The organism is Massilia terrae (assembly GCF_024753145.1).
Lineage (GTDB): Bacteria > Pseudomonadota > Gammaproteobacteria > Burkholderiales > Burkholderiaceae_D > Telluria > Telluria terrae.
The window spans coordinates 287,681-484,039 of record NZ_JANUGU010000004.1; the positions used below are offsets into that span (position 1 = coordinate 287,681).

Genomic DNA, 196,359 nt, shown 5'->3' on the forward strand with positions numbered 1-196,359 from the left:
GCAGGGTGCGCGCGGTGGCGTCGTCGCCGGCGTTCAGGGCGAACTGGATCGAGGTGAAGTAGTGGCTGTAGTGGCGAAAACCGAGCGTCAGGTAGACGATCAGGACGTTCCAGGCGAACACCGCGAACACGAGCTTGTAATGCAGCAACACGCCGTAGATGATGGCGGTCGGCAGCATCAGCGTGGCCATCATCAGCAGCCAGCCCAGGCGGCCATTGCCGGGCTCGCCTGCGTTGAACCAACCTTCGATCCGCGTGGCCAGGCGCTTGATGGCGCCGTACACCTGGTTGTCGGCGCGCAGGGGCTTCAGCTGCTCGATCAGCAGTGCGCACAGGATCGAGAAAAAAGTCATCGAACGTCCTTGTTTTTGTTTAAGGCAACTTCATGCTGCCCGCTACGATAACGCAGAGGGCCGCCAGAATCAAATCAAGGCGCGTTCGGGCTCAGGCGCGCAGGAAATGAAACAGGTTGCGCAGCATGGCCGCGGTGGCGCCCCAGATGAAGTAGCGCTCGTAGGGCATGGCGTAGAAACGGCGCCGACCCTTTCCTTCCGGCAGTTCGTAGGACAGGCGCTGGTGCCGCATGCCGTCCATCAGGTAGGCCAGCGGCACTTCGAAAATCTCGGCGACTTCGTTGGGGTCGGCGGCCAGCTCGAAGGGCGGCGCGATCAGGGCGACCACCGGAGTGACGCGGTAGCCGGTGCCGGTGACGTGTTCGGGGAGCAGGCCCAGCACCTCGATATGGCGGCGCTCCAGGCCGATTTCCTCCGCAGTTTCGCGCAGCGCGGTCTCGATCGGTGAGGAATCGTATTCTTCGGCGCGGCCGCCGGGGAAACTGATCTGGCCGGCGTGGTTGGACAGGTGCTCGGTGCGCTGGGTCAGCAGCACGTTGAGGGCGCCGTCGCGCTGCACCAGCGGGATCAGCACCGAGGCGCGCTTGAGGCTGGGATGTTGCTGCAGCCAGCTCTCGTCGACCGTCTCCGGCTTCCATGCCGGCGGCGCGACAAAGCGCCGGCGCAGCCAGCTGGCCGACAGCCGCTCGGGCACGAGCGCGGCCTCGCCGGCGTAGCCTTCCACCGGCAAGAGTTGGGGATCGAAATGAATCTTTGCCAAACAGAAACTCCAGCTCAAAAAGAAAAAGGCACCCGCGGAGGGATGCCTTTTTCAGCCATGCAGACGCGATTACTCGGCAGCAGCGGCTTTGCGGTTCGGCAGTTTTTCCTTGATACGTGCCGATTTGCCCGAACGCTCGCGCAGGTAGTACAGCTTGGCGCGGCGCACGTCACCACGACGCTTCACTTCGATCGAAGCGATCAGCGGCGAGTACAGCTGGAAGGTACGCTCGACGCCTTCGCCCGACGAGATCTTGCGAACGATGAAGTTCGAGTTCAGGCCGCGGTTACGACGCGAGATGACGACGCCTTCGTATGCCTGGGCGCGCTTGCGGTTGCCTTCGACGACGTTGACGCTGACGACCACGGTGTCGCCCGGTGCGAAGTCAGGGATGTTGCGGCCGAGGCGCGCAATTTCTTCTTGCTCGAGTTGCTGGATCAGATCCATCTTTTTATCACTCCAAAAACCATCTTGCTGGCGCTCCAAGGTGCCCAGTAGAGGATGGGGTTAAACACGCCGGCTTGCGCCAGCAAATATGCACCAAAATGGTGCAAATCTTATCACACAGGCTTTGCCAAACCTGCCAAAAACTGTTCATCGGCCTTCGTCAGCAGACCGGCGCTGCGCGCCTTGTCCAGCAAGTCCGGCCGCTTTGCCGCAGTCGCCTCCAGCATGCGCTGGCGGCGCCACTTCATGATCTCGGCGTGGTTGCCGCCCATCAGCACTGGCGGCACCGGCACGTCTTCGTACACTTCCGGGCGCGTGTAATGCGGTGAATCGAGCAGGCCGTTGACGAAGCTGTCTTCGACCGCCGAGGCATCATCGCCCAGCACCCCGGGCAATTGCCGCACCACCGCATCCATCAGCGCCATCGCGGGGAGCTCGCCGCCGGACAGCACGAAGTCGCCCAGCGAAATTTCCTCATCCACGCAACGGTCCAGCAGGCGCTGGTCGACCGCTTCGTAGCGGCCGCACAGCACGACCAGGCCGGGCTCGTCCTTCAGCTGCATGACCCGTTCGTGGGTCAGCGGCTTGCCTTGCGGGGACATGAACACCACGCGCGGCTTGGGCAGGCCCATCGCCACTTGCCTTTCCTGGGCGGCGTTGATGGTCGCTTCGAGCGGGCGGGCCAGCATCACCATCCCGGGGCCGCCGCCGTAGGGGCGGTCATCCACGGTACGATGGCGGTCGGTGGTGAAATCGCGCGGATTCCACAGCGACAGGCCCCAGCGTTCCTGCTCGAAGGCGCGGCGGGTCACGCCCGACTGCGTCAACGCTGCAAACATCTCGGGAAACAACGTCACGACGTCAAATTGCATCGGGACCTCGCTTCAGGCTGGCGGGCTTAATAATCCAGTCCCCAGTCCAGGGTAATCTTTTGGGCGGCCACGTCGACCGTCTTGACGAACTGGTCGACAAACGGCACGAGGCGCTCTTGCGCCTTGCCTTCCGAATCCGAACCGGCCGCCGGCATAATCCGCAGGATGGACTGCGCGCCGTTGTGCATCATGTCGCTCACCTTGCCGAGGGCTTCGCCTTGCAGGTTGACGACATCCATGCCGATCAGGTCGGACCAGTAATACTCATTTTCCGGCAGCGCGGGAAACTCGCTGCGCGGGATGCTGACGGCCGCGCCCTTGAGCGCTTCCGCCGCATCGCGGCCCTGCACGTCGACCAAGGTGGCGACGACATCCCCGCTATGCATACGCACGGTGCGCACTTGCACCGGACGCAGACTTGGCTTATCCAGCCACCAGGTCTTCACCTTCAACAACGAATCCGCGTCATCCGAATACGGCGTAACGCGGATCGCGCCTAACACGCCGTACGCGCCCGATACGTGCCCGACTTGCGCCAGGTCGGCGGGGACTGCGGATGCGGCGTGCTCGGTCAAAACCAGGTCTTTGCTACTTAGGCAGCTTTCTGCGAAGCGACCAGGCGAGCAACGGTCGGCGACAGTTGTGCGCCAACGCCTTGCCAGTGAGCCAGGCGATCTGCTGCGATCTTCAGGCCTTCTGCTGCGCCCGAAGCCATCGGGTTGTAGAAACCGATGCGCTCGATGAAACGGCCATCGCGACGATTGCGCGAGTCGGTTGCAACGATGTTGAAGAACGGGCGCTTCTTGGCGCCACCACGAGCTAAACGAATAACGACCATATTATTTCCAGAAAAATTGTGCTGGGCGGAGAAAGCCGACGATTATAGCGCGAAAAGTCGCGCAGCAGCAAGCCTGAACGACAACAGGCGAACCATCACGGCCGAATTGAGCATTATCGCTGATTTTGCCCCGGGCCGCTACGGGAACGACAGGCTGCTGTGGTCATCTTGCCGAATTTGAACGATACTTGGTCCTTTCCATAGAGATACACCTCGCATGGCCCACACGCACAAGAACAAGACCTTCGCCACCCTGCTCGCCCTGCTGCTCGGCGGACTGGGCGTGCACCGTTTCTACCTCAAGGGCGGCACCGATCGCCTTGGCCTGCTGCACCTGTGCAGCGTGCCGGCCGCCGGGCTGGTGTACGGCGCCGGCCACGCGCCCAATCCCTTCTGGGTGGCGCTGCCGCTGCTGCTGTCCTACTCGGTCGGCTTCATCGAAGCGCTGGTGCTTGGCCTGATGCCCGACGAAAAATGGGACGCCAAATTCAACGCCGGCAGCGGCAAGCAGTCCGATTCCGGCTGGCTGGTGGTCGTGCTGCTGGTGGCCACCATGGTCGTCGGCGCGACCGTGCTTATCGGCACGATCTCGCGCCTGTTCGACCTGCTGTACACGGGCGGCGCCTACGGCTGAGCTGCCGCGCACCGCTCCGCTCGCCTAAAGGGTCTGCGGCCACACATAGTTCGGCACCACGCCTGGCGACTTGCCGATGATGATCAACAGCTCGCGGTGGCTGGCGATCTGGATCGTCGACGGGTCGCCGCTGAAAGGCGTGAGCTTGCCGTTTTCAATCAGGTAGAAGCGGATATTGCCGGTCAGCCCGGCGACGCTGGTCGCCGTCAGCTCCTTGCCCCACACCGAAAAGAACTGGCCGAAGGTGAAGGTTTTCTTCAGGTCGGTTTCGTTGTGCACCACGCCGGTGTGGTCGTGCGTATGCAGCTCGTAGGTACAGCCTTTCAGCCCGATTTCAGCGGGCAGGCCGAGACGCACGCCGTCTTTGTACAAGGACACCAGCGAGTGCACATGGTAGCTCTCGCCGGATGCGCACACGACGCCGTCGATCGGCTTGCCGGTGCCGGAACCGTCCGGCCATTGCGCCGGCGCGTTGGACAGCTTGCTGAAAGGCGTGAGATTGGTATCGAGCATGACGTCGACCGGCGCGGGCGTGGGCGCGGGAGTGGGCGCCTGGGTCGGCGCCGGTGTTGGCGCGGGCGTGGGCGCCGCGGTCGGTGCGGGCGTCGGCTGCGGGGGATCGGAATTGTTCGACGAGTTGTCGCCACCACAGGCGGTCAGCAGCAGCATTGCCGATAGCGCGAGATGCTGCGCGGCCCGCGTGTTCCTGTCGTTCGAAAACATGCTGGTCCTCCTTCGGGGCTTGAACCAAATGGACGAGAACTAGGATGATTCTGCGGCGGGAGCTCGACAGCTCGTTTAGGCTGCGTCAACCAAGTGCTCGGCCGGAACGGGAACTACTGCTCATCGATACCATCGTTCCCGCAATAGCGGTAACGACGGCACTTATGGTGCGAGCAGCGCAATAAAAAAGCGGCCCGCAGGCCGCTTTTACATCATCAAGAAGCAAGGATCAGAACTGGTCTTCCGGCAGCGCCAGCACGCCCGCGCTGCCTTCCACGATCGCGATGCGCAGGCTGCAAGCCTGCGACAGGATGTGGTCCGCGAAGAAGCGCGCGGTGGCGATCTTGGCGCGCATGAAGGCCGCATCGCCCTCGCCCGCGCCGAGCTTGCGCTGCGCGATCAAGGCCGCACGCGCCATCTGCCAGCCACCCAGCACGATGCCGGCCAGCTTCAGGTACGGCACGCTGCCGGCGAACACGCCCTTGATGTCCGATTTCACGTTGGCCACGACGAAATCGACTACGGCTTCCAGCGCCTCGCTGCCCGCGGCCAGCTGGCGGCGGATCGCGGCGAAGTCGTCGCCCTGCACCGCGGCCAGTTCCGCCTCGGTCGCGCGCACCTGCGCGAGGATCGCCTTGGCGACCGCGCCGCCGTCGCGCACCGTCTTGCGGCCGATCAGGTCATTGGCCTGGATCGCGGTGGTGCCTTCGTAGATCGTCAGGATCTTGGCGTCGCGATAGTGCTGCGCCGCACCGGTCTCCTCGATGAAGCCCATGCCGCCGTGCACCTGCACGCCGTCACGCGCCACGTTCTCGCTCATCTCGGTCGACCAGCCCTTGATCACCGGCACCAGGTATTCGTACACGGCCAGCTTGGCCTGGCGCGTGCCTTCGTCCGGATGGAAATGCGCGAGGTCCGACAGGCTGGCGCCGACGTAGGCCAGCGCACGCGCGGCCTCGGTCTGGGCACGCATCGACATCAGCATGCGGCGCACGTCCGGGTGGTGGATGATGGTGACGGGGCCCGGCGAGCCGGCCAGGTCGCGCGACTGCACGCGGTCCTTGGCGAAGGCCACCGCCTGCTGGTAGGCGCGTTCGGCCACCGCCACGCCCTGCATGCCGACGCCGAAGCGGGCCGAGTTCATCATGATGAACATGTACTCCAGGCCACGGTTTTCCTCGCCGACCAGGTAGCCGGTGGCGCCGCCGTGGTCGCCGAACTGCAGCACCGCGGTCGGGCTGGCCTTGATGCCGAGCTTGTGCTCGATCGACACGCAGTGGGCGTCATTGCGCGCGCCCAGCGAGCCGTCTGCGTTGATCAGGAACTTGGGCACGATGAACAGCGAGATCCCCTTCACCCCCGGCGGCGCGTCCGGCGTGCGCGCCAGCACCAGGTGGATGATGTTCTCGGCCATGTCGTGCTCGCCGTAGGTGATGAAGATCTTGGTGCCGAACACCTTGTAGCTGCCGTCGCCCTGCGGCTCGGCGCGGGTGCGCACGGCGGCCAGGTCGGAGCCGGCCTGCGGCTCGGTCAGGTTCATGGTGCCGGTCCACTTGCCGGAGATCAGCGGCTCGATGAAGCGCGCCTTCTGCTCGTCGGAGCCGGCGGTGAGCAGCGCCTCGATCGCGCCGTCGGTCAGCAGCGCGACCAGCGCGAACGACAGGCTGGACGCATGCAGCATCTCGATGCAGGGCGTGGCGACCAGCTTGGGCAGGCCCTGGCCGCCGAATTCGGCCGGGTGCTGTACGCCTTGCCAGCCGGCTTCGACGAAGCCCTTGAACGCTTCCTTGAAGCCTTTGGAGGTCGTGACCTTGCCGTCGTGCCAGAAGCTGGGCTCCTTGTCGCTCGGGTGGTTCAGCGGGGCAATGACTTCGCCGCAGAACTTGGCGTTTTCTTCGAGTACGGCTTCGACCGTGTCGGGAGTGGCGTCCTCGCAGCCGGGTAGGCTGCTGATGGTGGACAGATTAGCGAGCTCGTTGATGACGAACTGCATGTCTTTCAGGGGGGCTTTGTAGCTCACCGTTATCTCCTAGTTCTCAACCACAAAATAAAACGTCGTTCCCGCGAAGGCGGGAACCCATGCTGAGCGTGCGTTCACGCGTTCTATGGATTCCCGCCTGCGCGGGAACGACGGTAACTCTGTTGCAGATGCGGCGGTTGCGGCATCTGCATGATCATCAGCCCAGTTCTTTGACCAGTGCCGGCACGACCTCGAACAGGTCGCCGACGATGCCGTAATCGGCCACCGAGAAGATCGGCGCTTCCGGATCCTTGTTGATGGCGACGATGGTCTTCGAGTCCTTCATGCCGGCCAGGTGCTGGATCGCGCCCGAGATGCCGACCGCGATGTACAGCTGGGGCGCGACGATCTTGCCGGTCTGGCCAACCTGCCAGTCGTTCGGCACGAAGCCGGCGTCCACCGCCGCGCGCGATGCGCCCATGGCGGCGCCCAGCTTGTCGGCCAGCGGTTCGAGGATCTTGAAGTTGTCGCCCGAGCCCATGCCACGGCCGCCGGACACGATCACCTTGGCGGCGGTCAGTTCCGGACGGTCCGACTTGGCCAGCTCGCGGCCGACGAAGGACGATTTGCCCGAGTCAGCGACAGCGCCCAGCTTCTCGATGACCGCCGAACCGCCGGTAGCGGCAGCGGAATCGAAGCCGGTGCCGCGCACGGTGATGACCTTGACCTTGTCGCTCGACTGCACCGTGGCGATGGCGTTGCCGGCGTAGATCGGGCGCTCGAAGGTATCCGGCGCATCGACCTTGGTGATTTCGGAGATCTGGGCCACGTCCAGCTTGGCGGCCACGCGCGGCAGGATGTTCTTGCCGAAGGCGGTAGCCGGGGCCAGGATGTGCGAATAGGCGCCGGCGATGGCGAGCGCCTGCTCGGCGACGTTCTCGGCCAGGCCGTCGGCGAAGTACGGCGCGTCGGCGACCAGCACTTTGGAAACGCCGGCGATCTGCGCGGCCTGCTCCGCTGCGGCGCCGCAATTGGCGCCGGCGACCAGGACGTGGACCTCGCCGCCGCATTGCGCGGCTGCGGTGACGGTGTGCAGGGTGCTGCCCTTGATGGAGGCGTTGTCGTGTTCAGCGATAACTAGTGCGACCATGATGATTCCTTATTCTGTGAGACGCGATCAGATGACTTTGGCTTCGGTGCGGAGCTTCTGCACCAGGGTCGCCACGTCGGGCACCTTGATGCCGGCCGAACGCTTCGGCGGCTCGACGACTTTCAGCGTCTTCAGGCGCGGAGTGACGTCCACGCCCAGGTCTTCCGGCTTGATCGTCTCGATCGGCTTCTTCTTGGCCTTCATGATGTTCGGCAGCGTCACGTAGCGCGGCTCGTTCAGGCGCAGGTCGGTGGTGATGACGGCCGGCAGCGACAGCGCCACGGTTTCCAGGCCGCCGTCCACTTCGCGGGTCACGGTGACCTTGCCGTCTTCCAGCACGACCTTGGAGGCGAACGTCGCCTGCGGCCAGCCCAGCAGCGAGGCCAGCATCTGGCCGGTCTGGTTGGAATCGTCGTCGATCGCTTGCTTGCCCAGGATGATCAGCTGCGGCTGTTCCTTGTCGGCCAGCGCCTTGAGCACCTTGGCCACGGCCAGCGGCTCGGTCTCGACCGAGGTCTCGACCAGCACGCCGCGGTCGGCGCCGATCGCCAGGCCGGTACGGATCGTTTCCTGGCACTGCGCCACGCCGATCGACACTGCGACAACTTCGGTAACCTTGCCGGATTCTTTGAGGCGGGTAGCCTCTTCAAGTGCGATTTCGTCGAAGGGGTTCATCGACATTTTGACATTGGCGATATCCACGCCGCTGCCATCGGACTTGACGCGGACCTTGACGTTGTAGTCGACCACGCGCTTGACCGGTACCAGGACTTTCATAGGTGTGCCTTTGGAAAATAGAAATAGTGACGGACCAAAATGGCCTAGATTATAAGGTGAAAAGCCGTCCAGGACTGAATTAAAGCACGATCGTGCGTTTTTCTTCCAGAGCTTTCCTTCTAATTTTTTACCACTGTCATGAGGGCTGGGAGGGCTGGCCGGAAGAGACGTCGGGCCAGCCGGGCGCGGCTTACTTGCGGCGCATGAGGAAGGTGAATTCGCCGTCCTGCTGGGTGTGCGACAGGAGCGCGTTGCCGGTCTGCTTGGCGAACGCCTGGAAGTCGCGCACGGAGCCGGAATCGGTGGCCACGATGCGCAGCACCTCGCCGCTCTCCATCTCGGCCAGTGCTTTCTTCGCTTTCAGGATCGGCAGGGGACAATTCAGCCCGCGCGCGTCCAGGTCTTTGGTGAATTCCATCGTTTCAATGTCGCAGATGATGTCGCTCATGATGCCCGCAATTCGTCTAGATCAATACTACTCCAAAACGCGATTATGACGCGGCGCACCAAAATAGTCACCGTGGGAATCTCACACATTGTTGCATGGCAACAACGACAATTGACATTGGCAGAAGGATAAGCATGGTGCATGTCGCCCCGTTTAAAAAACGTCGTCCCGGCGCAGGCCGGGACCCATGCTGACTATGCGAAATAGCTAGCGTTCTATGGGTCCCGGCCTGCGCCGGGACGACGGTTTTCCGTGTGGCGGTGCTGGTAAGCGTGCCGATCAGGCGCGCTCGGCCACCCAGCCAGTCACGCCAGCCAGCGCCTGCGGCAGCGCGGCAGCATCGGTGCCGCCTGCCTGGGCCATGTCCGGACGGCCGCCGCCCTTGCCGCCGACCTGCTTGGCGACGAAGTTGACCAGCTCGCCGGCCTTGACCTTGCCGGTGGTGTCCGGCGTGACGCCCGCGATCAGGCTGACCTTGCCGTCGGCCACGCTGGCCAGCACGATGGCGGCGGTCTTCAGCTTGTCCTTCAGCTTGTCCATGGTCTCGCGCAGCGCGGTGACGTCGGCGCCTTCCATCGTTGCGGCCAGCACCTTGATGCCGTTCACTTCGACGGCCTGGCCGGCCAGTTCGTCGCCCTGGCCCGAAGCCAGTTTCGACTTGAGCTGGGCGACTTCCTTCTCCAGCGTCTTGACCTGTTCCTGCACCTGGCCGATGCGCGACGGCAGTTCTTCCGGCGCGGTCTTGAGCGCGGCGGCGGCTTCCTGCAGCTTGCGGTTGGTGGCCTGCACCCACGCCAGCGCGCCCTCGCCCGTCACGCCTTCGATACGGCGGATGCCGGCGGCGACGCCGCCTTCCGATACGATCTTGAACAGGCCGATGTCGCCGGTGCGGGTGACGTGCACACCGCCGCACAGCTCTTTCGACGAGCCGATGTCCAGCACGCGCACGGTGTCGCCGTACTTCTCGCCGAACAGCGCCATCGCGCCATGCTTGATGGCGTCATCCATCGACATGTGCTGCGCCTTGGTCGGATGGTTTTCCAGGATCTCGGCGTTGACGATCTGCTCGACCTTGGCGATCTCGTCCGCGGTAAGCGGCGCGTTGTGGCTGAAGTCGAAGCGGGTCTTGTCCGGATCGACCAGCGAGCCCTTCTGCTGCACGTGGCCGCCCAGCACTTCGCGCAGGGCCTTGTGCATCAGGTGGGTGGCCGAGTGGTTGCGGATGGTGCGGGCGCGCTTGGCCTTGTCCACTTCGGCGGCGACGGCGTCGCCCACCTTCAGCGAGCCCGACTTGAGCACGCCGTGGTGGCCGAATACGTCTGCCTGGATCTTCAGGGTATCTTCCACCGCGAACTGCGCGGCGCCGGACTTGATCACGCCCTGGTCGCCTACCTGGCCGCCGGATTCGGCGTAGAACGGGGTGGTGTCGAGCACGACGATGCCGGCCTGGCCCGCCTTCAGTTCAGGAACCGAGGTGCCGTCCGCGTACAGCGCGACGACTCTGGCGTTCGAATCCAGCTGCTCGTAGCCGACGAACTTGTTCTTGTCGCCCGCGTACTCGACATTGGCGGCCATCTTGAACTTGCCGGCGGCGCGGGCCGTGGCCTTCTGCTGCTCCATGGCGGCGGCAAAGCCGGCCTCGTCCAGCGACAGCCCGCGCTCGCGGCAGATGTCGGCGGTCAGGTCGAGCGGGAAGCCGTAGGTGTCGTACAGGGTGAAGGCAGTGGCGCCGTCCAGCACCTTGTCGGTCTTGGCCAGCTGCGCTTCCAGGATCTTCATGCCGTTTTCCAGCGTCTCGCCGAATCGCTCTTCCTCGGCCTTGAGCACCTGCATCACGCGCTGCTTGGCTTCGCTCAGTTCCGGATAGGCCTGGCCCATTTCCTTGTCCAGGTCCTCGACCAGCTTGTAGAAGAACGGCTTGGTCTGGCCCAGCTTGTAGCCGTGGCGCAGCGCGCGGCGGATGATGCGGCGCAGGACGTAGCCGTGGCCTTCGCTGCTCGGGATGATGCCGTCGACGATCAGGAAAGCGGAGGCGCGGATGTGATCGGCGATGACTTTCAGCGAGTTGTTCGACAGGTCGGTGGCGCCGGTTTCGCGCGCGGCGGCCTTGATCAGGTTCTGGAACAGGTCGATCTCGTAGTTGCTGTGCACGTGCTGCAGCACGGCGGCCAGGCGCTCCAGGCCCATGCCGGTGTCGATCGACGGCTTCGGCAGCGGGGTCAGCACGCCGGCTTCGTCCCGGTTGAACTGCATGAACACCAGGTTCCAGATCTCGATGAAGCGGTCGCCGTCTTCCTCGGCCGAGCCCGGGGGGCCGCCCCAGATGTCGGCGCCGTGGTCGTAGAAGATCTCGGTGCAGGGACCGCAGGGGCCGGTGTCGGCCATCTGCCAGAAGTTGTCCGACGCGTAGCGCGCGCCCTTGTTGTCGCCGATGCGGATGATGCGCTCGACCGGGACCTTGATTTCATTGGCCCAGATGCCATAGGCCTCGTCGTCCTCGAAGTAGACCGTGACGGTCAGCTTTTCGGCCGGCAGCTTGTAGACCTGGGTCAGCAGCTCCCACGCAAAGTGGATCGCATCGCGCTTGAAATAATCGCCGAAGCTGAAGTTGCCCAGCATTTCGAAGAAGGTGTGGTGGCGCGCGGTGTAGCCGACGTTTTCCAGGTCGTTGTGCTTGCCGCCGGCGCGCACGCAGCGCTGCACCGTCGTGGCGCGCTTGTAGGGGCGCGTGTCGAGGCCCAGGAACACGTCCTTGAACTGCACCATCCCGCTATTGGTCAGCAACATGGTCGGGTCGTTGCCCGGCACGAGCGGGCTGGAGCGGACGATGGTATGGCCTTTGGACTCAAAAAACTTGAGGAACTTTTCGCGGATTTCGGATGATTTCATGTTCTGTGGGCTGCAGGTGCTGGTTGGTCAGGCCGGTATATGGGTAATTTCCGATTATATCTGATTATGCAGGGCGTCAATTTTGAGAGTGGCGCGGTGTGGTGGGAACGGTTGGGCGGGTGGAATGGATGACAAGATTGTCTGCCAAAAGACCGTCGTTCCCGCGCAGGCGGGAATCCATGCTGAGCGTCCGGTCACGCGGTCCATGGGTCCCTCCTTCGAGGGGACGACGGGTCAAGCTAACGGAAGTTCGCGCCGATGAGGTCGATGCGGTCGGTGCAGAAGGCGTCGATGCCCCAGATGAGCAGCTCGCGCGCCCGCTCGGCCGTATTGACGGTGTAGCAAAACAAGCCGAAGCCCGCTGACTTGACCGCCCTCGCCTGCTCTTGCGTCAGGTGCCGCTGGTTCGCATGGATCGCCACCGCATCCACTTCCCGCGCGCGGCTTTCCCAATCCGGCGGCAGCTCGTCAAACAGGTACGCACGCGGCACCGCCGGCGCCACCGCAAGCGCCGCCTTCAGCGCTTCATGGCTGAACGACGACAGCAAGGGCTGCCATGCCTCACCGGCAAACATCGCCGCCGCAATCTTCGCGACCACCTCGCCAGTCTGCACATCGAAGCCCGGCGCCGGCTTGATCTCGATATTCATCCACACGCCATGCGCCTTGCAGAACTGCGCGAATTCGACGAACAAGGGCACCGGCTCGCCGGCGAACTGCCTGCCGAACCACGCGCCCGCATCCATCGCGGCCAGTTCCCGCGCGTCGTAATCGAACACATGGCCGCTGCCCACGACGGTGCGGCCAAGATAGGGATCATGCATCACCACCGGCACGCCATCGCGCGCCAGCATCACATCGTATTCGATGGCGCGAAAGCCGCGCGCCATGCCTTCGCGCACGCCAGCCAGCGTATTTTCAGGAGCCAGCGTTCCGCCGCCGCGATGGGCCAATACAGTTGCCGGATAGCGCCACATGTCTTCTCCTCAAAGTCGTCCGCCCAGGTAGGCCGCACCGGCAACGAAGGCCGCGCAATTCAGCACCACGGTCACCCAGAACTTCGCCTGGAACGACGCTTTGGCCGATTTGTGGCGGAGCCATTGCTGCGCCAGGACAGCGCCGGGCCAGCCACCGGCCAGGCCAAGCAGGAGCAAGGTCCGCTCCGGTGTGCGGCGCGATGTTGAACGAGCGGCAGACTTGTCCAGCGCATACGCGATGAAACACAGCACGCTGGCCAACACGTAGCCGATCCCGATCCACTGGGGCAACTGCCATGCGAGCGCCGCGGCGGCGTAGGCCATGGTAAACAACAGAACCGGTAGGTAGAACATGGGCAAACAGCTTACGCGGTGCGCGGGAGGCTGTCTATCCGGCAAGTCTGCCGCTAGACGCCATCGGTTCGCTAACGAACGGAGGCGGTGGGCCCATCCATCCTACCCTCGATGCTTAACAAATTTTTGGCGACGGAGGCCAATATGGGCTTTGATCTAGGGAACCTGTTGAACCAATACCTCGGCGGTAGCTCTAACACTGACAGCGCACAGGCTGCCGACGACTTCCAGCGCGTGGCGGAGACAGCCCCGCGCGAGACGGTGGCGCAGGGCGTGACGCAGGCGCTGAAATCGGACGCGACGCCGCCTTTTCCCCAAATGGCGAGCCAGATGTTCGACCAGGGAAATCCGCAGCAGCGCGCCGGCATGTTGAACCAGATCCTGTCGACCGTCGGGCCGCAAATCCTGGGCTCGCTTGGTGGCGGCTCGCTGGGCGGCGTTCTCGGCGGCTTGCTGGGCGGCGGGCAGACGCATGTCACGCCGGAGCAGGCATCGCAAGTATCGCCGGAACAGTTTCAGGAAATCGCGGCGAAGGCCGAGCAGCACAACCCGGGCATCGTTGACCGCATGGGCGACTTTTACTCACAGCACCCCGACCTGTTCAAGGCCATCGGCGGTGCGGCGCTGGCGATCGCGCTCGGACACATCGCGCAGTCACGGCAGCAGAACGATCAATAAACCAGACAAGAGGACGCAAGCATGGGAATTCTGAGCAATATCTTCCACAAGATTTTTCCACCATCGCATCCGGCGGTAACGCAGGCAACGGCGCAGGCGCAGCCGGGTTCGGCGCAAACGGCCGCACCGGGCGCGCAGCAGAAGGCGCCGACGCCGCAGCAGGCGCCTCAGCAACAGCCGCAAGCGCAGGCCGCCGCGCCGGCGAGCGCGCAGCAGCCGCCGGTGGATGTCGAGCAGATCCTGAACAATATGCAGCAGCAGTCGGGGCAGCAGCTCAATTGGCGCACGTCGATCGTCGACCTGCTCAAGCTGCTGGGCCTGGACAGCAGCCTGCAGGCGCGCAAGGAGCTGGCGTCGGAGCTGCACTACACCGGGGATACCAATGATTCGGCGAGCATGAACATCTGGCTGCACAAGCAGGTGATGAACAAGCTGGCCGAGAATGGCGGGAAGGTGCCGACGGATTTGAAGGGTTGATCCAATCGCCCTCGTTCCCGGCACTGCCGGAAACGACTCCCCGCGCAGGCGGGGAACCATAGAACATCTGGATATTCGCAGAGCATGCGCCAACTGCTGTAGCGATCACAAGCACAGCTCAAGCGTTCTATGGGTTCCCGCCTTCGCGGGAACGACGGTCTTGGTTTTAGAAATAGCTCAAGCCCAGCGCACGACGCACTTCATCCGTCGTCTGCGCCGCGACCTCACGCGCCTTTGCGGTGCCTTCGCGCAGGATCTGCATCACCTGCCCCTTGTCCTTGGCGAACTCCTCGCGGCGAGCGCGGATCGGCGCCAGCATGTCCTGCAGGATCCCTTCCAGCCGCTTCTTGACCACGCTGTCGCCCAGCCCGCCGCGCACATAGTGCTCCTTCATCGCCTGCAGGCCTTCCCGGTCCGGATCGAAGGCATCGAGGTAAATGAAGGCCACGTTGCCCTCGAGGTGACCCGGATCGGCCACGCGCAGGTGCAAGGGATCGGTGTAGACCATCTTCACCGCCGCCGTGATCTCGGCCGCCGATGCGCCGAGGTTGATGGTATTGCCCAGCGACTTGCTCATCTTGGCCTTGCCGTCGATGCCCGGCAGGCGACCCACTTCCGGCACCAGCGCCTTGGCTTCGACCAGGACGTCTTTCTGCGCGACGCGATTGAAACGCCGCACGATCTCGTTGGTCTGCTCGATCATCGGGATCTGGTCCTCGCCGACCGGCACCAGCGAAGCCTTGAACGCCGTGATGTCCGCCGCCTGGCTGGCCGGGTAGGTCAGGAAACCGGCCGGGATGTCGCGCTCGAAACCGCGGTGCTTGATCTCTTCCTTCACGGTCGGATTGCGCTCCAGCCGCGCCACCGTGACCAGGTTCAGGTAGTAGAAAGTCAGCTCCGCCAGCTCGGGAATCTGCGACTGGATCAGGATCGTCGTCTTGGCCGGGTCGAGGCCGACAGCAAGGTAATCGAGCGCCACTTCGACGACATTCCGGTGTACCTTGCCGATGTCATCCATGTTGTCCGTCAACGCTTGCGCGTCTGCAAGCATGACGAATTGGCGATAGCTGTCCTGGTAGGCCACGCGGTTGCGCAGGCTGCCCACGAAGTGGCCGAGATGGAGGGGTCCGGTCGGGCGATCGCCAGTCAGGATTACCGGTGCGGTGCTGTGTTGCGAGGTCATCGAGCTTCCTTATTGATGCCCCGATTCCGCCGCGCCAACAAAAAACGCCACCTGAATCGAGGCGGCGTTCATTGAGATTCACATGCTATGCAGTGGCCGCGCGCTGTCAGCGGCGCCACCAAACGTGAAGGATTGCATGTGGGTTCATCGAAATCATGTATGGCATGGTGGCAAATCAAGGACGCGCTGTCAACCTGCACAGCCGGCGCTGCCGTTTTTTTCGGCAAACATCGCCGACGCCGCCAGCCAGCGAAAGAACTTGAAACAAAATTAATGGTGATGCATGACTTACAGTACGAATACGAACAACAACACCGCCCCGCTCGAACTCTGGGGCGGCCTCGAATGCACCGTCAACCGCGTCCGCGACGATTACTTCAGCCAACTGGACCGCAATGGCCACGCCGGCCGGCTTGACGATATCGCACGCTTCGCCGAACTCGGCATCAAGGCAATCCGCTATCCGATCCTGTGGGAACGCACCGCGCCCGACGGCCTGGCCAGCGCCGACTGGAGCTGGCCTGACGAGCGCCTGCCCGCCTTGCGCGCCGCCGGGGTGACGCCGATCGCCGGCCTGGTGCACCATGGCAGCGGCCCGCGCCACACCAGCCTGCTCGATCCCGGCTTTGCCGAACAACTGGCCGAATTCGCGGGCGCGGTGGCCGCGCGCTATCCCTGGCTGGAGTACTACACGCCGGTCAACGAACCCTGCACCACGGCACGCTTCGCGGGCCTGTACGGCCTGTGGTATCCGCACGGCCGCGACGACCGCAGCTTCATCCAGGCCCTGCTCAAGCAGTGCCGCGCGGTGGTGCTGTCCATGCGCGCCATCCGCGCCGTGAACCCGGCCGCCAAGCTGGTGCAGACCGACGACCTCGGCAAGACCTACAGCACGCCCGAAATGGCCGACGTCGCCCAGTTCTACAACGAGCGGCGCTGGCTCGCCTGGGACCTGCTGTGCGGCACGGTCGTGCCCGGCCACGCGATGTGGGACTACCTGTCGCGCTGGGCCGATGAAGGGGAGCTGCTCTGGTTCCGCGACAACCCCTGCCCGCCCGACATCATCGGCGTCAACTATTACGTGACCAGCGAGCGCTGGCTCGACCATCGTCCCGAGCGCTACCCGCCGCACCACCGCGGCGAAGTCGGCGGCCGCCCTTGCGCCGACATCGACGCCTCGCGTGCGCTAGCCACCCCGACACCGGGCGTCGCCCCGCTGCTTGGCGAGGCATGGGAACGCTATGGCCGCACGCTCGCCATCACCGAGGCCCACATCGACGCCAACCGCGAAGACCAGCTGCGCTGGCTGCTCGAAATCTGGGAGGCGGCACACGAGGCACGCGGCCTGGGTGCGGACGTGCGCGCGGTCACGGTGTGGTCGCTGCTCGGCGCCTTCGACTGGAACAGCCTGGTGACCGAGTCGCGCGGCTACTACGAATCGGGCGCCTTCGACGTGCGCTTCACGCCGCCGCGCGCGACCGCCGTCGTGCACATGATGCAAGAGCTCGCGCGAAACGACACCCCCTCGCATCCGGTGTTGCGCGGACAGGGCTGGTGGCGGCGGCCTGGGCGCTTCCTGTGCCAGCCGGTCGCCACGCCGGACGCCCTCACCTCGATCACCGCCGACGGGCACCGGCTGGTCGGCACTGGCGCCGCGCCGATCCTGATCCTTGGCGCCAGCGGCACGCTCGGCCGTGCCTTCGCCCGCGTCTGCCAGAAGCGCAACCTGGCCTATCGCCTGCTGTCGCGGCGCGACATGGACATCGCCGACGCGGATTCGGTGGAGCGCGCACTGGCCCACTACCAGCCCTGGGCCGTGGTCAATGCCTGCGGCTACGTGCGCGTCGACGATGCCGAGCGCGAGGCCGAGCGCTGCTTCCGCGAAAACACGCTTGGCCCGGCCGTGCTGGCCGCCGCCTGCGCGCGCCATGGCGTGCACCTGACCACTTTCTCCAGCGACCTTGTGTTCGACGGTGAGCGCGGCGCGCCTTACGTCGAATCCGATCCCGTGGCGCCGATCAACGTCTACGGCAAGAGCAAGGCGCAGGCCGAATCCAGCGTGCTGGACGCGCATCCGGGCGCGCTGGTGGTGCGCACCAGCTCCTTCTTCGGGCCGTGGGACAGGTACAACTTCGTCACGCTGGCATTGGGTGCGCTCGAACGGGGTGAGTCGTTCCTGGCGGCCAGCGACATTACGGTATCGCCGACCTACGTGCCGGACCTGGTGCATACCTGCCTCGACCTGGCGGTGGACCGCGAGTGTGGCGTCTGGCACCTGACCAGTGGGCAAGCGGTGACCTGGGCGGGACTGGCCGCGATGGCGGCGGAGCGCGCGGGCGTGGACGGCAGCCGGATCGAGGCGCAGCCGGCCGTGATGTGCAACTACATCGCCGCACGGCCACGCTACAGCGCACTGCACAGCGAACGCGCGCTCATCCTGCCGACGCTCGACAATGCGCTGGGGCGTTACCTGGAGCTACGCAACGAGGCGGGCCCGGAGCTGGAGGAACTGGTGATGGCAGCCGAGAGCCGGCAGGCGGTGGCAAGCGATCACCGGCAGCAGGAGGAGGCGCCGGCGGCGGCATTCCAGGTCAGCCATTTCTAAACCAGCTCACCGTCGTCCCCGCAGGGACGACGGTCTTGAAGGTGGTGGCGGGAGCGATCAGTGCGGATATTTCCGCAAGTATTCCTCCATTTCATGCTCCTTCATCCCCGCAATATCCTTCGGAATCTCCTCCTCCACCATCTTCTGCACTTCCTTGCTCAGGTTCTCGCGCAACAAGCCGAGCATATGCGGAGGCGCCACCACGCACAGCTTGTCGAATTTGTGCTCGTTGCGCGCGTCATCCAGCCAGTGCGCCACCTGCTTGCTGAACAGTTCTGCCGCATGCTGCTTCGGCTCCTCGGCCTTCTGGCCCGTGGAACCCATTGGCCCCGTGCCGAAGAACCGGCTCTTTGGCTCCGCATTGATGTCCTGCTCCGCCATCCGCCCCTCCGGGTTGAGCATGTCCTCGACTTCCTGCAAATGGCCGTCGCTCGCCGACAGCTCGAAAATGCGCGCGCGGCTTGAGTCCGCGGCAAGTACCCATGTGGTTTGCATTCGCTTTCCTCCTCAAAGAGACAAGTGCTTCGTGGTCGGGCCAGTGTAGCGCGGGGCCGCAAAACGCGGAGCCCGCAAGCGCCCGTTATAAAATGGCATCACGAATCACGCGACCGCAAAGGCCCCACCCAGTGCAAGAGCAACACGCCTTCCCCTTCATCCGCGAATTCCTTCTGTTCCTGACCCTGGCGGGGATCCTGATCCCGACGCTGCAGCGCCTGCGCATCAACCAGGTGCTCGGATTCCTCGCGGTGGGCGCACTGGTCGGCCCCTACGGCCTCGGCTCGCTGGCGCCGCAGGTGCCGCTGCTGGGCTACCTCACCTTCCCCAGCGGCGAAGGCGTGTCGATGCTCGCCGAGATCGGCGTGCTGTTCCTGATGTTCATGATCGGCCTCGAACTGTCCGCCGCGCGCCTGTGGGCGATGCGGCATTGGGTGTTCGGCGCCGGCGCCGCCCAGGTGGCGGCGAGCGCCCTGCTCATCGGCGGCTCGGCATGGCTGCTCGGCCAGCCGCTCGCGCCGGCGATGATCCTTGGCCTGGTCCTGTCGCTGTCGTCGACCGCAGTCGTCATGCAGCTGCTCAGCGACCAGCAGGCCACCGGCACCCGCGTCGGCCAGGCCGCGTTCGCGGTGCTGATGCTGCAGGACCTGGCCGTGGTGCCGATCCTGATCCTGATCGGCGCGCTCAAGGGCGGCGGCACCGAAGGCGTGCTGATGGCGGCGCTGGGCGCGATGCTCAAGGCTGCGATCGCGATCACGCTGATCTACGTGGCGGGCGGCCGCGTCATCCATCCGCTGTTCCGCGCGTTCGCACGGCATCGCCAGCCGGACGTATTCATGGCGCTGATCCTGCTATCGGCATTCGGCATCGCCAGCCTGTCGGCGATGTTCGGCCTGTCGATGGCGCTGGGCGCGCTGATCGCCGGCCTGCTGCTGGCCGAGACAGAGTTCAAGCACGAAGTCGAGCTGATGGTGGAGCCCTTCAAGGGCCTGCTCATGGGCCTGTTCTTCATGAGCGTCGGCATGAACATGGACGTGCGCCAGATCGCCAGCGCGCCGCTGTGGCTGGCCGGCGCCGTGGTGGGGCTGGTACTGATCAAGACGGTGGTGGTCACGCTGATCTTCCGCGCCGGCCGCCTGCCGTGGGCGCGCGCGCTCGAAGGCGGCCTGCTGCTGGGCCAGGGCGGCGAATTCGCCTTCATCGTGATCGGCTATGCAATCAGCTCGAAGCTGCTGGATGGGGCGCTGGGCGGACGCGTGATGCTGGCTGTCGGCCTGTCGCTGTTCATCACGCCGCTTCTGGCACGCCTCGGCCGCGCGATCGGCGAACGCTGGGAATCCAAGCAGCGCGAGCATGCGGCCAAGGCCGACGAAAGCGCGCTCGAATCGGAGCGCGGCCGCATCATCATCGCCGGCTTCGGGCGCGTGGGGCAGCAGCTGGCCAAGCTGCTCAGCGAACAGGGGATCGAGTACGTCGCGTTCGAGAATGACGCGAAGGTGGTGTCGCGCCTGCACGCGCAAGGGGTGCCGGTCTACTTCGGCAATGCGGCGCGGCCGGAGCTGCTCAAGCGCGTGCATGCGGACGAGTCGCCGGCGATTGTGCTGACGATGGATCATCCGGGTTCGGCGCTGCAGGCGGTGCGCGGGATCCGGCGCGAATTCCCGCATGTGCGGCTGTTCGTGCGCTCGCGCGATGAGAAGCATGCGCGGGCGCTGAAGATGGCCGGGGCGACGGTGGTGGTGCCGGAGACCTTGGAGGCGAGCTTGCAGCTGTCGGCGTTCGTGCTGGAGTCGATCGGGTTGGATGAGCGGCAGGTGAATACGATTGTCGAGCATGAGCGGGGCTTGTTCGAAGCCGCGCTGCTGGATATGCCCGGCGAGCCGCACCACGCGCACCCGCATCATCACCACTAACCGTAATACCGTCGTCCCGGCGAAGGCCGGGACCCATAGACCGCTTGAGTGGTCGAACATTTGTCGCCGCAGGCCCGCACGCTCAGCATGGGTCCCGGCCTTCGCCGGGAGTCGTTTCCGGCAGTGCCGGGAACGACGGTGTAACACTTAGGTCATCGCCCGCTGGGCTGCCTGAATGCCCCACCACGCGGCTTCCTCGAACACCGAAAACCCCGACAAATCCGCATGCGCAAACAGGATCGGCCCGTCCGCATCCCGCAGCGCCAGCAGGCCCGCATTGGTCCGAAACCCCGGCAAGGGCGCCGCCATCGCGTGCCCGCGCAAAGTGATGTCCACCCGCTCCACACACGGCGCGAACTTCCACCCATACGCCGTCTTCAGGTCACGGCTTGCCACCGCCACCAGCTCGTCCGCGCTCGCCTTCATCAGCCATTTGCGCGCCTCGTCCGGCGTCCGGTCCGACAGCGCGACATAGGACGTGAACACCGTCTTCTCCGGCGGCGCGACGCGGATGTCCTGGTGCGTCGACACGACATACCCCAGGCCCGGCTCGTCATACACCACGTTGTCCCAGCACAGCGGCATATTCGGCCGCTCCGCCGGGAAGTCCTTCATCAGGAAGTTCGCGATCATCCACGGCGCGTAGCTCGGCATGTGGCGCTTCGGATCGAAGCCATAGTCGCCGATGCGCTCCACCACACGCGACGCCACATACAGCGGCATCGCACAAATCGCCTTGCGCGCCTTGGCGACGAAGGTCTTGGCCACCCCATCCTCCAGCGTAAAGCACATGGCTTCGACGCCGTCCGCCGTCCGCTTCAGCGACACCGCCGTTCCAGCCTTGCGCTTGGCCGCTGACCGCTGGGCCATCGCTTCCGCCAGCGGCGACAAACCGCCCGGCCACGTCAGCCAGGCGCCATTGCCCGAGTTAGCGGCCTGCCCCCAGCGGCTGCAGTAGTAATGCAGCCCGGCCCACGCGGACACCTTGTCGTAGCGCGTGCCGTAGTCGTCGCGGCAGCAATAGTTCAGATACCAGTGCAGTGTCGGCGACTTGTAGCCTTCGCGCTCCAGCCACTGGCTGAGCGTGATCTTGTCGAGTTCCTGCCACGCCGGATCGGTGGACGACAGCACGGTCGGGAACACGAAGATGCGCCGCCCGTCCGATCCTTTCAACTTGCGCAGGCGCTCCACCTCGGCGAAGAAGCGCTTGTGCTCCGCCAGTTCCCACGCCGGCACGCCATCGAAAGGCACGAAGCCATCCTGCCAGCGGCCATTGAGCAGCAGCCGTTCTTCCGGCGCGTGCAGGATGAAGCGCTCGTCGTAGTACGGCTTCTCGCCGAAGGGATCGCGCTGGATGATGCCCAGGTCCGCGAGGATTTCGCGCACGTGGACCGATTCGGCCGACGGCAGCGGAAGGTAGTGCGCCCCGGTCGGATACGCGTAGTCGCCAAAGTGGCCACCCGCCGCGTTCCCGAAAGGCTGCGGCCCGTCGATCATCAGGAAATCGCCGTGCCCTTCGCGGTTCAGTTTCCACGCGGCCGAGAGCCCGCCGATGCCCGATCCGAGGATGAGCACATCCGTCTGCACCGTTGCGCCGGGCGGCGGCAATGCGCGCCGGTCGCGCAGGTAGTGCCCTTCCGCGCGGCCGACATAATTGACGGTGGAGCCGATCTCCTGCCAGCGCGAATACACGGCCGCTCCGCCAAGCGCGGACAGGCCGGCCGCCCCGCCCCAGGCCAGGAAGGAACGGCGGTCCATCAGCGGATCACCCTGCGCCAGTCCTCCTCGAACACGCGCACCAGCGACTGCGTGTTCAGCCGGTTGGGCGCCATCTCGATGCGCTGCATGTCAGGCGGGAAGCTGAACATCTCGCGCGTGGTGTCGGCGTTCAGGTAGCGCATCGGCAGCGCGTACTTCTCCGGCGGCGTGAAACGCTGTTGCGGCGAGGCGAGGATGAATCCCCACTCGCCGAACGAGGGCACGTAGGCGTGGTAGGGCCAGGTTGCGAGTCCGACGTCGCGCAGTGTCGCATCGATGGTCCAGAACGCGTGCGGCGCGAAGAACGGCGACGTCGACTGCACCACGATCATGCCATTGGCCGACACGTGCTTCTTCAGCATGCCGAAGAACGGCACCGAATACAGTTTGCCGAGCGCGAAGCTGGAAGGATCGGGGAAGTCCACGATGGCCGCGTCGAACATGTCATCGGCGTGCTGCAGCCAGATCGCCGCGTCGGCATTGATGACGGTGACGCGCGGGTCGGAGAACGAGCCGTGATTGAGCTTGACCAGTTCGGCGCGGGTCTTGAAGGCGCCGGTCATGGCCGGGTCGAGGTCGACCAGGGTCACGTGCTTGATGTTCGGGTAGCGCAGGATCTCGCGCAGCGCCAGCCCGTCGCCGCCGCCCAGCACCAGCACGCTGCGCGCCCACGGCATCGAGCCAAGCATCGGGTGCACCAGCGCCTCGTGGTAGCGGTATTCGTCGCGCGAGGAGAACTGCAGGTTGCCGTTGATGTAGAGGCGCATGTCGTCCTTCCAGCGCGTGATCACCAGCCGCTGGTAGGGCGTGGTGGTCGAGAACACCACCTCGTCGCCGAACAGGCCATGCTCGCCCCACTCCACCATGCGATCCGACGCGGCGAAGCCCGCGACCAGCGCGCACAGCACGACGCTGGCCCGCGTCACGCGTGCGCCGGCGTGGGCCAGCTCGTGGCGGAAGGTGTACAGGGTCCAGAACGCGACGCCGACATTGAGCATCCCGAACAGGAAGCCGGTGCGCACCAGGCCAAGATGCGGCGCCAGCACCAGCGGGAATAGCAGCGAGACCGCCAGCGCGCCCAGGTAGTCGAAGGTCAGCACGCGGCTCACCAGTTCGTTGAATTCGGTGCGGCGCGCGTTCAGCGCCCGCATCACCAGCGGCACCTCCATGCCGACCAGCGCGCCGATCATGAAGACCAGTACATACAGCATGGTGCGGAACGGCGTCGTCATCCACGAGAAGGTCATGAACAGCAGCGCCGCCGACACGCCCCCGATCAGGCCCACGGCCAGCTCGATGTCGATGAAGCGCGCCAGCACGTCTTCCTCGCGCACATATTTGGAGAAGTGCGCGCCGACGCCCATCGCGAATAGGTAGCAGCCGATGATGGTCGAGAACTGCAGGATCGAATCGCCCAGCAGGTAGCTGGACAGGGCGCCGGCGATCAGCTCGTAGGCCAGGCCGCAGGAAGCGACAACAAATACTGAAAGGATCAGAATTCTTTTGGTCATGAATCGTCTTTTGCTCTAAGATGCCTTTGCTGTCATTTCGACTATTTCTTTGGAGAACGTCGTGCCCGTCATCCTAAACTATCTGCTGCACTTGGCTACAGCTGCCGCGCTGGTTTTGGTATTTTTTGTGGTCTACGTTCGCATCACCCCCTACGACGAAGTCCTGCTGGTCCGCCAGGGTAATGGCGCCGCCGCGCTGTCGCTGGGCGGCTCGCTGCTCGGTTTTTCGGCAACCGTCGCCTCTGCGCTGGCGCACACGGCGGACTACTATCAGTTCATCGGCTGGGCGCTGGGTGCGATGCTGGTGCAGGTGCTGGTGTTCGCGATCGCAACCAGGCTGCTGCACATGTCCAAGGACCAGATCGAAGCGAACAACTGCGCATTCGGCGGCCTGCTCGGGGCGATTTCGCTGTCGATCGGCGTCGTCAACGCAGGCTGCATATCCTGACCCTCTACTCACCGGGAGATCCATCATGTCCCTAGGCTCATTCATCAAGAAGCAGTTCATTGACGTCATCCAGTGGAACGAGGATGTGGATGGCGTGCTGGCGTGGCGCTTTCCGATGCAGGACTTCGAAATCCAGAACGGCGGCATCCTGATCGTGCGCGAGTCGCAGGTCGCGGTGTTCGTCAACGAAGGCCAGGTGGCCGACGTGTTCGGCCCCGGCACGCACAAGCTGACCACGCAGACGCTGCCCGTGCTGACCAACCTGAAGAACTGGGACAAGCTGTTCCAGTCGCCGTTCAAGTCGGACGTGTACTTCTTCAGCACCCGCGTGCAGACCGGCCGCAAATGGGGCACGCCGCAGCCGATCACGATCCGCGACAAGGACTTCGACATGATCCGCGTGCGCGCCTTCGGCATCTACTCGTACCGGGTCGCCGATCCGCGCAAGTTCTTCACCGAGATCAGCGGCACGCGCGAGGCCTACACCCGCGACCAGGTCGAAGACCAGCTGCGCGGGATCCTGATGGCGACCATGGCCACCTCGCTGGGCGCGTCGCAACTGCCCTTCCTCGACATGGCGGCCAACCAGGCCCTGATGGCGCAGCAGGTCAAGGGCGACCTCGGCGCCGCGTTCGCGCGCTACGGCATCGGGCTGGATGAATTCAACGTCGCCAGCGTCAGCCTGCCGGAAGAACTGCAGGCCGCGCTGGACGAGCGCATTTCGGCCGGCATGAAGGGCAGCCTGTCGGCCGAGAAGATGGGCGGCTTCACCCAGTTCCAGGTGGCGAGCAGCATCCCGCTGGCGGCGCAAAATGAAGGCGGTATCGCGGGCCTGGGCGCCGGCGTCGGCGCGGGCATGGCGGTGGGCCAGGCGATGGCGCAGGGCTTGTCCGGCGCGTTCGCCCAGCCGCAGGCTCCTGCCGCTGCCGGCGCAGCTGCCGCTCCCGCCGCCGAATCGATCGAAGACCGGCTGGCCAAGCTCAAGGGCCTGCTGGACAAGGGACTGATCTCGCAGGCCGACTACGACGGCACCAAGGCCGAGCTGCTCAAGAAACTGATCGGCTAGGCGCGCCTGCATGCAAACAGTCTCCTGCCCGAGCTGCGGCGCACCGGTCGAATTCAAGTCGCACACCTCCGTCATGGCGGTGTGCGATTTCTGCCGCGCGGTGGTCGTCAAGGACGGCGATGCGGTCAAGGACTTCGGCAAGCTGTCGCAGGTGCTGGAAGATTATTCGCGCATCCAGATCGGCACCGCGGGCGTGTTCGCGGCGCGCCATTTTACCGTCGTGGGCCGCATCCAGCTGCGCTATTCGGCGGGCATGTGGAACGAGTGGTACCTGCTGTTCGATGACGGCGGCACCGGCTGGCTGGGCGATTCCTCGGGCCTGTACGTAGTCACCACTGAACGCCCGCTCGGCGCGGCGTGGCCGCCGTTCGAACAGATCGAGCCGGGGCGCGACTACGAATTCGGCCTGGGCCGCTTTACCGCCGCCGAGAAGCGCATCGCCGAGTGCATCGGCGGCCAGGGCGAGCTGCCGTTCCGTGTCGGACAGGGCTGGCAGGCGCGCGTGGCGGACCTGCGCAGCGGGGCCGGTTTCGCGACCCTCGATTATTCGGACGGCGACAAGCCGGTGCTGTACGCCGGCAGCGCCGTCACGCTGGAACAGATGCAGTGCCAGCTGCTGCGCGAAGACGACCAGATCCGCGAGAGCTCCGGCAAGTACCGCGGCAAGGTGCAGTCGCTGGAGTGCCCGGCCTGCGGCACCGCGATCAGCTACCTGCCCGGCCTGACCTCCAACATCGTCTGCCAGAGCTGCCACACGCAGCTCGATGCGGCCAGCCCGAAGGTGCAGGTACTGGCCAAGGGCGCGCAGATGGAACGCGTGAGCTTCACGCTGCCGGTCGGCGCGAAGGGCAGCATCAACGGCGCGGCCTGGCAGGTGCTGGGCGCCATGCGCCGCAGCGACGACGAAGGCACCGGCTGGACCGAATACCTCTTGTACAGCACCAGCGAGTCCTTTTTCTGGCTGGTCGAAACGGATGAAGGCTGGTCGCGCGCCAAGGTGATGGACAACTGGCCGGAAGCCGGCCACTTCGATGACCAGTCGGTGGTGGTGGACAAGGTCCCATTCAAGAAGCTGTATTCGTACACGGCGCGCGTGGACTACGTGGCCGGCGCCTTCAACTGGCGCGTGGCGGTCGGCGACACCGTGCGCGTGGCCGAATACGAGCGCGCGCCGAGCCGGCTGGCAGGCGAGCGCACGGCGGAAGAGCTGACCTGGTCGCGCTCGACGCCGGTCGCGTTCGACCAGGTGTGCGCGTGGTTCCAGGCCGACGTGCCGTCGCTGCGGCGGGTGGCTGCGGCGCCCCGGCCTGCCGCTTCGGCGCGCACGCAGGCGCAAACCTTCATGTGGTGGATGCTCGGCCTGAATGCGATCCCGCTGCTGCTGAATTTTTCGGGCACGATCATGTGGATGATCCTCGGCTTGATCGCGCTATTCGTGCCGCCCGGCTTCGTCAAGGGCGACGACTCATGAACAAGAACTTCTTCCTGTACGCGATCCTGGTGACCGCGTTTTCCACCTTGATGAGCTGGTCGAACCTGATGACGGCGTCGTCCAAGGCCAGCACCGGCGGCAGCAGCTGGAGCACGAACTCGCGCGGCGGCTATAGCGGCGGCTTCTCCGGCGGCGGCGGGCACAAGTGACCGGCGCGTTCCGCCCGGCCGGCGTGCACCTGCTGGCCGATCTTCACCAGGTCGACGCAGCGCTGCTGTCCGATCCCGCCCGCATCGATGTGCTGCTGCGCGAGGCCGCGCTGGCGGCCGGCGCGCGCATCCTGCACGGCCACTTCCACAACTTCGGCGCCGGCATGGGCGTGACCGGCGTGCTGCTGCTGGCGGAATCGCACATCTCGATCCACACCTGGCCGGAGCACGGCTTCGCGGCGGTGGACATCTTCATGTGCGGCGCGGCCCAGCCGGAGCGCGCGCTCGGCATCATCGACGCCGCGCTGCAGCCGCTTGCGCGAAACGTCAAGACGGTCGAGCGCGGACAGCTATAATCGCCGCTGTTTTCGCACACCGGACGGTATCTTCATGAGCACTTCGAATTCCACCCCGCTGCCCAAGGCGCTGGGCCACATCCGCGTTCTCGACCTGTCGCGCGTGCTGGCCGGTCCGTGGTGCTCGCAGAACCTGGCCGACCTTGGCGCGGACGTGATCAAGATCGAGCGCCCCGGCAGCGGCGACGACACGCGCGCCTGGGGCCCGCCGTACGCGAAAGATGCCGTAGGGCGCGACACCAGCGAGGCGGCTTACTACCTGTCTGCCAACCGCGGCAAGCGCTCGGTCACGGTCGACATCGCGTCGCCGGAGGGCCAGGCGCTGGTCCGCGAGCTGGCGCGGCATGCCGACGTGGTGCTGGAGAACTTCAAGGTCGGACAGCTCAAGCGCTACGGCCTGGATTACGAGTCGCTGAAGGCGGTCAAGCCGGACATCGTGTACTGCTCGATCACTGGCTTCGGCCAGGACGGGCCGTACGCGCACCGCGCCGGTTACGACTTCCTGATCCAGGGAATGGGCGGGCTGATGTCCGTCACCGGCGAACGCGACGAGCTGCCGGGCGGCGGTCCGCAGAAGGTCGGCGTGGCGCTGACCGACCTGATGACCGGGATGTACGCGACGGTGGCGGTGCTGGCCGCCCTCACCCACCGCGACCGCACCGGCGAAGGCCAGTACATCGACATGGCGCTGCTCGACACCCAGGTCGCGATGCTGGCCAATGTGGGCAGCAATTACCTCAACAGCGGCAAGCCGCCCAAGCGCTGGGGCAATGCGCATCCGAACATCGTGCCGTACCAGACCTTTGCCTGCGCGGACGGGCACATCATCGTCGCGGCCGGGAACGATGGGCAGTACCAGAAGTTTGTCGAGGCCGGCGGGCGGCGCGAGCTGGCGCTTGACCCGCGCTTTGCGACCAATCCGATGCGCGTGAAGAACCGCGACACGCTGGTGCCGCTGCTGGCCGAGATGGTGCGCGAGCGCCGCCGTGATGAGTGGATCGCGATGCTGGAGGCGGTGGGCGTGCCTTGCGGGCCGATCAACGATGTCGGCGAGGTGTTCGACAATCCGCAGGTGCGCTCGCGCGGGATCGAGATCGAGGTGCCGCATGCGGCGGCGGGCACGGTCAAGCTGGTGCGCAGCCCGATGAAGATGTCGGCCACGCCGGCCACCAGCGACAAGGCGCCGCCGATGCTGGGCGAGCATACCGACGAGGTGCTGAGCGAGATGCTGGGAAAGGACGAAGCCGAGATCGCGGCGCTGCGGGGCAAGGGCGTCGTTTAAGCCAAGCGAAACGAAACGCTCGAATCAAACAGACCGTCGTTCCCGCTTCCGCGGGAACGACGGTATCTGTTTTGCGGACCTGTTAATGCAATTTATGCTTGAAGTCCGACAGCTCGCTATGCACCCTCGTCACCATCGCCTCAAGATGCGCGGGCATATGCGAGGCGCTGCGCGACACGCGCTTGGCTTCATCGCCCATCGCTTCCAGGCTGTCCACGCACTCGGTAATGCGCTGCTGGTCGTTCGACTGCATCACGCTTTGCGCCTGGCGCGACTCGCGTGCCAGCTTTTCGATACAGTCGCGTAGCTCGTTGGGCGTGTCGGAATCGGACCGGCATTCCTTTTGCGCTTCGCTGATAGTCTGCTGCAGGTGGTTGTACCGCTGCTGGATTTCGTTCTGCTGTAACATGCTGACCTCCGTTCAATGAGTCCAATTTGATCCGCAGGCGCAGCCGAAGTTCTCAGCGTTGCGCCTCCAGCGGATTGAGCGGCACGAGCCCGCGCAACCTCCATGCCACCGCCAGCGCCACCGCCAGGATCGTTCCCAACAGCAGCACCACGCCCGGCCACCCCCCGTGCGACCACAGGTAGCCGGACACCCAGCCGATCACGCTCGACCCCAGGTAATACATGAACAGATAAATCGCCGAGGCCAGCGCCTGCGGTGCGCGCGCGCGGCGGCCGACCCAGCTGCTCGCGACCGAATGCGACGCGAAAAAGCCGAACGTGAACAGTCCCATGCCGATGACGATGGCGAGCACATTGTCGAGTAAGGTGATCAATAAGCCCGACAGCATCACCGACATCACCGCCCACAATACATTGCGGCGGCCAAACCTGTCGGCCAATTTGCCAGCCCAGACCGAACTGAAGATGCCAAGCAAGTAAAGGATGGACAGCGCGCCCACCGCGCTCTGGCGCATGCCGAAGGGCGGCGCCAGCAGGCGGTAGCCGATGTAGTTGTACATGCTGACAAAGGCGCCCATCAGCAGGAAGGCCAGCAGGAACAGCCACGGCAGGCCTTTATCTGTGAGGTGGGCGCGCAGGCCGGCCAGCAGCGCGCCGGCGCCGCGCTCGCCGGGGCGGAAGTTGCGCGAGGCCGGCAGGCTGCGCGAGAACTCGGAGGCCGCGTACAGGCCGGCGACGCCCATCGCGCCGACCGCGATCCGCCAGTCGAAGAAGTCGCTGATGAAGGAGGCGAGCACGCGGCCGATCATGCCGCCGAAGGCGCTGCCGCCGATGTAGGTGCCCATCGCGCTGCCCAGCGATTTGGGGTCGATCTCCTCGCTCAGGTAGGCCATGGCGACGGCCGGCATTCCGGCCAGCATGAAGCCGAGCAGCGCGCGCAGGACCAGCAGCTGGGCGTAGCCGTGCGCGAAGGCGGCCAGCAGCGTCAGTACGCCGCCGCTGAACATCGAGGCCGCCATCATGCGCTTGCGGCCGAAGCGGTCGGACAGCACGCTGGAGATCAGCAACGCGACGGCGAGCGTGCCGGTGGACAGGGACAGCGCGAGGCTGCTCTGGGCGGGCGTGAGGCCGAAGTCGCGCGCCAGCAGCGGCATCAGCGGCTGGATGCAATACAGGAGAGCGAAGGTGGAGAAGCCGCCGAAGGCCATCGCGCGATTGATGCGTTTGTATTCGGGCGTGCCGAAGGCGATTGCGGAGTGCTGCATGACGAGCATGATACGCCGAAGGGACTGATGCTGCTGGGGCTGCCCCCGAAGCCAACAGCACGTCGTCCCGGCGCAGGCCGGGACCCATGCCGAGTTTGCGGGCCTGCGGCTGGAGCTTTGCGGCTGCGGACCCTGTCTATGGGCCACCGCCTGCTCGGGGACGACGGGCTCCGGGGGCGGGCTTAGGGGTAGTCCGCGTCGATCTCGGAGCCCGCGTAGTTTTCGAGCTCGGTCCACAACTGTGTGATCGTCGCCTTGGTCATCAGGTGCTGCAGCACCGTGCAGTGCTCGGCGTAGTTGTCGATGCGTTCGGCGATGACTTCCTGGTGCTGCGCCGGGATCTGCTCCATCAGTGCGTCCCAGCCTTCGTCGAAGTCCGGCTTGTTCTTGCGGACCGACGCCACGAAACGCTCGAACTCCTTCTGCCCCGCGCGCGCGACGATGCGCCCGCCGCCTTCGACCGCGAAGATGATGGCCAGCGCGATCACGCCTTCCGCGTTCAGGTCCGGATCCTTGACCGGCCCTTCGCTGTTGTGCCGCCGCAGCCACTTGGCCGCGTCGACCACCGCCAGCACTTCGTGCCGCTGCTTCAGCTGTTCCAGGTAGCGCTCGTAGCCCGTCCAGCTCTCGGCCGGATCGGCCGTGCAGATGTCGACGAACAGCTCCTTGAGCCGGCGCTGCGAATATACCGGGTCGTTGTCGTACTCGCCCACCAGCGCATCTTCCGGCAGCGCCGCCAGTTCGCGGATCAGGCGGAAGCCCTGCTGGAAGGCCTGCTCCGCGCCGTGCTCGAGCAGGTAGTCGAGCGCGGCGACGTCGTCCTCGCCCGGCACCGCGTGCTCCAGGCCCAGCGACACGCCGCCGATGGCCAGCAGCTGCGCGCGCTGGATGCCTTCGGCGGTGCGGTCGTTGGTGAACTTCTCGGCCACCATCGCGGTGATCCCGGCCAGTTCGTCGGCCAGCAGCCCGGCCTCCTCCTCGTCCGCGTTCCCCGGAATGGCCTTGATCGCGCGGATCAGGCGCGGCAGCTTTTCAATGACAAGCGCTGGCAGCATGGTCAGGAGAAGATGTCCTTGCCGATGCTCTTGCGGGCGCCACGGCGCGGCGCCGAGCGCACCGACGGCACCTGCTTGCGCAGGCGGTACAGCAGCTCGCGCGTATTGCGCTGCATGTGGGCCGGCTCCTCGTCCGGATCGTCCGAGAACTCGGCGTCGGCCAGGTCGGCGCTGTGGCGGAATTCCGGGAACAGCTCGATCAGCGAACGCTCCCAGCCATCCTCGCTGGCCTTCGCCAGTTCCAGCGCCAGCGGCACGAAGTCGCTGTCGGAGCTGGTCTGGCCCGTGGTGTACGGGCCCTTGGCGATGATCTCGCCGGCCAGCTCGTGGATCTCGCGCGGCGCCAGCGACCAGATGATCGCGAACACGGTCGCGCCGTGGTCGGTGGCCGACGCTTCCTGCAGCAGCTCGTGGCGGCGCTCGATGTCGTCGGTGCCGAACACCACGCCGTGCACCTGGTTGAACAGGCCTTCGGCGATGCGCTCCGGATCGTCCTCGATCAGGTTGTCGGGCCAGGTCGCGGCCAGGTAGGCCAGGCTCTCGGCCCAGGCCTTGGGCGGCACCAGCAGGGTCGCCAGCGAGGTCTTGCCGCCGTCGAAGCCGGACAGGTGCAGCGCGGTCACGTGCGGCGGCAGCGTCGACAGCACTTCGGCGACCGCGTAGTCGCCCTGCTCGTCGGCGGCCTGCGACAGCGCTTCCTCCGCGTGCTGCAGCGAGCCGGCGAGCACCAGCTCACTCACCTGCCTGGTCAGCGCCGGCAGGTAGGTCTTGTCGTCGTCGCTCATTGATTGTCTCCCTCTTGGTCGAACATCTGCGTGAAGTCGTCGGACGCGAAGCCCTGTTCCTCCTCGTCGTCGCCTTCGTCACCTTCGGCCAGCTGGTCGAGCGACTGGTCGTCGTCTTCCCAGCGGTTCGGGTGCTTGTACAGGAAGGCGGTGATGATGGCCTTGCGCGCCAGCTCGGGATGGGCGCGCGTGACCGACTCGTACATCGCCGCGCCGTCCTCGCCGTCGCAGGCCGCCATCGCGAACACCCGCTCCGGATCGTCGCCCTCGTAGTCGGAAGCCTCGCGCACCAGCCCTTTCGGGTCGAGGAAGCGGATGCGGTCGACCAGCGCGAAACTCATCAGGTTGACGTCGTCCAGGCCGTCGCCATTGGTGTATTCGGACACCAGCGCGTCCACCATGCGTTGATAGTTCTTGCGGTCGGGCGGATCGCCCAGCACGCCTTCGATCTGGCCTTCCAGCTCACGCGACTGGTAGGCGAATTCGGGATGTACTCTTGCCATGATTTTATACTGAATATTGCATAATATTGCCGAACCGGCGGCTCAGGGGGTGACGTGCACCCCGTGCAGCGCGAACAGCGAGCGCCACAGCTCGAACGCCTCGCCCTGTGCATCCAGCACAATGCGGTGGTTCACGCTCTGGTTGTACTCGGCGCGCCTGGCCGGGTCGGACAGGGTTTCGTAGGCCTTGGTGACCGCCTTGAAGCGCGCTTCCGCGCCCGGGGCCTGGTTGCGGTCCGGGTGGTAGCGCATCGCCAGCGAGCGGTACACCTTCTTGATTTCGTCGTCGGTCGCATTCGGCGCCACGCCGAGGATCGCGTATAGATTTTCCACTTCGAACTCTCCGGCCCAAGGCCGACAAAACGAGAAAGACCGGGATTATCCTATAGAAAGCGACAAGATGTCGCGAAACGCGCCTGGAATGACCGTACTTCAGGGAAATATTTACTGGAGCGGAGGCGGCAGCGGCGCGGCGGTGGGCGCCGGCGGCTGGGGCTGCGGCAAGCCGGCCTGGGCCAGCAGCCAGGAGCGGACCAGGACGGGATCGGTTGCAAGCGTTTTCATGGGTGGCCCTTGCAAACAAGTGGCGATGTCCCCAGTATCCAATGTTCAGCGCCGCGACACCGTGCGTTTGGCCACACAGCGGCCTGTCCCGCATCACCTACGGTAAAATGTCGGCAACTTTACTATTCCACCTCAAGTATTGATGAGCAACGACAATAACAACGCGGCCGCTACGCCGTCGCCCAATTTCCTGCGCACGATCGTCGAGAACGACATGGCCACGGGCAAGCACAAGCGCCCGGGCTTGCCGTCCGTCATCACGCGCTTCCCGCCGGAGCCGAACGGCTATCTGCACCTGGGCCACGCCAAGTCGATCTGCGTCAATTTCGGGCTGGCCCGCGATTACGACGGCCGCTGCCACCTGCGCTTCGACGACACCAATCCGGAGAAGGAAGAGCAGGAATACGTCGACACCATCATGGACAGCGTCAAGTGGCTCGGCTTCAGCTGGGAGCAAGGCGGCGAAGTCAACCTGCACTACGCCAGCGACTACTTCGACCAGCTGTACGAGATGGCCGAGTACCTGATCAAGACCGGCAAGGCCTATGTCGACAGCCAGAGCGCCGAGGAAATGGCGAAGAACCGCGGCAATTTCGGCCAGGTCGGCACCAACTCGCCGTTCCGCAACCGCCCGGCGGAGGAATCGCTGCAGCTGTTCCGCGACATGAAGGCCGGCAAATACAAGGACGGCGAACACATCCTGCGCGCCAAGATCAGCGAAGACGCGATGTCGTCGCCGAACATGAATATGCGCGACCCGGCCCTGTATCGCATCCGCCACGCGCATCACCACCGGACCGGCGACAACTGGTGCATCTACCCGATGTACGACTACACGCACCCGATTTCGGACGCGCTCGAGAACATCACGCACTCGATCTGCACGCTCGAATTCCAGGACCACCGCCCGCTGTACGACTGGCTGGTGGAGACGCTGGCCGAAGGCGGCTTCTTCCAGCAGCCGGTGCCGCGCCAGTACGAATTCGCGCGCCTGAACACGACCTACGTCGTCACCAGCAAGCGCAAGCTGCGCGAGCTGGTTGAGGATGGCACCGTCAATGGCTGGGACGATCCGCGCATGCCCACCCTGGTCGGCCTGCGCCGCCGCGGCTTCACGCCGGAATCGATCCAGCTGTTCTGCGAGCGCAGCGGCGTGTCGAAGGCCGACGGCTGGATCGACATGGCCAACCTGGAAATCGCCCTGCGCGACGACCTCGATCCGAAGGCGCCGCGCGCGGTCGCCGTGCTCCGTCCGTTGAAGCTGATCGTGGATAATTTCCCCGAAGGCGAGTCGGTCGAGTGCAGCGCGCCGGTGCATCCGCACCATCCGGAATGGGGCACCCGCAGCTTCCCGTTCACGCGCGAGCTGTGGATCGAGGAAGAAGACTTCATGGAAGTGCCCGCCAAGGGCTACTTCCGCTTCACGCCGCCGGTGGACGACAAGCCGGGCAGCCGCGTGCGCCTGAAGTATGGCTTCATCGCCGAATGCGTGGGCTACGACAAGGACGAGAACGGCAAGGTCGTCGCGGTGCACGTGAACTATTTCCCGGATTCGAAATCGGGTACGCCGGGGGCGGACAACTACAAGGTCAAGGGCACCATCACCTGGGTCAGCGCGCGCGATGCGCTGCAGGCCGAGGTGCGGCTGTACGACCGCCTGTTCACCGATCCGCATCCTGACGCCGGCGGCAAGGACTTCCACGCCGCGCTGAATCCGAACGCGCTGGAGACCATCACGGCTTACCTGGAGCCGGGACTGGCCAAGGCGAATCCGGAGGACCGTTTCCAGTTTGAGCGCCACGGCTATTTCGTCGCCGACCGCGTGGATTCGAAGCCGGGCAAGCCGGTGTTCAACCGCATCGTCACGCTCAAGGACAGCTGGGGCAAGTAAGCCTCGACAGCTGCGCCAAGCTCAGAGAGAACGTCGTTCCCGCCTGCGCGGGAACGACGTTCTCTCTTTTGCTTATCTCGTCGTCTGCGCATCCTTGCATCCCTTTCGCCAGCACTACCTGTGACAGCTGATAGGTAGCGATCCTGGATGTTCGTGGTAATTTTGATAACAACCGATCGACAATCGCCGGAGACTTCGCCGTCCCTGGCTGTTCCCGTTGCGAAGGTGACCGTGTGAAGCTGATCCGTCGGCCCCGCTTCATCATCAACTTCAGTCCCGGCCTGGTGCTGGGGCTGTGGCTGGCGCTCGCGGTCGGCGTGCTCGCATTCTTCTCGGTCGCGCGCATGATCGACAAGGAAAACCAGGACCGGTTCCGCGCCATGGCGCAATCGGCCCAGTACACGATCAACGCCCGCATCCAGTCCTACACCAACGTGGTGCGCGCCGCGGAAAGCATGTTCCGCGCCGATCCATTCCTCACCCGCGAGCAGTTCCACCGTTTCGTCACGGGCCTGGACGCCGAACGCAACTACCCGGCCATCGTCACCATCAACTACGTGCAATACGTGCGCGACAGCGAGCGCAATGCCTATGTGGCGGACATGATCCGGCAGGAACAGGAGGCCAGGGATGGCCGCCCCGCGTTCCGGATCGTTCCGGCGGGCCGGCGTCCGGAATACGCCGTGGTCACCTTCGTCGAGCCGGAACACGAATGGCTGGATTCGATCGGCACCGACCTGTTCGTCCAGCCCGTGATGCTGAAAACGCTCGGGCACGCGCGCGACACCGGCAAGCTGTCCGCCTCCGGGATTCCAGTCGAGATCATGCGCAAGAAGCACCTGTTCGGGCTGGCGATGAGGCTGCCGGTCTATCGCCCCGGCGCTCCGCTGGAGAACATCGAACAGCGGCGCGCCGCCTACCTCGGTTCGGTCGGCATCGCCTTCAGCGTCGGCCAGCTGGTGCATGGCGTGCTCGACGAAATGCCGCTCAAGGCGGTACGGCTGACCTTGTTCAACCAGGCGGAGAGTGTCGATCCAGCAAAACCAAAGTCGGAGCAAATGATTTACGACAGCGGCGACCAGGCCGGCGGGCCGGAAAAAACCCTGCCGCGGCCGGATCGCTTCAATGTCTGGTTGCCGATCGACTTCAACGGCCGCAAGTGGAGCGCCCACTTCAGCGTGCCGAGACAGGCGCTGCGGCGCACCAGCGACACCTCGTTTCCGTGGCTGGCCCTGCTGACCGGTTTCACCACCACCGCCCTGCTCTACGCGCCCTACCTGATCCTGACCGCGTCGCGCTCGCACGCGATCGAGCTGGCCGACGCGATGACCCAGGAATTGCGCGACAGCGAAGCGAAGCTGATCGCCTCGCACCAGAAGCTGCGCCAGCTGACGGCGCACACGGAACACATCAAGGAAATGGAACGCAAGCGCATCGCGCGCGAAATCCACGACGACCTGGGACAAAACCTGCTGGCATTGCGGATCGATGCGCAGATGCTGTTCGCACGCACGCACGAGCGCCACCGCATCCTGCACGCACGCGCGGCGGAAACCCTCGGCCACATCGACTCGACGATCCAGAGCGTGCGCCAGATCATCAACGACCTGCGTCCGAACGTGCTCGATCTCGGCCTGAACGCGGCGGTGGACTGGCAGATCTCCGAGTTCCGGCGCCGCAGCAGCATCCGCTGCGAACTGGTCGAGGATGCGGTCGACATCGTCGCCAACGACCAGTGCGCCACCGCCTTGTTCCGCATCCTGCAGGAATCGCTCAGCAATGTGCGGCGCCACGCGATGGCGACACGGGTGCGCGTCGAGTTGCGGATGGAAGGCGAGCGCGTGCGGATGCGCATCCGCGACAACGGCATCGGCGTCAAGCCGGGACAGCATGCGCCCGGCAAATTCGGCCTGATCGGCATGGAAGAACGCGTCAAGGCGCTGGGCGGCACTTTCATCGTGCGCACCCCGCCGGAGGGCGGCACCGTCATCGATGTCACCATTCCGCTGCCCCAGGATGCGGCCAACACCGGCCCGCCCATGCCTTCGCTGGAGGAAGACCACTCCCCGCAAGCCCTCGCCTGATCCACTGATTCCTACAAGATCTCCGACGCGACTCGCCTCGGGGTGTCGGACTTCGCCTCAGCTTTCGTTAGGAAATCGCGCGGGCCTTGATTGAACTCAACTGCATGGCCGTACTTGTAGACAAGAATTTGTCTGGTTGGCCCGCATCAATAATTCCGAGTTTCGCAACCTAACAGTTTTGGGAGGCCCTCACGTCAGCACATAAACGTCTTTCACGCCACAGGTAAAAGTACTCACCAACATTCAAGCAGGAGTGGACCATGAACTCGTATGGCAAATGCAGAGAAATTGTCGAGTTGGACCTGGATCCGATCAAGGTGAAGCTGATGCACAAGGAGTCCGGCGAAGGGTGGACCCTGGAGCAGGCGAACGTCGTCGAAGCGGAATACCGGCGCTACCTGTATTTGATGAAAGCGTTTCCAGACGAAACGTTCGCGCCGGGGACGGACGTGGACACGTTCTGGCATTACCACATCCTCGACACCACCAAGTACGCGCTCGATTGCCAGGAAATATTCGGCTATTTCGTCCACCACTTCCCCTACATCGGCCTGCGCGGCGAAGAGGATATGCTTGCCCACGAACGCCTGGGCCAGCGCATGCGGACGATTTACGAAGCGGCTTTTGGTGAAACCTGCCCGGGGGGACGGCTGGTGTCGGCGCCGAAGACTGGTGGCGCCTATGCGGCAAAGGCCGAGGGCATCGCGTTCTCGGCGAGCCCGGTGGGTGTGCGCACGGCAGCGGGCAATGACATCGCGTTCTCGGCGGCTCCAGGTAGCAGGCACGCCTCGGCAAGCAGCGACATTGCGTTCTCGGCTGCGCCGGGTGGCAAACGCGCCTCGGCTAGCAGCGATATCGCATTCTCTGCCGCGCCGGGTAGCGGGCAGGCGTCGGCAAGCAGCGACATCGCGTTCTCGGCCGCGCCGGGCGGCAGGCACGCTTCGGCGAGCAGCGACATTGCGTTCTCGGCCGCGCCGGGTAGCAAGCGCCTGGCTGCAGGCAGCGACATCGCGTTGTCGGCCGCACCTGGCGGTAAGCGCGCGGCGGCGAGCAGGGACATCGCGTTCTCGGCGAGCCCCGCCGGCAAACGCGCTGACATCAGCACCGGCATGTCGATCCCGGCGGCTTCCAGCGGCCCCGTGTACATGACGCGTTTTGGCCCAGCCGCACAAGCGGAAACCGACCCGGCGGACGCTGACTCCGCAGCTCGTCCCGGCGACACCGCATCGTCTGACCGGCTTGGCAATGCGGACGGTGAAAGGGTAGCAAGCGACGATCTGTTTTCGATTCGCCCACGCCTGCCGGAACCCATCGCCGCTTAGTTTTACGCTCTCCAAGCGCATGCCGTCCAGTTGCCGCTGGACGGCATTTTTTTGTTCCGTACGTCGACAAATCGCCCATCCCATCCCCTCGCATTTACTTGTCGTCACTTGCTACAGCCAACATCATACGTAGGCCCGGTCCTACCGCTCATTAGGAATTTTCTGAATATGTGGCAATGTTGATGTATCTCAAACGCGCGACGGGGCGTGACGGGGCGTTTGAGCGACGTCAACATGTGGAGCATCTTTTTGAGAACCAAAAGTGCAGAGCAGAACCGCCCTCCCGGCTCCGGGCTCGGCGCCCCCGCCGTGACCCATGCTGAGCTTGATCCGTTCGCGGGTCATTTGCGGCCATTCACATGGTCTATGGGTCCCGGCGCCGGGACGACGGTTCAGAGGGCTGAGGACGAACTGTTCCTCGTCAATTGGGGCGCTCTGGCCTGCCGAACTGCGCCCGCAGCGACACCATGCACCAATCCAGCATCGACTGTGCCGCCAGGTGGCTGAAAGTGGCGGGCAGCAGGTAGAGCCCGACCAAGGCACTGTAAGGCGACGGCGGGGCAAGTTGCCAGCCCAGCTGGCGCCGGACTTCCTCAGGCGGCGGGGGCGGTTGCCGTGCGTGTTCGCGCGCGAGCATGTAGGCGCGCACTTGTTCTTTCGAAGGATGGGTTACGCATTGGTCCATAGCCAGCCCTGCCACAAAAGCCGCCATCTGTTGACAGCGAGAAGTCCACGATACGACCGTCAACCCAAGGCGGGTTGAGGCTCGTCAACCGTGTTCCGTCAACGCGCGATCGCTGTGGCGCGCGCGCCGCATCATGCGGCGACGCCCGGCAGCGACCGCAGCGTGGCCTCGACGCTCGGGTAGCGCAGCCGCGCGCCCAGTTCGCGCTTGATCCTGTGATTGGCAAGCTGGCGCGATTCGGACATGAAGGACAGCGTCGCCGGTGACACCGCCTGCGCCAGCTGCGCACGCGGCAGCCGGGGCGGACGCGGCAGGCCGACGGCATCGGCGACGGCGTCGAAATACTCGCCCATCTTCATGCGCGTGTCGTCGCTGGCGTGGTACACCCGCCCCGGCAGAGCGCGCACCAGCGCCAGCGCCACCAGCCGCGCCAGGTCGTCGGCGTGGATGTGGTTGGTGTAGACGTCGTCCCCAGCCTCCAGTGCCGGCGTGCCCGCGCGCAGCCGTTCCAGCGGCAGCCGGTCGTGGCCATAGATGCCGGGCGCGCGCAAGATGGACACGCGTCCATGCGCGCGCCGCCCCCAGGCGCGCAGCACGGTTTCGGCATCGACGCGGCGCCGCGCCCGGGCGTTCTTCGGCGCGACGGTGCGCGTTTCATCGACCAGCGCGCCGCCGCAGTCGCCATAGACGCCGCTGGTGCTCACATAAACCACTTGCGCCCCGTCGGGTAGAATGGCGGTCAAATTGCGTGTCCGGCAATCCCGCGTGCCCTCCGGCTGCGGCGGCGCCAGGTGCACCACATGCCGCGCCAGGCCGGCCAGCCGGTGCAGGCTGTCCTTGCGGTCCAGGTCGGCAACGACCGGCACCGCGCCCGCCGCCCGCAGCGCGGCGCGGCGCTCCGGATTGCTGGTCACCGCGAATACCCGAAAACGCGCGCGCACCAGCGGCAGCAGGCGCATGCCGACGTCGCCGCAGCCGATGATCAGCAGGCGCGGCCGTTTGAAGATGTGTTTATTGTTCAGTTTCATGTTGAGGATTGTATGACGTTCCAGATCACTGTCCAGCCCAGCGGCCACCAGTTCGCTTGCGAGGAGGGCGACACCGTCCTCGGCGCCGCGATCCGCGCCGGCATCGGCCTGCCCTACGGGTGCAAGAACGGCGCCTGCGGTTCGTGCAAGGGCAAGGTCGTCGAAGGCGCCGTGACCCATAAGGCGCACCAGGAACGCGCCCTGAGCGCCGACGAGGAAGCGCGCGGCATCTCGCTGTTCTGCTGCGCCGTGCCGCAGGGCGACCTGGTGATCGAGGCGCGCGAAGTGGCCGGCAGCAGCGACTACCCGATCCGCAAGATGCCGACCCGCGTGACCACCATCCGCAAGGCCGCCGAGGACGTCGCGATCATCACCCTGCAACTGCCAGCCAACGAAGCGCTGGCCTACCGCGCCGGCCAGTACATCGAATTCATGCTCAAGGACGGCAAGCGCCGTGCCTATAGCATCGCCTGCGCGCCCTCGTTCGAAGGCCCGCTCGAGCTGCACATCCGCCACATGCCTGGCGGCGTGTTCACCGACCACGTGTTCGGCACGATGAAGGAACGCGAGATCCTGCGCTTCGAAGGTCCGCTCGGCACCTTCTTCCTGCGCGAGGATACCGACAAGCCGATCATCCTGCTGGCCTCGGGCACCGGCTTCGCGCCGGTCAAGGCGCTGGTCGAGCACATGATCCACTTGAAATCGACGCGTCCGGTATCGCTGTACTGGGGCGGCCGCCGCCCGCAGGACCTGTACATGCACGAACTGTGCGAGCAGTGGGCGCGCGACCTGCCCCATTTCCGCTACGTGCCGGTGATTTCCGACGCGCTTGCCGAAGACAACTGGCAGGGCCGCAGCGGCTTCGTCCACCAGGCCGTGATGCAGGATTTCCCGGACCTGTCCGGCTTCCAGGTGTATGCCTGCGGCGCGCCGGTGATGGTCGATGCGGCGCGCAAGGATTACGTCGAGCAGTGCAAGCTGCCGGCGGACGAGTTCTACGCCGACGCCTTCACCACCGAAAAAGACCTGGTCGCTTAAACCAGTTGCAGGAAGCTGGCCACGCGCGCGGCCACCCACGCTTCCTGCTCGCGGTGCGGCACGTGCCGGGTGCCCGGCAGGATGTCCATGAACGACGGGCCGCTCACCCCGGCCGCGATCCGCTGCGGATGTGCGGCCGATCCGTATTCGTCATCGGCGCCATGGATCACCAGGGTCGGACACACGACCAGCGGCAGCACCGCGTCCAGCGACCATCCCGCAAACCCGGGCGACAGCCAGGTATCGATCCACGCCGACAGCGCCCAGCGCGTCTTGTCGCCGTGGTAGCGCTCCAGCTTGGCGAACTGCGCGGGATCGCGGAACAGCTCGCGCGCCTCGCGGATGCCTTCGCGCGTGCGCTCCTCGACGAAAGCCTGGGCCGACTCCGTCACCAGCGCCACGCAGCGCGACGGATGCAGGGCCGCGCAGTGCACCGCCATGCCGCCGCCCACGCTGTGGCCGAAGGCGACAAAGCGGTCGATGCCCAGCGCGTTGCACAGCAGCGGCACGATGTGCTCGGCTTCGGTGCGGATGAAATCGGCGTCGAGCGTTTCCGTGCGCGCATCCGACTCGCCAAAGCCGAGCCGGTCGTAGGCAATCACCTCGCGCCCGGTCGCGCGCGCAAGGGCTTCCGGAAAATTGCGCCACAGGCCGATGCTGCCCAGCGAATCGTGGAATAGCAGGATCGGCGGCAGCGCCGCGTCGCCATCGGCAAGGTGCCAGCGGCGCGCCAGCACGCTTCCCTGTCCAGTTTGAATCCGGCGATCCTCTGCCATTACTTGCTGCATACTCTTGCTTCCTCCCATCCCCCATTCTCTGCGATTTTGGGAGGACATTGGCGTATGTACGCGAATGTTGGTGCTTCTGATAACGGTTTCAGGTATGTTATGCAGTCGCGCGAGCGCTGGCCGCGCGCCGATCAATCTCATTGGAAGGGTCACTCAACATGCAAAAACATCGACTCGCACAAGCCGTGCTCGCCCTCGCCGCTTGCGCCGTCTTCGGCCACGTGGCCGCCGAAGCATCGCCGCAATCCCAGTACCAGAGCGCCATCAACAGCCCGGCGCGCACCGACGACGACCGCAAGAGCGACGCCAAGCGCAAGCCGGCCGAGTTCCTGGCCTTCGTCGAAGCCAAGCCGGGCATGAAGGTCATGGACCTGGACGCCGGCGGCGGCACCAGCTCGGCGTTGCTGGCGGCGGCGGTGGGCCCGGACGGCGAAGTATGGGCGCAGGGGCAGAAGGAGTCGCCCAAGCTGCAGGCGCGCATCGCATCGGGCAAGCAGTCGAACCTGCACGCCGTGGTCACGCCGATGGACAACCCGGTCGCGAAAGGCACGCCGCCGCTCGACCTGGTGGTGATCAACATGAACTACCACGACGTGGTCAACACGCCGGCTGACCGTAATGCGATGAACAAGCGCATCTACGACGCGCTCAAGCCGGGCGGCAAGTACGTCGTGATCGACAACTCGGCCAAGGCCGGGCATGGGCTGAGCGACACCAAGACCCTGCACCGCATCGACGAAACCAGCGTGATCGACGAAGTGACCAAGGCCGGCTTCAAGGTCGACGCCAAGAGCGACTACCTGCGCGCACCGTCCGATCCGCGCGAGCAACCGTTTTGGGAGATGAAGGACAAGCCGGACGATAAGTTTGCGGTGCGGTTTGTGAAATAAGCAGCACTCGCTTCATACAGACCGTCGTTCCCGCGAAAGCGGGGGCCCCGTTTTGCCAGCGTGGCCACGGAAATAAGCGCTAGTGGTCGGTTTAAAAATGGGGTTCCCGCCTGCGCGGGAACGACGTTCTCTTTTATGGCAAGCGCTTCGGGCTACTCACCATCCCAGCGTAGGTACAGATTTCCCCCACGCTTTTCAGGCACAATACCCTTTGGCGTTCGCCAACAATTGTCTTGAAAGCATCTATGTCAGTCATGTCGTCCCGCGGCCTGGGCGTCCTTCGCAACCGCAATCTCTCGTTATACCTGTCCTCCCGTTTCCTCGGCACGATTGCCGTGCAGATGCAAAGCGTGGCGGTGGGCTGGCAGGTGTACCAGCTTACCGGCAGCCTGTTCGACCTCGGCCTGATCGGCCTGGCGCAGTTCGCGCCTTTCCTGCTGCTGATCCTGTGGGCCGGCCACGTTGCCGATACCCATAACCGCCGCACCATCGTCCAGCTGTGCCAGGCCGCCCAGCTGCTGTGCGCACTGCTCCTTTTGATGTTCACCTTCAGCGGAAGTTCAGCAGTGGGCGTCGTGTTCGCAATCCTCGTCGTCTTCGGCAGCGCGCGCGCCTTCATGATGCCGGCCTCACAAGCGGTGCTGCGCAACATCGTGCCCAATGAAGACTTCAGTGAAGCGGTCGCGCTCAGCTCGTCGAGCTTCCACGTGGCCGTGATCGCCGGCCCGGTGCTGGGCGGCGTGCTGTACATCTTCGGTGCGGCCGCCGTGTATGCGACCTCGTCGGTGCTGCTGGTGCTGGCCGTCATCCTGATGGGCGTCACCAAGAGCGCGCCGCAGGCCATGAACAAGAACCCGGTCAGCTGGAACACCCTGCTGGAGGGGCTGCGCTTCGTCTGGTCGCGCCCGATCGTGCTGGGCGCGATTTCGCTGGACCTGTTCGCGGTGCTGTTCGGCGGCGCGACCGCCCTGCTGCCCGCCTATGCCCACGACGTGCTGCACGCCGGCCCGACCGGCCTCGGCCTGTTGCGTACCGCGCCCGGAGCCGGTGCGGCGCTGTGCTCGGTGGCGCTGGCCTTCTTCCCGATCCGCCGCCGCGTCGGCGTCTGGATGTTCGGCGGCGTGGCCGCGTTCGGCGTGGCCACGATGGTGCTCGGCTGGACCAGCAGCTTCGTGGTGGCCCTCGTCGCGCTCGCCGTCCTCGGCGCCGGCGACATGATCAGCGTCTACGTGCGCCACCTGCTGGTGCAGTACGAAACGCCAGACGCAATCCGCGGCCGCGTGTCCGCCGTCAACTCGGTGTTCATCGGCGCATCCAACGAGCTGGGCGAGTTCGAGTCCGGCCTCACCGCCGGCTGGTTCGGCCTGGTGCGCGCGATCCTGCTCGGCGGCGCCGCCACCCTGGCCGTCACCGGCATCTGGTCGATGTTGTTCCCGGTCCTGTCGAAGATGGACCGCTTCCCGCATCACGAGAAAGAAGAAGCGGCGCGCGCTTCCTGAGCGATGTGGAATAATGGCTGGCCGATAACATTCCAGCCACTTCCATGAACCACGGTAAGAACCAGCTCGGGTACCAATTCATCAGCTCGCGTCCCCACCTGTCGCTCGCGATCGGTTGCGGGATCCTGGTCGGGCTGGTGGTGCCCAGCTTCGAATCGCCGCTGACGCGCGCCCTGCTCGGCTGGAATGCAGCCGTGTGGCTGTACCTGATCACGATGATGTGGTTGGTCATGCATGCGGACCACCGCCGCGTGCGCGAGATCGCCGACAAGCAGGACGAGAACGCGGGCATCGTCCTGGTCGCCCTGGTGCTGTGCGCGGTCCTGAGCATGTCGGCCATCATCGTGGAACTGGGCGACATTCCCCACCTCAAGCCGGACCAGCGTCCGCTGCGCTATGCCTTCACCGCGCTCACCGTGCTGGGGTCATGGCTGGTGGTGGGCATGCTGTTCTGCTTCCATTACGCCCACATGTATTACCAGTCGGACGAGCGCGTCCGTCCGCTGCAGTTCCCGGCCGACATGAACACGCCGGATTACTGGGACTTTCTCTACTTTTCCTTCACCATCGCGGTCGCCGCCCAGACCTCGGACGTGGTGGTGCAGAGCCGCCCGATGCGCAAGCTGGCACTGGGGCAATCGGTGCTGTCATTCTTCTTCAACCTGGCCATTCTCGGGCTGTCCATCAATATCGCGGCGGGAATGTTGAACCAGTGACGCGCGTAAACGCGCGGGAAAGGCGTAAGATCACACTGACGGTTACCGCGAAAGGAGTGATCTTATGGATATCAGCGTCAACACTGACAACAGCTTCAAGACCAGGCACCAGGGCCTGGACGAGTACGTGCGTAGCGAAGTCGAAAACGCGGTCGGAAGATTCGGCGAGCACATCCGGCGCGTGGATGTGCACCTGAGTAACGAGAACCAGCAGAAGCGCGCGGATGGCGGCAATCACTGCATGATGGAAGCACGCGTGACCGGCTACGAGCCGGTGGTCGTGCATGACCATGCGGCCGAGTTGCACCAGGCCATCGCCAATGCCGGCAACAAGCTGCAGCGAGCGCTCGACAGCGCACTGGGCCGGCTGAATGCCAAGAAAATGCACGAACCGCCGCCGGTGGAGGCGGAGGCGTACAAGAACCTTAGCAGTTCGTGATTGTCATCTTACTGCTAACGTTTAAAAGGTAACCCCATTTCCCCCGCAGACCAGTACTGCTCGCGTTCTCAGCACCCATAGGAAATGGGGTCCCCGCTTTCGCGGGGACGACGGCGACTAAGGTAGAGATTGTTTGGTGCCGTCCACCATTCCCCGCAGCTCCCGCAAATAGCGCAACCCCGCCAGCGCCCTGCTCCCATACCACGACATCATTTCCCCATCGACCAGGAACACCGGAATCCCGATCTGCCGCTCGAGCGCATCCACATGCTCTTCGGTGAATCGATAAGGCTCGGTCGACAGCAACACCGCATCCAGCCCCGCCACCAGCTCGTCCGACCAGGCAAAGCGCGGATAACGCGTGTCGTCCTGCGCCAACCGCGGCAGCTTCCAGCCAAGCTCGGCCAGCATCGCACCGATATAGGTATCGGCCGACACGCTCATCCACGGGTCCTTCCAGATGCAGTAAAGCACCGTCCGCGCCGGCCCCAGCTTTGACGCGCGCAGCGCGGCATACTTGCTTTCGAACGCGGCGCACCAGCGCTCGGCCGCCTCTTCGGCGCCGAAGATTCCGCCCATCAGCCGCGCCAGCCCAAGGTTGTCGCGCGGCGCCAGCGGATGTGTGACCACGATGTTCGGCACGAACTCGGCCAGCTCGTCCACCGTCGGCTTCTCGTTCTCGTCGATATTGACCACGAGATGGGTCGGCGCCAGCTTGCGGATCTTGTCGATATTCACACTCTTGGTGCCGCCAACCTTCGGGATCTCGGCAACGATGTCGCGTGGGTGGATGCAAAAGCCGGTGCGGCCCACCAGCTTGGCGGCGAGGCCCAGCTCGCACAGCAATTCGGTGATCGAGGGGACCAGGGAGACGATGCGCGCGTCCGGCGCGGCTTGGTGAACGCGGCCGAGCGCATCCGTGAGGCGATGAGTAGGTACTTGCATGATGCTATTGGAACACTGTTGTTTATAAAACGCCAGCAAGCGCCGGGCCCTCCTGATCAGGTATGATGTTCAGCTATAGGCAATACTGGGGAAGAACTTTGGAACCGATCGGCACGTTTGGTGCCTCCCGCTACACGATCCGCGACCTGCAGCTGTTCAGCGAATCCAATGAACCGGGCGTCGTCGCGGCGCTTGCCGGTTGCGAGGTCGTGCGCGTTGCCAAAGGCGGGCTGGTGTCCGATCCCTTCCTTGCTCGGCTGTACATCGTACTGTCCGGCGCGCTGGCGGTGGAATCCGACGTTCCGGTCGGCATCCACGACAGCACCGTCACCATGATCCACCCCGGCGAAAGCGTGGGCGAGCAATCGGTGCTGGACGAGGCGCCCAACCTGTCGCGCATCACCGCCACCGACGACAGCGAGCTGCTCATCATTGAACACAAGCTGGTGTGGCAACTGATCGAAGAATCCAGCGTACTGCCGCGCAACCTGCTGCGCCTGCTGTCCTTCCGCGTGCGCGCCGCCAACGCCTTGCTGCGCCGGCGCCAGAAGCTGGGCGAGTTCTACCGCCAGCTGTCGCTGAATGACCCGCTGACCGGCCTGTACAACCGCGCATGGTTGAACGAGATGCTGACCAAATTGGTCGGCCGCGCCCGCCAGGACGGCCGCGCGCTGTCGCTCGTGATGATTGACCTCGACCATTTCAAGAAGTTCAATGACACCCACGGCCACGCGGCTGGCGACAGCGCCCTGTGCGCCGCCGCCAACGTGATCCGCAACGCCCTGCGCCCCACCGACTATGCGGTGCGCTACGGCGGCGAGGAAATGATGGTGGTGCTGCCGGAAACCACCAACAAGATCGCCATCAGCGTGGCCGACCGCCTGTGCAAGCGCATCCGCGAGACCGTCGTGTTCGACGACATGCGCCTGCCGCTGCCGCACATCACCGGCTCGTTCGGCATCGCCTCGCTCGAGCCGGGCCTGAGCGACGATGCGCTGGTCGAGGCCGCCGATGCCGCGCTGTACCGCGCCAAGGAAGCCGGGCGCGACACGATTTCGCTGTGAGCGACGCGGCGGCCGATTGATCTATCCCCTGCCCCCGCCCAAGCTGCGTGGCAAGATGCGAACCTTATGAGCAACCATACCTTTCTCTGGCACGACTACGAAACCTTCGGCGCGGTCACGCGGCGCGACCGGCCGGCCCAGTTCGCCGCCATCCGCACCGACGCCGAACTCAAGGAAATCGGCGACCCGATCATGCTGTACTGCCAGCCGGCGCCGGACTACCTGCCCGATCCGCAGTCATGCCTGATCACTGGCATCACGCCGCAGCAATGCCTGGAATGGGGCGTGCCGGAGCACCAGTTCGCGGCGACCATCTGCGAAGCCTTCAGCCAGCCGGGCACGATCGGCGTCGGCTACAACACCATCCGCTTCGACGACGAGATCACGCGCCACCTGTTCTGGCGCAACCTGATCGATCCGTACGCGCGCGAGTGGCAAAACAACTGCGGGCGCTGGGACCTGCTGGACGTGGTGCGCATGACTTACGCGCTGCGCCCCGAGGGTATCGAATGGCCGCGCAACGATGAGGGCAAGGCCAGCTTCAAGCTGGAGCACCTGACCCGCGCCAACGGCCTGGTGCACGAAGCCGCGCACGATGCGCTGTCCGACGTGCGCGCGACCATCGCGATGGCGCGCCTGATCCGCGAGAAGCAGCCGCGGCTGTTCGAGTTCTGCCTCAGCCTGCGCAACAAGGACAAGGTCGCGCAGGAAATGGGCCTGCACCTGGAACCGGCCCAGCGCCAGCCCTTCCTGCACGTGTCCGGCATGTTCCCGGCCGAGCGCGGCTGCCTGGCGCTGGTGTGGCCGCTGGCACAGCATCCGACCAACAAGAACGAGATCCTGGTGTGGGATTGCTGCTATGACCCGACCGAGCTGTTCGGGCTGGACGTGGACACGATCCGGCTGCGCATGTTCACGCGCAGCGCCGACTTGCCGGAAGGCGTGACCCGGCTGCCGATCAAGAGCGTGCACATCAACAAGTCGCCAATGCTGGTGGCCAACCTCAAGACCCTGAGCGCGGCGCAGGCGGCGCACTGGGGCATCGATATCGAGCAAGGGCTGGCCAATGCGGCGCTGGCGGCGCGCGGGCCGCAGATGGCGGAGGTGTGGGCGCAGGTGTTCCAGCGTCCGCGCGCGGAACCCGCGGATCTGGATGAGGATTTGTATGGCGGCTTCGTCGGCAACGGCGACCGGCGCAAGCTGGAATCGCTGCGCGCGGAATCGCCGGAGCGGCTGGCGCAGCTGCGGCCATCGTTCGACGACCCGCGGCTGGGCGAACTGCTGTTCCGCTACCGCGCACGCAACTTCCCGCAGACCCTGTCTGAGCAGGAAATGACGCAGTGGGAAGAACACCGCGTGGCGCGCTTGTACGAAGGCGTCGGCGGGGCGCGCACGATCGAACAGTTGATGGGCGAGATCGACCTGCTGTCGGAGACGGCGGACGAACGCGGGGAGGAAATCCTTGGTGCCCTGTACGATTACGCCGAGTCGATTGCGCCGGAGCGGCGCTAAGGCCGAAAGAAAAGAGAACGTCGTTATAAAAGCGAGCCTCTTATAAAAGAGAACGTCGTTCCCGCAAAAGCGGGAACCCCATTTTGCCAACGTAGCCACCACCTTTTGCGCTAGTGGTCTGCTGGGAAAATGGGGTTCCCGCGTTCGCGGGAACGACGTTCTTTCTTAATAATGCCCTGGGGTGCGATCAACGATAGCGATTGATCTCGTCCCGCGTCTCCATCGCCACGCGCCGCGCGGCGGCCGCGAAATCCTCGCCCTCTTGCTGGGTCGCGTACAGGATCGCACGCGATGAATTGATCATCATGCCCGTCCCCGCCGCCGTGCGCCCCGCCTTCACGGTCGCCTCGATATCGCCGCCCTGCGCGCCGATCCCCGGCACCAGCAGCGGCATGTCGCCCACCAGCGCCCGCACCTGGGCCAGCTCTTGCGGGAAGGTCGCGCCCACCACCAGCGCCGACTGGCCATTGCGGTTCCACTTGTCCGCCACCAGCCGCGCCACGCGCTGGTACAGCGGCTCGCCGTCCACCTGCAGGAACTGCAAATCCGATCCGCCCGCATTCGAAGTGCGGCACAGCACGATCACGCCGCGGTCGGCCCAGTCCATGTAGGGATCGACCGAATCCGAGCCCATGTAGGGATTGACCGTCACCGCATCCGCGCCGTAGCGGTCGTAGGCCTCGCGCGCGTACTGGTGCGCGGTGGCGCCGATGTCGCCGCGCTTGGCGTCCAGTACCAGCGGGATGTGCGGATAGGTCTCGCGGATATAGCGGCACACCGCCTCCAGCTGCGCCTCGGCCCCCAGCGCCGCGAAGTAGGCGATCTGCGGCTTGAAGGCGCAGGCCAGGTCGGCGGTGGCGTCGACGATCGCCTTGCAGAACTGAAAGATGCCATCCGGCTGCCCGCGCAGCTGCGGCGGGAAGCGCGACAGGTCGGGGTCGAGGCCGACGCACAGCAGCGAATTGTTGCTCGCCCACGCGGCCGACAGCTTGTCGATGAAGTTCATGGCATTCCTTTCTGATTCTGCAAACCCCGCCATTGTAACCGGCGGCTGTGCGCCACCTTTCTGTTTTCGGGTATATTTTGGTCATTCAACAACCTTGCCTCCCAAACATCATGACCTCTGCCCTGTTCTCGCGCTGGTTCCGCCTGCTCGCCGCCGCCATGCTCGCTTCAACCTTGCTGTCCGGATGTGGCTATAACGAATTCCAATCCAAGGACGAGGCCACCAAGGCCGCGTGGAGCGAAGTGGTGAACCAATACCAGCGCCGTTCCGACCTGATCCCGAACCTGGTCAACACGGTCAAAGGCTATGCCACGCACGAACAGTCGACGCTGGAAGCGGTCACCAAGGCGCGCGCCGCCGCCACCAGCTTCCAGATTACGCCCGCGGTGCTGAACGACCCGGCCGCGTTCGCCAAGTTCCAGCAAGTGCAGGGCGAACTCTCCAACGCCCTCTCGCGTCTCATGGCGGTGTCGGAGAATTATCCGAACCTGAAGGCCGACACCAGTTTCCGCGACCTGCAATCGCAGCTGGAAGGCACCGAGAACCGCATCACCGTCGCCCGCCAGCGCTATATCGCGGCGGTGCAGGACTACAACGTGACCGTGCGCAGTTTCCCGACCAATATCACGGCGAAGATCTTCGGCTACCAGCCCAAGCCTTCGTTCACGGTCGAGAACGAGCACGCGATTTCCACCGCCCCCAAAGTCGACTTCGGCAAGTAAACAGATGAAGCTGCTGCGCTACCTGTGCTGCCTGGTCCTGGCGTTCGCGCTGGCGGCGCCGGCGCAGGCCCAGCTCAAGCCGGTGCCCGAGCTGACGGGGCGCGTGGTCGACCAGGCCGGCATGCTCGACGCCAGCCAGCGCCAGCGCCTGGAAGACGTACTGGCCGATTACGAGAGCAAGACCGGCAGCCAGATCGTGGTGCTGCTGGTCAAGTCGACCGAGCCGGAGGCCATCGAGCAGTATAGCATCCGCGTCACCGATGCCTGGAAGCTCGGGCGCAAGGGCGTCGACGACGGCGTGCTGCTGATGGTGGCGCGCGACAATCCGAAGGCGCTGCGGCGCCTGCGCATCGAAGCCGGACGCGGCGTCCAGGGCGTGCTGACCGATGCGCAATCGAAACGCATCCTGCAAGACGTGATCGCGCCCTACTTCCGGCAGGAGCATTATTACGAAGGGCTGGTCGCCGGCGTCGGCGCGATCGCGACGCTGCTGAACCAGGAGCAATTCCCGGCGCCGCAGGCCAAGCAGCCGCAGCAGCAGGGCGATGTAGGCGTCAACCTGTTCGGCCTGATTCCTTTTATCTTCATCGTCTTCGTGATCGTCATGACCTTGTTCCGGCGCCGCGGCGGGCCGCCGCTCACGCCCGGCGGCCAACACAGCAACTGGGAAAGCGGCGCGGCCGGCTTCATCCTCGGAAATATCCTGAGCGAAGCGAGCCGGCGCGGCGGTTTCGGTGGTGGTGGATTTGGCGGCGGCGGCTTCGGCGGCGGCGGGTCCTCCGGCGGCGGCTTCTCCGGCGGCGGCGGTTCCTTCGACGGCGGCGGCGCCTCGGGAGACTGGTGATGGCACTCGGACATCGACTGCAGCGCACACTGCGCCACGCCCGCAGCGGCACGGCGGCGGCGCGCCGCGCGTTTCCGCCGGAAACGCTGCACGCCATCGCAGACGCGATCACGGCGGGCGAACAAACCCACCGCGGCGAAGTCCGCCTGATCGTCGAGCGCGCCATGCCGCTGGATGCGGCCTGGGGCGGCATGAGCGCCCGCCAGCGCGCGCTGTCCTTGTTCGCCGACTATGGCATGTGGGACACGGAAGAAAACTGCGGCGTGCTGCTGTACGTGAACCTGGCTGACCGCAAGGTGGAGATCGTGGCCGACCGCGGCATCGACCGCAAGATCGATCCCGCCACCTGGCGCGGCGTCTGCGATACCCTCACCGCCGGCTACGCGCGCGGCGAATTCCACGACAGCACCTTGGCCGCCATCGCCCAGGTCAACGCCCTGCTGCATGAACATTTCCCGTCGAACGGCGCGCGCCCCAACGAACTGCCGGACGATCCCGTCATCCTGTAAGCGCTTTCAAGAGATTCCAATGAGATTAGCAAACCAAGTCGCCATCGTCACCGGGGCCAGCCAGGGCATCGGCCTGGCTTGCGCACAGCGCCTGCTGCGCGAAGGTGCGCGCGTGATGCTGGCCGACGTGCGCGAGCACGAAGGCCGCGCCGCCGCCGAGACGCTGGGCGAGGCCGCGCGCTTCTTTTGTGCCGACGTGAGCCAGAAAGCCGACGTCGACGCGCTGGTCGCCGAGACCCTGGCCGCCTTCGGCCAGATCGACATCCTGGTCAACAATGCCGGCGTCACCCACGCCGCCGATTTCCTCGACCTGACGGAGGACGACTTCGACCGGGTGCTGCGCATCAACCTGAAATCGATGTTCCTGTGCAGCCAGGCCGTGGCCAGGGAAATGGTCAAGCGCCAGCGCGGCTGCATCATCAATATGTCCAGCGTGAACGCCGAGCTGACGATTCCGAACCAGATTCCCTACGTGGTGTCCAAGGGTGGCGTGAACCAGCTGACGCGGGTCGCATCGATCGCCCTGGCGCAGTACGGCATCCGCGTCAACGCGATTGGACCTGGCACCATCCTGACGGAGCTGGCCAAAAAGGCCGTGCTGGGCAGCCCGGAGGCGCGCCACACCATCCTGTCGCGCACGCCGCTGGGGCGTTGCGGGGAACCGGAAGAAGTGGCCTCCATCGCCGCCTTCCTGGCCAGCGACGACGCCTCCTACATCACCGGCCAGACGCTGTACGCGGACGGCGGCCGCATGGCGCTCAACTACACGGTGCCGGTCAGGGAATAAGCGGGGAGAAAAGCGGGTTCGACAGTGATATACGAAAAACGCATGTCTGATATCGGAAAACGAAATTAGACATATATTTTGCGCCGCAGCATAATCTCACCTGTCTCCACTATTCTCCTCCAAGAAAATAGTTTAAGCCCGCCAAACAGCGGGCTTTTTTTTGCTTCAACGCGCCACGGTCTTCACCGGGACGTTCTCGGCGCGGCTGTTGCCGCATTCGAAGCCGCCGCGGCCGTTCCAGGCGTCGTCGATGGCGAAGTGGGCCGTGAACGGCACTTCCAGGGTGCCGATGGCCGGCGGCTGCAGGGTTTCGAAGTAGGTGCCTTCCAGGGCGACCAGCTTGGTGACCGGGCCGTAGCCGGCGGCATGGATCTGGCCGGTAACGTTATTGATGATTTTCTCGCCGTGCGGCGGCGCGATGGCCTGGGTGATCATTGCATGGCCGGACACCTTGCCGGAGCCGGAAACAACCAACAGCGAAAAAGTCAGCATCGGTGCGCCGGCAACGCCTTCGTTGCCGCATTCACCGTTCACCAGATAAGTTCCGAGTGTATGCATATCAGTCTCCCCTGATTGCGGGCTTGTTCAGGGAGGCAAGCCCTTCCTCCATTGCGACTGGAGGAGACATCCTGTGCCTTTTTGACAACTTGTAATACTGATAATGTTGATAGCTTGCGCCACACCCCGACGGCGCGACACGGTGGAGCCGGATACGTTCCCGGCAGCGATCGATAAACGCTTGAGCGAAGTCATTCTGTCGTCATATTCGACGCCTATACTGGATTCATCTGCGGTACGAGCAACCGATATGCCCGATCGCAGCCAGGTGTGCCCTGTCCATGCTCGGCACACCAACTGAATTCTCGCGTCTCTTGGCCCGATCTTGGGTTGTGCCCGCCCCGTTCCAGGCGGGCATTTTTTTATCCGCTCAGATCTTTTTCCTAGCAGCAAGCCAGAAAAATAAAACCGTCGAGCATGCTTGAAGGCAGCTCAGTATTCGCTATGATGAATCTTGCGTCCCGCGTTTTTGCATCGCGCCGGACGCCGGAAAACACACTAGGGAGCTGGACCGATGACCGTACACCAAGTGCCCGACACAATGCCGCGTCCGCGCGACAATCCGCCCGCCCGCCGCCACCACGGCCTGGGCGAGCGGCTGGTTCTGAGCGAACTCAATCCCGATGCCGTCGTCGACCAAGGCCAGGACGAAGGCGTTCCCCTCAACCTGATCACCTTCGGCCACGTGCGCGAAGTCTGCCCCAAGTGCAAGCAGCACCTCAAGCTGGTGCTGCGCCAGGCGCGCGTGCGCATCGCCCACCTGCTGTGCTCGGACTGCGACAGCTGCTTCGACGCCCATTACGCCAACGGCAAGCCGGCGCTGACGCCTTGAGCTGGCCCGGGCCGCGGCTCGGCAATTCATGCGTGTGCGCGTGCCGGTGCGGTGCGTGGTATGGTGGTTGTTTTCAGTTGTGAACGTCCGCCCCATGCCTGCACTGCTGTCGACTCTCGTCCTTGATCCCAAACTAAGTACCGTGCGCCGCGCCTGCGCGATCCTGATGTACCTGACGATCCTCGTTGCCGGATCGATACCGGGCGCGCGGGCCGAAATCGGCCATGTCGCCTCCGGGCTGGTGCTGCATTCCATCGCCTACGCGGTGCTCGCCTTCCTGTGGTTCACCGGCAGCGCCGGCAGCCCGGCGGTGCGCGCCGCCAAGGCCGTGCTGGCGGTGGCGCTGATGGGCGCCGGCGACGAGTACGTGCAGAGCTTCTTTCCCTATCGCGGGTCGGACGTGCATGACTGGATGGTCGATTGCGCCGCAGCGATCGTGACCAGTGCCGTGCTCTACGCGGTGATGCCGAAAAGCGGCGCCCCCGCGCAACGCTGACCACCCATCCCGGCCGGAATTCCCGCGCCGGCGCCAGGCTTGATCTGGCTCAGGTCAACTCTTCGGCAACTGGAACGCAGAGATCGCTGCAGCCTCTTACTAAGCGGGGCACGCGGCACCGTCACCAAACTCTGCAACCATTCCAGACACCAAGGAGTCGATCATGAAGCACACCTCCCACAACTTGGCCCTGGCGGGCATGCTGGTTCTGGCATTGTCCGCGTGTAGCACCATGCGCGGCTGGACCTCCGGTGGTTCCGGCACCGGCAGCAGCGGCAGCCCGGGGGCCACGGGCACCTCGGGCACTTCGCAGTCCGGCGGCTCGGGCGGCTACGACCAGCAAAGCGGCAGTTCCGGCACCAGCGGCACCTCGGGCAGCAGCACCGCCAGCATGGGCGAGGCCGGCGCCGCGGCCATGGGCTCCGGCAGCCAGGACCGCTCGCAAAGCGCCGCGGTGGCCTCCATCAGCCCGAACGCAACGGTGGTGTCGGTCGACGTCGTACCGCGCCAGGGCAGCACCGCCGAAACCGAAAGCGGCGTGACCGGGTCCACCGGCAGCAGCAGCACCGGCGCCACCGGCATGTCGGCCGGCGGCGACCGCGTCTACCGCGTCACCCTGCGCATGGACGACGGCAGCACGCGGGTGGTCACGCAAGAAAGCACGCCCGACTTCCGCGCCGGCGACCGTGTCAATCTGTCCAATGGAATGATCGCGCACTAGGCGGGCGCTCCTGGCCCGGTGCGATTCCCCAGCCGGGGCCGCACCGCGCCACCGCACCGCGCCACCGGCCTATTCGGCGACCTGCTGGCCCCGCGCGCGCTCGGCCAGCACTGTCTCGGCCGCCTTCTTGCCCGCGATGAAGGCATGGTCCGAATTGTAGTATTCCCACTCGCTGTAGCGTCCGGCCAGCACGATGTCGTAGCGCGCCAGCCAGCTGCGAATGGTTTGCACATTGGCCGCACGCTCGTGGTCGTACACCACATAGGCATACGGCATGTCGACACTGTTGGCGACGATGACCTCGTCGTCCTCGCGCAGCATGCCCACCTTGCGGCAATCCTCGATGCAGCGCTCGATCAGCGCCTGCCCATCCACGGGCAGCGGCTTCCACGGCGAGTAAGAAATTTCGCAAGTCAGGCCGAAGCCGCCCGGCGGATTGCACCAGGGGCTTGCGTTCCCCTGCACAAAGATGCGGTGGAAAATCGTGTCTTCCGGGTAGTAGATCCAGTGCTTGTCGGTGATGTGTTCACGCGCCACGCCCAGGTTCACGCAGCGGATCGAAATATGCTTGAGCCCCTTGGCCGCCTTCCTCACCTCGGCCGGCGCCTCGTCGCCGATCACGCGGATCAGCTCGGGCAGCGGCATGGTCGACACCAAATGGTCGTAGCGGTAGCGGCTGCCACCGGCCAGCACCACCACGTGCTCGCGCGGGAACACCTGCGCGACTTGCGCATTCAGCTCGATGCGCCCCTTGATGTGCGGAAGGAAGCCATTCATCAGCGCCTGGAAGCCACCGCGCAGCGGATAGCCGAAGCGCGCGTTGGGTCCCATCGGTTTGCCCACCGGCTCCAGCGCGCCCTCAATGATCTCCTGCAGGTTCGGCAGCGGCACGCGCCCGCCCAGCCACGAGGTCTCCATCTCGGTCAGCGGCACCGTCCACAGCTTGCGGTTGTAGGGGATCGCGAAGTGCTTGCCGATGCCCTTGCCCCAGACCTTGTAGATGAACTCCTCGAAGTTGGGCGTCTCGCGCTTCTTCGGCGCGATGTGCGCCGTGTTGGCCACGTCCGCCGTGCCGTCGCCGCAGCAGTCCTCGACCGGCTTCGCCGCGCAGGGCTGTCCCTCGCCGGCGGCCTCGCCGTAGCGCGCCTCGATCGCGCCCATGATGCACTCCGTGATCACCTTCGGCGGCAGTCCGTACAGCGCGCCCTGGAAGGGATAGCGCGTGTACACGTTCTTGCTGTAGACCCAGGCCTCGCGGTCCTGCCAGTGCAGGTTGTCGCCCAACAGCACCTCGTACAGCTTCAGCACATACGGGTCGTTGGAGAACATGATGTGGCCGGCGTAGTCGAAAGTGAAGCCATGGTCGTTCACCGAGCGGCACCAGCCGCCGATCGCGCCATTACGCTCCAGCAGGACCGTATCCGGGCCGAGATGATAGGCCGCCGATAGCCCGGTCGGCCCGGCGCCGATGATCACGGTGCCCGTGTCGTGCGAGCCGCCCTGGCGGCGCAGCGGATTGACCTTCGCGCCATCGCCGTGGATGGCGCCAGCGCTTGCCTGGCCGAAGCGCGCCAGCGCCTGCGGCTGCTGCGGCGCGCTGCCGAGCAGCTCACGCATCTGCGCGGCGGTCGCATCCCACGAAGTACGCGCCACCACTTCCCGCATCGCCTCGGCCAGCGCCGCGCGCTGCGCCGGCTCCATTGCCAGCGCCGCTTCGCAGGCCGCGATGAACTCGCGCGGGCCTGCCGCGATCGCCACCACGTCGCCGTAGGGCGTGGCCACGTCGGCGATCGGCGTCGACACGATCGGCAGCTCGGCCGCCATGTATTCGAGCACCTTGGTCGGGCTGATGAAGCGGGTCGCCTCGTTCAGCGCGAACGGCAGCAGGCACACGTCCCAGCCGGCCAGGAAAGCGGGCAGCGCCTCGTAGGGCTGCTGTCCCATGTAATGGATGTTGGGCCGCCGCGGCAGCTCATGCTGGCCGATCTTGGCCACCGGCCCCGCCAGCACCACCTGCCATTCCGGATGGGCGTCGGCCAGCGCCGCCACCAGCGCGGTATCGAAGCGCTCGTCGATCACGCCGTAGAAGCCCAGGCGCGGATGCGGGATGTCGGCCTGCGCCGGATGGCTGCGCGAACGGTCGGTGGCCTGCCCGAAGTGGGCGGCGTCGACACTGCTCGGGAAGCAGTGCACGCTGGGGTGGCGCATGCGCTTCGCTTCATACAGGCTGGGACCGCCCGCGAACACCAGGTCGGCCAGGTTGAGCAGCGCCGTCTCGCGCTGCAGCAGCTGCTTGGGCGGATTCCTGAACGACGCCAGCTCGTCCATGCAGTCGTACACCACCAGGCTCGGATCCAGTCCCTGCAGCAGCGGCAGCGCCATCGGCGTGTAGAACCAGACGATCGGCCGCTCCCCTGGCGGTACCAGGTCCGCCAGCATGGGCTGCAGCACCGGCAGCTGGTCATCGTGGAATCCGCCGGACGGAACCGGCGTGTGGGCCTGGCATACCGTCACGTTCGGCGCCGGGCTGGTGGTGTGCATGTACGGCTTGCCGTCATCATGGACCGGCTCTTCGACGAACAGGACCGGATAGTGCTGCGCCAGCCGGGTCAGCAGGTGCTGCGGCCGCTGGAATACAAAGTCCCAGCGCAAGTGGCTGAATACGACGATCGTTGGCATGACGACTCCTTTATCGCCCCGCGCGGCGGCGGGGCGTTGGTTGATCGGTGGTTTCCTGCATCGGCCCGATCGCCCGCGCCAACGTGAACACGTGGCTCAGGCGCCGGGCCCGGGTCCCTCCTCCACATCCTTGATCTCGAGCGAGACGTTGCGTGTGGCGGCGCTGATCACCTCCAGCGGCAGCTTGGGTGTGCGGTCCGCGTTGAGCAGGCCGTTCGCTTCCTGGAAGGTGTCGGTGAACTGGGTATAGCAAAAACCGCTGAACATGAAGGTGGTGTTGACCACCTCCAGCAAGCGGCGGTACAGCGAGAGGTAGCTCTCCTCCGTGTGGGCCCGGGTATAGCCCCAGGCCTTGCTGTCCGGCGCCACGTTCGGATCGAACGCGATGCCGCCGAATTCGGTGAGCACGATCGGCTGGCCGCGGTGCGGGAAGCCGTCGAGCGTGAGAATGCGCCCGCCGGGACGCCGCTGGTCGAACAGCGTGCGCACCGGATCGGTGACGGCATAGCGTTCGCGCAGCTTCTCGGGATTGCAGTCGTAATCGTGGATGCCGAGGATGTCGGTGGCCGAGGCCTCCCAGCCGTCGTTGCCGATCACCGGGCGCGTCGAATCGAGGGTGCGCGTCAGGTGGTACAACGCCTCGACCGCGTTGCGGTGGGCCTGGGTCAGCGTCAGGTTCGGCACGCCCCACGACTCGTTGAACGCCACCCACACCACGATGCACGGGTGGCTGTAATCGCGGTGGATGGCCTCGGTCCATTCACTGACCATGCGCTTGATCGCTTTCGGCGAGAAGCGGTAGGCCGACGGCATCTCCTCCCATACCAGCAGGCCTAGCTTGTCGGCCCAGTACAGGTAGCGCGGATCCTCGATCTTCTGGTGCTTGCGCACGCCGTTGAAGCCCATCTCCTTGGCCAGCTCGACGTCGCGCTTCAGGTGGTCATCGGATGGCGCGGTGAGGAAGGACTCCGGCCAGTAACCCTGGTCCAGCACCAGCCGCAGCTGGTAAGGCCGGCCATTGAGCATCAGGCGGTCGCGGTTGATCGCGAACGCGCGCAGCGCCGTGTACGAACGTACCCGGTCCAGCACCTGGCCGTCCCGGCGCAGCGTGACTTCGGCGTCCAGCAGCGTCGGCCGCTCCGGGCTCCACAGCAGCTCGTTGCGCGAGTCGTCGATGCCGGGGTCGGACAGCGCGATCTTGCGGTTGGCCTCGCCCGAGACCAGCTTGTAATGGTCGTCCGCCAGCAGCTGCTTGCCGTGCCAGATCTTCACCTCGACGAACAGGTCGGACGGGATGTCGCCGGCCGCGAACACCTCGCAGCCGATCTCGAAGTTCTCGAAGATCGGGGTCCACTTGAGCGTGCCGATGTAGGTATTGGCGACCTGCTCCACCCACACGGTCTGCCAGATGCCGGTGGTGCGCGGATACCAGATCGAGTGCGGCTCCAGCAGCCAGTCCTGCTTGCCGCGCGGTTTTTCAAGGTCGGCCGGGTCGTCCTCGACCAGCACCGTCAGCAGTTGCCGCCCATCGGCGTTCATCGCCATCGTGATATCGCAGGAGAACGAGGTGTGGCCGCCGATGTGCTCCGCCACCACGTGGCCGTTGATCCACACCCGCGCCAGGTAATCGACCGCGCCGAAGTGGAGGATGGTGCGCCCGCTGCTGGGCTTTAGCTCGAACTCGCGCTGGTACCAGCAGGCGCTGTGGAAGCCCGTGTCCTGGACGCCGCTCATCTCGGTCTCGGGCGCGAACGGGACATTGATCTCGTGGGTCCAGCCGTTCACCTGGCCGGGCAGCCTGAACTTGCGCTCGTCGTCGTAGCGGAAGCGCCACTTGCCGTTCAGGTTCATCCACTGGTCGCGGACCAGTTGCGGGCGGGGGTACTCAAACTGGCTCATTGTTTTCCTTTCCTTGGCTTGTTTTTTCGTCCTGTACCGGAATCAGGATCCGGCCGTGCCGTCCATTCTTGTTGTAGCGGGTGAGCGCGGCCTGCGCGGCCTGCTGTTCCTCGCCGGCGCGGCACAGCGCCACCGTGGCGCCGCCGAAGCCGGCCCCGGTCAGGCGCGCGCCGTACACGCCGGGCGCGGCGCGCAGCGCCTCCACCAGCGCATCCAGCTCGGGAATCGACACTTCATAGTCGTCGGCCAGGCTCTGGTGCGAGTCGTTCATCAGCTGGCCGAAGCGTTCCGCCGACACTCCGCGCACCGCCTCCAGCACGCGCAGGTTCTCGCGCACCACGTGGCGCGCGCGCCGGCGCAGCGGCTCGGGCAGCTGCTCGACCGCCGCGGGGTCCTCGACGTCGCGCAGCGACTTCACGCCCAGCTTGCGCGCCGCCTCCTCGCATTCGGCGCGGCGCTCGTTGTACTTGCTGCCGGCGAGCTTGCGCGGCACCCCGCTGTCGATCACGATGATGCCGGCATCGGGCGGCAGCGGCACCAGCCGGTGCTCCAGCGAGCGCGCGTCGATGAACAGCATGTGGCCGCTGTCGGCCAGGCTGGACGCCATCTGGTCCATGATCCCGCAATTCACGCGGGCGTATTCGATCTCGGCCCGCTGCGCCAGGCGCGCCAGCCGGACGTCGTTGAGCTCGGCCCCGATCAGCTCGCGCAGCGCGCGCAAGGTCGCCACTTCCAGCGCCGCCGACGACGACAGGCCGGAGCCCACCGGCAGCTCGGTCGACACGAACACCCGCAGCGCCGGCACCTTCTGGCCGCCCGCCTGCACCAGCCGGATGCAGCCCTCGATGTAGCTGCCGAAGCCCTGCGGCGCGCTGCCGTTCTCCGGGAAGTCGACGCTGCTGTCCAGCGTCGACGATTGAAAGTAGAAATGGCCGTCGCCACTCGGGCTCATCGCCACGGTGGTGCGCTGCGGTGTCGCGACCGGCAGCATGAAGCCGTCGTTGTAGTCGGTGTGTTCGCCCAGCAGGTTGACGCGCCCGGGCGCCGAGGCCACCACATCGGGCGCGCCGCCGAAAAAGGATTCGCTGCTCGTCATGTCGCCTCCAGCCATAAGGGCCGCATGCGGCCGTGGTCGTCGCGCGCCGGCCAGGCCGGGTCGCACGTCAGGTTCTCCAGCCCCTGCGGGCCGAGAATGAAGGTGTCCTCGATCGTCAGCCCATTGAAGCTGGGGTTGAACGCGAACGCCATGCCGGTCTCCAGTTCGGTCGCGGTGACCGGCGTGGCGACGATCTCGCGCGAGGCGTAGCCGGTGATGCCGCCCTGGTGGTGTTCGCGGATCGCATCCGGCCGGTTGGCGTGGCGGTAGCCCTGCTCCAGCGCGAAGTACACCGCCGACAGCGAACTGCCGGGCAGCACCGCGGCCAGCCCGGTGGCTTCGACCGCCATCAGCTCGCGCTGCTCGGCCGGCGCCGGGCCAAAGCTGACGCAGCGCGCCAGGCTCGCATGCAGGCCGTGGCGGCGCGCGCAGCAGCGCAGCATGGCGCGCCCGCCGATGCGCTCCAGCGACGGCGGCGGGTGGCGGTACAGCGGCAGGCGCCGCTCGCCGGCCGCCAGCACCAGCGCCGGTTCCAGCCCGCGCCGCACCAGTGCCTGCGCCCCGGCCGCCGCCAGCTCGGCCTCGGTCCATTCCGGGCGCGCCTGGCGCAACGCCTCGCTCATCGCCTCGGCGGCGGCGCGTCCCAGCGCGCGGTAGCGCCCGATCTCGCCGCCGCCCAGCACCATGCGGCGCTGGCGCAGCGTCGGCGGCAGCGGCAGCTCGCCGTTGGCCGGCCGGTCCGACAGCACCGGCAGTCCGCCCGCGATTTCGAACACATAGCGCTCGCGCAGCTCCAGCTCGGTCCACGGCGTAGGGTGGTAGGAAAAACCGGGCGGCGCCTCCTCCGCGCGCAGCCGTTTTTCCTCGATGTCGTCGGTCAGGATGCAGGCGTCCTCGCGCGACACCAGCACCTCGGCCGCGCCGGTCTCCTGCGACAGCAGCACCGCGTTCGAGCCGCCGGCCGTGATCCACGCGAACCAGTCGGTGCCGCGCAGCCGGATCGCGCTGGCGCCGGTCTTCTCCAGCACATCGCGCAGCAGCGCCAGCTTCACCGCCGCCTCCGCGCTGCGATCGACGGATGCTTCGCTCACTGGACTACCCTCTCTTCCAGGCTGACCTGCACCTGCTGCAGCTCGTAGGCGGTGGACTCGGGCAGCACGTCCATCGCGAACATGCCGGCGCCGATCTCGGTGCCCGCCAGGTACTTCAGGCGATCGCGGTTGCGATAGGGCGGGAAGAACTCGGCGTGCAGCTGGGTCTCGGGATGGCTGGCGCCATCGGTCGGCGCCTGGTACCAGCTCATCAAGTATGGGAAGGGCCGGTCCCACAGCCCGTCGAATTTGAGCAGCACTGTCTTGAGCGCGCGCGCCAGGTCGGCGCGCTGCTCCGGCGTGAGCGCGGCGAAGTCCTTGCACGGCGCGCTCGGCATCAGCCACACCTCGTAGGGATAGCGCGCGCACGGCGGCACGAAGGCGATCGCGTGCGGTCCCTGGTACAGCACGCGCTGGCCGTCCTCCGCCTCCAGCCTGGCCATGTCGCACAGCAGGCTGGAGCCGTGCTGCAAGAAGTATTCGCGCTCCTGCGCCAGCATATTGGCCGGCACCGGCGGGACGAAGGGATAGGCGTAGATCTGGCCGTGCGGATGGTGCAGCGTCACGCCGACTTCCGCGCCGCGGTTCTCGAACGGCAGCACGTAATGGATGTTGTGCTGGCCGCCGATGCGGGTGGTGCGGTCGCCCCATACCTGCAGCAGCAGCTCGATGCGCGACAGCGACAGCGCGGAGAGCGAGGACACCGGGTCCTGCGTGAACACCACCACTTCGCAGTGGCCGTTGGCGGGCGCGGTCGGCACCGTCGACGCCGGCGGATCGTGCGAGTCCAGCGCCAGCGAGGGAAAGCGGTTGTCGAACACCGCGATCTCGTAGTCGCCCTGCGGCAGCTCGGTCGGATTGGCCGGATCCATGGTCACCGCCAGCGGGTTGTACTGCGGCGGCGGCTGGAACGTGCGGTTCTGGCGATAGGCGGCGTAGGTCACCCACTCCCCGCGCAACGGATGCCAGCGCAGGTGCGGATTGGCGTGTTGGGGATCGGCGAACGGACTCGGCGCCACGAGCCCGTCCGGTATCGGCAAGTTGCTGTAAAGGGTGAGATGTCGGCCGTCCGGTTTGATGAGTTCTTTGATATGCATGGCATGCTGAATGGCGAGCATTGGATGGACGTGATGCAACAATTCAACGGGCCCGCGCCCCCTCTGCATCACGGCTGGAAATCGATCCTAACATGCAGTTTTCGCCATAATTTCCGGGGGGTAATCGGTGCGATTTCTGAGCATCAATTTGCCTGCCTGCCAGTCAGCGAACGGAACACGCCGCTTCCTCCCACGCTCCTAGGGAAGCGCCGATGCGCGCCCTCGCGGGGCCCGACAATAAAGCGGCGATGTAGGTTCGGACCTACAAAACGTATGGGGTTTTTTACGCAGTTCCATGAGGCGGACGCCTACGCCCGAATGTCCTCTAAAGATGAGTTCCCGGCGTTCGTCCAGCTTGAATGCGCGCAAGGATGGCGGCTTGGGTTATCGTATTGGCTACCCCATGCAACGGAGAACAACAAGATGAGCCTTCGCACCATCAAGCGGCTGCACCCGGCGGTGCGCGACGACATCGGCGACCTGATCACGCAGCGGCCGCTGCCCAGTCCGCACCTGCCGCAGCTCGATCCTTTCCTGTTCCTCAACCACCACGGGCCGCAGACCTACCCGCCGCACAACCGCGGCCTGCCCTTCGGCCCGCATCCGCACCGCGGCTTCGAAACCGTGACCTTCATCCTCGCCGGCCTGCTGACGCACCAGGACAGCGCCGGCCACGAGAGCATCATCCGCGCCGGCGGCGTGCAATGGATGACGGCGGGACGCGGCCTGGTGCATGCGGAGATTTCGCCGCCCGAGTTCTTGCGCGACGGCGGACCGCTGGAGATCCTGCAGCTATGGGTGAACCTGCCGCCGCACCTGAAGATGAGCGCGCCGGCCTACACCGGGCTGCAGCGCGAGCAGATTCCCGCGATCGCGGTCAACGACAAGGTGACGCTGAACCTGATCGCCGGCAGTTACAAGGGCGTGGCGGGACCGGTGCAGTCGCTGACCGGTGTGTTCATGAGCACGATCGAACTCGCGGCCGGCGGACATGTGCGGGTGGATGGACTACTCGGCCGCACCGTGTTCCTGTACGTGGTGCGCGGCGTGGTCGAAGTGGAAGGCGACAAGATCGGCGAAATGCACCTGGCCGAACTGAACGACGAAGGCGACGCGATCGAGATCTACGCCGAGACCGGTGCCCTGCTGGCGCTCGGGCATGCGGAAGCGATCAACGCGCCGGTGGTGGCGCACGGTCCCTTCGTGATGAACACGCGCGAGGAAATCGTCGACGCGATCAACGACTACCAGGCCGGAAAATTCGGCGCGCCACGGTGATTGGCGGCGCGCCGTAGGGCCATCATTTCACCGCCGCGGTGCTGACCAGGACGTTGACCGGGAAATCGCCGTTGTCGAAGGTGAGGCGCAGCGCATCGTTGCGCGACGCGTATTTGTTCGGGCCCACCGACAGGATCTCGGTACGGGTGTCGCCGACTTCGGCGTACAGGCGCGTGCCCATGCTCGACACGCGCAGCGTGCGGCCATCGGCCAGCTGGTAGGAGCCCTGCAGGCTGGCCATGTCGCCCTCGGTCGGCTTGTGGTAGGCGCTGGCGGTCACCGCCACCTGGTTCATGCTGGTGTCGATATTATTGGCGGCGGAAGGAGCGGCGCTGGCCGAGAAGGAAGCGGCGGCGGCGGCGATCAGGGTCAGTACGTGTGCGGTGCGCATGGTTCAAATCCTCATGGTCGAAATGTAGGGGTAGATTCAATTTCGCCGGGCGCTTTCAATTACCTGGCGAATGATCAAAGTGTATCGATCGCCCATTTCGCGACAATCGGGTATTGACCGAAACGCCAAAAACGCAGGATGAAATGCGATTAGGCGCGACAAGCGCGCAGCCCGAACTGACGGGCTTTCTTCGATGCGGAGGCGCGCGATACGCATGCCACGCAGACGCCGTATGCATGCAATATGCAGCGCCATCGCGCGGTTTGAAATAAGCAGAGAACAAAGTAGAGAACGTCGTGCCCGGCACTGCCGAGCCCGCAACCCTGCGACGATTCCCGCACCCTTGTCACACAATCGACGCGCAAATTGCAAACATTTCTTACCTGCGCTAAACTAGATAGATACCTATCTATATGCTTCTTAATCATGTCCATCCTATCTGATCCAACGCCGCAAGAGCGCTTCTCCACAGCGCTGCATTCCACGGCGCGCAGCTGGCGGCTGGCGCTCGACGCGCGCCTGAAGGACCTCGGCGTTGGCCAGTCCGGCTGGATGACGATCGCGATCCTCGCCAAGTCCAAGACCGAACTGTCGCAACGCGCGCTGGCCGACCAGCTGGGCGTCGAAGGCCCGTCCGTCGTGTCCATGCTCGACCGCCTCGAAGCGGCCGGCCTGGTGCTGCGCGCGCCCTGCTCCACCGACCGCCGCGTCAAGCTGGTCCACCTGACCGACGCCGGCCGCGCCCTGTTCGCCAAGGTGCGCAAGCAGGCCGACGCCTTCCGCGCCTCGGTGCTGGACGACGTGCCGCCTGACCGGCTGGCGGCCGCCACCGAGCTGCTCGAACAACTGCGCGCCCGCATCGAGGACGAGCTGTGACCGAACGGGCCATCCACGGACCGCTGGAGGCGCCGCCGATCAACCGCACCATGATCACGATCTCGATCATGCTCGCGACCGTGATCCAGGCGCTCGACGGCACCATCGCCAACGTCGCGCTGCCGCACATGCAGGGCAGCCTGTCCGCCTCGTCCGACCAGATCACCTGGGTGCTGACCTCCTTCATCGTGGCCGCCGCCATCGCCACCCCGCTCAACGGCTGGCTGGTCGACCGCTACGGCCTGAAGAACGTGTTCCTCGTTTCGGTGGCCGGCTTCACCGGCGCCTCGGTGCTGTGCGGGATCTCGGCCACGCTCACCGAAATCGTCATCGCCCGCATGCTGCAAGGCGTGTTCGGCGCCGCCTTGGTGCCGCTGTCGCAGGCCGTCCTGCTCGACATTAACCCGCGTGAGAAGCACGGCAGCGCGATGGCAGTATGGGGCATGGGCGTGATGATCGGCCCGATCCTCGGCCCCACGCTGGGCGGCTGGCTCACCGATCAATATGACTGGCGCTGGGTGTTCTTCATCAACGTACCGATCGGCGCCATCGCGTTCTACGGCATCTGGCGCTACATCCACCCGACCCCGGCGGCGCGCCGCGTGAAGTTCGATACCTTCGGCTTCGTCACGCTGTCGGTCGCGATCGGTTCGCTGCAGATGCTGCTCGACCGCGGAGAACAGAACGACTGGTTCGGCTCCACCGAAACCTGGGTCGAGGCGGTGCTGCTGGCGATGAGCCTCGCCTACTTCATCGCCCACACCGCCACGCGCCCGGCCGGCCAGTCCTTCATCGACTACCGCCTGCTGCTCAATTCGAACTACGTCACCGGCCTGCTCCTGATCTTCATCGTCGGCATGGTGCTGTTCGCCACCCGCGCGCTGATGCCAACCATGCTGCAGGGCTTGATGGGCTATCCGGCGATGCTGGCCGGCCTGGTCACCGCTCCCTCCGGCCTCGGCACCATGGTGTCGATGATGATCGTCGGCCGCCTCACCGGGCGGGTCGACTTCCGCATCCTGCTGGGCGTGGGCTTCGCCATCACCGGCTTCTCGCTGTGGCAGATGACCCAGTACACGCTGGTGCTCTCGCAAAGCGACATCGTGTGGCCGGGCGTGGTGCAGGGCGTCGGCCTCGGGCTCGTGTTCGTGCCGCTGTCGGCGGCTACCTTCGCCACCCTGTCGCCGCAGATGCGCGCGGAAGGCACGGCGCTGTATAGCCTGATCCGTAACATCGGCAGCTCGATCGGCATCGCGCTGGTGCAGACGCTCCTGGTGCGCAACACCCAGATCGCGCACGCCTCGCTGACCGAACACGTCACCATCGCCAACCAGGCGCTGGGCGACCCGGCCACCGCGCTGGCCGGCGCCGGCGCCGCCTCGCTCAACGGCGAGATCACGCGCCAGGCCTCGATGATCGCCTACGTCGACGACTTCTGGCTGATGATGATCCTGACCGCGGCCGTGATCCCGATGCTGGTGCTGATCCGCCCACCCAAGCGCAGTTCGGCGCCTGTCGAAATCGACCACGCCGCCCTCGAATAACCATGAAAGCAGGAACCACAGTGCGACACTTACGATTGACGAAGGCGGCAGGCGCAATCCTGGCGCTGCTCCTTGCGGGATGCGCCCACATCCCCGCCGACAAGAGCCAGGTGGCCGGGCCGGACTTCGAGCGCGCCCAGCACGCGGCCTCGCTGGCGCTCGCGCGCGACGCCTGGCCCGACCAGGAATGGTGGAAGCAATATCAGGAACCGCAGCTCGACGCGCTGATCACGCGCGCGCTCAAGGACAACCCGACCATGGCGGTGGCGCAAACGCGTATCGCCTCCGCCCAAGCCGCGGTGAATACCCAACGCGCGGCGGAAGGCGCGCAGGTCGATCTCGCCGGCGGCATCAACCGCCAGCGCTACTCGGGCACCGGCCTGTTCCCGGAACCGATTGGCGGCAACTGGTTCAACGACGTCAGCGTGCAGGCGCGCGCCAGCTACGACTTCGACTGGTGGGGCAAGCATCGCGCCCAGATCGCATCGGCCATCGGCCAGGCCAACGCCGCCCGCGCCGATGCCGCGCAGGCAGCGCAGACGATTGCCGCCAGCGTCGCGCAGAGCTATTTGCGCCTGCAGTCGCTGTGGGCGCGCGAAGAGAACACGCGCGAACAGATCGCCGTGCAGCGCGACGTGCTGTCCGGACGACAGCTGCGCCTGAAACAGGGCCTGGTCAACGTCGACATGGTGCAAGGCGCCGAGCAGGACCTGGCCAACCTGAACGCCCAAGCCGAGTCCTACGCGACGCAGGCCGCGCGCGAGCAGGAGGTGCTGCGCGCACTGGTCGGCGCACACGGCGACGACTTCCCGAAGCTCGCGCGCCGCCAGATTCCGGTTGAAGCGAGCGCCGCCCTGCCCTCGCGGCTGGGTATGGAACTGCTGGCGCGCCGCCCCGACCTGCAGGCCGCGCGCTGGCGCGTCGAAGCCGCGCTGGGCCGCGCCAAGGCCGCCGAAACCGCGTTCTACCCGGACCTCAACCTCTCCGCATCGGCCGGTCTGGACACCGTCTCCGTCTCGAAGCTGCTGCAGTGGGCCAGCCGCACCGGCCTGGTGGGAGCCGCCTTCAGCCTGCCGATCTTCGACAGCGGCCGTCTCGAAGCCGGTCTCGCCACCGTGCGCGCCCAGCGCGACGAACTGATCGCAGACTACAACCAGGCCGTGGTGAACGCCGTGCGCGACGTCTCGCAGGAAGCGGCCACGCTGCAGGGCATCGCCAAACAGCGCAACGCGCAGCTGCAGGCGTTCAAGGCCGCGTCCACGCTTGAATACAACGCGCAGGCGCGCTTGAAAGCGGGCCTGGCCGAAAGCGCCGCCGTGCTGCAGGCGCGCCTGGCCTTGCTGCGCCAGCGCGACAACGGCATCCAGCTGTTCGACGCCGACCTGCAGACCCAGGTCGCGCTCATCAAGGCGCTCGGCGGCGGGTACCGCGCCGAGCCGCTGCAAGCCGCCAACGATCAACAAAACACCCGAGCCATCGCCAAATGAGTACCGAGAACAACGCCCCCAATCCCAAGAAGCGCCGCGCCGTCCTGCTCGGCATCACCGTCCTGTTCGTGATCGCCGGCCTGGCCTACGCCGCCTATTACGTGCTGGTGCTGTCCAAGCGCGTCCAGACCGACAACGCCTACGTCGGCGGCAACCTGGTCAACGTCACCTCGCAGGTGTCCGGCAGCGTGATCGAGATCCGCGCCGACGAGACCCAGCTGGTACAGGCAGGCACCGAGATCATCAGGCTCGATCCATCGGACGCGCAGGTCGCGCTGGCGCAGGCCGAAGCGCGGCTTGGCACCGTGGTGCGCCAGGCGCGCCAGAGCTACACCAACGTGCAGCAGTTCGACGCCGCCGTCGCGCAGCGCAAGGTCGCCTTGAAGACCGCCGAAGACGACCTGGCGCGCCGCCTGCCGCTGGCCGCCAGCCAGATCGTGTCGGGCGAAGACATCGCCCACGCGCGCCAGAACGTGCAGGAAGCGCGCGCCGCGCTGGACGTCGCCCAGCAGCAGGCCGCTGCCGCGCGCGTCGCCGTGGCAGGCGTGCAGCCGCAGCAGCTGCCCGCCGTGCAGGCCGCGAAAGCCGACTACCTGTCGGCCTGGCTGGCCGCACGCCGCAATGCCATCGTCGCGCCGGTGACGGGCTATGTCGCCAAGCGTAATGTGCAAGTGGGCCAGCGCATCGCGCCGGGCACCGCGCTGCTGACCATCGTCCCGCTCAACCAGTTGTGGGTGGACGCCAACTTCAAAGAATCGGAACTGCGCGACATCCGCGTCGGCCAGCCGGTGACGATCGAGTCCGACATCTACGGCAGCGACGTCAAGTACCACGGGCGCGTCGAGGGCCTGTCGGCCGGCACCGGCAGCGCGTTCTCGCTGCTGCCGGCGCAGAACGCCAGCGGCAACTGGATCAAAGTGGTGCAGCGTGTTCCGGTGCGGATTTCGCTGGACCCGAAAGAGCTGCAGGCGCATCCGCTGCGCGTGGGCCTGTCCGCCACTGTGGACGTGGACATCACCAACAAGCAGGGCAGCGCGCTCGGCACGGTGTCGCAGCCGTCGATCAAGTACGAGACCAATGTGCTGAACCAGCCGCTGCAGGAAGCGCAGGCCGCGACCGACGCGATCGTCGCACGTAACATGGCCAAGTGAGCGAATTGCTCCTGCCGAAGTACCTCGATGCGATCGGCGCCGTCGACCTGTCCCGGGTCACGGCGCCGGGCGAGATCCCGGACGCCTTCGTGCTCGCGCGCGAAGGCAAGTTCGCCACCTGCTACATCCCTTTCGAAGCCGTGAACGCGGCGGCCAGGGTTGTCATCGTCGGCATCACGCCCGGTTTCAATCAGTGGAAGAACGCCGTGGCGGAGGCCAAGCGGCAGCTGCAGCGCGGTGCGTCAGCGCAGGAACTGCTGCATGCGTCGCGGCTGGCCGGCGCCTTCTCCGGCGCGATCCGGCCGAACCTGGTGGCGCTGCTGGATGCGATCGGTGTGCAGCGCTGGCTCGGCATCGACAGCTGCGCCACGATCTTCGGCGACCACGCAGGCATGGTGCAGGTGACATCGGTGCTGCGGCACGCTGTGTTCGTCAACGGAAAAAATTACAGCGGCGCTCCCAGCATGACGCGGACAGCGTTTTTGCAGAAGCAGATGCTGGAGTGGTTTGCGCCGGAAGCCGGGCAGCTGCGCGGCGCGGTGTTCATCCCGATGGGCGGGACGGTCGGCGAAGGACTGGACTGGCTGGCAGCGCGCGGCGCGATCGACCCGAAGCGCATTCTGCATGGTTTGCCACATCCTTCCGGCGCGAACGCCGAACGGGTTGCTTATTTCCTCGGCAGGAAGGACAAGGCCACGCTGTCGAACAATACCAATGGCGATCAACTCGACGCCACGCGGGCTGCACTGACCGCTCAGATGCATGTGCTTATTGCAAGCGCACGGCGATCTTAAGAGATACCGTCGTTTCCGCGAACGCGGGAACGACGGTAACTTTACAGCTTAGTTTAGTGGCGACGCTTAAGGCTGCGCGCCGATTTCGAGCTGGAACCCAGCCACGCCGTCCACGCCACCGCGGACATGATCGCCTGGCTTCAACGGCCCCACGCCCGACGGCGTCCCCGAATAAATCAGGTCCCCCGGCTGCAGCGCGACGAAGCCCGACAAGTAGGCGATCACTTCAGGCACGCGCCAGATCATGTCGCCAAGGTCGCCTTCCTGCGCCAGGGCGCCGTTCACTTCCAGCCAGATCCGCCCCTGGGACGGATGCCCGACCGCCGACACCGGATGCAGCTCGCTGCACGGCGCCGACGCATCGAAACCTTTGGCCATGTCCCACGGCCGGCCCGCTTCCTTGGCGGCCGCCTGCAAATCGCGCCGGGTCAGGTCCAGGCCGACACCATAACCCCACACCAGCGACATCGCATCCTCGGGCTTCACGTTCACGCCCGGCTTGCCGATCGCGACCACCAGCTCGACCTCGTGGTGCATATCATTGGTCGCGGACGGATACGGCACCACGCCGGCGGCCGGCACCACCGCGTCGGCCGGCTTGGTGAAGAAGAACGGCGGCTCGCGGTCCGGATTGGCCCCCATCTCGCGCGCATGGGCCGCGTAGTTGCGGGCGACGCAGAATACACGGCGCAGCGGGAAACGTTCGCTGGAGCCGGCGATTGCCAGCGATGGAACGGGCGGCGGGGTGATGGCATAGGTGGTCATGCTTGTCCTTCCGATGAGAGATTGCAGGCTGGGATCATGCAAGCATAGCGACCGGCGCGAAACGAAGCAAATCGCGACGCGAAATCAGCTAGACTGTAAATATGCCAAGACTTAAACGCTACCTGCCCGCCCTCGCGGCACTGGCCATCTCAGCGCACGCGCAGGAAGGCCCGGCCATCACGCCCTACCGCCCATCGGTCTCGACGCCCGCGCAGTTGCCGGCGCCGGGCCAGCTCGAATTCGAATTCGGCAACCTGTCCAGCCGCGGCACGGATCCGCGCACGGACAGCCTGCCTTACACCTTCAAGCTGGCAATCGACAAAGACTGGGGCGTGCTGCTGGGCGGGAGCGCCTACGTGCGCCAACGCGGCGCCGGCCAGGATGCGAACGGCATCGGCGACACCGCGCTCACGCTCAAGCGCGCATTCATCGTCAACGATACGACGGCGTATGGCCTGGAGCTGACCACCAAGATCCCCACCGCGAAGGACACCATCGGCAGCGGCAAGAGCGACTGGACCATTAACGCGATCTACAGCCACGATGCGGGCGACCTGCACATGGACGTCAACGTCAACGAGACCCGCCTCGGCGCGCCGCAGCCCGGCGCCGCGCGCATCCAGACCGGCGTGTCGGCCTCGTTTTCGACGCCAGTCACAGAACGCTGGACGGCCAACTGGGAGCTGTCCGGCATTGCCAATCCGGGTGCGCCATCGACCGCGCAGCTGCTGCTGGCCGGCGTCTACATGCCCAGCAAGCGGCTCGAATTCGATGCCGGCTTCACGCGCGGCCTCACCAGCGCTACGCCGCACTGGTCGCTGTTTGCCGGCTTCGTGGTGCCGCTCGCGAAGCTCTGGTAAGGGTCAGGCGCGCGCGCGGCGCACACCGAGCAACACGGCGGGATCGAACACCGATGCGTCGATCGCATCCAGCGTATTTTTGAACAGCAGCCCCAGTTCCGTGTCGCCTTCCAGCGCCAGCCGGCGGCTGAAGAACAGCGTATCCGGATCTTCCTCGCGCCGTGCGAGCCGCACCAGATCGTGCACGCAGGCGCCGATGGTCAGGTCCGGCGCGCCCGCGCTGCGGATTGGCGCGAAGCCGCCGCGCTGCCAGGCGAAGTCGAAGGCGATGCGCGCGTCCGACACCCGCAGGCGCAGGCTGCGCCCTTCCAGCGCGGCCTTGACGTCGCTTGGAAGCTGCGGCGCCAGCACGCGGTTGAGCGCGCGCGTGAACAGCCATGCGCCCGGATACGCAGGCAGTTTGGCCAACACGCCGGCCAGCGGCGTCGGCACCGTGTAAGTCTGCTTTCCCTTCATCTGCTTCCCCTTCCCTCTTATTCCTGGCCCGGATCGCCGTGCCAGAAGCCGCTGCACGGCCGTCCCGGCATCAGCGCTTCCAGCTGCTGGCTCGCTACGCGGCCATCAAGCGCGCCGCGCCGCACCTGGTCGAAAATGTCGATCACGCGGTCGGTATCGGTGGACTGCGGACTGATTCGCGCCACGTGCACACCGAGCGCGCGCATGTCGTCCAGCTCCGCTACAAGGTTCTGGACCGCCGCCGACTGGGTCTGCGTGCCGTTCAGGACCAGGAAAGGTTCGCCCTCGCGCGTGGACAGCAGCAGCCCGTCGGGATGGTGCATGCAGCTGAACTGGCAGTCTTCCTTCGGCAGGTTGCGGTTGCGCGCGGTGAAGCAGCGCGCCGAGAACGCCAGCGGCATGCGGCCATACGCAAAGACTTCGGTCTCCAAGCCGGCAGGCAGAACGTCCCGCAGCTGTGACAGGCGGTCGCGCCCGATCTCGACCGGCATCACCCAGCGGCGCGCGCCCAGCGTGGCCATCAGTTCGATCGAGCCGCCGTTGTACAGGTTCAGGTGCGGGCCGGCGACGAAGCCGCGGTCGCTGGATAGCCGCTGCACCGCGCCCATGTCGTTGGCCTCGACCATGTAGCGCTCGTTCGACGTGATCTTGCGCTGCGTAGCCAGCTCGCTGTTCGATTCGATCAGCACCTGGGTCGACAGCACCACCTCCTTGCCGTGTTCGGCCAACAGCTCCGCCACGTCGAGCCAGTCCGACACGCGCAGCTCGTGACGGCGGCTGCACACGGTCTCGCCGATGTAGACGATGTCGGCCGCGCTGTCGGCCACCATCTGGTAGAACTCGAACACGGTCTCGCGCGGCCAGTAGGTGAGGATCGGGCCAACCGATAACTTCATCATGGTGTCCCTCACTTCCACTTGCGATGATAGGCGCCGAGCGTATGCTGCTGGCCTTCCGCGACCGCATCCAGCGCCGCCATCCATGCCGGGCGCACCGAATAGCGTCCGCTCGGATCGCAAGCCGCGTCGATCGCGTCACGCCACACGCGCGTCACCTGAGCCACGTAGGCCGGGCTGCGCTGGCGGCCTTCGATCTTCACCGCGCGCACGCCCATCTGCAGCAGTTGCGGCAGCAGCTCCAGTGTATTCAGGCTGGTCGGCTCCTCGATCGCGTAATACTCCTCGCCCGCGACCTCGAAGCGGCCCTTGCACAGTGTCGGATAGCTGGCGCTCTCGCCCTCGGCGTAACGGTCGATCAGCACGCCGTTCAGGCGCGCCTCCAAGCCTTTGGGCCCTTCGAACCAGCGCACCGATTTCGCCGGCGAGCAGACACCGTGGGTGTTGGGCGATTCGCCGGTGCAGTAGGACGACAGCGAGCAGCGACCCTCCACCATCACGCACAGGCTGCCGAAGCCGAACACTTCGATCTCGACCGGCGTGTTGGCGATCAGCTGCTCGACCTGCGCCATCGACAGCACGCGCGGAAGCACAGCGCGCGCGATGCCGAACTTCTCATGATAGAAGTTGATCGCATCGTAGTTGGTGGCCGAGGCCTGGACCGACAGGTGCAGGCGCAGGTTCGGATGGTGCTTGGACGCGTAGGCCATCAAGGCAGGATCGGCCATGATCAGCGCGTCGATGCCGGCATCCGCCGCGCGGTCGACGGCGCTGCGCCACAGCGCCGTGTTGTCCGCTTGCGGATAGGTATTCAGCGCCAGCAGCACCTTGCGGCCGGCGTCGTGCGCGTAGCGGATGCCCTGCGCGATGGCTTTGTCGTCGAAATTCAGGCCGGCGAAATTTCGCGCGTTGGTTGCGTCGCGAAAGCCGAGGTAGACGCAATCGGCGCCATTATCGACCGCGCCCTTCAGCGCGGGCAAGCTGCCGGCCGGGCAAACCAGTTCGATCGGCTTGGATTTGCCCGGTTTGACGGGCGGGTGGACACTCGCATTCATCCTTCTTTGCTCACATGTGCTGCAGATGAAGAACTATACGAATTGTGGTACGCACGATGCCTTAAACCGGTTCAAGAAAACACACTAAGGCCGTAGTTCCCGCGGAGGCGGGGCCCCATGCTGAGCTACCTGTCCCGTGGCGCAATTACTCCTGCAGCCGCGATCTCGCTCAGCGCAACTTCCACCGCCGAGCGCTGCGTGCGCAGCAACCCATCGAACTGCGCCGCCGCGCGCGACACGAAATCCATCCGCTGGCCGACGTCGTACAAGTGCGCATCCGCCCGCGCCGAAAACACGGTGCTGTGCTCCGCGTCGAACGGCAGCTCGATCGGCATGAACGCCCCGGCCCTGCCTCCCGCCGCGGCGCCGATCTGGTTGGCGTCGAATGCCAGCCGCGTCTTCGGATCGTCGTAGATCACTCTCTGCAGCACATTGACCTGCTCGTGCCATGCGAGCTTGATCACGCTGTCGGCCACGCATCCCGCATCGACCAGCGCGAAGCCATCGCCTATTTCGCGGAACGGCTGCCCGAACGGCAGCACATCGCTGGCGACCGGCCAGCGCACGCGGTCCGCGGCCAGCGCACGCGCCTTGAGCGTGTCGCGCAATCGCTGCAGCCCGTATCGCGAATAGAAGCGGTGCAGCGGGTAGACATCGAGGAACACGGTAAGGTTGCCAAGCGAAAGCTGCCCGCGCAGGTAGCCCTCGCCCGTGCCGACCAGCGCCGGGATCATCACCTTGTACAGCCATTCGAAGCTGTCGGCGGTCTCGCTGCTGCCTATCCGCTGGCCGAGCGCGCGCATCGATCGCCCTGCCCGCGCCATGCCGCTTCCAACCTGGCTGGACGCGAACGAAGCCAACCCGGCCCACTGGAAGCGCGCGTCCCGCAGCCACAAGCTCGCATACGCGGCGCTGATGCGGCGGTTGCGCAGCGCCGGATCGTCGAGCAGCACGCCGCCCGGCGCAATCCACTCCTCGGCTTCGCGCTGGCAGGCCAGCCACGCTTCGACCGCGTCATCCGACAGCGCGTTAGCAGATGCTTGCAGGCTCGGTGAATCGTCCGGCATGGCCACCTCCTCGGTAGATTGACGGTGAGCACTGGTCCGTTGGACACAGGCGACAGACCGACTCTACCGAGCGTTGGCGGCTGCGGCGTTGAGGGCTGACAAATGCAGATCAGCGTCCCTTATCGACCGAAAAGCGGAAGCGCGATTCGGTTTCATACACCTCGCCGGGGCGCAGGATGGTGTTGGGAAAATCGGGATGATTCGGCGAATCCGGAAAATGCTCAGGCTCGATGCAAAAGCCGCTGCGATAGCCCCAGGCATGGCCCTTGCCGGAAAGCGAGCCATCGAGAAAATTGCCGCTGTAGAACTGCACACCCGGCTCCTGCGTGAACAGCTCCAGCACCCGGCCGGAGCGCGGATCGCACACATGCACCGCGCGCGTCATCGCCTTTCCAGCTGGCTTGTTGAGGACGAAGCAGTGGTCGTATCCCTTGCCGTTGCGCAGTTGCAGGTCTACCTCATCGATGCGGCTGCCAATGCGGCGTGCGGTTCGGAAATCGAACGGCGTGCCATCCACCACGGCCAGTCCGCCGGTCGGGATCGATTCGGCGTCGATTGGCACGAAGCGGTCCGCGTCGATGGTGAGCTCGTGGGCGAGGATGTCGCCCTCCCCGGCCAGGTTGAAATAGCTGTGCTGGGTCAGGTTGACCGGCGTGGCGCGGTCGGTGACGGCACGAAAGCGAACCACCAGCTCGTTCGAATCGTTCAGTTCGTACACAACCGTTGCTTCAAGATTGCCGGGATAGCCCTGCTCGCCGTCGTGGCTGTGGTAACTGAGCACCAATGTGTCGCCCATGAACCCGGCTTTCCACAAGACCTTGTCAAAGCCGAGGGCGCCGCCGTGCAGGTGGTTGCGGCCGTCGTTGGTGTCCAGCTGGACCGTTTCACCGTCCAGCTCGAAGCGCCCGCGCGCGATGCGGTTGCCGTAGCGCCCGATCAAGGCGCCGAAATACGGGCTCTTGCTGCGGTAATCGTCGAGGGTGTCGCATCCGAGCACCACATCGGCGACCTTGCCCTCGCGGTCGGGCGCATGGATCTCGGTCACGATGCCGCCGAAATCGATAATCTTGACCACCATGCCATTGGCGTTGGCGAGCGTGTACTGGACAACCTGTTCGCCACTCGGCAACTGGCCGTATGGCGCATGCGAAATACCGGTGCGCACGGGAGAGCTTTCGTCGGATTGAGGAGAAGCGATGCTAGCACGCAGGGCCAACCGGGCTCGCACGGACGCACGGGGCCGCATTGATGCTTGTACTGTCGAGAATCCTTGCTATAATATGCGGCTTCCGTGCAAGCGGAGACCCATCAGGAGAGATGGATGAGTGGTTTAAGTCGCACGCCTGGAAAGCGTGTATAGGTTCATAGCCTATCGGGGGTTCGAATCCCCCTCTCTCCGCCAAGCCTATCAGTTCCTTGCCCCATGCTGAGGAACACCAAGCAAAGAGCCGCCGATGAGCGGCTCTTGCTTTTTGCGCGACGCTCTTTCGTCATGCGTGGAGATTCAGCCCTTTTCGGATCGCGGTATCGACCGGCCGCGCAGGCAAGAAGCGACGCAGCTTGCTGAGTAAGGACGCCTGTCCTTTCGGCGTGCGCCGCATTGTCCACGGCTCCAGCGCTGCGGCGAGAATGGTTGAGGCCACGCTGTCCGGAGCCGGCGCCGAATTGACGTGATTGGCCACAGCGGCGGAAGCGGCATCGCGTTCGCTGTCGTAGGCACTAATCCTGGTCGCCACCTTCGGCGCATTGGCGTCAAAACTGGTCTTCGTGTAAGCCGGTTCGACCAGCACGACGCGCACGCCAAACTGACGCACTTCGTGGTCCAGGCTCTCCGACAGTCCCTCGACCGCGTGTTTCGACGCCGCATACAGACCCATGTACGGCGCCGGCAGGAAGCCCAGTACCGAACTGACATTGATGATCTTGCCGCTGCCCTGATCGCGCATGTGCGGGAGCACCGCTTGCGTCGTGCGCAACAGGCCGAGCACGTTTACGTCGAGCAAGGACTGGGCCTCGGCAATCGCCGTTTCCTCGACGGCGCCGACCAGCGACACGCCGGCATTATTGACGAGGACATCGATCCTCTGTTCACGCTCCATCACGACTTGAATGGCCCGCCTGACCGAATCCGCGTCGCGCACATCCATATCCAGCAAGGTGACGCCGGGAATCGGCGAAGCCAGCGCGCTCGCGCGGACGGTGCCGTACACCTTGGCGCCGTAAGCGGCGAATCTCTGGGCCGTCGCGCGACCGATACCGGTGGAAACGCCGGTGACAACAACAACAATTGGCTTGGCCATCTGGCCCTCCTTTAGAGTTTAGTTAAAATCCATTTATAGATTACGTTAAAACTCCAAACATGGCAACCGCTCACCGTGCATTGCCGCCTACCAAGAAGAGCTCTCGAAATAACTTGAATATTTTAGATTTCGTGTGTACTCTATTTTTAGAGTTCGTACAAAATCTAATTTTTCATCCATCCGGAAGGGTTCCTCATGAAAACCGCGCCTCCCAAGCTGCCGCAACTTGCCCCCCTGACGCTTACACTTGTGCTCGGACTGGCCGCATGCAGCCCTCCTGCGCCGCCGCCCGACCCGGTCGCCAAGGTCGCGTGGTTCACGGCGCAACCCGCCATTGGTGGCACGGCCAGCTTTACCGGCGTCGTCCATGCCCGGACTGAAAGCAATCTGGGCTTTCGTGTCGGCGGCAAGATCGTCGAACGCCTGGTCGATCCAGGCCAGACTGTCCACCCTGGCCAGCCGCTGATGCGCATCGACTCCAGCGATTACGAGTTGGCGCTGGCCGCAGCCCATGCCGCCGTCGATGCCGCGCAAGCACGCCAGTTGCAAGCCCAGGCGCAAGAAACACGGTCGCGCGGACTGCTGGCGAACGGGGCCACGTCGACCCAGTCGTACGAACAAGCCAAGGCGGCCGCTGATTCCGCCGTCGCCCAGACCAAGGCCGAACTGGCGCGGGCGCGCGAAACGGAACATCAACGCGATTACGCGATCCTGCGCGCCGATATGGAGGGCGTGGTCCTGGAAGTACCGAGCGACGTCGGCCAAGTGGTAGCGGCTGGCCAGACAGTAGTGAAGCTGGCGCGCCAGGGCGCGCGCGAAGCGGTGGTCTATTTGCCCGAACGGGACCTGTCCTACGCAAAGCGTCCGGCACACGCCACCTTGTACGGCGAACCGGACAAAAGCGCGCCGGCGACCCTGCGCGAACTGGCCGCCGTCGCCGATCCGCAGACGCGCACTTATCTGGCGCGCTATACCCTCGGAGGCAGCGCCGCCCAGGCGCCGCTGGGCGCGACGGTCACGATCCGCGTCGACGGAGCCGCAGTCCAGGGTGTGGATGTGCCCGTGAGCGCGATCACCGATCAAGGCCGCGGTCCCGGCGTCTGGGTCATCGACAACAAGACGTCCACGGTTCAGCTGCGTCCGGTGACGGTGGCTCAACTCGGGGAAGAGCAAGCGCGGCTTTCGCAGGGCCTGGCGAGCGGCGAACGTGCGGTCGCGCTCGGTGGCCATTTGTTGAAGCCCGGGCAGAAGGTCCAGCTCCTGGCGCCCGCCAAGACGGGAAGCGGATCATGAGCGGCTTTAATCTCTCGGCCTTCGGCGTGCGCGAACGGGCCATCACTTTATTCCTCATCATCGCCATCAGCTGTGCGGGCGTCTTCGCCTTCTTTCGGCTTGGACGGGCCGAAGATCCCAGCTTCGTCGTCAAAGTGATGACGGTGTCCGCCAGCTGGCCGGGCGCCACGGCCCAGGAAATGCAAGAGCAAGTGGCCGACCGCCTGGAGAAGCGCCTTCAGGAACTTGAAGCCTACGACCGCGTCGAGACCACGGCCCGGCCCGGGCTGGTTACGATGAAACTCTTCTTGAAGGACAATTCCAGCGCAAAAACGGTGCAGGACCAGTTCTACCAGGTGCGCAAGAAGCTGGGCGATGAAGCGATCAATTTGCCGCGCGGTGTCAATGGCCCCTTCATCAATGACGAATACTCGGACGTCTATTTCTCCCTGTTTTCGCTGTCAAGTAAAAACCTGCCGCAGCGCCAGCTGGTGCTGAAGGCGGAAGACATGCGCCAACGCTTGCTGCATGTGCCGGGCGTGCAAAAGGTGAATATCCTGGGCGAGCAGCCACAACGCATCTTCGTCGAGATTTCACACGAACGCCTGGCCACGCTGGGAATCAAGGCCCAGGCCGTGGTCGACGCGCTCGGCAAGCAAAACAATGTGACGTCGGCGGGTTTCGTGGAAACGCAGGGGCCCCGCGTCCAATTGCGGCTGGATGGCGCGATCGACGGCGTCGAGAGCGTCAAGGCGATTCCGATCGTGGGCGCCGACCGCACGATCAAATTGGGTGACATCGCCGAGGTCCGGCGCGGCTACGAAGACCCGGCCAGTTTCGCCATTCGCCAGCAGGGCGAAGCGTCGCTGGTGCTCGGTGTGGTCATGCAGCGTGGCTATAACGGCCTGCAGCTGGGACACGATCTCGGCGCAGCGCAAGAAGCGTTACGAGCAGAACTACCGCTCGGAATCGAATTGGAGCAGATCGCCGATCAGGCGAAAGCGATCAAGGCCGCGATCAACGAATTCATGATCAAGTTCGTCGTCGCGCTGGCCGTCGTCATTGCCGTCAGCCTGGTGACGCTGGGCTGGCGCGTGGGCATCGTGGTGGCCGCGGCGGTCCCGCTGACTTTGGGCGCAGTGTTTGTGATCATGCTGGTCACGGGGCGCGATTTTGATCGCATCACCCTCGGCGCCCTGATCTTATCGCTCGGTTTGCTGGTCGATGACGCGATTATCGCCATCGAAATGATGGTCGTGAAAATGGAAGAGGGATTGAACCGCGTCGCGGCAGCAACTTTCGCCTGGACCGCGACGGCGGCGCCGATGCTTTCCGGGACACTATTGACCATCATTGGCTTTCTGCCCGTCGGGTTCGCGCGCTCGACCGCCGGCGAATACGCGGGCAATATCTTCTGGGTGGTGGCCTTTGCATTGATTACGTCGTGGGTGGTGGCGGTCTGGTTCATTCCCTACATGGGGGTGAAAATGCTGCCGGATATCCCCGTCAAAGCCGGCGGCCACGACGCCATCTACAACACGCCCAACTATCGGCGTTTGCGGGATCTGGTGCGCTGGTGCGTCGACCACAAGCGTGTGACCGCCGCCATCACGATTGGCGTCTTCGCGCTGGCCGTGGTCGGCATGGGCGGTGTGCAAAAGCAGTTCTTCCCGAATTCCGAGCGGCCCGAACTGACTCTGGAAGTCAATCTGCCGCCGGGCAGTTCCTTCGCCGCAACCGACGCGGTCGTGCATCACATCGAAGAGGCGCTGCACAAGGAAAAGCAAGCCAGGATCGTGTCGAGCTATATCGGCCAGGGCACGCCGCGCTTCTTTTTGTCGATCAATCCCGAATTGCCCAACCCGGCCTTTGCCCAGATCATCGTGCTGACTGCCGGCCCGCACGAGCGTGACGTGTTGAAAGAGAAGATCCGCCACATGATCGCCGACGGGCGCTTCCCACAGGCGCGTGTTCGCGTCAGCCAATTCCTGTTTGGGCCGCCTGTGCCCTACCCTGTCCTGTTCCGGGTCGTCGGCCCCGATGTGGATCAGGTGCGCCGCATTGCTGAACAGGTGCGCGGCGTGATGGAGCAAAACCGCGACATGCGCGACGTCCACCTCGACTGGGGCAATCTGACGCCGTCCCTGCACCTGGCGCTGGACCAGGAACGCCTGCGCCAGGTCGGCTTGTCGCCGCGCGATGCCGCCAACCAATTGCAGGCGCTGCTCAACGGTATTCCGGCCACCCAGGTACGTGAAGGACTGCGCACCGTCGACGTGCTGATCCGCAGTCCGCGCGCAGAAGGCGCCGACCTGGCCAACTTCCGCGATCTGACCCTGACGACGGAAAGCGGCGCGAGCGTTCCGCTGTCTCAGCTGGCACATCTGGAAACGCGGATGGAAAGCGCGGTATTGAAACGCTATGACCGCGAAACCTATATTGCCGTCCAGGGCGATATCCGCGATGGAACCCAGCCGCCGGACGTGACCAAGGCCATCCTGCCCAAGCTCGCGCACATCAAGGCTGCGCTGCCGGCCGGCTATCGCATCGACACGGGCGGCGCAGTCGAAGAAAGCGCCAAGGCCAATCTCGCGCTGGCCAAGCTATTCCCCCTGATGATCATCCTGATGCTGGCGATCATCATGGCGCAAGTGCGTTCCTTCGCGACCATGTGGATGGTGTTCGCGACCGCGCCGCTGGGCCTGGTTGGAGCGGTGCCGACGCTGCTGATCTTCCACCAGCCGTTCGGCTTCAACGCGATTCTCGGCTTGATCGGCCTGGCCGGCATTTTGATGCGCAATACGCTGATCCTGGTCGACCAGATCCAGCACGACCTCGCCGCCGGATTGAGCCCCTACCAGGCGGTAATCGAGTCGACCGTGCGGCGTGCCCGGCCGGTGATCCTGACGGCGGCGGCCGCGATGCTGGCGTTCATCCCCCTGACCCATTCCAGCTTCTGGGGCCCGCTGGCGTACGTGCTGATTGGTGGCGTGGGTGTCGGGACGGTGCTGACCCTGCTGTTCCTGCCCGCCTTGTATGCCTTGTGGTTCAAAGTCAGCAAACAAGGCGCGGCGGCGGCGGAAGTGTTCGACATGGATTCCAAGGAGGCAGCATGAACTCAGTTAAACAAATTGGCCGCGCCTCGGTGCTGATGGCGTCGCTGCTCGCCGGTTGTTCGCTGGCGCCGGTCTATGAGCGCCCCGTGCTGCCCGTCGCCAAGGAATGGCCGGCCGGCCTGGCCGCACCGGCGCCGGCAGGCAAGGAGGCGACGCCGGCGCAGCAACTGCCCTGGCAAGCCTTCTTCCGGGATGAGCAGCTGAAGCAACTGATCGGCATGGCGCTGGAACACAATCGCGACCTGCGCGTGGCGACCTTGAACATCGAGCGCGCGCGGGCACTGTATGACGTGCAATCGGCTGATCGGGTGCCTAACCTGAACCTGGCCGTGGGTGGTGCGCGGCAGCAGGTGCCGGACGCGGTAGCGCCGGGTGGCAACGGTGGCCGCGCCTCCAGCTACTCCGCCGGCATCGGACTGACGGCGTTCGAGCTGGATCTGTTCGGCCGCGTGCGCAGCCTGTCGGACGCGGCGCTCCAACAATTTGCAGCGACCGAGGAAGCGCAGCGCGCCGCGCAGATCGGCCTGATCGCGCAGGTGGCCTTCAGCTACGAGTCCTTGGCCGCGGACGAGCAGCTCCTGGCGCTGAGCCAGCAGACTTTGCGCAACCGCGCTGCGGCCCATGAGCGCCAGATCCGTCTCCAGCTCAGCGGCGCCAGCTCGGAGTACGACCTGCGCCAATCGGAATCGCTGCTTGAGTCGGCCAAAGTCGCCGTGCTGCAGGCGCAGCGCCAACGCGCGCTCGATGAAAATGCGCTGGCCCTGTTGCTTGGCCACGCCTTGCCGCCCACGTCCGTGCCGGGTGCCGGCAAACGCTGGGATGGTGAAGCCATTGCGCCTTTGCCGGCAGGCCTGCCGTCGGACTTGCTGACGGCGCGGCCCGATATTCGTCAGCAGGAAGCACTCTTGCGTGCGGCGAACGCCAATATCGGTGCCGCGCGGGCGGCGTTTTTCCCGCGCATCAGCTTGACCAGCGCATTTGGCACCGCAAGCAACGCCCTGAGCGGCTTGTTCGCCGCCGGTAGCCGCGCCTGGACCTTCCAAGGGCAAGGAGTCCTGCCGATCTTCGATGGCGGGCGCAATCGCGCCAATCTGAAGGGTGCCGTCGCAGAGCGCGACATCGCCGTCGCCCAGTACGAAAAGACGGTCCAGTCGGCATTTCGCGAAGTGGCCGACGCTCTGGCTGGTCATGCGACGCTTGGGGAAGAGCTGCGCGCCGTGCGGGCGCAGGAACACGCCGAGCAGGTCCGGCATGACCTGGCCAAGCTGCGCTACGAAAGCGGAGAGGCGAGTTACCTCGAATACCTCGATGCCCAGCGCGCCTTGTTCGGCGCCCAGCAGCAGACCATCCGCACCGGTCTGGCCGAGCTGCAAAACCGCATCGGTCTGTACAAATCCCTGGGCGGCGGCTGGAGTACAATCGAACTCTAAACAGTGGAGCAGGCCGTGCGCAAATCAAAGATCGAAGCTGCCGAATCGCGGAAGCGTGTACTGGCGACCGCAAGCGACAAATTCCTGCGCGAGGGGATTAACGCGACGGGCATTTCCGACGTCATGGTTGCCGCAGGTTTGACACAGGGCGGCTTTTATCGCCATTTCCGCTCGAAGGAGCACCTGATCGCCGAAGCAAGTGCAGCAGCCTTCGACGACACCATGGCGGAATTCGAGCAAGCCGTATCGGGAAAAAGCCCGCGCGAGGCGATTGCGATTATCGTCCACCATTATTTGTTCCAGCTGCAGGCGGAGGATAACAATCGTCTGTGCCCGCTCTCCACCTTGAGCAGCGAGCTGCGCCATTCGAACGATGAGGTCAAGGCCGTCATCCTGAATGGCTATTCTCGCCTGGTCAAATTCCTTGCCTCGTTCATGATGCGGCTGGATGTCGACGATTACCTTGGCCTTGCCTCGTCGGTCGTTTCGATCATGGTAGGAGCGGTTTCCGTGTCTGCATTGGCAGTTGAAAAGGACGCTGCTAACAACATCTTGACCAATGCTGAAAAGACGATTGGCCAACTGATCGATAGCGCTGCGCGTCAGGCGCGTCCTGCCTGACGCAGACAGCGCCTTTTTTATTGCCCACTGCGGCCATCGTCTCCAAGCCTGAATGTAGCGCGGCTGGTCGGCCCAAGGCGGCCGTCGCCTAGCTCCACGCGTGCATTGACGATAACTGGCGCTGAGACATCCAGCGTTTTCGGGCCATCGTAGACGGTGGATTGCGCGGTCGGGGAAGTGCCATCGAGCGTATAGCGAATCTTCGCCCCGGGGATAGGCGTAGCCAGCACCAAAGATGCCTGCGCCTGCGACGTCACCACATCCGATTCCAGCCCCTCGACTTCGGGAATGCGGTAATGAACCCCAGCCTTGCCGAGGGCTACCAATTGCGGCCCAAGCCGTTTGACGAAACGGTCCCAATCACGCGCCGCCCGCGGCGCCCACAGCACATCTGCCACCGCCAGCGCACGTGGCCAGTATTTCGCCTCGACCTGGTCGATGCGCGGTAAATATTCAGTCCAGAGATTGGCCTGCCCGCCGAGAATATGTTTCGCTTGCTCCGGCGTCAGCGAGGCAGTGACAGGCTCGAACGCATACACCTTCTTTAGCGGCAGATAGCCGACCATGCAGTCCGGCTCCTCCGGCGGTTTGCCTTCACAATAGTCGAGATAGACATTGTCGGTCGGGGACATGATCACATCGTGGCCAAGCTGCGCGGCCTTGATGCCGCCAGCCATGCCACGCCACGACATCACCGTGGCGGTCGGCGAAGGGGCGCCGTCGAGAATCTCGTCCCAGCCGATAATCATGCGGCCGTGATCAGTAACGAACTGCTCCACCCGGCGCAGGAACCAACCCTGCAGTGCGTGTTCGTTCTTCAAGCCTTCGCGGCGAATGATGTCCTGGGCTAATGCACTCTGTTCCCATCGTATGGTCGGCGCCTCGTCGCCCCCAAGGTGGATGTAGGTTGAGGGGAACACTTCCATGACTTCGCTGAGCACGCCCATGACGAAATTGAAGGTAGCCTCGCTTGGACACAGGATATCGTCGGCAACGCCCCAGGTCGTGCGCACCTCGAACGGTCCCGGGGTGCAGCCAAGTTCCGGGTATGCAGCCAGCGCGGCGACCATATGTCCTGGCATGTCGATCTCCGGAATGACCGTGATGTGGCGCTGCTTCGCGTACTCGACGACCTCGCGTGCTTGTGCCTGGGTATAAAAACCGCCATACGGCTTGCCATCGCCGACGTAGGGGGACAACTTGCGCTCAAGCACGGTCTCCTTGCGCCAAGCACCCACGGTGGTCAATTTCGGGTAACCCTTAATCTCCAGGCGCCAGCCTTGGTCGTCCGTGAGGTGCCAGTGAAGGACATTGAACTTGTAGCGCGCCATCAGGTCGAGCTGGCGCTTGATGTCCTCTACCGGGATCATGTGCCTTGCCACATCGAGCATCAGCCCACGATAAGGAAAACGCGGCGCATCGGCAATGCGAACGGCTGGAATGGCACGGCCTTGCGAATCCGGCGGCACGAGCTGGCGCAGCGTCTGCAATCCATGGAACAAGCCATCCGCCGCCGGAGCCTTCAGCGAAATGCCGCTCTGGTCGATCTGCAGTTCGTATGATTCGGGGTTCGCCTGCGCATCCGCTACCAATGCGATCCGAACATCAGCCTGGCCTGGTGAATGCCCAAGAATCACCTTGCCATGCCACGCGTCCCGCAAGATACTCGCCGCGTCCGCACCGAGTTCCTTCAACTGTGCCTTGTCCGGGCCACTTAGACTGATGGCGGTTGTTGAATGCGGCAGGTAACTCCCAGGCAGTTCTTGCACCGAGGCCGGCATGGGCAGCAATGTATCGGCAGTTTTCCAGACGCTTTCTGCCGCGCAGGCAGGCGACGAAATCGCGATCGCCAACAGGATGGATATAAGTCGGGCTAACTTTCGCATCAAAATATTCTCATTGGGAGATCTGGCATATTGGTTTCGCTGCTTTCGCGCACAATCATCTTGACCGGCAGGGTTATCTGGGATGGGTTTTCGTGTGGTGGGTGGAGCAGCAATTCCACGCCCGTGCGTACCAATGCCTCTTTGTCGACGCGTACGGAGCTGAGCGGAGGAATCGCAGCCGCAGCCGCGGCGATGTCGTCGAAACCGACGACGGCGATATCAGACGGGATTTTCATGCCGATGTCCAGGCAATAATTCATGACCGCCAACGCTGTACTATCGTTGTGGCAAAAGACCGCATCGGCAGGCTGTTCCAGCTTGAGCAGTGTACGCATCGCTTCCGCCACGCCTTCGTCACCGTCGCCCATGGCAGGCAAGTTGATTTCGAGATCGGGATCGGCGAAAGCCTTGGCGTCGAACAGCGCCTGGCGAAAGCCGTGATTGCGTTGCTGGATACTGTAGTGGTCCAATGGGCCGGATAGCATAGCGATACGCTTGCGGCCGGAACGAAGCAAATGCTGCGTAGCGAGATAGCCGCCATGCAGGTTATCGGGATTGACCGAGGTAAAGCCGTGTCGATACATATCCACCAACACGGTTGGCTTACCAAGCTGCTGCAGTGCCGCTAACACCTCTGGCTCGAAAAAGCCGGCGCACAAGATGGCATCGGGCTGGTTCCGCCGAATTTGTGCCAGTGCCCGCTCCGCTGGGCCGACCACGACGAAGGACATAGCAATACCCTCGCGCCTGCAAATCTCTTCGGCTCCATGCAATACGGTCGGAAAGAAGGGATTGGATGCCAGCGTGTTGTGCTGGCTCTGCAGGAGAAATGCGATGCGCCGGACTCGCCCCTTTCTCAGTTGCGAAAAGTTATAGCCCAAGCTCAGCGCGGCCTCACGAACTGTATCGCGCGTCGCTTCGGTCATGCCCACCTGGTTCTTTAAGGCACGTGACACCGTGCCAGTCGACAGTCCGGTAATCACTGCAATATCGCGGAGAGTGACCTGGCTCATGGGTGCCGCTGCCTGGAGTTTTCATGGGAAGAGTTCATATCAGTCTGGCCCGCGCTCGTGGCGTGGTCAGCGGCCCCGGGCAAAGCGCCCAGGGCCGTGACCACGCGCTGAACCTACGTCAGTTGAACTTGACGCGGTAGTTCAAGAAAATTTCGCGGCCGACGTAGTCCGCACCGGCATTGGTCCGGATGAACTCGAACCCGCCCGCGTAATTTTCGATGTTGCCGACCCGGTTGGCCAGGTCGTTGACGGTCAGGGCGATCGAGCTCTTCTCGTCGATCGCATACCGCACCGACCCGTTGAAGGTCATCCACGGCCTGGTCTTGCCGCTAATGATCGAGCAATTCGCGTCGCCGGGCGACGGCCGGGTGCCGTCCGCGAGCGCTTCACATGAGCCATAGCCATCGACGCGGATTGCGCCGTAGCGAATGCCGAACAAGGTGGCATCCCATGGCCCCTTCTTCCAGTTCACAGAGCCGCGCATCTTGGTCTTCGGGTTGTTGTAGCTGTCGTCGATCAGCGGATCGCTGGCCAGCGTGCGCGAGTAGTGCCTCAGGTTGTACGTGACTTCAAGTCCGAACTTGAAGTCGCCCCAGCCATCGGTACGCTTGGCGTAGTTGATGCTGCTGTCGATGCCGCTCACGTACAGCTGGCTGCGATTGATCGGCCCGGAGTGAACGGCAATGATGTCCCCTTGGGCATTGCGTACGACGTTGGCAATCGCCTGGGAGCAATAGGCGGAGCCCGGCACGTGATCGAGGTAGGGGCTGCCGTCGACCGCCTTGCCGGTGCGGCAACCGGCCTCGTCGACGGCGATCGTGTGCCAGTCCACGTTGTCGATCGCGTTGTCGATGCCCATGCGCCAGTAGTCGACAGCCACGGTCAAGCCCTTGGCGTAAGGCACATCCCACGCCACGCCGTAGGTGTACGACTTGCCCGTTTCCGGCAGCAGGTTCGGGCCGCCTGCGGTATATACGTTGAAGAGCGTCGGCCGCCCATCCGCTTTACACCACGTGCTGCTGGTGCCACCGATAATGCACTTGTACGGATCGTCATAGATGCCGACCACGTTGATCGACGGGTTCTTGTACAAGGCCACCATGTCCGGCGCATGGAAGTTGGTCCCGTAGGTACCGCGCAGCAGCAGGCCCTGGACCGGACGGAACTCCAGCTTGGCACCCCAGGTGCGCGCGGTGTTGCTGCCGACGTCGCTCTTGTAGTGGTCCAGGCGACCGGCGATCGACGCGGTCAGGGTCTTGAGCAGGGGAATGCGGAATTCCGTCGCCGCCGAATAGCGGTTGCGGTCGCCGCCGCCCGTGTTGTAGTCGCCGAATGGATCGAGGAAGGAATTGTCGTTGCCCCGTGGGTCCGGGTGCAGGGCCCAGTGCTGCCTGTTCGCTTCGACCAGGCCGGCGAAACCGATCGGACCGGCCCAGCCGTTGATCAGGTCGCCGGTCAGACTGAGCTGCCCCTGGGTCATTGCCGAATTCGAATTGTTGTTGCCGTTGACGCCTGCTGCCGCCGCATACTGGGCTGGCGTGGTTGGCTTCCAGAAGTTGGTCGAGTCGTACACCGGGTAGTTGGTGCCATTGACTGCCATCGTTCCCTGCTGCGGACCAAAGAACAGGTTGAACATGCCCAGTTCGTTCGACGCCGTGTAGTCCTCGTGCACGGCATAGGTCGAACGGCCAAAGCTGGCGTCCCAGTCGAAGCGGCCCAGCGTTCCCTTCAAGCCAAGACGGAAGTCGACGTTCTGTTCCTTGTCGTAGGTATTACCGTAGCCACCGAGCTCGGAAGGGGTCAGCTGGCGGTAGAAGCTCCTGATGAGCTGGCCGGTGGACTTGTCGTACAAGACCCGCGAATCGAAGTGGTACAGGCCAGGCAGTTGGGTGTTGCTGGTGCCGACGGTGTGCCAGACGCCAAGGGAGCCGTAGGCCTCCAGGTTATTGCTGAACTGGTAGGAACCATAGATGTAGCCGTTGGTGTCGTCGCGTCCCGGGGTCAGCACCCAGTCCGTGAACGCGCTCTGCCCGCAGTATTGGCCGTTGGGGCCGTTCACCACGCGGAACCTGCCGTTGAATGCACCCTGCACACAGGCGCCATTCGGCGGCGTGATGAAATTGCCTGAGATGTCCGTCAAACGCGCCCCCGGCATCACCTGATAGCCGTACTTGCGAGCAGTGGTATTCCAGGTACCATAGCCGGCGTCCGACTCGTCTACCGTCCACGGGCGATCGCGGCCCCACAGTGGGCTGCGGTGTGTCTTTTGTATATTGTAAACAACGCTCCAATTGTTACCGCTGTTGCCACCGAGGAAATTTAGGTCGCCAAACTTGCGGCCGCCGCGTGTCGCCTCGCCTGCTGTGGCGTCCAGCTGAAAGCCCTGGAAATTGTGCTTGAGGATGACGTTGATGACGCCGGAGATCGCGTCGGAGCCATAAATGGCGGACGCGCCGGTCGCGAGGATTTCCACCCGATCGATCATGCCGGTCGGGATGTTATTGAGGTTCTGGAAGCTGCGGCTGCCGCCAGCCGGCTGCGGGTAGTCATCGATACGGTGGCCGTCGACCAGGATCAGCGTGCGGTTGGAGCCCAGGCCGCGTAAATCGGCTTGGCGCGCGTTGACCGAGGTGCTGCCCCAGGACGGCGGCGATTCGGTTGGAAACGACTGCGTGAGCGAGCCGATCAGCTCGAACACCGTCGTGAAACCCTGGGACTTGATCTGCTCGGCGTTGAGGACGGTGACCGGCGCCGGTCCCTGGAGGTCCGTGCTGGCGATGCGCGAACCCGTCACCACGACCTTTTCGACTCCCTCCGCCTTCCCGGAGTCCAAGGTCTGCGCCTGAACGGCGCCCATGCCAAAGATAGCCATGCTCATCGCCGCAGCGAGCGGCGTCAGCGACCAGCGCGCGTGCTGCCGTACAGCGAAGCGGTCCTGCCGCGAACCCGGATGTTTACCAAACGTCATGTATGTATGTCTCCTGATTGAGCCCTACAGGGCATTATTTTTGAGGCAACCGGTGCGCGTCATGGTGCGACCGGTGCCTCCCCTATCTGCAACTTGAAGTCCGCTGGTACTCTATTTATAATGAACCGGCAATATGAGAACTTCAACAAGCTTTAGGATTTACCCAGCAAGTTTCGTTTGATTAGTAAACAACGTTGCGTCGGAATTACCACAACTCGTCTTCTTGACTGAGCGGGTTAATTCAGACTCAATGTTTCCATTTATCAATTTATTGACGCCGACTATCGATGAAAACATTCATGCTCCGCCGCCTGCCTCAAGCGCTGGCACTGAAACTGGCCCTCGCGCCGCTTGCCCTTGCCGCCGCCGCAGAACCGCCCGCGCCGGCCGTTACCGTGGCTGCCGCCGAGACGCCGGCGCAAAAGGCCGCCCGGATGCAATGGTTTGCGGATGCCAAGTTCGGCGTGTTCATCCATTGGGGCATCTACGCCGTCGACGGCATCGACGAATCGTGGTCCTTCTTCAACGGGAAGATCTCGCACGCCGACTACCTGAAGCAGCTGCGCGGTTTCACCGCCGACAAGTACGATCCGCAGGCCTGGGCCGACCTGATCCGTCGCAGCGGCGCACGTTACGCGGTGCTGACCACCCGGCACCACGACGGCGTGGCGCTGTGGGACAGCCGGCAGGGCCTGAATGTCGTGCGCGATAGCCCGGCCAAACGCGATCTGGTCGGGCCGTTCGTCGACGGGCTGCGCCGCGACGGGCTGAAAGTCGGCCTGTACTACTCGCTGCCCGACTGGTCGTACGCCGACTACGACGTGCACACCCGCACGCAGAAGCGCTACGACGTGCAGGCCGACCCGGCGCGCTGGCAGCGCTACGTGTCGTACTACCAAGGGCAGCTTGCCGACCTGCAGCAGCGCTACAACCCCGATCTGCTGTGGTTCGACGGCGACTGGGAGCACGACGCGGCGCAGTGGCGCTCCGCCGACACGCGGCGGCAGCTGCTCGCGCACAAGTCCGGTGTCATCATCAACTCGCGCCTGAACAACTACGGCGACTACGCGACGCCGGAGCACGGCCTGCCAGTGCTGCGGCCAAGCGCGCCGTACTGGGAGCTGTGCATGACGATGAACCGCTCGTGGGGCTACCAGCCGCACGACGACGAGTACAAGAGCACGCAACAACTGATCCAGATCCTGTCCCAGACCGCAGCCATGGGCGGCAACCTGTTGCTGGACATCGGCCCGCGCGCCGATGGCAGCATCGACCCGCGCCAGGTCGAGCGGCTCGAAGGCATCGGCCGCTGGACCACCAAGCATGCCGAAGCGATCTACGGCACGGTCGCCGGGCTGCCTCTGGAACATTACGGCGGCGGCAGCACCTTGTCGAAAGACGGCCGCACACTCTACCTGTTCGTGCACGGCAAACCGAGCGGCGACCTGCTGGTCAAGGGGCTGTCCAACCGCGTGCTGCGCGCTCGCGTCGTCGGCAGCAACGCAACGGCGCAAGTGCGCGTGCTGGACAAGTTCGACTGGAGCCCCTACCCCGGCCTGCTGTTCGTGACGGTGCCGCAGGACGCGCTCGACACGGACCTCACCGTCGTTGCGCTGGAACTCGACGGCCCCGCCAAGCCGTACCACGAAGAATCCAAGCCGATCGAGAGCAACGGCTGAACGACACGCCATCCCTCAAACTCACCCTACTCTCTGCCGATATGCTCCATTGCCTTGCACTTGACCTGAAAGATGACCCCGCGCTCATCGCGGAATACGAGGCCCACCACCGCGCGGTGTGGCCCGAGGTGCTCGCGCACCTGCGTGCGCACGGCGTACTCAAGCTCGATATCTTCCGCCTCGGCACCCGCATGGTGATGTTGATGGAGACCGACGACGCCGTGTTTGACCCCGCCCGCATGGCCGCGGCCGAGCACGAGGATCCGCGCATCGCCGCCTGGGAGGCCCTGATGTGGCGCTTCCAGGCGCCGACGCCGTTCACGCCCGAGGGTCAGAAATGGACACCGATGCAGCAGATATTCCACCTTAGCGACGAGAGCTGACCCGCGATCTCGCTGGCGAGCGCTTCACCAGCGATTCACTGAGCATCTCGAACAAGGTCCTCGCCGCCGGCGCCATGCTGTGATTGCGCTTGGTGATCAATCCAAGCGTCCGGTTGATCTGCGGGTTCACCAGCGGCACGCCGACGATGCCATCCTGCCGGCCCGGCAGCACCGACAGGCCGGGCACCGCGGCCACGCCCATGCCCGCCTCCACCAGCGCCAGCACACCGGACACGTGGTTCACCTCACAAAGGATCAGGGGGTGCTTCTCGATTCCAGCCAGCGCGGCGTCGATGACGCTGCGGTTGCCGCTCGACTTGGCCACCGAGATATAGCGCTCGCCGACCGTGTCCTTCCAGCTCAGCTTCTTTCGCTTCGCCAGCCGATGATCGTGCCGCATCGCGAGCACGTAGTTCTCCACAAAGATCGGTTCGAACACGATCTCCGGGTTTTCCGCGCCGGTGAAGTTGATCCCGAAGTCCGCCTCTCCCGCCAGCACCAGGTTCAGCACGTCCTGGGCGCTCTCGTCATGGACGCGCACGCGGATGCGCGGAAAGCGCTCGCTGAAACGCGTCAGCACATCCGGCAGGAAGTGCCACACCGCTGACGGAACACAGGCAAACGTGACCGTGCCGGTGCGATGCGCCGCGAGGTCGGCCACGCCGAGCACCGCGTCTTCCAGGCTGTCGAGCGCAGTGCGCACATTCACCAGGAAGGTCTGGCCCACGTTGGTCAGCTGCACGTGGCGCGTGGTGCGTTCGAACAGCCTGACGCCTAAAGCCTCCTCCAGCTTTTCGATGCGCCGGCTGAGCGCGGATTGCGACAGGAACAGGTCGGCCGCCGCCTGCCGGAAACTGGCGCGTTCGGCGACGGCGATGAAAGCCTGCAGGTCGTGGATGTCGTAATTGATGCGCATGACGCAATAATACGCTGGAAAAATGCAGTTATCAAATCAAGCCTTCTGGTGGATCATTCAGCCAATCCCACATCAGCCTCGCCAAGAAGGCCCAACACCCACCAGGAGACAACGTGCGCCACACATGCGCCCTCACTGCATTGCTCGTTTCGAGCACAAGCTGCTTCGCCCAGGCCAGCGTGGACCTGTACGGCATCGTCGATGCCGGGCTGCGATCCACCAGCGGGCTTGGTGCCAGCAATGCCCCCATCCCGTCCGGCACCAATTTCGCCGTCAACAGCGGCATCGACAACACCAGCCGCTGGGGCATCAAGGGCCAGGAATCGCTGGGCGACGGATGGAAGGCACTGATCCGCCTCGAAGGCGGCATCAATGTCGATACCGGCGCCGCGGCCAAAAGCGACCGCCTGTTCGACCGCCAGGCCTCGGTCGGCCTCGATTCGCCGTACGGCTCGCTGCTCGCGGGACGCCAGCCCAACCTGCTGTCCGACGCCCTCATCCCGGTCGACCCGCTCGGCAAGCGCTACGCGAGCTTCAACCCGAACATCAACGTGGCGGGCCTGAGCAACACGGCCTTCGGCACGCACGCATTCGGACGCCAGTATGGCCCCAGCGGCTACTCGGATAATTTCTACCGCCTCGACAACACGGTCAAGTACACCGCGAACGCCGGCCCGTGGCAGGCGCGCGCCGCGTATTCGTTTGGCGAAGTGCCGGGCGACTCGGCTGCATCGTCGAGCCACGGCGCAGCCCTCGCCTATCAAGGACAAAACTGGGTCGTGTCCGGCGCCACGATGCAGTTCCGCAGCCGCGACGACCTGCCGCTGGACGCCTGGACTCTCGGCGCGGCGGTCCGCCTGGACGCATGGCAGTTCAAGGCCAACGTCGCGCGCAACGAGGCCGATACGGGCCCTGGCAAGACCGTGCACCAGCGCGTGTTCTCCGCGGGTGTCAGCCGCCCGGTGGGACACGGCCTGCTCGTCACCACCGCCTTGTACAGCGTCCGCCGCGAAGCCACGGGCTTTCGCGACGACGGCTTCGAGCGCGGCTTCCTGTTCGTCGAAAAGTCGCTGTCCCCACGCACCACCGCGTATGTCGAAGGCGACTACACGGTCTGGCGCGGCGACGCTGCGGGCATGACCGCTTCCCGCGCCAACGACCGCCACGGCACGGGCCTGACGCTCGGCCTCCTGCAAAAGTTTTAAAGACAAAGAGGACTGTATGCGACCACATCACCTGAAGAACAAGGCACTGGCAACGCTCGCCGCACTCGCACTCGGCGCCGCCGCATCGGCCCACGCCACCGACATCCGCGTGGTGAGCTCCGGCGGCTTCGCCCAGGCCTACAAAGACTTGTCGGGCCCATTTGAACACGCCAGCGGCGACCACCTGATCTCCGAGTGGGGCCCGTCGATGGGCACGACCAAGAACGCAATCCCGGCGCGCCTCGCTCGTGGCGAACAGATCGACGTCGTCATCATGGTGGGCGACGCGCTCGACAAGCTGATGGCCGAGGGCCGCCTGGAACCGGGCAGCAAGGTGGTCCTCGCCAACTCGCCCATCGCATGCGCGGTCAGGCAAGGCGCCGCGAAGCCGGACATCCACACCGTCGACGGCCTGCGCCAGGCCTTCCTGCACGCTTCCCGCGTGGCCTATTCGGACAGCGCAAGCGGCGAATACATCAAGGGCCAGCTGCTGGAAAAGCTCGGCATCAAACAGCAGATGGAAGGCCGGGCGGCGCAGATTCCCGCCACGCCGGTCGGCGAGATCATCGCGCACGGCGAAGCCGATTTCGGCTGCCAGCAGCGCAGCGAACTGAAACCGGTGCAAGGCATCGACATCGTCGGCCTGCTGCCGCAGGAAGTGCAGCTCCAGACGCAGTTTTCCGGCGCCGTGGTGCGCGGTTCCGGCCATCCGGAAGCCGCGCGCGCACTGCTGCGCTTCCTGGCGTCGCCGGCCAACGCCGGGGCAATCGAGAACACCGGGCTGGCGCCGGCAGCGGCGCTGCACTGAACACCATCGTCGGTCTTTACTGAGAGGTCATCATGACAAGCCACTCCGCCGCACAGGCGAACCGTAAGCCGTCCAGGCTCGGTACCGTCGTCAAGGTCACGAGCGGGAACTTCATCGAAATGTATGATTTTTTCCTGTTCGGCTTCTACGCGCACCAGATCGCCGCTGCGTTCTTTCCGGCGTCGAGCGAATACGCCGCGCTGATGATGACCTTCGCCACCTTTGGCGCAGGCTTCTTCATGCGTCCGCTGGGCGCGATATTCCTGGGCAGCTATGTCGACCGTATCGGCCGCCGCAAGGGGCTCGTGCTCACGCTGGGGATCATGGCGTCGGGGACCGCGCTGATCGCATTCGTCCCGGGCTATGCGACCATCGGCATGCTGGCACCAGTGCTGGTGCTGATCGGGCGCCTGCTGCAGGGCTTCTCGGCCGGGGTGGAACTGGGCGGGGTTTCGGTCTACCTGTCCGAGATGGCGACTCCGGGGAACAAGGGCTTCTACGTGAGCTGGCAATCGGCCAGCCAGCAGGTCGCCGTCATCTTCTCCGCGGCGCTGGGCTATGCACTCAACCACGCCATGCCCAAGGAAGCGATCGCCGACTGGGGCTGGCGCATCCCGTTCTTCATCGGCTGCTCGATCATCCCGGTGGTGTTCTACATCCGCCGCTCGCTGCAAGAGACGGAGGCTTACCTGGCGCAGAAAACGCATCCGACCTTTCGCCAGATGATGCGCACGGTCGCCTTGAACTGGCCCCTCGTCGCGGTCGGCGCCATGCTGGTGGTGATGACGACGGTCGCGTTCTACCTGATCACGGTGTACACGCCTACATTCGGCAAGAGCGTCCTCAAGCTGAGCACCGAGGAGAGCCTGCTGGTGACGCTGTGCGTCGGGGTGTCGAACTTTATCTGGCTGCCCGTGATGGGTGCGGTCTCGGACCGCATCGGGCGCTGGCCCGTGATGGCCGCCTGTTCGGCGCTGGCGGCGATCACCGCCTATCCAGCGTTATCGTGGCTGATCGCGAACCCGAGCTTCGGCCACATGGTGCTGATCGAACTGTGGTTGTCTTTCCTGTACGGGAGCTACAACGGCGCCACCATCGTCGCGCTGACGGAGATTATTCCGGTCCAGGTGCGCACGACGGGATTCTCGCTGGCCTACAGCCTCGCGACCGCGCTGTTCGGCGGGATGACGCCGCTGCTGTCCACGTGGCTTATCGAAACTACCGGCGACAAGGCGGCGCCGGGTTACTGGATGGCGGCGGCGGGCGCGGTGAGCCTCATCGCCACCTTCCTCGTCTACCGCGGCATCGTCAGGGAGCGGCTAGCCGCGCCGCAGCCGGTGGAAAGGAGCGCGGCGGTTTGCACCGGTGCTCAGAGCGGCAACGCCCCGTCGATGTAAGGCGCACCGGCCAGTTCGAAGGCGCGGCGGACTTTTGCCAGGAATGCACGCACCAGACCGGTCGACGTACCGGCGGAATGCGGGCGGTAAGCAGAGATAGTGGTAGTGTTCATGGCTTTCCTTTTTGCCGTTGCGATGATGACGATTTAAAGGATAAAGCCGCGTCGCGAAGAGATCCAATCACGTTTTCATATCCGGGCCATCAAGAAAAAGCATGTGCCGCCCGCAAGCGGAAAGCGCGGCATAATGGCTCCATGAAAACCGATAAGAAATTGGACTTCGAAGAACTGATGCAGCTGGCGCGGGAGTCGGCGGAGGTCACCCGCAGCTGCTCCTGCGCCGCTGAATCCTTCCGCGAGTGGACGCGCATCCCGGTCTCGTTCCCGAACCAGCAGATGCGCGTCGCCGGCACGCTGCTCGACGATCCCTACACCGAAGCGACCTACGCCGAGTGTCACCCGAACGGGACGAACTACTGGTCCGTGGACGCCCCCATCGCCCTGCGCCACTTCCCCTACAACCGCTGCAGTCTCCTCCAGTGCACGGTCTGCGGCCGCTGCTACCTCAGCTACGTCGAAGCCGGCGGCTACTACGTCGAGCCGCGGATCCGTGAGCTCGATCCGCGCTTGATCGTCGACGCCGAGTGCGACAGCTGATGCGAGCCTAGTTCGCCAAGGCCGATTCGGTCATCACGCAATTGCGCCCGTTTGCCTTGGCCCGGTAGAGCGCCGTGTCGGCGCGCTTCATCAGCTCCTTCAACGAGTCGCGTTCCTGCCACAGCGCCGCGCCGATACTCAGCGTCACCCCTGCCAGCGGATCGCCTTCCCTGGTCGCTTCGATGCGCTTCTTGAGGCGTTCGCCCGCATTCGCCGCCGCGGCCAGGTCGGCTTCCGGCATCAGGACGGCAAACTCGTCGCCGCCGACGCGGCCGAGGAAGTCGGTGGTGCGCAGCACCGACTCGGCGCGGCGCACGAAGGCGATCAGCGCCTTGTCGCCGGCCTCGTGACCCAGCTTGTCGTTGATCGGCTTGAAGTTGTCGAAGTCGATCAGCAGCAGTGCCAGCGGCCTGTGGGTGCGGCCAGCCACGGCCACCTCGCGCTCGCCCAGCTTGAAGAAGGCCCGGCGCGACAAGGCTCCCGTCAGGAAGTCGCGGTTGGCCGCCTCCTCCACCGTCGCCACGATCCGCCGGTGCACCAGCAGCAGGCCGCCGAAGGCCAGCGCCGGCAGCGAAACGCAGAATGCGCCGAGGAAGAAAATCGATGAAGGCGCCGGCTGCAGCAGGGACGTCGGATTGATCGGCCCGGGCGCAACGTACTGCCAGCCGATGCGCCCCAGGTGGCCGGCCGCCGTCAGCAGGCAGACCGCGAGGATGAACGCCTTCACGTAATACGGTTTATGCCATTGGCGCCGCGCGCGCAGCAAGGTGTGGCCGATCACGCCCATCGCCATCACCTGGTACAGCGACACCACCACGCTGCGGCCGAAGAAGGAGTCGTGCACATAGTGGAAGTACGCCACAAGCACCGCCAGCACCAGAACGGACGCCGACAATCCCTTCGCATGTACGGAACGCCTGAACAACAGCCGGAAGCCCGCCACCAGCACCGCGGTGGCCGCGGCATATACCGCGTTGGCCGCTTCGTAAGCCAGCAATGGCGGCAGGGCGCGGCCGAAGGCGTACAGCAGGTTGCCGGCGGCGCCCAGCAGCGCCGCCCAACGGACGCAGTCCGCGCCCGCGACACGGCTGGCCGCCAATCCGTAGAGGACGAAGAAAGTCAATGCGCACAGCAGCGCGCCAATCAGGAAGACGAGTTGGGTACTGAGCATTGCGGACGTTATCAAACGCGCAATGCGTATTGCGCTGATGCAAACATTATACCTTACGCCGTGCCCTCAGCCTTCACCCGCCAGCTTCATGTCGAAGCGCCCGTAACGCACCGCCAGCACGGGCAGCACGATCAGGTTCAGGATCGTCGACGTCACCAGTCCGCCCAGGATCACCACCGCCATCGGGCCTTCGATCTCGTTGCCCGGCGCACCGCTGGTCAGCGCCAGCGGCAGCAGCGCCAGCGCCGTCACCAGCGCGGTCATCAGGATCGGCACCAGACGTTCGGACGCGCCGTGCAGCGCGGTGTCGAGATTCCACGGCTGCTGCTCGACGTGGACCAGGTGTTCGTAATGGCTGACCAGCATGATCGCATTGCGCAGCGAGATGCCAAACAGGGTCACGAAGCCGACCATCGCGCCCAGCGACAGCGCGCCGCCGGTGAGCGCCACGCCGAGCACGCCGCCGACCAGGGCGAACGGCAGGTTGGCCATCACCAGCACCATGGCGCGCCGGCTCTTCAGCGCCAAAAACAGCAGGAGCATGATCCCGGCCAGCGCCATCAAGCCGTGCACGGCGAGCGCGCGCTGCGATTCCGAACGCGCCTCGCTCTCGCCCGCGAACACCGCGAACATCCCCTTCGGCAGCACGATGTCGCGGCCGATGCGCGAGCGCGCCTCGCGCACGAAGTCGGCGGCGGCGCGGCTGCCGAGCGTGACCTCGACCGTCTGCACCCGTTGTCCCTGGCGGTGGCTGATCTCCTCGCGGCCCGCCACCTGGCGGATATCGGCCAGCGCGCGCAAGGGAATCACGCGGCCGTCGGGATTCCGGACCAGCAGAGCGCGCACGCCGTCGATGGTCTGCCGCGCCGACGGCGCCAGCATCACCGTCAGGTCGATCACCTGGCTGCCACGATAGACCTGGGCCGCGGCCACACCCTGCATGGCGGCCTGGATCGCGTCCAGCGCCTCCGCCGGGCGCAGGCCATAGCGGCTTAACTGCTCCGGCCGCAGCCGGATCGACCATTCAGGCGATCCGGCCGGGGCGCCGACGCGCACGCCGGCCGCACCCCGCAGCGTGCCGAGCCACTGCGCCACCTCCGCCGCCTTGCGGTCCAGCTCATCGAGCGACTGGCCGTACAGGCTCAAGACCACCGGCGCGGTGCTGCCGGAGATGGTCTCGTCGATGCGCTCGACGAGGAAGGTATTGACCGAGGACGTCAGGCCCGGGAAGCGCGCAAGGGCATTCCTCACCTCGCGCAAGCTGCGCTCCTGCCCGGCGGCGTCCATCGGCTGCAAGTCGATTTCCATTTCGCTCAGGCGCACGTTGGCCGGGTCCACGACCTCGCCGGCACGCCCGGCGGTCTGGGCGACCAGCCGCACGCCGGGGACCTTCAGCAGAGCGCCGGATATTTGCTGCCCCACCCGCATGGTTTCGCGCAGCGAGGTGCCCGGCGCCAGGCCGAGGTGGGCGATGTAGTGGCCCTCGCGCAGTTCGGGGATGAAGCTGCCGCTGAAGAAAGGCAGCATTGCCAGTCCGGCGGCGCAGCAGATTCCCACGGCGATCATCACGGCCGTGGAGCGGCGCTCGGCCCCGCCAAGCAAGGCCAGGTAGCGCGCCTTCATGCGCCGCACCCAGCGCGGCACATCGCTTGAGCGCTCTTCGCGCGCGAGCAGGGCCAGCGACATCGCCGGGGTGACGGTCAGCGCCACGATCAGCGAGGCCGCTACGGCCAGGATGTAGGCGCTGCCGAGCGGCGCGAACAGCTTGCCGGCGACGCCGGGCAAGGCCAGCACCGGCAGGAACACGAGGATCACGATGAAGGTGGCGTAGACCACCGCGCTACGCACCTCGACCGAAGCGGCCAGCACCACCTGCAGCGCGGGCAGCGGGCGCTCCCTGAGCCGGTTCTCGCGCAGGCGGCGGTGGATGTTCTCGACGTCGATGATGGCATCGTCAACGACTTCGCCCAGCGCGATCGCGAGGCCGCCCAGCGTCATCGTGTTCATGCTGACGCCGAACAGCCCCAGCACGATCACCGCCGCCAGCAGCGACAGCGGGATCGCCACCGCCGAGATCAGCGCGGTGCGCGCATCCATCAGGAACAGGAACAGTATCACGATCACCAGCGCGCCGCCGACCAGCAGCACCAGGCCGAGGTGGTGGGTGGCCTGGTCGATGAAGTTCGCCGGGCGGAAGATATCGCCGTGCAGCTGGATGCCTTGCCGCGCCAGTTCGGGGCGCAGGCTGGCCAGCGCCTGTTCCAGGCCCCTGGTCACGGCCATCGTGTTGCCGCCGTACAGGGCCTGCAGCACCATGATCACGCCCGGCTTGCCCATCACCGACGCGGCGCCGCTGGCGGGCGCGGGCCCCCACGCCACGGTCGCCACGTCGCCCAGGCGGATACCGGCGCCATCGCGCCAGCGCAGCACCGTCTGCGCCAGCGCTTCCGGCGTCGCGACCTGGCCGTCCGGATGCAGGGTGATGCGCTGGTTGGCGCTTTCGATGAAGCCGGCGCCGCGCACGCCCGTGGCCGCGCGGGCGGCGGCCAGCACGTCCTGCAGGGTCAGGTCGTAGCGCACCAGTTTCGCCGGGTCGACCTGCACCTGCAGCTGGCGCGTATCGCCGCCGAACACCACCGCCTCGGCCACGCCGGGCACCGCCAGCAGCTGCGGGCGCAGCACCCACTCGGCGCTGTCGTGCAGGTCCATCAGCGAACGCGAGGCGGAAGTCAGGCCGATCATCAGCACTGTGCTGGTGCTGGTGGTCAGCGGCAGCATCGCGGGCGGCGCCACGCCGGCCGGCAGCGCGGCCGCGATGGCGCCCAGGCGCTGGGCCACCAGCTCGCGCGCCCGCAGGATGTCGGTGCCCTCGTCGAACAGGACGGTGACCACCGACAGCCCTTGCAGCGAACGCGAACGCAGCGCCTGAAGGCCGGACGTCCCGGCAAGCGCGTTCTCGATCGGCCGGGTGACCAGCGCTTCGACCTGCTCGCTCGACAGTCCGGGCGCTTCGGCCTGGATCATGGTCATCGGCGGCGCGAATTCCGGGAACACGTCGAGCCGCGCCCGCAGCACCGAGTCGATGCCCTGGATCGCGGCCAGCACGGCCAGCGCGTAGATCACGCCGCGAAAGCGCAGCGCGAAGCGGATCATGGATTCAAGCATGTGCGTGGCGCCGGCTCAGTCGTCGCATTCCGGCGGGTCCTTGCATTGGGTGCTGACGCCGCGCGGGCGCTGCTCTTCGGACAGCAGCAGGGCCGCGCCCTGCGTCACGACTTGCTGGCCTGCGTTCAAGCCTTCCGTGACGAGCACGCCGCCCGCGGCCGGCGCCGCCACATTCAGCAGGCGCCGCACGAAACGCTCCGGCGCCAGCTTCAGGTAGGTCCAGCGCTGGTCGCCGTACCAGGTGACGGCGGAATCGGGCACCAGCACGCCGGCCTTGCCCTGGCCTGCGCCGCCGGCATGCGCGATGAGCCGGGCGGCGGCAGGAAGCGGCGCATCGACCAGGTAGAAATGCGGCGCGCCTTGCAGCAGCGGGTCGACCTGCGGCGCGGCCGACAGGCGCTGCCCGGCCAGCGTGCCGCCTGCCGGTGCGTCGACCGAAATATTGGCCGGCGCGGGCATCGATGCGGGCAAGGCCACCCGCAGCACGGCGGCGCGGCCGGTCTCGATCTTTTGCCAGATGGCTCCGCCGCGCGACGAAGCGGCATCGGCCAGCGCGGCGCCGAACTGCTGGCGCACCTGTTGCTGGATGCCGGCCAGCACCGCCTCGCTGGCCGCAAGTTTGGCCTGGTCCGACTGGGCCGCGGCGCGCGCGTCCTGCAGCGCCTTTTGCGATGCGTTGCGGTCGTCCTGGAACAGCGCCTGCGTGCGCGCCGCCTGTGCCTGCGAAGCGCTGGCCAGCGCCGCCGCCGATGCGCGGTCTGCGCGGGCGGCGGCGAGGCGCGCACCAAAGTCGAGCAGCGGCTGCAGGTCGATCACGCCGGCGTAGACCTCCTGCTCCGGCCGCACCGTGGCCGCGGCCAGCGCCTGCGTGGCGATGCCGCTGGCGCGCTGCATGTCGGACGGCACCACCACCACGGTCTCGCCGTTGACGGTTTCGACGCGCAGCCCTTGCGCCGCAACGGGCGCCGGTTGCGGCTGGACGTGTGCGTGCTGCCAATACCACCATACCGCGCCGGCAAGCGCCGCGAGGATCAACACGACAATGACAATCGGTGAACGGCGTCTCATGGGGCGGATCCGCTTGGGGTGAGGTTGAGGGCCACGGCGTCCGGCGGCAGCGGCTGCTGGATGGCGTCTTCGAGCTGGGCGGCCGCATCCTGCATCGCGGCCACCGCATTCAGGTACGCGATCGCATGGCTCTCGTAGTCGAGCTGCGCCTGGCTCAGTTCCAGGCGGTCGGCGCCGCCGGTGGCAAAGCTGGCCTGCGCCGCATCGCGCTGGCGGCCCGCCGTGGCCAGCTGCAAGGCGGCGCGTTCCGCGGCGGCCCGGGATTCGCGATATCGCACGCTGCTGTTGTCCAGCTCATTGAGCACGGCCTCTTGCAGCGCCTCGACGCGCGCCGCCAGTTCGCTGCGTTTCGCTTCGGCTTGCGCGATGCCGCCCTGGTTGCGGTCGAACAGCGGCAGCGTGACCCCGCCGAGGCCGAAGCTGATCTTGTTGGCGCCGACATCGTAGGTGTAGCCGGCGCCAATCTGGACGTCCGGGTACTGCTTCGCGATCTCCAGCCGCAGCGCGGCCTGCCCCGCCTCGTAGTCCGCCAGCGCGGCGCGCAGGTCGGCGCGGTGTTCGATGGCGGCGCGGCGTGCGTCCGCCGGGGCCGGAGCCAGCACCGGGTGCGCCAGCTCGCCGAAGTCCAGCTTTACGGCGTCCAGCGCGGCCACCGGAACGCCGATGGCGGTGGCCAGCTGCGCGCGCGCCGAGGCCAGTGCGATGCGGTTGGACGAGCGTTCCGACTCTGCCTGTGCCAGCACCAGCTGCTGACGCCGCAGGTCAGGCGCGCCGACCGCGCCCGCCTGCAGCCGGTGCTGCAGCAGCTCGACGCTGCGCCGCGCCCAGTCTACCCTGGCGGCCAGCAGCTCGCCGCTGAGCGTGGCAACGAACACGGCGCGGAAAGCGGCACGCACCTGGCTGCGTATCTTCCACGCCGTGCCCAGGGTATTCATGCGGACAGCGTCGGCCTGGGCCTGCGCCAGCGCGATCCGCGCCGGGCGCTTGCCCGCGGTCTCGATCGGCCAGCTCAGCGCCGGTCCGGTGGTATAGGGATGGCCGCCGTCGTGGTGATTGAGTTCGTACTCGAAAGGGAAAGCGAGGGTGGGGTTGGGCCGCGCGCCAGCCGTCTCCAGGCTGCCCTGCGCGGCCTGCTGCTGCGCCTGCGCGATGGCCAGCGCCGGATTGTAGAAGCCGGCGGCCAGCGCGAGCATATGCGCATCCCACTGCACCGGCAGCGGCCGGCCGGATTCGCGTTCAATATAGACGCGCAACGCGGGATCGGCCAGCGAACGCTGGTCGAAACGCTGCGCCAGCCGTGCCGGGTCGAGCGGCTTGGGCTGGTAGGCGGCGCAGCCAGTCAGCAGGCAGAAGGCGAAAATCCACGAACAACGCATGCCGGCATCTTAGGCCGGGCGCTGTGAAGACCGCGTCAAGTATTCGTGAAGTTTTCGTGAAGTGCGGCGACCGGCAAGGCAATCGTCACGCAAGTGCCCGCGCCCGGCGTGCTGTCGACCCGCACCGGCCAGCCGTAGCGGTCGCAGATCCGCTTGACGATCGACAGGCCGATGCCGAAGCCCTGCCCGGCCGCGCCCGGCGCCTGGTAGAAGCGCTCGAACACGCGCGGCAGCGCATCCGGCGCGATGCCGGAACCGGTGTCCTCGACCGCCAGCACGCCATCGGCGAACGACACGCGGATGCTGCCGTGCCGGGTGTGCCGGTGGGCGTTGTCGACCAGGTTCGACAGGACCACCGCCAGCGCGGATGGATTCGCCAGCACCCGCGCCTCCTCCGGGACGGACATCGAAAACGCCACATCGCGCTGCGCCATCCGCTCGGCATAGCGCCCGAGCGCCGCGTCGACCGCGGCCGCCAGCGGCACCGGCGCGGTCTCCTGCGCCGTGTCCTCGCGCGCCAGCGCCAGCAGGCATTCGACCAGGGCCTGCATGTCGGCGGCGGCCTGCTCGACCTGGCGCAGGCGCTGGCGGCCCTTGGCGTCGAGCGCGCTGTCGGCCTGCTCCAGCAGTTCGCAGCTGGTGCGGATCGCCGTGAGCGGCGTGCGCAGTTCGTGGCTGACGTTGGCCGTGAATTCCTTTTCGCGCTCGACCATGGCGGCCATGCGGCGGTGATAGTCGTTGACGGCTTCGGCCAGCTCGGTCACTTCGCGCTCGTCGTAGCGGCCCGGGTTGACCGAGGAGGCGGCGCCGGAACGCATCGCCCTGACCTGCTGCGCCAGCCCCGCCACCTGCCGCACCAGCACCCCCGACACCCAGTAGGCCAGCCAGACAGCGGCCAGCACGAACACGCCGGTGCCCACCATCAGCAGGTTGATGCCCTCCCTGAAGTGGCGCTCGTAGGCGCTGTAGTCGTAAAGCCGGTAGATGCGCTCGCCCTTGAAGCCCGCCACCGCCACATGCACTTCGCGGCCTTCGACGATCACCTCGTGCACGCCGTCGGCCAGGCCGGCCAGCGATGGCGGCAGCGCCATGCGCGCCCCACCCTCCTGCGACCGGTGCGCGCGCACTCTCGGGTCCAGCGGCGGCAGCGATGCGGGTTCCGCCTGGTAGGAGGCCAGCAGGTCGTGCATATCGTCCGCGATCACCGAGCGGATCAGGCGCTCCTCCTGCGCCTCGGCCAGCGCGCGCACGCCCAGCGCCTGCGCGCCCAGCAGCACGATGGCGGTGGCAAAGAAGGCCAGCGCGACCTTCAGGCGCAGGCTACGGCGCATCGCTCCTGCCCATGCGGTAGCCGATGCCGTGCACGGTCTCGATCGGATTCGGTTCGCCCTCGGCGGTCAGCGCGCGGCGCAGCGTGTGGATGTGCGCGCGCAGGGTGTCGCTGTCGGGCAGGGTCTCGCCCCATACCGCGATTTCGAGTTCGGCGCGGCGCTGCACCCGGCCGGGCGACGCCATCAGCAGCTGCAGCAGGTGCAGGCATTTGCGCGGCAGCCGGATCGCGCGGCCCGCGCGTTCCACCGCCAGCGTACCGGGATCGAGGCTGATGTCGCCGTGGCGCAGCACATTGGGCACCACCTGGCTGGTGGAGCGCTTGACCAGCGCGGCCAGCCGCGCCTGCACTTCCTTCAGCGAAAAGGGCTTGACCAGATAGTCGTCGGCGCCGTGCCCGAAGCCGGCCAGCTTGTCGTCCAGCGTGTCCTTCGCGGTCAGCATCAGGACCGGGGTGTCGCGGCGCGCCTGCTCGCGCAGCCGGCGGCACAGGGTGAAGCCGTCCATGCCGGGCAGCGCCACGTCGAGCAGGATCGCGCTCCACTCCTCGTTCGCCGCGCGGTGCATGCCGGTGACGCCGTCGGCCGCGTGTTCCGGCTCATAGCCCGCGCCGGCCAGGTAGTCGTACAGGTTGGCGGCGATGGCGGTGTCGTCTTCGATGATCAGGATGCGCATGCGGCGATGTCGGTGGCGGCGGATGCCATATTATGCGTCACGGCGGCGTCGCCGCGCTGTCATATTTCCCTGTCATACTGTCATCCCGCCTTTCCTTCTCCTGTATTTATGTACGCAGCGGTAGACCTGGGTTCCAACAGCTTTCGACTCCACATCGGCCAGCCCGAGGGCAGCCAGATCCGGATCGTGCGCACCGCGCGCGACCCGCTCCGCCTCGCCGCCGGGCTGGACGCGCAAAATGTGCTCGGCCAGGAAGCGATCAACCGCGGCCTGCGCTGCCTGGAGCAGTTCCGCGCGCTGCTGGACGAATACCGGCTGGACGCGGTGCGGGTGGTCGCCACCAACACCCTGCGCATCGCCGCCAACGCCGGCGCCGTGCTGCCGCTGTTCGAACAGGCGATCGGCTACCCGATCGAAGTCATCTCGGGCGAGGAGGAAGGCCGCCTGATCTATATGGGCGTGGCGCGCGCGCTCGACCTGCCGCGCCAGCGCCGCCTCGTGATCGACATCGGCGGCGGCTCCACCGAGGTGGTGCTGGGCACGGGCAGCGAAGTGTTCGCGGTCGAATCCTTCGGCATCGGCACCCATGGCCAGGCGGCTGGCTTCTTCGCCGACGGCCGCATCACGCGCGAGCGCTTCGACAGCGCCATCATGGCCGCCCGCGCGCGCTTCGACGACGCCGCCCAGTGGTATCGCGCCCAGCGCTGGGACGCGGCCTACGGCTCCTCGGGCACGATCCGCGCCATCGGCGAAGTCATCCTGCGCAACGGCATTGGCGACGGCATGCTGTCGCTGGCCAGCCTGGACGCGCTGTGCGACGTGATGATCGGCCTGGGCAGCGTCGATGCCTTCGACCTCCCCGGCATCAAGAAGGAAAGGGTGCCGGTCATGCTGGGCGGCCTGACCGTGCTGGCCGGCGCGATGCGCGAACTGGGGCTGGAGCGCATCGAAGCGGTGGAAGCCGGCCTGCGCCTGGGCGTGCTGTCGGACCTGCAGCTGCGCGCCGAACGCCACGACCGCCGTGACGATGCCGTGCTGGCCTGCCTGCGCCGCTTCGGCGCCGACGAGGAGCGCGCCGCGCGCACCGCAACAATCGCCCGCGAACTGTTCCTGCGGCTGGGCGCCGATGGCGAACAGGCCGCGCGCCTGCTGGCGTGGTCGGCGATGCTGCACGAGATCGGGCTGGCGGTGTCGCACACCGGCGCCCACAAGCACGCCGCCTACATCGTCGAAAACGCCGACCTGCCCGGCTTCACCAAGGGCGAGCAGCGCGCGATGGCCGGCATCGTGCTGGGCCAGAAGGGCAACCTGCGCAAGATCCGCGACGTGCTGGCCGACCCTGACCTGTCGCGCGCCGTGCTGGCGCTGCGGCTGGCGGTGCTGTTCATGCATGCCGGGATCGGCCTGGCGGAACTGGGCGGGCTGGCGCTCCGGGTCAGGTCGCGCATCGAGATCGACGTCCCGCGCGCCTGGATCGCGGGTCATCCGACGCTGTCGGCATGGCTGGACAAGGAAGCGGACGCCTGGACCCAGGCCGGTTTCCCGATGGCGGTGAAGCTAGCCTAGCGCAAGCGCGCGACCAGGTCCGGCCCGGCCGCGAGGCGGATGAAGGGCGCGCCGCCGTCGCCTTTGCAGCCCAGCCACAGCACGCTGGCCTTGGGCACCTTCCACTCGAATGGCTGGCCGCACAGCACCAGCGCGGCGGCTTGTCCCAGCAGAGGCTGGTGCCCGACCAGCACCACGGCGCCGCGCCCGTCCGGCCAGCCGGCGGCGTCCAGCATCCGCGCTGCGCTGGCGTCCAGCGCGAGGCGGACATCGAGATGAAATTTGCGGCCCAGCGCCTCGGCGGTCTGGCGGCAGCGCAGCGCGGGACTGGACACGATGCGGCACTGCGCCGGCAGTTGGCGGTCGAGCCAGGCGCCGACGCGGGCGGCGTGGCGCCGGCCTTTCGAGGTCAGCACGCGCACGCCATCGTCTTCGCCTGGCCGCGCCGCGTGCGCTTCCGCATGCCGCCACAAGACCAGGTCCATGGGCTCAGGGCGGCGTCGCGCCCGGCTGTCCCAGCAGCGTGGCCAGCGCGCGCTGGGCGCTGTACTGGGCCTGGCCGGCGCGCGGCTTGCGCAGCCGGTACTGGCCGTCGGGGCCAAGGTCCCAGGCGTCCACATTGTCCTTCAGGTAGGGCTGCAGGCCCTCGCGCAGCACGCGCCGCTTGAGCGCCGGCGCGCGCACCGGGAATGCCACCTCGATCCGCCGGAACAGGTTGCGGTTCATCCAGTCGGCGCTGGACAGCCAGACCTCGCCCGCGCCGCCGCTGCGGAAGTAGAACACGCGGCTGTGCTCGAGGAAGCGGCCGACCACCGAGCGCACCATGATGTTCTCCGACAGGCCCTTCACGCCGGGCCGCAGCGAACAGGCGCCGCGCACCACCAGCTCGATTTTCACGCCATCGCCGGATGCCGCGTACAGCGCCTGGATCACCGATTCGTCGGTCAGCGAATTCATCTTCGCGACGATGTGGCCGCGGCCGCCGGCGCGCGCGGTCTCGGCCTCGCTCCGGATCGCGCGGATCAGCTGCTTGTGCAACGAGAACGGGGCCAGCCACAGCTTTTCCAGCTGCTTCGGGCGCCCCAGGCTGGTCAGGTGCAGGAACACCTCGTTGACCTCCTCGGTGAGCCCGGGTTCGGCGGTCAGCAGGCCGAAGTCGGTGTAATGCTTGGCAGTGGCCGGGTTGTAGTTGCCGGTGCCGAGGTGCGCGTACTTGCGCAGCACGCCACCCGCGCGCCGCATCACCAGCGCCATCTTGGCGTGCGTTTTCAGCCCGACCACGCCGTACACCACCTGGGCGCCGGCGCGTTCCAGCCGCTCGGCCCAGTTGATGTTGACCTCTTCGTCGAAGCGCGCCATCAGCTCCACGATCACGGTCACTTCCTTGCCGCTGACGGCGGCCGCGATCAGCGCCTCCATCAACTCGGAGTTCATGCCGGCGCGGTACACGGTCTGCTTGATCGCGAGGACGTCCGGGTCGAGCGCGGCCTGGTGGATGAAGTCGACCACCGGCTGGAACGACTGGAAGGGATGGTGCAGCAGCACGTCCTGGCGGTCGAGCGCGGCGAAGATGTCGTGCCCGGCCAGCTTCGCGGGCAGGCCCGGCGTGAAGGGCGGGAACTTGAGCTGCGGCCGCGCCGGTCCGTTGACGATTTCAAGCAGGCGCACCACGTTGACCGGACCGTCGACCGCGAACAGGCGCGTGTGGTCGATCTCGAACTGGCGCAGCAGGAAATCGCGCAGATGTGGCGGGCAGCCGCGCCCCACTTCCAGCCGCACCGCGAAGCCGTACTGGCGGCTGTGCAGTTCGCTCTGCAGGGCCTGGCGCAGGTTGGTGACCTCTTCCTCGTCGACCCACAGGTCGCTGTTGCGGGTGACGCGGAACTGCGAGTACGACAGCACTTCGCGTCCGGCGAACAGGTCGGCGATGTGGGCCTGGATCACGGACGACAGCAGGCAGTAGCAGGCGCCGGGCAGGTCCGACAGCTCGTCCGGCAGGCGGATCACGCGCGGCAGCACGCGCGGCGCCTTCATGATGGCGATGCCGGTGCCGCGCCCGAACGCGTCCTTGCCGGACAATTCGACGATGAAGTTCAGGCTCTTGTTGATCACCCGCGGGAAGGGATGCGCCGGGTCCAGCCCGACTGGCGTGAGCAGCGGCCGCACTTCCTTGTCGAAGTACTGCTTGACCCAGGCCCGCTGCGCGGCGTTGCGCTTGCCGCGGTTGAGCAGGTGGATGCCGGCGTCGGCCAGGCTGGGCAAGATCTCGGTGTTGAGCAGTTCGTACTGGCGCTCGATCAGGCGGCGCGCATCGAGGCTGGCGCGCTCGATGGTGGCGGACAGGTCGAGCGGCAGCGCGCCATTGCCCTTGAGCTGGTGCTGGGCCAGCAGGCTGGCGATGCGCACCTCGAAGAATTCGTCCAGGTTGCTGCTGACGATGCACAGGAAGCGCAAGCGCTCCAGCAGCGGGATCGCCGGGTCCTCGGCCTGCGCGAGCACGCGCCGGTTGAACGCGAGCAGCGACAGTTCGCGGTTCAGGTTGGGGTCGAGGTGCGACAGGTCGCCGGCGGCAGGTGCGTTCATCTTAACTGCCGAGTGTAGAAGCGCTTCATGACAGGAGCGTGACAAGCCGCCAACCCGCCATTGCGATACAGTGGCGGGATCGCCCGCAACGACATCACGACCTCATGGATGCATCGCTCTTCCCCGGATTCCGCCAGCTCGCCATCGAAACCGCGCCCGGCATCTCGATCAACGCAATCGTCGGCGGCGCCGGCGCGCCGCTGCTGCTCCTGCATGGCCATCCGCAGACCCACGCGATCTGGCACAAGGTGGCCGGCACGCTCGCCGAACGCTTCACGGTGGTGGCCTGCGACCTGCGCGGCTACGGCGACTCGTCCAAGCCGGCGGGCGACCCCGGCCACCTCGCCTACAGCAAGCGCAGCATGGCCACCGACGCGCTGCGTGTGATGCAGTCGCTGGGCTATCCGCGCTTTCGCGCGCTGGCCCACGACCGCGGCGCGCGCGTGGCGCACCGGCTGATGGCCGACTACCCGGATGCGGTCGAGCGCGCGGTGCTGCTCGACATCGCGCCCACGCTGGCGATGTATGCGCAGACCAGCGAAACCTTCGCCCGCCTGTACTGGCACTGGTTCTTCCTGATCCAGCCGGCGCCGCTGCCGGAACGCCTGATCGAGGCCGATCCCGGCGCCTATGTGCGCGACGTGATGGGCTCGCGCAACGGCTCGCTGGCGGCGTTCGACCCGCGCGCCCTGGCCGAATATGCGCGCTGCCTGGCCAGCCCGGGCGCGGCGCATGGCTTGTGCGAGGACTACCGCGCCGCCGCGAGTATCGACCTCGAACACGACCGCGACGACCGCGCCCACGGCCGCAAGCTGGCCACGCCGCTGCTGGTGCTATGGGGCGCGAATGGCGTGGTGGCACGCTGCTTCGATCCGCTGGCCGAATGGCGCAAGGTGGCGGATGACGTTAGCGGCCACACCCTGCCCTGCGGCCACTACATTGCCGAGGAGGCGCCGGATGCCTTGCTGGCCGCCGCCCTGCCTTTCCTCTCCGGCCTGTAAAGCGCAAGCGAAAATACAAATTGTCACATTGTGTCTTCCTTTTAAGCAACGTTTTGCATTATCATGGTCCTCTCCGCCGCCGCCGGACGGACCGGCAGTGACCTCTTGCAGACCCATCTTGCGATTTCCATGGCAATCCAGCACACCGTTTCGCGCCCGTTCTCCATTCGCCAGTTGCGCCGGCCAGCCGCGGCCTGCGCGCTGGTCCTGCTGTCGGCCGCCGCCGCCGCCGACCAGGTTCCGGACATCGACGACCTGCAGCTGGAAGACCTCGCCAACATCAAGGTGACCTCGCTGTCGCGCCGTCCCGAGCTGTTGTCGGACGCGCCGGCCTCGGTGTTCGTGATCACCGGCGACGAGATCCGGCGCGCCGGCGCCACCACCCTGCCCGAGGCGCTGCGGCTGGCGCCCAACCTGCAGGTGGCGCAGAACGATGCGCGTAACTATGCGATCACCGCGCGTGGCTTCAACAACGTTTTCGAGAACAAGCTGCTGGTGCTGGTCGATGGCCGCGTGGTGTATTCGCCGCTGTTCTCCGGCGTGTTCTGGGACGCGCAGGACGTGATGCTGGACGACGTCGAGCGCATCGAAGTGATCAGCGGCGCGGGCGGCACCATGTGGGGCGCGAACGCGGTCAACGGCGTGATCAACGTGATCACCAAGCGCGCCGACCAGACCCAGGGCACGCTGCTGTCCGCAGCCGGCAGCGCGAAGCAGCAAAACGGCGCCTTGCGCTACGGCGCCACCGCGGCCGGCGGCAGCTACCGCCTGTACGCCAAGACCAGCCACAACGACGACCTCACGCGCGCCAACGGCAGCCCGGACGACTTCGGCATGCGCCGCGAGCAGGCCGGTTTTCGCGCCGACTGGGGTAGCGCGCTGGAACAGTCCACCCTGCAGGGCGACGCCTACCGCGGCTGGCTGCACCAGGCCGGCACGCGCGACATCCGCATCGGCGGCGCCAACCTGCTGGGCCGGATGATGCGCCAGAGCGCCGGCGGTTCGGAGCTGAGCCTGCAGGCCTACTGGGACTACACCGAGCGCAAGCAGCCGGGCGCCTTCATCGAGCACCTGAACACCTTCGACCTGCAGCTGCAGCAGGCCAGACAGCTGGGCATCCACCGCTTGCTGTGGGGCGCCGGCTACCGCCACGCCTACGACCGGGTGCAGAACGACGCCGCCTTCGCCTTCCTGCCGGGCGACCTGAATATGGTGTGGTCGAACCTGTTCCTGCAGGACGAGGTCGCGCTGGCCGACACGCTCAAGCTTACCGGCGGCATCAAGCTCGAACACAACAGCTACACCGGCGCCGAGACCCTGCCGACCGTGCGCCTGGCGTGGAAACCGGCGGCCGGCAAGCTGGCCTGGGCCGCAGTGTCGCGCGCGGTGCGGGCGCCCTCGCGCATCGACCACGACTTCTACAGCCCGACCCACCCGGCGCTGGTCAGCGGCGTGCCGCGCTACGTGATCGGCGGCGGACCCGATTTCGACTCCGAGACCGCCAAGGATATCGAACTGGGTTACCGCGCCCAGGCCGGCGCGCTGTCGTATTCGGCCACCTGGTTCCTGAGCCGCTACGACAAGCTGCGCACCGGCCAGGTCGATCCGGACGGTGTGATCCGCTTCCACAACGGCGGCAATGGCCGCGCGCGTGGCATCGAGGCCTGGGCCACCTGGCAGGCGCTGTCCAACTGGCGCCTGTCGGCCGGCGGCACGGTGCAGCACATCGTGACCAGCTACGATCCGGGCGTGGTGGACATCCTGAGCAGATCCGGCCTGGCCACCAGCGATCCGGCCAACCACTGGCTGCTGCGCTCCTCGACCGATCTCGGCGCCGGCCGCGAGCTGGACCTGACCTTGCGCCACAGCGGCAGCCTGGCCACGCCCTACGTCAAGGCCTACACCACCATGGACCTGCGCTATGGCCTGCGCCTGGGCCGCAACCTGGAGCTGTCCCTGGTCGGCCAGAACCTGTTCGACCGCAAGCACCCGGAGTTCGGCGCGGCCACCGAGGTCGAACGCAGCTTCGCCGCCAAACTGGCCTGGAGCTACTGAACTGGAGCCGCGCATGCCAGCCTCCCGCCTCCTGCCGCGCAACCGCCGGCGCCTGTTGGCCGGTGCGGCGCTGGCCTTGACGCTGGGCTGGGCCCAGGCGCAGACCTCGGCGTTGCAAGCGCCCGGACCCAGCGCGGACCGCGTGAAGGCGGCCTTCATCCTCAAGTTCTTCAACTACGTCGAGTGGCCGGCCGCCGCCTTTGCCACACCCGGCGCGCCCTACGTCATCGGGGTGCAGGGCGATGACGCCGTGCTGGCCGAGCTGCAGCGCCAGGGCGCCGGCCGCCGGTTCAACCACCGCGCGGTGGTGGTGCGCGCGGTCGAGGGCGATGAAGTCCCGGCCGGACTGCAGCTGCTGTTCATCGGCGAACGCGCCCGCATCGAGCCCCTGCTGCGCGCGGTGCATGGGTCGCCGGTACTGGTCGTGACCGACGCCGCCGGCGCGCTCGACCTGGGCAGCATGATCAACTTCAGGCTGGTCGACGACCGCGTCCGCTTCGAGGTGGCGCTCGGCCCGGTGCGCAACGCCGACCTGCTGATCAACAGCCGGCTGCTGAGCGTCGCCATCGCAGTCAACAAAGGAACAGGGCAATGATCAAACGCGCGCGCCGCTCGGTCTCGGCCAAATTCATGCTGGCCGTCCTGGCCACCACCTTCATCGCGCTCCTGGCCTCCGGCGCCGCCGTGCTGGGGCTCGACATCAAGACCTTCCGCGCCAGCGCCGTCAACGACCTGACCACCCAGGCCGGCATCCTGGCCAAGGTCAGCACGCCAGCGCTGGAATTCGGCGACCGCGCGGTGGCGCGCGACAACCTCGCGCAACTGCGCACCCGGCCCGGCATCGCCGCCGCCGCCCTGTACGCGCCCAACGGCGCGCTGTTCGCCAGCTATGCGCGCGACGGCGCCGCGCCGGCCTTGCCGCCCGCGCCGCAGGCGGCCGGCTTCGCCATCGACAGCGACCATATCAGCATGTTCCGCCGCATCCAGCGCGGCAACGAGCTGCTCGGCACGGTCTACCTGAACGCCGACTATCCGCTGCTGCGGCGCGTGCAGCGCTACTTGCTGGTGCTGGCCGGGTCGATGCTGTGCGGCCTGCTGGTCGCGCTGCTGATGTCGGCCTGGCTGCAGTCGGCCGTCACGCGCCCGATCCTGGCCCTGACCGACGCGGTGCGCCAGGTGATCTTCCGGCGCGACTTTTCTGCGCGGGTCGAGAAGACCACCAACGACGAAGTAGGCACCCTGGTCGATGCCTTCAACTCGATGCTGGCCGAGGTCGGGCAGCGCGCCGAGGCGCTGGAGCGCAGCCAGGATGCGCTGTCGCAATTGAACACCACGCTGGAAGAACGCATCGCCCAGCGCACCGCCGAGCTGGGACGCGCGCACGAGCAGCTGCACCAGTCGCAGAAGCTGGAGGCGGTCGGCCAGCTGACCGGCGGCGTCGCGCACGACTTCAACAACGTACTGCAGGTCATCATGAGCAACCTGCAGATGCTGCAGATGTCCCTGGCCGGCAACCCGGCCGCGCAGCGCCGGCTGGAAGCGGCGGCGTTCGCGGCCGACCGCGGCGCCAAGCTGTCGTCGCAGCTGCTGGCCTTCGCGCGGCGCCAGCCGCTGCAGCCGCAGGCGGTGAACCTGTCCTCGGTGCTGCGCCGCATGGACGAGCTGCTGCGCCGCTCGCTGGGCGAGGCGGTCCAGATCGAGACCGTGGTGTCGGGCGGCCTGTGGACCACCCTGGCCGATCCGCACCAGCTGGAGAACGTGATCCTGAACCTGGCGATCAACGCGCGCGACGCCATGAAGGGCAGCGGGCGCCTGACGCTGGAGCTGGGCAACGCGCTGCTGGACGACCAGTACGTGGCCAACGAGCGCGAGGTCCCGGCCGGGCAGTACGTGATGCTGGCGATCTCGGACAACGGCTGCGGCATGCCGCCGTCCGTGCGCGAGCGCGCCTTCGAGCCCTTCTTCACCACCAAGCGCGAAGGCGAAGGCACGGGCCTCGGCCTGTCGATGGCCTACGGCTTCGTCAAGCAGAGCCAGGGCCACATCCGCATCTACAGCGAAGTGGGGTCCGGCACCACCATCAAGATCTACCTGCCGCGCTGCCACGAGCCGGAGGCCGAGCTCACCGAGCCGGCCGCCGGGCGCGCGGTCGGCGGAGACGAGACCATCCTGGTGGTCGAGGACGACCCGGCGGTGCAGGCCACCACGGTCGACATCCTGTCCGGCCTCGGCTACCGGGTACTGAAGGCCAACGACGGCCAAGGGGCCCTGACCATCCTGCAGAGCGGCGTCGCGGCCGACCTGCTGTTCACCGACGTGGTGATGCCGGGCCCGGTGCGCAGCCCGGAGCTGGCGCGCAAGGCCAAGCAGCTGTTGCCGAAGATCGAGGTGCTGTACACCTCCGGCTACACCCAGAACGCGATCGTGCACGATGGCCGCCTCGACCCCGGTGTGGAACTGATCAGCAAGCCCTACCGCCGCGAGGACCTGGCGCGCAAGATCCGCACCATGCTCGACCGCCGCCGCGGCGCGCCCGCGCTGGAGGCGCCTGACGTGCCTGCCGCGGCGCCGGCGCCGGACGCGGCCGCCGGCCTGCACATCCTGCTCGTGGAAGACGACACCGACGCGCGCACCACCACCGGCGAATTGCTCGGCCTGCTGGGCTGCCAGGTCAGCAGCGTGGCCAGCGCGGAAGCGGCGCTGGCCACGCCGGACTTGTCTGAAATAAATGTGCTGTTCACCGACATCAGCCTGCCCGGCATGTCCGGCGTCGAGCTGGCGCGCGCCTTGCTGGCCCAGTTGCCGCGACTGCGCGTGGTGTTCGCCTCGGGCTACGGCGACCTGTCGGGCGAGCAACTTGGGGTCGAGGCCGACTTCCTCGGCAAGCCCTTCGTACTGAACGACTTGCAACAATTGCTGGCCAGGCTGCAGCGCGAGCGCGCCGCGCCGGCGGCGTGACACAGCAGCGTGCGCGCTATGTGTACGAGCGAACAGTAGGCGCCAGCCGCGGCTTGTAGCCTAAGGATGGGTCGGCGCGCCAGATCGGAAGGGGTCAGCATGGGTGTTCTCGAACAGCTTTCGTACGAACAGCGGCTGCAGCTGGTCGTCGGGCAGGACCGCGAACTGGCGCTGATCACGACTGGCCCGGACGGCCTGGTGGTCGACTGGAACGCCGGCGCCGAGGCCCTGTTCGGCTGGACGGGGCAGGAGATGGCCGGCCAGCCCCTGACCCTGATCTTCACCCCAGCCGACATTGCCGACGGCGTCCCGGCCCGCGAAATGCAGGGCGCGGCGGATCGCGGCAGCGCCGCCGACACCCGCTGGCACCGGCGCAAGGACGGTAGCGACGTGTTCGTCCAGGGCGCGCTGGTGGCGCTGCGGCTGCCGGACGGTACGCTGGCGGGCTTCGCCAAGCGCGTGCGCGAGGCCAGCCTGGCGCTCACCTTGCGCCAGAGCGAAGCCACCCTGCGCGCGATGATCAATGCCACCCCGCATATGGTGTGGTCGGCCGACGCCGCCGGCCAGTGCGACTACTTCAACGACAAGATGCTGGCCTTTACCGGCCTGCCGCAGCAGGCGCTGATGGGCGAGGGCTGGGCCGCCAGCGTCGATCCGGAGGACCTGCCGGCGGTCCGCGAGGCCTGGAACCAGGCGGTGCGCGGCGCCACCTCGCTGGCGATCGGGTTCCGCCTCCGCCACCACAGCGGCTGCTACCGCTGGGTACTGTGCCGCGCCGAACCGGTGCTGGACGCGCACGGCGCGGTGACGCGCTGGATGGGCACCAGCACCGACATCCACGACCAGAAGATCGCCGACGCCCGCCTGCGCGACGCCCGCCAGCGGCTGGAGGCGACGCTCAGCGCCGGCAGCATCGGCACCTGGAACTACAACCTGGTCGAGGACCGCGTCCATGCCGACCGCAACATGGCGCAGCTGCACGGCATCCGGGCCGATAGCGGCGAGGGCCTGGCGCCGGAATTGTTCTTCGCCGCGATCCACGAGGACGACCGCGCCGAGGTCCGCGAATGCATCGAACGCGCGATCTCGGGCGGCAACCAGTTCAGCGCACATTACCGGGTGCCGCTGCCTTTCGGCCAGGTACGCCACATCGATGCCCGCGGCAAGGTCGAGTACGCCGCCGACGGCAGCCCGCTGTGGTTCCCCGGCGCAGCGATCGACATCACCGCCCTGCGCGCCTCGCAAGAGGAACTGCGCATGCGCGAGGCGCGCTACCGCACCCTGTTCAACGCGATCGACGAAGGCTTCATCGTGCTCGAGATGGTGTACGGCGAACAAGGTGCGATCGTCGACCACCGCTACCTGGAGGCCAACGACGCGGTGGCCGCCATCATCGGCCGCCGCGACATGGTGGGCAAGCTCGCCAGCGAAGTGTTCCCGGACTATTCGCTGGCCTGGCACGAAATGTTCGCCCAGGTGCTGCGCAGCGGGGAAACGATGCGCTTCATCGCCGAGATCCATGGCCGGAAGCGCTGGATCGATTTCTCGATCTGCAAGATCGGCGACGATTCGCCGGACCAGGTCGCGGTCTTCCTGCGCGATATCACCGAGATGAAGCGGCGCGAAGAGGCGCTGCGCCGCGGCGAGGAGCGCTATCGCGCCCTGTTCAACTCCATCGAACAGGGCTTCGCCGTGATCGAGATGATCGACGATGCCGACGGCAATCCCTACGACTTCCGCTTCCTCGAAGTGAACCCGGCGCTGGGCCGCATCACCGGCCTGCAGGAGGTGGTGGGCAAGACGCTGCGCGAGTTGGTCCCCAATCCCAACCCCGACTGGATCGCGGAATACGGCCGCGTGGTACGCACCGGCGAGGCGCTGCAGCGGATCGACTACTCGGCGGCGCTGGACGGCTGGCTCGATGTCTCGGCGGTGCGGGTCGGACCGGCCGAGCACAGGCAGCTCGCGCTCGTGTTCAGTGATGTCACCGAGCGCCGCCGCCACGACGAAGCGCTGCAGACGCTGGCCGAGGACCTGGCCCGCGCCAACCTGCGCCAGCACGAATTCCTCGCCACCCTCGCCCATGAGCTGCGCAACCCGCTGGCGCCGATCCGCGCCAGCCTCGAGCTGATGCGGCTGTCGCCGGACGGCGCCACCGTGGCCAAGGCGCAAGAGATCATGACGCGCCAGGTCGACCACATGGTCCACCTGGTGGACGACCTGCTCGACCTGGCCCGCATCACCTCCGGCAAGATCGTCCTGAAGAAGGCGCCGGTGCTGCTGCAGTATGTGCTGCGGGGTGCGGCCGAAGCGGCGCTGCCGCTGATCCGGGCGCGCCACCATGCTTTCCGCCAGCACGTCGACCAGGAGCCGATGTGGATGGAGGGCGACGCCAACCGCCTGGTGCAGGTGGTGAGCAACCTGCTGACCAACGCCGCCAAATATACGCCGGAACACGGGGCCGTCACCCTCAGCGCCAGGCGCGAAGGCGATCACGCCCGGATCGAGGTCGCCGACAACGGGATCGGCATCGCGCCGGAAGCGCAGCCGCACGTGTTCGAGATGTTCAGCCAGGCCGGCGCCGGCGGCGCGCTGGCCTACGGCGGGCTCGGGATCGGCCTGAACCTGGTCAAGCGGCTGACCGAGAAGCACGGCGGCACGGTGCGCCTGGAGAGCGCCGGCGCCGGCCAGGGCGCCACCTTCACACTGCTGCTGCCGCTGCGCGAGGCGCCGCCGGCAAGCGCCGCGCCCAGCGAGGCGCCCGCGCCGCCCGCCACGCGCCCGGCCCGCATCCTGGTGGTCGACGACAATATCGACGCCGCCGACATGCTCGGCCAGATCCTGCAGTTCGAGGGCCACGAGGTGACGGTCGCCTACGACGCCGGGGACGCGCTGGCGCACGCGGCGCGCTTCCAGCCCGAAGTCGCGGTGCTGGACATCGGCCTGCCCGGCATGAACGGCCTGCAGCTGGCCGAGGCGCTGCGCGGCGAGGCCGGGCTGGGCGAGGTCAAGCTGATCGCGCTGACCGGCTGGGGCACCGAGCAGGACCGCCGCCGGACCCGCGCCGCCGGCTTCGACGCGCACCTGACCAAGCCGGTCAGCATCGACGCCCTGCACGCCCAGATCGCGCAGCTGGTGTCCTGAGGCAGCCGGCACAGCAAGCCGCTTGCTTGAGCAATCTCAACTTGCAGGGCGATCCATGGCCGACACTGGACCTGTTCCCGGCCTGCCCAGGCCGGGCCTGTCCCGTTTCCAGCCGAGGTCCCCAGCATGGTCAAACTTCCAGGAATTGCTCCCGCCGCGCCCGCCGGCGCCCGCGCCATCGGCCCTGTGCCGGCCGACGAACGTATCGAGGTCACGGTGCGGGTGCGCCGCCAGGCCGAGCTGCCGGGCCACACGCTGGCCACCACCCTCGCCCAGCGCGACTATCTCACCCGCGAGCAGTACGAGGCCAGGCACGGCGCCAGCGCCGCCGACATGGATGCCGTCGCCCGCTTCGCGAGGCAGGCCGGGCTGGTGGTGGTCGAATGCAGCGCGGCGCGGCGCAGCGTGTTCCTGTCCGGCACCGCGGCCGGCATCGCCACCGCCTTCGGCACCACCCTGGAACGCATCGAGCACGATGGCGGCATCTCGCGCCGCTGCACCGCCCCGCTGCAACTGCCGCCCGAGCTGGCCGGCATCGTCGAAGGCGTGTTCGGCATCGACGACACGCCGATCGCGCGCCCGCATTTCCAGCTGTTCCGGCAAGGGGGCGAGGCGGCGCTGGCGGCAGCTGCGGCGGCCGGCGCCTTCACCCCGGTGGAAGTGGCAAAGCTGTATGATTTTCCCGGCGGCGACGGCAGCGGCCAGTGCATCGGCATCATCGAGCTGGGCGGCGGCTACCGCACGCTGGACCTGCAAATCTATTTCCGCAGCCTGGGCCTGCCGGTGCCGAACGTGATGGCGGTGTCGGTGGACGGCGCCAGGAATGCGCCGGGGCTGCCGACCGGCGCCGACGGCGAAGTGATGCTCGATATCGAAATCGCCGGCGCGGTGGCGCCCAAAGCCAGCATCGTGGTCTACTTCGCGCCCAACACCGAGCAAGGTTTCCTCGACGCCATCACCACCGCGATCCACGACAATGTCAACAAGCCGAGCGTGATCTCGATCAGCTGGGGCGCGCCGGAATCGGACTGGAGCGCGCAGGGCCTCGGTTCCTTCGACCAGGCCTTCCAGGCCGCGGCCGCGCTCGGTGTCACCGTGTGCTGCGCCGCGGGCGACGCCGGCTCGGGCGACCAGAATCCCCAGAACGAACAGCCGGACGGCAAGGCGCACGCCGACTTCCCGGCGTCCAGCCCCTACGTGCTGGCCTGCGGCGGCACACGGCTGAGCGCCAATAACGGCGCTATCGCCAGCGAAGTGGTGTGGAACGACGATCCCACGTCCAGTGCCGGCGGCGGCGGTGTCAGCGATGTGTTCGCCCTGCCGGATTACCAGAAGGACGCCCGCGTCCCGGCCTCCGCCAACCCTGGCGCGCGCGTGGGCCGCGGCCTGCCGGACGTGGCCGGCAACGCCTCGCCCGCCACCGGCTACAAGGTGCGCGTGGACTTCCTCAACTTTGTGGTGGGCGGCACCAGCGCGGTGTCGCCATTGTGGGCCGGGCTGGTGGCGCTGATGAATGCGAGCTTGCCCAAGCCGGTAGGCTGGCTCAATCCGCTGCTGTACGGCACTGTCGCGGGCAGCGGCGCCTTCCACGACATCACCAGCGGCAACATCGGCGCCTACGCGGCGGGGCCGGGCTGGGATGCCTGCACCGGCTGGGGCTCGCCGGACGGGGCGCGCCTGCTGGCCACACTCGCGGGGCAATGCTAGCGATTGCGGCGCGTCAACGAACATTTCGCCGGTAACGGTTTGGAACAATTTTGTTTCGTGCGCGTGCTCGTCGCCTTTTACGATGAGCACATGAACTTTAGCTTTTTGTCACCACAATTTGGCTATTGCACCGTGAGGCTGTGGGCCTCGGGCCGCTACGGCTTCGTGCTTCCGAAGAAAGTGGAAATCACGCGGCCCAGCGGCGAAGTGGCGAGCTTCGAGTACCACAACCGCAACGCCGCCCGGAAGTACGAGCTGAGCAACCGCTCGCTGGTGCGGATCGCGATCGCCCAGTTCCTGAGCGGCGCGCACGATGCCGGCACCCGCCCCATCGACGATGAGGCGGCGCCGTACATCGGGCCGCTGACCCAGATCCGCTCGCTGGTGCCGCCGTCGGCGCCGCTGCGGGTGCGTCCCGGCACGCGCTATGGCAGGAAGGCCGGGGCATGAATCCCGGCACCCGCCACCGCCACTTCACCCCGGCCCAGGTCAGGATGATGGTCGGGCGCGCCGAACGGCAGCTGGAACAGATCGCGGCCGCCGCCGCGCCGGCCGAGCGCAGCATCGGCGCGGCCTGGCGCTTCATCTTCGACGACGCCGTGGTCTCGCTGATCCGCGTGTTCCGCGAACACGTGGAAGGCGCGAGCGCGGTGGCGACCCAGATCGCACGCGAATACGCGCATGGTGTCGACCAGGAAACGCGGCGCGCCACCGTCGCTTGCCTGCGCCGCATCCAGCACATCGTGCGCGAGGCGCGCAGCCGCCACCTCGCCTGATTGCTTATCTCCGGTTAAGTGTCAAGACCGCCTGTGAGTTTATAATGGGCGCATGGGCAAACACCGTAAAACGTGGGCAACACAGGCATGGATCGCGATCTTCGCGATCCTGCTGAGCGTGTTCGCACCCGCCCTGAACCACCTGCCCGCGGCCCAGGCCAGCGAGCACGAAGTCGAAGTCTGCACCAGCGAAGGCATGGCCATGGTCGCCGTCGACGACGACGGCCACGATCACGACGGCCAGCCCGGTGGCGCCCAGCACGACGGCGGCGGACATTGCGGCTACTGCGGCCTGCACACCGGTTCGCATGCCTTCATCCCGCCCTCGCCCATCGCCCCGCTCGCTCCCTCCGGCGCCGCGCTGATGCCGCGCCTGTTCTACCAGTCCCCGCGCCTGCTGTTCGCCTGGACGGTTGCCTCCTCGCGCGCGCCGCCCGCCCTCGCCTGATCACGCCATGAAGCGGACCTCACCGTCCCGCTTGAATCTCCCGCTTTGCGCACGGGCGACCTGGTCGCGCGCGCCGCGGGCCGCATTCGACCATCGCTCGCAAGAACATGAACAAGATCAGCAACACCTCCACCGCGTTCCGGCTGCTGCCGCTCGCCGCCGCCATGCTGGCCAACGCGCCGGCCCATGCCGATACGCCCAACGACACCACGCCGACCGTGGTCATCAGCGCCAGCCGCAGCGAGACCCAGCTGCAACAAATGCCACTGCACACCACCGTGGTGTCGCGTGAAGACATCGAGCTGTCGCCGGCCCAAACCGTCGACCAGTTGCTGCGTGATGTACCCGGCATGAATTTCACCGCCGCCCCGGCCGCCCTCTCGGACCCGACCGGCCAGCAGACCAGGATGCGCGGACTCGGCAACGCCAAGGTGCTGGTGTTGCTGGACGGCGTGCCGATCCACGATCCCTTCTTCCTGACCACGCAATGGTTCAAGGTGCCCCTGTCCAGCATCGAGCGCATCGAGATCGTGCGCGGCGGCAGTTCCAGCCTGTGGGGCAATATGGCGGTGGCCGGCGTGGTCAACATCGTGACCCGGCGCGCGCGCAGCAATGCCGGCGAGCTGAGTGCCAGCGGCGGCAGTGATGGCACGGCGCGCCTGACCGTGAGCAAGTCGTTCGCGGTCTCGGACATGTTGGGCCTGAGCCTGTTCGCGGATGCCTCGCATACCGACGGCTACCAAGCCACGCCGGACGCCTTCCTCTACCGCTTCCCGCAGAAGCGCCCCACCGCCGCCGACAACCGCAACCTGCAACTGAAGGCCGACCTGACCCTGTCGCCCACGCTGAAAGGCTATGTGCGCGCCGGCTACCACATCCAGGACCAGCAGATCGGCTACCGCTTCGGCCGCAACCTGCAGAAGAGCCCGGACTTCGCGGCCCAGCTCGAACAAACCCTGCCGAATCGCGACCGCGTGCAGGCCAGTGCCTGGGCCCAGTACGTCCGCTTCGACAAGCTCAACGGCAACAGCTGCTACTACCAGGGCGGCAGCAACTGCCTCACCAGCACCAGCGCCGCGCTGACGCCGGACAAGGTCAACGCCAACGTGGTCCAGTTCTTCAGCCAGCAAGGGGCGCTGCGCTATCGCGAGCGTGGCCTGTCGCTGCTGTATTCAGCCCACACCGGTTCGCCCGTGTACGCTTTGCAGGGCGGCATCGACATCCGCCGCCTGTCGGCCACTGACGGCGAGTGGTTCTACAGCACCCCGGTCTCGCCCGCTGCGCCGCAGGGCCGCTTCGACAGTTCCACCGCCGGCACCGGTGTCCAGACCTTCACCGGCCTGTTCGCGCAGGCCAAGTACTTGCCGATCGAGCCGCTCGACATCACTTTCAGCGCGCGCGTCGATCACTATGATATTAGTAATCGCAGCAACACCCGCACCCTGGCCAGCGGCGCGCAGACCGGTGGCGCGCTGCCGGATGCCTCGCGCACCGCCTTCGACCCGAGCATGTCGGCGCGCTATTCCGTGAACGACAGCTGGTCGCTGCGGGCCGCGGCTTACAAGGCCTTCCGCGCGCCCGGCTTCAACAACCTCACGCGCACCTTCGGCACCGGCACCAGCACCACCATCGCCAATCCGGACCTGAAGCCGGAAGACCTGCGCGGGTGGGAAGCCGGCACCGACTGGCGCCGCGGCGGGCTCACGGCCGGGCTCACCTGGTTCATGTACAACATCCGCAACATGATCGCCACCTACACCGCGTCCGGTCCCAACGCGCCGGCCCAGGTGCAGGCGATCTGCGGCGGCGCCGGCCTGCCGGGCTGCGGCGGCTCGGCCAAGTACTACACCAACGACCAGAATGGCCGCTCCTTCGGGGTCGAGGCGGTGGCCAGCTGGCGGGTCAGCGAGCAGTTGGCCTTCGACGCCTGGTATGCCCGCACCGACAGCGTCCTCACCCATCACGGCGCGGTGGTCACCGATCCGCTGCACGTGCAACTGGTGGGCGTGCCGCGCAACACGGCCCTGCTGTCGGCCACCTGGAAGCCGGACCGCAAGCTGCGCGCCTACCTGGAAGCGCGCTACACCGGCGCGATGCTGCTCGACACCACCAGCAACAACGCGACCACGCGTTTCGGCCAGGGCAGCGTGACCGTCGTCAACGCCAGCATCGACTACGCACTGAATGCCCGCAGCAATCTGTTCCTCAGCGCAAGCAACCTGGGCGGCCGCCAGTATGGCGAGTCGGCGTATGCCGTCGGCCAGCCTTACAATCAGGTGCTGTCGGCGCCGCGCACCATCAACGCCGGGGTCCGCACCCGTTTCTGAGCACATCGCCATGCACTTCCATCACACCCTTCTCGCGCTCGCGCTCGTCAGCGGCCCGGTCCTGGCGCAGGGCCATCATCACGCGGGCCGCGACGCCAGCCTCGGCACCTCGGCCGCGGTCGACCCGCAGGGCCGCCTGTGGATCGCCCGCACCGAGCCCGCCGCCCAGGGCGCCTATGTCGTGCTGCAATCGACCGCCGACCTGGGCAAGACCTGGTCGGTGCTCCAGCGCGTGCAGCAAGCCCCGGAAACCATCGAGGCGGCCGGCGAAAGCGCGCCCAAGATCGCCTTCGGCCCCACCGGGCAGGTCTACGTCAGCTATACCCATCCGCTCGGCAAGCCCTACACGGGCGAGATCCGCTTCGCGCGCTCGGTCGACGGCGGCAAGAGCTTCTCGGCGCCGGCCACCGTGCACGCCGACCGCGCGCCGATCACGCACCGCTTCGATTCGCTGATCGTGGACCGCGCGGGCCGCGTCTTCGTGGCCTGGATCGACAAGCGCGACGCCGAAGCGGCCCGCGCGCGCCAGCAGCCTTACGCCGGCGCCGCCGTCTACTACGCGGTGTCGGACGATGCCGGGGCCAGCTTCAAGGGCGACTACAAGCTGGCCGAGCACAGCTGCGAATGCTGCCGCATCGCGCTGGCGCTCGACAAATCCGGTGCGCCGGTCGCAATGTACCGCGCCGTGTTCGGCAAGAATGTGCGCGACCACGCCATCGCCGCCCTCAGCGCCGACGGCAAGCCGACCCAGCCCGTACGCGCCAGCTTCGACGACTGGCACATCGATGCCTGTCCGCACCACGGCCCCGGCCTGGCCTTCGCGCCCGACGGCAGCCGCCACCAGGTCTGGTTCGACGTCGCCAAGGACCAGGGCGGCGTGTTCTACGCCAGCGCAACGCCCGCAGGCAAGCTGGGCAAGCCAGTGCGGCTGGGCTCCGACCAGGCCGAGCATGCCGACGTCGCCGTCGATGGCGCCCACATTGCCGTCGTGTGGAAGCAATTCGACGGCGAGGCAACCGCGATCCTGCTGCGCAACTCGCTCGACGGCGGCAAGACCTGGCAGGAAAAGACCCTGGCGCACACCGCCGGCAATTCCGACCACCCTCACCTGCTGCGCACGCCTTCCGGCATCGTGCTGGTATGGCGCACGCAGGACGAAGGCGTGCGCGTCCTTCCCGCGACTTGAGGAACCATGATGAGCAAGCACTTCTTCCGCGCCCTGGCCGGGCTGGCCTGCGCCGCGCTGGCTACGGCCGCCGCCGCCGGCCCGATGCAGCCTTTCGAACCGGCCACCATGCAGCACATCGTCGATGCCCAGCAGGGAAAATCGTTCGTGTTAGTACTATGGTCGCTCGATTGCGAGTATTGCCTGACCAGCCTGGACGTCCTGTCGAAGCAAATGCGCCGCCGCAAAGACCTGAACGTGGTCACCATTTCCACCGACCGGGTCAACGATCCGGAAACCGCACCGGTCATGAACCAGCGCCTCGCCCGGCTTGGCCTGGACAAGAACAACTGGGCATTTGGCGACGTGGCGCCGGAACGCCTGCGCTTCACCATCGACCGCCGCTGGCATGGCGAAATGCCGCGCAGCTACTGGTTCAATGCGAAAGGCGAACGGGTCGCGTATTCGGGGGTGATCACCCCTGCCGTCATCGATAAATTCCTGGCTCGACAATAAGTGCGCCGGGTTCCGGCAGTTCTGCTAGGATTTGCCGGAACATTTCCGTCGCTCAGCGACTTTTCCACCAGGAGGCTGCCATGAAACGTGTAATCGCACTGCTTGCAGGATGTGTCCTTTCGTTTAGCGCGCTCGCGCAGGCCCCGGCCCCGGCCGCGTCCGACAGCGGCGCCAGCTGCGAGGCGAAAGCCATGGACAAGAACGGCAAGGCCCTGGCCGGCGCCGCCAAGAAGTCGTTCATGAAGAAATGCGAGCACGAGATGGCGGCCGCCAGCTGCGAAGGCAAAGCCATGGACAAGAACGGCAAGCCGCTGGCCGGCGCCGCCAAGAAATCGTTCATGAAGAAATGCGAGATGAGCGCCAAATAAGGCGTTCGGTGGCCGGAACCGCCTTCCGGCCACCTTCAATGGATTCAATCAGGAGGCATCCGTCACCAGGGCCCGGTTTTGCTGCCCGACCGGATGCATGCTGTGCGCCACCCGGTGCCGCATCAGCACGGCATAGGCCGCATCGGAGATTTCCTGCCAGCGGGTGCGCCGCGCAATGGCGCGCTTGCGGTGCTTGCTCGCCACTTCGGCCAGCGGCTTGAGCTGGAACGGCACCGGAATCACATGGCAATCCCTGGCCGGACGCACACCGCCGAACGCATCCCAGAATTTGTCGTAGGCATGGGAATAGCTGCTTTCGCCGCCCTTGAAGGCCAGCGCTTGCTCGCCTTTCACGCAAATGATATGGTCGGCCCGCGCGAACTGGGCCAGGCCCTGCATCGCCGCCGCGCAGAAATAGGCGGGCGAATTGTGCGGGAAGATTTCCTCGAACTGGGTGAACAGGCGTTCGGTATGGGCATCGCGCCAGCGCCCCTGGTTGCGGGCGATGAAGGGCGCGATCTCGCAGCCGATGCCGGCGATCTCGCCGCCGACCCAGTTGAAGCCGATCCGGTGCAGCAATTCGTCGCCGACATACAGCGCCAGGTGCAGGTCGCCCTCGCCCAGGTGGCGCTGCTGGGAACGCAGGATGATCGAGTACAGCTGCCCGTCCTGCCGGTGCTCCCACAAGGCCAGGCCCGGACCGCCGTAGATGGCGCTCTTGTAGTTGTCGTCGAAGGTATCGTTCTCGAAACGATAATGGCTGAGCACGCATGCGACGCGCTGGCGCGGCTTGAAATGGCGCGAGAGGTAATCGCGGTGGCTCAAATGGTGGAACACATCGCCGCCGCTGTCGGGAGCGATGTAGCGCTGGTACACGGGCAGGTCGCACAGCTGGCGGTGCTTGGCTGGCCAGCGCAACACGCGCAGGGAACGGGCGACGCTGGCGGCCCATGAAAACACAGTGTACGACTTGCGGGCGGCGACGCTATGCCTGGCCAGGTAGAACATCAACATCGGCAATCCTCATCTGGGGAAAACGATACACTTCTTCCGTCAGATCAGACTACCGTATTTACGTTAGCGCAAATTGTTTGCTAGCGCACCTTAGGCGCTAAAAAACGTAAAGAGCGTGCCGCCCAGCAACGCAATCGCTTACTTTCCGAGCCCGGCAGCGAGCGCGCGCGTGATGTCGGCGGCCGGCACGGCGGCGCAGCCGCTGGCGTTCTGGCCGCTCCACAAGGGCGAGAAGTCGCCCAGTCCCTGCGCCTCCGCCTTCGCGCGCAGCGGCCCGATCGCGGAGGTGGCCAACGGGAAAGCGGGCGCCAGCGGATTGACCGGCCCCAGTTCGCGGATCACCCGGTTGACGATGCCGCGCGCCGGCCGCCCCGAGAACAGATTGGTCACCGCGGTGTGGCGCGCCCGGGGTGACATCAGGGCCGCGCGATACGGCGTGCTGATAGTCGATTCCGGGCAGCACAAGTAAGCCGTGCCCACCTGCACCCCGGCCGCCCCCAGCGCCATCGCCGCGGCCACGCCCTGGGCATCGGCGATGCCGCCGGCCGCGATCACCGGCACCTTCACCGCGGCGGCCACCTGGCGCAGCAGCGCGAAAGTGCCCATCTGGGTGCTCAGGTCCTCGGTCAGGAACATGCCGCGGTGGCCGCCCGCTTCCAGCCCCTGGGCGATGATCGCGTCCACGCCGCGCTCCTCCAGCCACAGCGCCTCGTCAACCGTGGTGGCCGAGGCGATGATGCGCGCGCCCATGCGGCGCACGCGCTCCATCAGCGCCTCCTCCGGCAGGCCAAAGTGGAAGCTGACCACGGGCGGGCGGAATTCGTCGAGGATGTCGGCCGCCTCGCTGGAAAACGGCAGCCGCCCCGGACCGGCAGGAATGGTCGCCGGGTCGATGCCGAATTCGGCGTAGTACGGTGCCAGCACCTCGCGCCAGCGCGCCTCCACGCCCGGCTGCGGCGCCGGCGGCGTATGGCAGAAGAAGTTGACGTTGAAGGGCTTGTCGGTAGCGGCGCGGATCGCGGCCAGTTCCTTGCGCATCGCATCCGGCGCCAGCATCGCGCACGGCAGCGAGCCGAGCCCGCCGGCATTCGATACTGCGATGGCCAGCGCACTGCCCTGCGCGCCCGCCATCGGCGCCTGGATGATCGGCAATGCGGTTCCCAACAAGGTTTGCAAGCTCATGGCGTTCCTCCGGTTTCGACCACGCCAGTGTAGCGTGCCCGGGCCATTCTTGCGGGGCGGTGCCTCAGTCGCGCGGCAGGACGATGCCGGCGGTGCCGGGGCAGACCTGGCGCGGGAATTCGCGCGAGACGTCGATGCAGCCGCCTTCGGCATACACGCCGCGGCCATCGCGCGGGCGCGCCATGCGCTCCAGCACGCGCGCCAGCTCGATCGGGGCCGACATGGTGGCTTTCACGCGCGCCTCGACCACGTCCTCGTCCATGCGCAACTCGCCCTCGGCATCGACATAGGTGCCATGGCGCCAGTGCCAGACCTCGACGCATTTACGGACAAAACTATATGGATCGTTTCGCTTCCAGAAGTTGGCGAACAGCCCGTTGCCGAGGTAGATCACCCACGAACCTTCGTAACCCGAGGCGTCGGCCGAGGCTTCGTCCGGATTGCGGAACCAGACCCGGTCGCCCGGCACGTACCAGCGCGCGGGCAGCGGTTCTTCCATCGAGCCGAACTCGGTCAGGAACACGTCGTGGTAGCGGCCGGACATGATGGCCTTGCGCTCCCACTGGCGCTGCAGGTCGGCCAGCAGCGCCGGGTTGACGCGCTCCAGTTCCTGCGCAATCCCGAGCAGGATCACGTACTCGGTGGCGCGGTAGCACGAGAACGCATACAGCTTGCCGCCGTTGGCGTCGGGCTGGGTGGCCAGGCGCAGCGCCTCGATCAGGGACTGGCCGGGCAGGACGGTGAAGCCGCGGTCCTCGTCGTAGGTCCAGTGCGTCTCAGGCCGCTCGGCGTGGCTGGTGCCGAAGGCGAGCTGGGTGCGGCGCGCGGCGTGCACGATGTTGCGGCGGATCGCCACGCTTGAGAGGAATTCGGCGAAGCCGGGAAAGCGCAGCGGGCGCGGCGCCGCCAGCATGGCCAGCACGATCTCGCGTTCGAGGTCGATGACGCTGGCTTCGGTGTCCAGGCCCAGGTAGCGGCACAGGCCCGTGGTGTCGCTGTCGGCCACGAAGCTGGCGCTCCATTCCGGCGCCAGCGCGACGCCGGCGGCTTCATGCGGCGCACTCGCCGCCACCAGCCGGCGCAGGCCAAGCGCATCCAGGTAGTCCAGCATCTGACGCCGTACGAGACGGTCGTCGCCGGTGAATTCGATGCCGCTGGCGCGGGCCAGTACCGCGGATTCTGCAAGGTTCATGTCGGTCGCTGCTGTCTGCCTGCGGCAGCGGGACCAGCCCCTGCCGCGCCTTTATCGATGGGCAGAATACACGCGGGACAATGAAATCCGCATTAAACAGCGGCGTCAGTACTGGCGGGCGGAAAGCGCACGGTGGCGACCAGGCCGGAGCCCTGTTCGCGCCCGCCCAGGGTGACGCTGGCGCCGTGCGCATCGGCGATGCTGCGCACGATCGACAGCCCCAATCCACTGCCCCAGCTGTCGTTGCCCTCGCCGCGGTAGAAGCGGTCGAACACCCGTTCGCGCTCCTGCGGCGGGATGCCGGGACCGGTGTCGGACACCTGCAGGAAGGGCCGGCCGTCGGCCTCGCCGACGCCGACCGCGACGTCGACCCGGCCGCCGGGCGGCGTGTAGCGCAGCGCGTTTTCGATCAGGTTGCCGAGCAGGATGCGCAGGTCGTCCGGATAGCCGTCGGCCACCGCCTCGCCGCCGCCCGGCGCCACGCCGAGGTCGATGCCGCGGCCTTCGGCATGGACGAAGCGGTCGGCCACGCACTGCTGCGCCAGGTCGAGCAGGCCGACGCGGGCGACGGGGCGGCCGGCCGCCGCGCTTTCCTGGCGCGCGGACGTGAGCAGCTGCTGCACCACGTGGGTGGCGCGGTCGAGCCGTTCGTGCAGCTTGGCGAAGGACAGCGCGCGCTGCTCGTCGCCGGCCGCGCGCTCCGCCAGCGCCAGCTGCAGCTTGAGCGCCGTCAGCGGCGAGCGCAGCTCGTGCGCGGCATCGGCGACGAAGGCGCGCTGGCTCGACAGGGCCTGGTCCAGCTTGCGCAGCAGCTCGTTGAGCGCGCTCACCACCGGCAGCAGCTCGGGCGGCTGGCCGTCCGGCGTCAGCGGCTGCAGCGCCACCGGCGAACGCGCGCCGACCGCCTCGGCCAGGTTGCGCAGCGGGCGCAGGCTGTTCCCGACCACGAACCAGATCAACAGGCCCAGCACCGGCGTCACCAGCACGAAGGGCAGCAGCGAGCGCAGCGCCAGGCCGGCGGCCACTTCCTCGCGCGCCAGGATGGCCTGGGCCACCTGCACCCGCTCGCCCTCGCGCATCGCGACGAACACGCGCCAGCGGCCATCGTCGGCATCGACGAAGCCGTAGCCCAGCTCGGGCGCGGCCGGCAGGTGCTGCGACGGGGCCGAGGCATACGACAGCTTGCCCTGGCGGTTCCACACCTGCACCACGACGTCGGTCTCGACGCCCTGGGCGCGCGAGGGCGCGCCATGGGTCGGCACCGTGGCCGCCAGCTGGCGCAGCTGTTCGTCGAACAGGCGGCTGGCTTCTTCCAGCACCTTGAAATAGGTGCCCACGCCCGCCACCAGGGTACAGAACAGGGCGCCGCCAAGCAGGCCGACCAGCAGCTGGCGCCGGATCGTCCTCATGCGTCCACGAGGTAGCCGACGCCGCGCACGTTGCGGATGAAGTCCGCGCCGAGCTTCTTGCGCAGGCGGTGCACGTAGACGTCGACGGTATTGCTCTCGACTTCCTCGTTCCAGCCGTACAGCTTCTGCTCCAGCTTGGACTTGGACATCACCTGCCCGGGCGGATCGAGCAACGCCGCCAGCAGCGCGAATTCGCGCACCGACAGCGGCAGCGGGTCGTTGCCGAGGAAGGCTTCATGGGTGGCCATTTTCAGGCGCACGCCGCGGTGCACGATGTCGGGCTGGGCGCGCCCGCTCTGGCGCCGCAGCAGCGCGCGCACGCGGGCGAACAGCTCGTCCAGCTCGAAGGGCTTGACCAGGTAGTCGTCGGCGCCGCTGTCCAGGCCCTCGACCCGTTCGGCTGTGCTGTCGCGCGCGGTGATGATCAGGACCCGCGCGCCGCCACCCTCGTTGCGGTAGCGCTGCAGCACCTCCAGCCCCCCGCGCTTGGGCAGGCCGAGGTCGAGCAGCACCAGGTCGTACACGTCGTCCTCCAGCGCCAGCAGCGCGCTGTGGCCGTCGCGCACCCAGTCCACCGCGTAGCGTTCGCTGCGCAGGCTCTCGGCGATGCTGTCGCCGATCATGGGGTCGTCTTCGATCAGCAGCAGGCGCATGGGTGCTCCTCGTGGGCTGATGGTGGCTGGTGGTGTGGTGCGGGCATAGTGTGGGCAAAAGCGTGGCGAAAGCGCCGTCAGCTTAACGCAAGCCGGGCGCATTTTGTTGACGCCTTCATATTCGCATGCCAAATTCGCTCATTCGCGTGAATAATGGCTGTTTCGACAATCACACCAGCGAGGACGCATGATCACCCAGCTCAAGTTCGCCGGCATCCCGGTATCGGACCAGGACCGCGCGCTCGCGTTTTACACCGAAAAGCTCGGCTTCGAAGTGGCCACCGACCAGCCGATGGGGCCGGGCAAGCGCTGGATCGAGCTGCGCATCGCCAGTTCGGGCACGCGCGTGGTGCTGTTCACGCCGGACGGCCAGGAAGACCGCATCGGCAGCTTCTTCAACGGCGCCTTCGCCAGCGACGACGTCGAGGCCACCTGGCGCGAGCTGTCCGCGCGCGGCGTCGAATTCATCAAACCGCCCAAGACCGAGCCCTGGGGCACCAGCGCGATCTTCCGCGACCCGGACGGCAACAGCTTCGTGCTGTCCTCCTCGACCTGACCGGCGGCTTCAGGACGGCTGCCCGGCCAGCCCGGCCCGCAGCTGGCGCGACTGGATCACGTTCTCGATGGTAGCCATCGTCACCGGCTTGGTCAGGTGGACGTCGATGCCGGCTTCCTCGCTTTGCCGGCGGTCGGCGGTGCTGCCCCAGCCGCTCAGCGCGGCCAGGAAGATGTCGCGTTCGGGGAAGCGCTGGCGCACCCGGCGCGCCACCTCGTAGCCGCTGATGTCGGGCAGGCCGATGTCGAGGAAGGCCAGGTCGGCGCTGAATTTATCGAGCACCTCGAGCGCGCCGGCGCCGGTGAAGGCCAGGCGCACGATATGGCCGTGGGCCTCCAGCATGGCGCCGAGGGTGCTGGCGGCATCCGCGTTATCGTCCAGCACCAGGATGCGCAGCGAGGCCTGGGCCGCCGCGCGCTCGGCCGGTCCCTCGCCCGCGGCCGGCGCCGGCGCGGGCGCCACCGGCAGGCGTACCGAGAAGGTGCTGCCCTTGCCGGGACCGGCGCTGGCGACGCCGATCTGGCCGCCATGCAGTTCGACGATGCGCCGCGCCAGCGCCAGCCCCACTCCGAGCCCGCCGCGGCGCTGGGCGCGCGCGTCCTCGGCCTGGGCGAACATGGTGAACACCTGCGGCATGTTCTCGGGCGCGATGCCGACCCCGTTGTCGGTAACCCGGATCACGACCTCGCCCTGCTCGCGCAGCACCGTGAGGTCGATCGCGCCGCCGCTCGGGGTGTACTTGGCGGCGTTGTGCAGGAGGTTGCTGACCACCTCGGTCAGGCGCACGCGGTCGACGTGCAGGAACAGCGGCTCGGGCGGCAGCTCGGCGTGGAAGCGGTGTCCGCCGCGCTCGATGTGGCCGCGGGACAGCTCGATGGCGGCGTCGACGATCTCGCGCACGCTGGCGGTTTCCGGGGAGAGTTCGAGCTTGCCGGAGCTGATCCGGGCGACGTCCAGGAGGTCGTCGATCAGGCGCACCACATGCGCCATCTGGCGTTGCATGATCTGGTGGGTGCGCGCCAGCCGCGCGCTGCCGACCGCCTCGATCTTGAGCAGCTCGAGGCCGGCCTGGATCGCCGCCAGCGGGTTGCGCAGCTCGTGCGCCAGCACCGCCAGGAACTCGTCCTTGTGGCGCGCCTGGCGCTTCAGCTCCTCGCTGGCGTTCTTCTGGGCGGTGATGTCGACGAAGGCGGCCACCGAGCCGATCACCTGGCCGGTGTGGTCGCGCAGCGGCACCGCGTTGACCAGCACGTGCAACACGTCGCCGTCCGGGAAATGCATCTCGAGCTCGCACCCGCGGATCTCGCGCCCGGTGGCGGCGGCCAGCTGCAACGGCAGCTCTTCCGGCCTGAGCGCCACCCCGTCTGCATACGCCGCATAGCTGTGCGGCCCCGGGTCGCTCAGCGACGGGCTCTGCTCCGCGCCGAGGCGCAGCAGGCGCACGGCTTCCGCGTTCGAGGTCACGTTCAGGCAGGCGCGGTCGTGCGCGATGAAGATCGCGGCGGGGGTCGCGTCCATCACGCTTTGCAGCTCGGTGGCGCGCATGCGCTCGCGCTGCTCGCTGTCGTGCAGCGCGGCCAGCAGGCGCCGGGTCTCGGTCACGTCCTCCACCGCCACCGACACGCCGACGATCAGGCCGTGCCGGTCGCGCACCGGATACACGCTTTCGCGGTAGGCCCGCACCGCGGTGGGATGGGCCTTGGTGGCCCCTTCGAATTCGACGCCGATCAGCGGCACGCCGCTGCGCATCACGTCCTGGAAAATCGGTTCGGCCATGTCTGCCACGTCCGGCACCACCTCGCGGATGCTCTTGCCCAGATGCTCCTCGGCGGCCAGGCCATTCTGCTCGGCCAGCATGCGGTTGGTGCGCACGTAGCGCAGGTCGCGGTCGAGCACGGTCATGCCGAGCGGGGCCTGGTCGTAGGCGATCTCCATTTCCTGCAGCTGGGCGCGGGTGGCGGCGGTCTCGGCGCGCGCCTCGCGCATGCGCCGCGTCTGCAGGAATGCGTGCATGGCGGCGGCGATCGCAAGCAGTGCAAGAATTGCCTCTACCACAACACTCGACACGATACGTCTCCTTTGGACGCGGATGCAGGCCAGCCTTCGTTCAGGGAATTGTAACCCCGATTAACTCCAGATTAGCGCTCTTCGATCACTCGGCACAAGACGCTGTTGCGCGCTGTCGCAATAAAAAAGCCGCCAGCTTAGGCGGCTTTAGGAGCGCAACGTTGCAACTCAGGAACTCTGTTTGAGCTGCTCCAGGATCGCCGGGTTTTCCAGCGTCGACACGTCCTGGGTGATGGTCTCGCCCTTGGCCAGCACGCGCAGCAGGCGGCGCATGATCTTGCCGGAGCGGGTCTTGGGCAGGTTGTCGCCGAAGCGGATTTCCTTGGGCTTGGCGATCGGGCCGATCTCCTTGGCCACCCAGTTGCGCAGCTCGACCGCGATCTTCTTGGCGTCCTCGCCGGTAGGACGGGCCTGCTTGAGCACGACGAAGGCGCAGATCGCCTCGCCCGTGGTCTCGTCCGGCTTGCCGACCACGGCGGCCTCGGCCACCAGCGGATTGGCCACCAGCGCCGATTCGATCTCCATGGTGCCCATGCGGTGCCCCGACACGTTCAGCACGTCGTCGATGCGGCCGGTGATGGTGAAGTAGCCGGTGTCCTTGTTGCGGATCGCGCCGTCGCCGGCCAGGTAGTACTTGCCGCCCAGTTCATCTGGGAAGTAGCCGCTCTTGAAGCGCGCCGGATTGCCCCAGATGGTGCGCAGCATCGACGGCCACGGACGCTTGACCACCAGGATGCCGCCCTGTCCGTTGGGCACGTCGTGGCCGGCCTCGTCGACGATGGCGGCCATGATGCCCGGCAGCGGCAGCGTGCACGAGCCCGGCACCATCGGCGTCGCGCCCGGCAGCGGGGTGATCATGTGGCCGCCGGTCTCGGTCTGCCAGAAGGTGTCCACGATCGGGCAGTTCTCGCGGCCCACATTGCGGTAGTACCACATCCAGGCTTCCGGGTTGATCGGCTCGCCCACCGAGCCCAGCAGGCGCAGCGTGGACAGGTCGAAGCTCTTCGGATGCACGGCCTCGTCGGCGTTGGACATCTTGATCAGCGAGCGGATCGCGGTCGGCGCGGTGTAGAAGATGGTGACCTTGTGCTTGGCGATGGTCTCCCAGAAGCGCCCGGCATGCGGGAAGGTCGGGATGCCTTCGAACACGACCTGGGTCGCGCCCACGGCCAGCGGGCCGTAGGTGATGTAGGTGTGGCCCGTGACCCAGCCGATGTCGGCGGTGCACCAGAACACGTCGTTCGGCTTGATGTCGAAGGTCCACTTCATGGTCTGCGCGGCCCACAGCAGGTAGCCGCCGGTGGCGTGCTGCACGCCCTTCGGGGTGCCGGTCGACCCCGAGGTGTAGAGGATGAACAGCGGGTGCTCGGCGCCGACCCATTCCGGCTCGCAGTCCGTGGCCTGGCCTTCGACGAGATCGTGCAGCCACAGGTCGCGCCCCTGCTGGAAGTTGATGCTGCCGCCGGTGCGCTGGTAGACGACGACGTCGCGCACGGTCTCGCAGCCGCCCATCGCCAGCGCCTCGTCGACGATGGATTTCAGCGGCAGCGGCTTGCCGCCGCGCAGTTGCTCGTCCGCCGTGATGACGGCCACGGCGCCGGCGTCGATGATGCGCTCCTGCAGCGACTTGGCCGAGAATCCGCCGAACACCACCGAGTGGGTGGCGCCGATGCGGGCGCAGGCCTGCATGGCGGCGATGCCTTCGATCGACATCGGCATGTAGATGACGACGCGGTCGCCCTTCTTGATGCCGCGCGACTTCAGGCCGTTGGCGAACTTGCACACGCGCTCGTGCAGCTGGCGGTAGGTGGCGGTGGTGACCTTGCCGTCGTCCGCCTCGAAGATGATGGCGGTCTTGTCGGCATTGCCGTTGGCGAGGTTGCGGTCGAGGCAGTTGTAGGAAGCGTTCAGCTCGCCATCCTCGAACCAGGTGAAGAACGGTGCGTTGGATTCGTCCAGCACCTTGGTGAAGGGCTTGTGCCAGGACAGGCTTTCGCGCGCCAGGCGCGCCCAGAAGCCTTCGTAGTCGGCTTCGGCCTCGGCGCACAGCTTGTCGTAGGCGGCCATGCCGGACACGGCCGCATTGGCGGCGAAGGCGGACGAAGGGTTGAAGATGCGGTGCTCCTGCAAGCCCTGTTCCTGGACGGTCTCGTTTTCGGCCATGCTAGTCTCCATAGGATTAGTAGTAGTTTGCCGGATACCTTAAGCGGCCACGCTTACTGAGCCCTTACAGCTCATGCAACATCCGGTGGTGCTGTGATTTTACCAACCCTTTGGGCTTGCCGGTGCTCGTGCTTGCCCGTCCGGGCAGGTGTAAAATGCCGTGTTGACCCATCCTCACGCATTATCATTCCACAGCGAGAATCACCCATGACAGTCATCAAGCAGGAAGACCTGATCGAATCGGTCGCCGCCGCGCTTCAATACATCAGCTACTACCACCCGGCCGACTACATCCAGCACCTGGCGCGCGCCTACGAGCTGGAACAGAGCCCGGCGGCCAAGGACGCGATCGCGCAGATCCTGACCAACTCGCGCATGTGCGCCGAAGGCAAGCGCCCGATCTGCCAGGATACCGGCATCGTCAACGTGTTCCTGAAGATCGGCATGAACGTGCGCTTCGAAGGCTTCACCGGCTCGGTGACCGATGCGATCAACGAAGGCGTGCGCCGCGCCTACAACTTCCCGGATAACAAACTGCGCGCCTCGATCGTGGCCGACCCGCAGTTCGACCGCAAGAACACCAAGGACAACACCCCGGCCGTGGTGCACATGGAGCTGGTCGAGGGCGACACCGTCGACGTCAAGGTCGCGGCCAAGGGCGGCGGCTCGGAGAACAAGACCAAGTTCGTGATGCTCAACCCGTCCGACTCGCTGGTCGACTGGGTGCTCAAGACCGTGCCGCTGATGGGCGCCGGCTGGTGCCCGCCAGGCATGCTGGGCATCGGCATCGGCGGTTCGGCCGAGAAGGCGATGCTGATGGCGAAAGAGTCGCTGATGGAAGACATCGATATGTACGAGCTCAAGCAGCGCGGCCCGCAGAACAAGCTGGAAGAGCTGCGCATCGAGCTGTGCGACAAGATCAACGCGCTGGGCATCGGCGCGCAGGGCCTGGGCGGCCTGACGACCGTGCTGGACGTGAAGATCAATATGTACCCGACCCACGCGGCCTCGAAGCCGGTCGCGATGATCCCGAACTGCGCCGCGACCCGCCACGCCCACTTCGTGCTGGACGGCTCGGGCCCGGCCTACATCGAACCGCCGGCGCTGTCGACCTGGCCGGAAGTGCACTGGACCCCGGACACCGAGAAATCCAAGCGCGTCAACCTGGACACGCTGACCAAGGAAGAAGTCGCATCGTGGAAGCCGGGCCAGACCCTGCTCCTGAACGGCAAGATGCTGACCGGCCGCGACGCCGCGCACAAGCGCATCCAGGACATGCTGGCCAAGGGCGAGCCGCTGCCGGTGGACTTCACCAACCGCGTGATCTACTATGTCGGCCCGGTCGATCCGGTGCGTGACGAAGTGGTGGGCCCGGCCGGCCCGACGACCGCGACCCGCATGGACAAGTTCACCGACATGATGCTGGAGAAGACCGGCCTGATCTCGATGATCGGCAAGGCCGAGCGCGGCCCGGTGGCGATCGAGTCGATCCAGAAGCACAAGTCGGCCTACCTGATGGCGGTGGGCGGCTCGGCCTACCTGGTGTCGAAGGCGATCAAGTCGGCCAAGGTGGTCGGCTTCGCGGACCTGGGCATGGAAGCGATCTACGAGTTCGATGTCAAGGACATGCCGGTGACGGTGGCGGTGGATGCGACCGGCACCTCGGTGCACCAGACCGGGCCGAAGGAGTGGGCAGCGAAGATCGAGTCGCTGAAGAATATTCCGGTGACTGTCGCTTAATCCCCTAGCTTAAAAACCGTCGTTCCCGGCACTGCCGGAAACGACTCCCCGCGCAGGCGGGGACCCATAGAACGTTCGCTCAGTGGCACTTTATGCGCTGCTGGCTCGCGAACTCAGCATGGGTCCCCGCCTCCGCGGGGACGACGTTTTTATGGCGCGTATCAATTCGAGCGCAGTGCGCCCGCGCCCTATTTCGGCCCAAACCCCAGCAGCTTTCCTTCCTTGTCCACATCCACCTGCCACGTTACGTCCTTGTTCCCGTGGCGCGCCCGGTAGGTCCTGCGCACGCCCTCATCGGCCGGCTTCTCCGCCACCAGCACCAACTCCTCCACCTGCGGCAGCGACCGCAAATACGGCAGCAGGAAAGTCCGGTAATCCGGCACGAAGCCCTTGCGCGCCTGCTCGCTGAACAAGTCCTCGTCGACGCGTCCGGCGACGCCATCGGCAATCGTCTTGCGCATCGCCGCCGTCACCTGTGGCATCCCGTCCGCGATCCCTTTCGGCATCGGCGCCGCCACCGGCGGCAGGTAAATCTCGGACACGCCCTGCGCCAGGTAAGGATACAAGCTCTTGCCATTGGTGAGCACGACGAAGGTCATGCGCTCCTCCGGATAGCGCAGGATGTCCGCCAGCGCCGGCCCGCCCGAATGCCCCACCGTCCTGCGGCCGTCGATCTCTTTCACCACCCAGCCGACGCCAAAGCCATTCATCTCGCCATTGCCTAATCGCGCAGGCCGCCACATCTCCGCCACCGATTCCTTGCGCAGGAAGGCGCCGCCATCGAGCGCCGCGGCCACCTTCGCCAGATCGGAGGCCGACGCCAGCAAGCCGCCCGCGTCGTAGCTCAAAGGGCCGTAGTGGAAATTGAAGTTCCGGAAGCGCGAGTCCGACCACTCGTACACGCCGGCTCGCTGCGGCACGACTTCGGTCGCCCGCATGTCGCCCGTGCCCGTGCTGTACTCGAAATCCGCGTGCAGGCCAAGCGGCCCGGTCACGTACTGCCTGAGCGCCTGAGTGTACGGCATCCCGCTCGCCACTTCGATCACCTTGGACAGCACGGTGTAGCCGGCAATCCCGTACTCCGCGCTCGCGCCCGGCGCGTGCGCCAGCGGCAGTGCCTTCGCCGCTGCGACGAACTCGTCCAGCGTCTTGCCCGCGCCCCGAACATTGTCCGGAATGCCTGACGAGTGATCGGCCAGGTGGCGCAGCGTGACCGGTCGCCAGCTCTCCGGCGCATCAGGCAGGTATTTGGCGACGCTGTCGGACAAGTTCAGCCTGCCCTCCTCCTGCAGCCGCATCAGCAGTATCCCGGTGAAGGGCTTGGTCGAGGACGCCAACTGAAAAGCCGTATCAGCCGTGACCGCTTGTCGCCATTCGAGATTTGCCATCCCGTAACCCTTCATCTTGGCGATCTTGCCGTCGCGGACGATGGCAAGCGCGACACCGGGAACGTGGTTGATGGCCATCTGGCGCGCGATGTAATCGTCGACGCGGTCGGCCTGCGCGCTGCCGGTAACGGCGCCAAACAGCATCACGGCCACGGCCGCCAGGCGCTTAACTTGTTGATGCATATGCACTTCCCATCAGTGTATGGACAGGCAACGATAGCACCGGCCGTCACAAAGTAGAAGAATTTTTCTATATGCATGCCGGGATCAGCTCCTTGCCGAGGTGATCGATGAGCGCTACCATGCCTGCATGAATCTCGCCCCTTCGTCCATCGACGCTCCGGTGGGCATCTTCGACTCGGGCGTGGGCGGCCTTTCGGTGCTGCGCCACATCCGCTCCCAACTGCCGCACGAGCACTTGCTGTATTTCGCCGACTCCGGTTTCGCGCCCTATGGCGACAAGTCCGAGGAAGTGCTGGGCGAACGCGCGCTGGCCGTGACCGCCTTCCTGCTTGAGCGCGGCGTCAAGGCCATGGTCGTGGCCTGCAACACGGCGACCGTGGCCGCCATCGCCTTGCTGCGCAAGCGCTATCCGGATTTGCCGATCGTCGGTGTGGAACCGGGCCTGAAACCGGCCGCGGCCGCTAGTCACAACCGCAAGATCGGCGTGCTGGCGACCGACGCCACACTCAGCGGAGAGAAATTCCTGCAGCTGCGCGACCAGATCAGCCAGGCCAGCGGTGCGCAGTTCCTGCTGCAGCCTTGCGTCGGCCTGGCCGACCAGATCGAGCTGGGCGAACTGGATTCCGAGACGACGGCGGCGATGCTGGAGCGCTACATCGCGCCCTTGCTGGCCGAAGGCGCCGATACGCTGGTGCTTGGCTGCACCCACTACCCGCTGGTCCAGGCATCGATCGAACAGGTGATCGCGAAGGCCACGGACCGTCACGTGACGCTGGTCGACACCGGCGACGCGGTCGCGCGCCAGCTGGCCCGCCTGCTGGCGGCGGCGGGGACTTTGCGGACTGCGGGCAATGGGAGCGTCACCGGCTTCACCACCGCCAGCGAGGCGGCATTGAGCGCGGCCTTCAATGGACTGATCGGGATCGAGCCGCCGGTGCACGAGGTACGGTTGGGTCAGCTGCGCATTTAAATTTGCCTGACTCGCCAGTTCTTTGTATAATTTCGAGCTGTCCCGCACCCAGTGCAGGCAAAATGCAACATCAGTGGTGGCTGTAGCTCAGTTGGTAGAGTCCAGGATTGTGATTCCTGTCGTCGTGGGTTCGAGTCCCATCAGCCACCCCAAGAATTCAAAAGCCCAGCCTCGCGCTGGGCTTTTTCATTTCGCCCTTATGCGGCAAGTGTTCGCACTACGGGCATCACCTCGATGCTTTTGTCTTGCTCTGCATGCCAGAGGTCATAGTGATTTTGAACCCTCAACCAAATATCGGGCTCTCCACCTAACCATTTCGCAAGGCGTACAGCAAGTTCTGCGGTGATTGGAGCACGTCCATCAAGTACACGAGATAGTGCTTGCCGCGAGACACCCAGCTGACGGGCGGCTTCGGTGATCGTCAAGCCCAAGTCGGGAAGTACGTCTTCTTTCAGCGTTTCTCCCGGATGGGGCGGATTGTGCATACGAGCCATTAGAGCACCTAGTGATAATCTTGATAGTCAACCATCCAGGCATCTTGGCCATCGAAGCGAAAGGTAAGCCGCCAGTTGCCGCTGATCTTCACTGCCCAGTGACCTCGCAGTTTTCCAGAAAGCGAATGGAGCCGCCAGCCCGGTACATCCATATCATCTGCTGACCTCGCTTCGTTTAAACGCTCCAACTGCCGCCCGAGCTTAGCCACGTGTCCGGGATCAATCCCAGCTTTCGTTCCGGTCGAATAAAAGCGCTCCAACCCTTTGTGCGCGAAGCTTTTGATCATGATTCTATCCCTGGGCGAGATATCATGTCAGCGCTACGCAGCAGCACAGGCTATGGTCGCTTGACATACGTTAGACGGACGGAGCATCAAAAAGTTCGGACAGATCGCCGCCGGCATTGCACGAGATTGCAACATCAGCTACATTGCCAAAACTTTACGTTTCTCCAATGGGACCGACATGCACGTTGAAGTACCGAAGGCGAAGAAGTGGAAGGAATTTGGTAGCGAATACCTGATGATCGTCGTCAGCATCGTGACCGCGCTGGGGCTCGAACATGCCGTCACCAGCTACCACCACCGCCATCTTGCGCACGACGCGACCGAGCGCATCGAGGTGGAACTGCGTGCCAACGCCAAGGACATCGACGAGGTCCTGGATCACAACCGGGACATGCAAAAGCGCGTCGAGCGCCTGCGCGTCGCCTTCCTTGACGACCTGAGAAGCGGCACGCCCGAGCAGGTCGCCATCAATCGCATGCTGGCGCAGGACAAGAACGCGCTGGAGCTGGCCGTCCAGTCCCCTACGTTGCAGCACGAAGCATGGGATGTCGCCGTGGCGAACCAGGCCGCCAGCTATATCGAACCGGCCCGGCTGGAGCGCTATGCCGCGGTCTATGCCCACATGCGCGACGTCAGCGCCATCGAAAACGGCGCGGGCAACAAGTTCTTTAACGGCCCCCAGATGATCAACGTCTTCGCCGACGTACAGCTCGGCAAAGCGCAGGCGCGCGACCTGCTGGGCTTGCTCGGCCAGATGGTGTCGGCCTATGGTTCGGCCGACGGCAACCTGATGAACCTGCAAAAAGACCTAGCGAAAGGCTTCGGCCCCGCGAAACACGAAATAGCTCAGCGATAAGCGCTGCGAAGCTCCGGCGACGGTCCGCCGCTCCCCGGCCTTCCCGGCGGTCGCAAGGCCGGCTGGGCGGTGACCACGCCCGGGTCGATGTGGGCGACATCATCCAGCCCGGTCAGCGCCATGCAGTCGCTCAGCTCCTGTTCCAGCAAGTGCAACGCACACAGCACGCCGTCCATCCCTTCCGCCGCCAGTCCGTACAGCCAGGCGCGGCCGGACAGGCAGGCGCGCGCGCCATAGCCCATCGCTTTCACGATGTCGCCGCCGGTGCGGATGCCGCCGTCGAAGAACACCTCGATGCGGTCGCCCACCGCTTCGACGATCTCGGGCAGCACCGAGATCGATGAGGGCGCACCATCCAGCTGGCGGCCGCCGTGGTTGGAGACGATGATCGCGTCGGCGCCGATGTCCACCGCCAGCCGCGCGTCGTCCACGTGCATGATGCCCTTGAGGATCAGCTTGCGGTCCCAGATCTTGCGCACCCACTTCACCGTATCGAGGTCGAAGGACGGATCGAACTGCGACTCGATCCATTGCGTCAGCGCGGACAGGTTCTTGGCCTGCTTCAGCTCGCCCTGCAGGTTGCCGAAGGTGCGCCGCTTGCTGCGCGCCATGCCGACCAGCCAGCGCGGGTGCGACAGGATGTCCCAGGTGTTGTGCAGCGTCAGCCGCGGCGGCACCGACAGGCCGTTCCTGGCGTCGGCCCACCGCTTGCCCTGCACGTGCAGGTCCAGGGTCAGGATCAGGGCGCTGCAGCCGGCCTCGTGCGCGCGCCGGATCAGGCTTTCGTTGACCTTGTGCTCTTTCATCAAGTACAGCTGGAACCAGAACGGGCGGCTGGTGGCGTCGGCCACGTCCTCGATCGAGCAGATCGACATGGTGGACAGGCAGAACGGCACGCCGAAGTGTTCCGCCGCCTTGGCCGCCTCCACTTCGCCGTTGGCCCAGGTCAGGCCGGCCAGGCCGGTGGGGCCGATCGCGAGCGGGATGGTGGCCGGTTCGCCGACCATCTTCACGCTCATCTGGCGATGCGAGACGTCGCGCATGTCGTGCTGGCGCAGGGCCAGCGCGCACAGGTCGTCCTGGTTGCGCTGCAGGGTGAGCTCCATGCCCGCGCCGCCGTGCACGTAGTCGAAGATCACGGCCGGCAGGCGTTTGCGGGCGCGCGCCTCAAGGTCGAATACGCTGGAGATCGGGGTGCTCATGGTTCCTCCTCTACAATTCGCCGCGCGCCGCCAGCGCGCGGATGCGGTCGCCCATGCGGCAGGCCAGCGCCTGGATCGTCAACGAGGGATTGACCCCGCCGCAGGTCGGGAACAGCGAGCCGTCACAGATCCACAGGTTGGGGATGTCCCAGCTGCGGCCGTCGGCGTTGACCACGCTGTCCTCCGGTTCGCTGCCCATGCGGCAAGTGCCCATCAGGTGGCTGGTGTCGGTGCTGGTCCACAGGTCGTAGCCGCCGGCCGCCTCCAGCACCGCGCTCATCGACTGCACCGCATGGCGCTGCAGCCGCCGGTCGTTGTCGGAATACGAAAAGATCACGCGCGGGATCGGCAGGCCGTACTGGTCCACTTCATCGGGCACGACCTCGACCCGGTTCTGTTCGCGCGGCTCGGTCTCCGCCACCGCGACGAAGCCGGCCATGTGGTTGTACTTGAGCATTTCCTCGCGCAGGCGGGCGCCCCACAGGTGACGCTCGGTGGCCTGGATCTGGGCCCACGCGCGCGGCAATGGCCCCTGGCTCATGAAGGCGTAGCCGCCGTAGCAGTCCTTGCCGTCGTCGTTGTAGTTCCAGTGCTCGGTGACGGCCATATTGGGCGGCGCCTTGTACCAGCGGATCTCCTCGTCGTAGGTCGCCCACACGCCCGGCCCGGCGTGCGTGGTCAGGTGGGTGCCGACCAGGCCCGAGCTGTTGGCCAGCCCTTGCGAGAAACGCGGACAGGCAGAGTTGAGCAGCAGGCGCGGGGTCTCGATCGCGTAGCCGGAGACCACCACGTTGCGGGCGGGCTGGAAGCGCCAGCGGCCTTCGCGCATATAGTGGATGCCGGTGCAGCGCCCTTCCCCGTCGATGTCGATGTTGCCGGCCATGGCGAGGTCGCGCACTTCGGCGCCGGCGGCCAGCGCGCGCGGGATCCAGGTGACCAGGGCGCTTTGCTTGGCGTTGGTCGAACAGCCGAAATTGCAGAAGCCTCGGTAGACGCAGGGCGGCGACTTGCCGCCGGGTGCGGACAAGGTGGCCAGCGGGGTCGCGGCCCAGCCGATGCCGAGCCGTTCGGCGCCGCGCGCCAGCACCAGCGCGGCGGCATTCAGTTCGTGCTCGCGGTAGGGATAGCGCTCGCGCGCTGGTCCCCAGGGATAGCGCACCGGGCCGGCTACGCGCAGGGCCAGCTCGGCTTCGCGATAGTAAGGCGCGAGTTCGTCGTAGGTGATCGGCCAGTCGATGCCGTAGCCGAGCAGGTCCTCGGATTGGAACCACTCGGGCCGCATGCGCAGCGAGATCATGCTGAAGTGGACGGTGGAGCCGCCGACGCCGCGGCCGCAGTTATTGCCGCCCAGTGCGATGGGGTCGTCGCCGCCGGTGATGCGTTCATCGGTCCAGTAGAGCTTTTGCATTTCCAGTTCATCGGACGCGAAGTCGTCGAGCGGGCGCCAGAATGGGCCGGCCTCCAGCACCACCACCGAGAAACCATGCTCGGCCAGTTTGCAGGCCAGCGTGGCGCCGCCGGCGCCGGCGCCGACAATCGCGAAGTCGACCGGCTCGTTCAGCGAAAACTCGCGCATCGGCACCCAGCCGCCGGGCGTGAACACGTCGGGGGCACGGCCGTCGGCGGCACGGATCACCTCTTCGTCCACTTGGCCTCCTTGCCTTCCCAGGCGTCGCGCTGGTTGAAGTTGAGCCGCACATAGCCGCGCGGGCTGGCGGGACCGCCGAAGCCGATTTCGCTCCAGGCGTCGGGATGCGAGTAGTAATAGCCTGCGATGGTTTTCACCAGCACGGTCACGAAGAACCAGTCGGGCTTCAGGTCCTTCCAGATGTCGGCGTTGGCGCGGTCCTGTTCGAGGTCGGCCAGTAGCGCATCGGCTTCTGGCGGCTCCACCTCGGCGAAGCCGGTGTCGTGGCGGTAGCGCGCTTCGGCATCGATGGCGGCGAGGCCGCGCTGCCAGGCCCGGCGCTGGTCCGGCATGTGGGCGTAGCGGAAGCCTTCCTGCACATTGTCGTGGAGCTGGGCGTCGATCCAGGGTGTGATCGGGATCGGTTCGGCGCGGTCGGGCTGGGGCAGCACGCGGGCGCACAGGGCGTCGAGCACCTGCCATTCACGCTCGGTGAAGAAGCGGCGCGGCGGAACGTTGGACAGGCGTTCGCGGAGCACACGCCTTGTCTTGTCGTCGAACGAAGGACTATTCCATTTGTCGAGGACGTTGTAGTTCGGGTAGGCTGGCTCCATCGCCCTCCTCCTCAGCGTGCGGCGAGGGCGGCGCGGCCGGCCAGCGCGAGTGCGAGGAAGCTGGGCGGTGCGGGCAAGGGCGGACCGCTCAGCACATTCTGGCGCCAGTTGGACCAGCCGCCCATCTGCTTCGCGATGCCGTTGGCGTGGAAGGCGACGCCAATCACGCCGAGCAGCGCGGTCAGGCCGAGCCAGGCGCGGGCGAGGCGGTCGCGGGCGCCGGTGGCGGCGCGCAACAGGAAGATGGCGCCGATGGGCGGCACGGTGACGGGCAGCCACATGGCCGGGCGGTGATAGGCGCCGCGGAAATGCAGCAACGCCGCTTCGGCGGCGCTGCCGGCCATGCCGATGCCTGCCACGGCGCAGATGGCGCGGCGGCCCGGCGCGCTGCCCGGGTGCAGCTGAAGGCGCTGCGCGGCGAGGCCGAGGATGCCGGCCAGGCCGAGCGCCGCGGGCGCGCCGAGCGGGGCCGCGTAGAACAGGTTCTGCCAGCAGAAGCCGCCGGGACGGCGCGCGACGTTGTAGATATGGAAGGCGCTGCCGGCGGCGCCGATGGCGAGCGCGGTGCTGTAGATCGCGGTGCCGGGGGTGGAGCGTGCGGCGGCGAGCGCGGTCGCGAAGGAGCTTGCGAGCGGGGCGAACATGCCGGGGTTTTCGAAGCTGCCGCGCGTGTGTTCGACGGCGCTGTCGAGGAGGACGGACAAGGCTAGCAGCGCAGCCGCTTGGTAAAGGCCACCAGCATCAACACGTCGTCCCGGCGCAGGCCGGGACCCACGCTGAGCGCACTGCTTCGCGGCCTCAACGTTCGGACCACTACCCCATGCACGTCGTCCCCGCGCAGGCGGGGACCCATGGAACGTTTGAGCAGGTGGGCCTTCGGCGCCAGGCAGTGTGCTTGCGTACTCAGCATGGGTCCCGGCCTCCGCCGGGACGACGGTTTTCAGGTTAGGTGAAATACTTTGCGGCGCAGCGACGACTGCTCGACGCGAGAACAGCAAGGCAAGCACGGCCCCGCCAAGGCACACCGCGCCAAGCGCAACGGCCGTGGGCGAGCTTGCGCTGGGCGCACGCCTGATGGCCGCCTCATCCCTCATGCTTGTCCCCGGGCAGGATGCCGCTCAGGACTTGCCGCACCATCCCGCCCAGCATGCCCGACTCGTTTGGATCCCCCTTAAACGTGGCCGACGCGAACTTGCGCGCGTTCTCGAAGGTGATGTGCGACGGCAGTGGCGGCACTTCCGGGTCGGTCTTGAACTCGATCACCACCGGGCAGTTGGCCGCCAGCGCCTCCTTCCACGCCCCTTCCACCTTGTCCGGATCATTGCAGAAGATGCCCTTCAGCCCGATCAGCTCGGCAAAGCGGTGATAGGGCACGTCCGGAATCCGCTGGGTCGCCTCGAACTTCGGATCACCCTGCATCACGCGCTGTTCCCACGTCACCTGGTTCAGGTCCTCGTTATTGAACACGCAGATCACGCAGGTCGGGTTGGCCCAGGTCTTCCAGTACTTCACGATCGTGATCAGCTCGGCCATGTTATTCATCTGCATGGCGCCGTCGCCCACCATCGCGATCACCGGCCGCGACGGGTGCGCGAACTTGGCCGCGATCGCGTACGGCACCGCCGCCCCCATCGAGGCCAGGCTGCCGGACAGCGAACACTCCATGCCCGGCCGGATCTTCAGGTCGCGCGCGTACCAGTTGGCGCAGGAACCGGAATCGCTCGTGATGATCACGTCCTTCGGCAGCTGCGGCGACAGCTCGTAGGCCACGCGCTGCGGATTGATCGGGTCGGCCTTCGCCAGCGCCCGCTCCTCCAGCGTCTTCCACCACTCGCGCACGTGCTTTTCGATGCGTTCGCGCCACGGCCCGCCGGCCGGCCTGTCCTTCAGCAGCGGCAGCAGCGCGCGCAGGGTGGCGCCGGCGTCGCCGTGCAGGTTCACTTCGCAGGGGAAGCGGATGCTGAGCATGGCCGGGTCGATGTCGATCTGCACCCCGCGCACCTTACCCTGCTTCGGCAGGAACTCGCTGTAGGGGAAGCCGGTGCCGACCATCAGCAGGGTGTCGCATTGCATCATCATGTCGTAGCTGGGCTCGGTGCCGAGGTAGCCGATCGCGCCGGTCACCCAGGGCAAATCGTCCGACAGCACGGACTTGCCGAGCAGCGCCTTGGCCACGCCCGCGTTCAGCTTGCGCGCGATGGTCTCCACTTCGTCGGAAGATCCGATGGCGCCGGCGCCGACCAGCATCGCGACCTTGCTGCCGGCATTGAGCACGTCGGCGGCGCGGCGCAGGTCGGCGTCGTGCGGCAGCACGGTCGGGCGCACATAGCCCATGCCGGACTGCACCGAGCCGTGGTGGCGCGGCGGGTCCTCGTAGGGCATGTCCTGCAGGTCGCCCGGCAGCACCAGCACCGACACGCCGCGCCGCGCCATCGCGATGCGCAGGCAGGAGTCGACCAGGTGCCGCACTTGCGACGGCGCCTCGGCTTCCTGCACGTATTCGGCGACGTCCGAGAACACGCGGTCGAGGTTGAGTTCCTGCTGGTAGTGCGCGCCGCGCGCCGTGCGCGGGGCCTGGCCGGTGATCGCCAGCACCGGCATGTGGTCGAGCTTGGCGTCGTACAGCCCGGTGAGCAGGTGGGTGGCGCCGGGGCCGCCGGTGGACAGACACACGCCCAGCTCGCCGGTAAACTTGGCGTAGGCGCAGGCCATGAAGGCCGCCATTTCCTCGTGGCGCACTTGCACGAAGGTGATCTTGTCCTTGCCGAACCGCTGCAGCGCCCCGAGCACGCCATTGATGCCGTCGCCGGGGTAGCCGAAGATGCGGCGCACGCCCCAGTCATATAAACGCTCGACGATGAAGTCTCCGACTGTCTTGGCCATGATGAGGATTCCTTTCCGTTCAGGGACGAATGCACCATTCGTCCGGTGATTGTTGAAATGGGGAGAGCAGTTCGCAGCCAGCGGCCGTCACGGCGACCATATTGCAGTCGCGCGCGCCACCCCAGCCGTCGAGGTAGACGCCGGGCTCGATGTTGAACACCATGCCTTCCTCCAGCACTTCGTGCGAGGCGGGATGGATGCGCGGCGGCTCGTTGTGGTCGATGGCCGCGAAGCCGACTCCGTGCCCGAGCGCATGCTTGAAGGCGGCGCCGTAGCCGGCCTGCTCCAGCACGCCACGGGCGGCGCCGTCCACTTCGCGCGCTGGCACACCGGGCCTGATTTCGGCCAGCGCCGCGTCGCGCGCCCGCGCCAGGCTGTCGAAAATGCGGCGCAGCGGCTCACCGGGTTCGCCGATGACATAGGTGCGCGTGAGGTCGGTCCAGTAGCCGTCCGCATAGGAGTTGCAATGCACCAGCACAGGCACGCCTTCCGCCAACGGTGTCGCGTGCGACTGCTGGAAGGCGGCCCAGGCGCCGGCGGCGTTCGCGCCGGACATACAGTAGAAAAAACTGTCGGCCCTGCTCACGGATGGCTGGCGCGTGGCGCGCTCGGTGTAGGCGCGGCGGAAACCGGTCACGGTGTCGGATTCCGGCACGCCGGCACGCAGCTCGGCGGCGCCGCGCCGGTAGGCTTCGGCCGCGATGCCGCAGGAGGCGCGGATGCCATCGAGCTCCAGCGGCGTGGGCCGCATGCGCTGGGCGGCCAGCAAGTCATCGGCGGCGGCCAGCGTCGCGTGCGAAAAGGTTTGCGCCAGCCGCGCGCGCAAGGCGTTGCCGAACACGTACAGCGAGGGATAGCCGGCCGGCAGGTGGGCCGGGCCCATTTCGATGCCGATCTTCTGCAGGGAGCCGGCGCGCGGCCTCAGGATCGCCTCGACCGTGCCGAACAACGCGGCGGGCACCGTTTCCAGCTTGTCGAGCGAGCCGAGCTGGTAGGTCTCGATGCGGTCGGCCCAGCCGCGGCCGGCCAGCTCGCGCGCGTCCTCCGGCACCACCAGCGCCACGCGCGGCTCGTCGGTGACGACCGCGATCGCGTTGCCGGTGACCGGCCAGAATCCGCTGACCAGCAGGACGTTGAGATTGCGCGTGCAGACCAGCGCCGACATGCCCTGCTCGCGCATCGCCGAGCTCAGCCTTTCCAGTCGTTCCGCGGGTCCGGGTTGCGTTGCAGTCATCGTCTGGTGTCCACAGGCCGAAAGAACATTTGAACAAAATGGTAGTCCTGTTTTCCGGGCCGCGGCGTACGCTTCCGGTCAGAACCAGCGGCGCCTGGGCCGCAAGCTCAGCGCCAGCATCGGCGCGTCGCGGTACAGCTGCGCATGGCAGCTCAGGCAGATGTCGGTCGACGGCAAGCCCGCGAAGCGCGATTTTTCAACGGAGGTGTGGCAATAGCGGCAGTCGATGCCGTCGTCGCTCACGTGGTGCTGGTGGCTGAAAGGAATCGGCTGTTCCACCACGGTGCCGCCCGCCGACGGCGAGCTCATGCGCCAACGCGCCAGGAAAACCGCGCCCAGCAATGCAAAGAGGCAGGCGATGAAGCCGAGCTTGAGCGCAAGAACGGTAGCAGGGTGAAACGCCTGGGCCATGGTTGACGGTCGGAAGTTCGAACGAAAACAGATAGCCGCAGGGGTCTAATATTTCAGTATTTCATCCCTTGACCTTGCCCCTGTCGGAAGGACTACACTGGTCAAAATATCACAGCGTGATTGATGATGCCGAACGTTACCGTACTGCCACATCCCGAGTTCGCGCCGGACGGCGCCAGCTTCGAGGCCGAAGGCCCGAGCTCCCTGTGCGACGCCCTGCTCGACCATGGCGTGGAAATAGAACATGCTTGTGGGAAGGTCGGCGCCTGCACCACCTGCCACGTGATCGTGCGCGAAGGCTACGATTCCCTGAACCCGCCGGAAGAAGACGAAGAGGACATGCTCGACCGCGCGTGGGGCTTGGAGCCGGCCTCGCGCCTGTCATGCCAGGCCATCATTGGCGACCAGGACCTCGTGGTCGAGATCCCGCGCTACTCGATTAATCTGGAAAAAGAAAAAGGCTGAGCGGCAACCGTCAGGCTGCCATCCCAGCGCTTGTGGTATTGCTGCGCGGCCAGCCGGCCGCGCGAAGGGTTTGGATCAGTCCAGCTTCCAGGCGTAGTCGACGCGGGTCCAGGTCTGGGCCGGCGCGCCGTCCTTGGTGCCCGGCTTGAACTTGCACGCGGCCAGGCCTTTCAGCGCTGCCTTGTCCAGGTTCTTCGAGCCGCTCGACTTTTCCAGCTTCGAGTCGGCCACGCTGCCGTCCGTGTTGATCAGGAAGGACATCGACGTCGTGCCTTGCTCTTCGTTCAGCAGAGATGCCTTCGGATACTCGACCTTGCACTTCGACGCATCGAAGCTGGCGGGCACTTCACCGGCGGCGGCCAGGCCGGCCACACCGGCCAGGACCAGGCCCGCAAAGACATTCACATAAGGCTTTTTCGTAGACATACCATTTCCCTCTAAATTTTTGCTTATTGGTTGTTGCTGTACTGCTTAGAATTCTTCCCACTCGTCGCCTGCCGTCGCGGCGGTGGCGGGGGCTTTCGGCCGGGCCGGCGGCTCGGCGCTGTCGGCGCGCGCGGCCGCCGGCGCGGCGGCGGCGGGCTTCTTGATCCCGGCGCGGTTGCCGGCGCGGCGGGCCGGCGCGCGCACCACCGCCGGCACGCTGGCGGCGACCGGCGCGGCCAGGGCCACCGACGGTTCAGTGCGGTGCGCGTCGTTCTCGTCCAGTTTGAAGATGCTGACCACGCGCGACAGCTCGCCGGCCTGGTCCTGCAGGCTCTGCGCGGCGGCAGCGGCCTCTTCCACCAGCGATGCGTTCTGCTGGGTCATGCTGTCCATCTCGATGATCGACAGGTTGACCTGTTCGATGCCGGCGCTCTGCTCGGCGCTGGCGGCGGCGATGTCGCTCATGATGTCGGTCACGCGCTTAACGCTCGACACCACTTCTTCCATCGTCACACCGGCCTGGCCGACCAGCTTGCTGCCGCGTTCGACCTTCTCGACCGAATCGCCGATCAGGGTCTTGATCTCTTTTGCCGCGGCAGCCGAGCGTTGCGCCAGATTGCGCACTTCGGATGCCACCACCGCGAAGCCGCGGCCCTGCTCGCCGGCGCGGGCGGCTTCCACCGCCGCGTTCAGCGCCAGGATGTTGGTCTGGAAGGCGATACCGTCGATCACGCCGATGATGTCTGCAATCTTGTTAGCCGAGCTATTGATCTCGCCCATGGTGCCGACCACCTGCGACACCACTTCACCACCCTTGCGCGCGACGTCCGAGGCGCTGGCGGCCAGCTGGTTCGCTTCGCGGGCGTTCTCGGCGTTCTGGCGCACGGTGGTGGTCAGTTCTTCCATCGCCGATGCGGTCTTCTCCAGCGAGCTGGCCTGCAGTTCGGTACGCGAGGACAGGTCCAGGTTGCCGGCGGCGATTTCGCGCGAGGCGGTGCCGATGGTCTCGGTCCCGCGGCGCACCTGGGCCACGATGTCGACCAGGCTGTTGCGCATCTCGCGCATCTCGACCAGCAGGCTGCCGCGGTCGTTGACCGGGGTATCGATGCGGATCGACAGGTCGCCGTGCGCGATGCTGCCGGCAATGCTGGCGGTGTAGCCAGGCTCGCCGCCCAGTTGCTTGAGCAGGCTGCGCGAGATCACCCACGCGGCGGCCACGCCCATGGCCACGGCCAGCCCCAGCATCACCAGCATGAAGTTACGGGCATTCGAGAACGCGGTTTCGGCGTCGGTCTGGGCCTGGGCATTGAGCTTCTGCTCGAGCGCGGCCAGCTGCTCCAGCGAATCCATCCACTTCTTCTGGGCCGGACGGATTTCCTTGATCATCACGCGGGTGGCGTCCTCGGCCTTGTTGGCCAGGTACAGCTCGGATGCCTTGCCGATCGCCGGCATCGCCACGCCTTCGGCTTCCTTCACGGCCGCCAGCAGGGTCTTTTCCTGCTGCGACGATTCGGCCGCGAACTTGGCGTCCAGCTTGGCCTGCACTTCGTCGTATTTGCGGGTCTGTTCCTTGAACTTGTTCAGTTCAGGTTCCATGTCGTCCGCGCTGGTCATCAGGGTGAGGGTGCGCAGGGACGTGACGCGTTCGCTGACGTTGTTGCGCATATCGACCACGAGCCCGGTCACGACGTTGTTCACGCCGACCACGTGGTCGAGGCGGTCCTGAATCTGCGCCATGCGCAGGATGCCGACAACGGTCACGACGACCAGCAGCACCAGCACCAGGGCAAAACCGAGGCCCAGGCGCATTCCGACCTTCATATTCGTCAAATTCATTTGGTCCCTTCTCTCTCTCTCTCTCACTTTTGATTGATCGCCCGCTGCTGCATCGACAATGGTATTGTCAATTTTGCTTCCGCAGAGCAACTAGCGTATTTGTGTGAGAATAATCCAAAACACTGGCCGTGTAGAAAGATTTAGTAGAGCCCCGTAAGTTTGTTACGGGTTCACAACAATCATTACAGGATTGACCATTCGCGGCGGCAGAACCGGAATTATAGAGATGAGTGTTTCCTTACGGCAAGCAAAATGTTGTCGTATTAATGTAAGGACAAGAGAATTGTGGTGCGCGACCGACAGGCCGCGCCGGTTCAGGCCGCGCGCGGCATGCGGGCGGCGGCTTCCAGCAGCAGTTCCGGATTGCCTTCTGCCAGGCGCTTCGGATCGGACAACATCTGGCGGAACGCGCGGGCACCCGGCAGGCCGGACATCAGGCCCAGCATGTGGCGCGTGATGCTGTTCAGCTTCAGGCCGTGCTTGCCGTACTCGGCCAGCTCGCGGGCGATGTAGGGAATCATCGCCTCCAGCACCTGTTCGCGGGTCTTCGCGGGCGCGGCATCCCCGTAAAAGCGCTGGTCCCAGCCGGCCATCACCCACGGGTTGTGATAGGCCTCGCGGCCCAGCATGACGCCGTCCACGTGCTCCAGGTGGCGCGCGATCTCGTCGTCCGACTTGATGCCGCCGTTGATCAGGATTTCCAGGTCGGGGAACTGGCGCTTGAGGTCGTAGGCGACCTCGTATTTCAACGGCGGGATCTCGCGGTTTTCCTTCGGCGACAGGCCCTTGAGGATGGCATTGCGGGCGTGGACGATGAAAGTCTTGCAGCCGGCGTCGGCCACGGTGCCGACGAAATCGCGCACGAAGCCCGCATCCTCGATATTGTCGATGCCGATCCGGTGCTTGACCGTCACGTCGATCGACACCGCGTCGCGCATCGCCTTGACGCAATCGGCCACCAATTGCGGCTCGGACATCAGGCAGGCGCCGAACGCGCCCTTCTGCACCCGCTCGGACGGGCAGCCGCAGTTCAGGTTGATCTCGTCGTAGCCCCACTGCTCGCCCAGGCGCGCGCTGTGCGCCAGCTCGGCCGGATCGCTGCCGCCCAGTTGCAGGGCGACCGGATGCTCGATCTCGCTGTAGCGCAGGTGGCGCGCGACGTCGCCGTGGACCAGCGCCCCCGTGGTCACCATTTCCGTGTACAGGAAAGTGTGGCGCGTGATCTGGCGGTGGAACACGCGGCAGTGGCGGTCGGTCCAGTCCATCATGGGCGCAACCGACAGCCTGCGCGCGCCGGGTCTGACCGGAGCGGCGGGAACGGTGCGGGATTCGATGGACATCTTGTTCATGGCTGGAAACTGCGGAAAGCGCGACGGCAAAGCCGGCCATTTTACCGCAAGCCGGCCCAGCGGGCTTGGCGCTCCCGGTACGCTCACGCCCTTGATGCTACACTGATATGAGGTATTCATTTCGAAGCAGCATGTCCCTGATCCCACCCGCCGATCTTCACCTGCGCAGCTACGGCCGCGGCCTCCCGCCGGACCGCCACGCCTTCGCCCAGCTGGTGCTGCCGCTGAGCGGCGAGCTGCTGCTCGACATCGACGGCCGGGCCGGGCGCGCCGATCCGCTGCGCATTGCCTTCGTCGATACCGGCGCCTGGCACTCCACGTTCGGCGATGCGCCCAACCGCTCGATCATCCTCGACCTCGACCTCGGCACTGTCGTCCCGGCGGTGTCGGAGCGCCTGCGCGAACGGCAATTCCACGACATCGGCCCCGCGACCCGCAAGCTGGTCGAGTTCATGGGCCTGATGGCCGATGGCGGCAGGCTCGCGCCCGGCGTCCTGCATGGCTGGGTGCCGCTGCTGCTGGACGCGCTTGCGCTGGATGCTCCGCGCCCCGCTTCGCGCCTGGCCGTGCTGCTGGCCCGCATCGAAGCGGAGCCCGGCCTGCCGTGGACGACGGAGTCGATGGCCGCCGCCGTCGGCCTGAGCGTCAGCCGGCTGCACGCGCTGTTTCGCGAACAACTCGACACCACCCCGCACGGCTGGCTGCAGGCGCACCGGCTCGCCCGCGTGCGCGAGTGGCTGGCCAGCACCGAGCTGCCGATAGCCGAGCTCGCCCTGCGCGCAGGCTTCTCGGAACAAAGTGCCCTCACCCGCGCCTTGCGCAAGGCTTCCGGCCTGACGCCGGCAGCGTACCGCCGCCAAAGCCGGGAGAACGGGTCAACTCGGCAGTAGACCCGGTCAAGACTTCCCGGCGCGGCCACGGCATCATCGCTGGCTCGGGGGAATTAATTTCATGCATCGATTCGCATCACAGAACATCTTGCTCGGCGTTGGCGCGGGCGTACTGGCCGGCGCCTTCTGGGGGCTGGTCTTCCTCACGCCCGAACTGACGCGCGGCTTCCTGCCGATCCAGCTGTCGGCCGGGCGCTACCTGGCCTACGGCGCCATCGCGGCGGCCCTGCTCGCACCCTCCTGGCGACGCGTGATCGCCATCCTGAGCTGGAAGGAATGGCGCGCCCTGTGCTGGCTCAGCTTTACCGGCAACATCATCTACTACGTGTTCCTGGCGAACGCGGTGCGCCTCGGTGGGGTGGCCATGACCTCGCTGGTGATCGGGATGCTGCCGGTCACCGTGACGCTGGTCGGCAGCCGCGACCACGGCGCGGTGCCGCTGGCGCGCCTGCTCCCATCGCTGGTGCTGAGTGCGGCCGGGCTGGTCTGCATCAGCTGGCCTGCGCTGTCCTCGGGGCCGAAAGCTTCATTCGTCGGCCTGCTGTGCGCGATCGGCTCGCTGGTGTCGTGGACCACCTACGCAGTCGGCAACAGCCGCTGGCTGGATCGCCTGTCGCATGTCACGGCCCACGAATGGAGCTTGCTGACCGGCGTCGTGACGGGCGCGCAAGCGCTGCTGCTGGCGGTTCCCGCTTTCCTGCTGACGTCGATCGCGCACACGTCGTCCGAATGGCTCTACTTTGCCGGTGTGATGAGTGCGGTGGCCCTGTTCTGCTCGGTGATCGGCAACGCGCTGTGGAACCGCGCCAGCCGCCTGCTGCCACTGACCATGTCCGGGCAGTTGATCGTGTTCGAGACCCTGTTCGCGCTGCTGTACGGCTTCCTGTGGGAAGCCCGCTGGCCGACCGCGCTGGAAACGCTGGCGATGGTACTGCTGGTGGCCGGCGTGCTGTCATGCGCCTCCGCCCATCGCCCCTCGGAAGTCCACGCGGAATAAAACCTGCCAACGAAAAAAAACCCGCGGCCTTCGCAGGCAGCGGGTTTTTTATTGAGCAGCGAACGCTTACGCGGCTTCGCGGCTGGCCTTCTTGCGCTCGTGTTCCTTCAGGAAGCGCTTGCGCAGGCGGATGCTCTTCGGCGTGATCTCGACCAGTTCGTCGTCCTCGATGAACTCGACCGCGTACTCCAGCGACATCACGATCGGCGGCACCAGGCGCACGGCTTCGTCGGTGCCCGAGGCGCGCACGTTAGTCAGCTGCTTGCCCTTGATCGGGTTGACCACCAGGTCGTTGTCACGCGAGTGGATACCGATGATCATGCCTTCGTACACCGGGGTGTTGTGCTCGACGAACATGCGGCCGCGGTCCTGCAGCTTCCACAGTGCGTAGGCGACGGCCTGGCCGTCATCCTGCGAGATCAGCACGCCGTTGCGGCGGCCGGCCAGTTCGCCCTTGCCGTTGTCGACCGGCGAGTAGGCGTCGAACACGTGGCTCATCAGGCCGGTGCCGCGGGTCAGGGTCATGAAGTCGCCCTGGAAGCCGATCAGGCCACGCGCCGGGATGCGGTACTCGAGGCGCACGCGGCCCTTGCCGTCCGGTTCCATGTTCTGCAGGTCGCCACGGCGGCGGCCCAGTTCTTCCATCACGCCGCCCTGGTTGACTTCTTCGACGTCGACGGTCAGGTTCTCGTACGGCTCGCACTTGACGCCGTCGATTTCCTTGAACACGACGCGCGGACGCGACACGGCCAGCTCGAAGCCTTCTCGGCGCATATTTTCCAGCAGGATGGTCAGGTGCAGCTCGCCACGGCCCGACACTTCGAACACGGTGTCGTCCGGGGTCGGCAGCACGCGCAGCGCAACGTTCGACTTCAGTTCGCGTTCCAGGCGGTCGCGCAGCTGGCGGCTGGTCACGAACTTGCCTTCGCGGCCGGCCAGCGGCGAATTGTTGACCATGAAATTCATGGTCAGGGTCGGCTCGTCGACGGTCAGCATCGGCAGCGCCTCCGGCACGTCCGGTGCGCACACGGTCGAACCGATGCCGATATCTTCGATACCGTTGATCAGCACGATGTCGCCGGCAACGGCTTCATCGACCAGCACGCGCTCCAGGCCCTTGAAGTTCAACACCTGGTTGATGCGGCCCTTGATCGGGGTCGAGTCCGGACCGTTCATGATGACCACGTCCTGGCCGGCCTTGATACGGCCGCGGCTGATGCGGCCGATGCCGATCTTGCCCACGTAGGACGAGTAGTCCAGCGAGGTGATCTGCATCTGCAGCGGGCCGTCCGGATTGTCTTCACGCACCGGCACGTATTTGAGGATCGCTTCGAACAGCGGCTTCATGTCGCCGTCGCGCACGTCTTCGGTCAGGCCGGCGTAGCCGTTCAGGCCCGAAGCGTAGATGACCGGGAAGTCGAGCTGCTCGTCGGTTGCGCCGAGCTTGTCGAACAGTTCGAAGGTCTGGTTGATCGCCCACTCGGCGCGTGCGCCCGGACGGTCGATCTTGTTCAGCACCACGATCGGCTTCAGGCCCAGCGCCAGCGCCTTGCGGGTCACGAAGCGGGTCTGCGGCATCGGGCCTTCCTGGGCGTCGACCAGCAGCAGGACCGAGTCGACCATCGACAGCACGCGCTCGACCTCACCGCCGAAGTCGGCGTGGCCCGGGGTGTCGACGATGTTGATGTGGGTACCTTCGTACTCGACCGCGCAGTTCTTCGACAGGATGGTAATACCGCGTTCCTTTTCGAGGTCGTTCGAGTCCATGACCCGGGTATCGACCTGCTGGTTTTCGCGGAAGGTGCCCGACTGACGCAGCAGCTGGTCGACCAGGGTGGTTTTACCGTGGTCAACGTGGGCGATGATTGCGATATTACGAATCGCGCGTTTGGTTTGTGACATTGTCTATCCAGCGTGAGAGAGTGGCGGGAGTACGGACGGGCCAGGACTGCCGATTTAGCATAGCCGGCTAGTATAACACGGTTGCGACATGGGCCTGTAGCCCGGTGTGGCGAAAACGCGTGGATTTTCAACGGCTTGTGGTTCCGGCTCCGCTTTTCGCGGCGGATGCCGGCCGTTTCCGTCTCAAAACGCTGGCAGCGACGATGCTTGCGCGGGGTCATATCCGTACCCATGCCCTTCAGTAACATCCTTCCGATAGGCAAAGCCGACGCGAAAGGAATGTTCCGATGACCAAGGCGCTACCCGAATTTGCATCGCTCGGCCTGTTCGGGACGGGGCTCGCCCAGCACGCCCGGCTGATCACGATTGCAACAAGCCAGCGCAGCGGACTGCCCGAGTCGCTGGTGGTCGAGCAGTTCACGGGGCGGGAAGCGGTCAACGAACCGTTCTGCTTCGAGGTCGACGCGCTGAGCGTGTCCACCGACCTTGAGCTGGCGCGGTTTATCGGTGAGGAGATGACGATCGGCCTGCTGCAGCCGGATGGCAGTCGGCGCGCTTGGCACGGCATCTGCACTGCCGCCTCGTGGCTCGGCGCCGATGGCGGCGTGGCGCGCTACCGGCTGCGGCTGGAGCCGGCGCTGTCGCTGCTGGGCTTGAGGCGCGATAGCCACATCTTCCAGGACAAGGATGCGCGCGGCATCGTGACGGAACTGTTGTCGGATTATCCGCTGGTGCGGTTCGAGTTCGACATCACGCAGGCGCTGGCGGTGCGGTCCATTTGCACGCAGTATCGGGAAACCGATTTCGAATTCTTCGTACGCTTGCTGGCATTGGAAGGATTGAGCTGGCGCTTCGAGCACGATCCGGAGGACGGCGGGTGCCACCGTCTGGTCATCTTCGACAGCATGGCGCAAGCGCCTGTCTCAGGCGGCGTTCGATTTCATGGCGTGCGCGCCACGGAAACCGATGACGCCATCGATGAATTTCGCGCGCGCCGCCAGGTTGCGGCGAACGCGGTTTCGATCAGCAGCTGGGATCCGTCGAAGCTGACGGCGCCTGCGGCCGAGCAATGTTCGCACCTGAACGTGGGCGAGCTACCGCAACTGCAGGTCTACGACGGTAGCGGGGAGCGGATTGCGAGCGACAGCGCGCGCCATCACAGCGACCTGATGCTGAAGGCGCTGGAGCTGGAAAACAAGGTCTTTGAAGGCGCCGGTGCGGTACGGCGAATGGCCACTGGCCATGCGTTCGAACTGACGCAGCACGAACGCTATCCGGACGGCGAGAACGCCTTCACCGTGCTGTGGGTGCGGCATGAGGCGCGCAACAACCTGCAGGCTGCGGGGATCGCGTCGGCCGCACCTCGGGCGGCGGAACAGGGAACCTATCGCAACACGTTTGCCTGTGTGCGCGATGTCGTCGCCATTGTGCCGCCGCAGACTTCGACCCCGCATGCTTCCACGGCACTTGGCCCGCAGACTGCGCTCGTGGTCGGCCTGCCCGATGCGATGTCCACGACGACGCGTGACCACCAGGTGAAGATCCAGTTCGCGTGGCAGCGTGGCGCGCGTCCAAACCCGGGCGGACAGGCCCACGACACCGATCGCGATGGAAACGCGCCTGGCGATGACAGCTCCAGCACCTGGGTACGCGTTGCCGAGGCGCTTGCCGGTCCCAACTGGGGCACGCAATTCACGCCACGCATCGGGACCGAAGTCCTGGTCGACTTCATCGAAGGCGACATGGACCGGCCGCTGATCGTCGCGCAGCTCTACACGGGCTCGGACTTGCCGCCCTTCTCGGCCGGCGTCGATTCGAATATTGGTCATGCTGGCGTGCTATCCGGGATCCACAGCACCAGCTTCGACGGCAGTGGTTTCAATCAATGGCAACTAGACGACACACGCGCCCAGTTACGCACCCGGCTGGCCACCAGCACGGCGTCGACGCAGCTGAACCTGGGCTATCTCGTCGACCAGCTGCCCGGTTCGGCTGAGCGTGGATGCTACCGCGGTAGCGGCTTCGAGCTGCGTACCGAAGCCTGGGCGGTCGTGCGCGGTGGTGAAGGCGTGCTGTTGTCTACGCGCGCGAGGCCGTCGCTCGGCAGCGGCGTGACATCCACGCAGATGGAGGTCGCGGAAGCCGTCTCGCAAATGAAGGGGGCGCAGGCTTTGGACCAGGTGATGTCCGGCGCGGCAGCCCAGCAGCAGGCCCTGTTCAGCAAGGACGCTTCGCAGGCGCAGGCCGACTTCATCGAACAGATCGATCCGAAGGCAAAGGGGAAATATGTCGGGCCTGTGAATGGCCAGCAGGCCTTGAAAGCGAAAAGCGGCAGCCGCGATCTGGATGCGGGTAGCCCAGTCGAAAAATTCGGCGCGTCGTTCGTGTTAATGGATTCGGCGGCCAACATCAATTGGGCCACGCCGGCATCCACGGCGATCTACGCCGGGCAGCAACTGCACTGGACTTCGCAATCCGACGTGCATGTCGCAGCCGGGTACACCCTGTCGTCGGTGGCCGGCAACGCTGCAAGCTTCTTCAGTCACGCCGGAGGAATCAAGGTCGTTGCGGCGAATGGACCCGTGTCGCTTCAGGCGCATACGGATCAACTGGAAATCCTCGCTGATGGCGAAGTGACCGTCATCTCAGTCAATGACAGCATCGAAATCGCAGCAAAGCAGAAGATCGTGCTCCAGGCCGGCCAATCGGCAATCACGCTCGATGGCGGCGACATCAGGTTCGCCTGTCCGGGGAATTTCTCGGTCAAGAGCGGCCAGCATCTTTTCGACGGTGGCTCACGCCACTCGGCGAACCTGCGCAACCTGCCTGGCGAATTAGCTCCGCAAGCCAGGCACTGGATCGCACTGAACTACATCGATCCCGAGTCAGCCGAGGGGATCCCGGACGTGGACTATCAAATTCATTTCGTTGGCGGCCCGGTCCTGACTGGAACGCTCGACAAGAACGGCAAGGCACTGCACGAGAACGTGGCGAACAAGCCGGTAAAGAAGGTCGTGTACGTGCCGCGAAAGCCGATCAAAGAGCAGCCTCATCCGCCACTTGAGATGCTCCTTCAAATAAACGGCTGAGTCGGAGGGTTTGCATGGCAAGTGCAAATACTACCCAGATGCGTGATGCGCTGGCGTGGACCACCGAGTCCGCGGAACAAGCGCAAGAACCGAGCTCGAATCCCTTCGTTTGGCTGTGGGAAGCGATCGAGGGCGATTTCAATGAAAACCGGTCGACAAAACAGTTATTGGTCGATGCAGGGATTTCAATGATCCCACTGGTTGATCAGGTCTGCGATGTACGAGACCTGATTGCAAACTGCAGGAAGCTTTCAAAAGAGCCCGGTGAGGCAAGTGGCTGGATCGCGTTGGCGCTTACGCTGATCGGGCTTTTCCCAACCTTGGGGTCCTTGGCGAAAGGAGTCCTCAAGATCTTTTTCGGTTTTGTCGGGCGCGCCGGGGGCCATGCGGCGCACGAAGCGATAAACGCGGCAATGAGCTGGGTTATCTCCTTCCTCAGGCGAAAGGATGTTCAAAAATACCTCAAGGCGCACAACGCGGACAACTGCTTCAAGTGGTTGGCCGAGGAGATCAGGCTCATAAGGTCCAAGATCAATCCTCGCGAGCTCATAGCCGCCTTCGATGGAGCCATTACGGTCCTCAAGGAACTTGCCGCCAAAGTCGAGTTCGTCCCCGTCCTCGGTGGAAAGGCCAAGGCTTGCGTCGTTGAGATACAAAAAATCCGATCACTGGCAGACGCCAAACTGGCACAAGCCTTGAGGCCAGTGCAGGACTGCATCGACACCATCGTGCATCGCCTAGAAATGCAAGCGCTGGAAGAGCAACGCGGCATCATCGACGTCGCCAACATCCACTTCCGCGGCGCGCTGCCAGAGAGCGCGGCCGTAGCGCTGATGCGGAAGCGGAAGCCGTCGTGGCTGACACCGGCAAAGAAATCGACATATTCCGGGCTAAACCCCAAGTCGGCGCGGGGGACCATTGAGAAAAAAACCAAACGAAAAGACGCATCCGGAGCACCGCGAGATCCCAAAGAGATTTTTCCTGAACTTACGGATCAGAACATCCAATCGTTTCATACGCTAGCTGCCGACACAATCAAGGGACCTGCGCGCCTGTATAGAATCCTGTCGCCGAATAGTCGAGCGATGAGTGAGTGCTGGATATCCGAAGAAGTATTCAAGAAGATCCAGCGTTCGTCTGATCCAAAGGCTGAGTGGCGAAAGCATTTGGCAGTATGGCCAGATTGGAATGCGGACGGTCAGTTTGTGATTTACGAGATCAAAGCCGGAGAATCGCTGAATGTATGGCGCGGGATTGCGTCAAGTCAGCAACGCGGTACGTTGCCAGGATACGAGCTGGAGGGTGGCTTTGAACAGATCATTTTTAGTCTTTCGCGCACCGATCATCGGAATGACACATTGCTCTACTATCCGGTGATCGCAGGTAAGCAAGCTCGGCTCGGCAAACCAATGACACAGGCCGAAGTTGACGCGACCACTGCGCACCTGTCCCCACAACAAAAGCAGGCGTTCTTTCAGTCCCATCTATCCCTGAGGGCCCAGATCAGCCATCCCAATATACATGGGCCGTTCGAGACAGGGTGGGGATATAGTGAATTCGACGGCGCAGGCACGTCTTCGAAAATTGGCCTCCCGGCGCTACCGGGACAAGTGACAGCAAAGGCGAGGTGAACGATGATCAAAGCGACTGCGCAATGCAATGGCTTCAGCCTAACGGCATGGCAGACAAAGCAGGCTGCCATGCTGTACTTTTTCACGTCAGAAGAGTATCTGCGAAAACTGCATAAGATGGTATCCGATCTTCTTACTGGATTAGTCGATCCGCTGCTGGAACTCGCAAAAGCACAAGACCGGGACCGTCTCTTCAGGGATCCAATTTGGGGCAACAGAAATACGTCAGAAAACTGGTCCAATCATGCGTGGCCTTTCCTCAAAGATCTGCAAGCTTCACTTGCTCAAGCAGTTGCTCGTCGTGCAACAAATCGCTTCCAGGTTAGTGGCGTAAACGAATGCCTTCGGGGAATTTACGAATACTCACTCGACTGGACTACGCCCTCTGAAGAAGAAATGTTAAAGGTCGCGCTCAGCACTATTAGCAAGACGGCCAACGAATTTGACGATACTGTTAACGAGTATGAGAATAGATGGGATGATTTCTGCTTCGCTTACAGCTATCCAGCGTTCGAATCGCTCACTCATCGAATCCCAAAGTTCCGGGTCAGGCCTGATTCCCAAGTCGAGACCGGAGCGCTTCCGGCTCGGACCGGTGTTTATTTTTCACCCGACGAGCCTCATGCGTCATTACAATTCGCTTGGGCGGAGCACGGGGGAGTGAGGCTTCGTCTTGCAAACACCTTCAATGAACTGGGCTTGGCCGCGCTCGCAGCCGTTGGACGTAACACCCTCTGGTTCGATGAAGAGAAAATGCTTCGGTTCGTCCTGTCAGAACCTTTGGCCCGAGGTATTCGGCATGAGGTTCTTTCTGATGGAGAACCTGAGGCCTCGTTAGCTCCGTCCGCCGTCGCCCGATCCGCTTTCACGAGTAAAGAATGCACTTGGATGCTTGTCGAACCAATTCCCGGTGAATTCGAAGACCTCAGTGTGCCAAGTGGTTCGACGCCGTCGCCAACGCCGGGCATAAGGAAATTCAAGGCGGGCCAGGCATGCACAGAGTCCGGCTTCTACTTCACACCGTCTTCCCCGGGTTCGCGTCGGCACTTTGCAAGAGGGGAGCAAATGCCGAGCGTGAACTCGGGATATGGGGAAACGATCTGGCAGTGGGATGCAGACCAGCGATCGTAAGCGCGGGTCGATGGCAACTCAATCCGGTTTGGCGATCAGACGCTCTGGCGCGAGAATCGAATACTCCTGCAAGATCGCGGTGCCGAGCAGCTTGTCCGCCTCGTACACGCGCACCCTGCCCTGCTCCGCCGGCACCGTCACCGGTTCCTTGCCCAGCGCGAGCCGCTGGCCGTTGAGGAAGCGCTTGGCTAGCTCCGGCGTCAGGTCGACGCGCGGGAAGGATGACAGCAGCGCATCCACCGGCGCCAGCAGCGAGCGCGGATCGGGGTGGGCTTGCAGGTCTTCCAGCGTGATCATATTCTCGGCCATCAGCCCGCCGACGCCGGTGCGGCGCAGCGCGTTCAGGTGCGCGCCGCAGCCGAGCGCGGCGCCGATGTCCTCGCCCAGCACGCGCACATAGGTGCCCTTGCTGCAGGTAACGCGGATCTTCAGCATCGGCGCTTCGTAGGCGATGAATTCGAGTCCGTGGATCGTCACCGGCCGCGCCTCGCGCTCCAGCGTCACGCCTTCGCGCGCGTACTCGTACAGCGCCTTGCCGTCACGCTTCAAAGCCGAGTACATCGGCGGCACCTGCATGATCGGCCCGCGAAAGCGCGCCAGCGCCGCTTCGATCTGCTCGAGCGTCACGTCGACCTCGCGCCGCTCGATGACGTCGCCTTCGGTGTCGCCGGTATTGGTCATGATGCCCAGGTGGACCGTCGCCTCGTAGGTCTTGTCGGCTTCCAGCAAGTCCTGCGAGAACTTGGTCGCCTCGCCGAAGCACAGCGGCAGGAGACCGGTCGCGAACGGGTCCAGCGTGCCGGTGTGGCCGGCCTTCTTCGCGTTGAGCACGCGCTTGGCCTTGATCAGCGCGTCATTCGAGGACAGGCCAACCGGCTTGTCGAGCAGTAGCACGCCATCGACCAGATCGCGCGCTTTCTTGATCGGACGCTCGCTCACTCGGAATCCGCGTCTTCGTCGGCGTTGGCCTCTTCCGCCGGACGGGTGGTCGCCATCGCCTGGTCGATCAGCGCCGACATCGCCATGCCGCGCATGGTCGAGGTGTCGTGGATGAAGTGCAGCTGCGGCAGCGTGTGGATGTGCAGGCGCTTGCCGAGCAGGTTGCGCAGGAAGCCGGAGGCCTTGTTCAGGCCGGCCAGGGTGTCGCGCACCGCTTCCGGGCTGTCCTTGAGCAGGGTGAAATAGACCTTCGCGTGCGCGTAGTCGGGCGTGAGCTGCACTTCGGTGAGCGTGATCATGCCGACGCGCGGGTCCTTCAGCTCGAAGCTGATGAGCTCGGACAGGTCGCGCTGGATCTGGTCGGCGACGCGCTGGCCGCGCTGGGGGATGCTTTTGCTGTGTTTTGCCATTGTTTTTATCCTGTCCCATGTTGGATGCGAAGCACATCTGCGGTGGCCTCTTCAGCAAACTCAGCATGGGTCCCCGCCTGCGCGGGGACGACGGTGTTTAGGGTAACTCAATAAAACTTGGGGCCAGGGAGCGCAAACTCCCTGACCCCTCGATGGTACTACCAAGGCTCGCCGCCCGCGCGTTCTTACAGCGTACGGGCCACTTCCTGGATTTCGAACACTTCCAGCTGGTCGCCCACCTGGATGTCGTTGTAGTTCTTCAGCGACAGACCGCACTCCAGGCCGGCACGGACTTCCTTGACGTCGTCCTTGAAGCGCTTGAGCGAGTCGATCTCGCCGGTCCACACGACCAGGTTGTTGCGCAGCAGGCGGACCGAGGAGGTACGCTTGACCACGCCATCGGTGACCAGGCAGCCCGCGATCGCGCCCACCTTCGACACCATGATGACCTGGCGGATCTCGACCTGGCCGGTGACGTGCTCGCGCTTCTCCGGCGCCAGCATGCCCGACATCGCTGCCTTGATGTCGTCGATCGCGTCGTAAATGATGTTGTAGTAGCGGATGTCGACGCCATTGGCTTCGGCCAGCTTGCGCGCCGACGCGTCGGCACGGGCGTTGAAGCCGATGATGACCGCCTTCGATGCGACCGCCAGGTTGACGTCCGATTCCGAGATGCCGCCCACGGCCGCGTGCACGATCTGCACCCGCACTTCCGAGGTCGACAGCTTCTGCAGCGAGCCCACCAGCGCTTCCTGCGAACCCTGCACGTCGGCCTTGATGATGAGCGGCACGTTCTTGACTTCGCCTTCGGCCATCTGGTCGAACATGTTCTCCAGCTTGGCAGCTTGCTGCTTGGCCAGTTTGACGTCGCGGAACTTACCTTGACGGAACAGCGCGATTTCACGCGCCTTGCGCTCGTCGGCCATCACCATCACTTCTTCACCAGCGGCCGGCACTTCGGTCAGGCCCTGGATCTCGACCGGGATCGACGGACCGGCTTCGGCGATCGCCTTGCCGTTCTCGTCCAGCATCGCGCGGACGCGGCCGTAGGACGAGCCCGCCAGCACGACGTCGCCGCGCTTGAGCGTACCGGCCTGCACCAGGATGGTGGCGACCGGGCCGCGGCCCTTGTCCAGGCGCGCTTCGACGACCAGGCCTTTGGCCGGGGCTTCGACCGGGGCCTTCAGCTCCAGCACTTCGGCCTGCAGCAACACGTTCTCAAGCAGCGTGTCGATGTTCTGGCCGGTCTTGGCCGACACCGGGACGAACGGCGAATCGCCGCCGTACTCTTCCGGCACCACGCCTTCGGCCACCAGTTCCTGCGTCACGCGGTCCGGGTTGGCACCCTGCTTGTCGATCTTGTTGATCGCGACCACCAGCGGCACGCCGGCGGCTTTTGCGTGGGCGATTGCTTCCTTGGTCTGCGGCATCACGCCGTCGTCCGCCGCCACCACCAGGATGACGATGTCGGTCGCCTTGGCGCCGCGGGCACGCATGGCGGTGAACGCCTCGTGGCCCGGGGTGTCGAGGAAGGTGATGGTGCCGCGCGGGGTGTCCACGTGGTACGCACCGATGTGCTGGGTAATGCCGCCGGCTTCGCCCGCGGCGACCTTGGCGCGGCGGATGTAGTCCAGCAGCGAGGTCTTGCCGTGGTCGACGTGGCCCATGACCGTGACCACCGGCGCGCGCGGGCTCGACTCGTAGTGAGTCTGCTCGCCCTGGTCGGCCAGGATCGCTTCCGGATCGTCCACCGCGGCGGCGTGCGCCTTGTGGCCCATTTCCTCGACCACGATCATCGCGGTTTCCTGGTCCAGCACCTGGTTGATGGTGCACATCTGGCCCAGCTTCATCAGCTGCTTGATGACCTCGGATGCCTTGACCGCCATCTTGTGCGCCAGTTCGGCCACGGTGATGGTTTCCGGCACGTACACGTCATGCACCTTCGCCTCGGTCGGCGCCTGGAAATTCGATTCGCGGTCTTCGCCATGCGAGCGACGGCCCTTGGCGCCACCGCGCCAGCCATCGCGGCCGACCGGCGCCGCGCCACGGGTCTTGATGCCCGCGCCGCCGCGCTTCTTGTCGTCCGACCAGGTCGAGGCCACATTGGCCGACTTGATCGATTTCTTGTCGCCCTTCTTGGCCGCGTCGCCGGGTTTGGCTTCCGCAGGCTTTTTGTCGGCCGGCTTGTGCAGCGTGCCTTCGGCCGGCTTGGCCTTGGCGGCCACCGGGGCCGGGGTCGGCTCCGGCGCCTTGATCACGCGGCGCGGCTGGCTCATCATCAGGCGGATCTGTGCGACCTCGTCGGCCACGGCCTTGCGCGCGCGCTCGGTTTCGGCGGCGCGTTCGGCGGCTTCCTTGGCGGCGGCTTCGGCCTTGCGCTTGGCTTCTTCGTCTTCGGCCTTGCGCGTGGCATCGCTCTTGGCGGCGGCGGCGCCGGCCGTTTCGGCGGCCTTGCGCTCGGCGTCGCGCTTGGCGGCGGCGGCGGCGTCACGCTTGGCTTGTTCTTCGGCGGCCTTGGCCTGGGCTTCCTTCTCGGCTTCCAGCTTGGCCAGGCGCTCCTGCTTCTCGCGCAGCTCGGCTTCCTGGCGCGCGATCAGCTCGCGCTGGCGAAGCGCCTCTTCCTCACGGCGCGCCACGTCGGCCGGATCGACTGCCGGAGCGGCCGCTTCCGCCGGGGCGGCGGCGGGCGCGGCCAGCTGGTCATCGCGCTGCACGAAGGTGCGCTTCTTGCGCACTTCGACCTGGATCGTGCGCGACTTGCCGGTCGCATCAGCCTGCTTGATCTCGGTGGTTTCCTTGCGCGTGATGGTGATTTTCTTCTTTTCGGTTTGCGTACCGGCGCCGTGCGTGCGGCGCAGGTGGTCGAGCAGCTTGTCCTTATCATCCTTCGACAAGGGATCTGACGTCGAACTTTTCTCGACGCCGGCAGAACGCAGCTGCGTCAGCAGCAGGTCTGCAGGCATCTTCAGTTCGGTGGCAAATTGGGCTACGTTGTTACTCGCCATTCAGTCCTCTTTTCTATGTGTCGCGACAGATGATAAGAAATGCTAATTACGCCTTGGCGGTGGCTTCCACCTGGCTCCAGGCTTTCGCCTGCAGCCCCTTGGCACGGTCGTCGTATTTGGCGTCGACCAGTTTCATCTCGTCGTCGGTCACATCGTTAAACTCGTTCTTGATCAGTTCGCGCGCGCGGTCGGTCGGCAGTGCCAGGATGGCGCCGAATTCGTCATAGGCCAGGCCGGCGAATTGTTCGAGGGTCTTGATCCCTGCCAGGCCAAGCTTGCCGGCGGTGGTGCGGTCCATGCCGTCCAGGTGGACCAGCGCGTCCTCCATGCCTTCCAGGCCTTCTTCGGAGGCGATCGCTTCGGTCACCAGCGCGTCGCGGGCGCGAGTGCGCAGTTCGTTGACGGTGTCTTCGTCGAACGACTCGATATCGAGCATTTCCGAAATGGGGACGTAGGCGATTTCTTCAAGGCTGGCGAAACCTTCCTCGACCAGGATGTCGGCCACTTCCTGGTCGACGTCCAGGCGTTCCATGAACAGCGTGCGGATGGCAGCGGTTTCCTGGGCGACCTTGTTGGCCGATTCTTCGGCGGTCATGATGTTGATCTTCCAGCCGGTCAGCTCGGACGCCAGGCGCACGTTCTGGCCCGAACGGCCGATCGCGATCGCCAGGTTCTCTTCGTCGACCACCACGTCCATCGCGTGCTTTTCCTCGTCGACCATGATCGAGGACACGTTGGCCGGGGCCAGCGCGCCGATGACAAACTGGGCCGGGTCTTCCGACCACAGCACGATGTCCACGCGTTCGCCGCCCAGCTCGCCGGTGACGGCCTGCACGCGCGAACCGCGCATGCCGACGCAGGTGCCGATCGGGTCGATGCGCTTGTCGGAGGTGTAGACGGCGATCTTGGCACGCACGCCCGGGTCGCGGGCGGCCGATTTAATCTGCAGCAGGCCTTGCTCGATTTCGGGCACTTCCAGCTCGAACAGCTTCATGATGAAGTCCGGCGCGGTGCGCGACAGGATGACCTGCGGGCCGCGCATATTGCGGTCGACGCGCAGGATGAAGGCGCGCACGCGGTCGCCGATGCGCAGGTTTTCCTTCGGGATCATCTGGTCGCGCGGCAGGCGCGCTTCGATCTTGCCGGATTCGACGATGGCGTCGCCGCGCTCCATGCGCTTGATGGTGCCGGTCACCAGGGCGTCGCCGCGCTCGAGGAAGTCTTGCAGGATCTGCTCGCGCTCGGCGTCGCGCACGCGCTGCAGCACGACCTGTTTGGTGTCTTGGGCGAAGCGGCGGCCGAATTCCACCGACTCGATCGGCTCTTCGATGTACTCGTCGACTTCGATGTCGGGGATCTGCTCTTTGGCTTCGAAGTGCAGGATTTCCTGGTCAGGCAGCTGCAGGCCGGCCTCGTCGGGAACGACGTGCCAGCGGCGGAAAGACTCGAACTCGCCGGTTTCGCGGTCGATGGACACACGGATGTCGACTTCGCCTTCGTAGCGTTTTTTGGTCGCCTGGGCCAGGGCGAACTCGAGCGCCCCGAACACGACTTCCTTATCGACGTTCTTTTCGCGCGCCAGCGCATCAACCAATAACAAAACTTCGCGACTCATGCTTTGCGGCTCCTAAAATCCACCTGCGGCACCAAACGTGCCTTGTCCAATTCGGCGAGGGTAAATTCCAACAACGCCGCACCATCCTTGCTATCAAATTCCAGACCGACCTTGTCGCCCTCGGGGGCGCGCAAGATGCCGGTGAAGGTCTTGCGGTTCGTGCCCGGGGCCGCCACGCGCAGCTTGACCGTGGCTTCGTAGCCGGCGAACCGGGCGAAGTCGGCCATCGTGCGCACCGGCCGGTCCAGCCCGGGCGAAGAGATTTCGAGCCGTTCGTAATCGACGTTTTCCACGGTCAGCACATGCGACAATTGGTGGCTCACGGTGGCGCAATCCTCGACCGTGATCGGACCTTTCTCGTCCGCGTCCGCGGCCGGGAAATCAATGTACACGCGCAAAATACCGCGTTCGCCGCGCTCGACGTCCACGAGCTCATAGCCCAGGCCGGCGACCGTCTTGGCGATCAATTCAAACTGCTGCACCGCACTTCTCCAGGGCGAAAAAAACCGTTCAACAAAAAAAAAATGGGCATCTGCCCATCTTTTTACATTCCCAACCAGATGAAAGCACTTGCACCACAAAAACGCTGGGAAGAACTTTGATTAGGCTGTGAATTATAACCAAATTCCTCATTAGCCGCAATCGACCTACTGCTAAATCAACAGCTTGGGCAAGCTTGTTGTTTTTATCACGCATGGGTGGAATGGTGCGGTGCAGTGTAACTACACCACCAAACCGTCGTCCCCGCGCAGGCGGGGGGCGATGTGTTTACAGCTAAAGGCGTTCGAGCAGCCCGGCGCCGCTTAGCCCCGGCGCCCGCGGCGCGGCAGGCCGTGCTCGGAGCCGCGCGGACCCTGGCCGCCACGGCGTCCGCCGCCGGTGCCACCGCCGAAACCAAAGGTGGTCTGCAGCGGATCCGGCTGGCGCGGGCGACCGCCATCGCCGCCACCGCCACCCGAGCGTTGCTGGCCGCCCTGGCCGCGGCCGCCGCCCTGTCCCGAGAACGGGTTGCCATTGCGATTGCCCTTGCCCGGCGCGTTGCGCGCGCCCGGCAGGTTCGACGATTGGTTCGTCCCGGCGCGCACCACCTGCGGGCCGAAGGGATCCACATTGCGGTTGGCGTCCGCGCGGTCCATGCGGTTGCCGTCGGCGCGGCGCGGATCCGGCTTCGGGCCGCCCTTGCCGGCCTGCTTGCCCTTGTCGGCCGAACCACCCTTCTTCTCGATGCCGACCGCGCCCATCAGCGCGCGCACCTCGTGCTCGTCGAGCTCGTCCCAGCGTCCGCGTTTCAGGCCGCTCGGCAGGGTCATCATGCCGTAGCGGGTACGGATCAGGCGCGACACGGTCAGGCCGACTTCTTCGAACATGCGGCGCACCTCGCGGTTGCGGCCTTCGCCGATCACCACGCGGTACCACCGGTTGACGCCTTCGCCGCCGCCGTCCTGCACCTTGCTGAAGGCGGCCAGGCCGTCATCCAGCTCGACGCCGGCCAGCAGTTTCTGGCGCATGCCTTCTTCCAGCTCGCCCAAGGTGCGCACCGCGTATTCGCGCTCGATGTTGTAGCGCGGGTGCATCAGGCGGTTGGCGAGGTCGCCGGAGGTCGTGAACAGCAGCAGTCCCTCGGTGTTGAAGTCGAGGCGGCCGACGGCCAGCCATTTGCCGGTCTTCATGGTCGGCAGGCGGTCGAACACCGACGGACGGCCTTCCGGATCGTCATGGCTGACGATTTCGCCGGCCTGCTTGTGGTACACCAGGACGCGCGGCGGCTTGTTGCTGGCCTTGCGCTGCACCAGCTTGCCGTTGATGCGCACGGCGTCGGTCGGCAGGATGCGCTGGCCGATGTGGGCCGGCTCGCCATTGACCGACACGCGGCCGGCGATGATCAGTTCTTCCATGTCGCGGCGCGAGCCGAGGCCGGCTTCGGCCAGCACCTTGTGCAGCTTGGGCGCGTCGTCCTCGGCGGTCAGGTCGCGGCGCGCCTTGGCCTTCTGCTGGCTACGGCCGCCTTCGCTGGCGTCGAATTCATCGGAGGTGACAAACGAGAACACGGCGTCGGCCGCATTGCCCTTGCCCTGCGGCTGGCCGCCCTTGGCAGCTTGCTGGTTGCCTTGCTTGTGCTTGCCCTGCTTTTGTTTGCCGTGCTTGTGCTTGCCCTGCTTTTGCCTGCCCTGCGGCTGCTCGGGCATCGCTTCGCGGACCGGCTCGGCGGCGATGGCGGCGGGCTGCTGCTCGGCTTCGGCCGGCTGCACGCGCGGTTGGGCCGTGGCGCGGGCCTGGCGCTGCTCGCGCATCTGGCGCGGGCCGCGCGCCTTGCGCTGGCCTTCCGGCGCGGGAGCCGCTTCCGCGGGCGCTGCCGCAGGAGCCGGAGCTGCCACGGCCGGCGCGGGTGCCGGCGCCGGCTCGGCGGCTTCGGCCTTCGGCGCGGCGGCCTTGCGGGTGCGCTTCGGCTTGGCGGCCGGCTGCTCGCCCTCGGGCTGCGCGGCGGCCTGCGCCTGCTCGCCTTCCGGCTTGGCCGCGCGCGGGCGGCGCTTCGGCTTGGCCGCGGCTTCCGTGCCCGCGTCCGCGCCAGTGGTCTCGGTGATTTCTGGATTCATCATTCGATTTCTTGGTTTTGCTGTTCAAGCACTGCCGCCGTTGCCGGCTCGGGCGCGCTGTCGTGAATCGGGACTTCAACGGGTGAAGTATCGGGTTCGGTTTCCAGCGCCGGCGGCTCCTCGCCAGGCTGGTCAAAATTCTGCTGCAGCGCCGCTTCCAGCGCTTCCAGGCTGCGGCCGTCCGGCATATCAGCCACCTGGTGCAGGGGCGGCAGCTGCGCCAGCGAGGCCAGGCCGAGGTCGTCGAGGAACTGGCGGGTGGTGCCGAGCAGCGCCGGCCGCCCCACCACCTCGCGGTGGCCCACCACGTCGATCCAGCCGCGATCTTCGAGCATCTTGATCGTCTGCGAGTTCACCGCGACGCCACGGATTTCCTCGATGTCGCCGCGCGTGACCGGCTGGCGGTAGGCGATGATCGCCAGCGTTTCCAGCGTGGCGCGCGAATACTTCGGCGGCTTCTCGTTGCTCAGCCGGTCGAGATACGGTTTCATTTCGGGCCGGCTCTGGAAGCGCCAGCCGGAGGCCAGGCTCACCAGCTCGATGCCGCGCTCCTGCCAATCCTGGCGCAGTTCCTCGAGCAGGATCTTGATCGTGTCCGACCCGACGCTGGAAACCGGCTCGCCACCCGCGTCGGGCTCGGCGAACAGCTTCTTCATCGCGGGGATGGACATCGGCTCGCGCGCGCACAGCAAGGCGGTCTCGAGGACCTTCTTGGCCTCATCAGTATTCATCGGTGTCGTCAGCGGGTCAATGCAATACAGGTGCAAAGAAAATATCAAACAAAAACCAGCTTAACGGCGACCGGCGGTCCTGGCGACAGGCACGCGGCGAAGTGATGCTGCACGTTGAAACTGGATTTCCTGGCCCGGCCTGGACGCCGGACGCTGGCGCCGGGATATGGCCCCGGCCACTTGGCAGTTCAGCCAGGCTGGCTGCACGCCCTTGATTTTCAAGTGAAACGAGGCCCGGGTGCGACAGGCAGGCCAGGCTGCGACGGCGCAGGGTGCGAGCGAACGACACCGTTTCATCCAACTGGCGGCCATTGTAACCGATAAAACGCGCCAATGGACAAGCGCGCCACGGATGGAACGCGCGGGCTCAGGCGCCCAGCTGTTCGGCCAGGATCGCGGAGACCCCGATGAAGGCCGGATACGGCGCCGTGATGACCCAGGTCGGCACCTGCGCCAGGTAGTCGGCGAAGCGGCCCTTGGCCTCGAAGCGCTGGCGGAAGCAGGAGCGGTCGAAGCGCTCGCCCAGGCGCGGCACGATGCCGCCGCCGATATAGATGCCGCCCTGCGCACCCAGCGTCACCGCCAGGTTGGCGGCCACGGTGCCGAGCATGCCGCAGAAAACTTCCAGCACCTCGTCGCACAGCGCGCACTCGCCGGCCAGCGCGCGGCGCGAGATTTCCGGCGCCGACAGCGCCTCGGCCTGCTCCATGCCGGCGGCGTGCGCCAGCGCGCGGTAGATCAGCTCGACGCCGGCGCCGGACAGCAGGCGCTCGGCCGAGACGTGCTCGAATTCGCCCCACGCGTATTGCAGGATCGCGAGCTCGCGCGCGTTGGCGGGCGAAAAGGTCACGTGGCCGCCCTCGCTTTGCAGCGCGGTGTAGCCGGCGCCGTTCGGGATCAGGCCCGACACGCCCAGGCCGGTGCCGGCGCCGATCAGGCCGAGCGCGGCTTGGGGACGCGCGGTGCCGCCGCCGACCTGGTGCTTGTGCTCCGGCGCCAGGTGCGGCAAGGCGCGCGCCAGCGCGTAGAAATCATTGACCACCACCAGCGTGTCGAACCCGCAGGCGGCGCGTAGTTCCGCTACGGAGAACTCCCAATGGTGGTTGGTCATGCGGACAATGTCCCCATCGACCGGGTTGGCGATCGCGATCGCGGCATGGCGCACGGCGCCGGCGGCCGCCACCTGCGGCAGCGCCAGATAGGCGCGCAGGGCGTCGGCCAGGGTGGCATAGGCCTCGCAAGCCAGCACTTCGATCTGCTCGATGTGCCCGGACGCCAGTTGCAGCGCGAAACGGGCATTGGTCCCCCCGATGTCGGCCAGCAGTCGCGGGCCATCGGCACGCGGGGAAGCGGATTGCTGGGACGGAACGTTGTGGGTAGAGACGATCATGGGAAACCTGCATATGGAACAGGTTCCCACTTTAAAGGATTGATTAACCCAAACGCAAGTAATTTGTAGTTTAGGTACAGAGTTTAGTATCTAAACGTCGCAAATTGTCTGAAGCTTGCCCGCGAAAAAGTAGTCAAGCTACCTGATTCGGGGTTCCAGCCTGTACGCAGCCGCAGTTGCCGGGCTGAGCCGCCGGAGCGCCCGCATGCGCGTTCCAGGCATCCAGGCCGCCCTTCAGCGGCCGGGCGCGGTGGAAACCGTTGGCCAGGAACTCTTTGGCGACCTGGGCGGCCGTGATGTCGTTCGGACAGCTGCAATACACAACGATGTGGCGGTCCTTGTCGAGCGAGGCCATCAGCTCGTCCTGCTTGCCGTCGAAATACACCAGCGCGCCCGGGATAGAGGCATCGAGCTGGCGCGCCGTGATGCCGCGGGCGTCGACGATCACCGGGTCGTGGCCGCCGTCGATCAGCGCCTTCAGCTCGTCGACGCTGATGCGCGGCACGCCCAGCTGGCGCAGCAGGCGGCGGCGCTCGAGATACTTGTACAGCACGAACAGGATGAGCAGGCCCAGCAGCACCTGGAGCGCGCGGGAGCCCATGCTTTCGAAGATATCCAGCACGTCGTCGACGCTGTTGTGGAAGACCGCGCCCAGGCCGAGGCCGACGCCGCTCCATAGCAGGCCGCCGGCCACTGACAGCCACAGGAAGCGCGCGGTGGAGGTGCCGAGGGCGCCGGCGATCGGCGGCGCGACCGTGTTGAAGCCGGGAATGAACTTGGCCACCACCAGCGACTTGGGGCCGAAACGGTTGAAATTGTCCTCGGTCTGGCTGACGCAGGAATCGGGCGACAGCGAGATGCGGCACAGCAGGCGCAGGATGCGCTTGCCGTAGTAGCGGCCGGCGCGGAACCAGAAATAATCGCTGGCGAGGCAGGCCAGCACGCTCGCCAGCAGGCACAGCGCCCAGTTGGCGTGGCCGTCCCGCGCCAGCGCGCCGGCGACGATCAGCACCGGGAAGGCGGGAATCGGCAAGCCGATCTGTTCGACCAGGACGATGCCGAACACGAGCAGCAGGCCGTAGGTCTGGACGAGGTGGGCGAGGTGGGACATTGGAGAATGGTAGCCGAAATGGCGAACACGCGCTCGCCGTAAGCGCTGTCCGTCACCAAAAAGAGAACGCCGTTCCCGCGCAGGCTGGAACGACGGTAAAAAAACTGTTATGCCCCGCGCGGAATCGCAGCCAGCAGCTGGCGCGTGTACGGCTGCTGCGGATTACGATACAGCTCGTCCGAATCGTTCAGCTCGACCACACTGCCGTGATGCATCACCATCACCTGGTCGGAGATGTACTTCACCACCGACAGGTCGTGCGAGATGAAGATGTAGCTCATCTTGTACTCGTCCTGCAAATCCTGCAGCAAGTTGAGCACCTGGGCCTGCACCGACACGTCCAGCGCCGACACCGACTCGTCGCAGACCAAAATCTCCGGCTTCATGGTCAGGCAGCGCGCGATCGCGATGCGCTGCCGCTGGCCGCCGGAAAACTCGTGCGGATAGCGGTGGAAGGCCTGCTCCGGCAGCCCCACCCGCTTGAGCAGGTAGTGCGCCATCTCGACCCGTTCGCGGTCGTTGGCGCCGATCTTGTGGATGCGCATCGGCTCCAGCAGGATCTGCCCGACCGTGAAGCGCGGATTGAGCGAGGCGTATGGGTTCTGGAAGATGATCTGGATGCGCCGCTTGTAAGCCTGGAATTCGCGCTCGTCCATCGCCAGCAGGTCGCGGCCCTCGAACAGGGCGCTGCCGCCGGTGGCGCGATGCAGGCGCAGCAGCGTCAGGCCGACCGTGGTCTTGCCCGACCCCGATTCGCCGACCACGCCCAGCGTCTTGCCGCGCGCGAGCGTGAACGACACGTCCTTCACCGCCTTGAATTCGCGCTTGCCGAACAGGCCCTCGCGCAGCCAGAAGCTCTTGGCCAGGTTGCGCACCTCCAGCACCTTGTCGTCGCCCGGCGTGTAGCCGCGTTCGCGCTGCGGCAGCGCGATGCCCGGCGCCGCGCTGCCGTTCAGGTAGTCGTCGATCACCGGCAGCCGCACGGGACGCTCGTCCAGCTTCGGCCGGCAGTGCAGCAGCGCACGCGTGTAGGCGTCGCGCGGTTCGCCGAACACCTGCGCCGCCTCGCCCTCCTCGCGCACCTCGCCGTGGCGCATCACGATCACGCGGTCGGCGATCTCGCCCACCAGGCCGAGGTCGTGGGTGATGAACAGCACCGACATCTGCAGGCGCTTTTGCAGCCGCGCGATCAGCTCCATGATCTGCTTCTGGATGGTGACGTCGAGCGCGGTGGTCGGCTCGTCCGCGATCAGCAGCTTGGGCTCGCAGGCGATCGCCATCGCGATCATCACGCGTTGCTGCTGGCCGCCGGACATCTGGCTCGGATAGGCGTCGATCTTGTCGGCCGGGTCGGGGATGCCGACCTCCTCCAGCAGCTCCAGCGTACGGGCGCGCGCCTGGCGCGCGCTCATGCCCATGTGCCGGCGCAGCACCTCGCCGATCTGGAAGCCGACCGTGAACACCGGGTTCAGCGAAGACATCGGCTCCTGGAAGATCATCGAGATGTCCTTGCCGCACAGCGCGCGGCGCTCGCGCGTGGACAGGCCGAGCACTTCGCGGCCGTCAAACAGGATCGAGGAGCGCGGATCGATGATCGTGGTTTCCGGCGGCAGCAGGCCCATCACCGCCAGCGAGCTGACCGACTTGCCGCTGCCCGATTCGCCCACCAGCGCCACCGTCGCATTGCGCGGCACCACGAACGAAATGCCCTTCACCGCTTCGAAGGTGGTCTTCTTGTCGACCTTGAACGACACGCGCAGATCGCGCACCTGCAGCAGCGCCGTCATGCCTTCACCTTCGGGTCGAGCGCGTCGCGCAAGGCGTCGGCGAACAGCGAGAACGCGGTGACCAGCAGCGCCATGCTGCTCGCGGCCGCGGCCAGCTGCCACCATTTGCCGAGTATGAGTTCGTTCTGCGCCTCGTTGAGCATGGTGCCCCACGAGACCGAGCCGACCGGCACGCCGAAGCCGAGGAAGGACAAGATCACTTCCGCCTTGATGAAGCCGACCACCAGGATCGACATCTGCACCAGCGCCACGTGCGACACATTGGGGAAGATGTGGCCGAACATCTTGCGCCAGCTGGAGGCGCCGATGGCGTCGGCCGCCATCACGTATTCGCGCGCCTTGTGCTTGATGTACTCGGCGCGGATCAGGCGGTACGGCCCGGTCCAGCCGGTCAGGCCCAGGATCAGCACGATGGTCAGCACGCCCTTCTGCTGCAGCACCGCGGCCACGGTCAGGATCATCAGGATCGACGGGATCGAGGTGAACACGCTGTAGAACCAATTGAACACGTCGTCCACCACGCCGCCGTAGAAGCCGGAGACGGCGCCGAACAGCGTCCCCAGCGACACCGCGACCAGCGCCGCCACCAGCCCGACCACCAGCGAGGTCTGGCTGCCCTTGATGGTCTTCTTGATGATGTCGTGGCCCCATTTGTCGGCCCCGAAGGGCAAGGTCGCGCGGCGCGTGTGCTGCGCCGCCGGGCCGAGCTTGTCGAGCTGCGCGCGCAGTTCGCGGATTTCCGGCGCCAGCGGGTCGAAGGCGTTGTCCGGCACCGGCGCGGCGGCCGCGGCTTGCGCGGCCTGCAGGCTGGCGTCGGGGCCCATGAAGGTGGGCGGCGCATAGTTGACGCCGACTTCGTTTTCCCAGTCGGATGCGACCAGGCCGGCGGCCGACAAGGTCGCCATCAGGATGAAGGCCACCACCACCGCCAGCGCGGCCATCGCCAGCCGGTCGGCGCGCAGGCGGCGCCAGGCCAGGGTCCACAGGCCGGGCGAGCCGGCGTGGGCATTCAGGACAGGCATTCCGCTCATTTCAGCTGCACCCTCGGGTCGACCGCCTGGTACATCAGGTCGGCCAGCAGGTTGAACACCATGGTCGCGACGGCTACGTAGACCGTGATCGCCTTGATCACCGGGAAGTCGCTGCGCTCGACCGCGAGGATCACTTCGCGCCCGATGCCGGGAATGCCGAAGAAGCGTTCGAGCAGGAAGGCGCCGATCAGCAGCGCCGGCAGGTTCGACATGACGTAGGTAATGATGGGAATCGCGGCGTTGCGCAGCACGTGCACCCACATCACGCGCCGTTCCGGCAGGCCCTTGGCGCGCGCGGTGCGCACATAGTCCTGGTTGACTTCATCGAGCACGAAGCTGCGGAACAGGCGCAGGGTCGGCGCGATCGACACCGCCAGGCCGATCAGGATCGGCAGCGTGGCGTAGCGCAGCAGGTTCTCGGTGAAGTGCTCCCCCCAGCCCTGCACCGGGAACAGGCCCAGCTTGTAGGCGAACAAGTACTGGAACACGATGATGTAGACCAGGATCGAAATCGACATGCCGACCGTGCAGGCCACCATCACCATGCGGTCGGTGAGCGAACCGCGCACGAAGGCGATGGCCAGCGCCAGCGCGATGCCGAAGAAGGTTTCAAGCACCGTGAGCGGCACCAGCACCGTCAGCGACGGCCCGAGGCGGCTGGCGATGATGTGGGCAACCGGCTCGCCGGTGCTCCAGGCATTGCCGAAGTCGAAAGTGGCGATCTGCTTGATGAAGATCCACAGCTGCACGTAGTACGGCTCGTCGATGCCGAGCTGGCGGCGGATATTGGCGATCGCCTCGGCGTTGGCCATCTTGCCGGCCAACAGATAGGCCGGGTCGCCGCCCACCCAGTTGAACAGTACGAACACCAGCAACACGACGCCCGCCATGGTCGGCACCATCTGCCAGAGCCGCCGGAGGATATAAGCAAACATGAAGGAATACGCCGTCGGAAAGGCGTAACAATAACCGATATCGCTCGTCAGTTGACAGCAAAAAAGTGGGAACGACGACAGCCCATTAGGGCCGGGAATTGGTCGATAACAAAAACTCTTGTATGTACCAACAGACATCATGCACAATGTCGGAGATACATTGTGGCAAATGATTTTTTTGCTGCACTGCGATGTCCGGCCAGGCGCTTATCCGGCGCCCAACCGGCCGTCGCCGCGGTTCTACCCTGGACTCGCGCAAGGTTGTTCGTTGGCTCCGGGGCCGGCGAATCGACTGGATGATTTGCCGCCGACTAGTTCGGCGGCTTTTTTTTGTGCGCTGTCTGCATCCGGTGCAAAAGAGATACCGTCGTTCCCGCGTGCGCGGGAACGACGTTATGATTTTTTGCGCTTGAGCTTACGCCTCTTCGCGCAGCCGGCGCTGGCGCACCGACGCGGCCAGGTCTTCCAGCACCTTCACGCTGGTGTCCCAGTCGATGCAGCCATCCGTGACCGACTGCCCGTAGACCAGCTCCTTGCCGGGCACCAGGTCCTGGCGGCCGGCCACCAGGTGCGATTCGACCATCACGCCGACGATGCGCTCGTCGCCCGCCGCGATCTGGCGGCCGATGTCGGCGCATACCGGCACCTGGTTCTCCGGCTTCTTGCTGCTGTTGGCGTGCGAGGCGTCGATCATCAGGCGCGAGGCCAGGCCCATGGCCGATATCTGCTGGCAGGCCGCCTCCACGCTGGCGGCGTCATAGTTCGGCGTCTTGCCGCCGCGCAGGATGATGTGGCAGTCCTCGTTGCCGGAGGTGGACACGATCGCCGAGTGGCCGCCCTTGGTCACCGACAGGAAGTGGTGCGGCTGCGAGGCGGCCTTGATCGCTTCCACCGCGATCTTGATATTGCCGTCGGTGCCGTTCTTGAAACCGACCGGGCACGACAGGCCGGAGGCCAGCTCGCGGTGCACCTGCGACTCGGTGGTACGGGCGCCGATTGCACCCCAGCTGATCAGGTCGGCGATGTACTGCGGGCTGATCACGTCGAGGAACTCGGTGCCGGCCGGCAGGCCCAGCTCGTTAATGTCGCGCAGCAGCTCGCGTGCCATGCGCAGGCCGTCGTTGATGCGGAAGCTGTTGTCCATGTACGGGTCGTTGATCAGGCCCTTCCAGCCGACCGTGGTGCGCGGTTTTTCGAAGTACACCCGCATGATGATTTCCAGCTCGCCGGCGAAGCGGGTGCGCTGCTCGGCCAGGCGGCGCGCGTATTCCATCGCGGCCTTCGGATCATGGATCGAGCACGGGCCGATCACCACCATCACGCGGTCGTCCTGGCCGTGCAGGATGCGATGCAGCGCCACGCGCGCATTGGCCGCGGTCTGCTCCGCCGCCGGGGACACGGCAAACTCGCGAATCAGGTGCGCGGGCGGTGTCAGTTCCTTCATTTCGCGGATGCGTAAGTCGTCGGTGCGTGGCATTGCTGTTCTCCGTGTTCTGGACAGTAAAAATGAAAAAACCGCCATCGCTGGCGGTTTTGGAATTTTGTTCGGACTCGTTCTGCTGATGCGTGAACCTGCCGCTACTCCACCGCCTGACGGCTGGAATGGCTAAAGTGAAAATACCAGGTAAATACGAACAGGCCGCGCATGGGTTTCCTCAATGGTTCAAACGACTATACCCCCAAGTTGCGCAACTTGGCAAGCCCGGACCGCGATTTGTCAAGGGGCGGCCCTGCGTTCGCTGCCGCGCACCTCGAAGCGCACGGTGGCGCCGGGCGTGCCGGCGGCGTCCACCAGCTCCAGTTTGTGCTCGCCGATGCGCGGGCGCCACGCATAGCTTTCGGCCGCCCCGCCGAGTACTTCGCCGTCGAGGCGGAACGACAGCCCGGCCCCGGCCTGCGCCTGGAACAGCACGCGCTCGCGCGCCTCCGGGATATCGGGATCGACCGCCAGGATGCTGCCGTCGACCGGGTAGACGATGTCGGGCAGCCGCGCGCCGGGCGGCACCAGTTCGACGCGGGCGATTTCGGTGCCGCGCACGAACCACTCGGCGCGCTCCGGCTCGACCGCCGGGCGGAAGGCCACGGTTTGCCGCAGCAGGCCTGGTGGCGCGGCGGGCGCCCTGCCCGGCCGGCCGCGATGCAGATAGTCCATCACGTCGCGCCACACCGGCGCCGCGCCCGACACGCCGGACACGTCCCACATCGGCTGGCCGTCAAAATTGCCGACCCAGACGCCGACTGTGTAGCGGTCCGAGAAGCCGACGCACCAATTGTCGCGCATGTCCTTGCTGGTACCGGTCTTCACCGCCGCCCAGAAGCCGGTGGCCAGTTCGTTCGACAGGCCGAAGGTGACGCTGCGCGCGCCGCGGTCGGAAAGGATGTCGGCCACGATGAAGCTGGCGCGCGGATCAAGCAGGCGGCGCTTCGCTTCCGGCGCGCGCGAACGCAGGGTGACGCTGCCGGCCGCGCCGCCGTTGGCCAGCGTGCGATAGGCATTGGTCAGCGCCAGCAGCGACACGTCGCCCGAGCCCAGCGCCAGCGAGTAGCCGTAGAAGTTCGCGGATTCGGTCAGGCTGTCGATGCCCAGCTCGCGCAGGCGCTCGTAGAAGCGGTCCAGCCCCGTCAGCATGAGCGTGCGCACCGCCGGCACGTTGAGCGAGCTGGCCAGGCTGGTGCGCACGCTGGTGTAGCCCTTGAAGCCCTTGTCGTAGTTCTGCGGGACGTACAGGCCGCCGCTGCCGGCCGCGATGTCGACCGGGCTGTCGTCCAGCAGCGAGGCGGCGGTCAGCAGGCCGCGCTCGATCGCCAGTTGGTACAGGAAGGGCTTGAGCGTGGAGCCGGCCTGGCGCAGCGCGGTCACGCCATCGACCTCGCTGCCGCCGGCATTGCCGACCCAGGCCAGGATCTCGCCGCTGGCGTTGTCGATGACCAGCACCGCGCCCTGGCCCACATTGCGCTCCGCCAGTTCGGCCAGGTGCCGGTGCAGGGCCTCGCCGGCGAAACGCTGCAGGCTGGCGTCGAGCGTGCTTTTCACCGGGCCGGCGCCCGTGCCCAGCAGCTTGCGCGCGATCGCCTGCGAAGGCTGCAGCACCGCCTGCTCGCCCGGACGGCCGAGCGCCACCTCGGCCTGCCAGGTGACGGCGGCGCAGTCGTCGGCTGACCGGATCTCGCGCGCCAGCGCGCAGGCGCGGGCCGCCACGGTACGCACCGGGGCGCCGGGCGCGCGCAGCAGGCTGGCAAGGATCGCGGCCTCGCTGCGCGTCAGGCCGGACGGCGCCTTGCCGAACAGGCCTTGCGAGGCCGCGCCGATGCCGACCAGCTCGCCGCGCCAGCCGACCAGGTTCAAATACGCTTCGAGGATCTGCTGCTTGCTCCAGCCGGCCTCCAGTTCGCGCGCGGCGAATGCCTGCTTCAGTTTCTGGGCCATGCTGCGGCCGTCGCCCGATGCGCGCAGGGACGGATCGAGCAAGGCCGCCAGCTGCATGGTGATGGTCGAGGCGCCGCGCGGCCGGCTGCGGAACAGGTTGTCCCACGCGGCCTGGCCCGCGGCTTTGAGGTCGATGCCGCCGTGCTCCATGAAGCGCTGGTCCTCGGCCTGCATCACCGCCATGCCCAGCGCCGGCGAGATATCGGCCAGCGGCACCCAAGCCGTCCGCCGCGCGTGCAGGTCGATGCGCACCGATTCGATCGGCTGGCCGTGACGGTCGAGCAGCTGCGCATCGGACGCGCGGTAGGCGGCCTTCACTTCGGCCGGCGTGGGCAGCACCGCACAGGCGGCACGCGCCACCAGCAGCGCGAGGAGCAGCCAGCGTTTCATCAGCGTCCCACCGCCACCGCCGCGTTGGGCAGTTCGCCGAACATCTCGGGGCTGTACATCGCCTCGACGCGCGTCGGCGGCAGGCTGAAACGGCCTTCGTTATTCAGGCGCACCGTGTACTCCACGCTCCACTTCCCCTTCGGGACGAACTCGTAGTAGGCGCGGAACACGTCGGCCTTACGCTCGATGAAGTCCGGCTGCACCCAGCCGCGCTGGCGCTCGCCGCTGACGGCAATCTGCGCATCGCGCGCGAGACCGGTGCCGAGGATGCTGGCGCTGGCCGGGATCGGGTCGCTCACCACCACCCAGCTCATGTCGGACTGCGCTTCCACATCCAGGTGCACACGGTAGATATCGCCGCGCTTCCACACGCCGGCGGACTGCTGCTCGACCGGCGTGACGGTGCGCGTGATGCGGTAGCCCGAGGACAACGGCGCGTTCAAAGGGATCGCCGCCCTGCTCTGCACCGTCACCCACGGCTTGCCCGTGCCCTCGTGGCTGAGCGTGAGTTCGGCCGCGCGCGCGGGCCACGGCAGCAGCGTTGCGCCGGGCACCTGCACGCTGCGTTGCTGGCCGCCGAGGGCCGCGCTGCTCTTGCCGGTCACCGGCACCGATTCGAACTTGTCCGAGAACCTCTCCAGCGCCAGGACACCCCAGGCGTTGGCGACGGTGGTGCGCCAGTGGCCATGCTGCTGGCGTCCCAGCGCGCCACGCGCCAGCCGGCCCATGTCCGTCTTCCACGAAGGATTGTCCAGCAGCGCCAGCAGCAAGCGGTTGGCGTTGACGTCGGGCGAGGCCATCAGCCACCACCAGTCATCGCTGCGCTCGGTCGAGAATCCCATGGTCGTGCCCTGCAGGTTCAAGCGCGCACGCAGGATGGTCTCGGCCTGCGCCAGCCGTTGCGCGCGGTCGCGGATCGCGGGCGAGCGTTGCAGGACCAAATACCAGTCGATCACCGCCGACGTCGGCCACAAGTCGGGCGCGATCTCGAACGATTCGACCAGCTCCGGCCGCACCGGCCGCGTGCGCGACAACGCTTCCAGCGCGGCGAGCTTGCGCACCGATAGTTCGCCGGTCGCCAATCCCGAGCCGCGCGTGATCCTGCCCTGCACGAAACCGAGCAGCGCCGCTTCCATCCTTGCCCGCGCCTCGGGCGGCACCGCGTAGCCGGCCTCCTTCGACACCGACAGCAGGTAGGCGGTCAGACTGTCGCTGCCCTGGTCCATGGTGGAGAAGTACTTGGCCATCCCATCGCCATCGAGCAGCGTCGGCAGGGTCGCCATCACCGCGTCCCAGCGCTCTGGATCGCGCAGCGCGACCGCCTGCGACACGCGCTGTTCGAGGCAGATGTAGGGATACGCTTGCATGTACTCGCGCACGCCAGGCAGCTCGCCGCCGAGCTTGGGGCTGAAGCTCGCCTCGATGCCGCCATGGCCCGGCAGCGCATCGGCGGGCCGTTCCACCGTCATCGACTGCTTGCCATCGAGCTGCAGCAGCGTGGCCTGCAGGGTGCGGGTCGGCACCGCCGCCTCGACCTTCTGCGTGATGCGTACGCGGTCGCGCGCATCGCCGGCCACCGCCGTGACGTCCCACTGCAAGCTCGAGGCCTGCGGCACGCTGATGTCCCAGCCGGCTTCCTGCGCCTGGCCCGGCGCCAGCGTGATCGCCTGTTCCGGCAGCACCTGCGCGCGGCCCTTGTCGGCACTGAACTGCGCGCCGAACTGCACCTGCAGGGCCGCGTCGGTGGTATTGCGCAGCGTGAAGCCGGCGTGCAGGCGGTCGCCTTCGCGCACCAGCTTGGGCAGGCCGGCCATCAGCATCAGGTCCTGCGTGCTGCGGATATCCACCTGGCCGGTGCCGAACATGCCGCTACCGGCGCTGGCGATGGCGACGATGCGGAAGCTCGTGAGAGAATCGTTCAGCGGCACCTGCACCGAGGCCTCGCCATTCGCGTCCAACGTCACCTTGCCCTGCCACAGCAGCAATGTCTCGAACAGTTCGCGCGCCTGGCCGCGGCCGCCGCCACCGCCGTGCGGCACCGCCTTGCGGCCGAAGTGGCGCTTGCCGACCACCTGCATCTGCGCGGTGGCGGTCTGCACCTGCAGGCTGCGCGGATTCATCATGATCGACAACAGGTTCCAGCTTTCGTTGGGCATCAGTTCAAGCAGGCCCGCATCCACCGCGGCAATGGCCACCGCCGCGCCGGCGGGCGGCGCGCTGCCGTCTGGCCGCGCGACCTTGATCCTCACGCTCGCCCGTTCGCGCACCTTGTACACCGGCTTGTCCGTCTCGACGCGCACCTTCAGTTCATGCTCGCCCCATCCGACCTTCACCGGCGCGATGCCGAGCTTGTAGGCAGGCTTGCCAAGATCGACCAGCGCCGTCGGCGCCACGCCGGCGACCCGGCCGCGCACCAGCAGTGCCGACACGAACACGTTCGGCGCGTAGTTGCCCTTCACCGGCAGCGTGATCACCGGATCCCTGGCGCTGATGCGGCGCACGTAAGTGTCGAGGATGCCTTCGCGCTGCACCGTGACCAGCGCGGTCGCCTCGCGGAAGGGGCTGCGCACCTGGAAGCGCATCTGCTCGCCGGGCTCGTAGCGCTTCTTCTCGGGCAGCAGGTCGATGCGGTCGTTGTCGGTCACCTCGAACCAGTTGTCCTCGCGGGTGCCGGTCCATACGCTGGCATTGGTCACGGACGCGCGCCCGTCCGCATCCTCGGCGCGCGCGCGCAGGATCAGGTTGCCGCTGGCGGGCGCCTTCACGTCGCACAGCAGCAGGCCACGGCTGTCGGTGAGGCCGGCGCAGGCTTCGCCGACGCGCTCGATCTTCGTCACGTTTTCATAGGCGTAGAAGCCGCCCACCAGGCGCCGCCGGTGCGAGAAATAGGAGCGCTTGAACACGTCCACGGTGGCCTTGGCGCCGCTGACCGGCTTGCCCGCCACATCCAGCACCGCGACCTGGAACTTGAGCTTGTCGCGCGCCTGCACCCAGCCGTCGGTGCGGATGCCAGCCACGTAGCGCGAAGGCCACAGCGGCACGCGGGCGGACACCGTTTGCGTCTCGCCGTTGGCGTCCTGGTAGGACAGCTCGGCCAGCAGCGCCTTCGGCTCGTCGCTGTGCGCCAGCTGGTCCACCAGCACGCGGGCGCCGCCGGCGCGGTCCAGCACCAGCTGGCGCGCACGCGGCGTCTCGCTGCCGGCCTTCTCGCCATCCTCGTTCCACTCGCCTTCCTCGTCGTCGAAAGTGGCGCCCGGCTTGACCGTGCCTTCCTTGACGTCGCCGGCGGCGAACGCGAAATCCTCGTAGCCGCTGAAATTGACCGAGCGCTCGACCTGCATGGTGCGCAGGGTGACTGGCGCACCACCCGCCGGGCCGCCGGACAGGTAGCTCACCTGCGCATCCAGCGTGACCGCGCCCGGCGCCACCTGCGGCTCTTTGGGCCCGGACACCGCGGCGCGCATGGTCGGCACACCGAACTGCTCGACGCGGAACCGGCCGGAAGAACGATCGCCAATCATCACTTCGTACACGCCCAGCTTGGCGTCCGCCGGGATTTGCCACTCGCCATAGGCATTGCCGGCAGCGTCCCAGCGCAGCGCCTGTTCGATCTTCTCGCCACTGCCCTGGTGGACCAGGTAGGCCGTGCCGGGCTGCTGAATATCGTCTGTGACGAAGGCGAAACCAGCGCCGGTGTGGCGGCGCAGGAAGTGCTTCATATGGACCGTTTCGCCGGCGCGCAGCAGCGTGCGGTCGAACACGGTGGCGGCGATGCGGGTGTCGTCGAAGGGACTGCCGGTGGGCAGGTTGAAGCGCCAGGGCTCGATGCCGCGGTTCCAATCCGACAGCGTGAAGGTGAAGTCATCGCCCTTGCGCGCGCTGATGTAGTACTCGTCGGTCCACTTGCACACCGAAGGGGGCAGCTCGGCCGCGATGTGCGCGATGCCTTCGGCGTCGCTGGCGCCGCTCCAGACCTGCTGGCCCCGGCAATTGCGCACGACGACCTCGGCGCCGCCGACCGGCTGGCCCTTGTCCAGCGAGGTCACCCACACCAGCGAGGATTGCGCGCCGTGTTCGAAATGCGCCGTCATGTTCGTGACCAGCGCGGCGCTGCGCACATAGGCTGTCGTACCGGGCTTGTCGAGCGCCGCGCCCAGGCGCGGGCTGGCCAGTTCGACCACGTAGAAGCCGGGCCGCTTGAGCGGAATGCCGACCACTTCGAGGGCGCGCTTGCCGTTCGGCTTGGGCAGGCGGAAGCGCTGGGCGCCGGCGTCGTCCTGCAGCAGCGGCGTCTTCAGCTCCTTCTCGCGCGGGAAATCGAATGTCCAGCCGCCGCCTTCGCCGGACATTTTCTTGAGCCAGTCAATCACCTGTTGGTCCTGCCCGGCGCCCAGGCGCAGGCTCGATCCCGCCGTTTGCATGCGGCCCGCCAGCGACGGCTCGACGTTGCGTACCGTGACCGGCAGCATGCGGTCGCCTTTCGCTTCGATGATGCCGAACGGCGCCGCGAACTTGACCAGCGGCGGCTGTTCATCGGTGCGCATCTCCATCGGGAAGCGGGCCGCGTTGACGAGGGTGCGGCCGGCGTCGTCCTTCAGTCCCGGCGGCAGATGCAGCTTGAGGCTGGCGCGTTCCGGGAACGGGCCTTCGAAGCGCACCATGTTGACGAATTCTTCGTTCTTCTCAAAGCGCTCGAATTGGGCCTTGAAGCGTTTGCCGCCGGGCGCCTGTACGTAAGCTGCGGCCGCATCATGCGCCGCCACCGGTGCCGAGAACGTCAACCGGATCGGCATGAAGGGAATGCACCCGCCCTTGGCGTGCAGGCGATCGCAGCTAGCCTTGGCGCTGAAGTCGGGCCGCGTGTGGAAGGCCAGCTTGTGCTCGCGCGCGGTGGCCATGCCGTTGTCGGCCGCAATGCCGGCGCCCCAGACCAGGGTGACGTCGCGGTCGGCCGGCAGGGTGCGGCGGCATTGCAGGACCTGCACCGGCAGCTTGTCCTTGGCGTGGTTGCGCATCGTGGCTTTGGCGCGCCAGACCACGCCGTGCGCCCTGAAATAGACCTCCAGGTAGCGGTCGAGCAGGTCGCGGCGCAGCGCGAGGTAGCGTTCGCGCTCCTCGCCCGTGATCACGCGCACGCCGATCTTTTCGTTGACGCCGTCGGCGCTGCACCATGCGTTGGCGGCCACCGTGTCTGCGCGCGGCACGGCGTCGAGCATCAGCATGAAAACCTGCTGCTCGTCGATATTGCCGGCGCCCTCGCGCGGCAGGCTTTGCACCACCTGCGGGCCGCCGGTGGACAGGGAGAACGTGCGCTCGCCCGCCAGCGGCGCGCCGGCCAGGTCATGCGCATCCTCCTTCAGCGTGAAGCGGCATGCCACCGCACCCGGCAGCGCGCGATCGAAATCGTAGCTCCAGATGCTGCCGTCGACCCAGCGTCCGTGACCCGGCACGGCGCAATCGACCGAGAACGGGTCGGCCGCGCGCAGGTCTCCGAACGCCACCATCTGCGTTGAAAAACGGGCGGTCACCTGCCGCACCTGCTTGACCACGCCTTGCGGCGAGAACTGCTGCACCATCGGCGCGGCCACGGCGGCCCCGCACAACAACATCAGCGACATCGTGTAGAGCAAGCGGCGCATAGGTTCTCCATCGCCCGGATGGGCATTCAGAGAATTGTTACAAGGGCAACTAACTGTGTCAACTGGCTGATCAGCTAGCGGTGTGCGTCGCCGAAGCGGCAGCGAGCTTTCGGCGACCGGTTGCGACAAGCCCACAGCGATCCCACGCGAACTGTTCACGCTTGAGAGATATCAGACCGCCACGGGGCGCGGGTGCAAGAGTCGCATCATCCACTACCACACATGGAGTCTGGACATGAACGAAACACTGATATCGCGCGCGGTGCGCCGGCTGTTTGCGGGCGGCGGCGTGGCCGGGCTGGCCCTGCTCGTCCTGCCCCTGGCCGCCGCCGCGCAGGAGGCCGCGCCGGTGAGCGCGCAGGCGCCGGCGCAGGCGCCGGAACAGGCGCAGCAGCAGGCGCCGCAGCGGGTGACCGTGACCGGTTCGCTGATCCGCCGCACCCAGGCCGAAACCGCGCAGGAAGTGCTGACCGTGAACCGGGCCGACATCGAAAAATCCGGCAAGCAGACCGTGGCCGACCTGCTGCAGACGCTGGCGGTGAACAGCCAGGGCGCGGTGCCGAACACCTTCGGCAACGGCTTCGCGCCGGGCGCCTCGGGCATCTCGCTGCGCGGGCTGGGCGTGGCCTCGACCCTGGTGCTGATCAACGGCCGCCGCGTCGCGCCCTACGGCTTGTCCGACGACGGCCAGAAGCAGTTCACCGACCTGAACATGATTCCGGCCGACGCCGTCGACCGCGTCGAGGTGCTGCTCGAAGGCGCGTCCTCGATCTACGGCTCGGACGCAATCGCCGGCGTGGTCAACGTCATCCTGCGCAATTCGTACAAGGGCCAGACCGTGCGCGTCAGCGACGGCATCAGCGACAAGTGGGACGGCGAGACCACCACCGCTGCCTACACCTTCGGCTTCGGCGACCTCGACACGCAGAAGTACAATGCGGTGCTGTCGGCCGAATACAAAAAAGTCGACAACATCCAGTGCAAGGACCGGCGCGACCGCGACTGGGTGTGCCGTGTCGACCTGCGCAAGTTCGGCTTCTCGGCCCAGGAAAGCCTGGGCGGCACCGGCGCCATCACGGGTAACAACGCCGCCGGCAGCGCCATCAACGGCAATGTGCGCAACCCGACCACCTTCGACTACTTCAACCGCGGCAACCTTGCGCCCGCCACCGGGTTCACCCGCTTCTTCCCGGGCGCGGCCTGCGCCAACTTCACCAGGCAGCCGCAGGGCGATCCGGGCGGCGGCTGCCTGATCGACGCGCCGTTCCAGTTTTCCCAGATCCAGCCGGTGCAGGAAAGCCTGGCGCTGTACGGGCGCGGCACCTGGCAGTTCCATCCCAACCACCAGGCCTTCACCGAACTGATCTACTACACCAGCTCGGCCGACTCCTCGACCACGCCGTCGACCGTGTCGGCCAGCGAGGGCTCGCCGGTGGGGGCGGTCAGCAATGCCAGCGTCGCGCTCGGCGCGACCCACCCGGACAACCCTTACTTCGGCACCGCCGCGCGCCTGCGCTACCTGGCCGCCGACGTCGGCCAGCGCGTCACCCACGTCGACTCCAACTTCATCCGCTGGACGGCGGGCATGAAAGGCAGCCTGTTCGGCTGGGACTACGACACCGCGATCATTTTCTCGCATAACAATGTGTGGCAGAAACGGAACGGCTACCTGCAGCGCAATGTCGCCTTCGCCCTGCTGAATCCCACCCCGGCCAATGTGGCGGCGGCGATGGTCGACCCCAACTATGCAGCGCTGCCGCCGGGCACCTTGTGGCGGATCGGTGAGAATGCAGGGCTCAACTCGCCCGCGGTGTATGCGGCGCTGTCGCCGACGCTGCACAGCCGCGCCGATACGGAAATGGACCTGATCGACTTCAAGGCGACCCGCGACTTTGCCGGCCTCCTGCCGACCGGTGCGATCGGGCTGGCGGTGGGCGGCGAATTCCGCCATGAAAAGAGCGAACTGCTGCCGGTCACGGGCACCCCGACCGGCAACATCATCGGCCTGGGCTTCTCGGCCTACAGCGGCTCGCACAACGTCTCCGCGCTGTATTCGGAGGGCCTGGTGCCGCTGCCGAACAAGGTCGAGCTGACCGGCGCGATTCGCTGGGACCGCTACACGGACGTGGGCAGCTCGTGGACGCCGAAAGCCGCTGTCAAGTGGACGCCGCTGCGTTCGGTGGCGGTGCGTGGCACCTATGCGCGCGGCTTCCGCGCGCCGAGCCCGGCGGAAAACGGCGTCGGCGGCCTGGCCGCGTTCGCCACCGCCAGCGATCCGGTGCGCTGCGCGCTGGGTGTGCAACTCGCCTGCAGTCCGGCCTCGGTGGCGCTGGTCACGCGCGGCAACCCGGCCCTGCAGCCGGAACACTCCAGCAGCTGGGACGTCGGCGTGATCTGGGATCCGCTGCCGCGCACCAGCCTGTCGGTCGACCTGTGGCGGCTGAAGCGGCGCGACGAGATCAACCAGGTGGTGGTGGCCGACGCGATCGCGGCCGGCTCGGTGGTGCGTGATCCGAGCACGGCGATCCCGGGCATTCCCAACGACCCCGGCGCGATCAGCGTGGTCGAGGGCAACTTCATCAACTCCTCGCAGTCGGTGGTCAAGGGCATCGACTTCGACGCCCGCTACGGCTACACCCTGCCCCGGGGTTTCGGCAACGTCTCGGTCGACGGCAAACTGACCCATCTGTTCCGCTGGGCCCGCACCGAACGGGGCGGCGGCACCATCGACTTTGCCGGCACCCACGGCAACTGCGACGTCACCAACTGCGCCGGCACGCCGCGCAACAAGGCCAATGTGCACCTGAACTGGGAGCGCGAGCAGTGGCGCGTGACGGCGACCGTCAATTACCGCAGCCCGTTCAAGAACCTGCTGTTCCAGGGCGATCCCAGCGGCTGCGCCAGCACCTTCGCGAACGGCAATCCGGCGCCGAATGGCGACTGCGAGATCGATTCCTTCACCACGGTCGACCTGACGGCGCGCTGGAAGCCGGCGCCCAAGTGGGAAGTGTTCGGCTCGATCCAGAACCTGTTCGACAAGCTACCGCCGCTCGATCCGCTCACCTACGGCGCACAGTCGTATAACCCGCAGGACTTCGAAGGGGCGCGCGGGCGGATGCTGACCTTGGGGGCGCGGTACACGTTCTGAGCCGGCCCGGAAGTTCCGTGTCAGCTGAGCAAAGGAAAGGCCCGGCCTGCGTTACTTGCGAAACGAGATACCGTCGTTCCCGCGAAAGCGGGAACCCCATTTTATTTGCGGCCCACTTCGGTTTGATTTAGCGGCGCGCGTTGGAAATGGGGTTCCCGCTCCCGCGCGAACGACGTTCTGTATAAAAGCTAGCGCCGGTAGCTGAGCAAAGAAAAGCCCGGTGCACGCACCGGGCTTTGCATTCAAACGCAGTCTGCTTAAGCCGTGCCGCCCACCGTCACGCCATCGATGCGCAAGGTCGGCTGGCCCACGCCCACCGGCACGCTCTGCCCTTCCTTGCCGCACACGCCCACGCCTGAATCCAGGCGCATATCGTTGCCGATCATCGAGATGCGGTTCATCACGTCCGGCCCGTTGCCGATCAGGGTCGCGCCCTTCACCGGGTAGGTCACCTTGCCGTCCTCGATCATATAGGCCTCGCTGGCCGAGAACACGAACTTGCCGTTGGTGATGTCGACCTGGCCGCCGCCGAAGTTCACCGCGAACAGGCCGTTCTTGACCGACTCGATGATCTCGCGCGGATCCTTGTCGCCGGCCAGCATGTAGGTATTGGTCATGCGCGGCATCGGCAGGTGCGCGAACGATTCGCGGCGCGCATTGCCCGTCACCGGCATCTTCATCAGGCGCGCGTTCATCGTGTCCTGGATGTAGCCCTTCAGGATGCCGTCCTCGATCAGCGTAGTGCACTGGGTCGGGTTGCCCTCGTCATCCATGTTCAGCGAGCCGCGGCGGTCCTTCAGCGTGCCGTCGTCGACCACGGTCACGCCCTTGGCCGCGACCCGCTCGCCCATGCGGCCCGAGAAGGTGGACGAGCCCTTGCGGTTGAAGTCGCCCTCCAGCCCGTGCCCGACCGCCTCGTGCAGCAGCACGCCGGGCCAGCCCGGCCCCAGCACGACCGTCATCGGACCGGCCGGCGCCGGCCGCGCGTCCAGGTTGACGCAGGCCGCCTGCACCGCCTCGGTCGCGTAGCGCTCCAGGATTTCGTCGCTGAAGTAGCCGTAATCGTAGCGGCCGCCGCCGCCGGACGAGCCGATCTCGCGCCGCCCGTCCTGCTCGGCGATAACCGTGACCGACACCCGCACCAGCGGCCGGATGTCCGCCGCCAGCACGCCATCGCTGCGCAGCACCAGCACCACATCGTATTCGCCGGCCAGCCCGGCCATTACCTGCACCACCCGCGGATCCTTGGCGCGGGCGATCTTCTCGACCCGTTCCAGCAGGCGCACCTTGGCGGCGGCGTCGAGCGAGCCGAGGGGGTCGTGCGGCAAGTACAGCGAACGGCCGCCGGTCGGCCGCGTGCCGCCGGCAACCTTGACCTTGCCGGAGCCGCTGCGGGCGATGGTGCGGGTGGCGGCCGCCGCGTCCAGCAGCGCGGCCTCGGAAATATCGTCGGAATAGGCAAAGGCGGTCTTTTCGCCGGAAATGGCGCGCACGCCCACGCCCTGGTCGATCGAGAAGCTGCCGGACTTGACGATGCCTTCTTCCAGGCTCCAGCCCTCGCTCTTGGTGAATTGGAAATACAGGTCGGCGTAGTCGACCTTGTGCGTGAACATCGTGCCGAGCGCCGTCAGCAGCTTGCCTTCGTCCAGGCCGAAAGGCGTGAGCAGCACATCGCGCGCTACCGACAGGGAAGACAGGTTCGGTTCGAATGGAGTCATGTCTGTTTTTTCATTCTGCAGGGGATGGCGCATTGTGCCATATCGGCACCATTCCCACAGTCTCGCGGCACGCTTGGCCCGCCCTCCCGGCGCCAGCAAAACCAGCCGCCACCGCCATCGCCAAATATTACCGGAAGTTACAAATACAAATTATGGACAAATGCACTTTCCAATCGGCAAGAATACCCACGGCGAATGTTACATAGCCATCCGCGCCCGGCACATTCCAACACCGATGAAAGCCCGCAGTTGCAGGCGAAACATCCGATACGACGCAGCCCAGGGGCGCCAATTTCGACGATTTGACAATGCCTAATTGCAAAATTACACATTGATAGATTTGACCAACAGTTCCTTGCTTTTTTAAAATTCGTCGTTTATATTTTCGTAAGGAAATTTACTTTTCCTCAAGAAATTATAAAAAAGCCGCCACACCCGCAGCGATGCGGGGCCGGAAAGCCAACGGGTCTTCACGCGAGACGGCCGGGTTGCATTTCATCGAACGCGCCGCGCACCGGCATACTGAAAGCAAGCCCATGGCAACTCAAACCTCTGTAAAAGTCGCGAACCTGACGGGCGCGGCCAAAGACGATGTCTTGACCGCCGATATCACCGGCTTGACCCAAAACAAGCTGACCGGCAACCTGAATGTGCTTCTGAATGATCCGGGCTCGGCCAAGCTGTATTCGCTGATCCAGGACCCGTCGGCGCTGGCCTCGACCGCCACCCTGCCAGTGGTCAACAGCGTCACCCTGGCCAGCGGCGCCAAAATTTCCATCAACCCCGACGGCACCATCGCCTACGACGCCAGCACCCTGCACACTCCGCTGCAGAGCCTGGCCGAAGGCGAGAACTACACCGACACCTTCGTCTACACGATCCGCATGGCCAACGGCGCGCTGAGCACCGCCAAGGTCCCGGTCCTGATCGCCGGCGTCAACGATGCCCCGACCCTGGCGGCCGTGACGCCGCTGAGCCCGGCCGCCCTGGTCGACACCGCCAACTGGGACACCCCGGCAGCCATCAACGGCAAGGTGGCCGGCGCCGACATCGACCACGGCGCGGTCCTCAGCTACAGCATCGCCAGCGGCGGCCAGAGCCTGACCAACGGCTACGGCACCCTGACCATCGACGCCGCCACCGGCAACTACAGCTTCGTGGCCGACGCCGCCAAGTTCAACTCACTCGCCGCCGGCGAGAACGCCACCGCGAGCTTCAGCGTGTTGGTCAAGGACGAGCACGGCGCGGCCTCGGCCCCGGTCACCCTCAACTTCAAGCTGACCGGCGCCAACGACACCGCCTCGATCGACGGCAACGGCGCCGGCCGCGTGGCCGAAGACGGCACGCTCGGCGCCAGCGGCAAGCTGAACGCGCACGACGCCGACCACGACCAGGCCGCCTTCCAGGCCCCCGCCTCGCTGGCCGGCGCCTACGGCGACTTTACTTTCAACAGCGCCACCGGCGACTGGACCTACACCCTGCGCAACGGCGACGCCAACGTCCAGGCCCTGAACGCCGGCAAAGTGGTTTCCGATGAGATCACTGTGGCCTCGGTTGATGGCACCGCCACCGCCAAGCTGCACGTGGAG

Annotated in this window: 164 protein-coding genes, 2 tRNA genes and 1 riboswitch (1 of these 167 running past the window's edge); of the genes, 73 read left to right on the forward strand and 93 right to left on the reverse strand. The window is 66.0% G+C overall.

All coding sequences use genetic code 11. The features are described from left to right. The 6 genes from NX778_RS14235 to rpsP form a co-directional block, all read right to left on the reverse strand. Positions 1–352, reverse strand: partial view of a CobD/CbiB family protein gene (locus tag NX778_RS14235; protein WP_258812409.1) — the start only. It extends 608 nt beyond the left edge of the window; 352 of the gene's 960 nt are visible here — the first part of the coding sequence; its start codon is at positions 350–352; its stop codon lies beyond the left edge, outside the window. Between the two features lie 91 nt (positions 353–443). After that, positions 444–1,112: a CoA pyrophosphatase gene (locus NX778_RS14240; RefSeq protein ID WP_258812410.1), complete on the reverse strand. Its 669-nt coding sequence runs from the start codon at positions 1,110–1,112 to the stop codon at positions 444–446. Between the two features lie 69 nt (positions 1,113–1,181). After that, the gene (gene rplS, locus NX778_RS14245; RefSeq protein WP_258812411.1) at positions 1,182–1,559 is read right to left on the reverse strand and encodes a 50S ribosomal protein L19; all 378 of its coding nucleotides are present in this window, start codon (positions 1,557–1,559) and stop codon (positions 1,182–1,184) included. Between the two features lie 113 nt (positions 1,560–1,672). Then, complete coding sequence (gene trmD, locus NX778_RS14250) at positions 1,673–2,431, reverse strand: tRNA (guanosine(37)-N1)-methyltransferase TrmD (protein ID WP_258812412.1); 759 nt, start codon at positions 2,429–2,431, stop codon at positions 1,673–1,675. A 26-nt stretch (positions 2,432–2,457) separates the two neighbouring features. Continuing rightward, positions 2,458–3,006 (reverse strand): ribosome maturation factor RimM, encoded by a 549-nt coding sequence (gene rimM / locus NX778_RS14255; RefSeq protein WP_258812413.1) that lies wholly within the window; start codon positions 3,004–3,006, stop codon positions 2,458–2,460. Between the two features lie 17 nt (positions 3,007–3,023). Next, entirely contained in the window at positions 3,024–3,269 is a 246-nt protein-coding gene (rpsP, locus tag NX778_RS14260) for a 30S ribosomal protein S16 (RefSeq protein ID WP_258812414.1), read from the reverse strand. 217 nt (positions 3,270–3,486) lie between these two features. On the opposite strand from rpsP, the gene NX778_RS14265 reads away from it, so the two are divergent. Continuing rightward, positions 3,487–3,903: an NINE protein gene (locus NX778_RS14265; protein ID WP_258812415.1), complete on the forward strand. Its 417-nt coding sequence runs from the start codon at positions 3,487–3,489 to the stop codon at positions 3,901–3,903. 24 nt (positions 3,904–3,927) lie between these two features. On the opposite strand, the gene NX778_RS14270 is transcribed toward NX778_RS14265, so the two are convergent. The 8 genes from NX778_RS14270 to NX778_RS14305 form a co-directional block, all read right to left on the reverse strand. After that, the gene (locus NX778_RS14270; protein WP_258812416.1) at positions 3,928–4,626 is read right to left on the reverse strand and encodes a hypothetical protein; all 699 of its coding nucleotides are present in this window, start codon (positions 4,624–4,626) and stop codon (positions 3,928–3,930) included. Between the two features lie 229 nt (positions 4,627–4,855). Then, positions 4,856–6,646 (reverse strand): acyl-CoA dehydrogenase, encoded by a 1,791-nt coding sequence (locus NX778_RS14275; protein ID WP_258812417.1) that lies wholly within the window; start codon positions 6,644–6,646, stop codon positions 4,856–4,858. A gap of 157 nt (positions 6,647–6,803) precedes the next feature. Further along, the gene (locus NX778_RS14280; RefSeq protein WP_258812418.1) at positions 6,804–7,736 is read right to left on the reverse strand and encodes an electron transfer flavoprotein subunit alpha/FixB family protein; all 933 of its coding nucleotides are present in this window, start codon (positions 7,734–7,736) and stop codon (positions 6,804–6,806) included. Positions 7,737–7,763: 27 nt separating this feature from the next. Continuing rightward, the gene (locus tag NX778_RS14285) at positions 7,764–8,513 is read right to left on the reverse strand and encodes an electron transfer flavoprotein subunit beta/FixA family protein (protein WP_258812419.1); all 750 of its coding nucleotides are present in this window, start codon (positions 8,511–8,513) and stop codon (positions 7,764–7,766) included. A gap of 190 nt (positions 8,514–8,703) precedes the next feature. After that, positions 8,704–8,931: a sulfurtransferase TusA family protein gene (locus NX778_RS14290; RefSeq protein ID WP_258812575.1), complete on the reverse strand. Its 228-nt coding sequence runs from the start codon at positions 8,929–8,931 to the stop codon at positions 8,704–8,706. Positions 8,932–9,240: 309 nt separating this feature from the next. After that, the gene (gene alaS, locus NX778_RS14295; protein WP_258812420.1) at positions 9,241–11,850 is read right to left on the reverse strand and encodes an alanine--tRNA ligase; all 2,610 of its coding nucleotides are present in this window, start codon (positions 11,848–11,850) and stop codon (positions 9,241–9,243) included. Between the two features lie 239 nt (positions 11,851–12,089). After that, on the reverse strand, positions 12,090–12,827 hold the full coding sequence (gene ugpQ / locus NX778_RS14300; RefSeq protein ID WP_258812421.1) for a glycerophosphodiester phosphodiesterase: 738 nt from the start codon (positions 12,825–12,827) through the stop codon (positions 12,090–12,092). Between the two features lie 9 nt (positions 12,828–12,836). Next, the gene (locus NX778_RS14305; protein WP_258812422.1) at positions 12,837–13,181 is read right to left on the reverse strand and encodes a DUF1294 domain-containing protein; all 345 of its coding nucleotides are present in this window, start codon (positions 13,179–13,181) and stop codon (positions 12,837–12,839) included. A 144-nt stretch (positions 13,182–13,325) separates the two neighbouring features. Here NX778_RS14305 and NX778_RS14310 point away from each other — a divergent pair, with 144 nt between their 5' ends. Then, on the forward strand, positions 13,326–13,859 hold the full coding sequence (locus NX778_RS14310) for a hypothetical protein (protein WP_258812423.1): 534 nt from the start codon (positions 13,326–13,328) through the stop codon (positions 13,857–13,859). A gap of 21 nt (positions 13,860–13,880) precedes the next feature. Continuing rightward, positions 13,881–14,336, forward strand: a complete 456-nt coding sequence (locus NX778_RS14315; RefSeq protein ID WP_258812424.1) for a DUF3597 domain-containing protein — start codon at positions 13,881–13,883, stop codon at positions 14,334–14,336. A gap of 166 nt (positions 14,337–14,502) precedes the next feature. Here the strand turns inward: NX778_RS14315 and trpS are convergent, their stop codons facing one another. Next, positions 14,503–15,519: a tryptophan--tRNA ligase gene (gene trpS, locus NX778_RS14320; RefSeq protein ID WP_258812425.1), complete on the reverse strand. Its 1,017-nt coding sequence runs from the start codon at positions 15,517–15,519 to the stop codon at positions 14,503–14,505. 283 nt (positions 15,520–15,802) lie between these two features. Here trpS and NX778_RS14325 point away from each other — a divergent pair, with 283 nt between their 5' ends. Further along, entirely contained in the window at positions 15,803–18,124 is a 2,322-nt protein-coding gene (locus tag NX778_RS14325; RefSeq protein ID WP_258812426.1) for a family 1 glycosylhydrolase, read from the forward strand. Positions 18,125–18,181: 57 nt separating this feature from the next. On the opposite strand, the gene NX778_RS14330 is transcribed toward NX778_RS14325, so the two are convergent. Next, entirely contained in the window at positions 18,182–18,619 is a 438-nt protein-coding gene (locus NX778_RS14330) for a host attachment protein (RefSeq protein WP_258812427.1), read from the reverse strand. Between the two features lie 131 nt (positions 18,620–18,750). On the opposite strand from NX778_RS14330, the gene NX778_RS14335 reads away from it, so the two are divergent. Continuing rightward, complete coding sequence (locus NX778_RS14335) at positions 18,751–20,532, forward strand: cation:proton antiporter domain-containing protein (RefSeq protein WP_258812428.1); 1,782 nt, start codon at positions 18,751–18,753, stop codon at positions 20,530–20,532. 147 nt (positions 20,533–20,679) lie between these two features. Here the strand turns inward: NX778_RS14335 and NX778_RS14340 are convergent, their stop codons facing one another. Continuing rightward, positions 20,680–22,290 (reverse strand): NAD(P)-binding protein, encoded by a 1,611-nt coding sequence (locus NX778_RS14340; protein WP_258812429.1) that lies wholly within the window; start codon positions 22,288–22,290, stop codon positions 20,680–20,682. Then, a complete protein-coding gene (locus NX778_RS14345) occupies positions 22,290–23,801 on the reverse strand; it encodes a polyamine aminopropyltransferase (protein WP_258812430.1) in 1,512 nt (503 codons plus the stop codon). The genes NX778_RS14340 and NX778_RS14345 overlap by 1 nt, the downstream gene beginning before the upstream one ends. A 61-nt stretch (positions 23,802–23,862) precedes the next feature. Between NX778_RS14345 and NX778_RS14350 the strand changes: the two genes are divergently transcribed. Genes NX778_RS14350 through NX778_RS14375 form a run of 6 tightly spaced genes read left to right on the forward strand, consistent with a single transcriptional unit; the run spans position 23,863 to position 28,594 of the window. Continuing rightward, complete coding sequence (locus tag NX778_RS14350) at positions 23,863–24,249, forward strand: DUF350 domain-containing protein (protein ID WP_258812431.1); 387 nt, start codon at positions 23,863–23,865, stop codon at positions 24,247–24,249. Positions 24,250–24,274: 25 nt separating this feature from the next. After that, on the forward strand, positions 24,275–25,315 hold the full coding sequence (locus NX778_RS14355) for an SPFH domain-containing protein (protein ID WP_258812432.1): 1,041 nt from the start codon (positions 24,275–24,277) through the stop codon (positions 25,313–25,315). A gap of 10 nt (positions 25,316–25,325) precedes the next feature. After that, positions 25,326–26,786, forward strand: coding sequence for a DUF4178 domain-containing protein (locus NX778_RS14360; protein ID WP_258812433.1), 1,461 nt, complete (start codon positions 25,326–25,328; stop codon positions 26,784–26,786). Beyond that, complete coding sequence (locus NX778_RS14365) at positions 26,783–26,956, forward strand: hypothetical protein (protein WP_258812434.1); 174 nt, start codon at positions 26,783–26,785, stop codon at positions 26,954–26,956. Before NX778_RS14360 ends, NX778_RS14365 begins: the two co-directional genes overlap by 4 nt. Next, positions 26,953–27,312: an adenosylmethionine decarboxylase gene (gene speD / locus NX778_RS14370; RefSeq protein ID WP_258812435.1), complete on the forward strand. Its 360-nt coding sequence runs from the start codon at positions 26,953–26,955 to the stop codon at positions 27,310–27,312. Before NX778_RS14365 ends, speD begins: the two co-directional genes overlap by 4 nt. A 34-nt stretch (positions 27,313–27,346) precedes the next feature. Further along, on the forward strand, positions 27,347–28,594 hold the full coding sequence (locus NX778_RS14375; protein WP_258812436.1) for a CaiB/BaiF CoA transferase family protein: 1,248 nt from the start codon (positions 27,347–27,349) through the stop codon (positions 28,592–28,594). A gap of 82 nt (positions 28,595–28,676) precedes the next feature. Here the strand turns inward: NX778_RS14375 and NX778_RS14380 are convergent, their stop codons facing one another. From NX778_RS14380 to NX778_RS14405, 6 genes are all read right to left on the reverse strand, one after another. After that, positions 28,677–29,003 carry a hypothetical protein gene (locus NX778_RS14380; RefSeq protein ID WP_258812437.1) on the reverse strand — a complete coding sequence of 109 codons (327 nt, stop codon included), beginning with the start codon at positions 29,001–29,003 and terminating at the stop codon, positions 28,677–28,679. 52 nt (positions 29,004–29,055) lie between these two features. Beyond that, positions 29,056–30,267: an MFS transporter gene (locus NX778_RS14385; RefSeq protein WP_258812438.1), complete on the reverse strand. Its 1,212-nt coding sequence runs from the start codon at positions 30,265–30,267 to the stop codon at positions 29,056–29,058. 182 nt (positions 30,268–30,449) lie between these two features. Next, on the reverse strand, positions 30,450–31,322 hold the full coding sequence (locus NX778_RS14390; protein ID WP_258812439.1) for a hypothetical protein: 873 nt from the start codon (positions 31,320–31,322) through the stop codon (positions 30,450–30,452). A gap of 2 nt (positions 31,323–31,324) precedes the next feature. After that, positions 31,325–32,107, reverse strand: a complete 783-nt coding sequence (locus tag NX778_RS14395) for a hypothetical protein (protein ID WP_258812440.1) — start codon at positions 32,105–32,107, stop codon at positions 31,325–31,327. After that, positions 32,104–32,610, reverse strand: a complete 507-nt coding sequence (locus NX778_RS14400) for a hypothetical protein (RefSeq protein ID WP_258812441.1) — start codon at positions 32,608–32,610, stop codon at positions 32,104–32,106. Before NX778_RS14400 ends, NX778_RS14395 begins: the two co-directional genes overlap by 4 nt. 42 nt (positions 32,611–32,652) lie before the next feature. Beyond that, positions 32,653–32,943 (reverse strand): DnaJ domain-containing protein, encoded by a 291-nt coding sequence (locus tag NX778_RS14405; RefSeq protein WP_258812442.1) that lies wholly within the window; start codon positions 32,941–32,943, stop codon positions 32,653–32,655. Positions 32,944–33,316: 373 nt separating this feature from the next. Here NX778_RS14405 and NX778_RS14410 point away from each other — a divergent pair, with 373 nt between their 5' ends. The 3 genes from NX778_RS14410 to NX778_RS14420 all read left to right on the forward strand — a co-directional run bounded on the left by NX778_RS14410 (position 33,317) and on the right by NX778_RS14420 (position 38,471). Next, positions 33,317–35,065 (forward strand): glutamine--tRNA ligase/YqeY domain fusion protein, encoded by a 1,749-nt coding sequence (locus NX778_RS14410; RefSeq protein ID WP_258812443.1) that lies wholly within the window; start codon positions 33,317–33,319, stop codon positions 35,063–35,065. A gap of 233 nt (positions 35,066–35,298) precedes the next feature. Next, complete coding sequence (locus NX778_RS14415; RefSeq protein WP_258812444.1) at positions 35,299–37,149, forward strand: CHASE domain-containing protein; 1,851 nt, start codon at positions 35,299–35,301, stop codon at positions 37,147–37,149. Between the two features lie 260 nt (positions 37,150–37,409). Then, positions 37,410–38,471, forward strand: coding sequence for a UCP032817 domain-containing protein (locus tag NX778_RS14420; RefSeq protein ID WP_258812445.1), 1,062 nt, complete (start codon positions 37,410–37,412; stop codon positions 38,469–38,471). 421 nt (positions 38,472–38,892) lie between these two features. Here the strand turns inward: NX778_RS14420 and NX778_RS14425 are convergent, their stop codons facing one another. After that, entirely contained in the window at positions 38,893–39,156 is a 264-nt protein-coding gene (locus NX778_RS14425; RefSeq protein ID WP_258812446.1) for a hypothetical protein, read from the reverse strand. Between the two features lie 131 nt (positions 39,157–39,287). Then, positions 39,288–40,184, reverse strand: a complete 897-nt coding sequence (locus NX778_RS14430; protein ID WP_258812447.1) for an SDR family oxidoreductase — start codon at positions 40,182–40,184, stop codon at positions 39,288–39,290. A 12-nt stretch (positions 40,185–40,196) separates the two neighbouring features. Between NX778_RS14430 and NX778_RS14435 the strand changes: the two genes are divergently transcribed. Beyond that, positions 40,197–41,222 (forward strand): CDP-6-deoxy-delta-3,4-glucoseen reductase, encoded by a 1,026-nt coding sequence (locus NX778_RS14435; protein ID WP_258812448.1) that lies wholly within the window; start codon positions 40,197–40,199, stop codon positions 41,220–41,222. Here the strand turns inward: NX778_RS14435 and NX778_RS14440 are convergent. Beyond that, positions 41,219–41,998, reverse strand: a complete 780-nt coding sequence (locus NX778_RS14440) for an alpha/beta fold hydrolase (protein ID WP_258812449.1) — start codon at positions 41,996–41,998, stop codon at positions 41,219–41,221. The genes NX778_RS14435 and NX778_RS14440 overlap by 4 nt on opposite strands. A gap of 170 nt (positions 41,999–42,168) precedes the next feature. On the opposite strand from NX778_RS14440, the gene NX778_RS14445 reads away from it, so the two are divergent. The 4 genes from NX778_RS14445 to NX778_RS14460 all read left to right on the forward strand — a co-directional run bounded on the left by NX778_RS14445 (position 42,169) and on the right by NX778_RS14460 (position 45,554). After that, on the forward strand, positions 42,169–42,900 hold the full coding sequence (locus NX778_RS14445) for a class I SAM-dependent methyltransferase (protein WP_258812450.1): 732 nt from the start codon (positions 42,169–42,171) through the stop codon (positions 42,898–42,900). Positions 42,901–43,145: 245 nt separating this feature from the next. After that, positions 43,146–44,399 carry an MFS transporter gene (locus NX778_RS14450; RefSeq protein ID WP_258812451.1) on the forward strand — a complete coding sequence of 418 codons (1,254 nt, stop codon included), beginning with the start codon at positions 43,146–43,148 and terminating at the stop codon, positions 44,397–44,399. Positions 44,400–44,443: 44 nt separating this feature from the next. Next, entirely contained in the window at positions 44,444–45,115 is a 672-nt protein-coding gene (locus tag NX778_RS14455) for a DUF1345 domain-containing protein (protein ID WP_258812452.1), read from the forward strand. 64 nt (positions 45,116–45,179) lie between these two features. Then, complete coding sequence (locus NX778_RS14460; protein WP_258812453.1) at positions 45,180–45,554, forward strand: HPF/RaiA family ribosome-associated protein; 375 nt, start codon at positions 45,180–45,182, stop codon at positions 45,552–45,554. A 117-nt stretch (positions 45,555–45,671) separates the two neighbouring features. Here NX778_RS14460 and NX778_RS14465 read toward each other — a convergent pair whose 3' ends face one another. Further along, positions 45,672–46,499, reverse strand: coding sequence for a helical backbone metal receptor (locus NX778_RS14465; RefSeq protein WP_258812454.1), 828 nt, complete (start codon positions 46,497–46,499; stop codon positions 45,672–45,674). 98 nt (positions 46,500–46,597) lie between these two features. On the opposite strand from NX778_RS14465, the gene NX778_RS14470 reads away from it, so the two are divergent. Further along, positions 46,598–47,563 (forward strand): GGDEF domain-containing protein, encoded by a 966-nt coding sequence (locus NX778_RS14470; RefSeq protein WP_258812455.1) that lies wholly within the window; start codon positions 46,598–46,600, stop codon positions 47,561–47,563. 66 nt (positions 47,564–47,629) lie between these two features. Further along, the gene (sbcB, locus tag NX778_RS14475) at positions 47,630–49,075 is read left to right on the forward strand and encodes an exodeoxyribonuclease I (protein ID WP_258812456.1); all 1,446 of its coding nucleotides are present in this window, start codon (positions 47,630–47,632) and stop codon (positions 49,073–49,075) included. A 187-nt stretch (positions 49,076–49,262) separates the two neighbouring features. On the opposite strand, the gene pyrF is transcribed toward sbcB, so the two are convergent. Further along, on the reverse strand, positions 49,263–50,081 hold the full coding sequence (gene pyrF, locus NX778_RS14480; RefSeq protein WP_258812457.1) for an orotidine-5'-phosphate decarboxylase: 819 nt from the start codon (positions 50,079–50,081) through the stop codon (positions 49,263–49,265). A 110-nt stretch (positions 50,082–50,191) separates the two neighbouring features. Here pyrF and NX778_RS14485 point away from each other — a divergent pair, with 110 nt between their 5' ends. From NX778_RS14485 to NX778_RS14500, 4 genes are read left to right on the forward strand one after another with little or no spacing between them, the layout of a single operon-like run. Next, positions 50,192–50,803, forward strand: coding sequence for a LemA family protein (locus tag NX778_RS14485; protein ID WP_258812458.1), 612 nt, complete (start codon positions 50,192–50,194; stop codon positions 50,801–50,803). Positions 50,804–50,807: 4 nt separating this feature from the next. Continuing rightward, positions 50,808–51,647 (forward strand): TPM domain-containing protein, encoded by an 840-nt coding sequence (locus tag NX778_RS14490; protein ID WP_258812459.1) that lies wholly within the window; start codon positions 50,808–50,810, stop codon positions 51,645–51,647. Next, positions 51,647–52,156, forward strand: coding sequence for a TPM domain-containing protein (locus NX778_RS14495; protein ID WP_258812460.1), 510 nt, complete (start codon positions 51,647–51,649; stop codon positions 52,154–52,156). The genes NX778_RS14490 and NX778_RS14495 overlap by 1 nt, the downstream gene beginning before the upstream one ends. 19 nt (positions 52,157–52,175) lie before the next feature. Next, positions 52,176–52,943 carry an SDR family NAD(P)-dependent oxidoreductase gene (locus tag NX778_RS14500; RefSeq protein WP_258812461.1) on the forward strand — a complete coding sequence of 256 codons (768 nt, stop codon included), beginning with the start codon at positions 52,176–52,178 and terminating at the stop codon, positions 52,941–52,943. 165 nt (positions 52,944–53,108) lie between these two features. On the opposite strand, the gene NX778_RS14505 is transcribed toward NX778_RS14500, so the two are convergent. Then, the gene (locus NX778_RS14505) at positions 53,109–53,501 is read right to left on the reverse strand and encodes a DUF1842 domain-containing protein (RefSeq protein ID WP_258812462.1); all 393 of its coding nucleotides are present in this window, start codon (positions 53,499–53,501) and stop codon (positions 53,109–53,111) included. 514 nt (positions 53,502–54,015) lie between these two features. Between NX778_RS14505 and NX778_RS14510 the strand changes: the two genes are divergently transcribed. The 3 genes from NX778_RS14510 to NX778_RS14520 all read left to right on the forward strand — a co-directional run bounded on the left by NX778_RS14510 (position 54,016) and on the right by NX778_RS14520 (position 55,550). After that, the gene (locus NX778_RS14510; protein WP_258812463.1) at positions 54,016–54,333 is read left to right on the forward strand and encodes a hypothetical protein; all 318 of its coding nucleotides are present in this window, start codon (positions 54,016–54,018) and stop codon (positions 54,331–54,333) included. Between the two features lie 94 nt (positions 54,334–54,427). Further along, complete coding sequence (locus tag NX778_RS14515; RefSeq protein WP_258812464.1) at positions 54,428–54,829, forward strand: VanZ family protein; 402 nt, start codon at positions 54,428–54,430, stop codon at positions 54,827–54,829. A gap of 163 nt (positions 54,830–54,992) precedes the next feature. Beyond that, a complete protein-coding gene (locus tag NX778_RS14520; protein ID WP_258812465.1) occupies positions 54,993–55,550 on the forward strand; it encodes a hypothetical protein in 558 nt (185 codons plus the stop codon). 69 nt (positions 55,551–55,619) lie between these two features. Here the strand turns inward: NX778_RS14520 and NX778_RS14525 are convergent, their stop codons facing one another. From NX778_RS14525 to galT, 5 genes are all read right to left on the reverse strand, one after another. Then, complete coding sequence (locus tag NX778_RS14525; RefSeq protein WP_258812466.1) at positions 55,620–58,229, reverse strand: FAD-dependent oxidoreductase; 2,610 nt, start codon at positions 58,227–58,229, stop codon at positions 55,620–55,622. A 96-nt stretch (positions 58,230–58,325) separates the two neighbouring features. Continuing rightward, complete coding sequence (locus tag NX778_RS14530; protein ID WP_258812467.1) at positions 58,326–60,128, reverse strand: glycoside hydrolase family 2 protein; 1,803 nt, start codon at positions 60,126–60,128, stop codon at positions 58,326–58,328. Next, positions 60,115–61,224, reverse strand: coding sequence for a galactokinase (gene galK / locus NX778_RS14535; protein ID WP_258812468.1), 1,110 nt, complete (start codon positions 61,222–61,224; stop codon positions 60,115–60,117). Before galK ends, NX778_RS14530 begins: the two co-directional genes overlap by 14 nt. After that, positions 61,221–62,315 (reverse strand): M24 family metallopeptidase, encoded by a 1,095-nt coding sequence (locus NX778_RS14540; RefSeq protein ID WP_258812469.1) that lies wholly within the window; start codon positions 62,313–62,315, stop codon positions 61,221–61,223. Before NX778_RS14540 ends, galK begins: the two co-directional genes overlap by 4 nt. After that, entirely contained in the window at positions 62,312–63,334 is a 1,023-nt protein-coding gene (galT, locus tag NX778_RS14545; RefSeq protein WP_258812470.1) for a galactose-1-phosphate uridylyltransferase, read from the reverse strand. The genes NX778_RS14540 and galT overlap by 4 nt, the downstream gene beginning before the upstream one ends. A gap of 501 nt (positions 63,335–63,835) precedes the next feature. On the opposite strand from galT, the gene NX778_RS14550 reads away from it, so the two are divergent. Then, positions 63,836–64,690 carry a pirin family protein gene (locus tag NX778_RS14550; RefSeq protein WP_258812471.1) on the forward strand — a complete coding sequence of 285 codons (855 nt, stop codon included), beginning with the start codon at positions 63,836–63,838 and terminating at the stop codon, positions 64,688–64,690. 22 nt (positions 64,691–64,712) lie between these two features. On the opposite strand, the gene NX778_RS14555 is transcribed toward NX778_RS14550, so the two are convergent. Beyond that, on the reverse strand, positions 64,713–65,081 hold the full coding sequence (locus NX778_RS14555) for a hypothetical protein (RefSeq protein WP_258812472.1): 369 nt from the start codon (positions 65,079–65,081) through the stop codon (positions 64,713–64,715). A gap of 426 nt (positions 65,082–65,507) precedes the next feature. Between NX778_RS14555 and NX778_RS14560 the strand changes: the two genes are divergently transcribed. The 5 genes from NX778_RS14560 to NX778_RS14580 are packed head-to-tail and all read left to right on the forward strand — an operon-like array spanning position 65,508 to position 70,933. Further along, on the forward strand, positions 65,508–65,957 hold the full coding sequence (locus NX778_RS14560; protein ID WP_258812473.1) for a MarR family winged helix-turn-helix transcriptional regulator: 450 nt from the start codon (positions 65,508–65,510) through the stop codon (positions 65,955–65,957). 50 nt (positions 65,958–66,007) lie between these two features. Further along, complete coding sequence (locus NX778_RS14565; RefSeq protein WP_258812576.1) at positions 66,008–67,501, forward strand: MDR family MFS transporter; 1,494 nt, start codon at positions 66,008–66,010, stop codon at positions 67,499–67,501. A gap of 20 nt (positions 67,502–67,521) precedes the next feature. Further along, positions 67,522–68,988, forward strand: coding sequence for an efflux transporter outer membrane subunit (locus NX778_RS14570; RefSeq protein ID WP_258812474.1), 1,467 nt, complete (start codon positions 67,522–67,524; stop codon positions 68,986–68,988). Continuing rightward, positions 68,985–70,139 (forward strand): HlyD family secretion protein, encoded by a 1,155-nt coding sequence (locus tag NX778_RS14575; RefSeq protein WP_258812475.1) that lies wholly within the window; start codon positions 68,985–68,987, stop codon positions 70,137–70,139. The genes NX778_RS14570 and NX778_RS14575 overlap by 4 nt, the downstream gene beginning before the upstream one ends. Beyond that, positions 70,136–70,933: a hypothetical protein gene (locus NX778_RS14580; protein WP_258812476.1), complete on the forward strand. Its 798-nt coding sequence runs from the start codon at positions 70,136–70,138 to the stop codon at positions 70,931–70,933. Before NX778_RS14575 ends, NX778_RS14580 begins: the two co-directional genes overlap by 4 nt. A gap of 66 nt (positions 70,934–70,999) precedes the next feature. Here the strand turns inward: NX778_RS14580 and NX778_RS14585 are convergent, their stop codons facing one another. After that, positions 71,000–71,698 (reverse strand): fumarylacetoacetate hydrolase family protein, encoded by a 699-nt coding sequence (locus tag NX778_RS14585; RefSeq protein ID WP_258812477.1) that lies wholly within the window; start codon positions 71,696–71,698, stop codon positions 71,000–71,002. A 101-nt stretch (positions 71,699–71,799) separates the two neighbouring features. On the opposite strand from NX778_RS14585, the gene NX778_RS14590 reads away from it, so the two are divergent. Beyond that, a complete protein-coding gene (locus NX778_RS14590; RefSeq protein WP_258812478.1) occupies positions 71,800–72,558 on the forward strand; it encodes a transporter in 759 nt (252 codons plus the stop codon). A gap of 3 nt (positions 72,559–72,561) precedes the next feature. Here NX778_RS14590 and ubiT read toward each other — a convergent pair whose 3' ends face one another. The 5 genes from ubiT to NX778_RS14615 form a co-directional block, all read right to left on the reverse strand. Next, complete coding sequence (ubiT, locus tag NX778_RS14595) at positions 72,562–73,014, reverse strand: ubiquinone anaerobic biosynthesis accessory factor UbiT (RefSeq protein WP_258812479.1); 453 nt, start codon at positions 73,012–73,014, stop codon at positions 72,562–72,564. Between the two features lie 17 nt (positions 73,015–73,031). Continuing rightward, positions 73,032–73,910 carry a ubiquinone anaerobic biosynthesis protein UbiV gene (gene ubiV / locus NX778_RS14600; protein ID WP_258812577.1) on the reverse strand — a complete coding sequence of 293 codons (879 nt, stop codon included), beginning with the start codon at positions 73,908–73,910 and terminating at the stop codon, positions 73,032–73,034. Between the two features lie 11 nt (positions 73,911–73,921). Beyond that, positions 73,922–74,965 carry a ubiquinone anaerobic biosynthesis protein UbiU gene (gene ubiU, locus NX778_RS14605; protein ID WP_258812480.1) on the reverse strand — a complete coding sequence of 348 codons (1,044 nt, stop codon included), beginning with the start codon at positions 74,963–74,965 and terminating at the stop codon, positions 73,922–73,924. Between the two features lie 125 nt (positions 74,966–75,090). Then, the gene (locus NX778_RS14610; protein ID WP_258812481.1) at positions 75,091–76,032 is read right to left on the reverse strand and encodes a DUF2515 family protein; all 942 of its coding nucleotides are present in this window, start codon (positions 76,030–76,032) and stop codon (positions 75,091–75,093) included. Positions 76,033–76,141: 109 nt separating this feature from the next. Then, the gene (locus NX778_RS14615) at positions 76,142–77,197 is read right to left on the reverse strand and encodes an aldose epimerase family protein (protein ID WP_258812482.1); all 1,056 of its coding nucleotides are present in this window, start codon (positions 77,195–77,197) and stop codon (positions 76,142–76,144) included. Positions 77,198–77,343: 146 nt separating this feature from the next. On the opposite strand from NX778_RS14615, the gene NX778_RS14620 reads away from it, so the two are divergent. After that, a tRNA-Ser gene (locus NX778_RS14620) sits at positions 77,344–77,434 on the forward strand. 88 nt (positions 77,435–77,522) lie between these two features. Here the strand turns inward: NX778_RS14620 and NX778_RS14625 are convergent. Next, a complete protein-coding gene (locus NX778_RS14625; protein WP_258812483.1) occupies positions 77,523–78,332 on the reverse strand; it encodes an oxidoreductase in 810 nt (269 codons plus the stop codon). Positions 78,333–78,527: 195 nt separating this feature from the next. On the opposite strand from NX778_RS14625, the gene NX778_RS14630 reads away from it, so the two are divergent. Genes NX778_RS14630 through NX778_RS14645 form a run of 4 tightly spaced genes read left to right on the forward strand, consistent with a single transcriptional unit; the run spans position 78,528 to position 84,771 of the window. Then, positions 78,528–79,625, forward strand: a complete 1,098-nt coding sequence (locus NX778_RS14630) for an efflux RND transporter periplasmic adaptor subunit (protein ID WP_258812484.1) — start codon at positions 78,528–78,530, stop codon at positions 79,623–79,625. After that, positions 79,622–82,720 carry an efflux RND transporter permease subunit gene (locus tag NX778_RS14635; protein WP_258812485.1) on the forward strand — a complete coding sequence of 1,033 codons (3,099 nt, stop codon included), beginning with the start codon at positions 79,622–79,624 and terminating at the stop codon, positions 82,718–82,720. Before NX778_RS14630 ends, NX778_RS14635 begins: the two co-directional genes overlap by 4 nt. Further along, the gene (locus NX778_RS14640; protein WP_258812486.1) at positions 82,717–84,150 is read left to right on the forward strand and encodes an efflux transporter outer membrane subunit; all 1,434 of its coding nucleotides are present in this window, start codon (positions 82,717–82,719) and stop codon (positions 84,148–84,150) included. Before NX778_RS14635 ends, NX778_RS14640 begins: the two co-directional genes overlap by 4 nt. Before the next feature lie 15 nt (positions 84,151–84,165). Then, positions 84,166–84,771 carry a TetR/AcrR family transcriptional regulator gene (locus NX778_RS14645; protein WP_258812487.1) on the forward strand — a complete coding sequence of 202 codons (606 nt, stop codon included), beginning with the start codon at positions 84,166–84,168 and terminating at the stop codon, positions 84,769–84,771. A 17-nt stretch (positions 84,772–84,788) separates the two neighbouring features. On the opposite strand, the gene NX778_RS14650 is transcribed toward NX778_RS14645, so the two are convergent. The 3 genes from NX778_RS14650 to NX778_RS14660 form a co-directional block, all read right to left on the reverse strand. Continuing rightward, positions 84,789–86,657: a beta-N-acetylhexosaminidase gene (locus NX778_RS14650; protein ID WP_258812488.1), complete on the reverse strand. Its 1,869-nt coding sequence runs from the start codon at positions 86,655–86,657 to the stop codon at positions 84,789–84,791. Beyond that, positions 86,657–87,670, reverse strand: a complete 1,014-nt coding sequence (locus NX778_RS14655) for a LacI family DNA-binding transcriptional regulator (protein ID WP_258812489.1) — start codon at positions 87,668–87,670, stop codon at positions 86,657–86,659. The genes NX778_RS14650 and NX778_RS14655 overlap by 1 nt, the downstream gene beginning before the upstream one ends. Before the next feature lie 118 nt (positions 87,671–87,788). Further along, positions 87,789–90,638, reverse strand: coding sequence for a TonB-dependent receptor plug domain-containing protein (locus tag NX778_RS14660; protein WP_258812490.1), 2,850 nt, complete (start codon positions 90,636–90,638; stop codon positions 87,789–87,791). Between the two features lie 299 nt (positions 90,639–90,937). Here NX778_RS14660 and NX778_RS14665 point away from each other — a divergent pair, with 299 nt between their 5' ends. Further along, positions 90,938–92,317 carry an alpha-L-fucosidase gene (locus NX778_RS14665; protein WP_258812491.1) on the forward strand — a complete coding sequence of 460 codons (1,380 nt, stop codon included), beginning with the start codon at positions 90,938–90,940 and terminating at the stop codon, positions 92,315–92,317. Positions 92,318–92,358: 41 nt separating this feature from the next. Then, on the forward strand, positions 92,359–92,700 hold the full coding sequence (locus tag NX778_RS14670; protein ID WP_258812492.1) for an L-rhamnose mutarotase: 342 nt from the start codon (positions 92,359–92,361) through the stop codon (positions 92,698–92,700). Here NX778_RS14670 and NX778_RS14675 read toward each other — a convergent pair. Continuing rightward, positions 92,684–93,616, reverse strand: a complete 933-nt coding sequence (locus NX778_RS14675; protein ID WP_258812493.1) for a LysR family transcriptional regulator — start codon at positions 93,614–93,616, stop codon at positions 92,684–92,686. The two genes, NX778_RS14670 and NX778_RS14675, sit on opposite strands and share 17 nt — an antisense overlap. Before the next feature lie 113 nt (positions 93,617–93,729). Here NX778_RS14675 and NX778_RS14680 point away from each other — a divergent pair, with 113 nt between their 5' ends. The 3 genes from NX778_RS14680 to NX778_RS14690 are packed head-to-tail and all read left to right on the forward strand — an operon-like array spanning position 93,730 to position 97,026. Next, positions 93,730–94,821 carry a porin gene (locus NX778_RS14680; protein ID WP_258812494.1) on the forward strand — a complete coding sequence of 364 codons (1,092 nt, stop codon included), beginning with the start codon at positions 93,730–93,732 and terminating at the stop codon, positions 94,819–94,821. Between the two features lie 16 nt (positions 94,822–94,837). Further along, complete coding sequence (locus NX778_RS14685) at positions 94,838–95,629, forward strand: substrate-binding domain-containing protein (protein ID WP_258812495.1); 792 nt, start codon at positions 94,838–94,840, stop codon at positions 95,627–95,629. Positions 95,630–95,661: 32 nt separating this feature from the next. Continuing rightward, a complete protein-coding gene (locus NX778_RS14690; protein WP_258812496.1) occupies positions 95,662–97,026 on the forward strand; it encodes an MFS transporter in 1,365 nt (454 codons plus the stop codon). On the opposite strand, the gene NX778_RS14695 is transcribed toward NX778_RS14690, so the two are convergent. After that, on the reverse strand, positions 96,999–97,139 hold the full coding sequence (locus tag NX778_RS14695) for a hypothetical protein (RefSeq protein ID WP_258812497.1): 141 nt from the start codon (positions 97,137–97,139) through the stop codon (positions 96,999–97,001). The genes NX778_RS14690 and NX778_RS14695 overlap by 28 nt on opposite strands. Before the next feature lie 141 nt (positions 97,140–97,280). Between NX778_RS14695 and NX778_RS14700 the strand changes: the two genes are divergently transcribed. Then, positions 97,281–97,682, forward strand: a complete 402-nt coding sequence (locus NX778_RS14700; RefSeq protein WP_258812498.1) for a hypothetical protein — start codon at positions 97,281–97,283, stop codon at positions 97,680–97,682. A gap of 7 nt (positions 97,683–97,689) precedes the next feature. Here NX778_RS14700 and NX778_RS14705 read toward each other — a convergent pair whose 3' ends face one another. The 6 genes from NX778_RS14705 to NX778_RS14730 all read right to left on the reverse strand — a co-directional run bounded on the left by NX778_RS14705 (position 97,690) and on the right by NX778_RS14730 (position 106,466). Beyond that, positions 97,690–98,853, reverse strand: coding sequence for a GGDEF domain-containing protein (locus NX778_RS14705; RefSeq protein ID WP_258812499.1), 1,164 nt, complete (start codon positions 98,851–98,853; stop codon positions 97,690–97,692). 66 nt (positions 98,854–98,919) lie between these two features. Further along, positions 98,920–102,018 carry an efflux RND transporter permease subunit gene (locus tag NX778_RS14710; protein WP_258812500.1) on the reverse strand — a complete coding sequence of 1,033 codons (3,099 nt, stop codon included), beginning with the start codon at positions 102,016–102,018 and terminating at the stop codon, positions 98,920–98,922. A gap of 15 nt (positions 102,019–102,033) precedes the next feature. Next, positions 102,034–103,086, reverse strand: a complete 1,053-nt coding sequence (locus tag NX778_RS14715; RefSeq protein WP_258812501.1) for a permuted SH3 domain-containing protein — start codon at positions 103,084–103,086, stop codon at positions 102,034–102,036. Further along, positions 103,083–104,462: a TolC family protein gene (locus tag NX778_RS14720; protein WP_258812502.1), complete on the reverse strand. Its 1,380-nt coding sequence runs from the start codon at positions 104,460–104,462 to the stop codon at positions 103,083–103,085. The genes NX778_RS14715 and NX778_RS14720 overlap by 4 nt, the downstream gene beginning before the upstream one ends. 35 nt (positions 104,463–104,497) lie before the next feature. Continuing rightward, positions 104,498–105,793, reverse strand: a complete 1,296-nt coding sequence (locus tag NX778_RS14725; RefSeq protein WP_258812503.1) for a sensor histidine kinase — start codon at positions 105,791–105,793, stop codon at positions 104,498–104,500. Continuing rightward, positions 105,783–106,466, reverse strand: a complete 684-nt coding sequence (locus NX778_RS14730) for a response regulator transcription factor (RefSeq protein WP_258812504.1) — start codon at positions 106,464–106,466, stop codon at positions 105,783–105,785. Before NX778_RS14730 ends, NX778_RS14725 begins: the two co-directional genes overlap by 11 nt. A 108-nt stretch (positions 106,467–106,574) precedes the next feature. Here NX778_RS14730 and NX778_RS14735 point away from each other — a divergent pair, with 108 nt between their 5' ends. After that, complete coding sequence (locus NX778_RS14735; protein ID WP_258812505.1) at positions 106,575–108,032, forward strand: Ppx/GppA phosphatase family protein; 1,458 nt, start codon at positions 106,575–106,577, stop codon at positions 108,030–108,032. Here the strand turns inward: NX778_RS14735 and NX778_RS14740 are convergent. After that, positions 108,029–108,496, reverse strand: coding sequence for a SixA phosphatase family protein (locus NX778_RS14740; RefSeq protein ID WP_258812506.1), 468 nt, complete (start codon positions 108,494–108,496; stop codon positions 108,029–108,031). The genes NX778_RS14735 and NX778_RS14740 overlap by 4 nt on opposite strands. A gap of 4 nt (positions 108,497–108,500) precedes the next feature. Continuing rightward, the gene (ppk1, locus tag NX778_RS14745) at positions 108,501–110,594 is read right to left on the reverse strand and encodes a polyphosphate kinase 1 (RefSeq protein ID WP_258812507.1); all 2,094 of its coding nucleotides are present in this window, start codon (positions 110,592–110,594) and stop codon (positions 108,501–108,503) included. Between the two features lie 104 nt (positions 110,595–110,698). Here ppk1 and NX778_RS14750 point away from each other — a divergent pair, with 104 nt between their 5' ends. The 13 genes from NX778_RS14750 to NX778_RS14810 all read left to right on the forward strand — a co-directional run bounded on the left by NX778_RS14750 (position 110,699) and on the right by NX778_RS14810 (position 127,059). Then, complete coding sequence (locus NX778_RS14750; protein ID WP_258812508.1) at positions 110,699–111,595, forward strand: alpha/beta fold hydrolase; 897 nt, start codon at positions 110,699–110,701, stop codon at positions 111,593–111,595. A gap of 129 nt (positions 111,596–111,724) precedes the next feature. Beyond that, positions 111,725–113,650 carry a TOL_0244 family TonB-dependent receptor gene (locus tag NX778_RS14755; RefSeq protein ID WP_258812509.1) on the forward strand — a complete coding sequence of 642 codons (1,926 nt, stop codon included), beginning with the start codon at positions 111,725–111,727 and terminating at the stop codon, positions 113,648–113,650. A 13-nt stretch (positions 113,651–113,663) separates the two neighbouring features. Continuing rightward, positions 113,664–114,245, forward strand: coding sequence for a TOL_0243 family YfiR-like periplasmic protein (locus tag NX778_RS14760; protein ID WP_258812510.1), 582 nt, complete (start codon positions 113,664–113,666; stop codon positions 114,243–114,245). After that, positions 114,242–116,608: a sensor histidine kinase, YfiR-like protein-associated gene (locus NX778_RS14765; RefSeq protein WP_258812511.1), complete on the forward strand. Its 2,367-nt coding sequence runs from the start codon at positions 114,242–114,244 to the stop codon at positions 116,606–116,608. Before NX778_RS14760 ends, NX778_RS14765 begins: the two co-directional genes overlap by 4 nt. 99 nt (positions 116,609–116,707) lie before the next feature. Then, complete coding sequence (locus tag NX778_RS14770) at positions 116,708–119,752, forward strand: hybrid sensor histidine kinase/response regulator (protein ID WP_258812512.1); 3,045 nt, start codon at positions 116,708–116,710, stop codon at positions 119,750–119,752. A gap of 126 nt (positions 119,753–119,878) precedes the next feature. After that, complete coding sequence (locus NX778_RS14775; RefSeq protein ID WP_258812513.1) at positions 119,879–121,459, forward strand: S53 family peptidase; 1,581 nt, start codon at positions 119,879–119,881, stop codon at positions 121,457–121,459. A 90-nt stretch (positions 121,460–121,549) separates the two neighbouring features. After that, on the forward strand, positions 121,550–121,909 hold the full coding sequence (locus NX778_RS14780) for a hypothetical protein (RefSeq protein ID WP_258812514.1): 360 nt from the start codon (positions 121,550–121,552) through the stop codon (positions 121,907–121,909). Further along, the gene (locus NX778_RS14785; protein WP_258812515.1) at positions 121,906–122,235 is read left to right on the forward strand and encodes a hypothetical protein; all 330 of its coding nucleotides are present in this window, start codon (positions 121,906–121,908) and stop codon (positions 122,233–122,235) included. The genes NX778_RS14780 and NX778_RS14785 overlap by 4 nt, the downstream gene beginning before the upstream one ends. A 52-nt stretch (positions 122,236–122,287) precedes the next feature. Further along, entirely contained in the window at positions 122,288–122,683 is a 396-nt protein-coding gene (locus NX778_RS14790) for a DUF2946 domain-containing protein (protein ID WP_258812516.1), read from the forward strand. A gap of 107 nt (positions 122,684–122,790) precedes the next feature. Beyond that, the gene (locus NX778_RS14795) at positions 122,791–125,010 is read left to right on the forward strand and encodes a TonB-dependent receptor plug domain-containing protein (RefSeq protein ID WP_258812517.1); all 2,220 of its coding nucleotides are present in this window, start codon (positions 122,791–122,793) and stop codon (positions 125,008–125,010) included. A 10-nt stretch (positions 125,011–125,020) separates the two neighbouring features. Continuing rightward, positions 125,021–126,196, forward strand: a complete 1,176-nt coding sequence (locus NX778_RS14800; RefSeq protein ID WP_258812518.1) for a sialidase family protein — start codon at positions 125,021–125,023, stop codon at positions 126,194–126,196. A gap of 9 nt (positions 126,197–126,205) precedes the next feature. Continuing rightward, a complete protein-coding gene (locus NX778_RS14805; RefSeq protein ID WP_258812519.1) occupies positions 126,206–126,691 on the forward strand; it encodes a TlpA family protein disulfide reductase in 486 nt (161 codons plus the stop codon). Between the two features lie 80 nt (positions 126,692–126,771). Then, positions 126,772–127,059 carry a hypothetical protein gene (locus tag NX778_RS14810; protein WP_258812520.1) on the forward strand — a complete coding sequence of 96 codons (288 nt, stop codon included), beginning with the start codon at positions 126,772–126,774 and terminating at the stop codon, positions 127,057–127,059. Between the two features lie 48 nt (positions 127,060–127,107). Here NX778_RS14810 and NX778_RS14815 read toward each other — a convergent pair whose 3' ends face one another. The 5 genes from NX778_RS14815 to NX778_RS14835 all read right to left on the reverse strand — a co-directional run bounded on the left by NX778_RS14815 (position 127,108) and on the right by NX778_RS14835 (position 132,509). Beyond that, entirely contained in the window at positions 127,108–128,073 is a 966-nt protein-coding gene (locus tag NX778_RS14815; protein WP_258812521.1) for a DUF535 family protein, read from the reverse strand. A gap of 138 nt (positions 128,074–128,211) precedes the next feature. Continuing rightward, positions 128,212–129,255, reverse strand: coding sequence for an NAD(P)H-dependent flavin oxidoreductase (locus tag NX778_RS14820; RefSeq protein ID WP_258812522.1), 1,044 nt, complete (start codon positions 129,253–129,255; stop codon positions 128,212–128,214). 64 nt (positions 129,256–129,319) lie between these two features. Further along, on the reverse strand, positions 129,320–130,447 hold the full coding sequence (locus tag NX778_RS14825; protein WP_258812523.1) for a TGL-type protein-glutamine gamma-glutamyltransferase: 1,128 nt from the start codon (positions 130,445–130,447) through the stop codon (positions 129,320–129,322). 92 nt (positions 130,448–130,539) lie between these two features. Continuing rightward, entirely contained in the window at positions 130,540–131,856 is a 1,317-nt protein-coding gene (locus NX778_RS14830) for an ATP-binding protein (protein ID WP_258812524.1), read from the reverse strand. Then, entirely contained in the window at positions 131,853–132,509 is a 657-nt protein-coding gene (locus NX778_RS14835) for a response regulator (protein ID WP_258812525.1), read from the reverse strand. The genes NX778_RS14830 and NX778_RS14835 overlap by 4 nt, the downstream gene beginning before the upstream one ends. Before the next feature lie 187 nt (positions 132,510–132,696). On the opposite strand from NX778_RS14835, the gene NX778_RS14840 reads away from it, so the two are divergent. Further along, positions 132,697–133,065, forward strand: a complete 369-nt coding sequence (locus NX778_RS14840; protein WP_258812526.1) for a VOC family protein — start codon at positions 132,697–132,699, stop codon at positions 133,063–133,065. 9 nt (positions 133,066–133,074) lie between these two features. On the opposite strand, the gene NX778_RS14845 is transcribed toward NX778_RS14840, so the two are convergent. Together NX778_RS14845 and acs are read right to left on the reverse strand one after the other, a co-directional pair. After that, the gene (locus tag NX778_RS14845) at positions 133,075–135,132 is read right to left on the reverse strand and encodes a PAS domain-containing hybrid sensor histidine kinase/response regulator (RefSeq protein WP_258812527.1); all 2,058 of its coding nucleotides are present in this window, start codon (positions 135,130–135,132) and stop codon (positions 133,075–133,077) included. A gap of 168 nt (positions 135,133–135,300) precedes the next feature. Then, positions 135,301–137,295, reverse strand: coding sequence for an acetate--CoA ligase (gene acs / locus NX778_RS14850; protein WP_258812528.1), 1,995 nt, complete (start codon positions 137,293–137,295; stop codon positions 135,301–135,303). Between the two features lie 207 nt (positions 137,296–137,502). On the opposite strand from acs, the gene NX778_RS14855 reads away from it, so the two are divergent. Beyond that, complete coding sequence (locus NX778_RS14855; RefSeq protein ID WP_258812529.1) at positions 137,503–139,035, forward strand: fumarate hydratase; 1,533 nt, start codon at positions 137,503–137,505, stop codon at positions 139,033–139,035. A gap of 188 nt (positions 139,036–139,223) precedes the next feature. Here the strand turns inward: NX778_RS14855 and NX778_RS14860 are convergent, their stop codons facing one another. Then, the gene (locus tag NX778_RS14860; protein WP_258812530.1) at positions 139,224–140,606 is read right to left on the reverse strand and encodes a serine hydrolase domain-containing protein; all 1,383 of its coding nucleotides are present in this window, start codon (positions 140,604–140,606) and stop codon (positions 139,224–139,226) included. A gap of 127 nt (positions 140,607–140,733) precedes the next feature. On the opposite strand from NX778_RS14860, the gene murI reads away from it, so the two are divergent. Beyond that, positions 140,734–141,576, forward strand: a complete 843-nt coding sequence (gene murI / locus NX778_RS14865) for a glutamate racemase (protein ID WP_258812531.1) — start codon at positions 140,734–140,736, stop codon at positions 141,574–141,576. Positions 141,577–141,652: 76 nt separating this feature from the next. Further along, positions 141,653–141,728: transfer RNA gene (locus tag NX778_RS14870), tRNA-His, on the forward strand. Positions 141,729–141,773: 45 nt separating this feature from the next. On the opposite strand, the gene NX778_RS14875 is transcribed toward NX778_RS14870, so the two are convergent. Continuing rightward, entirely contained in the window at positions 141,774–142,070 is a 297-nt protein-coding gene (locus NX778_RS14875) for a HigA family addiction module antitoxin (protein ID WP_258812532.1), read from the reverse strand. Positions 142,071–142,078: 8 nt separating this feature from the next. Then, positions 142,079–142,357 carry a type II toxin-antitoxin system RelE/ParE family toxin gene (locus NX778_RS14880; protein WP_258812533.1) on the reverse strand — a complete coding sequence of 93 codons (279 nt, stop codon included), beginning with the start codon at positions 142,355–142,357 and terminating at the stop codon, positions 142,079–142,081. A gap of 178 nt (positions 142,358–142,535) precedes the next feature. On the opposite strand from NX778_RS14880, the gene NX778_RS14885 reads away from it, so the two are divergent. Next, positions 142,536–143,213, forward strand: a complete 678-nt coding sequence (locus NX778_RS14885) for a hypothetical protein (protein ID WP_258812534.1) — start codon at positions 142,536–142,538, stop codon at positions 143,211–143,213. Here NX778_RS14885 and NX778_RS14890 read toward each other — a convergent pair. The 7 genes from NX778_RS14890 to NX778_RS14920 form a co-directional block, all read right to left on the reverse strand. Further along, entirely contained in the window at positions 143,204–144,415 is a 1,212-nt protein-coding gene (locus tag NX778_RS14890; RefSeq protein WP_258812535.1) for an alpha-hydroxy acid oxidase, read from the reverse strand. The genes NX778_RS14885 and NX778_RS14890 overlap by 10 nt on opposite strands. Before the next feature lie 10 nt (positions 144,416–144,425). Continuing rightward, on the reverse strand, positions 144,426–145,991 hold the full coding sequence (locus NX778_RS14895; RefSeq protein ID WP_258812578.1) for a GMC family oxidoreductase: 1,566 nt from the start codon (positions 145,989–145,991) through the stop codon (positions 144,426–144,428). A 56-nt stretch (positions 145,992–146,047) separates the two neighbouring features. Beyond that, positions 146,048–146,656, reverse strand: a complete 609-nt coding sequence (locus NX778_RS14900; protein WP_258812536.1) for a gluconate 2-dehydrogenase subunit 3 family protein — start codon at positions 146,654–146,656, stop codon at positions 146,048–146,050. 11 nt (positions 146,657–146,667) lie between these two features. Beyond that, the gene (locus NX778_RS14905) at positions 146,668–147,360 is read right to left on the reverse strand and encodes a hypothetical protein (RefSeq protein WP_258812537.1); all 693 of its coding nucleotides are present in this window, start codon (positions 147,358–147,360) and stop codon (positions 146,668–146,670) included. Positions 147,361–147,739: 379 nt separating this feature from the next. After that, positions 147,740–149,539: a thiamine pyrophosphate-requiring protein gene (locus tag NX778_RS14910; RefSeq protein WP_258812538.1), complete on the reverse strand. Its 1,800-nt coding sequence runs from the start codon at positions 149,537–149,539 to the stop codon at positions 147,740–147,742. A gap of 19 nt (positions 149,540–149,558) precedes the next feature. Next, positions 149,559–150,773 (reverse strand): M24 family metallopeptidase, encoded by a 1,215-nt coding sequence (locus tag NX778_RS14915; protein WP_258812539.1) that lies wholly within the window; start codon positions 150,771–150,773, stop codon positions 149,559–149,561. 78 nt (positions 150,774–150,851) lie between these two features. Next, complete coding sequence (locus NX778_RS14920; RefSeq protein ID WP_258812540.1) at positions 150,852–151,184, reverse strand: cytochrome c3 family protein; 333 nt, start codon at positions 151,182–151,184, stop codon at positions 150,852–150,854. A 126-nt stretch (positions 151,185–151,310) separates the two neighbouring features. Between NX778_RS14920 and fdx the strand changes: the two genes are divergently transcribed. Then, positions 151,311–151,649 (forward strand): ISC system 2Fe-2S type ferredoxin, encoded by a 339-nt coding sequence (gene fdx, locus NX778_RS14925; protein ID WP_258812579.1) that lies wholly within the window; start codon positions 151,311–151,313, stop codon positions 151,647–151,649. Between the two features lie 75 nt (positions 151,650–151,724). Here the strand turns inward: fdx and NX778_RS14930 are convergent, their stop codons facing one another. The 3 genes from NX778_RS14930 to dusA form a co-directional block, all read right to left on the reverse strand. Continuing rightward, positions 151,725–152,075 (reverse strand): energy transducer TonB, encoded by a 351-nt coding sequence (locus tag NX778_RS14930; RefSeq protein ID WP_258812541.1) that lies wholly within the window; start codon positions 152,073–152,075, stop codon positions 151,725–151,727. A gap of 45 nt (positions 152,076–152,120) precedes the next feature. Continuing rightward, complete coding sequence (locus NX778_RS14935; protein ID WP_258812542.1) at positions 152,121–153,911, reverse strand: methyl-accepting chemotaxis protein; 1,791 nt, start codon at positions 153,909–153,911, stop codon at positions 152,121–152,123. Positions 153,912–154,225: 314 nt separating this feature from the next. After that, positions 154,226–155,260 carry a tRNA dihydrouridine(20/20a) synthase DusA gene (dusA, locus tag NX778_RS14940; RefSeq protein ID WP_370661336.1) on the reverse strand — a complete coding sequence of 345 codons (1,035 nt, stop codon included), beginning with the start codon at positions 155,258–155,260 and terminating at the stop codon, positions 154,226–154,228. 131 nt (positions 155,261–155,391) lie between these two features. Between dusA and NX778_RS14945 the strand changes: the two genes are divergently transcribed. Both NX778_RS14945 and NX778_RS14950 read left to right on the forward strand, forming a co-directional pair. Then, complete coding sequence (locus tag NX778_RS14945) at positions 155,392–156,150, forward strand: helix-turn-helix transcriptional regulator (RefSeq protein WP_258812543.1); 759 nt, start codon at positions 155,392–155,394, stop codon at positions 156,148–156,150. 61 nt (positions 156,151–156,211) lie between these two features. Then, a complete protein-coding gene (locus NX778_RS14950; protein WP_258812544.1) occupies positions 156,212–157,147 on the forward strand; it encodes a DMT family transporter in 936 nt (311 codons plus the stop codon). Between the two features lie 66 nt (positions 157,148–157,213). Here NX778_RS14950 and typA read toward each other — a convergent pair whose 3' ends face one another. Further along, positions 157,214–159,049, reverse strand: coding sequence for a translational GTPase TypA (gene typA, locus NX778_RS14955; RefSeq protein ID WP_258812545.1), 1,836 nt, complete (start codon positions 159,047–159,049; stop codon positions 157,214–157,216). A gap of 287 nt (positions 159,050–159,336) precedes the next feature. Here typA and NX778_RS14960 point away from each other — a divergent pair, with 287 nt between their 5' ends. The 3 genes from NX778_RS14960 to NX778_RS14970 are packed head-to-tail and all read left to right on the forward strand — an operon-like array spanning position 159,337 to position 164,900. After that, on the forward strand, positions 159,337–162,138 hold the full coding sequence (locus NX778_RS14960; protein WP_258812546.1) for a type VI secretion system Vgr family protein: 2,802 nt from the start codon (positions 159,337–159,339) through the stop codon (positions 162,136–162,138). Between the two features lie 14 nt (positions 162,139–162,152). Further along, entirely contained in the window at positions 162,153–163,769 is a 1,617-nt protein-coding gene (locus NX778_RS14965; protein WP_258812547.1) for a hypothetical protein, read from the forward strand. A 3-nt stretch (positions 163,770–163,772) separates the two neighbouring features. Next, on the forward strand, positions 163,773–164,900 hold the full coding sequence (locus NX778_RS14970; protein WP_258812548.1) for a hypothetical protein: 1,128 nt from the start codon (positions 163,773–163,775) through the stop codon (positions 164,898–164,900). 18 nt (positions 164,901–164,918) lie between these two features. Here the strand turns inward: NX778_RS14970 and truB are convergent, their stop codons facing one another. From truB to NX778_RS15045, 15 genes are all read right to left on the reverse strand, one after another. Further along, entirely contained in the window at positions 164,919–165,839 is a 921-nt protein-coding gene (gene truB / locus NX778_RS14975) for a tRNA pseudouridine(55) synthase TruB (protein ID WP_258812549.1), read from the reverse strand. Next, positions 165,836–166,249: a 30S ribosome-binding factor RbfA gene (rbfA, locus tag NX778_RS14980; protein WP_258812550.1), complete on the reverse strand. Its 414-nt coding sequence runs from the start codon at positions 166,247–166,249 to the stop codon at positions 165,836–165,838. Before rbfA ends, truB begins: the two co-directional genes overlap by 4 nt. Positions 166,250–166,434: 185 nt before the next feature. Continuing rightward, a complete protein-coding gene (gene infB / locus NX778_RS14985) occupies positions 166,435–169,254 on the reverse strand; it encodes a translation initiation factor IF-2 (protein ID WP_258812551.1) in 2,820 nt (939 codons plus the stop codon). A gap of 46 nt (positions 169,255–169,300) precedes the next feature. After that, positions 169,301–170,869 (reverse strand): transcription termination factor NusA, encoded by a 1,569-nt coding sequence (nusA, locus tag NX778_RS14990; RefSeq protein WP_258812552.1) that lies wholly within the window; start codon positions 170,867–170,869, stop codon positions 169,301–169,303. Continuing rightward, entirely contained in the window at positions 170,866–171,351 is a 486-nt protein-coding gene (rimP, locus tag NX778_RS14995) for a ribosome maturation factor RimP (protein WP_258812553.1), read from the reverse strand. Before rimP ends, nusA begins: the two co-directional genes overlap by 4 nt. Positions 171,352–171,672: 321 nt before the next feature. After that, the gene (rluB, locus tag NX778_RS15000) at positions 171,673–173,463 is read right to left on the reverse strand and encodes a 23S rRNA pseudouridine(2605) synthase RluB (RefSeq protein WP_258812581.1); all 1,791 of its coding nucleotides are present in this window, start codon (positions 173,461–173,463) and stop codon (positions 171,673–171,675) included. After that, the gene (scpB, locus tag NX778_RS15005; RefSeq protein ID WP_258812554.1) at positions 173,463–174,194 is read right to left on the reverse strand and encodes an SMC-Scp complex subunit ScpB; all 732 of its coding nucleotides are present in this window, start codon (positions 174,192–174,194) and stop codon (positions 173,463–173,465) included. The genes rluB and scpB overlap by 1 nt, the downstream gene beginning before the upstream one ends. Before the next feature lie 367 nt (positions 174,195–174,561). Continuing rightward, a complete protein-coding gene (locus NX778_RS15010) occupies positions 174,562–175,584 on the reverse strand; it encodes a glucokinase (RefSeq protein WP_258812555.1) in 1,023 nt (340 codons plus the stop codon). 133 nt (positions 175,585–175,717) lie between these two features. Beyond that, a complete protein-coding gene (locus tag NX778_RS15015; protein WP_258812556.1) occupies positions 175,718–176,695 on the reverse strand; it encodes a DedA family protein/thiosulfate sulfurtransferase GlpE in 978 nt (325 codons plus the stop codon). Positions 176,696–176,802: 107 nt separating this feature from the next. Further along, a complete protein-coding gene (locus tag NX778_RS15020; RefSeq protein WP_258812557.1) occupies positions 176,803–178,482 on the reverse strand; it encodes an ABC transporter ATP-binding protein in 1,680 nt (559 codons plus the stop codon). Beyond that, complete coding sequence (locus tag NX778_RS15025) at positions 178,479–179,513, reverse strand: ABC transporter permease (RefSeq protein WP_258812558.1); 1,035 nt, start codon at positions 179,511–179,513, stop codon at positions 178,479–178,481. The genes NX778_RS15020 and NX778_RS15025 overlap by 4 nt, the downstream gene beginning before the upstream one ends. Further along, positions 179,510–180,448, reverse strand: coding sequence for an ABC transporter permease (locus tag NX778_RS15030; RefSeq protein ID WP_258812559.1), 939 nt, complete (start codon positions 180,446–180,448; stop codon positions 179,510–179,512). The genes NX778_RS15025 and NX778_RS15030 overlap by 4 nt, the downstream gene beginning before the upstream one ends. Positions 180,449–180,863: 415 nt before the next feature. After that, the gene (gene aroG / locus NX778_RS15035; RefSeq protein ID WP_258812560.1) at positions 180,864–181,925 is read right to left on the reverse strand and encodes a 3-deoxy-7-phosphoheptulonate synthase AroG; all 1,062 of its coding nucleotides are present in this window, start codon (positions 181,923–181,925) and stop codon (positions 180,864–180,866) included. Positions 181,926–182,165: 240 nt separating this feature from the next. Then, complete coding sequence (gene pbpC, locus NX778_RS15040; RefSeq protein WP_258812561.1) at positions 182,166–184,265, reverse strand: penicillin-binding protein 1C; 2,100 nt, start codon at positions 184,263–184,265, stop codon at positions 182,166–182,168. Continuing rightward, positions 184,265–189,904, reverse strand: coding sequence for an alpha-2-macroglobulin family protein (locus tag NX778_RS15045; RefSeq protein WP_258812562.1), 5,640 nt, complete (start codon positions 189,902–189,904; stop codon positions 184,265–184,267). The genes pbpC and NX778_RS15045 overlap by 1 nt, the downstream gene beginning before the upstream one ends. A 235-nt stretch (positions 189,905–190,139) precedes the next feature. Here NX778_RS15045 and NX778_RS15050 point away from each other — a divergent pair, with 235 nt between their 5' ends. Continuing rightward, positions 190,140–193,052, forward strand: coding sequence for a TonB-dependent receptor (locus tag NX778_RS15050; protein ID WP_258812563.1), 2,913 nt, complete (start codon positions 190,140–190,142; stop codon positions 193,050–193,052). A gap of 257 nt (positions 193,053–193,309) precedes the next feature. On the opposite strand, the gene tldD is transcribed toward NX778_RS15050, so the two are convergent. Continuing rightward, the gene (gene tldD, locus NX778_RS15055; protein ID WP_258812564.1) at positions 193,310–194,770 is read right to left on the reverse strand and encodes a metalloprotease TldD; all 1,461 of its coding nucleotides are present in this window, start codon (positions 194,768–194,770) and stop codon (positions 193,310–193,312) included. A 418-nt stretch (positions 194,771–195,188) separates the two neighbouring features. Further along, positions 195,189–195,266: riboswitch (cyclic di-GMP riboswitch) on the forward strand. A 40-nt stretch (positions 195,267–195,306) separates the two neighbouring features. Between tldD and NX778_RS15060 the strand changes: the two genes are divergently transcribed. Next, positions 195,307–196,359 (forward strand): VCBS domain-containing protein (locus tag NX778_RS15060; protein WP_258812565.1); only part of this gene is annotated, 1,053 nt, incomplete at its 3' end.

Coding starts and splice junctions, on each gene's coding strand:
- NX778_RS14785 (WP_258812515.1), top strand. CDS start 121,906: ATGAATCCCGGCACCCGCCACCGCCACTTCACCCCGGCCCAGGTCAGG.
- rbfA (WP_258812550.1), bottom strand. CDS start 166,249: ATGGCAAAACACAGCAAAAGCATCCCCCAGCGCGGCCAGCGCGTCGCC.
- NX778_RS14515 (WP_258812464.1), top strand. CDS start 54,428: ATGCCTGCACTGCTGTCGACTCTCGTCCTTGATCCCAAACTAAGTACC.
- NX778_RS15030 (WP_258812559.1), bottom strand. CDS start 180,448: ATGTTTGCTTATATCCTCCGGCGGCTCTGGCAGATGGTGCCGACCATG.
- NX778_RS14355 (WP_258812432.1), top strand. CDS start 24,275: ATGTCCCTAGGCTCATTCATCAAGAAGCAGTTCATTGACGTCATCCAG.
- NX778_RS14895 (WP_258812578.1), bottom strand. CDS start 145,991: ATGCGCGAGTTTTCGCTGAACGAGCCGGTCGACTTCGCGATTGTCGGC.
- NX778_RS14910 (WP_258812538.1), bottom strand. CDS start 149,539: ATGGCCAAGACAGTCGGAGACTTCATCGTCGAGCGTTTATATGACTGG.
- NX778_RS14505 (WP_258812462.1), bottom strand. CDS start 53,501: ATGCATACACTCGGAACTTATCTGGTGAACGGTGAATGCGGCAACGAA.
- NX778_RS14340 (WP_258812429.1), bottom strand. CDS start 22,290: ATGGACCGCCGTTCCTTCCTGGCCTGGGGCGGGGCGGCCGGCCTGTCC.
- alaS (WP_258812420.1), bottom strand. CDS start 11,850: ATGAAATCATCCGAAATCCGCGAAAAGTTCCTCAAGTTTTTTGAGTCC.
- NX778_RS14270 (WP_258812416.1), bottom strand. CDS start 4,626: ATGTTTTCGAACGACAGGAACACGCGGGCCGCGCAGCATCTCGCGCTA.
- NX778_RS14385 (WP_258812438.1), bottom strand. CDS start 30,267: ATGCAGCACTCCGCAATCGCCTTCGGCACGCCCGAATACAAACGCATC.
- NX778_RS14930 (WP_258812541.1), bottom strand. CDS start 152,075: ATGTCTACGAAAAAGCCTTATGTGAATGTCTTTGCGGGCCTGGTCCTG.
- NX778_RS14560 (WP_258812473.1), top strand. CDS start 65,508: ATGTCCATCCTATCTGATCCAACGCCGCAAGAGCGCTTCTCCACAGCG.
- rluB (WP_258812581.1), bottom strand. CDS start 173,463: ATGAATCCAGAAATCACCGAGACCACTGGCGCGGACGCGGGCACGGAA.
- NX778_RS14945 (WP_258812543.1), top strand. CDS start 155,392: ATGTCCCTGATCCCACCCGCCGATCTTCACCTGCGCAGCTACGGCCGC.
- NX778_RS14755 (WP_258812509.1), top strand. CDS start 111,725: ATGGCAATCCAGCACACCGTTTCGCGCCCGTTCTCCATTCGCCAGTTG.
- NX778_RS14635 (WP_258812485.1), top strand. CDS start 79,622: ATGAGCGGCTTTAATCTCTCGGCCTTCGGCGTGCGCGAACGGGCCATC.
- tldD (WP_258812564.1), bottom strand. CDS start 194,770: ATGACTCCATTCGAACCGAACCTGTCTTCCCTGTCGGTAGCGCGCGAT.
- NX778_RS14310 (WP_258812423.1), top strand. CDS start 13,326: ATGGGCTTTGATCTAGGGAACCTGTTGAACCAATACCTCGGCGGTAGC.
- NX778_RS15020 (WP_258812557.1), bottom strand. CDS start 178,482: ATGACGGCGCTGCTGCAGGTGCGCGATCTGCGCGTGTCGTTCAAGGTC.
- NX778_RS14720 (WP_258812502.1), bottom strand. CDS start 104,462: ATGCGTTGTTCGTGGATTTTCGCCTTCTGCCTGCTGACTGGCTGCGCC.
- NX778_RS14345 (WP_258812430.1), bottom strand. CDS start 23,801: ATGACCAAAAGAATTCTGATCCTTTCAGTATTTGTTGTCGCTTCCTGC.
- NX778_RS14425 (WP_258812446.1), bottom strand. CDS start 39,156: ATGGACCAATGCGTAACCCATCCTTCGAAAGAACAAGTGCGCGCCTAC.
- NX778_RS14810 (WP_258812520.1), top strand. CDS start 126,772: ATGAAACGTGTAATCGCACTGCTTGCAGGATGTGTCCTTTCGTTTAGC.
- NX778_RS14380 (WP_258812437.1), bottom strand. CDS start 29,003: ATGTTACAGCAGAACGAAATCCAGCAGCGGTACAACCACCTGCAGCAG.
- NX778_RS14885 (WP_258812534.1), top strand. CDS start 142,536: ATGCACGTTGAAGTACCGAAGGCGAAGAAGTGGAAGGAATTTGGTAGC.
- NX778_RS14660 (WP_258812490.1), bottom strand. CDS start 90,638: ATGACGTTTGGTAAACATCCGGGTTCGCGGCAGGACCGCTTCGCTGTA.
- pbpC (WP_258812561.1), bottom strand. CDS start 184,265: ATGAAACGCTGGCTGCTCCTCGCGCTGCTGGTGGCGCGTGCCGCCTGT.
- scpB (WP_258812554.1), bottom strand. CDS start 174,194: ATGAATACTGATGAGGCCAAGAAGGTCCTCGAGACCGCCTTGCTGTGC.
- NX778_RS14455 (WP_258812452.1), top strand. CDS start 44,444: ATGAACCACGGTAAGAACCAGCTCGGGTACCAATTCATCAGCTCGCGT.
- aroG (WP_258812560.1), bottom strand. CDS start 181,925: ATGCCACGCACCGACGACTTACGCATCCGCGAAATGAAGGAACTGACA.
- NX778_RS14360 (WP_258812433.1), top strand. CDS start 25,326: ATGCAAACAGTCTCCTGCCCGAGCTGCGGCGCACCGGTCGAATTCAAG.
- NX778_RS14440 (WP_258812449.1), bottom strand. CDS start 41,998: ATGGCAGAGGATCGCCGGATTCAAACTGGACAGGGAAGCGTGCTGGCG.
- ubiU (WP_258812480.1), bottom strand. CDS start 74,965: ATGAATGCGAGTGTCCACCCGCCCGTCAAACCGGGCAAATCCAAGCCG.
- NX778_RS14765 (WP_258812511.1), top strand. CDS start 114,242: ATGATCAAACGCGCGCGCCGCTCGGTCTCGGCCAAATTCATGCTGGCC.
- NX778_RS14780 (WP_258812514.1), top strand. CDS start 121,550: ATGAACTTTAGCTTTTTGTCACCACAATTTGGCTATTGCACCGTGAGG.
- NX778_RS14825 (WP_258812523.1), bottom strand. CDS start 130,447: ATGAACCTTGCAGAATCCGCGGTACTGGCCCGCGCCAGCGGCATCGAA.
- rplS (WP_258812411.1), bottom strand. CDS start 1,559: ATGGATCTGATCCAGCAACTCGAGCAAGAAGAAATTGCGCGCCTCGGC.
- NX778_RS14460 (WP_258812453.1), top strand. CDS start 45,180: ATGGATATCAGCGTCAACACTGACAACAGCTTCAAGACCAGGCACCAG.
- NX778_RS14565 (WP_258812576.1), top strand. CDS start 66,008: ATGATCACGATCTCGATCATGCTCGCGACCGTGATCCAGGCGCTCGAC.
- NX778_RS14590 (WP_258812478.1), top strand. CDS start 71,800: ATGCCAAGACTTAAACGCTACCTGCCCGCCCTCGCGGCACTGGCCATC.
- NX778_RS14525 (WP_258812466.1), bottom strand. CDS start 58,229: ATGCCAACGATCGTCGTATTCAGCCACTTGCGCTGGGACTTTGTATTC.
- NX778_RS14640 (WP_258812486.1), top strand. CDS start 82,717: ATGAACTCAGTTAAACAAATTGGCCGCGCCTCGGTGCTGATGGCGTCG.
- trmD (WP_258812412.1), bottom strand. CDS start 2,431: ATGCAATTTGACGTCGTGACGTTGTTTCCCGAGATGTTTGCAGCGTTG.
- NX778_RS15025 (WP_258812558.1), bottom strand. CDS start 179,513: ATGAGCGGAATGCCTGTCCTGAATGCCCACGCCGGCTCGCCCGGCCTG.
- NX778_RS14750 (WP_258812508.1), top strand. CDS start 110,699: ATGGATGCATCGCTCTTCCCCGGATTCCGCCAGCTCGCCATCGAAACC.
- NX778_RS14695 (WP_258812497.1), bottom strand. CDS start 97,139: ATGAACACTACCACTATCTCTGCTTACCGCCCGCATTCCGCCGGTACG.
- NX778_RS14465 (WP_258812454.1), bottom strand. CDS start 46,499: ATGCAAGTACCTACTCATCGCCTCACGGATGCGCTCGGCCGCGTTCAC.
- NX778_RS14585 (WP_258812477.1), bottom strand. CDS start 71,698: ATGACCACCTATGCCATCACCCCGCCGCCCGTTCCATCGCTGGCAATC.
- ppk1 (WP_258812507.1), bottom strand. CDS start 110,594: ATGAACGCACCTGCCGCCGGCGACCTGTCGCACCTCGACCCCAACCTG.
- NX778_RS14840 (WP_258812526.1), top strand. CDS start 132,697: ATGATCACCCAGCTCAAGTTCGCCGGCATCCCGGTATCGGACCAGGAC.
- NX778_RS14495 (WP_258812460.1), top strand. CDS start 51,647: ATGGCACTCGGACATCGACTGCAGCGCACACTGCGCCACGCCCGCAGC.
- NX778_RS14285 (WP_258812419.1), bottom strand. CDS start 8,513: ATGAAAGTCCTGGTACCGGTCAAGCGCGTGGTCGACTACAACGTCAAG.
- NX778_RS14890 (WP_258812535.1), bottom strand. CDS start 144,415: ATGAGCACCCCGATCTCCAGCGTATTCGACCTTGAGGCGCGCGCCCGC.
- NX778_RS14625 (WP_258812483.1), bottom strand. CDS start 78,332: ATGGCCAAGCCAATTGTTGTTGTTGTCACCGGCGTTTCCACCGGTATC.
- NX778_RS14630 (WP_258812484.1), top strand. CDS start 78,528: ATGAAAACCGCGCCTCCCAAGCTGCCGCAACTTGCCCCCCTGACGCTT.
- NX778_RS14670 (WP_258812492.1), top strand. CDS start 92,359: ATGCTCCATTGCCTTGCACTTGACCTGAAAGATGACCCCGCGCTCATC.
- NX778_RS14705 (WP_258812499.1), bottom strand. CDS start 98,853: ATGCTCAGTACCCAACTCGTCTTCCTGATTGGCGCGCTGCTGTGCGCA.
- NX778_RS14935 (WP_258812542.1), bottom strand. CDS start 153,911: ATGAATTTGACGAATATGAAGGTCGGAATGCGCCTGGGCCTCGGTTTT.
- NX778_RS14450 (WP_258812451.1), top strand. CDS start 43,146: ATGTCAGTCATGTCGTCCCGCGGCCTGGGCGTCCTTCGCAACCGCAAT.
- NX778_RS14760 (WP_258812510.1), top strand. CDS start 113,664: ATGCCAGCCTCCCGCCTCCTGCCGCGCAACCGCCGGCGCCTGTTGGCC.
- NX778_RS14685 (WP_258812495.1), top strand. CDS start 94,838: ATGCGACCACATCACCTGAAGAACAAGGCACTGGCAACGCTCGCCGCA.
- NX778_RS14500 (WP_258812461.1), top strand. CDS start 52,176: ATGAGATTAGCAAACCAAGTCGCCATCGTCACCGGGGCCAGCCAGGGC.
- NX778_RS14675 (WP_258812493.1), bottom strand. CDS start 93,616: ATGCGCATCAATTACGACATCCACGACCTGCAGGCTTTCATCGCCGTC.
- NX778_RS14815 (WP_258812521.1), bottom strand. CDS start 128,073: ATGTTGATGTTCTACCTGGCCAGGCATAGCGTCGCCGCCCGCAAGTCG.
- NX778_RS15050 (WP_258812563.1), top strand. CDS start 190,140: ATGAACGAAACACTGATATCGCGCGCGGTGCGCCGGCTGTTTGCGGGC.
- NX778_RS14775 (WP_258812513.1), top strand. CDS start 119,879: ATGGTCAAACTTCCAGGAATTGCTCCCGCCGCGCCCGCCGGCGCCCGC.
- NX778_RS14725 (WP_258812503.1), bottom strand. CDS start 105,793: ATGCGCCGTAGCCTGCGCCTGAAGGTCGCGCTGGCCTTCTTTGCCACC.
- acs (WP_258812528.1), bottom strand. CDS start 137,295: ATGGCCGAAAACGAGACCGTCCAGGAACAGGGCTTGCAGGAGCACCGC.
- NX778_RS14770 (WP_258812512.1), top strand. CDS start 116,708: ATGGGTGTTCTCGAACAGCTTTCGTACGAACAGCGGCTGCAGCTGGTC.
- NX778_RS14650 (WP_258812488.1), bottom strand. CDS start 86,657: ATGCGAAAGTTAGCCCGACTTATATCCATCCTGTTGGCGATCGCGATT.
- NX778_RS14800 (WP_258812518.1), top strand. CDS start 125,021: ATGCACTTCCATCACACCCTTCTCGCGCTCGCGCTCGTCAGCGGCCCG.
- NX778_RS14820 (WP_258812522.1), bottom strand. CDS start 129,255: ATGAGCTTGCAAACCTTGTTGGGAACCGCATTGCCGATCATCCAGGCG.
- NX778_RS14715 (WP_258812501.1), bottom strand. CDS start 103,086: ATGAGACGCCGTTCACCGATTGTCATTGTCGTGTTGATCCTCGCGGCG.
- NX778_RS14400 (WP_258812441.1), bottom strand. CDS start 32,610: ATGGCAAGAGTACATCCCGAATTCGCCTACCAGTCGCGTGAGCTGGAA.
- trpS (WP_258812425.1), bottom strand. CDS start 15,519: ATGACCTCGCAACACAGCACCGCACCGGTAATCCTGACTGGCGATCGC.
- NX778_RS14795 (WP_258812517.1), top strand. CDS start 122,791: ATGAACAAGATCAGCAACACCTCCACCGCGTTCCGGCTGCTGCCGCTC.
- ubiV (WP_258812577.1), bottom strand. CDS start 73,910: ATGAAGTTATCGGTTGGCCCGATCCTCACCTACTGGCCGCGCGAGACC.
- NX778_RS14365 (WP_258812434.1), top strand. CDS start 26,783: ATGAACAAGAACTTCTTCCTGTACGCGATCCTGGTGACCGCGTTTTCC.
- NX778_RS14550 (WP_258812471.1), top strand. CDS start 63,836: ATGAGCCTTCGCACCATCAAGCGGCTGCACCCGGCGGTGCGCGACGAC.
- NX778_RS14965 (WP_258812547.1), top strand. CDS start 162,153: ATGGCAAGTGCAAATACTACCCAGATGCGTGATGCGCTGGCGTGGACC.
- NX778_RS14325 (WP_258812426.1), top strand. CDS start 15,803: ATGACTTACAGTACGAATACGAACAACAACACCGCCCCGCTCGAACTC.
- nusA (WP_258812552.1), bottom strand. CDS start 170,869: ATGAGTCGCGAAGTTTTGTTATTGGTTGATGCGCTGGCGCGCGAAAAG.
- NX778_RS14790 (WP_258812516.1), top strand. CDS start 122,288: ATGGGCAAACACCGTAAAACGTGGGCAACACAGGCATGGATCGCGATC.
- galK (WP_258812468.1), bottom strand. CDS start 61,224: ATGACGAGCAGCGAATCCTTTTTCGGCGGCGCGCCCGATGTGGTGGCC.
- NX778_RS14575 (WP_258812475.1), top strand. CDS start 68,985: ATGAGTACCGAGAACAACGCCCCCAATCCCAAGAAGCGCCGCGCCGTC.
- NX778_RS14485 (WP_258812458.1), top strand. CDS start 50,192: ATGACCTCTGCCCTGTTCTCGCGCTGGTTCCGCCTGCTCGCCGCCGCC.
- NX778_RS14900 (WP_258812536.1), bottom strand. CDS start 146,656: ATGGAGCCAGCCTACCCGAACTACAACGTCCTCGACAAATGGAATAGT.
- NX778_RS14530 (WP_258812467.1), bottom strand. CDS start 60,128: ATGAGCCAGTTTGAGTACCCCCGCCCGCAACTGGTCCGCGACCAGTGG.
- NX778_RS14970 (WP_258812548.1), top strand. CDS start 163,773: ATGATCAAAGCGACTGCGCAATGCAATGGCTTCAGCCTAACGGCATGG.
- NX778_RS14375 (WP_258812436.1), top strand. CDS start 27,347: ATGAGCACTTCGAATTCCACCCCGCTGCCCAAGGCGCTGGGCCACATC.
- NX778_RS14430 (WP_258812447.1), bottom strand. CDS start 40,184: ATGAAACTGAACAATAAACACATCTTCAAACGGCCGCGCCTGCTGATC.
- NX778_RS14510 (WP_258812463.1), top strand. CDS start 54,016: ATGACCGTACACCAAGTGCCCGACACAATGCCGCGTCCGCGCGACAAT.
- NX778_RS14835 (WP_258812525.1), bottom strand. CDS start 132,509: ATGCGCCTGCTGCTGATCGAAGACGACCCCATGATCGGCGACAGCATC.
- NX778_RS14555 (WP_258812472.1), bottom strand. CDS start 65,081: ATGCGCACCGCACACGTACTGACCCTGATCGCCGCCGCCGCCGCTTCC.
- NX778_RS14860 (WP_258812530.1), bottom strand. CDS start 140,606: ATGCATCAACAAGTTAAGCGCCTGGCGGCCGTGGCCGTGATGCTGTTT.
- sbcB (WP_258812456.1), top strand. CDS start 47,630: ATGAGCAACCATACCTTTCTCTGGCACGACTACGAAACCTTCGGCGCG.
- NX778_RS14700 (WP_258812498.1), top strand. CDS start 97,281: ATGAAAACCGATAAGAAATTGGACTTCGAAGAACTGATGCAGCTGGCG.
- murI (WP_258812531.1), top strand. CDS start 140,734: ATGAATCTCGCCCCTTCGTCCATCGACGCTCCGGTGGGCATCTTCGAC.
- NX778_RS14610 (WP_258812481.1), bottom strand. CDS start 76,032: ATGCCGGACGATTCACCGAGCCTGCAAGCATCTGCTAACGCGCTGTCG.
- NX778_RS14265 (WP_258812415.1), top strand. CDS start 3,487: ATGGCCCACACGCACAAGAACAAGACCTTCGCCACCCTGCTCGCCCTG.
- NX778_RS14915 (WP_258812539.1), bottom strand. CDS start 150,773: ATGACTGCAACGCAACCCGGACCCGCGGAACGACTGGAAAGGCTGAGC.
- NX778_RS14710 (WP_258812500.1), bottom strand. CDS start 102,018: ATGCTTGAATCCATGATCCGCTTCGCGCTGCGCTTTCGCGGCGTGATC.
- NX778_RS15010 (WP_258812555.1), bottom strand. CDS start 175,584: ATGATCGTCTCTACCCACAACGTTCCGTCCCAGCAATCCGCTTCCCCG.
- NX778_RS14305 (WP_258812422.1), bottom strand. CDS start 13,181: ATGTTCTACCTACCGGTTCTGTTGTTTACCATGGCCTACGCCGCCGCG.
- dusA (WP_370661336.1), bottom strand. CDS start 155,260: ATGAACAAGATGTCCATCGAATCCCGCACCGTTCCCGCCGCTCCGGTC.
- NX778_RS15045 (WP_258812562.1), bottom strand. CDS start 189,904: ATGCGCCGCTTGCTCTACACGATGTCGCTGATGTTGTTGTGCGGGGCC.
- NX778_RS15015 (WP_258812556.1), bottom strand. CDS start 176,695: ATGTCCCACCTCGCCCACCTCGTCCAGACCTACGGCCTGCTGCTCGTG.
- rpsP (WP_258812414.1), bottom strand. CDS start 3,269: ATGGTCGTTATTCGTTTAGCTCGTGGTGGCGCCAAGAAGCGCCCGTTC.
- NX778_RS14730 (WP_258812504.1), bottom strand. CDS start 106,466: ATGCGCATCCTGATCATCGAAGACGACACCGCCATCGCCGCCAACCTG.
- NX778_RS14950 (WP_258812544.1), top strand. CDS start 156,212: ATGCATCGATTCGCATCACAGAACATCTTGCTCGGCGTTGGCGCGGGC.
- NX778_RS14395 (WP_258812440.1), bottom strand. CDS start 32,107: ATGAGCGACGACGACAAGACCTACCTGCCGGCGCTGACCAGGCAGGTG.
- NX778_RS14740 (WP_258812506.1), bottom strand. CDS start 108,496: ATGGACCTGGTCTTGTGGCGGCATGCGGAAGCGCACGCGGCGCGGCCA.
- NX778_RS14390 (WP_258812439.1), bottom strand. CDS start 31,322: ATGCTGCCAGCGCTTGTCATTGAAAAGCTGCCGCGCCTGATCCGCGCG.
- NX778_RS14875 (WP_258812532.1), bottom strand. CDS start 142,070: ATGGCTCGTATGCACAATCCGCCCCATCCGGGAGAAACGCTGAAAGAA.
- NX778_RS14420 (WP_258812445.1), top strand. CDS start 37,410: ATGAACTCGTATGGCAAATGCAGAGAAATTGTCGAGTTGGACCTGGAT.
- NX778_RS14330 (WP_258812427.1), bottom strand. CDS start 18,619: ATGCAAACCACATGGGTACTTGCCGCGGACTCAAGCCGCGCGCGCATT.
- NX778_RS14280 (WP_258812418.1), bottom strand. CDS start 7,736: ATGGTCGCACTAGTTATCGCTGAACACGACAACGCCTCCATCAAGGGC.
- fdx (WP_258812579.1), top strand. CDS start 151,311: ATGCCGAACGTTACCGTACTGCCACATCCCGAGTTCGCGCCGGACGGC.
- typA (WP_258812545.1), bottom strand. CDS start 159,049: ATGTCACAAACCAAACGCGCGATTCGTAATATCGCAATCATCGCCCAC.
- NX778_RS14960 (WP_258812546.1), top strand. CDS start 159,337: ATGACCAAGGCGCTACCCGAATTTGCATCGCTCGGCCTGTTCGGGACG.
- NX778_RS14520 (WP_258812465.1), top strand. CDS start 54,993: ATGAAGCACACCTCCCACAACTTGGCCCTGGCGGGCATGCTGGTTCTG.
- NX778_RS14490 (WP_258812459.1), top strand. CDS start 50,808: ATGAAGCTGCTGCGCTACCTGTGCTGCCTGGTCCTGGCGTTCGCGCTG.
- NX778_RS14830 (WP_258812524.1), bottom strand. CDS start 131,856: ATGAGGACGATCCGGCGCCAGCTGCTGGTCGGCCTGCTTGGCGGCGCC.
- NX778_RS14445 (WP_258812450.1), top strand. CDS start 42,169: ATGCAAAAACATCGACTCGCACAAGCCGTGCTCGCCCTCGCCGCTTGC.
- infB (WP_258812551.1), bottom strand. CDS start 169,254: ATGGCGAGTAACAACGTAGCCCAATTTGCCACCGAACTGAAGATGCCT.
- NX778_RS14410 (WP_258812443.1), top strand. CDS start 33,317: ATGAGCAACGACAATAACAACGCGGCCGCTACGCCGTCGCCCAATTTC.
- ugpQ (WP_258812421.1), bottom strand. CDS start 12,827: ATGTGGCGCTATCCGGCAACTGTATTGGCCCATCGCGGCGGCGGAACG.
- NX778_RS14435 (WP_258812448.1), top strand. CDS start 40,197: ATGACGTTCCAGATCACTGTCCAGCCCAGCGGCCACCAGTTCGCTTGC.
- NX778_RS14880 (WP_258812533.1), bottom strand. CDS start 142,357: ATGATCAAAAGCTTCGCGCACAAAGGGTTGGAGCGCTTTTATTCGACC.
- NX778_RS14855 (WP_258812529.1), top strand. CDS start 137,503: ATGACAGTCATCAAGCAGGAAGACCTGATCGAATCGGTCGCCGCCGCG.
- NX778_RS14665 (WP_258812491.1), top strand. CDS start 90,938: ATGCTCCGCCGCCTGCCTCAAGCGCTGGCACTGAAACTGGCCCTCGCG.
- NX778_RS14735 (WP_258812505.1), top strand. CDS start 106,575: ATGTACGCAGCGGTAGACCTGGGTTCCAACAGCTTTCGACTCCACATC.
- NX778_RS14655 (WP_258812489.1), bottom strand. CDS start 87,670: ATGAGCCAGGTCACTCTCCGCGATATTGCAGTGATTACCGGACTGTCG.
- NX778_RS14315 (WP_258812424.1), top strand. CDS start 13,881: ATGGGAATTCTGAGCAATATCTTCCACAAGATTTTTCCACCATCGCAT.
- NX778_RS14920 (WP_258812540.1), bottom strand. CDS start 151,184: ATGGCCCAGGCGTTTCACCCTGCTACCGTTCTTGCGCTCAAGCTCGGC.
- pyrF (WP_258812457.1), bottom strand. CDS start 50,081: ATGAACTTCATCGACAAGCTGTCGGCCGCGTGGGCGAGCAACAATTCG.
- NX778_RS14290 (WP_258812575.1), bottom strand. CDS start 8,931: ATGGAATTCACCAAAGACCTGGACGCGCGCGGGCTGAATTGTCCCCTG.
- NX778_RS14805 (WP_258812519.1), top strand. CDS start 126,206: ATGAGCAAGCACTTCTTCCGCGCCCTGGCCGGGCTGGCCTGCGCCGCG.
- ubiT (WP_258812479.1), bottom strand. CDS start 73,014: ATGAAGGGAAAGCAGACTTACACGGTGCCGACGCCGCTGGCCGGCGTG.
- NX778_RS14690 (WP_258812496.1), top strand. CDS start 95,662: ATGACAAGCCACTCCGCCGCACAGGCGAACCGTAAGCCGTCCAGGCTC.